Source organism: Paraburkholderia largidicola (genome assembly GCF_013426895.1).
Classification (GTDB): Bacteria; Pseudomonadota; Gammaproteobacteria; order Burkholderiales; family Burkholderiaceae; genus Paraburkholderia; species Paraburkholderia largidicola.
In genome coordinates this window covers 1,140,382-1,371,067 of record NZ_AP023176.1, presented here as the reverse complement: position 1 = coordinate 1,371,067, position 230,686 = coordinate 1,140,382, and the positions used below count along the sequence as shown (strand labels likewise).

197 protein-coding genes and 3 pseudogenes (2 of these 200 running past the window's edge) are annotated in these 230,686 nt (G+C 63.5%); 113 read left to right on the top strand and 87 right to left on the bottom strand.

The genetic code is table 11. The features are described 5' to 3' along the window. Positions 1-1,191 carry the 5' portion of an elongation factor G gene (gene fusA / locus PPGU16_RS34875; protein ID WP_180725401.1) on the bottom strand. Its footprint begins 855 nt before the window's first position, so the window shows 1,191 of its 2,046 coding nt (coding positions 1-1,191); its start codon is at positions 1,189-1,191; the stop codon falls past the left edge of the window. A gap of 174 nt (positions 1,192-1,365) precedes the next feature. On the opposite strand from fusA, the gene PPGU16_RS34870 reads away from it, so the two are divergent. Beyond that, positions 1,366-2,019 carry a DsbA family oxidoreductase gene (locus PPGU16_RS34870; RefSeq protein ID WP_180725400.1) on the top strand — a complete coding sequence of 218 codons (654 nt, stop codon included), beginning with the start codon at positions 1,366-1,368 and terminating at the stop codon, positions 2,017-2,019. A gap of 22 nt (positions 2,020-2,041) precedes the next feature. On the opposite strand, the gene PPGU16_RS34865 is transcribed toward PPGU16_RS34870, so the two are convergent. After that, positions 2,042-4,237: a TonB-dependent receptor gene (locus PPGU16_RS34865; RefSeq protein ID WP_180725399.1), complete on the bottom strand. Its 2,196-nt coding sequence runs from the start codon at positions 4,235-4,237 to the stop codon at positions 2,042-2,044. A 369-nt stretch (positions 4,238-4,606) separates the two neighbouring features. On the opposite strand from PPGU16_RS34865, the gene PPGU16_RS34860 reads away from it, so the two are divergent. From PPGU16_RS34860 to PPGU16_RS34845, 4 genes are all read left to right on the top strand, one after another. Further along, a complete protein-coding gene (locus PPGU16_RS34860; RefSeq protein WP_180725398.1) occupies positions 4,607-5,200 on the top strand; it encodes a cytochrome b/b6 domain-containing protein in 594 nt (197 codons plus the stop codon). Between the two features lie 3 nt (positions 5,201-5,203). Next, entirely contained in the window at positions 5,204-5,995 is a 792-nt protein-coding gene (locus PPGU16_RS34855; protein ID WP_180725397.1) for a molybdopterin-dependent oxidoreductase, read from the top strand. 53 nt (positions 5,996-6,048) lie between these two features. Then, positions 6,049-6,663 carry a hypothetical protein gene (locus PPGU16_RS34850; protein ID WP_180725396.1) on the top strand — a complete coding sequence of 205 codons (615 nt, stop codon included), beginning with the start codon at positions 6,049-6,051 and terminating at the stop codon, positions 6,661-6,663. A 127-nt stretch (positions 6,664-6,790) separates the two neighbouring features. Beyond that, a complete protein-coding gene (locus PPGU16_RS34845) occupies positions 6,791-7,939 on the top strand; it encodes an acyltransferase family protein (RefSeq protein ID WP_180725395.1) in 1,149 nt (382 codons plus the stop codon). A gap of 33 nt (positions 7,940-7,972) precedes the next feature. Here the strand turns inward: PPGU16_RS34845 and PPGU16_RS34840 are convergent, their stop codons facing one another. Further along, on the bottom strand, positions 7,973-9,895 hold the full coding sequence (locus PPGU16_RS34840) for an SMP-30/gluconolactonase/LRE family protein (protein WP_180725394.1): 1,923 nt from the start codon (positions 9,893-9,895) through the stop codon (positions 7,973-7,975). 283 nt (positions 9,896-10,178) lie between these two features. Between PPGU16_RS34840 and PPGU16_RS34835 the strand changes: the two genes are divergently transcribed. The 3 genes from PPGU16_RS34835 to PPGU16_RS34825 all read left to right on the top strand — a co-directional run bounded on the left by PPGU16_RS34835 (position 10,179) and on the right by PPGU16_RS34825 (position 12,745). After that, the gene (locus PPGU16_RS34835; RefSeq protein WP_007585164.1) at positions 10,179-10,343 is read left to right on the top strand and encodes an FmdB family zinc ribbon protein; all 165 of its coding nucleotides are present in this window, start codon (positions 10,179-10,181) and stop codon (positions 10,341-10,343) included. 288 nt (positions 10,344-10,631) lie between these two features. Then, on the top strand, positions 10,632-10,892 hold the full coding sequence (locus PPGU16_RS34830; RefSeq protein ID WP_180725393.1) for a hypothetical protein: 261 nt from the start codon (positions 10,632-10,634) through the stop codon (positions 10,890-10,892). 335 nt (positions 10,893-11,227) lie between these two features. Continuing rightward, on the top strand, positions 11,228-12,745 hold the full coding sequence (locus PPGU16_RS34825) for a sensor domain-containing diguanylate cyclase (protein ID WP_180725392.1): 1,518 nt from the start codon (positions 11,228-11,230) through the stop codon (positions 12,743-12,745). Positions 12,746-12,775: 30 nt separating this feature from the next. Here PPGU16_RS34825 and PPGU16_RS34820 read toward each other — a convergent pair whose 3' ends face one another. Genes PPGU16_RS34820 through PPGU16_RS34780 form a run of 9 tightly spaced genes read right to left on the bottom strand, consistent with a single transcriptional unit; the run spans position 12,776 to position 21,106 of the window. Beyond that, positions 12,776-13,129: a RidA family protein gene (locus PPGU16_RS34820; RefSeq protein ID WP_180725391.1), complete on the bottom strand. Its 354-nt coding sequence runs from the start codon at positions 13,127-13,129 to the stop codon at positions 12,776-12,778. A 59-nt stretch (positions 13,130-13,188) separates the two neighbouring features. After that, positions 13,189-14,370 carry an NAD(P)/FAD-dependent oxidoreductase gene (locus tag PPGU16_RS34815; RefSeq protein ID WP_243460674.1) on the bottom strand — a complete coding sequence of 394 codons (1,182 nt, stop codon included), beginning with the start codon at positions 14,368-14,370 and terminating at the stop codon, positions 13,189-13,191. Then, positions 14,363-15,781, bottom strand: coding sequence for an FAD/NAD(P)-dependent oxidoreductase (locus tag PPGU16_RS34810; protein ID WP_180725390.1), 1,419 nt, complete (start codon positions 15,779-15,781; stop codon positions 14,363-14,365). Before PPGU16_RS34810 ends, PPGU16_RS34815 begins: the two co-directional genes overlap by 8 nt. Continuing rightward, complete coding sequence (locus PPGU16_RS34805) at positions 15,771-16,112, bottom strand: (2Fe-2S)-binding protein (RefSeq protein WP_180725389.1); 342 nt, start codon at positions 16,110-16,112, stop codon at positions 15,771-15,773. The genes PPGU16_RS34810 and PPGU16_RS34805 overlap by 11 nt, the downstream gene beginning before the upstream one ends. 7 nt (positions 16,113-16,119) lie before the next feature. Beyond that, entirely contained in the window at positions 16,120-17,256 is a 1,137-nt protein-coding gene (locus PPGU16_RS34800) for an NAD(P)/FAD-dependent oxidoreductase (protein ID WP_180725388.1), read from the bottom strand. Beyond that, the gene (locus tag PPGU16_RS34795) at positions 17,253-18,050 is read right to left on the bottom strand and encodes an ABC transporter permease (RefSeq protein WP_180725387.1); all 798 of its coding nucleotides are present in this window, start codon (positions 18,048-18,050) and stop codon (positions 17,253-17,255) included. Before PPGU16_RS34795 ends, PPGU16_RS34800 begins: the two co-directional genes overlap by 4 nt. Positions 18,051-18,054: 4 nt before the next feature. Beyond that, on the bottom strand, positions 18,055-18,927 hold the full coding sequence (locus PPGU16_RS34790) for an ABC transporter permease (protein WP_180725386.1): 873 nt from the start codon (positions 18,925-18,927) through the stop codon (positions 18,055-18,057). Then, positions 18,914-19,984, bottom strand: a complete 1,071-nt coding sequence (locus PPGU16_RS34785; RefSeq protein WP_180725385.1) for an ABC transporter ATP-binding protein — start codon at positions 19,982-19,984, stop codon at positions 18,914-18,916. The genes PPGU16_RS34790 and PPGU16_RS34785 overlap by 14 nt, the downstream gene beginning before the upstream one ends. A 54-nt stretch (positions 19,985-20,038) precedes the next feature. Further along, positions 20,039-21,106: an ABC transporter substrate-binding protein gene (locus tag PPGU16_RS34780; protein WP_180725384.1), complete on the bottom strand. Its 1,068-nt coding sequence runs from the start codon at positions 21,104-21,106 to the stop codon at positions 20,039-20,041. A 135-nt stretch (positions 21,107-21,241) separates the two neighbouring features. Between PPGU16_RS34780 and PPGU16_RS34775 the strand changes: the two genes are divergently transcribed. Then, positions 21,242-22,204 carry a LysR substrate-binding domain-containing protein gene (locus PPGU16_RS34775; RefSeq protein WP_180725383.1) on the top strand — a complete coding sequence of 321 codons (963 nt, stop codon included), beginning with the start codon at positions 21,242-21,244 and terminating at the stop codon, positions 22,202-22,204. 64 nt (positions 22,205-22,268) lie between these two features. On the opposite strand, the gene ppnP is transcribed toward PPGU16_RS34775, so the two are convergent. Continuing rightward, entirely contained in the window at positions 22,269-22,589 is a 321-nt protein-coding gene (gene ppnP, locus PPGU16_RS34770; RefSeq protein WP_180725382.1) for a pyrimidine/purine nucleoside phosphorylase, read from the bottom strand. A 126-nt stretch (positions 22,590-22,715) separates the two neighbouring features. Then, a pseudogene (locus tag PPGU16_RS34765) lies at positions 22,716-22,859 on the bottom strand (DMT family transporter); the annotation flags it as partial. A 321-nt stretch (positions 22,860-23,180) separates the two neighbouring features. Between PPGU16_RS34765 and PPGU16_RS34760 the strand changes: the two are divergent. Together PPGU16_RS34760 and PPGU16_RS34755 are read left to right on the top strand one after the other, a co-directional pair. Then, entirely contained in the window at positions 23,181-24,563 is a 1,383-nt protein-coding gene (locus PPGU16_RS34760; protein ID WP_180725381.1) for an MFS transporter, read from the top strand. Positions 24,564-24,614: 51 nt separating this feature from the next. After that, complete coding sequence (locus tag PPGU16_RS34755) at positions 24,615-25,448, top strand: shikimate dehydrogenase family protein (protein ID WP_180727176.1); 834 nt, start codon at positions 24,615-24,617, stop codon at positions 25,446-25,448. Positions 25,449-25,502: 54 nt separating this feature from the next. Here PPGU16_RS34755 and PPGU16_RS34750 read toward each other — a convergent pair whose 3' ends face one another. Then, the gene (locus tag PPGU16_RS34750; RefSeq protein WP_180725380.1) at positions 25,503-26,006 is read right to left on the bottom strand and encodes an Ohr family peroxiredoxin; all 504 of its coding nucleotides are present in this window, start codon (positions 26,004-26,006) and stop codon (positions 25,503-25,505) included. Between the two features lie 330 nt (positions 26,007-26,336). Here PPGU16_RS34750 and PPGU16_RS34745 point away from each other — a divergent pair, with 330 nt between their 5' ends. The 4 genes from PPGU16_RS34745 (at position 26,337) to PPGU16_RS34730 (ending at position 29,222) form a co-directional block, all read left to right on the top strand. Further along, positions 26,337-27,365, top strand: a complete 1,029-nt coding sequence (locus tag PPGU16_RS34745) for a LysR family transcriptional regulator (protein WP_180725379.1) — start codon at positions 26,337-26,339, stop codon at positions 27,363-27,365. A gap of 334 nt (positions 27,366-27,699) precedes the next feature. Next, entirely contained in the window at positions 27,700-28,311 is a 612-nt protein-coding gene (locus PPGU16_RS34740; RefSeq protein WP_180725378.1) for a TetR/AcrR family transcriptional regulator, read from the top strand. A 203-nt stretch (positions 28,312-28,514) separates the two neighbouring features. Next, positions 28,515-28,922, top strand: coding sequence for a VOC family protein (locus PPGU16_RS34735; protein WP_180727175.1), 408 nt, complete (start codon positions 28,515-28,517; stop codon positions 28,920-28,922). 144 nt (positions 28,923-29,066) lie between these two features. Beyond that, entirely contained in the window at positions 29,067-29,222 is a 156-nt protein-coding gene (locus tag PPGU16_RS34730; protein WP_180725377.1) for a hypothetical protein, read from the top strand. Here the strand turns inward: PPGU16_RS34730 and PPGU16_RS34725 are convergent. Both PPGU16_RS34725 and PPGU16_RS34720 read right to left on the bottom strand, forming a co-directional pair. Then, positions 29,186-31,102, bottom strand: coding sequence for an alkyl/aryl-sulfatase (locus tag PPGU16_RS34725; protein WP_180725376.1), 1,917 nt, complete (start codon positions 31,100-31,102; stop codon positions 29,186-29,188). The genes PPGU16_RS34730 and PPGU16_RS34725 overlap by 37 nt on opposite strands. 78 nt (positions 31,103-31,180) lie before the next feature. After that, positions 31,181-32,848: a GMC family oxidoreductase gene (locus PPGU16_RS34720; RefSeq protein ID WP_180725375.1), complete on the bottom strand. Its 1,668-nt coding sequence runs from the start codon at positions 32,846-32,848 to the stop codon at positions 31,181-31,183. Between the two features lie 235 nt (positions 32,849-33,083). On the opposite strand from PPGU16_RS34720, the gene PPGU16_RS34715 reads away from it, so the two are divergent. From PPGU16_RS34715 to PPGU16_RS34700, 4 genes are read left to right on the top strand one after another with little or no spacing between them, the layout of a single operon-like run. Continuing rightward, complete coding sequence (locus PPGU16_RS34715; RefSeq protein WP_180725374.1) at positions 33,084-33,536, top strand: DUF2000 domain-containing protein; 453 nt, start codon at positions 33,084-33,086, stop codon at positions 33,534-33,536. Further along, on the top strand, positions 33,533-34,267 hold the full coding sequence (locus PPGU16_RS34710) for an enoyl-CoA hydratase-related protein (protein ID WP_180725373.1): 735 nt from the start codon (positions 33,533-33,535) through the stop codon (positions 34,265-34,267). The genes PPGU16_RS34715 and PPGU16_RS34710 overlap by 4 nt, the downstream gene beginning before the upstream one ends. Beyond that, positions 34,260-34,982, top strand: a complete 723-nt coding sequence (locus PPGU16_RS34705; protein WP_180725372.1) for an NAD(P)H-dependent oxidoreductase — start codon at positions 34,260-34,262, stop codon at positions 34,980-34,982. The genes PPGU16_RS34710 and PPGU16_RS34705 overlap by 8 nt, the downstream gene beginning before the upstream one ends. Next, positions 34,979-35,812, top strand: coding sequence for an AraC family transcriptional regulator (locus PPGU16_RS34700; protein ID WP_180725371.1), 834 nt, complete (start codon positions 34,979-34,981; stop codon positions 35,810-35,812). Before PPGU16_RS34705 ends, PPGU16_RS34700 begins: the two co-directional genes overlap by 4 nt. A gap of 91 nt (positions 35,813-35,903) precedes the next feature. On the opposite strand, the gene PPGU16_RS34695 is transcribed toward PPGU16_RS34700, so the two are convergent. Both PPGU16_RS34695 and PPGU16_RS34690 read right to left on the bottom strand, forming a co-directional pair. Continuing rightward, on the bottom strand, positions 35,904-41,192 hold the full coding sequence (locus tag PPGU16_RS34695; RefSeq protein WP_180725370.1) for an AIDA repeat-containing protein: 5,289 nt from the start codon (positions 41,190-41,192) through the stop codon (positions 35,904-35,906). Positions 41,193-41,351: 159 nt separating this feature from the next. After that, the gene (locus PPGU16_RS34690; RefSeq protein WP_180725369.1) at positions 41,352-42,644 is read right to left on the bottom strand and encodes an autotransporter strand-loop-strand O-heptosyltransferase; all 1,293 of its coding nucleotides are present in this window, start codon (positions 42,642-42,644) and stop codon (positions 41,352-41,354) included. A 370-nt stretch (positions 42,645-43,014) separates the two neighbouring features. On the opposite strand from PPGU16_RS34690, the gene katG reads away from it, so the two are divergent. Continuing rightward, positions 43,015-45,198 carry a catalase/peroxidase HPI gene (katG, locus tag PPGU16_RS34685; protein ID WP_180725368.1) on the top strand — a complete coding sequence of 728 codons (2,184 nt, stop codon included), beginning with the start codon at positions 43,015-43,017 and terminating at the stop codon, positions 45,196-45,198. 80 nt (positions 45,199-45,278) lie between these two features. Here katG and PPGU16_RS34680 read toward each other — a convergent pair whose 3' ends face one another. After that, entirely contained in the window at positions 45,279-45,740 is a 462-nt protein-coding gene (locus tag PPGU16_RS34680) for a RidA family protein (RefSeq protein WP_180725367.1), read from the bottom strand. An 85-nt stretch (positions 45,741-45,825) separates the two neighbouring features. Then, on the bottom strand, positions 45,826-46,659 hold the full coding sequence (locus PPGU16_RS34675) for an IclR family transcriptional regulator (RefSeq protein WP_180725366.1): 834 nt from the start codon (positions 46,657-46,659) through the stop codon (positions 45,826-45,828). A 119-nt stretch (positions 46,660-46,778) separates the two neighbouring features. Here PPGU16_RS34675 and PPGU16_RS34670 point away from each other — a divergent pair, with 119 nt between their 5' ends. The 4 genes from PPGU16_RS34670 to PPGU16_RS34655 all read left to right on the top strand — a co-directional run bounded on the left by PPGU16_RS34670 (position 46,779) and on the right by PPGU16_RS34655 (position 61,380). Then, positions 46,779-47,978 (top strand): aminotransferase class V-fold PLP-dependent enzyme, encoded by a 1,200-nt coding sequence (locus PPGU16_RS34670; protein WP_180725365.1) that lies wholly within the window; start codon positions 46,779-46,781, stop codon positions 47,976-47,978. Positions 47,979-48,148: 170 nt separating this feature from the next. Next, positions 48,149-49,267, top strand: coding sequence for a porin (locus tag PPGU16_RS34665; protein ID WP_180725364.1), 1,119 nt, complete (start codon positions 48,149-48,151; stop codon positions 49,265-49,267). Between the two features lie 67 nt (positions 49,268-49,334). After that, positions 49,335-50,705 (top strand): GntT/GntP/DsdX family permease, encoded by a 1,371-nt coding sequence (locus PPGU16_RS34660; protein ID WP_180725363.1) that lies wholly within the window; start codon positions 49,335-49,337, stop codon positions 50,703-50,705. Between the two features lie 643 nt (positions 50,706-51,348). Beyond that, on the top strand, positions 51,349-61,380 hold the full coding sequence (locus tag PPGU16_RS34655; protein WP_243460673.1) for an autotransporter-associated beta strand repeat-containing protein: 10,032 nt from the start codon (positions 51,349-51,351) through the stop codon (positions 61,378-61,380). A gap of 40 nt (positions 61,381-61,420) precedes the next feature. On the opposite strand, the gene PPGU16_RS34650 is transcribed toward PPGU16_RS34655, so the two are convergent. The 3 genes from PPGU16_RS34650 to PPGU16_RS34640 form a co-directional block, all read right to left on the bottom strand. Then, a complete protein-coding gene (locus tag PPGU16_RS34650) occupies positions 61,421-62,110 on the bottom strand; it encodes a MotA/TolQ/ExbB proton channel family protein (protein ID WP_180725362.1) in 690 nt (229 codons plus the stop codon). Positions 62,111-62,293: 183 nt separating this feature from the next. Next, positions 62,294-62,773: a hypothetical protein gene (locus PPGU16_RS34645; protein WP_180725361.1), complete on the bottom strand. Its 480-nt coding sequence runs from the start codon at positions 62,771-62,773 to the stop codon at positions 62,294-62,296. A 31-nt stretch (positions 62,774-62,804) separates the two neighbouring features. After that, entirely contained in the window at positions 62,805-63,437 is a 633-nt protein-coding gene (locus PPGU16_RS34640) for a nitroreductase family protein (RefSeq protein WP_180725360.1), read from the bottom strand. A 219-nt stretch (positions 63,438-63,656) separates the two neighbouring features. On the opposite strand from PPGU16_RS34640, the gene PPGU16_RS34635 reads away from it, so the two are divergent. Beyond that, positions 63,657-64,586 carry a ketopantoate reductase family protein gene (locus PPGU16_RS34635; RefSeq protein ID WP_180725359.1) on the top strand — a complete coding sequence of 310 codons (930 nt, stop codon included), beginning with the start codon at positions 63,657-63,659 and terminating at the stop codon, positions 64,584-64,586. A gap of 27 nt (positions 64,587-64,613) precedes the next feature. Here PPGU16_RS34635 and PPGU16_RS34630 read toward each other — a convergent pair whose 3' ends face one another. The 3 genes from PPGU16_RS34630 to PPGU16_RS34620 form a co-directional block, all read right to left on the bottom strand. Further along, positions 64,614-67,559 carry a putative bifunctional diguanylate cyclase/phosphodiesterase gene (locus PPGU16_RS34630; protein ID WP_180725358.1) on the bottom strand — a complete coding sequence of 982 codons (2,946 nt, stop codon included), beginning with the start codon at positions 67,557-67,559 and terminating at the stop codon, positions 64,614-64,616. A gap of 138 nt (positions 67,560-67,697) precedes the next feature. Continuing rightward, positions 67,698-68,492 (bottom strand): N-acyl amino acid synthase FeeM domain-containing protein, encoded by a 795-nt coding sequence (locus tag PPGU16_RS34625; protein ID WP_180725357.1) that lies wholly within the window; start codon positions 68,490-68,492, stop codon positions 67,698-67,700. Between the two features lie 474 nt (positions 68,493-68,966). Beyond that, positions 68,967-69,545, bottom strand: a complete 579-nt coding sequence (locus tag PPGU16_RS34620; RefSeq protein WP_180725356.1) for a TetR/AcrR family transcriptional regulator — start codon at positions 69,543-69,545, stop codon at positions 68,967-68,969. Between the two features lie 133 nt (positions 69,546-69,678). Here PPGU16_RS34620 and PPGU16_RS34615 point away from each other — a divergent pair, with 133 nt between their 5' ends. After that, on the top strand, positions 69,679-70,323 hold the full coding sequence (locus PPGU16_RS34615) for a glutathione S-transferase family protein (protein ID WP_180725355.1): 645 nt from the start codon (positions 69,679-69,681) through the stop codon (positions 70,321-70,323). A gap of 121 nt (positions 70,324-70,444) precedes the next feature. Here the strand turns inward: PPGU16_RS34615 and PPGU16_RS34610 are convergent, their stop codons facing one another. Then, entirely contained in the window at positions 70,445-71,947 is a 1,503-nt protein-coding gene (locus PPGU16_RS34610; RefSeq protein ID WP_180725354.1) for an ROK family transcriptional regulator, read from the bottom strand. 167 nt (positions 71,948-72,114) lie between these two features. Between PPGU16_RS34610 and PPGU16_RS34605 the strand changes: the two genes are divergently transcribed. The 10 genes from PPGU16_RS34605 (at position 72,115) to PPGU16_RS34560 (ending at position 81,833) form a co-directional block, all read left to right on the top strand. Further along, positions 72,115-72,720, top strand: coding sequence for an RbsD/FucU family protein (locus tag PPGU16_RS34605; RefSeq protein WP_180725353.1), 606 nt, complete (start codon positions 72,115-72,117; stop codon positions 72,718-72,720). Positions 72,721-72,767: 47 nt separating this feature from the next. Next, complete coding sequence (locus PPGU16_RS34600) at positions 72,768-73,550, top strand: inositol monophosphatase family protein (protein ID WP_180725352.1); 783 nt, start codon at positions 72,768-72,770, stop codon at positions 73,548-73,550. Between the two features lie 46 nt (positions 73,551-73,596). Next, a complete protein-coding gene (locus PPGU16_RS34595; RefSeq protein WP_180725351.1) occupies positions 73,597-74,370 on the top strand; it encodes an SDR family NAD(P)-dependent oxidoreductase in 774 nt (257 codons plus the stop codon). 141 nt (positions 74,371-74,511) lie between these two features. After that, positions 74,512-75,498 (top strand): arabinose ABC transporter substrate-binding protein, encoded by a 987-nt coding sequence (locus tag PPGU16_RS34590; RefSeq protein ID WP_434064457.1) that lies wholly within the window; start codon positions 74,512-74,514, stop codon positions 75,496-75,498. A gap of 61 nt (positions 75,499-75,559) precedes the next feature. Next, positions 75,560-77,056 carry an L-arabinose ABC transporter ATP-binding protein AraG gene (gene araG, locus PPGU16_RS34585; RefSeq protein ID WP_180725349.1) on the top strand — a complete coding sequence of 499 codons (1,497 nt, stop codon included), beginning with the start codon at positions 75,560-75,562 and terminating at the stop codon, positions 77,054-77,056. Between the two features lies 1 nt (position 77,057). Further along, positions 77,058-78,080 carry an L-arabinose ABC transporter permease AraH gene (gene araH / locus PPGU16_RS34580; RefSeq protein WP_180725348.1) on the top strand — a complete coding sequence of 341 codons (1,023 nt, stop codon included), beginning with the start codon at positions 77,058-77,060 and terminating at the stop codon, positions 78,078-78,080. A 54-nt stretch (positions 78,081-78,134) separates the two neighbouring features. Beyond that, positions 78,135-79,208 (top strand): Gfo/Idh/MocA family protein, encoded by a 1,074-nt coding sequence (locus PPGU16_RS34575; protein ID WP_243460671.1) that lies wholly within the window; start codon positions 78,135-78,137, stop codon positions 79,206-79,208. Continuing rightward, the gene (locus PPGU16_RS34570) at positions 79,208-80,041 is read left to right on the top strand and encodes a sugar phosphate isomerase/epimerase family protein (RefSeq protein ID WP_180725346.1); all 834 of its coding nucleotides are present in this window, start codon (positions 79,208-79,210) and stop codon (positions 80,039-80,041) included. The genes PPGU16_RS34575 and PPGU16_RS34570 overlap by 1 nt, the downstream gene beginning before the upstream one ends. Next, positions 80,038-80,856, top strand: coding sequence for an alpha/beta fold hydrolase (locus tag PPGU16_RS34565; protein WP_180725345.1), 819 nt, complete (start codon positions 80,038-80,040; stop codon positions 80,854-80,856). The genes PPGU16_RS34570 and PPGU16_RS34565 overlap by 4 nt, the downstream gene beginning before the upstream one ends. A gap of 8 nt (positions 80,857-80,864) precedes the next feature. Continuing rightward, positions 80,865-81,833, top strand: a complete 969-nt coding sequence (locus tag PPGU16_RS34560; RefSeq protein WP_180725344.1) for an ROK family protein — start codon at positions 80,865-80,867, stop codon at positions 81,831-81,833. Positions 81,834-81,892: 59 nt separating this feature from the next. Here the strand turns inward: PPGU16_RS34560 and PPGU16_RS34555 are convergent, their stop codons facing one another. Beyond that, complete coding sequence (locus tag PPGU16_RS34555; protein WP_180725343.1) at positions 81,893-82,822, bottom strand: AraC family transcriptional regulator; 930 nt, start codon at positions 82,820-82,822, stop codon at positions 81,893-81,895. A gap of 99 nt (positions 82,823-82,921) precedes the next feature. On the opposite strand from PPGU16_RS34555, the gene PPGU16_RS34550 reads away from it, so the two are divergent. Further along, positions 82,922-83,671 (top strand): SDR family oxidoreductase, encoded by a 750-nt coding sequence (locus tag PPGU16_RS34550; RefSeq protein ID WP_180725342.1) that lies wholly within the window; start codon positions 82,922-82,924, stop codon positions 83,669-83,671. Between the two features lie 63 nt (positions 83,672-83,734). Here the strand turns inward: PPGU16_RS34550 and PPGU16_RS34545 are convergent, their stop codons facing one another. After that, complete coding sequence (locus tag PPGU16_RS34545) at positions 83,735-84,844, bottom strand: branched-chain amino acid ABC transporter substrate-binding protein (RefSeq protein WP_180727173.1); 1,110 nt, start codon at positions 84,842-84,844, stop codon at positions 83,735-83,737. Between the two features lie 329 nt (positions 84,845-85,173). On the opposite strand from PPGU16_RS34545, the gene PPGU16_RS34540 reads away from it, so the two are divergent. The 3 genes from PPGU16_RS34540 (at position 85,174) to PPGU16_RS34530 (ending at position 88,431) form a co-directional block, all read left to right on the top strand. Continuing rightward, a complete protein-coding gene (locus PPGU16_RS34540) occupies positions 85,174-86,265 on the top strand; it encodes a GlxA family transcriptional regulator (protein ID WP_180725341.1) in 1,092 nt (363 codons plus the stop codon). 218 nt (positions 86,266-86,483) lie between these two features. Then, entirely contained in the window at positions 86,484-87,476 is a 993-nt protein-coding gene (locus tag PPGU16_RS34535; RefSeq protein WP_243460670.1) for an asparaginase, read from the top strand. A 43-nt stretch (positions 87,477-87,519) separates the two neighbouring features. Next, complete coding sequence (locus PPGU16_RS34530) at positions 87,520-88,431, top strand: ornithine cyclodeaminase family protein (RefSeq protein WP_180725339.1); 912 nt, start codon at positions 87,520-87,522, stop codon at positions 88,429-88,431. A 141-nt stretch (positions 88,432-88,572) separates the two neighbouring features. Here PPGU16_RS34530 and PPGU16_RS34525 read toward each other — a convergent pair whose 3' ends face one another. After that, entirely contained in the window at positions 88,573-89,379 is an 807-nt protein-coding gene (locus PPGU16_RS34525; RefSeq protein WP_180725338.1) for an IclR family transcriptional regulator, read from the bottom strand. Positions 89,380-89,542: 163 nt separating this feature from the next. On the opposite strand from PPGU16_RS34525, the gene PPGU16_RS34520 reads away from it, so the two are divergent. The 4 genes from PPGU16_RS34520 (at position 89,543) to PPGU16_RS34505 (ending at position 93,107) form a co-directional block, all read left to right on the top strand. Beyond that, a complete protein-coding gene (locus PPGU16_RS34520) occupies positions 89,543-90,313 on the top strand; it encodes an ABC transporter substrate-binding protein (RefSeq protein WP_180725337.1) in 771 nt (256 codons plus the stop codon). Between the two features lie 81 nt (positions 90,314-90,394). Beyond that, positions 90,395-91,051: an amino acid ABC transporter permease gene (locus PPGU16_RS34515; protein WP_180725336.1), complete on the top strand. Its 657-nt coding sequence runs from the start codon at positions 90,395-90,397 to the stop codon at positions 91,049-91,051. Next, positions 91,048-91,806, top strand: a complete 759-nt coding sequence (locus PPGU16_RS34510; RefSeq protein ID WP_180725335.1) for an amino acid ABC transporter ATP-binding protein — start codon at positions 91,048-91,050, stop codon at positions 91,804-91,806. The genes PPGU16_RS34515 and PPGU16_RS34510 overlap by 4 nt, the downstream gene beginning before the upstream one ends. Before the next feature lie 2 nt (positions 91,807-91,808). Further along, complete coding sequence (locus PPGU16_RS34505; protein ID WP_180725334.1) at positions 91,809-93,107, top strand: NAD(P)/FAD-dependent oxidoreductase; 1,299 nt, start codon at positions 91,809-91,811, stop codon at positions 93,105-93,107. Between the two features lie 75 nt (positions 93,108-93,182). Here PPGU16_RS34505 and PPGU16_RS34500 read toward each other — a convergent pair. Further along, a pseudogene (locus PPGU16_RS34500) lies at positions 93,183-93,356 on the bottom strand (anion permease); the annotation flags it as partial. A 271-nt stretch (positions 93,357-93,627) separates the two neighbouring features. Then, positions 93,628-95,694 (bottom strand): phosphocholine-specific phospholipase C, encoded by a 2,067-nt coding sequence (locus PPGU16_RS34495; protein ID WP_180725333.1) that lies wholly within the window; start codon positions 95,692-95,694, stop codon positions 93,628-93,630. Positions 95,695-96,076: 382 nt separating this feature from the next. On the opposite strand from PPGU16_RS34495, the gene PPGU16_RS34490 reads away from it, so the two are divergent. From PPGU16_RS34490 to PPGU16_RS34480, 3 genes are all read left to right on the top strand, one after another. Then, complete coding sequence (locus PPGU16_RS34490) at positions 96,077-96,397, top strand: hypothetical protein (protein WP_243460669.1); 321 nt, start codon at positions 96,077-96,079, stop codon at positions 96,395-96,397. Between the two features lie 123 nt (positions 96,398-96,520). Then, positions 96,521-97,705 (top strand): bacteriohopanetetrol glucosamine biosynthesis glycosyltransferase HpnI, encoded by a 1,185-nt coding sequence (hpnI, locus tag PPGU16_RS34485; protein WP_180725331.1) that lies wholly within the window; start codon positions 96,521-96,523, stop codon positions 97,703-97,705. A gap of 46 nt (positions 97,706-97,751) precedes the next feature. Further along, positions 97,752-98,762 (top strand): lysylphosphatidylglycerol synthase domain-containing protein, encoded by a 1,011-nt coding sequence (locus PPGU16_RS34480; protein ID WP_180725330.1) that lies wholly within the window; start codon positions 97,752-97,754, stop codon positions 98,760-98,762. Between the two features lie 240 nt (positions 98,763-99,002). Here the strand turns inward: PPGU16_RS34480 and PPGU16_RS34475 are convergent, their stop codons facing one another. Continuing rightward, the gene (locus PPGU16_RS34475; protein ID WP_180725329.1) at positions 99,003-99,344 is read right to left on the bottom strand and encodes a hypothetical protein; all 342 of its coding nucleotides are present in this window, start codon (positions 99,342-99,344) and stop codon (positions 99,003-99,005) included. 640 nt (positions 99,345-99,984) lie between these two features. Here PPGU16_RS34475 and hpnJ point away from each other — a divergent pair. Next, positions 99,985-101,406 (top strand): hopanoid biosynthesis associated radical SAM protein HpnJ, encoded by a 1,422-nt coding sequence (hpnJ, locus tag PPGU16_RS34470; RefSeq protein ID WP_180725328.1) that lies wholly within the window; start codon positions 99,985-99,987, stop codon positions 101,404-101,406. A gap of 239 nt (positions 101,407-101,645) precedes the next feature. On the opposite strand, the gene PPGU16_RS34465 is transcribed toward hpnJ, so the two are convergent. Beyond that, a complete protein-coding gene (locus PPGU16_RS34465; protein ID WP_180725327.1) occupies positions 101,646-102,110 on the bottom strand; it encodes a universal stress protein in 465 nt (154 codons plus the stop codon). 444 nt (positions 102,111-102,554) lie between these two features. Here PPGU16_RS34465 and PPGU16_RS34460 point away from each other — a divergent pair, with 444 nt between their 5' ends. Further along, entirely contained in the window at positions 102,555-102,959 is a 405-nt protein-coding gene (locus PPGU16_RS34460; protein WP_180725326.1) for a hypothetical protein, read from the top strand. Between the two features lie 160 nt (positions 102,960-103,119). On the opposite strand, the gene PPGU16_RS34455 is transcribed toward PPGU16_RS34460, so the two are convergent. From PPGU16_RS34455 to PPGU16_RS34445, 3 genes are all read right to left on the bottom strand, one after another. Further along, positions 103,120-103,476 (bottom strand): SpoIIAA family protein, encoded by a 357-nt coding sequence (locus tag PPGU16_RS34455; RefSeq protein ID WP_180725325.1) that lies wholly within the window; start codon positions 103,474-103,476, stop codon positions 103,120-103,122. Positions 103,477-103,807: 331 nt separating this feature from the next. Next, a complete protein-coding gene (corA, locus tag PPGU16_RS34450; protein WP_180725324.1) occupies positions 103,808-104,785 on the bottom strand; it encodes a magnesium/cobalt transporter CorA in 978 nt (325 codons plus the stop codon). A 188-nt stretch (positions 104,786-104,973) separates the two neighbouring features. Beyond that, complete coding sequence (locus PPGU16_RS34445; RefSeq protein WP_180725323.1) at positions 104,974-105,381, bottom strand: DUF3331 domain-containing protein; 408 nt, start codon at positions 105,379-105,381, stop codon at positions 104,974-104,976. 359 nt (positions 105,382-105,740) lie between these two features. Between PPGU16_RS34445 and PPGU16_RS34440 the strand changes: the two genes are divergently transcribed. Then, the gene (locus PPGU16_RS34440; RefSeq protein ID WP_180725322.1) at positions 105,741-106,181 is read left to right on the top strand and encodes a potassium channel family protein; all 441 of its coding nucleotides are present in this window, start codon (positions 105,741-105,743) and stop codon (positions 106,179-106,181) included. A gap of 85 nt (positions 106,182-106,266) precedes the next feature. On the opposite strand, the gene PPGU16_RS34435 is transcribed toward PPGU16_RS34440, so the two are convergent. Beyond that, positions 106,267-107,226: a universal stress protein gene (locus PPGU16_RS34435; protein ID WP_180725321.1), complete on the bottom strand. Its 960-nt coding sequence runs from the start codon at positions 107,224-107,226 to the stop codon at positions 106,267-106,269. Positions 107,227-107,637: 411 nt separating this feature from the next. Here PPGU16_RS34435 and PPGU16_RS34430 point away from each other — a divergent pair, with 411 nt between their 5' ends. Both PPGU16_RS34430 and PPGU16_RS34425 read left to right on the top strand, forming a co-directional pair. Next, positions 107,638-107,943, top strand: a complete 306-nt coding sequence (locus tag PPGU16_RS34430) for a DUF485 domain-containing protein (protein WP_180725320.1) — start codon at positions 107,638-107,640, stop codon at positions 107,941-107,943. Continuing rightward, complete coding sequence (locus tag PPGU16_RS34425) at positions 107,940-109,601, top strand: cation acetate symporter (RefSeq protein ID WP_180725319.1); 1,662 nt, start codon at positions 107,940-107,942, stop codon at positions 109,599-109,601. Before PPGU16_RS34430 ends, PPGU16_RS34425 begins: the two co-directional genes overlap by 4 nt. 215 nt (positions 109,602-109,816) lie before the next feature. Here the strand turns inward: PPGU16_RS34425 and PPGU16_RS34420 are convergent, their stop codons facing one another. Then, positions 109,817-110,383 carry a MarR family winged helix-turn-helix transcriptional regulator gene (locus PPGU16_RS34420; protein WP_180725318.1) on the bottom strand — a complete coding sequence of 189 codons (567 nt, stop codon included), beginning with the start codon at positions 110,381-110,383 and terminating at the stop codon, positions 109,817-109,819. Between the two features lie 327 nt (positions 110,384-110,710). Between PPGU16_RS34420 and PPGU16_RS34415 the strand changes: the two genes are divergently transcribed. The 7 genes from PPGU16_RS34415 to PPGU16_RS34385 all read left to right on the top strand — a co-directional run bounded on the left by PPGU16_RS34415 (position 110,711) and on the right by PPGU16_RS34385 (position 118,587). Further along, complete coding sequence (locus PPGU16_RS34415) at positions 110,711-111,973, top strand: amidohydrolase/deacetylase family metallohydrolase (protein ID WP_180725317.1); 1,263 nt, start codon at positions 110,711-110,713, stop codon at positions 111,971-111,973. Between the two features lie 18 nt (positions 111,974-111,991). Beyond that, entirely contained in the window at positions 111,992-114,400 is a 2,409-nt protein-coding gene (locus PPGU16_RS34410; protein ID WP_180725316.1) for a xanthine dehydrogenase family protein molybdopterin-binding subunit, read from the top strand. Then, on the top strand, positions 114,397-115,233 hold the full coding sequence (locus tag PPGU16_RS34405; RefSeq protein WP_180725315.1) for an FAD binding domain-containing protein: 837 nt from the start codon (positions 114,397-114,399) through the stop codon (positions 115,231-115,233). Before PPGU16_RS34410 ends, PPGU16_RS34405 begins: the two co-directional genes overlap by 4 nt. Continuing rightward, positions 115,230-115,751 (top strand): (2Fe-2S)-binding protein, encoded by a 522-nt coding sequence (locus tag PPGU16_RS34400; RefSeq protein ID WP_180725314.1) that lies wholly within the window; start codon positions 115,230-115,232, stop codon positions 115,749-115,751. Before PPGU16_RS34405 ends, PPGU16_RS34400 begins: the two co-directional genes overlap by 4 nt. 20 nt (positions 115,752-115,771) lie before the next feature. Continuing rightward, positions 115,772-116,452 (top strand): SRPBCC family protein, encoded by a 681-nt coding sequence (locus PPGU16_RS34395; RefSeq protein WP_180725313.1) that lies wholly within the window; start codon positions 115,772-115,774, stop codon positions 116,450-116,452. A 2-nt stretch (positions 116,453-116,454) separates the two neighbouring features. Continuing rightward, a complete protein-coding gene (locus PPGU16_RS34390; RefSeq protein WP_180725312.1) occupies positions 116,455-117,648 on the top strand; it encodes a YlbE family protein in 1,194 nt (397 codons plus the stop codon). A 108-nt stretch (positions 117,649-117,756) separates the two neighbouring features. Then, positions 117,757-118,587: a phytanoyl-CoA dioxygenase family protein gene (locus tag PPGU16_RS34385; protein WP_180725311.1), complete on the top strand. Its 831-nt coding sequence runs from the start codon at positions 117,757-117,759 to the stop codon at positions 118,585-118,587. 50 nt (positions 118,588-118,637) lie between these two features. Here PPGU16_RS34385 and PPGU16_RS34380 read toward each other — a convergent pair whose 3' ends face one another. The 4 genes from PPGU16_RS34380 to PPGU16_RS34365 are packed head-to-tail and all read right to left on the bottom strand — an operon-like array spanning position 118,638 to position 121,725. Then, the gene (locus tag PPGU16_RS34380) at positions 118,638-119,537 is read right to left on the bottom strand and encodes an amino acid ABC transporter ATP-binding protein (protein ID WP_224031624.1); all 900 of its coding nucleotides are present in this window, start codon (positions 119,535-119,537) and stop codon (positions 118,638-118,640) included. After that, positions 119,534-120,193: an amino acid ABC transporter permease gene (locus tag PPGU16_RS34375; RefSeq protein ID WP_180725310.1), complete on the bottom strand. Its 660-nt coding sequence runs from the start codon at positions 120,191-120,193 to the stop codon at positions 119,534-119,536. Before PPGU16_RS34375 ends, PPGU16_RS34380 begins: the two co-directional genes overlap by 4 nt. Further along, entirely contained in the window at positions 120,190-120,834 is a 645-nt protein-coding gene (locus PPGU16_RS34370; RefSeq protein ID WP_180725309.1) for an amino acid ABC transporter permease, read from the bottom strand. Before PPGU16_RS34370 ends, PPGU16_RS34375 begins: the two co-directional genes overlap by 4 nt. A gap of 21 nt (positions 120,835-120,855) precedes the next feature. Further along, positions 120,856-121,725, bottom strand: coding sequence for a transporter substrate-binding domain-containing protein (locus tag PPGU16_RS34365; protein WP_180725308.1), 870 nt, complete (start codon positions 121,723-121,725; stop codon positions 120,856-120,858). 424 nt (positions 121,726-122,149) lie between these two features. Here PPGU16_RS34365 and PPGU16_RS34360 point away from each other — a divergent pair, with 424 nt between their 5' ends. Beyond that, entirely contained in the window at positions 122,150-122,665 is a 516-nt protein-coding gene (locus PPGU16_RS34360) for a MarR family winged helix-turn-helix transcriptional regulator (RefSeq protein WP_180725307.1), read from the top strand. A gap of 177 nt (positions 122,666-122,842) precedes the next feature. Here PPGU16_RS34360 and PPGU16_RS34355 read toward each other — a convergent pair. The 14 genes and pseudogenes from PPGU16_RS34355 to PPGU16_RS34290 all read right to left on the bottom strand — a co-directional run. After that, positions 122,843-123,520: pseudogene (locus PPGU16_RS34355) on the bottom strand (ISNCY family transposase); the annotation flags it as partial. Positions 123,521-123,685: 165 nt separating this feature from the next. Then, on the bottom strand, positions 123,686-125,164 hold the full coding sequence (locus PPGU16_RS34350) for an ISNCY family transposase (RefSeq protein WP_180725306.1): 1,479 nt from the start codon (positions 125,162-125,164) through the stop codon (positions 123,686-123,688). A gap of 309 nt (positions 125,165-125,473) precedes the next feature. Beyond that, complete coding sequence (locus PPGU16_RS34345) at positions 125,474-126,340, bottom strand: isocitrate lyase/PEP mutase family protein (RefSeq protein ID WP_180725305.1); 867 nt, start codon at positions 126,338-126,340, stop codon at positions 125,474-125,476. A gap of 66 nt (positions 126,341-126,406) precedes the next feature. Further along, complete coding sequence (locus PPGU16_RS34340) at positions 126,407-127,027, bottom strand: cysteine hydrolase family protein (protein WP_434064435.1); 621 nt, start codon at positions 127,025-127,027, stop codon at positions 126,407-126,409. A 9-nt stretch (positions 127,028-127,036) separates the two neighbouring features. After that, complete coding sequence (locus PPGU16_RS34335; RefSeq protein WP_180725304.1) at positions 127,037-129,109, bottom strand: hydantoinase/oxoprolinase family protein; 2,073 nt, start codon at positions 129,107-129,109, stop codon at positions 127,037-127,039. After that, on the bottom strand, positions 129,106-130,776 hold the full coding sequence (locus PPGU16_RS34330; protein WP_180725303.1) for a hydantoinase B/oxoprolinase family protein: 1,671 nt from the start codon (positions 130,774-130,776) through the stop codon (positions 129,106-129,108). The genes PPGU16_RS34335 and PPGU16_RS34330 overlap by 4 nt, the downstream gene beginning before the upstream one ends. Next, positions 130,770-131,315, bottom strand: coding sequence for a LeuD/DmdB family oxidoreductase small subunit (locus PPGU16_RS34325; RefSeq protein ID WP_180725302.1), 546 nt, complete (start codon positions 131,313-131,315; stop codon positions 130,770-130,772). Before PPGU16_RS34325 ends, PPGU16_RS34330 begins: the two co-directional genes overlap by 7 nt. Next, a complete protein-coding gene (locus PPGU16_RS34320; RefSeq protein WP_180725301.1) occupies positions 131,312-132,580 on the bottom strand; it encodes a 3-isopropylmalate dehydratase large subunit in 1,269 nt (422 codons plus the stop codon). Before PPGU16_RS34320 ends, PPGU16_RS34325 begins: the two co-directional genes overlap by 4 nt. A gap of 3 nt (positions 132,581-132,583) precedes the next feature. After that, positions 132,584-133,294, bottom strand: a complete 711-nt coding sequence (locus tag PPGU16_RS34315; protein WP_180725300.1) for an ABC transporter ATP-binding protein — start codon at positions 133,292-133,294, stop codon at positions 132,584-132,586. Continuing rightward, positions 133,291-134,046 (bottom strand): ABC transporter ATP-binding protein, encoded by a 756-nt coding sequence (locus PPGU16_RS34310; RefSeq protein ID WP_180725299.1) that lies wholly within the window; start codon positions 134,044-134,046, stop codon positions 133,291-133,293. The genes PPGU16_RS34315 and PPGU16_RS34310 overlap by 4 nt, the downstream gene beginning before the upstream one ends. Next, positions 134,039-135,037: a branched-chain amino acid ABC transporter permease gene (locus tag PPGU16_RS34305; RefSeq protein ID WP_180725298.1), complete on the bottom strand. Its 999-nt coding sequence runs from the start codon at positions 135,035-135,037 to the stop codon at positions 134,039-134,041. Before PPGU16_RS34305 ends, PPGU16_RS34310 begins: the two co-directional genes overlap by 8 nt. Positions 135,038-135,040: 3 nt before the next feature. Beyond that, the gene (locus PPGU16_RS34300; RefSeq protein WP_180725297.1) at positions 135,041-135,913 is read right to left on the bottom strand and encodes a branched-chain amino acid ABC transporter permease; all 873 of its coding nucleotides are present in this window, start codon (positions 135,911-135,913) and stop codon (positions 135,041-135,043) included. Positions 135,914-135,921: 8 nt separating this feature from the next. Next, positions 135,922-137,127, bottom strand: a complete 1,206-nt coding sequence (locus PPGU16_RS34295) for an ABC transporter substrate-binding protein (RefSeq protein ID WP_180725296.1) — start codon at positions 137,125-137,127, stop codon at positions 135,922-135,924. Between the two features lie 20 nt (positions 137,128-137,147). After that, positions 137,148-137,954, bottom strand: a complete 807-nt coding sequence (locus tag PPGU16_RS34290) for a GntR family transcriptional regulator (protein ID WP_180725295.1) — start codon at positions 137,952-137,954, stop codon at positions 137,148-137,150. Between the two features lie 575 nt (positions 137,955-138,529). On the opposite strand from PPGU16_RS34290, the gene PPGU16_RS34285 reads away from it, so the two are divergent. Then, positions 138,530-139,720, top strand: a complete 1,191-nt coding sequence (locus PPGU16_RS34285) for a porin (protein WP_180725294.1) — start codon at positions 138,530-138,532, stop codon at positions 139,718-139,720. Positions 139,721-139,987: 267 nt separating this feature from the next. Here the strand turns inward: PPGU16_RS34285 and PPGU16_RS43225 are convergent, their stop codons facing one another. Then, the gene (locus PPGU16_RS43225) at positions 139,988-140,491 is read right to left on the bottom strand and encodes a hypothetical protein (protein ID WP_345961191.1); all 504 of its coding nucleotides are present in this window, start codon (positions 140,489-140,491) and stop codon (positions 139,988-139,990) included. Positions 140,492-140,569: 78 nt separating this feature from the next. On the opposite strand from PPGU16_RS43225, the gene PPGU16_RS34280 reads away from it, so the two are divergent. The 9 genes from PPGU16_RS34280 to PPGU16_RS34240 all read left to right on the top strand — a co-directional run bounded on the left by PPGU16_RS34280 (position 140,570) and on the right by PPGU16_RS34240 (position 150,263). After that, a complete protein-coding gene (locus PPGU16_RS34280; RefSeq protein WP_345961190.1) occupies positions 140,570-141,529 on the top strand; it encodes a sensor domain-containing diguanylate cyclase in 960 nt (319 codons plus the stop codon). A gap of 406 nt (positions 141,530-141,935) precedes the next feature. Then, a complete protein-coding gene (locus PPGU16_RS34275) occupies positions 141,936-142,793 on the top strand; it encodes an ABC transporter ATP-binding protein (protein WP_224031637.1) in 858 nt (285 codons plus the stop codon). Next, positions 142,790-143,608, top strand: coding sequence for an ABC transporter permease (locus tag PPGU16_RS34270; protein WP_180725292.1), 819 nt, complete (start codon positions 142,790-142,792; stop codon positions 143,606-143,608). Before PPGU16_RS34275 ends, PPGU16_RS34270 begins: the two co-directional genes overlap by 4 nt. Next, on the top strand, positions 143,590-144,582 hold the full coding sequence (locus tag PPGU16_RS34265) for an ABC transporter substrate-binding protein (RefSeq protein WP_309296527.1): 993 nt from the start codon (positions 143,590-143,592) through the stop codon (positions 144,580-144,582). Before PPGU16_RS34270 ends, PPGU16_RS34265 begins: the two co-directional genes overlap by 19 nt. Before the next feature lie 79 nt (positions 144,583-144,661). Continuing rightward, positions 144,662-145,984, top strand: a complete 1,323-nt coding sequence (locus PPGU16_RS34260) for an amidase (RefSeq protein WP_180725291.1) — start codon at positions 144,662-144,664, stop codon at positions 145,982-145,984. A 52-nt stretch (positions 145,985-146,036) separates the two neighbouring features. Then, positions 146,037-146,702, top strand: coding sequence for a GntR family transcriptional regulator (locus PPGU16_RS34255; RefSeq protein WP_180725290.1), 666 nt, complete (start codon positions 146,037-146,039; stop codon positions 146,700-146,702). A gap of 53 nt (positions 146,703-146,755) precedes the next feature. Beyond that, positions 146,756-148,255 (top strand): amidase, encoded by a 1,500-nt coding sequence (locus PPGU16_RS34250; protein WP_180725289.1) that lies wholly within the window; start codon positions 146,756-146,758, stop codon positions 148,253-148,255. A gap of 361 nt (positions 148,256-148,616) precedes the next feature. Further along, positions 148,617-149,459, top strand: coding sequence for a DMT family transporter (locus PPGU16_RS34245; protein ID WP_180725288.1), 843 nt, complete (start codon positions 148,617-148,619; stop codon positions 149,457-149,459). A gap of 42 nt (positions 149,460-149,501) precedes the next feature. After that, positions 149,502-150,263 (top strand): SDR family oxidoreductase, encoded by a 762-nt coding sequence (locus PPGU16_RS34240; protein ID WP_180725287.1) that lies wholly within the window; start codon positions 149,502-149,504, stop codon positions 150,261-150,263. A 78-nt stretch (positions 150,264-150,341) separates the two neighbouring features. Here PPGU16_RS34240 and PPGU16_RS34235 read toward each other — a convergent pair whose 3' ends face one another. The 6 genes from PPGU16_RS34235 to PPGU16_RS34210 all read right to left on the bottom strand — a co-directional run bounded on the left by PPGU16_RS34235 (position 150,342) and on the right by PPGU16_RS34210 (position 156,005). Beyond that, positions 150,342-150,734 carry a hypothetical protein gene (locus PPGU16_RS34235; RefSeq protein WP_180725286.1) on the bottom strand — a complete coding sequence of 131 codons (393 nt, stop codon included), beginning with the start codon at positions 150,732-150,734 and terminating at the stop codon, positions 150,342-150,344. A 107-nt stretch (positions 150,735-150,841) separates the two neighbouring features. Next, positions 150,842-151,510 carry an RraA family protein gene (locus PPGU16_RS34230; protein WP_180725285.1) on the bottom strand — a complete coding sequence of 223 codons (669 nt, stop codon included), beginning with the start codon at positions 151,508-151,510 and terminating at the stop codon, positions 150,842-150,844. Beyond that, complete coding sequence (locus tag PPGU16_RS34225) at positions 151,507-152,547, bottom strand: amidohydrolase family protein (RefSeq protein ID WP_180725284.1); 1,041 nt, start codon at positions 152,545-152,547, stop codon at positions 151,507-151,509. The genes PPGU16_RS34230 and PPGU16_RS34225 overlap by 4 nt, the downstream gene beginning before the upstream one ends. A gap of 46 nt (positions 152,548-152,593) precedes the next feature. After that, positions 152,594-153,919 carry an MFS transporter gene (locus PPGU16_RS34220; RefSeq protein ID WP_180725283.1) on the bottom strand — a complete coding sequence of 442 codons (1,326 nt, stop codon included), beginning with the start codon at positions 153,917-153,919 and terminating at the stop codon, positions 152,594-152,596. 154 nt (positions 153,920-154,073) lie between these two features. Beyond that, positions 154,074-154,976 (bottom strand): LysR family transcriptional regulator, encoded by a 903-nt coding sequence (locus tag PPGU16_RS34215; protein WP_180725282.1) that lies wholly within the window; start codon positions 154,974-154,976, stop codon positions 154,074-154,076. Positions 154,977-155,063: 87 nt separating this feature from the next. After that, positions 155,064-156,005, bottom strand: coding sequence for a LysR family transcriptional regulator (locus PPGU16_RS34210; protein WP_180725281.1), 942 nt, complete (start codon positions 156,003-156,005; stop codon positions 155,064-155,066). A 314-nt stretch (positions 156,006-156,319) separates the two neighbouring features. Between PPGU16_RS34210 and PPGU16_RS34205 the strand changes: the two genes are divergently transcribed. From PPGU16_RS34205 to PPGU16_RS34170, 8 genes are all read left to right on the top strand, one after another. Continuing rightward, a complete protein-coding gene (locus PPGU16_RS34205; RefSeq protein ID WP_180725280.1) occupies positions 156,320-157,825 on the top strand; it encodes a UbiD family decarboxylase in 1,506 nt (501 codons plus the stop codon). Then, positions 157,818-158,450 carry a UbiX family flavin prenyltransferase gene (locus PPGU16_RS34200; protein ID WP_180725279.1) on the top strand — a complete coding sequence of 211 codons (633 nt, stop codon included), beginning with the start codon at positions 157,818-157,820 and terminating at the stop codon, positions 158,448-158,450. Before PPGU16_RS34205 ends, PPGU16_RS34200 begins: the two co-directional genes overlap by 8 nt. After that, the gene (locus tag PPGU16_RS34195; protein ID WP_180725278.1) at positions 158,447-161,497 is read left to right on the top strand and encodes a xanthine dehydrogenase family protein molybdopterin-binding subunit; all 3,051 of its coding nucleotides are present in this window, start codon (positions 158,447-158,449) and stop codon (positions 161,495-161,497) included. Before PPGU16_RS34200 ends, PPGU16_RS34195 begins: the two co-directional genes overlap by 4 nt. After that, positions 161,494-162,315, top strand: a complete 822-nt coding sequence (locus PPGU16_RS34190; protein WP_180725277.1) for an FAD binding domain-containing protein — start codon at positions 161,494-161,496, stop codon at positions 162,313-162,315. Before PPGU16_RS34195 ends, PPGU16_RS34190 begins: the two co-directional genes overlap by 4 nt. Beyond that, positions 162,312-162,848, top strand: coding sequence for a (2Fe-2S)-binding protein (locus PPGU16_RS34185; RefSeq protein ID WP_180725276.1), 537 nt, complete (start codon positions 162,312-162,314; stop codon positions 162,846-162,848). The genes PPGU16_RS34190 and PPGU16_RS34185 overlap by 4 nt, the downstream gene beginning before the upstream one ends. Further along, positions 162,841-164,436, top strand: coding sequence for an AMP-binding protein (locus PPGU16_RS34180; RefSeq protein WP_180725275.1), 1,596 nt, complete (start codon positions 162,841-162,843; stop codon positions 164,434-164,436). The genes PPGU16_RS34185 and PPGU16_RS34180 overlap by 8 nt, the downstream gene beginning before the upstream one ends. 5 nt (positions 164,437-164,441) lie before the next feature. After that, positions 164,442-165,248 carry an enoyl-CoA hydratase/isomerase family protein gene (locus PPGU16_RS34175; RefSeq protein ID WP_180725274.1) on the top strand — a complete coding sequence of 269 codons (807 nt, stop codon included), beginning with the start codon at positions 164,442-164,444 and terminating at the stop codon, positions 165,246-165,248. A gap of 275 nt (positions 165,249-165,523) precedes the next feature. Continuing rightward, a complete protein-coding gene (locus tag PPGU16_RS34170; protein ID WP_180727168.1) occupies positions 165,524-166,900 on the top strand; it encodes an MFS transporter in 1,377 nt (458 codons plus the stop codon). 6 nt (positions 166,901-166,906) lie between these two features. On the opposite strand, the gene PPGU16_RS34165 is transcribed toward PPGU16_RS34170, so the two are convergent. Then, on the bottom strand, positions 166,907-167,818 hold the full coding sequence (locus PPGU16_RS34165; protein ID WP_180725273.1) for a LysR family transcriptional regulator: 912 nt from the start codon (positions 167,816-167,818) through the stop codon (positions 166,907-166,909). 9 nt (positions 167,819-167,827) lie between these two features. Continuing rightward, positions 167,828-168,832 carry a LacI family DNA-binding transcriptional regulator gene (locus PPGU16_RS34160; protein ID WP_180725272.1) on the bottom strand — a complete coding sequence of 335 codons (1,005 nt, stop codon included), beginning with the start codon at positions 168,830-168,832 and terminating at the stop codon, positions 167,828-167,830. Positions 168,833-169,103: 271 nt separating this feature from the next. On the opposite strand from PPGU16_RS34160, the gene PPGU16_RS34155 reads away from it, so the two are divergent. The 6 genes from PPGU16_RS34155 to PPGU16_RS34130 all read left to right on the top strand — a co-directional run bounded on the left by PPGU16_RS34155 (position 169,104) and on the right by PPGU16_RS34130 (position 178,026). Continuing rightward, positions 169,104-170,255, top strand: a complete 1,152-nt coding sequence (locus PPGU16_RS34155; protein WP_180725271.1) for an ABC transporter ATP-binding protein — start codon at positions 169,104-169,106, stop codon at positions 170,253-170,255. Between the two features lie 146 nt (positions 170,256-170,401). Continuing rightward, positions 170,402-171,685: an ABC transporter substrate-binding protein gene (locus PPGU16_RS34150; RefSeq protein WP_180725270.1), complete on the top strand. Its 1,284-nt coding sequence runs from the start codon at positions 170,402-170,404 to the stop codon at positions 171,683-171,685. A gap of 118 nt (positions 171,686-171,803) precedes the next feature. Continuing rightward, positions 171,804-172,706, top strand: a complete 903-nt coding sequence (locus tag PPGU16_RS34145) for a carbohydrate ABC transporter permease (protein WP_180725269.1) — start codon at positions 171,804-171,806, stop codon at positions 172,704-172,706. 27 nt (positions 172,707-172,733) lie between these two features. Further along, positions 172,734-173,585 carry a carbohydrate ABC transporter permease gene (locus PPGU16_RS34140; protein WP_007583881.1) on the top strand — a complete coding sequence of 284 codons (852 nt, stop codon included), beginning with the start codon at positions 172,734-172,736 and terminating at the stop codon, positions 173,583-173,585. Positions 173,586-173,629: 44 nt separating this feature from the next. Then, positions 173,630-175,603 (top strand): beta-galactosidase, encoded by a 1,974-nt coding sequence (locus PPGU16_RS34135; RefSeq protein WP_180725268.1) that lies wholly within the window; start codon positions 173,630-173,632, stop codon positions 175,601-175,603. Positions 175,604-175,620: 17 nt separating this feature from the next. Continuing rightward, positions 175,621-178,026, top strand: a complete 2,406-nt coding sequence (locus PPGU16_RS34130) for a beta-galactosidase (RefSeq protein WP_243460668.1) — start codon at positions 175,621-175,623, stop codon at positions 178,024-178,026. 695 nt (positions 178,027-178,721) lie between these two features. Here the strand turns inward: PPGU16_RS34130 and PPGU16_RS34125 are convergent. Then, complete coding sequence (locus PPGU16_RS34125) at positions 178,722-179,654, bottom strand: LysR substrate-binding domain-containing protein (protein WP_180725266.1); 933 nt, start codon at positions 179,652-179,654, stop codon at positions 178,722-178,724. 139 nt (positions 179,655-179,793) lie between these two features. Between PPGU16_RS34125 and PPGU16_RS34120 the strand changes: the two genes are divergently transcribed. From PPGU16_RS34120 to PPGU16_RS34095, 6 genes are all read left to right on the top strand, one after another. Continuing rightward, positions 179,794-181,134 carry an NAD(P)/FAD-dependent oxidoreductase gene (locus PPGU16_RS34120; protein ID WP_180725265.1) on the top strand — a complete coding sequence of 447 codons (1,341 nt, stop codon included), beginning with the start codon at positions 179,794-179,796 and terminating at the stop codon, positions 181,132-181,134. A gap of 33 nt (positions 181,135-181,167) precedes the next feature. After that, on the top strand, positions 181,168-181,893 hold the full coding sequence (locus PPGU16_RS34115) for an amino acid ABC transporter ATP-binding protein (protein ID WP_180725264.1): 726 nt from the start codon (positions 181,168-181,170) through the stop codon (positions 181,891-181,893). Positions 181,894-181,964: 71 nt separating this feature from the next. Next, on the top strand, positions 181,965-182,783 hold the full coding sequence (locus PPGU16_RS34110) for a substrate-binding periplasmic protein (protein ID WP_180725263.1): 819 nt from the start codon (positions 181,965-181,967) through the stop codon (positions 182,781-182,783). 57 nt (positions 182,784-182,840) lie between these two features. Beyond that, the gene (locus tag PPGU16_RS34105) at positions 182,841-183,647 is read left to right on the top strand and encodes an amino acid ABC transporter permease (protein ID WP_180725262.1); all 807 of its coding nucleotides are present in this window, start codon (positions 182,841-182,843) and stop codon (positions 183,645-183,647) included. A 23-nt stretch (positions 183,648-183,670) separates the two neighbouring features. Next, a complete protein-coding gene (locus PPGU16_RS34100; protein WP_180725261.1) occupies positions 183,671-185,008 on the top strand; it encodes an NAD(P)/FAD-dependent oxidoreductase in 1,338 nt (445 codons plus the stop codon). 34 nt (positions 185,009-185,042) lie between these two features. Continuing rightward, positions 185,043-185,726, top strand: coding sequence for an SDR family NAD(P)-dependent oxidoreductase (locus tag PPGU16_RS34095; RefSeq protein WP_180725260.1), 684 nt, complete (start codon positions 185,043-185,045; stop codon positions 185,724-185,726). A gap of 9 nt (positions 185,727-185,735) precedes the next feature. Here the strand turns inward: PPGU16_RS34095 and PPGU16_RS34090 are convergent, their stop codons facing one another. The 3 genes from PPGU16_RS34090 to PPGU16_RS34080 all read right to left on the bottom strand — a co-directional run bounded on the left by PPGU16_RS34090 (position 185,736) and on the right by PPGU16_RS34080 (position 189,100). Continuing rightward, complete coding sequence (locus PPGU16_RS34090; RefSeq protein ID WP_180725259.1) at positions 185,736-186,713, bottom strand: LysR family transcriptional regulator; 978 nt, start codon at positions 186,711-186,713, stop codon at positions 185,736-185,738. Between the two features lie 206 nt (positions 186,714-186,919). Next, entirely contained in the window at positions 186,920-187,189 is a 270-nt protein-coding gene (locus PPGU16_RS34085) for a hypothetical protein (RefSeq protein ID WP_180725258.1), read from the bottom strand. Positions 187,190-187,531: 342 nt separating this feature from the next. Continuing rightward, positions 187,532-189,100: a methyl-accepting chemotaxis protein gene (locus PPGU16_RS34080; RefSeq protein WP_180725257.1), complete on the bottom strand. Its 1,569-nt coding sequence runs from the start codon at positions 189,098-189,100 to the stop codon at positions 187,532-187,534. Positions 189,101-189,487: 387 nt separating this feature from the next. Between PPGU16_RS34080 and PPGU16_RS34075 the strand changes: the two genes are divergently transcribed. The 8 genes from PPGU16_RS34075 to speB all read left to right on the top strand — a co-directional run bounded on the left by PPGU16_RS34075 (position 189,488) and on the right by speB (position 196,275). Beyond that, positions 189,488-190,345, top strand: a complete 858-nt coding sequence (locus PPGU16_RS34075) for a transporter substrate-binding domain-containing protein (RefSeq protein ID WP_180725256.1) — start codon at positions 189,488-189,490, stop codon at positions 190,343-190,345. Positions 190,346-190,363: 18 nt separating this feature from the next. Continuing rightward, positions 190,364-191,026 carry an amino acid ABC transporter permease gene (locus tag PPGU16_RS34070; protein WP_180725255.1) on the top strand — a complete coding sequence of 221 codons (663 nt, stop codon included), beginning with the start codon at positions 190,364-190,366 and terminating at the stop codon, positions 191,024-191,026. Positions 191,027-191,041: 15 nt separating this feature from the next. Next, a complete protein-coding gene (locus tag PPGU16_RS34065) occupies positions 191,042-191,707 on the top strand; it encodes an amino acid ABC transporter permease (RefSeq protein WP_180725254.1) in 666 nt (221 codons plus the stop codon). After that, positions 191,704-192,546 (top strand): amino acid ABC transporter ATP-binding protein, encoded by an 843-nt coding sequence (locus PPGU16_RS34060; protein ID WP_180725253.1) that lies wholly within the window; start codon positions 191,704-191,706, stop codon positions 192,544-192,546. Before PPGU16_RS34065 ends, PPGU16_RS34060 begins: the two co-directional genes overlap by 4 nt. Further along, positions 192,543-193,808: a M20 family metallo-hydrolase gene (locus PPGU16_RS34055; RefSeq protein WP_180725252.1), complete on the top strand. Its 1,266-nt coding sequence runs from the start codon at positions 192,543-192,545 to the stop codon at positions 193,806-193,808. The genes PPGU16_RS34060 and PPGU16_RS34055 overlap by 4 nt, the downstream gene beginning before the upstream one ends. A 12-nt stretch (positions 193,809-193,820) precedes the next feature. Next, positions 193,821-194,531, top strand: coding sequence for a DUF1989 domain-containing protein (locus tag PPGU16_RS34050; RefSeq protein ID WP_180725251.1), 711 nt, complete (start codon positions 193,821-193,823; stop codon positions 194,529-194,531). 204 nt (positions 194,532-194,735) lie between these two features. Further along, positions 194,736-195,281, top strand: coding sequence for a cupin domain-containing protein (locus tag PPGU16_RS34045; protein WP_238267648.1), 546 nt, complete (start codon positions 194,736-194,738; stop codon positions 195,279-195,281). A 43-nt stretch (positions 195,282-195,324) separates the two neighbouring features. After that, a complete protein-coding gene (speB, locus tag PPGU16_RS34040) occupies positions 195,325-196,275 on the top strand; it encodes an agmatinase (RefSeq protein ID WP_180725249.1) in 951 nt (316 codons plus the stop codon). Between the two features lie 15 nt (positions 196,276-196,290). Here the strand turns inward: speB and PPGU16_RS34035 are convergent, their stop codons facing one another. The 3 genes from PPGU16_RS34035 to tauA are packed head-to-tail and all read right to left on the bottom strand — an operon-like array spanning position 196,291 to position 198,982. Beyond that, complete coding sequence (locus PPGU16_RS34035) at positions 196,291-197,175, bottom strand: ABC transporter permease subunit (protein WP_180725248.1); 885 nt, start codon at positions 197,173-197,175, stop codon at positions 196,291-196,293. Then, the gene (locus PPGU16_RS34030; protein WP_180725247.1) at positions 197,175-197,954 is read right to left on the bottom strand and encodes a taurine ABC transporter ATP-binding protein; all 780 of its coding nucleotides are present in this window, start codon (positions 197,952-197,954) and stop codon (positions 197,175-197,177) included. Before PPGU16_RS34030 ends, PPGU16_RS34035 begins: the two co-directional genes overlap by 1 nt. Continuing rightward, entirely contained in the window at positions 197,951-198,982 is a 1,032-nt protein-coding gene (gene tauA, locus PPGU16_RS34025; RefSeq protein WP_180725246.1) for a taurine ABC transporter substrate-binding protein, read from the bottom strand. The genes PPGU16_RS34030 and tauA overlap by 4 nt, the downstream gene beginning before the upstream one ends. Before the next feature lie 266 nt (positions 198,983-199,248). Here tauA and PPGU16_RS34020 point away from each other — a divergent pair, with 266 nt between their 5' ends. Then, positions 199,249-200,589, top strand: coding sequence for an LLM class flavin-dependent oxidoreductase (locus tag PPGU16_RS34020; RefSeq protein ID WP_180727080.1), 1,341 nt, complete (start codon positions 199,249-199,251; stop codon positions 200,587-200,589). On the opposite strand, the gene PPGU16_RS34015 is transcribed toward PPGU16_RS34020, so the two are convergent. Continuing rightward, complete coding sequence (locus tag PPGU16_RS34015; RefSeq protein ID WP_180727079.1) at positions 200,586-201,434, bottom strand: LysR family transcriptional regulator; 849 nt, start codon at positions 201,432-201,434, stop codon at positions 200,586-200,588. The two genes, PPGU16_RS34020 and PPGU16_RS34015, sit on opposite strands and share 4 nt — an antisense overlap. A gap of 116 nt (positions 201,435-201,550) precedes the next feature. Between PPGU16_RS34015 and PPGU16_RS34010 the strand changes: the two genes are divergently transcribed. Together PPGU16_RS34010 and PPGU16_RS34005 are read left to right on the top strand one after the other, a co-directional pair. Then, positions 201,551-202,255, top strand: a complete 705-nt coding sequence (locus PPGU16_RS34010) for a haloacid dehalogenase type II (protein WP_180727078.1) — start codon at positions 201,551-201,553, stop codon at positions 202,253-202,255. A 19-nt stretch (positions 202,256-202,274) separates the two neighbouring features. After that, a complete protein-coding gene (locus tag PPGU16_RS34005; protein WP_180727077.1) occupies positions 202,275-203,060 on the top strand; it encodes an aldolase in 786 nt (261 codons plus the stop codon). 42 nt (positions 203,061-203,102) lie between these two features. On the opposite strand, the gene PPGU16_RS34000 is transcribed toward PPGU16_RS34005, so the two are convergent. The 7 genes from PPGU16_RS34000 to PPGU16_RS33970 all read right to left on the bottom strand — a co-directional run bounded on the left by PPGU16_RS34000 (position 203,103) and on the right by PPGU16_RS33970 (position 213,615). Then, positions 203,103-204,077, bottom strand: coding sequence for a cysteine synthase A (locus PPGU16_RS34000; RefSeq protein WP_180727076.1), 975 nt, complete (start codon positions 204,075-204,077; stop codon positions 203,103-203,105). A 110-nt stretch (positions 204,078-204,187) separates the two neighbouring features. Continuing rightward, positions 204,188-208,237 carry an ATP-binding protein gene (locus tag PPGU16_RS33995; protein ID WP_180727075.1) on the bottom strand — a complete coding sequence of 1,350 codons (4,050 nt, stop codon included), beginning with the start codon at positions 208,235-208,237 and terminating at the stop codon, positions 204,188-204,190. A gap of 145 nt (positions 208,238-208,382) precedes the next feature. Continuing rightward, positions 208,383-209,204 (bottom strand): DeoR/GlpR family DNA-binding transcription regulator, encoded by an 822-nt coding sequence (locus tag PPGU16_RS33990; protein ID WP_180727074.1) that lies wholly within the window; start codon positions 209,202-209,204, stop codon positions 208,383-208,385. A gap of 16 nt (positions 209,205-209,220) precedes the next feature. Next, a complete protein-coding gene (pdxA, locus tag PPGU16_RS33985; RefSeq protein WP_180727073.1) occupies positions 209,221-210,219 on the bottom strand; it encodes a 4-hydroxythreonine-4-phosphate dehydrogenase PdxA in 999 nt (332 codons plus the stop codon). A gap of 44 nt (positions 210,220-210,263) precedes the next feature. Further along, positions 210,264-211,523, bottom strand: a complete 1,260-nt coding sequence (locus PPGU16_RS33980; RefSeq protein ID WP_180727072.1) for a four-carbon acid sugar kinase family protein — start codon at positions 211,521-211,523, stop codon at positions 210,264-210,266. Further along, positions 211,520-212,518, bottom strand: coding sequence for a 2-keto-3-deoxygluconate permease (locus tag PPGU16_RS33975; RefSeq protein WP_042304973.1), 999 nt, complete (start codon positions 212,516-212,518; stop codon positions 211,520-211,522). The genes PPGU16_RS33980 and PPGU16_RS33975 overlap by 4 nt, the downstream gene beginning before the upstream one ends. A gap of 176 nt (positions 212,519-212,694) precedes the next feature. After that, entirely contained in the window at positions 212,695-213,615 is a 921-nt protein-coding gene (locus tag PPGU16_RS33970) for a LysR substrate-binding domain-containing protein (protein ID WP_180727071.1), read from the bottom strand. A 158-nt stretch (positions 213,616-213,773) separates the two neighbouring features. Between PPGU16_RS33970 and PPGU16_RS33965 the strand changes: the two genes are divergently transcribed. The 3 genes from PPGU16_RS33965 to PPGU16_RS33955 are packed head-to-tail and all read left to right on the top strand — an operon-like array spanning position 213,774 to position 217,183. Beyond that, positions 213,774-214,583, top strand: coding sequence for a citryl-CoA lyase (locus PPGU16_RS33965; RefSeq protein ID WP_180727070.1), 810 nt, complete (start codon positions 213,774-213,776; stop codon positions 214,581-214,583). A 45-nt stretch (positions 214,584-214,628) separates the two neighbouring features. Next, positions 214,629-215,786, top strand: coding sequence for a CaiB/BaiF CoA transferase family protein (locus PPGU16_RS33960; protein WP_180727069.1), 1,158 nt, complete (start codon positions 214,629-214,631; stop codon positions 215,784-215,786). Between the two features lie 47 nt (positions 215,787-215,833). Beyond that, on the top strand, positions 215,834-217,183 hold the full coding sequence (locus tag PPGU16_RS33955; RefSeq protein ID WP_180727068.1) for an MFS transporter: 1,350 nt from the start codon (positions 215,834-215,836) through the stop codon (positions 217,181-217,183). A gap of 52 nt (positions 217,184-217,235) precedes the next feature. On the opposite strand, the gene PPGU16_RS33950 is transcribed toward PPGU16_RS33955, so the two are convergent. Beyond that, positions 217,236-218,174 (bottom strand): aromatic alcohol reductase, encoded by a 939-nt coding sequence (locus tag PPGU16_RS33950; protein WP_180727067.1) that lies wholly within the window; start codon positions 218,172-218,174, stop codon positions 217,236-217,238. A 247-nt stretch (positions 218,175-218,421) separates the two neighbouring features. On the opposite strand from PPGU16_RS33950, the gene PPGU16_RS33945 reads away from it, so the two are divergent. Both PPGU16_RS33945 and PPGU16_RS33940 read left to right on the top strand, forming a co-directional pair. Beyond that, positions 218,422-219,312, top strand: coding sequence for a LysR family transcriptional regulator (locus tag PPGU16_RS33945; protein WP_180727066.1), 891 nt, complete (start codon positions 218,422-218,424; stop codon positions 219,310-219,312). Positions 219,313-219,459: 147 nt separating this feature from the next. Further along, positions 219,460-220,944 (top strand): HD domain-containing phosphohydrolase, encoded by a 1,485-nt coding sequence (locus tag PPGU16_RS33940; protein ID WP_180727065.1) that lies wholly within the window; start codon positions 219,460-219,462, stop codon positions 220,942-220,944. Between the two features lie 5 nt (positions 220,945-220,949). Here PPGU16_RS33940 and PPGU16_RS33935 read toward each other — a convergent pair whose 3' ends face one another. Next, complete coding sequence (locus PPGU16_RS33935) at positions 220,950-221,282, bottom strand: DUF2322 family protein (RefSeq protein WP_180727064.1); 333 nt, start codon at positions 221,280-221,282, stop codon at positions 220,950-220,952. 297 nt (positions 221,283-221,579) lie between these two features. On the opposite strand from PPGU16_RS33935, the gene PPGU16_RS33930 reads away from it, so the two are divergent. The 5 genes from PPGU16_RS33930 (at position 221,580) to PPGU16_RS33910 (ending at position 226,316) form a co-directional block, all read left to right on the top strand. Next, positions 221,580-222,128: an RNA polymerase sigma factor gene (locus PPGU16_RS33930; protein ID WP_180727063.1), complete on the top strand. Its 549-nt coding sequence runs from the start codon at positions 221,580-221,582 to the stop codon at positions 222,126-222,128. Next, positions 222,125-223,060 (top strand): anti-sigma factor, encoded by a 936-nt coding sequence (locus PPGU16_RS33925; protein WP_180727062.1) that lies wholly within the window; start codon positions 222,125-222,127, stop codon positions 223,058-223,060. Before PPGU16_RS33930 ends, PPGU16_RS33925 begins: the two co-directional genes overlap by 4 nt. Before the next feature lie 159 nt (positions 223,061-223,219). Further along, positions 223,220-224,182, top strand: coding sequence for an anti-sigma factor family protein (locus tag PPGU16_RS33920; protein WP_180727061.1), 963 nt, complete (start codon positions 223,220-223,222; stop codon positions 224,180-224,182). A gap of 42 nt (positions 224,183-224,224) precedes the next feature. Next, the gene (locus PPGU16_RS33915) at positions 224,225-225,277 is read left to right on the top strand and encodes a catalase family peroxidase (RefSeq protein ID WP_180727060.1); all 1,053 of its coding nucleotides are present in this window, start codon (positions 224,225-224,227) and stop codon (positions 225,275-225,277) included. Positions 225,278-225,596: 319 nt separating this feature from the next. Next, positions 225,597-226,316, top strand: a complete 720-nt coding sequence (locus tag PPGU16_RS33910) for a response regulator transcription factor (protein WP_180727059.1) — start codon at positions 225,597-225,599, stop codon at positions 226,314-226,316. A gap of 192 nt (positions 226,317-226,508) precedes the next feature. On the opposite strand, the gene PPGU16_RS33905 is transcribed toward PPGU16_RS33910, so the two are convergent. Beyond that, complete coding sequence (locus PPGU16_RS33905) at positions 226,509-228,404, bottom strand: hypothetical protein (protein WP_180727058.1); 1,896 nt, start codon at positions 228,402-228,404, stop codon at positions 226,509-226,511. 50 nt (positions 228,405-228,454) lie between these two features. After that, on the bottom strand, positions 228,455-229,444 hold the full coding sequence (locus PPGU16_RS33900; RefSeq protein ID WP_180727057.1) for a phage tail tip lysozyme: 990 nt from the start codon (positions 229,442-229,444) through the stop codon (positions 228,455-228,457). Between the two features lie 276 nt (positions 229,445-229,720). On the opposite strand from PPGU16_RS33900, the gene PPGU16_RS33895 reads away from it, so the two are divergent. Then, positions 229,721-230,044, top strand: coding sequence for a hypothetical protein (locus tag PPGU16_RS33895; RefSeq protein ID WP_180727056.1), 324 nt, complete (start codon positions 229,721-229,723; stop codon positions 230,042-230,044). Beyond that, positions 230,041-230,544, top strand: coding sequence for a lytic transglycosylase domain-containing protein (locus PPGU16_RS33890; RefSeq protein WP_180727055.1), 504 nt, complete (start codon positions 230,041-230,043; stop codon positions 230,542-230,544). The genes PPGU16_RS33895 and PPGU16_RS33890 overlap by 4 nt, the downstream gene beginning before the upstream one ends. Before the next feature lie 73 nt (positions 230,545-230,617). Here PPGU16_RS33890 and PPGU16_RS33885 read toward each other — a convergent pair whose 3' ends face one another. Next, positions 230,618-230,686, bottom strand: partial view of a hypothetical protein gene (locus PPGU16_RS33885; RefSeq protein ID WP_180727054.1) — the 3' end only. The gene runs 639 nt beyond the window's last position; the window shows 69 of its 708 coding nt (coding positions 640-708); the start codon falls outside the window, past its right edge; its stop codon occupies positions 230,618-230,620.

Sequence of the window (230,686 nt, the reverse complement as noted above, 5' to 3'; positions counted from 1 at the left end):
CGGCTCGATGGCGAGGCCGTAGATCGGCGTCGGAAACGCGAGCGGGGCGAGATGGATGTTGCCGTCTTCGGGGGCATCGTGCAGCACGGCGTCGAATGAAATCTCGTCGATCTTCGCCGTCGCGCAGATATCGCCCGGTCCCGCCTGCGCGATTTCTTCGTGGTCCTTGCCCTGCAGCAGCATCAGATGCGCGACGCGAAACGGCTGGCGCGCATCGCCGATATAGAGCTGACTGTCGCGCCGCACCGTGCCCTGATGGATGCGGAACACAGCCATCTTGCCGATGTACGGGTCGATCACGATCTTGAAGACATGCGCGAGCACATGCTTGTTGGGATCGGGTTCGGCCTGCACCGTCTCGCGCCGGCCATCGACATCGCGATAGAAGAGGGGCGGATTGCCTTCGAGCGGATTGGGCAACAGTTTGACGAACACGTCGAGCAGTTCGCGGATGCCGGCGCCCGTCGCCGACGACGTGAAGCACACGGGCACCAGATGCCCTTCGCGCAACGCGCGCTCGAACGGTTCGTGCAGTTGTTCCGGCTGGACCGCTTCGCCCTGTTCGAGATACAGCTCCATCAGCTTGGCATCGAGTTCGATCACCTGATCGACGAGCGCGTTGTGCGCGGATTCCACCGACAGCAGATCGGACTCGCCGGACGGGTTGAAGAAGCAGTCGACCACGGCGCTTGCGCCTTGCGCGGGCAGGTTGATGGGCAGACAGTCCTTGCCGAAAGTCTCCTGAATCTCTTCGAGCAGACCGGGCAGATCGACCTTGTCGCCATCGATGCCGTTCACGACGATGATCCGGCACAGCTTGCGCGCCTCGGCCCACGCCATCATGCGGCGGGTGGTCATTTCGATGCCGGTGCGCGCGTTGATGACGATCGCGGCGGTTTCGACGGCGGGCAGCGCGCTGATGGAAAGGCCGGAGAAGTCGGGGTAGCCGGGAGTGTCGGCGAGGTAAATGCGGGTGTTCTGGTAATGCAGGTGGGCGATCGCGGAAGAGAGCGAGTGGTGGTATTTGCGCTCCAGCGGATCGAAGTCGCAGACGGTCGAGCCCCGGTCGACGCTGCCTGCCGCGTGGATCGCCCCGCCTTCCTTGAGCAGCGCCTCGATCAACGAGGTCTTGCCGCAACCGGCGTGGCCGACCAGCGCGATGGTACGGATGGCTTCGGGTGGGTAATCCATGGCCGTCCTCATTCTGCGACAGTTATTGGGCCATTATTGGTGAAAATGGCGCCGCCTGCCACAAGACACGCGCGAATTTGCGAATCCGGGTATGCTGCGGCGCGGTAGAAAACGATCGCGCCGGTTTCTGATAAGGTGGTCCGATCCTCTAAACATTCATTGGGTCCGCAACACATGACGCAACAACTCAAGATCGATTTTGTCTCCGATATCGCCTGCCCGTGGTGCGCGATCGGGCTTTCGTCGCTGCAGTTAGCGCTGTCGCGTCTCGGTGATGACGTGAAGGCCGAGATCGTCATGCATCCGTTCGAACTGAATCCGCAGATGGGGCCGGAAGGCGAAGCCATCGTCGATTATCTCGGCAAGAAATATGGCCGCACGCCGGCGCAGATCGAAGAGACGCAGGCAATGATCCGCGAACGCGGCGCGAGCGTCGGCTTTGCGTTCGGCCCGCGCAATTACGTGTACAACACGTTCGATGCGCACAGGCTGCTGCATTGGGCGGGTATCGAAGGCAAGCAGCTGCCGTTGAAGCTCGCGCTGTTGCAGGCGTATCACGGCGACGGCAAGGACCCGAGCAATCACGACGTGCTGGTCGAAGCCGCGCAATCCGTCGGTCTCGATGCCGCGAAAGCGCGCGACGTGCTGAACGGCAACGACTATGCCGAAGAAGTGCGCGCCGAAGAGCAGCAGTTCCAGGCAATGGGCATTCAGTCGGTACCGTCGATCGTGTTCAACCAGAAGTATCTGGTGACGGGCGGCCAGCCTGTCGAAGCGTTCGAGCAGGTGATCCAGCAGATTCTTGCTGAAGAGAAAGCGGGCGCTTGACCGCTTTCTCCCACTTCGCGTATCAGAAGTATTTGGTCGCGCCCGCATACACCGCGAAATGCGGACCGTATTGCGGCGCGCCGACACCGATGCCCGAGCCGTCGCGCAGTTCGTAGACGCGGTTGAACGCGTTGATCACGAGCAGACGCGCGTCGAACTTGCCGATCAGCGGCTGGTTGAAATGCTGGATCACCCCGAGGTTCACCTGCGCATAGACGGGCAGACGGTCCGTGTTGGCAAAGCCGCTGCGCAGTCCGCTGCCGACGAGTCCGTCGAACGTGAACGTCGTCCTGCCGAGATCGTAGGTGCCGCCGAACGAAGCCGTCACGCGCTGGTCGTGATCGAGAAACACCCAATGGCTGTTGATGAAGGCCAGTTCGTCGGGATCGAAATTGAATTGCGCCGAACTGATCTGCTTGCCCTGCGCGCGGCTATACGCAAGGTTCAGATAAGCGGAGACGTTGTCGCGCCGGAAGTTCGCCGTGAATTCGACGCCGTACGTTTTGCCGTATTGATAGTTGAACGGCGTGAAAATCAGCGCGGAGCCGAATTGCCCTTCGTCGAGCAGATTGGTCGACTTCTTGTAGTACGCATCGAGGCCGAGCGTCAGCGCTGAACCAAGCTTTTGCGTGACGCCGATATCGAAGTAATGGCTGCGTTCGGGTTGCACGGGATCGTTCTGGCTGGACGGACTCTGGTTCGTCGTGCCGTTGAACTTCGAGATCGTCGAGCCGGAGACCAGCTCGAATGCGGGCGGCGTGAAATAGCGTGCGTAGCCGGCGTGCACGGTCGTCGTCGGCGTGAGCGTGTAGACCGCGCCGATGCGCGGGCTCAACTGGCTCGCGCTCGTGTACTCGTCCATCCGGTCGTAGCGCAGACCGTAGTTCACTGTGAGGCGGTCGGTGACCTTCCATTCGTCCTGCGCGTACAGGCTGTACAGGTAGCCCGTTTTGCTGCTGTTGTCCTGAATGTTGAACGGTTGATCCGAGAGCTGGTTACCGTTTTGATCGACGGCGAAGACGTTCACGCTGTTGTTGAATACCGCGTGCTCCTGCTGGAAGAACAGGCCCGCGCGCACGGTATGTTTGTCGTTCAGACGCCAGGTGGTGTCGACTTGCGCGCCATTGGCCGAGTTGCTGTGAAAGTCTTGCGCCGCGACACCGTTGAACAGCAGATCGCCGACGGGGTCCGGGTTGAACTGTGTGCGCGTGTAGCGCGTGAAAAACGCGACCTGATAATCGAATGCGCCGCCGTTCGTCCCCTGCAACGCGATCGCCGCGAAGTTGTTCAGTTCGGATTGGGTTTCGTTCAGTTGCGATGAATCGAACGTGTTGTTGCCGTTGAGCGTGAAGCTGGTCGGCAGGCCGGGCGTATTCGGAATGTCGAACTGGTTGCTGGTCGTGCCGAACAGCAGACTCACGCGCGTCAGCGGATTGATGATGTACGACAGATAGCCGAACGCGTCGCCCTGGCGTGTGTGATCGTGAATGGCGTTGGCGCTCGCGGTCGGGTTTTCGATGCCCAGATTGTTCATGCCCAGCGAGCCGCTCAGATAGTAGCTGAACGGCCCCTTGCTGCCATATACGTCGGCGCTGGTCTTGATGGTCTGATGGCTGCCGCCGAAGACGTCGATCGAACCGCCGTTGCCCGTGTCGCCCGATTTGGTGTGGATATCGACGATACCCGCTGTCCGGTAGCCATACTGGGCGGGCAACGCCCCCGTCAGCAGATTGACCTGATCGATGATGCGCGTGTCGAGCGACTGGCCAAAGCCGCTGATCGGTTCGGGAATGATGACGCCGTTGATCCGGTATTGCAGGTTCGCGTGATCGCCGCGCACGTGCAACTGGCCGTATGAATCCGCAGCCACGCCCGGTGCCTGCAATAGCACCTGATTGAGCGGCGTGTTCTGGCCGGCGGGCAGGGCGTCGATATCGTCCTGTGTGAAGCGGTAGACGCTGCTGCCCGTTTCGGGCAACAAGCCGTTGCGAACGTCATCGAGCCGTTTGGCGCTCACTTTCACATCGGTCATTTCGGTTGGGTCGGCGAGACTCTCTGTCGATGCGGAAGGATCCGTAGCCGCCGATGCCCGTGAAGCGGCACTAAACAGAAGCAGCGTGGCGTACATCACGTGAGTGTGTTTGCGCATGTTGTTTTGATTTGCTGTCGTTGAGATCTTGTTCGATGCGTTTTCACGGCGCGCGCGCGTCCGATCCATAGGAATCCTATGGATGCGATATGCAGCAAAGCAGTTTTCGAATCGCTTACGCGATGACTGATGGCGCCGTTGAAACGGTTGTAGTTATGACTCTCCGTCCTGTCGTCGTGACGAAAGGCAATGTTGGCGATGTTATAACATAACATTAGCTCGGTGCAAGGGCGGCATGCCGTTTAAGAGACACGCCGTCCGCATTGCCATTGCAAGTCAAATGCAAGAAAAAAATCTGACGACGTGACGGAATAAGCACCGATCGACTGCGTTAGCCCCTATGTCGCGCTATCGGATTCGCGGATTCGCGCGCGCCCGCGCATTGCCGGTTGCTGATCGCGTGGCGCCGGAAACAACAACATCAAACCTGGAGTGGTCTTGAGTCACAACACGGTTCAACCGGGGTGGGTACGGATTACGCACTGGATCAATGCCTTGGCCGTCGTGCTGATGGTCATGAGCGGCTGGCAGATTTACGATGCGTCGCCGATCTTTCCCGTCATTCAGTTTTCTCCTTCGATCACGCTAGGCGGCTGGCTCGGCGGCGCGCTGCAATGGCACTTTGCGGTGATGTGGCTGCTGGTCGCGAACTTCATCGTGTATCTGGCGGGCAATGTGGCGTCGGGGCGCTTGCGGCGCAAGCTGTTGCCGCTCAACCCGAAGCTGCTTGCCGCCGATCTGCTCGCGGCCTTGCGCGGACGGTTGAAGCACGACGACCTCGCGCATTACAACGCGATTCAAAAGCTCGCCTATCTCGTCGTGATCGCCGATATCGTGCTGATCGTGCTGTCGGGGCTCGCGGTGTGGAAATCCGTGCAGTTTCCGCTCCTGCGCACGCTGATGGGCGGCTATGACAATGCGCGCATCGTGCACTTCGTCTGCATGAGCGTGCTGGTCGCGTTCTTCGTCGTGCATGTGGTGATGGTCGCGCTCGTGCCACGTTCGTTGCTGCTGATGATCCGGGGGCGCTGAATCATGACGATCCGCAAGCGAACCCCGCAGCCAGGCTCTTTTCTCGCCACACATGGCGAATCGATCATCCGCGACGCGCAGCGCGAACTCAAATCACCCGCGCGACGGCTCTTCGGTCAGCGGCTGTTGACGCTGGGCGGCATCGCGCTGCTGTCCGGCTGCGATCTGACCAACGACAAAACCGTCAACACGGCGCTGCGCCGCATTTCGTTTTTCAACGACGACGTGCAGGCGCTGCTGTTCGACCCAAAAGAACTCGCGCCGACTTATCCCGAGTCGATGATCACGCGGCCGTTTCCGTTCAACGCGTTCTATGACATCGACGACGTGCCCGAAGTCGACGCCGCGACCTACCGCTTGCAGGTAGGCGGGCTCGCGCACGGCAAGCGCGTATGGACGCTCGACGAACTGCGCGCACTGCCGCAGGAAAGTCAGATCACGCGCCATATCTGTATCGAAGGATGGAGCGCGATCGGGCATTGGGGCGGCGTGCGCTTTTCCGATTTCCTGCGCCGCGTGGGCGCGGATACGAGCGCGAAGTACGTGTCGCTACGTTGCGCGGACAACTACTGGACCAGCATCGACATGCCGACCGCGCTGCACGCGCAGACGCTGCTCACGCTCACGTACGACGGCGACGTGCTGCCGCCCAAGTACGGCTTCCCGATGAAGCTGCGCATGCCGACCAAACTCGGCTACAAGAATCCGAAGCATATCGTCTCGATCGAAATCACGAACCAGTATCCGGGCGGCTACTGGGAGAACCAGGGCTACAACTGGTTCGGCGGTTCGTGACGCAATGACCCTGTTCTCACTCGCCACACTTAAACCAACCGTTGGGAGCTTCCATGTCTTTCCGCATCAAACTCGGCGCCACCGTTCTGACCGCTACGCTTGCCACGGCCGCGTTCGCTCAGGCGCCCGCGACCAAACCCTCGCGCATCCGCGGTGAAATCGTGTCGCTCGACGGCGACACGCTCAAGGTCCATCGCCGCAGCGGCGACACGGTGTCGATCGAAGTGAAGCCGGCCGTCACGGTGTCGGCCGTCAAGTCAATGCAACTGTCGGATATCAAGCCGGGCTCGTTCATCGGCACGGCTGCAACCACGGGCACGGATGGCAAGCTGACGGCAACGGAAGTCGTGGTATTCCCGGAGTCCGCGCGCGGCACGGGTGAAGGGCACTACGACTGGGACCTCGGGCCGAACAGTTCGATGACCAACGCGAACGTCGACACCGTGGTTCAAAGCACGAGCGGACGCGACCTGAAGCTGTCGTACAAGGGCGGCAGCAACGTCGTGACCGTACCGCCCAATGTGCCCGTCGTGACGTTCACGCCCGCCACGCATGGCGATCTGACGCCGGGCAAGAAGGTGTTCGTCGTCGCGACGCCGGCTTCGCAAGGCAGCTATGTCGCACAACGCGTCGTGGTCGAAAAGGATGGCGTTGCGCCGCCGATGTAATTGCTGCAAGCGCCGCTCGCGCATTCAAGCCGCGAGCGGTGAGTTTTAATTTCGCCAATTATTTTCCATTTTTGTTATCGGCTGCGACGATAAGATCGACGCAGCCGTAATAAAAGGGGCGAAAAAAATGGCGAATACCTTGAAGCTGCCGGCGTCGGCCAATTCCGGAAAATCCCTGAAGATCGACGCCATTCGCTTTCTCGCGGCGTTCTGGGTACTGATGTACCACTTCAAGCCGCCCCTTTTCAAAGAACTCCTGCCGCACCGGCTTTCCTTTCTGGGCGGCGCGTTGTGGTCCGGGTCGACCGCATTGTTCGCCGGACCTGCCGCCGTCATCGTGTTCTTCGTGATATCCGGTTATTGCATTCACGCCGCATATCATAAGGACGTCGCGCTCAAGCCAGTCAACTATTACGCGTCGCGATTCATCCGGATTGGATTGCCGCTCGTCGTACTGCTTTGCGTCGTTCAGCCATTACCGTCGGGGCAGAACTATCTGGAATCGGTATTGTGGTCGCTTTACTGCGAGATGGCGTATTACGCGGTTTATCCGCTGTTGCGGCCACGCTTTCGCTATATCGGGGAAATGATCGTCGGTTGTGCGTTGATGGCAACTGCGATGGTGGCATGCGTGCGGCTGTTCGGGCATCCCGTTTGTCACGGTTGCGTCTATGAAACGTATCGCGTTCCGGGCACGGCATTGCTGTACGCGGCCGGCTGGATATCGGGCTGCCTGATCGCGGAGACGCAGCGTAACGCGGCGCAGTTCCAGATTCGCGGCGCGTATTCTCCGCTGACGATGGCGATGAGGCGCGCGCTGGATGCGAGCACGCGTCTGCTTGCCAGCCATCTCGTCGTGCTGAGAACGGTGATCGTTGCGGCAGGCGCGGCCGTGATGATTCTGTTATCGGAATCGAGTCTCAAGCCGGCGATGCTGCCGTTGATCACACCGGATATCACGCTGCCGGTATTTCAGATCTTCGCGGCAATCTGGATCGCAACGGAAACCGCGACGCCATCTCAATCGCGTGTGTGGACGGTGCTGGCTGCGTGCGGCGCGTGGTCGTACAGCCTTTATCTTTGCCACAAGACCGCGCTGGCGCTACTCGAAATGACGACATTCGACGAAAGCTCGCGCTACGCGTGGTTCGTCGAAGTGGCGCTGGCCTTTGCGATCAGCTACGCGTTCTACCGGATCATCGAGAAGCCTTCGCACGTCATTTCGCAGCGCCTGCGAAAGTACACACCGGACGTGCCGGGCGCACCCGCGGCCTGAGCCGCGGCGGCGCGCTACCCGTGCGCAAAGACCTCACGGCGTCCAGCGATACACGATGATGCTCGATCCGTTGTAGTTGTCTTTCGTGACCACATACTCGCCCGTCGATCTGAGGTAGGCGCGCAGGCCATACATCGAGTCGACATCGTTGCCGACATCCACGTTGCCTGGATTCGAGTTGATCAACGTTGCGTCGAGATGGCCGTTAATGAGATTGAACGCATCGATGTTCGGCACCGTGTGCACGTAGCCGACGAACAGATAGTTGCCCGCCGCCGTCATCGATTTCGCGTTCGCACTGGTGAGATTGATCACCGGGTCGGGCCGCGTCATGTTGCCTGCGCTCCAGCCGTGATACACCTCGATCCGCGTATTCATCGCGGTCCAGTCCCAGCTGCCTGCGATGCCTTGCGCAAGTATCATCGTGTCGCTCCCGGCGAGATAGATGATGCGCGTCAACGGACGGATGCTCATCGGAATCGGCAAGGCGATGCCGGGTCCCCAACTCGGCTTGCCATATCCATCGAAGCCCGTCAGCGGGTAGTGATAGATATGATTCGTGCGATCGAGCCCGGCCCACACGTCGCCTTTGCTGTCGATGCTGAAACCGCCCGTCACCGCGCGCGTCGTATTGAACGCCGTGCCGGGCAGCGATGCATCCGGCACGGCGATATACCCCTTCGACGGTTCGAAATGGAAGAAGTAGAAAATGGCCGGGTTCTGTCCTGACGCAACGAGTATCCGGTTGCCGCCGACGCTGACGAGCTGGCCGAAGTGCTCGTCGCGTTGTGTATCGTTGACGTTCAGGCGCGGGTCATCCGGATAAGAGAAGGGATCGACAGTGTTGGCGATGAAGGTGCCGCCCGCCGTGCCCGAATAGAGGTTGGTGCCGCTATAGAACAGCGCGCCATCCGTCACGGGATCGGGCGCCGCGACGGCTTCGAAGTTGAGCGCCTGCAGCTTCCAGAGCAGGCTGCCTGCGCTGCTGTATGCGTGAATGTCCGTGCCGCCGTTGCGGCCGAGGTCCCAGCCGCCGCCCCAAGGATTGTTGAGCACATACAGATTGCCGGCCGAGTCCTTGCCGATGCCCTCGATACGCGTGAAGCGCTTATCGCCGACCTGGCCTTTGATGCCCGTCGTGGCGTCGAGATAGCCGCCCTGAACGCCGAACGTGCCGGCCAGTTGCGGTGCGCCTGTCGTGCTGTAGAGCTTGATGTTCATATCGGGGCCTTCGTCGCCGACCATCAGCAGACCCGTCGATGCATCGAAATACAACGCGGAAGGACGCGAAGTCGCGGCCATCTGGATCGTGTTCAGCAACGCGCCCGCAGGACTGTACTCGACGATTGCGCCCGCGCTCTTGCGCGCCACCCAGACGTTGCCCGCGCTATCCAGCGTGAGCGCGCCGGGCCCGGCGACACTGATGTCCTGCTGCCACGCGCCATCCGTCGTGAAGACGCGCACGCGATTGCCGAAGAAATCGCTGGCATAGAGCAGCGAACCGGCCGTCGCGAGTCCCGTGATCGCATCGGCGCGGGTCACCGCGTTCCATGTGCTGACGTTGATGACGAGATCGCGTGTGCCTGTCGCGCGGTTATAGCGGCCGACACCGCCGCTGCCGTATTGCGTGCCCGCCTGCATCGCCGCGAAGATCGACGTTGCATTGCCGGTAATGGCGCTGCCCTGGAACTCGCTATGAATGCCGATCGATCCGATGCTTTGCCCATTCTGATAAATCGCCACGCCGCCTTCGTTCTCATCCCACATCGAAGCCGTATAGACGACGCCTTCGGGCGCGACCCACATCGAACGCGCGGCATTGCCGACATGCGCGGCAAGCGTGCCATAGGTATTCGCGAGCCAGTCGGTCGTGTATTGCGCATGACAGACGGAGGCGATCATCGCAATGAACGCGCCGAAGAAGAGGGCGTGGTGTCGTATTCGTGTGTCGAGCATGCGATAGGTTCTCCTGACGTCGATCGATCGGACAATTGAGTCAATCGTGCATGGGCAGTACATGAAAATTTTAAGTGCCCATTTATTCAAATGGGTGTCGATATCCGAACGCGAGTGCAGAAAAAATAATTGCCGATGCTGCACGCATAGCCAGCACGCGTGAGGCATACGAAAAACCCTTCAATCGATGCATGCCGCACTAGAATGGGTTACTGCCATATGCGTTTTCACGGCGATGCGGTTTTGTTATCCGCATCCAGTTCTTCCGCATCGGAGAATCAGCATGCCGACCTATCAGTATCGTTGCGAGAGTTGTGGGGAAAAGTTCGAGCACGCGGAGCACGTCGCAGAACATGCAACGGCGCAGCTGAAATGTCCTAAATGTGGAAGCGACAAGGTGCAGCACGCGCCAACGCCGTTCGTCGCGAAGACGTCGCGCAAGAGTTGAGCGCGTGGCATAACGCGAGGCACGCCGATGCAACCATGCGACGCATGCAAGGCTTTGGACGGAAAGCCGTCGTCGGCGCCGCCGCATGGCGATTTGAGTGCGATGGGTTCCGATGGCAGGGCGTCGCCGGCGTCATCCGTCGAACGCCATGACGAATACCGTTGCACCGTCTGTGGTAACTGGATGCTTAGAAACACGCCGGGCGTCTGGTCGCTGCGCAATCCGTCCGGCGCATCCACCGCATGAACGTGCGACGTTCACTGGCGGCATTTTCCGATCGAGGTCGTGATGGCATGGCTTGTCATTCTGCACGGCGCTTACTGGCGCAACGTTTCACACGACGTATTCAGCGAACATCCGAAAGAGGACGACTGGAGCCAGCTGATGTGCGACACCTTCGACGCTAGCGAAGGCATGTGCGAAGCGGAAGTCGATGGCCTGAAAATTTTGATTCCACGCAATACGGTGATTGCTGCCGTGAACTTGCAGGATCGCGAGCAGGCGAAAGGTTTTGCGTTGCCTGGCCGCGATGGCAACGTTCATCGTTGACGGCGCGCGACATCTCGTTCAGCGCGCGACGCGGATCACCCTCCAGACCCGCTTTCCCGACGACGACGACGCGCGCCAGCCGGACAGTAGCCGCGTCCGGATCTCACAGCTATTTCAGTCTCCAGACGGCAGGACGGATGCGGGCACAACGTAATTTTGCGTGAGTAACATATACACGCGGGCCGCACGAGCGGCCAAAATTACGGCATCATGCGTCACCTGCCGCTTGCGTCGCGTTTACCTGACTCAAGCCCGGTATCTTCAGGCCGTTAACTCAGAGAGCAAAGCTTGCCCCGCGACGGGCCGGAATGCAGCGTCCCGACCACGGCGGAGCCATGTCCGAGAAAACTTCCATGTTCGAATCGCTACTGGCGACGCCCACGCCAGAGAAAGCCATTGTCAGCCCGTCGGTGCGCGCCGCGCTGCTGTCCGCGCTGTTCGACAACGCATGGCCGTTGTTCCTGTCGGGCATCTCCAGCATTTTCGTGGCTGTCGTCGCGTGTTTTCGGCTGCATCAGACATGGACGGCGCTCTGGCTGATCGCCGATATCGCCGTGCTGGCCGCGCGCCTCGGCATCGTGCGCCTCTACGTGACGCGCAGCCGGGTCGCCGAGGTGCATCCCGCCCCGTGGGCAGCCCGTTATGCGCCCGTCAGCCTGATTGCCTGCCTGCTGCTCGGCCTCGGCACGGCGGCGTGCTTTCTCTCGCCGGACAAGGAACTGGCCACGCTCGCGATCATGGTCGCGGCGGGCATTCTCGGCGGCATCGCGTCGCGCAATGCGGCGCTGCCACGGCTCGCTATCGCGCAGATCTTTCTCGGCACCGTGCCGATCGGCATTGGCGCGCTGATCGCGCCGCAAAGCGGCGCATGGATTCTCGTGCCGCCGCTCATCGCCTACAACGCGGCGATGGTGTCGGTGGTGCGACGCCATTACAACGGTCTCGTCGCGCTGATGACGGCCGAACATCGCCACGCCGAACTGGCCGCGCGCTTCGACGCCGCGTTGGCTTACATGCCGCATGGCCTGTGCACCGTCGATGGAGCGGGCAAGGTCGTGATCGCCAACCGCCGCACGGCGGAACTGTTCGGCGCGACGGTCGAAATGCTCAAGCTCAACGTGCCGCTGCCGGAGTTCATCGGTCATGTGGGCATCGCGCAATTCGGCGGAGCGTTGCGCAAGCGGCTCGTCGAGCGGTTCAGCGCGTGGCTCGGCGACGAGCGCAGCCCGATGGGTCTCGAACTCGAGGACGGCCGCCAGCTGGAATTGACCCGCAACCCGGTGCCGGACGGCAGCGCCGTCATCATCATCGAGGACGTGACGGAGCGGCGGCAGACGGAGGCGAAGATTCTGCACCTGGCGCGGCACGATGCGCTGACGGGCCTGCCGAACCGCCGCGAACTGCGTGACCGGCTGGAGCAGATCCTGCTGGATCGCGCGCGGATGAACGGCGATGCGATCGCGATGATGTATCTGGACCTGGACGGCTTCAAGCAGGTCAACGACCGGCTCGGCCATTGCGCGGGCGACGAGGTGCTGGAGACGGTCGCGTCGCGGCTGTCGCGCGTGCTGCGTCCGGGTGAACTGGTCGCGAGGCTGGGCGGCGACGAGTTCGCGATCATCGCCGACCACACCACGCTGCCTTCCGTCGTCGCGCTGGCCCAGCGCGTGATCCGCGACATCGCGCTGCCGTACCATCTGTCGACGGGCGAGGCCGTCAGCATCGGCACCAGCGTCGGCATTGCGCTGGCGGCGAACGACGATTCTGTCGACGGCCTGATCCGGCGCGCAGACCAGGCGCTATACAGCGCGAAGCAGGCGGGCCGCGGCACGTATCGCGTCGCAAACGCGTAGGCGCGCGGCGACCGCTTCGAAGCCCAGCCGCTACGCCAGCGCGACGACGGCGATTTCGACCAGCAGCTCCGGCGCGGCCAGCTTCGCCTCGACGGTCGCGCGGGTCGGCGCGCAGCCGGGCGCGACCCATGCGTCCCACACGCTGTTCATCCCCGCGAAATCGCGCTCGATGTTCGCAAGCCACACCTGAGCGGACACGAGACGCGTCTTGTCGATGCCCGCCTTCTCCAGAAAGCCGTCGATCTTCGCCAGCACGCTCGCCGTCTGGGCCTTCACATCGGGCGCGTGATCGTTCGACGTCTGGCCGCCGATGAACACAAGCCCCGCCGCCTTGACGACACGGCTCATGCGCTGATTCGTTTCGATTCTCACGATATCGGACATACGTTGGTTTGCTCCCTGGTTGAAGTGTTAAATCGCGCGCCGGACAGCGCGCGCATGAATCAATGCGCGACGGCGCTCGCCGTCCGTTCGGAGACGGCCTGCTGCGCGAAGCGGTCGATCGCGAACGCGTCGAGCGGCAACGAAGTCTTGCCGTCGAGCACCAGTTCGGAGACGAGCCGTCCGCATGCCGGCCCGAGCTGAAAACCGCTGCCGCAATAGCCGAACGAATAGACGAGATTCGACGCGCGGCGGCTCGTCGAGATGACGGGCAATGCATCGTCGGTGAAGGCTTCGACGCCCGCCCACGCGCGATTGACGCCGAGATGCCGCAAATGCGGGAACAGATCGACGACGGTATTCGCGCTGCGCACGAGGCGCGCGAAGTCCACCTCGCCATGCCGTCCATCGAGATCGGCAATCCCGATCAGCTTGCCGCCTATCACGACCGTGCCGTTGTCGAACTGCTTGAACGACAGTGGACGGCCCGTTGCGCCGAGCGTCGCGCGGCAGAAGGGCGCGACGCGATGCGTGACCATCAGCATCAGTCCTTCGGGATGAACGGGCACGCGCTCGCCGACCTGCTCGGCCAGTTGGCCCGCCCACGCGCCCGCCGTGATGACGAGCTTTTCCGCGCTGAACGTGCCGCGCGGCGTGTGCGCGAGCCAGCGCGTGCCGCGCTGTTCGATGCGGGTCACGGGCGTGCCTTCGAAGAACCGCGCGCCGTGTCGCTGCGCGGCGAGCCGGAAGGCCGTCGTGGTCCTGAACGGCAACGCGTAGCCGTCGCGTTCGACCCAGATGCCGCCCGTCACATGCGGCGCGAGCGCGGGTTCGAGTTCGAGCAAGGTGGCGCGGTCGATCAGCTTTTCGTGCGTAAAGCCATGGGCTTCGAGCAGCGCGACGCGCTCGCGGCATTCGTCGAGTTCGGCTTCCGTCTCGGCGATCTTCAACTGGCTTGAAGGCACGAAGCCGCCGTCGTCGCCAAGCGTGTCCCGCAACGTGTGCCAGATTTCGCGCGACATCAGCGCCAGTGGAATTTCAGGCACGGGCCGACCGAGCGTGCGCACGCCGCCCGCGTTCACGCCCGACGAGTGCCGCGCGACGTAATCGGCTTCGAGCACGATCACCTGCGCGCCGCGCGCAGCCAGATGGAAGGCGCTGCTCGATCCGTGCAGGCCGCCGCCGATCACGAGCACATCGGCTTCACGCGTGTCGGCGGAAGGGGACAGGGCGGCGTCATTCACCGGCGAGTTCTCCCAGTGTGAGCGGCTTGATGGGCGGACGGATGCGGTAGTAGCCCACTTCGCCTGGCGGCACCTTGCGCGCGTCCGCGATGATCTCGGTGACGGTCAGCCCGCACATGCGTCCCTGGCACGGCCCCATCCCGCAGCGTCCAAACGACTTCGCCTGGTTCGGGCCGACGCAGCCCAGTTCGACGAAGCCGCGAATGTCGCCTGCCGTCACTTCCTCGCAACGGCAGACGATCACGTCGTCGCGTGGAATGCGGTTCGCGTCGCGCGGGCGGTACAGGCTGTCCAGAAACGGGCGGATGCGCATCACGTTCGCCAGCACGCGGCGATGCGGCGCGGCTTCGAAGTCGCGCGTGGAGGCGTCGATTGCGCCGAGCTGGCAGACGGCCTGGAGCGCGCTCAATGCACCTTGTTCGGCGGCAGCAAGCGCGCCACCGATGCCGCCACCGTCGCCCGCGATGAAGATGCCCGGCACGTCGAGTTCGCCCCATGCATCCGTGGTCGGTGCGAAACAGAGTTGCGCCGTGTCCCAGTGGTGTTGCGCGCGTAGCGAGAGCGTGAATTGCGTGTTCGGCACGACGCCCTGATGCAGCAGGATCACGCTTGCTTCGACCTTGTGCGCGCGGCCCTGCGTCGTGAAGCTCAGTGCGGCGGCGCGTTCGACGCCGTCGGCATCCTGCTTCGCTTCGACGCGCAGATCGTCGGCGCCCTCGAAGATCGGCACGCCCGCGTCGCGCAGCGTGCGGATCAGTTGCAGACCTTTGCCGAGAAACGGCCACGCGCGCAGTGCCGACAGCAGATGCTTCTTCGCGCGCCAGCGGTCTTCGTGACGCGTCGTATCGACGAGCGCGCGGATCGGCACGCCCGCTCTCACGTATTGCCAGCCGAGCAGATAGAGCAGCGGCCCGCAGCCCGCGAGAACGGGCGGCTCGGCGGGCACTTCGCCAGCGCTTTTCAGCAGGATCTGCGCGGCGCCCGCCGTCAGCACGCCGGGCAGCGTCCAGCCCGGAATCGGGAACGGCCGTTCGAGCGCGCCCGTTGCGAGAATCACGCGCTGCGCGTCGAAGCTGCCGACCTTGCCGTCCTTCAGGTAATGCACGGACCGCTCGCGCGTGACCTGCCACACCGACGCGTGCGCAACATGCCGCGCGCCGGAGCGCGAGAACGCGTCGGCGATCGTCGCGCCCGCTGCGTAGTCGGGGCCGAGTATCTCCTTGCGGCGCGCGTCGGCACGGCCAATCGCGCGATAGATCTGCCCGCCGACGGCATCCTGCTCGTCCAGCAGCACGACGGAAAGACCGGCGCGCGCCGCGCGTGTCGCCGCGCTCATGCCGGCGGGACCGGCGCCGACCACGACGACATCGACGGCTTCGGATACGAACTCTGCTGCGTGTTCAGCGGCCATGAGCATCCTCCAGCGAAACAGCGACGGGCGGCAGATCGCGCGCGCCTTCCTGCGAGCGGATGCGCATGCCGTCGCGCACGATCACCATGCAGCTTTGCCGGCTCGGCACGCCGTCGATCTCGACCAGGCACTCGAAGCAGGCGCCCATCATGCAATACGGCGCGCGCGGCGCGCCGGACACGGGCGTCGCGCGAAACCGCGCGATGCCGGCAGCAAGCAGCGCCGCGGCCACCGACCGGCCGCCCGGCACGCGCAGCGGCTGATCGTTGAACCAGATATCGACGGGCGCATCGGCGCCGGGCAGGGCCTTGAATAGCGGTGTGGAAGTCATGTCGGAATCAGTGAGTGGGAATGAGAGCCGGGGATTCGGTAAAGCGCGCGCCCGAGAACGAGGGAAGCTCGTCGGGCATCGCGCCGCCGGTGATCCACCGCGCGATGCGCAGCGCGTGCGCGGCGGCCAGCGTCACGCCGCTGTGGCAGGTGACGACGAAGGCGCCGGGATGCAGCGCGGACTGGTCGTAGATCGGAAAGCCGTCCGGGCTGTAGACCCGCAGCGCGGCCCACGTGCGCACCAGTCGCACGTTCTTCAGCAGCGGGAACGCGCGCACGCCGCGCCGCGCGATATCGGACAGCACGTGCGTGGTGGTGAAATCGTTCAGGCCTACTTCTTCCATCGAATCGCCGAATTGCACGGTGCCTTCGTCCGTTTGCCGGACGTTCAGCGTCGGGTAGTGCAGGAACGGCGCGACACGCTCGCTGATCAGCACCTGCCCGCGGTTCGGCGCGACGGGCGCATGCAGCCCGACATGCGGCGCGAGCGCGCGATTGCCGAGGCCTGCCGCGAGCACCACGCGCGCCGCGCGATACGTACCGCGCTTGCCCTGCACGGCGAAGCCGCCGCTGTCGGGCGTGATGCGCAGCGCCTCTTCGTTGTTGACCAGCTTCACGCCGCGCCGCTGCATGCCCGTGTGCAGCGCGCGCAGCAGCTTGAGCGGATTGACGTGGCCATCCATCGGCGTGTAGCTCGCGCCGATCACCTCCGGCCCGATCTGCGGCAGACGCTCGCGCACCTCGTGCGCATCGAGTAATTGATACGGGTAATCGCCCAGTTCGCGTTGCAGCGTGCCGAGCCGCTTCTCGCGCTCGGCGAGATCGTCGTCGGAGAAGCAGAACTGGAAGCCGCCGGGCTGGCGCAGTGCGACGTCGATACCCGTTTCGTCGAGCAGCGCCGCAGCAAGCGCGGGCCAGCGCGTCGCTGAACTGCGCGACCAGCGCGCGTAAGGCGACAGGCCGTAGCCCTTGCCCTGAATCCAGACCAGCCCGAAATTGCCGCGCGACGCGCGAAACGCGCCGTCGTCCTGGTCGAGCACGGTCACGTGCGCGCCCTCGCGCGCCAGGCCCCAGGCGACGGCGGAACCGACCAGCCCGCCGCCCAGCACGAGCACGTCGGGATTGGCGGATGAGTTGCGGATCATCGAGCTTCTCCGATCAGAATGCGGTCCAGTCCGACCATGCGGTCGAGCAGCACCATCAGCAGAACCGTGCCGACGATCAACACCGCCGACACGGAAGCGACGAGGGGATCGATGGTCTGCGCGATCTGGTTGTACATGGCGACGGGCAAGGTGGTCGTGCCGGGCGTCGCGACGAAAATGGTCATGGTCAGTTCGTCGAAGCTCTGGATGAACGACAGCACCCAGCCGCCCGCGACGCCTGTGCGGATCATCGGCAGCACGACGCGGCGGAACGCCGTGAAGCGGCTCGCCCCGCACGACAGCGCGGCACGCTCGGCATCCCGGTCGAGCCCGACGGCGGAAGACAGCGCGAGCCGCAGCGCATACGGCAGCACGACGATCACGTGCGTTGCGACCAGTGCCCAGAACGAGCCGCTCAGCTGCAGCAGCGACAGGAAGCGCAGGAACGCGATGCCGAGCACGACGGCGGGAATCATCATCGGCGAGAGGAAGAAGCTCATCAGCGCGGTACGGCCCGTGAAGCGGTAACGCGCGATGGCGAGCGCAGCGGGCACCGCGAGCGCGACGCCGATCGTCGCCGCCGCGAACGCGAGCCGCACGGAGAGCCAGAACGCCGACACGATGTCGCCGTTCTCCAGGATCGCGCGAAACCAGCGCAGCGACGCGCCGTCGAACGGCATCGAGATGAAGCCCTTGTCGGTGAACGCGACGAGCATCACGACGACGAGCGGCGCGAGGATGAAAGTGAGGAACAGCGCGTTGAACAGCAGGCCCCAGAATCCGTTCTGTTTCATGGCGTCACTCGAAAATGTGCTTGAAACGGCGTTCGGCGAGACGGCTGCAACCCATCACGATCGCAACGTTCGCGATCAGCAGCAGCACCGCGATGCTCGCGCCGAGCGGCCAGTTCAGCGTGCCGAGGAATTCGTCGTACGCCGCCGTCGCGACCACTTTCAGACGGCGCCCGCCGATCAGCGCAGGCGTCGCGAAGGCCGAAGCCGACAGCGCGAACACGATGATCGAGCCGGACAGCACGCCGGGCATGATCTGCGGCAGCACCACGCGACGAAACACACGAAGCGGCGAGCCACCGAGCGACAGCCCCGCCCATTCGACTTGCGGATCGAGCTTTTGCAGCGTCGCCCACACGGACATCACCATGAACGGCACCAGCACATGCGTGAGCGCGATGATCATGCCCGTCATCGTGAAGACGAGGCGGATCGGCTCGGACGTGATGTGCAAGGCCTGTAAGGCGCTGTTGAGCACGCCGTTGTTGCCGAGCAGAATCTGCCAGCCGAGCGTGCGCACGACGACGGAGATCAGCAGCGGCCCGAGCACGATCAGCAGACACAGCGACTGCCACGGCCGTTTCATGCGCGCGAGGACGATCGTTTCCGGTACGCCGAGCAGCACGCTCAGCAGCGTCACCGCGAGCGCGAGTCCCGCCGTGCGCAGGAAGATCTCCGCGTAGTACGGATCGCTCACGACCTCGGCGTAGTTCTTGAGCGTGTACGCGGCCTGCACGCCCGCCACGTCGCTGAAGACGCGAAACGACAGCAGCAGCGTCAGCACCAGCGGCACCAGCAGCAGCGCGCCGAACAGCAGCAGCGCGGGCGCGGACAGCAGCCACGGCGCGGCGCCCGCGCGCGTATCGTCAAGCGTTGCCATGGGCGCTCTCCCGGGTCAGCACGCGCAGGTCGTCGTCGGTGAAGGCGAGGCCGACTTCGTGGCCTTCATCGGGCGGCGGCGCGCCGTAATTCGGCTGCGCGACACGCAGCATGCCGAGTTCGGTGTCGACTTCGAGCAGCCATTGATTGCCGATGAACACGCGGTTCGCGATGCGTCCATGCATGCGCGCATCGCCATTCGCAAGGCGCACTTTCTCGGGGCGGATATAGACATGCACGGCGCCTTCGACCTCGCGGCCTTCGTGCGGCACGTGCAGCGTCGTGCCCGCGACGTCCACGACCGCGCAGCGTGGATTGCGGCCCCGCACTTCGCCCGGCAGCGTATTCGTGCGGCCGAGAAACGTCGACGCGAACGGCGTAGCGGGGCGCTCGTATGCATCGAACGGCGTGCTCAGTTGCGCGATGCGCCCTTTGTGCAGCACGGCGATGCGATCGCTCATCGTCATCGCTTCGACCTGATCGTGCGTGACGAGGATCGTCGTGATGCCGAGGCGCTTCTGGATCGCGCGCAGTTCGATATGCATTTCTTCGCGCAGCTTCGCGTCGAGATTCGACATCGGCTCGTCGAGCAGCAGCAGTTCGGGGCGCATCGCCAGCGCCCGCGCAATCGCGACGCGCTGGCGCTGGCCGCCCGACAGTTCCTTCGGATAGCGCGCGTCGAGTCCCTTCAGACGCACCAGATCGAGCGCTTCGGCGACGCGCACCGCGCGCTCGTCGCGCTTCATGTTGCGCATCTCCAGGCCGAAGCCGACGTTGCCCGCCACCGTCATGTGCGGAAACAGCGCGTAGCTCTGGAACACGACGCCCATGCCGCGCTTTTCGGGTCGCTCGTGCGTGATGTCGCGGCCGCCGAGCATGATGCGGCCCGCGCTCGGCGTGACGAAGCCGGCGATCATCTGCAGCGTGGTCGTCTTGCCGCAGCCGGACGGACCGAGCAGCGACAGAAACTCGCCGCGTTCGACGGACAGATCGAGATGCTCGACGGCGGTGAAGTCGCCGTAGCGCTTCGAAAGGCCTTGCAGGGTGAGGAAGGTCATAAGCGGCGGTCCTGTGCGGATGCGGGCGTTGCGGCTGTATTGCGGCTGCCGTGCTTATCGCTCGACCGAGCGGTTCCAGCGCTCCGTCCATTCGGTGCGATGCTGGTTGATCGTGGTCCAGTCCATCGCGGTCAGCTTGCTGACCTGGTCCGGCCCGTACGGCACGCGCGCGGCCACGTCGGGCGTCAGCTTGACGGTCTTGTTGACGGGGCCGAGGCCGATGCCTTGCGCCTGCATCGCCTGCACTTCGGGGCTCAGCAGATACTGGATGAAGTCCTGCGAGAGCTTGGGCTGCGCGTTCTCCGCTACAGGGCACGCCGCAACCTGCAACGCGACGCCGCCTTCCTTCGGATAGACGAACTTGAGCGGGAAGCCGGTGTTCTGCAGCGCGACCGCGCGGCCGCTGCCGTAGGGCGCGATGATGACGTCGCCCGCCTGCATCAGGCCGTCCATTTCGCCGGGCGTCGGCGCCCACGACAGCACGTCGGGCGCGACCTGCTTCGTCATCGCGGTGAAGCCGGGGTCGATGTTCTTTTCGCCGCCGCCGTTCATGCGCGCGAGCATCACGAGCGTATGCAGGCCATACGTGTTCGTGATGGGCGGCACGCCGAGCTTGCCCTTCAGGCGTTTGTCGGTCAGCACTTGCCACGAGTCGGGCGCTGGCAGGCCGAGCTTCTTGAACGCCTGTTCGTTGTAGCCGATGCCCGTCGCCACCATGCCGACGCCGACGGACGTCGGGCCGAGCCGCGCGAGCGGATAGAGGTCCTTCATGACGGGCGCCTCGTCGACCTTGGCGCACAGGCCCAGTTGCATTGCCTGATACATCGGGCCGTCGTCCATCACCGCGACGTTGATCTGCTGATGCCCTTTCTGCGCCTGGAGCTTGGCGAGCGTGTCGCTCGAATTGCCCGCGACGTAGACGATCTTCACGTCATGCGCTTTCTCGAACGGCGGGATGATCTTCTGACGATAAAGCTGCTCGTTGGAGCCACCGACGTTCGCGACGTACAGCGTCGTCTCGGCGTGCGCGGCATGGAAGGGCGCAGTGAGACTGGCGGCGAAGAGGGCGGAGGAGAGAACACGGATCGTAAAACGGCAACGGCGGCGCAGCGTTTCTTGCATGACGACGATCTCCATTCGATGTGGGAAGGGACGCTCTGGCGGCGTGTCAATGGATCACAGTCTGGTCTGCAATGGTCATATCGTCCAATACGAATAAAATAGCTATCCATACATGGTTGATATGGGTTGACGACAATGAACCTGAAGCATATCGAGGCGTTTCGCGCGGTGATGGTGGCGGGGTCGATGACGGCGGCGGCGAAAGCGCTCTTCACGTCGCAGCCGAACGTGAGCCGGCTGATCTCGCAGCTCGAACGGGAGACGGGCTTGCTGCTGTTTCAGCGCAGCGGCGTGCGGCTGATTCCGACCAGCGAGGGCACCGCGTTCTTTCGCGAAGTGGAGCGCGCGTATGTCGGCCTGCAGGGGCTCACGAATGCCGCTGCGCAGATCCGTAACCTGGGCAGTGGACGTCTGCGTATCGCCGCGATGCCGTCAGCGGGGCTGACGCTCGTGCCGCATGCGATCAAGCGTTTTCAGGACCTGCATCCGGGCGTGACCGTGTCGCTGCACGTGAACACGTCGGGCACGATCAATCACTGGACGGCGTCGCAGTTCTGCGATCTGGGCGTGGCGGTCTATATCAGCGAGGCGTCGAATTGCGAGGTCGAAATGCTGTCGACCGTCGCCGCTGTCTGCGTGATGCCGGCTGCGCACCGGCTGGCCTCGAAGGCCGTCATCAAGCCGGCGGATCTGCAGGGCGAGTCGTTCATTTCGCTGTGCCATGGCGACGGCACGCGCGCGCAAATGGACGAGGTGTTCGTGCGCGCGGGTGTCGAACGCAAGCTCGCGATCGAAGCGCAATACACGGCGATCTGCTGTGAACTGGTGCGCTGCGGCATGGGCGTGACGCTCGCGCATCCGGGCGTGGCGCTGGATTTTGCCGGACCGGATATCGCTATCCGGCCGTTCTCGCCCGCCGTGATGTTCCCGATGTATCTGCTGTTTCCGCCGAATCAGCCGCGCGAGCGGCTGGCGTCGGCGTTCGTCGAAGTGCTCCGCACGGAGCATGAGGAAGTGATGCAGAAGCTGGCGCTGATCGTCCCTGACTCGACGCCGAAACGCACACGCAAGCAAAGCGCGAAACGGGCGGGTCAATGACGAATCACGAATGGCGATGTCGCCGCGAACGAATGTGCATCGTCGCGGCAATACGCGTGAGTCGTTACAGATAGCTGCAGACGTAGTCGAGCGTTTCGATCACGTCGATGTCGAATCGGCTCTTGCCGGGCACCGAGAACGTCTCGCCTGCGCTGTACGTTTTCCACTCGTCGGTGCCTTCCAGACGGATGCGGCACGTGCCCGCCTGCACTTCCATCAGTTCGGGTGCGTCGGTGCCGAAGTTGAGCGCGCCGGGCAGGATCACGCCGAGCGTCTTGCGCGAGCCGTCGGCGAAGAGAACGGTGTGCGACACGCACTTGCCGTCGAAGTAGACGTTGGCGCGTTTGACAACGGAAACCTGATCGAATTGCGTTGCGGCCGTCATGGCGGAGTTCCTTTGGGTCGTAGTGAGTGGAAGCAGGAGCGCCGCATGAGTGTGGCGACGCGAGGCCGCCATGATACCGCCTGCCTGCGGCGGGGCTGCGAAACCCCGCGCGGACAGTGCTTATTTTCAGCTTCCGGAGACCAGCTTGAGTCCGATGACGCCGGCCAGAATGAGGGCGATGCACAGTACCCGCATGGGGGCCGCGGAGTCGCCCAGTAGAGCGATGCCCAGCAGCGCAGTGCCCGCCGCGCCGATGCCCGTCCAGACGGCACGTCATCCTGCTCGATACTGGACTGCCTGGCATGGCTTCGCCGCTACACGCGCACGGCTGTGCCCAAATGGCTTTAGGCTCGACGTTTCACACGCGACTCTCCCGTTGAAACGTCCTCCCGCCAGCCACCAAAAGGCCCCTCCCGACACCCTCCCGAACCCGGACAAACCCTCAGAGCGTTCGATCATCGCGCAGTCATGCGCGATGATCGAACAAAAAGGGGCGATAATCCCTTGTGCTATATGGCCTCGGGGCGCTACGCTGCGACCCATCCTGTCGACACTCTGTAAGTCGCCAGCCTACAAAGCCAGGAGACAACCATGACCGCAGTCCCAGCCCACGAGCCCCAGGGTAAGCACCAGTCGAAGAAGGCCGCCGCCAGCGGCTGGATCGGCTCGGCGCTCGAATACTACGACTTCTTCATCTACGCGACCGCGTCGGCGCTGATCTTTCCGCAGATATTCTTTCCCAAGGGCAATGCCACGACCGCGATCGTCGCGTCGCTGGCGACGTACGGCGTGGGCTACGTGGCGCGACCGATCGGCGCCTTCGTGCTCGGCCACCTCGGCGATACGCACGGCCGCAAGAAAGTGTTGCTCGCATGCATGTTCCTGATGGGCTTTTCGACGATCGGCGTTGGCCTGCTGCCCACGTACGATCAGGTCGGGCTGCTGGCGCCCCTGTTCCTCGTGCTGCTGCGTCTGGTGCAAGGCTTCGCGGTGGCGGGCGAAATCTCCGGCGCAAGCTCGATGATTCTGGAGCACGCGCCGTTCGGCCGGCGCGGCTTCTACTCCAGCTTCACGCTGCAAGGCGTGCAGGCCGGGCAGATTCTCGCTGCCGCCGTGTTCCTGCCGCTCGCGCACTACATGCCCGCTGAGCAGTTCAATGTCTGGGGCTGGCGCATTCCGTTCCTGCTGAGCTTCGTGGTCATCATCGCGGGCTGGATCATTCGCCGCAAGGTCGACGAGACGCCCGCGTTCACGGAAGAGGGCAGCGCTGCACGGGCCCGCTCGCCGATCGTCGATGCGTTCAAGTACAGCACGCCTAACATGCTGCGCGTGATCTGCATGGCGTTGATGAACGTCATCCCCGTCGTGGCGACCATCTTCGGCGCGGCGTACGCGGTGCAGCCGGCCTACGGCATCGGCTTCGCGAAGGACATGTACCTGTGGATCCCCGTCGTCGGCAACATCGTCGCCGTGCTGGTGATTCCGTACGTCGGCAACCTGTCGGACAAGATCGGCCGCAAGCCGCCCATGATCATCGGTTCGCTGCTGTCGGGCTTGCTGGCGTTCGCTTACCTGTACGCCATCAGCATCCACAACGTGCCGCTCGCCTTCGTGATGTCGATCCTGATGTGGGGCGTCGTCTATCAGGGCTACAACGCCGTGTTCCCGAGTTTCTACCCCGAACTGTTCCCGACGGCGACCCGCGTCTCGGCGATGGCGATCGCGCAGAACATCGGCACCGCGATCACGGCGATGTTGCCCGCGCTGTTCACGGCGGTCGCGCCTCCGGGCTCCAGCAATATCTGGTTGACGGTCGGCGCCCTCGCTTTCGCGATCACCATCATCGCCGCACTGGCCGCGTTCAGCGCCCGCGAGACGTACCGTGTTCACATGGACGAACTCGGCAAGCCTGACGCTCACCCCGTCGACAAAACCGAGTACGACGCTGCGCGGGCTGCGGCCTTCGCCCACTGACCTGCGCTGACGCACGCCGAAGCCACCCGACGCCTGAGAGAACACTTGACCATGATTTCCGGAAAGACCACCCTCGTCGCGCACATCGGTTTTCCGACCGAAAGCTTCAAGTCGCCGATGATCTACAACCCATGGTTCGAGCAGAAAGGTATCGACGCCGTCGTCGTGCCGATGGGCGTCAAGGCGGAAGATTACGAGCAGAGCTTCAAGTCGATCTTCCGCTTCACCAATCTGCGCGGGGCGCTCATCACGATGCCGCACAAGGTGACGACGGTCGGACTGGTGGATGAGGTCACGCCCGCCGTGCGTATCGCGGGCGCCTGCAACGCGGTGCTCAAGCGCCCGGACGGCACGCTGCTCGGCGATCAGTTCGACGGCGCGGGCTTCGTGCGCGGCGTGCTGCGCAAGGGGCGGCAGCTGAAGGGCGCGCGCGTGCTGATCTCGGGCTCGGGCGGCGTCGGCTCGGCGATCGCGGCTTCGCTGGCGGCGGCGGGCGTCGGCGAGCTTGCGTTGTACGACGCGCGCAATGAATCCGCCGAAGGGCTCGGGCAGCGTCTGCGCGAGCACTACCCGGCACTGACGGTCCGCACTGGCTCGAAAGATCCCGACGGCTACGACGTCGTCGTGAACGCGACACCGCTTGGCATGAAGGAGGGCGATCCGCTGCCCTTCGATGTCGCGCGTATCTCGCCCACGTGCTTTGTCGGCGAAGTCGTGATGAAGTCGGAGTACACGCCGTTCCTGCGCGCCGCGCGCGAGAAGGGCTGTGAAGTGCAGGTCGGCACCGACATGCTGTTCGAGATGATTCCCGCCTATCTGGAGTTCTTCGGCTTCGGCACGGCGACACCCGACGAGTTGCGCAGCGCGGCGACCATCGCCTACTGAGCCGCTGCGTCGGTGGTGATGCCGGTCAGCGCGGACTAGCCTGACCGTCCGCGCTCAATCCACCACGGCCACGATATTGACCGTCCCCTGTCGGGCCATCTTCGCGTACGGACACAAACGCTCCGCATTGCGCACCAGTTCTTCCGCCGCTGCACGGCCGACGCCCGGTATCCGCACCCGCACATCGATGACGAGGGCGTAGCCGCCATCCATCGGATCGCGGCCGAAGGCGACCTGCACGTCGACGGCAATGTCGTTGAGTTCCATCTTTGCGCGCTTGCCGAGCAGATTGAGCGCGCCGTGAAAGCAGCCCGCAAAGCCCGCGGCGAACAGTTGCTCGGGATTGGTTCCGTCGCCGGGACCGCCGAGTTCCGTGGGCAAGCGCAACTGCACATCGAGGTTGCCGTCGGCCGAGCGGGCCACGCCGGATGCGCGGCCATGTCCCGTCTCGCCGCCGGAGACGGTGACGGACGTCGTGTAGAGCGCCTCGAATTCCCGGCCGCGATACCGGTCGAGCAGCGAAAGCGGGGGCGCTTCCAGTTTCTGTTTCTTTTGCATGATGTGTTCTCAGGCCTGGCGTTGAACCTCGATGCGATCGATGGCCCTTGCCAGGCCTTCTCCCTTTCAGACCAGGCGACAGTGAACCCGGCCCCATGATAAGTGACGGAAACATGTCGCAGTAGCGTCGTTCAGGGACTCACGGTGTTTCCAGAATGGCGCCAATCCGCGGCGCGTTTTTTGTTCAGTCGAAATACCGCGGCGCGGGAAGCGGTTCCACATCTCTTCGATGTGTCCTACACTGGGAAAGCTAGCCGAAAGCTGGCCCCTCTCCTTTCAGCAGGCTTGCCAGATTACTTCCGCTCACACGCCAGAATGTGGGAACCGTCGATGGATCAATCGGATGCATCGCTACATGCTTTTCGCGTTGGCCTGCCCAACCCGGCCGACGCGCTGTCCACCTGCTTTTCGACCAGCTACGCGGGAATCATCGCCTTCATGGCGGTCGCCACGGAAGGCAGCTTCGCGAAAGCGGGCGAGCGCCTGGGAATCGGGCGCTCGGCTGTCAGCCGCAATGTTCAGAAGCTTGAATCGCAACTCAGTACCCGGCTATTTCTGCGCACGACGAGATCCACGCATCTGACCAGCGAGGGCGAGCGTTTCTTCGAGAACTGCAATCAGGGCGTGACGCATATCGTCGACGCCATGAACGACATGCTCGATCTGCGCCTCGGTCCGCCGCGCGGCGTGCTTCGCATCGGCTCGAACGTGGGCTTCGGGCGCAAGGTCGTGGGGCCGTTGCTGGCGCAGTTCTGCGAGGCGTACCCCGATATCGCCGTCGATCTGATTCTCGACGACAAGCCCGCGGATTTCGCCGCCGAGCAGATCGACGTGGCGTTTCGCGACGGTTGTATCGAGGACTCCAGCATCATTGCGAAGCAGCTGGTGCCGATGCAGATGGTGCTGTGCGCGTCGCGTCTCTACGCCGAACAACATGGCTTGCCCACGACGCTCGAAGACCTCGCGCAACACGAGTGCATCAACCTCAGGTTCTCGGGCGGGCGCGTCTACGAATGGGAGTTCAAGGTCGACGGCCATATGCGCAAGTTCCTGCCGACGGCCAGATTGACCTTCAACGACGCGGACCTGGTATTGCGCGCGGTGCTCGAAGGGCGCGGCATCGCGCAACTGCCGGGCTATCAGGTAGCCGATCATCTCGCGCGCAATGAACTCGTGATGGCCTTGAGGCGGCATGTACCCGACGATCGGGGACACTACATCTGCTACCTCTGCCGACAGCATCTGCCTTCGCGCATCCGCGTGTTCATCGATTTCATGACCGAGCATATCCGGGCGCTGAATCTGCTTTGCCTCGACGATTTCTATATCGACTCACGGGAGAGCGAGCGTCAGGCGTGATGCGCTGAATGTCGCCTGCCGGGTGCGCATTGGTGCGAACGTGGAAACGGTGAGTGTTCCCGCGTGTATCTACCGGCGCGGAAGCGCGGCTCCTACCATTCAGTCATATCGACGCGCCGTCGATACCTGGGTGGAGGGCATCATGCTTCGTATCGCACCTCTATGGGCGTTGACCGGCTGGATCGTGCTGGTCGCCGTCAATATCGGACTTGCCATCGCCGTTTCGCTCAGCGGCGCGCTCTGATGTGTGTTTTCTTTGCGTCGTCCCGTGGCCCGTAGAATAGGTTTCGTTGCACGGCTTTGACGGGCACGAGACTCCACAAGGACGACACGAATGAACGAGCGGTTACCGCAAAAGCGCTTGCGGCCCCGAAAGACGCCGAGCCAGCCGCGCTCGGAAGAGACAGTCGCAGCGATCATCGAGGCCGCTGCGCAGATTCTGGAAGCGGAAGGATTCGACGGATTCAACACGAATGCAGTGGCCGCGCGGGCCGGCGTCAGCATCGGCTCGCTCTATCAGTACTTTCCGGGCAAGGACGCGTTGACTGTCGCGCTGATCCGTCGCGAGATGCAGCGTTTTCATGAGGACATCGCCGTCGCGCTCACGAAGCGCAGCGGCAAGGCCGGGCTGGAGCATCTGATCGGCGCGGCCGTGCGCCAGCAACTGCAGCGTCCGCGCCTGGCGCGACTGCTCGATATCGAAGAGGGTCGGCCCGCATTGCGCGACGAACTGGCCAAGCCGGAACTCGAACAGATGACCACCGAGGTCATCAAGCGCGCGATTCCCCGGCATGCACATCCCGAGGTCGCGGCAGGCGACCTGTTCGCGATCGTGCGGGGCATCGTCGATGCGGCTGGCGAGCGAGGCGAGACCGATATCGAGAACCTCGAATATCGCGTGCGGGCGGCTGTATTCGGCTATCTGTCGATGACGGGCGCGCCCTGAATGCACGGCGAAACATGCGCGAATGTGAGCAAACGGATTGCCGTCCGTGGTCGGGTATCGGCTGAAAGGCCTTTGCGCAGGCGGGTTTCGCGTGCATCGGCGGGTGCGCGCAATGCGAGTTGTTGGATGTGAGCCTCTGCTTTTATTCTGAGGTCCTCGGGCAGACGTGGCATAGGGCCACTGCTCAGTAAGAGAGACCGATGATGAATGACCTTACCCAAAGCATGAAGCTCAACCACCTGAGCTTTCCTTCCGCCGATACCGCCGCGACCGCGAAGTTCTTCGAACAGTACCTGGGCTTCACGATCGCGGGAACGTGGGAGAAATCGTACATCCTGAAGCGTCCCGGCTATGACGTCGTGATCGATCACGCCAGCGACGATGTCCCGGCATGGCCGAAGAACTTTCATGTCGGCTTCGAGTTGCCGGACTTCGATGACGTTCGCGCGTTGTATGAGCGTTTCAAGGCGGACGGCGTGCAGATGGAGACCGACATTTTCAACAATGGCCGGGGTTCACGCTTCTTCTGTCGCGCGCCGGGCGGAGTGATGTTCGAATTGAACACGCGCTGTGACGCCGCGCCTGAATATCGCGGCACGTTCGACAACTGAGAATGGCCCGATCATAAAAAGGGATCTGAATGATCTTTATGATTAGGCATCCGGATTTATTGATGCGAATTGGGTGAACTAGTTGTATCCCGTCAGGCAACTTCAGTGAGAGCGATCGATCGGCGATCTATTCGGCATGCGGGGATGCCTGTCTCACTGTGGTTTGCGGGCGTGCTCGTGCGCATCTATCTCGTCATGATCGCCTTGCCGGCGAAGCTTGCGAAAGAGCAGGGCAAGGCGGTCGTGGTATCGGACCAGACGGACTACGGCTCGACGATATTGAAATCGCCGTTGAACTGATCGAGCGTTTCGAGCAGCGCGCGGAACAGCGCAACATCGCCTTCCAGTTGAATCTCACGTGCCGCGACAGCATCCTTGAAACCCGTCTCGCCGCAGAGAATGCGATTCAGCGTCTGCCTCGACATCGAAATGTGCAGATCGGTGCCTTCCCCACGCACGCACGATGACCACGTCAACGCGCCATGGTGCAGATTCAGCGTGAACTGTCTGCGAAGATCGGTGAATTGCCAGTCGATCTGCATCTTCAGATGCTGCGCCTTCAAACCATCGACCCTGACCGCAAGATAGTCGAAGAACATTTCTTCCGTTATCGCGCACACCATGTCGCGGCTGCGGTTGCCGAACTGCGTCGAAGCCTCGCCGCGCCCCTCGCGCAATTCGCGCGCGCCGAGCAGGAACGCGTTACGCCACGTCGCGGACTCCGCCTGATATCCCATCTGCTCCAGCGCGGCCGCGCCGAGTTCGCGCGCCTCGCGTAAGCGCGGTTGGGCGAACACCAGATGATTCATCACTTGCGCGACCCACCGGTACTCGCCTTTTTCGAAGTCGGCGCGGGCGCGTTCGAGAATCGCATCGGCGCCGCCCATGTACTCGACGTAACGAGGCGCCGAGGCTTCTGGCGGCAGCGCATGCAGATGACTCGGATTGCCGTCGTACCAGCTCAGATAGTGCTGGTAAATCGCCTTCACGTTATGCGAGACGGTGCCGTAGTAGCCGCGCGTATGCCACGTGTTGAGCAACGCGTCGGGCAGCTGGATCTGCTCGGCGATTTCGACGGCGTTCAGCCCGTGATTCATGAGCCGTACGGTCTGATCGTGCAGGAACTTGTAGAGATCCCGTTGCGCTTCCAGGTAGTGGACGATTCGCTTATTGCCCCACGTCGGCCAGTTGTGCTGCGCGAACACGACTTCGGCGTCGCGTCCGTAGCGGTCGAGCGATTCGCCGAGGTAGCGCGACCACAATTGCGCGTTGCGCACCTGCGCGCCGCGCAGCGGACACAGATTGTGCAACGAGCGCGTCCCATTCTCCGCGAGATTGAGTGCGCGTTCCTGCGGAAAGTAGAAATGCATCTCGGCGGGCGCTTCGCTTTCGGGCGTCAACTGAAACACGATCTCGACGCCGTCGATCACGTGCGTCTCCGACATCTCCCTGATCAGTTGCGTCGGCGTGATCAGCGTGATCGTCCCGCGTGGAATGGTTTTGCCCATGCCCGCGTCGATCTGGCAACAGGCATTGCGCGCGAGCGTGTGGCCGAACTGGAACTGCGCACGGCGTGCCATAGCCGTGCCCGCCATCACGTTCTCCGAGACCGCCTCTTCCATGAATCCCACTGGCGCAATGATCGCTGTCTTGCCTGCGATCACATCCTGCTCGTTGACGACGCCGCGCACGCCGCCGAAATGATCGGCATGACTGTGACTGTAAATCACAGCGACGACGGGTCGCTTCGGGCGATGCGCAAAATACAGATCGAGCGCGGCGGCGGCTGTCTCCTTGCAGGTCAGCGGATCGATCACGATCAGCCCGCTGTCGCCCTCGATGAACGTGATGTTCGAGACGTCGAAGCCTCTCACCTGGTAGATGCGTTCCGTCACCCTGAACAGCCCATGCAGCATGTTCAATCGCGCATGACGCCACAGCGCGGGATGCGCTGTGGCGGGCGCGTGTTCCTCTTCGAGAAAACGGTAGTCAGCGAGGCTCCAGACCAGTTGATCGTACGCGCCGCGAATCTCCGCATCGGGAATCGAGCCGATGAAACCGCGTCGCGCGTCGGCCTCTTCAAGGGGATCGTCGGGCGGCAATTCACGCAGCGCACGTTCTTGCATGGATACGGTGGCGGCGGAAGCGGGCAATGATTGATACGGCGTGTGGTGGGACATCAGATGCTCCTGTTCGACAGGTTGCGGCCGCGATCTCAAGACTCGCGGACGCTGAATCCGGGTTGTTGGTGTTTCGAATCAGCGCGCGGCGGCGCGAATCATGTCCGCCGCCTTTTCGCCGATCATCATGGCGGGCGCGTTCGTATTGCCGCCGATCAGCGTGGGCATGATCGAGCAATCGACGACACGCAACCGCTCGATGCCTCTCACGCGCAGTTCGCTGTCGACGACGGCAAGCGGATCGCTGGACGCGCCCATCCGGCAGGTGCCGACCGGGTGATACAGACAATCGGCGTGGGCGCGCACGAAGGCGCGCAAGCTTTCCTCGCTCGCGAAGCTTTCGCTTTTCATCTCGCGCCCGCCGAGATCTTTCATGGCCGGCTGGTTCATCACGTCGCGCATGATGCGGATACCGGCGATCAGCGTTTCCATGTCGCGCGGCGCGCTCATCAGGCGCGTATCGATCAGCGGCGCGTCGCGCATGTCTGGCGACCGCAGACGAACCACACCGCGGCTCTCGGGTCGCAGCACGCAGATATGCCCCGAGTAGCCATGCCCCAGCTTGCGCCGGCTGCCCATGTTGCGATTGCCGATCAGCGCCACCGTGAAGACGAGATTGAGGTCGGGCCGATCGAGTTCGGGCCGGCTCTTCACGAACGCGCCCGCTTCGACGAAGTTCGATGTCAGCATGCCGGCACGTTGGCGCCGGTAGCGGCGGATTTCCTTCAACAGGCGCAAGCCGCCACGCAGTGTGGCGCCGAACAGATCCGTGCTGTCCAGCTGCGTGTTGATCACGATGTCCAGATGATCCTGCAGGTTCTCGCCGACACCGGGAAGATCGTGCCGGACTTCGACGCCCATGTCCTGCAGATGCTTCGCCGGCCCGATGCCTGACGCGAGCAGCAGTTGCGGCGAATTGAATACGCCGCCGCTCACGATCACTTCGCGTCGGGCGCGCAAGGTCTGTTCGACGCCGTCACGCGAGACCACCACGCCCACCGCGCGCCGACCTTCGAACACGAGCCGCAGCGCCTGCGTCCCCGTCAGCACATGCAGGTTATGGCGGCCGCCGTTGTATCGCCCGTCGACGGTCTTGCCGCGATGCAGATAGGCACGCGCGGCGTTCCAGCGTTCGCCGTTGTGCTGGGTCACCTGGTAGTAGCCGAAGCCTTCCTGTTCGGCGCCGTTGAAGTCGTCGTTCAGTGCGTGGCCGGCCTGCTGCGCAGCGTCCAGGAAGTACTGGCAAAACGGGTTGGGCGAACGAAGGTCGTTGACGTACAGGGGGCCGTCCGTTCCATGCCACGGGTTGGCCGTGCCGGCAAAGCGCGTGTTGTTTTCGCTGCGCTTGAAGTACGGCAGGACGTCGTCGTAGCGCCATCCTGTGCAGCCTTGCGCGGCCCAGTCGTCGTAATCCTTGCGATGGCCCCGGATATACACCATGCCGTTGAGCGACGACGAGCCGCCGAGCACGCGTCCACGCGGCTGGTAGCTGCGGCGGCCATCCAGTTCCGGCTGCGGCTCGGTGTAGTAGCCGTAGTTGTACGGACCGGGCTTGACGACGGTTTTAGCGAGACCGACGGGTGTCCAGATCAGGTAATGGTCGTCGGGGCCGCCGTTTTCGAGTACGGCGACGCTGACCGTCGGATCGTCCGACAGACGTCCTGCGACGGCGCAGCCGGCGGAGCCGGCGCCGATCACGAGATAGTCGTATTCGCCCGAAACAGGCGGTGAGGCGGACCGGGTCATCGGTGAATTCCTTTTTGTTTTGCGGGAGGCGCGCGCGCCGTCCCTGTCTCCAGGGTGTATGCGGTACGACGATAGAGGCAGCATCGGAACGGCGGGACTACCCGAATCGGGTAGGGGGCGGGATATCGTTGGATCGGCTTGCCCGTGCTCAAGCGACGTCCTGCAAAATCGTCCAATACTTTCGATCGGACTTTCCCTAGCATTTCTCCAGGCTTTGTTCATCAGGAGAAGGGAAGTGTCCTTGCAAGCAGAAGCACAGTCATTGATCGATACGGAAGCCGCACGCAAGCCGGAGCGCTGCGTCATCGTCGTGGATGAAGCGCTGGCGCCGGGCAAGGCGTCGAACGCGGCAGCCGTCGTCGCATTCACGCTGGGGCAGCGCCACAGCCATCTGGTCGGCGCGCCATTGCGGGAGAGCGACGGCACCGCGCATCCCGGTCTGATCCCCATCGGCATTCCCGTGCTCAAGGCCACGACGCAGCAGTTGAGCGAGCTTCGGCAGAAATCGCTGGCGCACTGCGACGTGGTGGATTTCCCCGTGCAAGGGCAGGCCACGACCGACTACGGCGCCTTCCTCGATGCCGTCAACGCGCTGTCCGGCCCCGCACTGCAGTACCTCGCAATCGGCCTGGTCGGCCCGAGGAACAGGATCGGCAAACTGGTCGGCGGCTTTGCGCTGTTCGCATGATGATCGCCAACCTCACATCCGAACTGGACGGGCAAATCTGGTCCATCGGCATCGACCGCCCGGACAAGCGCAACGCGCTCAACGGCACGATGTTCGATGCGCTCGCGAACGCGCTGCGGCTGGCACAGGGCGATGTGCGCGTCCATTGCGTGCTGCTGCATGGAACCAGCGATTGCTTCTGCGCAGGCCACGATACGGCGGCATTCGGCTCGCTGTGGCCGCAGACCACCGACGGCGCAGTCACACGTTGCATCAACGCTTTTGCCGAACAGCCCAAGCCGCTCGTCGCCGCCGTCAACGGCGCGGCCGTCGGCTTCGGCGCGACGATGCTGCTGCATGCCGACTGGGTGGTCGCCGGCGAAAGCGCGATGTTCCGCTTTCCCTTCGCCGATCTCGGGATCGTCCCCGAAGCGGGCGCGACGGCCTTGCTGGCCCGCCGGGTCGGCGATCTGGTGGCGCGCGACTGGTTGATGAGCGGTCGGCCGGTCGGCGCGGCGGAAGCCTTGCAATGTGGTTTCGTGTCGCGCGTGGTGCGTGACGCCGAGGTACGCGAAGCGGCGCTCGACTACGCCACGCGCCTCGCCTCGAAGCCGCCGAGCGCGCTTCAGGCCACGCGGCGCCTGTTGCGCGAAGGCATCACACGGTCGGCGGCGCAGGCGATCGACAGCGAGCTTGCGTATCTCAACGCCTATATTCCCGCTGTTTCATGGAGGTCGATCCCTCATGCGTAGAGTCCATATCGTCCACGCCCACCCGGAGCCGCATTCCTTCTGCACGGCGATGGCGCATGACGCGCGCAGCCGCCTGACGTCGCGCGGCGACAACGTGAGCTTTTCCGATCTCTATGCGCTCGACTTCGATCCCGTCGTCCGCGCGAGCGATTTCACGGAACGCGCCAGGCAGGACTACCTCGTCTACGCGTTGGAGCAGCGCCATGCGCTCGAACACGACACGGTCGCGCCCGACATCCGGCGCGAAGTCGATGCGCTGATGGCCAGCGACGTCCTGCTGCTGGTGTTCCCGCTCTACTGGTTCTCGGTGCCGGCGCTCATCAAGGGCTGGATCGACCGATGCTTCCTGTCGGGCGCGATGTACGGCGGCAAGCGCATCTACGGTCGTGGTGGCATGGCGGGCAAGCGCGCCGCGATCGGCGTCACGCTGGGCGGACGCGAGCACATGTTCGGCGCGCAAGGTATTCATGGCGAACTCGTGCACGGCATGCTGCGTCATCTGTTGCAGGGCACGCTCGGCTATGTCGGCTACGAGGTGCTCGAACCGTTCTTCGCGTGGCATGTTCCTTACTGCTCGCCAGCCGAGCGGGCGGCTACGCTCGCGCGCTGGGGCGATTTCGTCGACGGGATCGACGGGCAGCCGGTCATGACGATGCCCCGGCTGGAGGACTATGATGATGTTTTTCGTCCGCTTCCACAGGCCGCCTTGCGATGAAAGCCACACTGCCGACGCCTTCCGTCAAGCTCTGGCGCGCGCCCGACGTGATGGACGCCGTCATGCTCAAGGGGCAGTTCGTCGGTCACCGGTATCCGCCGCATACGCACGACACGCATTGCCTCGCAGTGATCACGGGCGGCACGCTCGCGGTCGAGGTGCGGCAGGAGCGGCGCCTGTGCCGTCGCGGCGACGTGATCGTCATCGATGCGGATGTGGTGCATGCAGGCGTAGCCGCCGGCGATGGTCACTGGAAAATGCGAGTGGAACACGTGCAGCCCGCGGCGCTCGCTGCTTATTGCGAGCGGCTTGGCATCCCTCGACGCGAACGGTTCGAAGTGACGAGTCCCTTTATCGCCGACGCGGAAGTGTCGCGCTACCTTTACGGCGTGAACTGGTGTTCCGAAGTGGACGACGATCCATTCAAGCGCAGTGAGGCGCTGGCTTGCGCGGTCGTCGGTCTGCATGCGCGGCATGCGGCACGCGCTGCCGGTCTTCCTGTCGTCCGCAGAGAGCCTGCGCTGGTTCGCGCGGTGAAGAACCGTCTGTGCGAAGACCTGCACGCGCGCGTCACATTGTCGACGCTCGCCAGTGAGTTCAACGTGACGCCGTTCGTGCTGCTGCGCGCATTCGAGCGCGAAGCCGGATTGAGTCCGCATGCGTTCCAGCAGCAGGAACGCGTGCGCCACGCGATGCCGATGCTGCGTTCCGGCCGGCCGATCGCGGAAGTCGGCGCACGAACCGGATTCGCCGACCAGTCGCACTTCACGCGCGTGTTCAAGCAGCAAACGGGCGTGACGCCGAAGGTCTATCAGGCGGCGTTTTCATGATCGGCGAAACACGCACGCGAGCGGGCAGGGCATGGTCGGCGGCGGCATACCGAAGCATGCCGCCCGCGAGTCGCCGCACAGCTTCACGCGCTCAGAACCGATAACCCACCTGCAGATGCGCCGCCTGCGCGGACGCATGCCCCGTCGCGATCAGTGCGTCATAGTCGATCGACACGCGCAACGCTTTCGTCGGCTGCATGCCGAGGCTGACGCCCGCCGTCAGCTGGTCGCGCGGCAACGTGGTGCCCGTCGCGGCGAACAGCGTGCCGTCCTGCGCGCCGACCGTCACGGTGCGCCCGGTGCCGAGCAACTCGCGCGCATATCCGACCCGCAGTTCGAGGTTCATCGGCCGTAGCTGATTGCCGAAGTCCTTGTCGAACGAAATCTGCGCGTAGGGTTGCAGGCTGCGCACGTTGTCTGTTCCGACCGTCAGATCCTGGCCATTCGCGCCGCTTTCGCTGAAGCCGTTGGCGTGCAGATACGAGAAGCGCATGCCGATGCGCGGCGTCACCTTGACGCCGCCGATTGCGAGCGGCAACGCCGCCTGCGCCGCCGCCGACGCTTCCTGTCCCACGTGATCGCCTTCGGCCGTGCCCAGGGTGCCGAAAGGCCGCTTCTGCGACAGAAAATCGATGCCCGCGCCAACCGTCGCGGAGACATCGACGGGGCCGAACGTTCTCGTGCCGTACAGCGCCGCGCGCAGCGAATCCGTCGTGCCGGAGTCGCCCATACCGTCCTCGCTGATGTCGTTGTGGTTGTAGCTGCCCGCGACGCCGACCGTGGACGCGCCGGCCCGATTGTCGAGACCGGCGATGAAGCCATAGTTGCGCGCTTCGAAGCCCGGCGCGCTGCCCGTGCCGTGCACCTTCGTCTGCGAACCCGTCGCGTTCACCCACACCGATTTGCCGACCATCTCGTAGCCCGCCAGCGCCACGCGTTCGAGCAGCGCGGCGTTGGTCGCCTGCGCGGACAGCGCGAGCGTCGTGCCGAGCGCGGTGTAAATGCTCGTGTCGGTGGGCGCGACGATCGTCACGCCCGTCGGTGCGCTGTCGGCGGGCGGTTGCTGCCCGAGTCCGCTCAGCACCAGATCGACTTCGTTCGCGGCATATTCGACGGATTGCTGTAACGCGCCGAGGTTCGCGCCGCTGGCGAGCGTGCTCGATACATTCGTGAAGCGTCCATTCACGCCCGCGTTTGCGGTCACGATTGCGTATCGCGTTGCCTGATAGGTGCCCGGGTCGTAGACGATCCGCAGTCCGCCATTGAGCGTCGCCGCGCCGCCGACGCGCAGTTGCGAACCCGAGGTCGGGCTCACTTCGATCGCGAGCGTGGCGCTGCTGGCCTGCGTATAGTTCCCGCCGACCGTCAGCGTGCCGATGGAACCGCCCGGCATCACGACGCCGTTGTTCGTCACGCTGCCCGCGATCGAACCATGCCCGCGCAGCGTGCCTGGCGCATCGACGATGACGTCGCCGCCCAGTTGCGCGCCGGGGTTGTCGATATCGCCGACGGCCAGCGTGCCCGTCATCACCTCGGTCGCGCCCGTGAACAGATGACTGTCGCCGTTCAGCACGACGGTCCCCGTGCCTTGCTGTTCGATGCGGCCCGCGCCCGTGACATTGCCCGTGTACGTGATTGCGTCCGGCCGGTTGAAGACCAGCAGACCGTCGTTGACGGTGTTGCCGACCAGTTCGCCCGCCGCTGTGCCCTGGCCGATCGTCAGCGTGCCACCCGCGGACACGACGGGATTCGTCAGTGATCCGAACAGATGTTGCGTGCCGCCGCTCAGCACCTGCGTGCCGCTCACGCTCGCGCCGCTCGACACCGTCTGCGTGCCGCCGCTTGCGACGATCGAGCCGTTCGCGGTGCCGCCCGACAGCACGTCCTGCGTGCCGCCCGACGCCACCATCGTGCCTGACGTCACGCCGCCCGAGCCGACCGTCTGCATGCCGCCCGATGCGACCGATGTGCCGTTCGTCACGCCACCCGAGCCGACCGTCTGCATGCCGCCCGATGCGACCGATGTGCCGTTCGTCACGCCGCCCGAGCTGACTGTCTGCGAGCCGCCCGAAGCGACCGACGTCCCGGACGTCACACCGCCCGCGCCGACCGTTTGCGTGCCGCCCGAGGCGACTGTCGTACCGGACGTGATGCCACCCGAACTGACCGTTTGCGAACCGCCCGAGGCCACCGTCGTGCCGCTGGTCTTGCCTCCGCCCGTCACCGTCTGCTGGCCGCCGCTGCCGACCGATGTGCCGACCGTCGTCCCGCCCGACACCACCTCGCTGCCGCCGCTGCTCACGACGGTGCCGCTCGCGGTCCCGCCGGAACTCACGATCGACGAACCGCCGCTTGTCACGATCGTGCCGCTCGCCGTGCCGCCCGACGTCACGATGCTCGATCCGCCGCTGCCGACGGACGTTCCCGTCGCAACACCGCCCGACGAAACCAGTTGCGTGCCGCCGCTGACCTGCGTGCCGCTCACCGTGCCGCCTGCCAGAACCGCCTGCGTGCCGCCGCTGCTCACCACCGTGCCGCGCGTGACGCCACCCGACGACACGACCTGCTGCCCGCCGCTGCTCACCTGCGTGTTGCTGGTGGTGCCGCCCGCGACGTCCTGCGTGCCGCCGGACACGACCTGCGTCCCTTGAGCCGTGCCGCCCGACGATACGAGTTCCCGTCCGCCGCTGCTGACGACCGTGCCGCTCGTCCTGCCGCCGCCGCTGACGATCACATTGCCACCCGCGATCGCCGTCGTGCCCGACGCGGTGCCGAACACCGTCTGCGAACCGTTGGACGTCACTGTCGTGCCGACCGTGGTGCCGCCCGCCGACACGACTTCGGAGCCGCCCGAGGTCACGAACGAACCGCTTGCCGTGCCGCCCGCCAACACCGTGTCGATGCCGCCGCTGCCAACCGATGTGTTGATCGCGGTGTTGCCCGCGAGCACCGTCAGCGCGCCGCCGTTTTCGACGATCACGTTCTGCGCGGTGCCGGAGAGGATCGTGAATGCGCCATTTTCGTTGTTGCCGATCACCGTCGCGGACGTGTTGGTGATCAGCGCGGCGCCCGCCGATTGCGTGACGCCGACCGCTGTTCCGCCCGACGACACAGTGAGCCTGCCGCCGCTCGACACCGTGGTCGCCGATGCGGTGCCGTTCGTCAGCACGGTTTGCGCGCCGCCGCTGTTGACCGACGTGTCGATCGTCGTGCCGCCCGCCGAGACGATCACGAGGCCGCCGCTGCCGGCCGTGGTCTGGGTCGCCGTATCGCCCGCCAGCACGGACAGTTGCCCGCCGTTCTCGACGATCACGTTTTGCGCCTGGCCGCCGACGATGCTGAACGCGCCGCTCGCGTTGCTGCCGCTCACGGTCGCCGACGTATCGGTGATGAGCGCCGCACCCGCGCTCTGCGTGACATTGACGGCCGTGCCGCCGCCCGACACGATCAGCCGGCTGCCGTTGTTCACCGTCGCGCCGTCCGCGACGCCGCCCGACGACACGAGCAATTGCCCGCCGTTGCTGACCGTCGTGTTGTCCGCTTCGCCGCCGCCTTGCACGGTCGCGCTGCCGCGATTGCCGATCTGCGTGCCGCTCGCCGTGGTGCCGCCCAGCACGCTCAGCGAGCCGCCGCCTTCGAGAAATACGTTTTGCGCGACACCGTTGGAAATCGAGAACGCGTTGGTGGTGCCGTTCGCGGTGTTGGTGCCAGTGACCGTTGCCGACGTATTCGTGACGAGCGCCGCGCCCGCCTGCTGCGTGACGTTCGTCGCGGCGCCGCCGGACGACACCGTCAAGGTGCCGCCGTTGCCGACCGTGGTGGTCGTGGCCGACGCGCCCGCGACGACCACAACAGAACCTTGATTGACGATGTGCGTATTGGTTGCCGAATTGCCAGTCAGCACCGTCAGCGTGCCGCCGTTTTCGAGCAGGACGTTGTTCGCGGCGCCGCTTGAAATCGAGAAGGTGTTGCCGTCGGCGTTGACGCCGCTGACAGTGGCCGACGTGTCGGTGATGAGCGCCGCGCCGCTCGATTGCACGATTCCCGTCGCGGTCGCGCCGCCGGACACTGTGATCGTGCTGCCGTTGAGTACGGTCGTGTTGCTCGCCGTGCCGCCCGCCGATACCGTTTGCCGTCCGCCGTTGCTGACGGTCGCGCTCGTCGCGACACCGCCGCCCAGCACGTTCTGCGTGCCGCCACCGCGAATATTCGCCGCGCTGTCGGTGCCCTGAACGTTCTCGGTGCCGCCTGCGGAGAGCGTCGTCGATACCGCCGAGCCGCCCGAGGAAACCGTCAGCGCGCCGCCGCTCACGACGGCGCTCACGATCGAGCCGCCGCTGCCGACGCTCGCCTGGCCGCCGTTGTTGACGTTCGTCGCACTCGCAACGCCGCCGGACGACACGATCAATCTGCCGCCCGCGCCGACCGTTGCCGACGTGTCGATGCCCGCAACGTTTTCGATGCTGCCCGCGTTGATCGTCGTAGCCGTCGCATGGCCGCCCGCCGAAACGGTGAGCGTGCCGCCGCTGAGGATGGTGCCCACCGCCGAACCGCCGCTGCTGACAATGCTCTGGCCGCCGCCGAGCACCGTCGTCGCGCTCGCCGTTCCGCCCGACAACACGTTCTGCGACGCGCCGCTGCTGATGGTGGCCGAGAGGTCCGTGCCCATGACCGAGTCGATGCCGCCCGACGAGACCGTCGTGCGCGTCGCGCTGCCGCCTGCGGATACGATGATCTGCCCGCCGGCGCTGACCGTCGCTCCACGCACGACACCACCCGACGACACGGTCACCGTCCCCAGGCTGCGTACCGTCGTGCCGCTCGCGATACCGCCGCCCGCGACGGTCTGCATCGACGAGCCGCTCACGACCGTGCCACTTGCTTCGCCTCCGGACGAGACGACTTCGGACGCACCGCCTAGCAGCGTGGTGCCGCTCGTCGTGCCGCCCGCGTCGACGATATCGCTGCCGCCGCTGATGGTCGCGCCACGTGCAACGCCGCCCGACGACACCTGCATGAGTCCGCCCGCAGCGACACTCGTGCTCTGCGCCACGCCGCCCGACAAGACGGCCTGCGTGCCGCCCGTGCCGACGTTCGTGTTGCTGGTGACGCCGCCCGACAACACGTTCTGCAAGCCGCCCAGCGTCACGCTATCGTTGACTGTCTTGCCGAGCACGTTCTCCGTGCCGCCGATCGTCGCTCCCGTTTCGGTGTCGCCGGCGGCAACCGTCGTCTGTGCGAGTGCGCCTTGTGTGAGCCACGGCTGGATCGTCAGCGCTGCGAGCAGCATGCCGAGCAGGCGCGAACATCGGCGGTAGCGCCGGCCGAAAGCGCGCACGACGTGCACAGCGTGCACGCGACGCCACGTCATTCTTGTCATTGTGTTCCCCGAATTTCCCTGTATTCACTACTGCACTTCTTTTGTTGTTTGTCGTGCTACGGGTACTGCTTATATTTCTGTTTTTGGTTCTTGTGGTGTTACGGGTGCTTCGCCCTCAGCTTCTCGCTGCGGGAATGCCACTCGACGACGTGACGACATTCAGGCAGCTGCCACTGCCTGTGCATGAAACGCCGGAATCCGGCTGATGGTGTGCTTGACCTGTTCGGCCGTAATGAGCCGCGTGCATTCGAATTGCCGCGCTGTGCCTGCATGACGCGGACACCACATGAAGTCCTGATGATCGAACTGCACGCGCACGTCGTTCCAGCAGCTGTTGCACGTGTGATAGTTGATGACGCGATACGGCGTGTCGAATTCGTTGGTGGGATGCGTGAAGCCGCTGATCATCACGACAGGCGTATTCATCGCCCATGCGAGCCATGAGAGGCCGCTGCTCAAGCCGACAAAAAGCTCCGCATGCCTGAGCCAGCGCGCGCGTTCGGCAAGCGGTTGATCGCCGGTGAAATCCTCGCAGCCATAGGGAAGGTGATTCCATACGACGCCGTTACCGTGCGTCGCTTTCTGATCGATGCAGATCACGCGGTAACCACGCTGCTTGAGAAATTGCACGATCTCGCGCCAGCCGGTGGGGTTGTTCCAGTACTTGCACTGCGTGGTGCTTTGGGTTGCGATGCAGACGTACTTCTCGGCAATCGGGCGGCTCGCGTCGGGCAACGTGATCCGCGGACGCTCCTCTTGCGGATCGACGCCGAGAATATAGGCAGCCGTACGATGCAGGCCGACCAGCCTGAAATCGCAGGGCTGGTGCACGTTCGCATCGTCGGTGAAGAAGAGGCCGATGTTGTAGGTCGCGTAGTAGTCGTCGGGATTGACGGCGTCGGGCGTGACGAAGGTGATCGACGGGTAGGCGTCCCTGAACAGCGCGATCAGTGCTTCGCCCATCACGCACGTCAAGCGGCAGCGATGCTGTTGCTCGAACTTCGCCACATAGGGAAACCAGCCCAGCGTGTCGCCAAGCGTGCCGACGGGCAGATGCACGAGCACGTTGCGATCGGTCAGGTCGAGCCGATGCCGGAACACTTCCTTGCCTTGCGACCAGACTTCGATTTCGAACGGCACGTAATACTTCTTGCTGCTGGCAACCGCGCCCGCCGCGAGTTGCGTTTCGAACAGGGGATTTGCCGTCGCCGTATCGCGCAGCAGCACGCGCCATTCGCCGTCGCCTGCGGGGAGCGTGACGCGGCAGCCATCGTTGAAGTCGAAACGGATACCGGCGGGACCTTGCTGGGTCGGCACAGCCGACGGTCTTTGAACGGGCTCGCCGCTCGGAGGCGTCGTTTGGGGGACGGCCGTGTCGTTGTTGTTCGAGCCGGCTGGAGCGCTATGGGCGCTTTCTTTCACCGTGCATGACTGCGTCACTGCTGTCGACATATTCGAAATGAAAGTTAAACAACACGGGGACTCCAGCTATCCGGTCGACAGTACGCTCGCGCTTTGTTCCAGTCTCGTCTCGTGAAGCCACAAGGTGGACCACACACGATTGCCCAAATACTGGAAAAGACCTTTGCCGCTGCCGATGCTGGTCATGAAGTGTTTTTGGCTTCACGATCTTTTTATTGACCGCGTTGATATCGGCAGACGCGCCGGGAAACTTTAATTGCGGTTTGTCATTGTGCAATCCGTGCAACTGGCGCTTACGACTTCTCTTTTCGTGCAATTTGGAAGCAGACACATGTTTTGAGGAATCGACGCGAGCGCATTCCTCTTAAGCTCGGCGATGCCCGAGCAAAGGAGTGATGGCATGTCGATTGAAAAGAAGTGTCCGTTCGACCATACCGCCGCTAGCGGCACGTCGAACCATGACTGGTGGCCCGATCAGCTGAACCTGAAGATCCTTCACCAGCACTCGTCCTTGTCCGATCCGATGGACAAGCGCTTTAACTACGCAGAAGCATTCAGGAGCCTCGATCTCGAAGCGGTCAAGCGCGACCTGCGCGCGCTGATGACGGTTTCGCAGGACTGGTGGCCAGCGGATTTTGGTCACTACGGACCGCTGTTCGTGCGCATGGCCTGGCACAGCGCGGGCACCTACCGGACAGGCGATGGCCGTGGCGGCGCGGGTTCGGGGCAGCAGCGTTTCGCGCCGCTCAATAGCTGGCCCGACAACGTCAATCTCGACAAGGCACGCCGGCTGATCTGGCCGATCAAGCAGAAATATGGCCGGAAGATTTCATGGGCCGATCTGATCGTCTTGACGGGCACAGTCGCGCTGGAGTCGATGGGCTTCAAGATCATCGGCTTCGCGGGCGGCCGCGAGGACGCATGGGAACCGGACGAGGACATCTATTGGGGCGCCGAGCGCACCTGGCTGGGCGACGACACGCGCTATTCGGGCGACCGTCAGCTCGAACAACCGCTCGCCGCCGTGCAGATGGGCCTGATCTACGTGAATCCCGAAGGGCCGAACGGCAATCCCGATCCGGCTGCGGCCGTGAGAGACATCCGCGAGACGTTTTCGCGCATGGCGATGGACGATGAAGAGACGGTCGCGCTGATCGCGGGCGGTCATACGACGGGCAAGACGCACGGCGCCGGTCCGTCGTCGGAACTCGGGCGCGAGCCGGAAGCCGCGGGCATCGAAGAGCAGGGACTCGGCTGGAAGAATCGCTACCGCACGGGCAAGGGCGACGATGCGTCGACGAGCGGACTCGAAGTGATCTGGACGACGACGCCGACGCAGTGGAGCAGCAACTTCTTCGAGAACCTCTTCGGCTACGAATGGGAACTGACGAAGAGTCCCGCTGGTGCGCATCAGTGGACGCCGAAGGGCGGCGCGGGGGCGGGCAGCGTGCCCGATCCGCACGATCCCTCGAAGCGCCGTTCGCCGTCGCTGCTGACCACGGATCTCGCGCTGCGCTTCGACGCGAACTACGAGAAGATCTCGCGCCGCTTTTACGAAAACCCCGACGCGTTCGCCGATGCTTTCGCGCGCGCGTGGTTCAAGCTCACTCACCGCGACATGGGGCCGCGTTCGCGCTATCTCGGTGCCGATGTGCCGAAAGAAACCTTCATCTGGCAAGACCCGGTGCCTGCCGTCGATCATCCGCTCGTCGACGCGCACGATATCGATACGCTCAAAGACCGGATTCTGGCGACGGGGTTGAGCGTTTCACAACTCGTGTCGACTGCGTGGGCATCGGCATCGACGTTTCGCGGCTCGGACAAGCGTGGCGGCGCGAATGGCGCGCGCATCCGTCTCGCGCCGCAAAACGCGTGGGAGGTGAATCAGGCGGCGCAGTTGTCGGAAGTGTTGAAGACGCTCGAATCCGTGCAACAGGCATTCAACGACGGAAGATCGGACGGGAAGAAGGTGTCGCTCGCGGATCTGATCGTACTGGCCGGGTGTGCAGGCGTCGAACAGGCGGCGAGAAACGCGGGCCATGACGTGACTGTGCCGTTTACGCCGGGGCGCACCGACGCCACGCAGGAGCAAACCGATGTGCACTCGTTCGCCGTACTCGAACCGCTCGCAGACGGTTTTCGAAATTATCTGCAGCGGCCATGTGCGGTTTCGGCTGAAGCGTTGCTGATCGACAAGGCGCAACTGCTGAAGCTCACCGCGCCCGAAATGACGGTGCTGGTGGGCGGCATGCGCGTGCTCGATGCCAACGCCGGACACTCGCCGCATGGAGTTTTCACGCAGCGGTCACAATCGCTGACCAACGACTTCTTCGTGAATCTGCTCGACATCGACACCGAGTGGAAGCCAATGACAGATGCCGGCGACGTGTTCGTCGGGCATGATCGCGTGACGGGAGAACTCAAATGGACGGGCACGCGCGTCGATCTGATTTTCGGCTCGCATGCGCAACTCAGGGCGTTGGCCGAAGTCTACGGCAGCACGGATGCGCAGGAGAAGTTCGTGCATGACTTCGTTGCGGCCTGGAACAAGGTGATGAACCTGGATCGCTTCGATCTGGCGTGATGCTGCGGGGCAAGTGATGAACTTGCCTGAAATGCGGACAAAGGCGGCCGGTCAAGAAAGACTGGCCGCTTTTTTTATCTTCAGTCGCGCACGGCTACGATGGCCTCGATTTCCACCGTGATGTTGTTCGGCAGCGAGCCCACGCCGACAGCCGAACGCGAGTGACGCCCGGCATCGCCGAATACATCGACGAACAGGTCCGAGCAGCCGTTTATCACGCGCGGATGCTCGGCGAATTCAGACGTTGCGTTGACCATGCCCAGCAGCTTGATCACGCGCCGAACGCGCTGCAGATCGCCCAGTTCCGCATGCAACACGGCGAGCAGGTTCAGGCCGACGAGTTGCGCGTGCCGATAGGCTTCGTCGGCTGTGACCGTTGCGCCGACTTTGCCCGTCATCAGCTTGCCGGTTTCATCGAGCGGTCCCTGGCCGGACAGGAACAGCAGGCCACCCTCGCGTGTGCAGTGCATGAAGTTGCCGATGGGTGTCGGCACAGTGGGAAGGGTCAGGCCGCGCGCGCGCAGCCGCTCATAACAGTTCATCGGCAAGTCGAAAAGCGAAAGGGTTCGTGAGGGAAGTTCAATGCGTCGCGCGGCGTTGTGTCGTGATGTGCTGCGCGCGTCGATCTCAGCGCCAGCCAAGGCGGGTTTCGATGCGCGCCGCGACGCTTTGCACAGCCTGTGCGTAGCGTTCGGTGCCTTGCTCCGCTTTCGCCTCGGGCATCACGATCGAAATCGTGAAGACGCACGCGCCCTCACGGTTCATCACGGGTGCCGCGAGACACGCCACCGACGCATCCGATTCGCCGATCTGGATCGACAGCCGTTCCGCAAGCGCGTGCCGTGCGTTATGAGCTAGCACGTCGGGACGGGTCTCGGCGCGGCCGGTGGGCGACGGCTGCGCGTACTGCCTGAAGAACGCCGTGCATTCGGTGGCGGGCAGATGCCCCGCGAGCAGGCGCCCGGACGCCGTCCAGTTCACCGGCACGCGGCTGCCCACGCGCGAGGTCACGCGGAAGTGACCCGGGCCTTCGGCCATCTGCAGCACGACCATCATGCCTTCTTCCAGCCCGCACACCTGCACGGTCTCTTCGACATCCGCCGACAGCCGCTGCATTTCCTCGTTGGCAACGACGAGATAGTCGAGCGAACCCGCATACGAGAGCCCGTAACCATAGAGCCGCGAACCGAGCCAGATTGCGCCATCGGGTCCACGCGACAACAGATTCTTCTCGACCATGTCGTTGATGATCGAATAGACCGTCGACAACGGCGCGTTCAGGACATGCGCTATTTCATACGCAGTGGCCGGTTTGCCGGCTTCCTGCAGCGCGTCGAGAATCTGCACCGCGCGGTCGAGCGCGCTGGTGCGCGTGCGAGGCACGGCGGCTTCGGCAGCCGGGCTCGCGTCGACGCCAGCCGGCGTCTGAGCAGCCGCAGTAGAACGGGGCGGTCGTGCCATGTAGTCCTCGGATAGGGGATGTTTTTGTCCAGTTGACGCCAGGACATTGTATGTTAGACTCGTCCACAATTACAACATATATTCCTTAATTAAGGAATGATGCTTTCGGAGGCGCTGGAATGGACATCCGCTCTCGATTAGGCTTACGCCCCGTCATCAACGTCTCGGGCACGATGACGGGCCTGGGCGCGTCCAGCGTCGGCGCAGCGGTGATCGACAGCGTCGCGGAGATCCTGCCGCAGTTCGTCGAGATCGACGATCTGCAGCGCAAGGCCTCGGCCGCGATCGCGCAGGCGTGCGGCAGCGAAAGCGGTTATGTCACGGCGTCCTGCTCGGCAGCCATTACGTTGAGCATTGCCGCCGCCATGACAGGCGACGACCTCGGTTTGATCGAACGTCTGCCGGACACGACCGGACTGCGCAACGAAGTCGTCGTGCAGACGGGCCACCTCGTCAATTATGGCGCACCCGTCGATCAGGCCATCCGGCTCGCGGGCGCGCGCATCGTGCCCGTCGGCGCGGCGACGGAAGCGCATGACTATCAGCTGGCATCGGCAATCGGCGAGCGCACTGCGGCCGCATTGTATGTCGTCTCGCATCACACCGTGCAATACGGCATGATCCCGCTCGAAGCATTCATCGAGGTCGCGCACGCGAAGGGCGTGCCCGTGATCGTCGATGCCGCGTCCGAGTACGACCTGACGCGCTTCATCGCCGCGGGCGCCGATCTCGCGCTGTATTCGGCGCACAAGTTTCTGGGCGGACTGACGGCGGGCATCGTCGCGGGGAAGAAGCCGCTGGTGCGGGCCGCGTATTTCCAGAACGGCGGTATCGGGCGCGGGATGAAGGTCGGCAAGGAAGGCATCGTCGGGGCCATTGCGGCGCTCGAACAGTGGCGCACGCGCGACCATGCCGCCGTGCGCGCGACGGAGCGCAGCTATCTGACGCTGTGGCGCGAGACGTTGAACCGTCAGCAGGGCGTATGGGCGGAGATCGAGGCCGATCCGACCGGCAATCCGCTCGACCGCCTGAAGCTGCATATCGATCCGAACCAGGCGCGTATCACCGCATGGGATCTCGCCGATGCGCTGGCGCGTCCGCAAGGCGACGACGCGCCCGTGATCGTGCGCGACCACGAAGCCGAACTGAATTTCTTTTACCTCGATCCATGCAACCTGCACGCGGGCGAAGAGCAGGTCGTGCTTGCGCGGATCGTGGGCGAGCTCGACCGGGCGCTGGCGTCGCCCGAACCGCTTGTCACGCCGTTTCACAAACGCGACGCGCGCCGGATTGCGGCGCGTCGCGCATGGCCGGATTGAACGAGACAGATAAACCGGCCGCCCTGAACTGATTCACCGCCAGCTTTAACGGTCATATTGGCCGATGCACCTTCTTGAAGGTGCTGCTTCGTCACGTCTGTTTAGGATACCTGAAGTCATTGGGGCAGCCATCCATCCATTGGCTTTTACTTCAACCAGAGGAAACCACGATGTATAAGAAGAAGATCGCCCGCTCAGCCATTGCAGTCGCTGTTGCCGGACTGGGCATGCAAGCCGCCCACGCGCAAAGCAGCGTCACGCTGTACGGCATCGTCGATGCCGGCTTTACGTACACGAACAACCAGAAGGGCGAGCACAACATTCAGGCGACGCAGGGCAACGTGCAGGGCTCGCGCTGGGGCCTGCTCGGCAGCGAAGATATCGGCGGCAGCAACAAGGTGCTGTTCCGCCTCGAAAACGGCTTCAGCCTGGAAACGGGCGCAGCGGGCCAGGGCGGCCGTCTGTTCGGCCGCAGCGCATGGGTCGCGCTGCAAAACAGCAAGGCGGGCACGATTACGCTCGGCCGCCAGTACAACAGCGTGCAGGACTATCTGTCGAACCTGCAGGCCAACGGCGTCGGCGCGCTGAGCCAGTACGGCAATGCGATCTACGACAACGACGACCTGAACAACACGTACCGCACCAGCAATGCCGTGAAGTACACGACGCCGACCATCGCCGGCTTCACCGCGAACGCGATGTACGCATTCTCGAATACGGCGGGCGACTTCGCGAACAACCGCGCATGGAGCGTCGGCGCCGACTATGTGAACGGCCCGCTGCGCCTCGACGCCGCGTACTCGCTCACCAACCAGCCGGCGACCAACACGACGGGCGCCGCGCCCTCGGACAACTACTACAGCACGAGCACCTCGATCATCAGCAACGTGAAGCGCAACCAGGTGTGGGGCGCGGGCGGTGCGTACACGATCGGACCGGCCACGCTCGCGCTGCTGTACACGAACTCGCACTTCGACATCATCGCGGGCGGCAGCCTGCACTTCCAGAACTACGAAGCGATGCTGAAGTACCAGGCGACGCCTGCCACGCTCGTCACGCTCGGCTACATCTACACGCTGCAGAACAGCACGGCGGCGTCGGCGAAGAACGCGCACTACAACCAGGTCGCACTGGGCGGCGAGTACTTCCTGTCGAAGACGACCGATCTGTACCTGAACGGTATCTATCAGCGCGCGTCGGGCGCGAATGCGTGGGTTGAAGGCATTTCGAATCCGTCGAGCAATCAAGGCCAGTTCGTGACCGTGGCAGGCATCCGCCACAAGTTCTAAAGCCCGGCATGGCAACAGGACGCCGCGTGTGGCGTCCTGTTGCCGATCCCTCATATCAGGAGCACACATGGCGACCGTCACCGGCAGTCTGCTACTTCTCTATGCATTGATCGCGATCGTCGCACTCGTCGTGCTGATCGCGCGCTTCAAACTGAATCCGTTCATCACGTTGATGGTGGTGTCGGTCGCGCTCGCGCTGGCCGTCGGCATGCCGATGACGTCGATTCTCAAGTCGTTCGAAACAGGTGTGGGCGGCACGCTCGGGCATATCGCGATCGTCGTCGGCCTCGGCACGATGCTCGGCAAGATGATGGCGGAGTCGGGCGGCGCCGAGCGCATCGCGCGCACGCTGATCGATCTGTTCGGACCGAAGAACGTGCACTGGGCGATGATGTGCATCGCGTTTCTGGTCGGCCTGCCCGTGTTCTTCGAAGTGGGCTTCGTGCTGCTGATCCCGATTGCGTTCAACGTCGCGCAACGCACGGGCACGTCGATGATTCGCGTCGGCATTCCGATGGTCGCGGGGCTCTCCGTCGTGCACGGTCTGATTCCGCCGCACCCGGCCGCGCTGCTGGCCGTCACCGCGTATGGCGCGGATATCGGTCACACGATTTTCTACGCGCTGATCGTCGGCATTCCGACCGCGGCCATTGCCGGTCCGCTGTTTTCGAAACTGATTGCACGTGTCGTGGTGCTGGAAGGCGTGAATCCGATGGCGCAACAGTTCATCGAGCAGGACGCGAAGCGTGCGAACCAGGCGTTGCCGGGCTTCGGCATCACGCTGTTGACGGTGCTGTTGCCGGTGCTGCTGATGCTGGTCGGCAGCTGGGCCGATCTGATCGTGCCCGCGAAGACCACGGCCAACGACGTCCTGCATCTGATCGGCCATCCCGACATGGCGCTGCTGCTTGCCGTGCTGCTGAGCTTCTATACGTTCGGCACGACGCGCGGGTTCGGGCGCGAGCAGATCCTGAAGTTCACCAACGAGTGTCTTGCGCCGACCGCGAGCATCACGCTGGTGGTGGGCGCGGGTGCGGGCTTCGGGCGCATTCTGATCGACAGCGGCGCGTCGAAGGCGATCGTCGATGTCGCGACGGGCGCGCACGTGCCGCTGCTGATCCTCGCCTGGCTGGTCGCCGCGCTGATTCGCGTCGCAACCGGTTCGGCGACGGTCGCAATGGCGACGGCAGCGGGCATCATCGCGCCGATCGCGGCAGCGGCTGCATCGACGGCGACGGGCGTGCGCCCCGAATTGCTGGTGCTGGCAACGGGCGCGGGCTCGCTGATCCTGTCGCACGTCAACGACGGCGGCTTCTGGCTCGTGAAGGAGTACTTCGGCATGACTGTGCCGCAGACCTTCAAGACGTGGACGGTCTGCGAAACGATCATCTCCGTCACGGCGCTGCTGTTGACGATGGGTGTGGCGTCCGTGGTGTGAGTTTTTGCCGGGTGACGGGCGTTACCCGGACTTCATGAGTCGCCAGGGCTGGCGAGCGCCTGCTTGCCAGCCGAAAGACGGCGTTCGACGCGTCGAACGTCTGTCTCGTCACATTGCTTCGCGCTTCCTCCCGACACCCTGCGAATCTCACGCCGGGTTGTCTCCAAAACCACGGTACTCGTTAATTCATCGAGCAAGCCAATTCCCATTGCATTCCGATAAAACGTTCCGGCCAGATTAATGCGCTTCGAGTAATCGATATTAATGGGGCATAAATCGTCCGCGCATTTATTGCTCGTGAGTCAATAGTTGGTCAATCGAAAGAAATACTTTGTAAGCACGATTATCTTTGTATATGCTGGCGATACCAAAGAGGTCAACAAACATAACTGAGAGACACTGCTACCGAGGGGTTTCTGAATGCGCTATTCCTGACCGCTCCCGATTCTCCATTCGATATCCGTTTTAGCTAATTGGCGCTGACGCGCGGGCTTTCGCACGCCCATGCAATAGCGCGCCATTAAACCGGCATATTAACTGTAAATATTGCCTGTCGATATTGACCGGGTGGATCGATATTGCCTGTTTAAAACGGGATTTTAGTTTTCGATTTTCACCCGATTCACGTCCTGAGGGAGATTCCGTGAAACGCGTTATCGATCGGAATACATTCAATCTGCAAAGAACGGCAATTGCGGTCAGCGTATTTCTGGCATTCAATGCCGCGGGCCTGCGCGAGGCGGAAGCGGCATGCAGCACCGCGGGGTCGACCGTGACCTGCTCGGGCGCGGCGAATCCGCTTGCACCCAGCTTTTCGAGCAGTGCCAATAATCTGACCGTTACCACCAACACAGGCTCTTCCCTCGGCGTGTTGCTGGGCGTCGGGGGTAACGCGCTGACGCTGACGGGCAACAACGTCACGCTGAACAACGCGGGCACGATCGATCCATCGCTGCTCGGCGCGCTCAGTATTCTGTCCACGGGCACGGTCATCGGCAATGCGGCGGCGAGCACCGTCAACGTGACGAACACGGGCACGATGAACGGCACCATGGGCCTGCTCGGCGTGAACCTGAGCAGTCTGACGGGCCTCGCGCTCTCGGTGCAGAACGGCACGGGCGGCGTCACGAACATCACGAACAGCGGCTTGATGGGGGCGTCCGCGCTCGCAGGCGTTTCTGTCGGCACGGGCGATCTGGCGACGGCAGCCTTCTACGGCGGCGGCCAGGTCGTGTTCACCAACAGCAGTACGGGCACCATCAATGGCCGCGTCGCGTTCGAGGCATCGGCGACGCCCGGGGCGGGCAATACCTTCGTCAATGCGGGCACGATCGTCGGCAGCGTGTCGATGGGCGCGGGCAGCACCAATACGTTTACGGCGCGCACCGGCTCGTCGGTGTCGGCGGGCACGGGTGTGTCGGGCAACGTACTCGGCGTGCTCGGTTTCAATCTTGGCTTCGCGGCGGCGGGCATCGTCGACGGCGGCGCGGGCGGCAATAACACGCTGCGCCTGCAGCAGGCAGGGGGCGGTCCTGCCACGGGGCAGATGGGCATTGCGAACTACATCAACTTCAACCACCTCGCCGTCGATAGCGGCACGTGGACCTTGAACGGCGCATCGAGCGTCAGCGATGCGGCGCTTGCATCGGGCGCCGTCGTGAACATCGACAACAGCGCGAGCCTCGGCACAGGGACGATCACGTCGACGGGCGGCGCGCTGCAAACGGCAACGGCAGGATTGAACCTTGGCAACGCGCTGCTGTTCGGCTCGGGTGGCCTGACGGTCGCGGGCGCCAATCCGATGACGCTGTCCGGCGCGGCGAGCGGCAGCGGCGCATTGACGAAGACGGGCGCGGGCACGCTAACGCTCACGGGCAACAACAGCTATACGGGCGGCACGAACCTGGCTGGCGGCGGACTCGTGCTGTCGAACAACACGGCGCTCGGCACTGGCGCGCTCAACGTGAATGCATCGAGCACGCTCGATACCAGCGCGGCCGGACTTGCGCTCGGCAACGCAGTCAATCTGGGCAGCGGCACGGTGCTGAGCCTTGGCGGCAGCAATGCGCTGACGCTCGCAGGGGCCATCGCCGGCAGCGGCGGTCTCACGAAGAACGGCGCGGCCACGTTGACGCTCACGGGCGCGAATACCTTCACGGGACCCGCGACGGTGAATGGCGGCACGCTAGCCGTGACGGGCGCGGGAACGCTTGCGCCGACGGGCTCGGTGATATTGAACGCTGCGGGGACTGCGCTCGACATCAGTGCAGCCACGGCGAACCAGACGCTCGCCGAACTGTCGGGCAGCGGCAACGTGTTGCTCGGCGCGCGCACGCTGACCTTCGGCGATGCGAACAGCCTCGCGTTGAGCGGCGCGATCAGCGGCACGGGTGGCCTCATCAAGCAGGGCACGGGCACGCAAACGCTGAGCGGCGCGAACACATATACGGGCGGCACGACGATCAATGGCGGCACGCTCGCGTTGTCCGGCAGCGGCAGTCTTGCAACGGGCAGCGCCGTCAACCTCGCTGGCGTGGGCGCGCAATTCAACATCGGCGCAGCGAGCGGCGCGCGCACGATCGGCGCGCTGTCCGGTGTGGCCGGCACCAGCGTCGGGCTCGGCGCCAACACGCTGACGTTTGGCGACGCGAGTTCGCAAACGCTCGGCAGCGCGATCAGCGGCACGGGCGGTATCGTCAAGCAGGGCAGCGGTACGCAGACGCTAACGGGCGCGAGTACTTATACAGGCGGCACGACCGTCAACGCAGGCACGCTTGCGCTCGGCGCGGGCGGCAGTCTCGCGGCGAGCGGCGCGCTCAATCTTGCTGGTGCAGGCACGGCATTCGATATCACCGGCGCAACGGGTGCACAGACCATCGGTGCGCTATCAGGTGTGACGGGCAGCACGATCGCACTCGGAGCGAATGCGCTCGCGTTCGGCGATACGACGAACCGCAGCTTCGGCGGCACGATCGGCGGCACGGGCGGCATCCTCAAGCAAGGCACGGGCACGCAGACGCTGACGGCCGCGAACACCTACACAGGCGGCACGACGATCAACGCAGGGACGCTCGCGCTCGGCGCGGGCGGGAGCCTTGCCGCAGCGGGTGGCGTGACGCTCGGCGGCGCGGGCGCGAGTTTCGATATCAGCGCGTCCGGCGCGAACCAGACGATCGGCGCGCTCGCCGGCACGGCAGGCGGCGTGACGCTCGGCGCGAACACGTTGAGCTTCGGCGATGCGTCGAACCAGACCTTCGGCGGCGCGATCAGCGGCCCGGGTGGCATCGTCAAGCAGGGCGCAGGCACCGAAACGCTGACGGGCGCAAACGCCTTCACAGGCAGTGCGACGGTCAACGCGGGGACGCTTGCACTATCGGGCGCTGGCGCATTAACGGCCGCAACCAACCTGAATCTCGCCAATGCGGGCGCCGGCTTCGATATCAGCGGTGCAAACGGCAACCGCACCATCGGCACGTTGACGGGCGTCGCGGGCAGCGCGGTGGCGCTCGGCGCCCGCACGCTGACGCTGGGCGGCACGGCCAGTTCGACCTACGCGGGCACGATCGGCGGCACGGGCGGCGTCGTCAAACGGGGCAGCGGCACGCAGACGCTGACGGGCGCGAACACCTTCACGGGCGGCGCGACCGTCAATGCGGGCACGCTAGCACTCGGCGCGGGCGGCAGCCTCGCGGCAAACGGCGGCGTCACGCTCTCGGGCGTGGGATCGGCATTCGACATCAGCGCTTCGGGCGCCAACCAGACGATCGGCTCGCTCGCAGGCGTCGCGGGCAGCACGGTGTCGCTCGGCGCGAACACGCTGAGCTTCGGCGATTCGACCAACCAGGTGTTTGCCGGCACGCTCGCGGGCACGGGCGGCATCGTCAAGCAGGGGAGCGGCGTGCAGACGCTCGCGGGCGCCAACACGTATAGCGGCGGCACGGCGCTCAATGCGGGCGGCCTGGTACTCGGCAACAACGCAGGGCTCGGTTCGGGCGCGGTATCGGTGAACGGCGGGGCGACGCTCGACAGCAGCACATCGCTAACACTCGCCAACAACATCGCGCTGAATGCCGGGCTGACGGTGCTCGGCTCGAACGACCTGACGCTGAACGGTGCGCTGTCGGGCTCGGGAAGCCTGACGAAAAACGGCGCGGCAACGCTGACGCTCGCAGGCGCGAACACCTTCACGGGGCCGGCAACCGTCAATGCCGGGACGCTTGCGCTGTCGGGCGCGGGCAACCTGTCGGCATCGACGGATATGAATCTCGCGAACGCCGGCGCGGCGCTCGACGTCAGCGGCGCGAGTGCTGCGCCGACCATCGGCGTGCTCAATGGCGTAAGCGGTACGAGCGTGGCGCTCGGCGCGAATACGCTGATACTTGGCAATGCGAACAATGGCGCGTTCGGCGGTTCGATCAACGGCACGGGCGGTCTGGTCAAAGAGGGTAGCGGCACTGAGACGCTGACGGGCGCGAACACCTTCACGGGCGGCGCGACGATCAACGCGGGCACGCTCGCGCTCGGCGCGGGTGGCAGTCTCGCGGCGAGCGGCGGCGTGACGCTGGGTGGCGCAGGCGCTGCGTTCGACATCGCCAATGCAGGCGCAAACCAGACCGTCGGCGCGCTGTCGGGCGTGGCGGGCAGCACGGTGTCGCTCGGCGCGAATACGTTGAGCTTCGGCGACGCTACCGACCAGACGTTCGACGGCACGATCAGCGGCACAGGCGGCATCGTCAAGCAGGGTGCAGGCGTGCAGACGCTGACGGGCGCCAGCACGTACAGCGGCGGCACGACGCTCAATGCAGGCGGCCTCGTGCTCGGCAACGACGCGGCGCTTGGCACCGGCACACTGACGGTCGGCGGCGCGAGCACGCTCGACACGACGTCCGCGGCAACGCTCGGCAACAACGTCGCGCTGAACGCCGGGTTGACCGTGCTCGGCACGAACGACCTGACGCTCAACGGCGCGATCTCAGGGACGGGCGGTCTGACGAAAGACGGCGCGGCCACGCTCACGCTGAACGGTGCCAATACCTACACGGGCGGCACCCAGGTCAACGCCGGCACGCTCGCGCTCGGCGCGAACGCGAGCCTTGCCGCGAGCGGCATCGTCGATGTCGTGACGGGCGCGACCTTCGACCTGTCGGCGGGCAACGGCCTGCAGACCTTCGGCACGCTGACGGGCGGCGGCAATGTGATTCTCGGCTCGAACGTGCTGACTGTCGGTGGCCCGGCGGACGGCACGTTCAGCGGTTCGATCGGCGGCAGCGGCAGTCTCGTGAAGGTTGGTTCGGGCACCGAAACATTGACGGGCACCAACACCTTCACGGGCGGCACGGCCATCGACGCGGGCACGCTCGCGATCGGCGCGGGCGGCAGTCTCGCCGCGACGGGTGGCGTCACGCTGAACGGCATCGGTTCCGGCTTCGACATCAGCGGCGCGGGCGCCGATCAGACCGTCGGCGCGTTGTCCGGCGTGAACGGCAGTTCGATCACGCTCGGCGGGAACACGCTGACATTCGGCGACGCGAGTTCGCAAACGCTGGGCAGCGCGATCAGCGGCACGGGCGGCATCGTCAAGCAGGGCAGCGGCACCGAGACGCTGACGGGTGCGAACACGTACACGGGCGGCACGACGATCGCAGACGGCACACTTGCGCTCGGCGCGGGCGGCAGCCTTGCGGCAACGGGCGCGGTGAACCTGGCAAGCGGCAGCTCGTCATTCGATATCGGCAATGCGGGCGCGAATCAGACTGTCGGCGCGCTGTCGGGCGCAGCGGGCAGCACGATCGCGCTCGGCGGGAACACGCTGGCATTCGGCGATGCGACCTCGCAAACGCTCGGCAGCGCGATCAGCGGCACGGGCGGTCTCGTCAAGCAGGGCAGCGGCACGGAAACGCTGACAGGCGCGAATACCTACACCGGCAGCACGACGATCAACGGCGGCACGCTGGCGCTGGCGGGCGCGGGCAGTCTGTCGTCGTCGACGGACGTGAATCTGGCGAATACTGGCGCGGGCTTCGATATCAGCGCGGCAACGGGCGCGCCGACGATCGGCGCATTGACGGGCGTGGCCGGCACGAACGTCACGCTCGGCGCGAACACGCTGACGTTCGGCAACGCGACCAACGGCACGTTCGGCGGTTCGATCGGCGGCACGGGCGGCATCGTCAAGCAGGGCAGCGGCACGCAGACGCTGACGGGCGCGAACACGTACACGGGCGGCACGACGATCGATGCGGGCACGCTGGCGCTCGCGGGCGGCGGCAGCCTCGCGGCGACGGGCGCGGTGAACGTTGCCGCCGCGGGCGCGGCGTTCGACATCAGTGGTGCAGCCAGCAACCAGACGGTCGGCTCGCTGGCGGGCGCAGCGGGCAGCACGGTCGCGCTCGGCGGCAATTCGCTGACGTTCGGCGACGCGTCGGACCAGACCTTCGCAGGTGCGATCACGGGCACGGGCGGCATCGTGAAGAACGGCTCGGGCGTCGAAACACTGACGGGCGCGAGCACCTATAGCGGCGGCACGACGCTCAACGCGGGCGGCCTCATCGTCGGGAATAATTCGGCGCTCGGCACGGGTGCGTTGACGGTCGGTGGCGCAAGCACGCTCGACAGCAGCACGGCAACGACGCTCGCCAACAATGTCGTGCTGAACGCGGGACTGACGGTGCTCGGCAGTCACGACCTGACGCTCGACGGCTCGATCTCCGGCACGGGCGGTCTGACGAAAGACGGCGCAGCGACGCTCACCTTGAACGGCGCCAACACGTACACGGGCGGCACGCAGGTCAACGCGGGCACGCTCGCGCTCGGCGCGGGCGCGAGCCTCGCGGCAAGCGGCATCGTCGATGTCGCGGACGGCGCGACCTTCGATCTGTCGGCGGGCAACGGCACGCAGACCTTCGGCACGCTGACGGGCGGCGGCGCGATCAATCTCGGCGCGAACTCACTGACGCTCGGCGATGCCACCGACGGCACTTTCAGCGGGGCAATCGGCGGTACGGGCAGTCTCGTGAAAGTGGGTACGGGCACCGAAACGTTGACGGGCGCGAACACCTACACGGGCGGCACGACGATCGCCGACGGCACGCTCGCGCTCGGCGCGGGCGGCAGTCTCGCTTCGACGGGCAGTGTCGCGCTTGGCGGCCCGGGCACGGGCTTCGACATCAGCGGCTCGGGCGCGAACCAGACGATTGGCGCGCTTGCGGGCGCCGGCGGCGACGTGACGCTCGGCGCGAACACGCTGAGCTTCGGCGATGCGTCGAACCAGACCTTCGGCGGCACGATCAGCGGCACGGGCGGCATCGTCAAGGCGGGCAACGGCACCGAGACGCTCACCAACACGAACACCTACACGGGCGGCACGACCATCAACGCAGGCGTGCTCGCCCTGTCGGGTGCGGGCAGCCTCGCGTCGACGGGTGCGGTCAACGTTGCGGGCGCAGGCGCCGGGTTCGATATCAGCGGCGCGGCGGGCAACCAGACGGTCGGCGCACTGGCGGGCGCAGCGGGCAGCACGGTCGCGCTCGGCGGCAAGTCGCTGACGTTCGGCGATGCGTCCAACCAGACGCTTGCCAGCACCGTCACAGGCACGGGCGGGCTCGTCAAGCAGGGCGCAGGCGTCGAAACGCTGACGGGCGCGAACACCTACAGCGGCGGCACGACGCTCAATGCGGGCGGCCTGATCGTCGGCAACAATTCGGCGCTCGGCACGGGGGCGTTGACGGTCGGCGGCGCGAGCACGCTCGACAGCAGCGCGGCAACGACGCTGGCCAACAACGTCGTGCTGAATGCCGGGTTGACCGTGCCCGGCACCAACGATCTGACGCTCAATGGCGCGATCGCCGGCACGGGCGGCCTGACCAAAGACGGCGCAGCGAAGCTCACGTTGAACGGCATCAACACGTACACAGGCGGCACGCAGGTCAACGCGGGCACGCTCGCACTCGGCGCGAACGCGAGCCTCGCGGCAAGCGGCATCGTCGACGTTGCGAACGGCGCGACCTTCGATCTGTCGGCGGGTAACGGCATGCAGACGTTCGGCACGCTGACGGGCGGCGGCACGATCAATCTCGGCGCGAACACGCTGACGTCAGGCGACGCGAGCAACGGCACGTTCTCGGGCGGCATCGCGGGCACGGGCGGCCTCGTCAAGGTCGGCACGGGCACGGAAACGCTCACGGGCACGAACACCTACACGGGCGCCACGACGGTCAATGCGGGCACGCTCGCGCTTGGCGGCACGGGCACGCTGTCGAACGCGACCAACGTCGATCTTGCAAACGCAGGCACGGCGTTCGACGTGAGCGGCACGACCGGCACGCCGACTATCGGCTCGCTCTCCGGCGTGACGGGTACGAACGTGGCGCTCGGCGCGACGACTCTGATGCTCGGCGGCGGCTCCGATGGCACGTTCAGCGGCACGATCGGCGGCACGGGTGGACTCGTCAAGGCGGGCAACGGCACGCAGACGCTGCTGACGGCGAACACCTACACGGGCGGCACGACGCTGACGGGCGGCAAGCTCGTCGTCGGCAACGATGCGGCGCTCGGCAGCGGCGCGCTGACCGTCGGCGCGCCAGCGACGCTCGATGCGGCCGCGCCCGTCAATCTCGCGAACCCGGTCGTGCTGAACGCGACGGCGACGATCGGCGGCAGCGCGGATACGACGCTGTCGGGCGTCGTGTCGGGCGCGGGCGGCTTCATCAAGAACGGTGCGGCGAATCTCACGCTTGCCAGCGACAACAGCTACGCAGGCGGCACCGTGGTCAACGGCGGCACGCTGACGCTGGCGTCGAGCGGCGCACTCGGCACGGGCGGGCTGACGATGAACGGCGGCATGCTCGATCTCGAGACGGCCGGCTCCGCGCCGCCGCTGCACCTGTTCCTCGCGTCGCTGAACGGCCTGTCGGGCGCGTCGATCAATCTCGGCAACGCGGCGCTCACCGTCACGGGCGGCGGCAACTTTGCGGGCTCGCTGTCGGGCACGGGATCGGTCAACAAGGCGGGCGTCGACACGTTGACGCTGAGCGGCACCAATACCTACAGCGGACCGACCACGGTCTCGTCGGGCACGCTGTCGGTGACGGGTTCGGCAGCGAACTCGACGGTGACCGTGCAGCCCGGCGCGACGCTCACGGGAACGGGCACGATCGGCGGGCTGATCGTGCGCAACGGGGCGATGGCGCTAGCCGGTCAGCCGGGCCACAGCCTGAACGTGACGGGCAACGTCTTGTTCGAGCAGGGCTCGCAGCTGAATGTCGCGGCCACGCCGGCGCAGAGTGGAACGGTCGCATCGACGGGAGGCGCGACGCTCGCGGGCGGCAATGTGCAGGTATTGGCCGGGCAGGGCATCTATACGCCGTCGACGAGTTACGCGATCGTCAGCGCGAGCCAGGGCGTGACTGGAGCCTTCGAAGGCGTCACGTCGAACCTCGCGTTTCTCACGCCCACGCTCAGCTATGACGCGACGCACGTTTACATCAGCATGACGCCGAACGGCGCGGCGTTCTCGTCGGTTGCAACGACGAAGAACGAAACGGCCGTGGCGACCGCGCTGGCGACGCTGCCCGACACGGGCGCGCTGATCCCCGCGTTGCTGTCGACGGATGTGCCGACTGCGCGCGTCGCGTTCAACCAGCTCGACGGCGAACTGCATGCGAGCACGAAGACCATGCTGCTGCTCGACAGCCGTTATCTGCGCGATGCCGTGACGGATCGTCTGCGGCAGGGTCTCGCGCCTTCGAGCGGGCCGCTGGCGGCGATGTCGTCGGGCTCCGCGCAGTGCGATAACCGCAGCGCGCAAGGCGCGCTGCCTGCCGCCGATGCGTGCTCCGATTCGCGGCCGTATCGGCCCGTCGTGTGGGCGCAGGCCTACGGCGCCGACAGCCGGCTCGCGGGCGACAGCAATGCTTCGGGTATCGACCGTACGACGACGGGTTTCATCGGCGGCGCGGATATGGCGCTGAACGACACGTGGCGTTTCGGCGTCGCGGGCGGCTTCGGGCATAGCTCGCTCGACAACGATCTGAATTCGTCGGCGTCCGTCGACAGCTATCACGTCGCAATGTACGGCGGCGCGCAATACGGACCCGTCGGCGTGCGGCTGGGCGCGTCGTATTCATGGAACGACGTGAGCATGGACCGTTATCCGGGTTTCACCGGCTTCACGGATCACGACAGCGCCGATTACACGGCGAAAACGGCGCAGGTGTTCGGCGAAGTGGGCTATGCGGTGCCCTTCAACCGTTTCGCGATCGAGCCGTTCGCGGGACTCGCGTATGTGAACCTGCATACGGATGGCTTCACCGAGAACGGCGGCGACAGCGCGCTGCGCAGCAACGGCGAAACCGACAACTTCGGCTTTTCGACCTTGGGTTTGCGCATCGCGACGCGGCTTGGCGAATTGCCGGGCGCCGCGTTCAGCGCGCATGCCATGACAGGCTGGCGCCATGCGTTCGGCAACTCGCAGCCGAGTTCGACGCTGGCGTTCGTCGGCGGCAGTTCGTCGTTCGATGTGGCAGGCGTGCCGATCGCGCGTGACAGCGCCGTCGTCGAACTGGGTGTCGATGCGAACCTCGCGAAGAACATGACGCTCGGCGTGTCGTATAGCGGCCAGTATGGCGGCGGCTCGCACGACAACGCAATTTCGGGGCGCTTCGCGTGGAGGTTCTGACGCTGGAGACTGGAAGGTCGGCAGATACGCTTCGTGCGCTTCACGCCGCAGGCCGCGCGCCCGTCACGAAGTACGCGTGAATGCCATGCGCGAAGCGATTGAGCTGAGTGGCAAGCCCGTGGTTGGCGCGTGTCAGCGCGTTGTAACCGAGCACGGCCGGAATTGCGACGAACAGCCCGAACGCCGTCATGATCAGCGACTCACCGACGGGACCCGCGACATGATCGATGCTCGCCTGTCCCGTATGGCCGATGACGATCAGCGCATGATAGATGCCCCATACCGTGCCGAACAGGCCGACGAACGGCGCCGTGCTGCCGATCGACGCAAGTACCGTCAGACCCGCCTGCAGATGCGTGACGATGTCGTCCATCGTGTCTTTCAGGCAGCGCGTGACCCAGTCGGAGATGTCCATCGAATGCTGCAGATTCGACTGCGTGACCTGGTGATGCTCGACGGCCTCCTTGCCCGACAGCGCCAGCGCGAGCAGCACATTGCCTGAGTATGGCGAGTCGTCGTTGCCGAGCCGATGCAGGCCCGCTTCGAGATTGCCAGCATGCCAGAACGCGCGCTCCGTCGCGCGTGCGATGCGTCTGAGCCGCATCACGTTCCAGAGCTTGAGCACGATGACGGTCCACGACAGCAAGGACATCAGCAACAACGCGACGAGAATGGCGCGCGTCACGAAATCGCCTTGCTGCCAGACGTTTTCCAAGCCGTAGTGCTGCATGCCTGTCCTCCGTGAGTGCGCTGTTGCGGGCTACATCGTAGCGCGAAAGACGCGCGCATTCAGCGCAGGGCGCGATGCGTTTCGACGCTTGCGGGTCGTCGGTAAGCGGTGGAACGTGAGGGATGAAATGAAGCAAAGGCCGGCGTTATTAGCCAGCCTAGAGGAGAAGGCGCGCTATATGCATCAATGCATGTAAGCAACGCGCCTTGCTCGCAAGCGGACCACGATGCCCGCATTCAACAGATTCAGCGCGAACCAGCGCATGACCTTGAGCGTGTGTCCGACTGAAGCGGACGGCAGCCATTGATTCAATAGACTGGTGGCAGCGGACGAATCCGTCGATTGCAGATAGGCCAGCGTCTGCAGCAGCGACGCCTCGTCGCTGGCGATGTCCGACGCGCAGCGGCACCGTGTATCCAGCGGCCGATGAGAAGCGTGCAGCAGCGCGTGCATCATCATGTCGAAGCAGTCGATGCCGGCAATGGCCAGCCCCGCGTCGCCAAGCACGTCGCGCCAGTGCTGCCCCTGGCGCACGGCGTCGCATCGCGGCCGGAACCACGTGCGCACGGCGTTCAATACCAGTTGCTCGCTCGCATCGGGATAGTGCGAGAGAGCGTCTTCGCTGAGCGAAGCTTCACGCAAGGCAAAGGCCGGATAGTTCATCGTATTCTCGACAAGATCATGGCTGCGCGGATCAGGCGCGGGCAGCGTCACACGGAACGGGTTGCCATGCGCGGACATAGGCATCGCTGGCAGGCCGGCGCACCGGTTGACCTTCTTTCTCTTTCTGCGGCGTGCCGACGAACAGAAAGCCAAGCAGACGTTCGGACGCATCGAGCCCGAGCGCGCGATGCATGGCCGGTTCATAGCTATCGATGCCCGTCGCCCAGAAACCGCCGTAGCCGTACAGATGAATGACGTTGAGCATGTTCATCGCGGCGGCGCCGACGCACAGCAGTTGCTCCAGTTCCGGCACTGACGAAGATTGGTCGATAGCCGCCACGAGCGCGATGATCAACGGCGCAGCCATCGCGCGCTGCCGTCGATGCGCGTGAGCGCTACGCGGTTCGTCCGGCGCGCGTGCGGCGGCGAGATCGACCAATAGGTCGCCGAAAGCATGGCGCGCTTCATCTCGAATGGTGATGAAGCGCCACGGACGCAGACGACCATGATCCGGGGCGCGCATCGCGGCATCGAAGATGTGGTCCAGTTGCCGCTGAGTGGGCGCGGGCTCCGATAGCGGCCAGTGCGAGCGGCGCGACAGCAGCAGGTCGATCGCGGTTTGCGTCGTGTGATCGGCGGGGGCTGCTATCACGGTGGAAGTCATGTGGCGGGCTCGTTGGTGCAAGGGCTTCGGTAGGCATCATGATGCTACGGTTTTCGTCTAAATGCAAACGATTCGCATTTAGAAAATGTGCTCGGGCAAAAAACTCACGGATACATTTCGACACCTCGACGAAATATGGAAGACAAGTTCTGCCGTTCTAATCGCGTCTAGCGTCGGGATTTTCACGTCGACCGACCGTTTCGACAGTTCGAGGGACACATGAAATTTGCAGTGATGGGCGCTGGCGCAGTGGGCTGTTTTTACGGCGGCATGCTGGCCAGGGCGGAGCATGAAGTGACGTTGATCGGCAGGCAGAATCACGTCGCAGCCATCCGGCGGGACGGACTGCGGCTCGAGTCGCTTGCTTTCGATGAGTTCATCGAGGTAACGGCGTGCACGGACGCTTCGGGCGTGGCGGGCGCAGACGCGGTCCTTCTTTGCGTCAAGTCACCCGATACGGAAGCGGCAGTGGCTGCAATGACGCCCTATCTTTCGCAGTCTGCCGTGATCGTCACACTGCAGAACGGTGTCGATAATGCGGAAAGGGTGCGCTCGCTTGTCGAGCGCGAAGTATTGGCTGCCGTGGTCTACGTCGGAAGCGAAATGCGCGGAACGGGCCACGTTCGGCACAACGGAAGAGGCGAACTGATCGTCGAGCCCGGCAGGTCCAGCGAGCGTCTGGCCCGGGTTCTGAATGACGCAGGCGTACCGACTTCGGTATCCGCGAATGTACGCGGCGCGCTGTGGGAAAAGCTTGTCTTGAACTGCGCGTACAACGCGATTTCGGCACTCGTTCAGTTGCCTTTCGGCGAGCTTTGTCAGCGCGGCGGGACGGCCGTGAGCACGGCGATGCGCGATATCGTGGCGGAATGCATCGCGGTTGCCGGCGCGGACGGCGTAAATATCTCCAGCGACGTCGACGAGACGGTAGCCAGGATCATGGCGACGATTCCTGCGGGGCAGTATTCATCGACTGCTCATGACGTGGCGACGCGCCGGCCCAGCGAAATCGATCATCTGAATGGGCATATCGTCGGGCGCGGCGCAGCGTTGGGCATTGCGACGCCCGTCAATCATCTTCTGATGATGATGGTTCGGGTTCTCGACAATCAGCGAGCGGATAGCGCCCTTGCCATGCGCACGGACTGACGCCACCGCAGCACGCGGAACACCACGTCACACCGCGCTCTCACGCTCCATCCGCTGATCGTCTGCACCGCGTTGGGTTGTCTGCTGTTCCTTCAGATACCGTGCAAGCTCGGGATTGGTCACGAAGCTCGCAGCTGACGTGGCCGCGAGAATATCGACGGCCTCTTGCGGTTTCGCGATGCCGAAGCCCTGCACGTAGTCGACGCCCAGTTCCTCCAGCGCGCGCAGGGTCTGGAAGTCCTCAACCCACTCCGCGATGCTGCGCATGCCGAGATTGCGCGCGAGCGTAATGATCGCCTCGACGATCGCGATATCGGCGGGATGGTTGCACATCGTACGCACGAACTCGCCGTCTATCTTCAGCGCATCGGCCGACAGCTTCTTCAGGTAGCGCAAAGAAGTCTGCCCCGCGCCGAAATCGTCGATGGCGATTTTCGCGCCCATGTCGTGCACGCGCGCGATGAAGCGTTCCGTATGCTCGAGATCGTGCAGCGCGACGCTTTCGGTAATCTCGATGCACAGGTAATGGACGATGTCCTCGTGACGCGAGAACAGCGCGAACAGCTCGTCGAGGAAGTGCTCGTCGTTGAGCGAACCGCCGCTCAGGTTCACGCACACGAAGCGCGTGGTGGAGAGCGATGCGCGGTTCTCGCTGAGCCATGCGAGCGTCGTCGTGAGCACCCAGCGGTCGATTTCCACGATCGTGCCCGAGTCCTCGGCGGCGGCGATCAGTTTCGCTGCTGTCGCTACCGCGCCGTCCGGCGTGCGCATGCGCAGCAGTATTTCGAAATCGAGCGCTTCCGTCGGCGTGTGCATCGACATGATGGGCTGCATCACGAGGAACAGCCCATCGGGCAGCCGGCTTTGTCCCAGCGCCTCGATCAGAGTGATCTCGGCGGCGCGCTCCTCGAACGCCGGTGCGCCCTTGCGCAGGGCCACCAGCCGCGCATTGCCGCCGCGTTTCGCGGCGCGGCACGCGCGGTCGGCATAGGCGAGGGCGTCCAGCGCGCGTTCGCCTTGCGAGCACTCGACGACACCGATCGATCCCCGGACCTGGAACGCTCGCGTATCGACATGAAACGGCGCGGAGTTCAACGCGGTGACGAGTTCGCGGCAACGCACGATGGCATCGTCGATGGGCATGTTCGCGAGCACGCACACGAACTCGTCCCCGCCGATGCGCCCGATCGGAATATGGGCACCGAGGCGCTCGACGAGGCGCGCCGCGACATGCCGCAGGATTTCGTCGCCGGTGCCGTGACCGAACAGATCGTTGAACAGCTTGAAGCGGTCGAGATCGAGATACGCGAGCGCCCACGGGGAGCTTTCGCCGCATTGCCGGTCGATTGCATGCTCGATGCCGCGCCGGTTCAGAAGACCGGTGAGGGGATCATGCTCGGCCAGGAAGTGCAGCCGCTCGACCGCTTTCGAGCGGTCCGTCACGTCTTCGAGCGAGCCTTCGATAAAGCCGTTCGCGCGGATCGCGCGCAGCGAGTAGCGTCGCGACTCCGTCTTCGTGCCGGCCGTGCCATCGATTTCGATCGATGCCGAATCGTCGCGCTCCAGCAGTTCACCCAGGGCGCGCTCGGCGCCCGGGGCGAAATAATCGGCCCAACGACGCGTGCCGTCCTGCTCGTCGCTCAAGCCCAGCATCGCGTGCAGCGCCGGGTTGGCGCGGACGAAGCAGCTTTCCCCGTTCAATGTGAAAAGGCCGATCGGCGTGACGTCATAGGTGTTGCGCAGCTCGATCTGCATCTGCCGGCGGCGCTCGCGTTCTTCGCGCATCCGTTCGGCAATCGCGAACGCACACAGCATGCTCGACGACAGCGCCGTCACGACGGGGCTATGCGTGCCCGCCAGCGCCTTCACGCCGAATGCGGCAGCAAGGACTTCCGACAGCGTCGCAACCAGCACGATGGCCATCGACGCGACGTACCAGAGCACGGTGCGCGAGCGCGCCTTGATGAACAACTGCACGAGAAAATAGGTCAGCACCAGGATGCAGAAACTGGCGGTCGCCCACAGCACGGGAATGAAGTGCGCGTAGCTCAGCGTGAACGCGGCGGCCATCAGCACGCAGCCGCCATACCGCACAGCCTGCAGGCTCCAGCGCAGACCGATCGCTTTCAGCTCGCGGCGAAACAGCTCCACGAAGAGCGTCGTGGTCAGCACGTAGTAGGCCGCGAAAGTGAACTCCCGCAAAAACTCGATATGGTCGGGCGGGACAGTCCGGCCCAGCCATTCGGTGTCGAAGCCCATTGCATTCGCGCTCAGCCGCAGGTTGCCGACGAGCCATGCGGCAAAAATGACGTAAGTCCATTCGCGATTGATGATGGCCGTCACGAACACGAAGATCGCGAGCGTTAGCAGGCCGCCCGTAATCAGCGCTGCGCTCTGGTAGAAATCGAGCGTCGTCTCCTCGAGCTTGTCGAGGCTCGATGCCGACGCGCTGATATAGGCGGGGCCCGAGAACGTGCCACGGCACAGGATCTGTGCATCGGCGGTGTGCTCGTCGAGTTTCAGCGCAAAGCCGGCCTTGTTGTCGCGCATCGCGCCGCTCGTGCCGTGGCGGTCGCCCGCGCCGAGCAGCGTGAGGACGGGGCCCGTCTTCCAGCAGGAAATCGTTTGCGCATGCCGGGACGGAAGATCGACGAACGTGGCGTCTCCGCTGCCCAGAGCTGGCGCGGTGAGCATGAACCAGAAAGGCGTTTCGGCGAGATGGGTACTGAAGCGGGCGGTGTGCGTGCCATTGCGCAGGCGTTCGATGGCCGCGGCAGGCGACAGCGTCGCCGACGGATCCGCGATCACGGAGAAGCTCAACGGAACCGTCCCCGTGGTATCGAACTGGCGCGGGCCCCAAAGCAAGACTGCGACGGTGCCAAGCGCAATCATGAATGGCGCGACGTATACGGAAAACCGCAGGAAAGCCCAGCCGGTCAGTCGGTCCCGAAACGCCCACTTAACGCTTGTCATCTGCTGCATTTCCCCAGTGACTTCATTCCCGATTTCATTGCCATGCCGCGTGGTCGGCAGCGAAAACACGACTGTGCCGACTTCATCCGTCTTTTGTCCGCCCGAATTGCTTCGGGCGGATACCTTACCCTACCTGCCTTACGCTTCGCTCAACGACCTCAGATAGTCCGAGGCGCTGTCCGGCAGCATGCCACGCTCAGTGCCATGGCCAGCCTCTTCCTGCGGTGATGCGACGCTGACGTCGATGTCGACGTGATCCGTTTCAAAGAAGAACCCGTAGAACGGATGGTTCACCTTCGCCCAGCGCTGACGGACCAGTGCAACCGGTTTCGCCATCACCCGATGCGGCAATCCGCCCACGTGCGACATCGGCAGGAATTCATTCTTGCCATATACATCTTCGAAAAGCATCGCCTCATATTCCCGGTCGAGCGGCGAACGCGCGGTAATCAACATCCAGTCGACCCCGTTCTGCGCGCAATACATGTAGTACGCCTTGCACAGCGCCACCTTCACCATCCGCCCGATCGCGCCGCGCGCCACGCCGAGCCGCGTCGCCTCGGCGAGCCGTGCCTGGTTCAGCCAGTCCGGCAGCTGGACCGATTGTTCGACGGCGAGCGAATCGAACGCGTTGGTCTGGACCCGCATGGTGCCGAGCGGGCCACCGTCCAGCCGCGATTGCGCGAGCAGCACGACCGTGCCAGGCGCGCCGTCCAGTGCTTCGACGCCCATGGTCTCCGCGAATTCCGGCAAGTGCCGTCTGTATGCCGCGCGGCGCATTTCGACCGCCTTGTCGAGCTCCGTCCGGTTACTTACCACCTTAATCGTAAACGGCAGCCTTTCCGTTTTCTTTACCGTGCCCGAATTAAAGCCCTCTTCGAGCAACGTATAACCCGTATTTTGCTTCAAAACGACTGAATCGATGCGGTCCATATCAACCCCGTAGGTGAGTGAGAAAAAAGTACATCGCGTTCAAAACGGAAGAACCGCGCCGAACGCGACAAACTAGAGTCTCATGAACGCAGATACGGTGATATGCACAGCCATTCAATCAGGTGAGTGGGATTTGAATCAGTGCCGGTAAAACCTTCGAATATGGGGAGCCGCGTGCGATATAAAAAATGAGTGTTTCGTCGAAGCTACACAGCAGCGATGAACACGGGGCAGGAATGGATGGGTCAGTCACGTTCCGGTTCGTCAACGGAGAACGTCATGAGCACAGCGCTGGGTCAGCCGGGTCGCGGGTGTGTCGCTATAAGCCGTTGATTGGGGCAGTCATCGAGAACGTCGAGCTGTCGAAGCCGCTTACCGACGATAATCGTCGGATGCTATTGCGGCGTTATTTTTATTTCTAGTTTGTATCGACGGAGACGGCTTTGAAAGCTGACAGCCGGCATTCCCTGAGCGTCAGGGAATAAGCCCGTGCGTTCGATACGCACGCAGTGTTTCATCGAAGACCCGGATATCGGATCGGCCGCGCGCAATGAGTTGCGCCCCTTCGATTGCTGCGAAGATTGCCGTTGCACGCGCCTTGTTGGCTTTCTTGTCCTTTCGCCCGGCATCGAGCGAAAGCAGGCGAGTCAGCCATTCGATGTTGATATCCATGAATCGCTGCACCTCGACCTGAACCTCCGCGGGAAGATCGTGATGCTCGGCGGCCATGATGCCGCTCAAGCACATGCGGTTCTCGTTCTCGAGGGCGGCCCGAAAGACCTTGACGTACTGGTCGAAGGTCGCGCGCTCGCTTTTGTGCTGATCGAGCAATCTCTCCAGAAATTCGACTGCATCGTCGCTGTATTGCCGCGCGAGCGCCGCGCCGAGGTCGCCCTTGGTCGGATAGTGATGGTGGACGGCGGGCCCCTTGATGCCGACTTCGTTCGCGACCTCGCGGATGCTGAGCGCGTTGTATCCGTGGGCCTGCACCATGTGGCGCGCCACCGCGAGGATGCGGCTTTTCGTGTCGGGAGTATTCATGCGCGTGATCATAGCAGATTGCTTACCAAGCGGTTCGTAAGCTTACTTATCGATAAGTAAGTCTTGACACAGTGGTCCAACGGTCTCTACGATTCGCTCTCACTTACTTAGCGGTTGGTAAGTTCACTTCGATCAAGGACTGGAAATGAAAATCTATGACGTCCCCGGGTTCCCGAATCCTTTGCGCATTCGCATCGTGCTGGCCGAGAAGCAACTCGCTTCGCAGGTCGAGTTCGTCAAGGTCGACCTGCCCGCGGCGGAACACAAACAGGCTGCGTTTTTGAAGATCAATCCAACGGGCACCGTGCCGGTGCTCGAACTCGACGATGGAACGCGCATCGCCGAATGTACGGCGATTACCGAGTACCTCGACAATCTGGACGGCGACCCGATCCTCACGGGCAAGACCGCGCGCGACAAAGGCGTGATTCACATGATGCAAAAGCGCGCCGAGTCGGAACTCATCGATGCCGTCGGCATTTATTTTCACCACGCGACGGATGGGTTGGGCGATGCGCTGCGCGAGTTCAAGCAGCCGCAATGGGCGGCTCGCGCCGAGTGGGGAAAGCTCCAGGGCGAGCGGGCCGTGGCGGGCATGCGCTATTTCGATAGCGTGCTCGAAGCCCAGCCTTATGTGGCGGGCGATGCGTTCTCGATGGCCGACATCACCGTCTGGGCTGGGCTGCTGTTCGCGGGCTTCGCCAGGATCGATGTGCCGGCTGAGTGCAATGCGCTTCGCGCATGGAAAGAAAGAGTCGATGGACGTGCGTCGGTGATGAATCCGGCGTAGAAGCTGGTTGTCATCGGCCGACGCCCGGGCGATGACGGCGATATGAAACGCTGCGCCGGCGGCTGGACAGCTTGCCGGCGTTCAGATGCACGGGACAGAGCTTCCGCGAAAGTCCACCCGGTCAGTCCTGATGAAGGCGAGGCAACGAGAACAGTTGATTCCGCACTATGGATGCGGCCCCGATCGCCGCGCCATCCGCACCGAGTCGCGTCATATAAATCGGCGGTGCCTTGAAGCCATGCAATAGATTGGTAGCGAGCAATTTCTTGACTTTCGGTTCCACACGGGGAAACAGAGCGCTCAATGGACCGCCTAAAACAATCTTCTCAGGGTCCAGCAGATAGACGAGATTGAGGAAGCCCGTCGTGAGCACGTTCGCCCACTCGTCAAATGTCTCATCGAGCTCTGGTGTAGAGGCATCCGTGCCGACGCTCGCGAGCCATTGCAATCCGTCGGCGAGCGTGCGGTCCTTGGGGAGGAATGGGCGAAAGCGCTCATAGCCCGCGAGCAGCTCGAATGTCTGCGTTCCGATGGCGCCGGGCGTTGCTCCCATCACCATGTGTCCCAGTTCGCCCGCATATCCGTGCGCGCCTTCAAGTATCTGACCGCGCTGGACGATTGCACCGCCCAGGCCCTCGGTGAGCAGGATGAGCAGCATGTCTTGCGCATCCTGCTCGCGTGCGATGGTCCGTTCGGCATTGGCAAAGGCGACCGCGTCGTTGCAGATCGTGATGGGCCACGGCATGTCTCTGTGGTCCGTCAGCATCTGTTTCAACGGTACGTCGCGCCAACGCAGAAAGGGCGCGACGACAACCCGGCCACTGTGGTCGACGAGCCCGGGCACGGAGACGCAGACACCATGAACCCGGTTCGAATCGATGGCGGTCTCTTTCAGAAGCCGTCCCGGCAGGCTTGCAATCTGTTCGACCACGCGATCGACGTCATCGGCGTGGGCTTCGACGGATTCGCTGATCCGATGCACGATGCGCATTCCCAGATCGACCAGTACCGCTGTCAGGGTAAGGCTGGAGATATCGATTCCAATCGCGTATGCCCCCTGAGGGTTCAGGCGCACCCCTGAACCCGGCCGGCCCGGCCGGACGCCAGCGGAACGGTCGGATGTCTCGACGACGAGCCCGGAGTCGATCAGTTCCTTGACCGCATGGCCGATCGTGGCGCGCGTCAAACCCAGTTCGCGCGACAGGTCCGCTCGACTCAGCGTTGCGCCGCGCCTGAGTTGCCGCAGACATCTCGCCGTGTTGATGTGACGCAGCAGCATGGGGGTCGTCGAAGCGGTTTCCCGCGGCGTGCTTGCGGAGGCTATCGCATGCTCGTGCAGAGGCAGGCGGCTATCCGGCGACGCGTCGGGAAAGGGAGCCGGATGCGTCCCCCGGTTATCGAGGTCCTGTTCCCGGGCGGCCTTTCGAAACCTGTACAGGTAGCTCTTCAACGTCGCCGTCGTGATGGCGAGCCCATTGTCGTTGAGCGCCTGCACGATGTCGGCAATGCGCGCACCGGCAGTGAGGCGCTGCTCGATTTCAGGCAGGACGCTGCGTAGCCTCGCTGCCTTCGTGCTGGCTTCGATTTCGTCAATGGCAGAGCGAAGTGGTCTGGATGGTTTCATCGGCGCGTATCGTAATTATTTTGCATCCTAGATGCATTCTGTTCGGTCTTCAAATGCATCCTGATAACAAAAATAAGGGTGTAAACCACAGTTTATCTGTAGTTTCGTTTGTTTAAACTACAAACAAACGGAATGCAGTTTCGCTTCTGTCGGATGGGAGGATTGAGATGGGCCGCAGCATCGCCATCGCGCATTTTGTCCAACGCAAGCCACAACAGGCTGATGTTCGGATCGGCGGCAATGCGCTCGGTGTCGCGCATGGTCGTCGCGATGTCGAGTGGCCCGTCATCACACCTGCGACTGCAACCGACGCTTTCCGTCCAACTCAACCTTTGAATGGTGAAACGATGCTCAGGAATATCGACCCGCTGCTTGGCCCGGAACTGCTTTCGGTGCTGCGCGCAATGGGCCATGGCGAGGACATCGCCATCGTCGATCGCAACTACCCGGCGTTGAGCGCCGGTCCGCAACTCATCCGGCAGGACGCAGCCGACGGTCCGCGCGTGCTCGACGCGATCCTTTCCGTGTTGCCGCTGGACAAGGGCGCACAGACGGTCACGCGCATGGAAGTGCGGGACAAGCCTTCGGAACTGCTGCCGGTGATGAGCGATTTCATTTCAGTGGCGAAGACGCACGCGCCGCATCTCGAAGTCGATTCGTTGCCGCCTGCCGAGTTCAAGGCGCGCGCATCGAAGGCGGTGGCGATCGTCGTGACTGGCGAAACGCGCGTGTACGGGAATATGCTGCTGCGTAAAGGCACTCTGCCGATGTGAGTGCGAGTGTGAGTGAAAAAGAGCATGCCCGTTCAATGGAGGACTTCATGGCCGATGTGTTGATGAATCTGCGATTTTCGGTTGCGTGTGCGATCGCCAGAGAGGCGGGGCAATTGATACGCACGCGTTTCCTCGCTCGCGACGATGCATTGAACTTCAAGTTCAAAGGCCCTCAGGACTATCTGACCGAAACGGACGGAGAAGTCGAACAACTGATCGCCGCGCGACTCTCCGCATCGTTTCCGGACGACGCCTTCTTCGGCGAAGAGAGCGGCGGCGAAGTGGGCGATAGCGTGTGGATCGTCGATCCGATCGACGGGACGGCTGATTTCGCGCGTGGCGTGCCGTATTTCTGCGTGTCGATTGCGTTTGTCCTACGCGGCAAGACGGAAATCGGCGTGCTGTACGACCCCATGTCTGACGAGCTGTTCGCGGCGCGCAGAGGGCATGGCGCGACGGTGAATGGACAACCCATCAAGGTCAGCACGATTGCGGAGATACGGCAGTCGGTTGTCGAACTCGGCTGGTCGTCGCGCGTCCCGTTCGAACGATCTGCAAAGGTGCTCGAGAAATTGCATGCGCTTGGTGCAGGCGTGAAGCGGCGCGGATCAGGTGCACTCGGAATCGCCTATGTCGCGATGGGGCGGCAGGACGCCTACTGCGAATTGCACATCAACTCATGGGACGCGGCGGCGGCCGTACTGCTCGTTGAAGAAGCCGGCGGATGGGTCAACGAATTCCTGACCAAAGAATGCCTCACGCAGGGCAATCAGGTGATCGTATGCACGCCGGGCCTGCGTGGCTGGCTGGAAAACATCCTGAACGTGTAGTCGACGCGGGAATGATTCCCGCTGCTTGATCAAGGTAGAGAGAACCATGTCTGACACTGCAGCCAACCCCTTCGCATTGAATGGGGAAATCGCGCTCGTCACGGGCGCGACACGAGGAATCGGCTATGCGTGCGCGAGAGCACTCGCCGAAGCAGGCGCCGCCGTCGCGCTCGGCTGTCGCGACGTGCGGGCCGGCGAGGCACTCGCGAAAGCGTTGCGCGAAGATGGCGTCAAAGCGATCGCGGTTCATATGGACATGCTGTCGCTCGAATCGATTGAGCGGGCTGTCGCGCAGGTGGAGACGGAACTGGGTCCGTTATCCGTGCTGGTCAATAACGCGGGTCACAGCCGGCCGGCGCCCGCCATGCAGGTCAATGCCGACGACTACGACGCGATGTTCGACCTGAACGTCAAAGGTGCATTCTTCGCGTCTCAGGCGGCTGCACGCACGATGGCGGCGCGCAAGCGCGGATCGATCATCAATATCGCTTCGCAGGCGGGCTTTGTTGCGCTCGATGGCGAGTCGATCTACTGCATGACGAAAGCCGCGATGATCCACATGACGCAGTGTCTCGCCGTCGAATGGGCGCCGCATCACATCCGCGTGAATGCAGTCGCGCCGACATTCATCCGCACGGACAGTACCAAAGGCTGGCTCGAGAACGAAGCATCGCTGAATTCCTTGCTGGCGCGAATTCCGCTGCGCCGGATCGGCGAACCTGAGAACGTGGCGGAGCCGGTGGTGTTTCTCGCATCGAATGCGGCTGCGCTGATTACCGGTGCGACGCTGAAGATCGACGGAGGCTGGACGGCTGTGTGATACCGAATGCGCAGACACCGTCGAAGCGGCGTCTGCGTGAAAGAGGATGCGCGATGGCCGCGACGCGCAGACCCATCGACATACGCGGTCAAGACGCAGGTCATACCGAGCTGGAAGGAGACAACCATGAACATCACGAAGCTGACGTGCCTGATTGCATGTAGTTTAGGGTTGCTAAGTAATCCGACGCCGTCGAATGCCGATGAACCGGTCAAGATCGGCTTTCTGGTGAAGCAACCCGAAGAGCCATGGTTTCAGGACGAATGGAAGTTTGCCGAAATGGCTGCGCGCGAGAAGGGCTTTACGCTGGTCAAGATCGCGGCGCCATCGGGCGAGAAGGTGATGAGCGCAATCGACAATCTCGCGGCGCAGAAGGCGCAAGGTTTCGTCATCTGCACGCCCGACGTGAAGCTGGGGCCAGGCATCGTCGCGAAGGCGAAAGCAGATGGACTGAAGATGATGACGGTCGACGACCGTCTGGTCGACGGGACGGGTAAGCCGATTGCGTCTGTGCCTTACATGGGCATCTCGGCGTCGGAAATCGGCAGGCAGGCTGGCGAGAGCATTGCGTCGGAAGTGAAGCGACGCGGGTGGGCCATGAAGGACGTGGGCGCCATCGACGTGAGCTACGACCAGCTCCCGACCTCGCACGATCGCACGGCGGCAGCAGCGGGTGCACTGGTCGCCGCAGGACTGCCTCGCGCGAACGTCATCAACGCGCCGATGAATCATCCCGACACCGAAAACGGCTTCAATGCAGCGAACATCGCGCTCACCAAGAACCCGCAGTTCAAGCATTGGGTTGCGTTCGGGCTGAACGACGAGTCCGTGCTCGGCGCCGTGCGGGCCGCCGAGGGACGCGGAATCAAGGCCGACAACATGGTCGGTGTCGGTGTCGGCGGATCGGAATCCGCGCTCAACGAATTCAAGAAGCCGCAGCCGACGGGATTCTTCGGCACGGTGATCATCAGCCCCAAGCGGCACGGTGCGGAGACATCCACGCTCGTCTACGAGTGGATCAAGACGGGCAAGGAGCCGCCGTTGCTCACCTTGACGACAGGCATGCTCGCGACCCGCGACGATGTGAATCAGGTGCGGGAAAAAATGGGTCTTGTCGTGAGCAAATGAGTCTGGCAGTGGGCGGCAGTGCGCTGCGCCGCTCGTCGGCATCTACATCAATGGAGGCAACGTGTCGTTCCTGCGCTTTGAAAATGTGTCGAAGGTCTTTCCTGGCGTGCGCGCTCTCTCTGGCGTGTCGTTCGAGGTTCGCGCGGGCGAAGTGCACGGTCTGATGGGAGAGAACGGCGCGGGAAAGTCGACGCTGTTGAAGATACTCGGCGGCGAGTATCAGCCCGATGCCGGAAGGATGCTGATCGACGGAAAGGAAGTGCGCTTTCCGAACGCGGCGACATCGATTGCGGGCGGTGTCGCCGTCATACACCAGGAGCTTCAATATGTGCCCGATCTGAGCGTCGCGGAGAACCTTTTACTAGGGCGCTTGCCACTCAGCGGCGGCTGGTTCAGCAAGTCGCGCGCGATTTCGGTTGCACGCGAGCGTCTTGCCGCGATGGGCGTCGATCTCGATCCCGCGATCAATCTGCGCAAGCTGTCCATTGCGCAGCGACAGATGGTCGAAATCTGCAAGGCGCTGATGCGCAACGCGCAAGTCATCGCGCTCGACGAGCCGACCAGCTCGCTCTCGCACACGGAAACGGAAGTGCTTTTCCGGCTCGTCAGGCAACTGCGACAGGAACAGCGCGCATTGATTTATATCTCGCACCGGATGAATGAGATCTATGAATTGTGCGATGCATGCACGGTCTTTCGCGACGGCAAGATGATCGGGTCTCACGCTGAACTCAAGGATCTGCCGCGTCAGACACTGGTGAGAGAAATGGTGGGGCGCGACATCGCCGATATTTACCACTACAGGAAGCGACCGCTCGGCGAGGTGCGACTGTCGGCCAAGGCGCTGATGGGCAAGCCGCTCGCGTCGCCCGCGACGTTCGAGGTTCGCAAAGGTGAGATCGTCGGCTTCTTCGGGCTGGTAGGCGCGGGACGCAGCGAACTGATGCACCTCGTGTATGGCGCGAGGAAAAAGGAAATCGGTGAGATCAGCCTCGACGGTCGTGCCATACGCGTCGACGGTCCACGTTCGGCGATTCGCCACGGGATCGTGCTGTGCCCGGAAGACCGCAAGGAAGATGGCATCGTCGCGATGGCGAGCGTGTCGGACAACATCAACATCAGCTGTCGACGGCATTCGACGCGCGGCGGTGTATTCCTGAACCGCAAGCGGGAAGCACGGGTAGCCGACGCATTCATCCGGCAGCTACAGATCAAAACCCCGAGCCGCCGCCAGAAGATCCGGTTCTTGTCCGGCGGCAATCAACAGAAGGCGATTCTCGCGCGATGGCTGGCCGAGCCCGACGTGCGGGTAGTGATTCTCGACGAGCCGACGCGTGGCATCGATATCGGCGCCAAGCACGAGATCTACAACGTCATCTATGAACTTGCCGAGCGTGGTTGCGCGATCGTAGTGGTGTCTTCCGAATTACCGGAAGTGCTCGGCATTTCCGACCGCGTCGTCGTGATGCGCGAAGGGCGTATTGCGGGCGAACTCGATCGCGAGACAGCAACTGAGCAAAGCGTGCTTTCTCTCGCGTTGCCCGACATCCCACATTGATATGGAGACAGATGTGCAAACGGACGATCAACTGGCAGTAGCCCGTGCATCAGGCGCGCGAGAACTGTCGACGGACGCATTTCCCTTTAGATGGCGCGAATCATTTGCCGAATACAGCCTTGTTCTGATCTTCATCGCGATGTTCGCGGCGATGTCATTCAGCGTCGATCACTTCTTTTCGCTCGACAACATGCTGGGACTCGCGCTGTCGATTTCACAGATCGGCATGGTGGCGTGCACGATGATGTTCTGCCTGGCAGCGCGCGACTTCGATCTGTCGGTGGGTTCCACCGTGGCCTTCTCTGGGGTGCTGTGCGCAATGGTGCTCAACGCAACCGGAAGCGCCGTGATTGCGGTCACAGCAGCCGTGGCGGCAGGTTGCGCCATCGGCTTCGTCAATGGTGCGGTGATTGCGTACCTGCGCATCAACCCGCTGATCACCACGCTCGCGACAATGGAAATCGTCCGCGGGCTGGCGTTCATCGTGTCCCATGGACAGGCGGTCGGTGTGTCTTCCGAAGGCTTCATCGCATTCGGCAGCCTGACCCTGTTCGGCGTGTCCCTGCCGATCTGGGTCACGCTGGTGTGCTTCGTCGTATTCGGCGTGATGCTGAACAACACCGTCTATGGCCGCAACACGCTGGCGATCGGCGGCAATCCCGAAGCGTCCCGGCTTGCCGGCATCAACGTGGACCTCGTACGAGTGACCATCTTTCTCGTGCAGGGCGCCGTGACGGCTCTGGCGGGCGTGATCCTCGCATCGCGGATCACGTCGGGGCAGCCCAATGCGGGTGAAGGATTCGAACTCAATGTGATTTCGGCATGCGTGCTCGGCGGCGTTTCGCTGCTCGGCGGGCGCGCGTCGATCTCAGGCGTCGTGGTTGGCGTGCTCATCATGGGCACGGTCGAGAACGTCATGAACCTGCTGAATATCGACGCCTTCTATCAATACCTCGTGCGCGGCGCCATTCTGCTTGCCGCGGTACTACTTGACCAGTTGAAGAATCGGGGCGAGCGCAACTAGCGCGTTGCGCATCGGCTCCCAACGGCCTTCTTGCGAATACAGATGGAGAAATCAGTGAAGAAAGATGAAAGGCAATTGCGTATCGGCATTCTTGGTTGTGGGCCGATCTCCCAGTTTGCGCATTTCGAGTCCGTACAGAAGGCGCATAACGCAAACCTCTTTGCAGTGTGCGATGTCGACGAAGGTCTGGCCAGACATTTCGGCCAGTTCTACGACGCGCAAAAGATCTATCTCGACTATGACGCGATGCTCGCGGACCCCGACATCGAGGCTGTCGTTATCGGAACATCGGATGCCTTTCATGTGCCTGCTTCGCTCAAGGCACTCGCGGCAGGCAAGCACGTGTTGTGCGAGAAACCCGTCGGCGTGTCCGTCGAAGAGGTCGAGCAGCTTGCGCTTGAAGTGCGGCGTTCGGGTAAGGTCCTGCAAATAGGCCACATGCTGCGCTTCGATCCCGGCATCGAATCTGCAAAGGCATTCGTGCAGGATGAAATGGGCGAGATGCTTGCGCTCAAAGCCTGGTATTGCGATTCGACGCATCGCTACACCAACACGGACGCGATCCAGCCGAAGCCTCGTCCTGGCACGCGCGTGCTACGTCCGCAAGGCGACCCGAAGGCCGACAGGCAACGGTATTTCATGCTGGCGCACGGCAGCCATCTTGTCGATCTCGCGCGATACCTCGGCGGCCCGATTCGCTCGGTCGATGCGCGGCTGAGAGAGAAGTTCGGTGCGTATTGCTGGTTCGTGGACGTCGATTTCGAAAACGGCACCCTGGGACATCTCGATCTGACCATTGCGGTGCGAATGGACTGGCACGAAGGGTTTCAGATCTACGGCGAACACGGTAGCGTGACGGCGAAAACCTATAACCCCTGGTACTACAAGTCGAGCGATGTCGATATCTTTCACGAACGCAATGCGACGACGACGCGTGTCCTCGGCGCAGACGGACATTTCTATCGACGCCAGGTCGAAGGGTTCGCGGATGCAATCCTGAAAGACGTCCCCACGCGAGGCGCGAATATCGACGATGGCGTTGCGTCGATCAGGGCGATGATCGCGATCGCGCAATCGGTGCGCAGCGGAAAGCTGGTCGCGCTCGATGAAACAGGGGGCGCATTGTGATGACGCCCGGCGTCTTTGCTCGCACGTATGCTGCGAAATATCCCGGTGATCTGTTCGCGCGGATACGCGCCGACGGGTTCGCTTCCGTACAGTTCAACCTCTCTTGTGCGGGCCTTGCTGCGCTTCCCGAAACGCTTGCACCTGGCGTCGGGGAGGGCATTGCCGAAGCAGCCAGAGAGAATGGCCTCACGTTGTGTGCGCTATCCGGTACGTACAACATGGCGCATCCTGACCCGTCTCAACGACTGCGCGACAGAGCCGGCTTCACGAACGTCATGCGGGCGGCGCGCGAGATGGACGTTTCGCTGGTCACGCTGTGCACAGGCTCGCGCGATACCTCGAACATGTGGCGAGCGCATCCGGACAATGGTTCGGTCGAGGCGTGGAGCGCGCTTCGTGGTGAGCTTGATTTCGCGCTTTCGCTGGCCGAGGAGTTCAATCTCGTCCTCGGCATCGAACCGGAGCCGGGCAATGTCATCGCAGACGCGAGACTCGCCCGCAAGATACTCGATGAAGCAAACTCGAAGCGTCTCGGCATTGTGCTCGATGCGGCAAATCTTCTGCCACCCGAGGCGCAGCCCCGACAAGCGGAGATCGTCGCGGAGGCGGCGGAACTTCTCGGCGGCAGCCTGTTTCTCGTGCATGCCAAGGACATCGATCGTCATGGTGTCGTCGTGCCCGCGGGCAAGGGCGGAGTCGATCTTCCGGCCTTTGTTGCACGGATGAAATCGGTCGGTTACGACGGTCCGCTGGTCGGACACAATTTCGAAGAGTCCGATGCGCCTGGCGTTGCGACCTATCTCGCGTCGATCATCCGGAGCCAGGCGTCATGAGTGATGGCTACTTCGAGACGCCGGATGGATGCAGGCTCGCTTTCGTGGATGAAGGCGAGGGCATGCCGGTACTGTGGCAGCACGGACTGGGCGCGGACCGCAAGCAACCGGCGGAAGTGTTTCCTGCGATCGACGGCGTTCGCCGCATCACGCTCGAATGCCGGGGTCACGGACTCTCCGCGCTGGGGGACCCGACGGCACTATCGATCGCGCAGTTTGCCGACGATGCCATGTTGCTTCTGGACCATCTAGGTATCGAACGCGCCGTCGTGGGAGGCATCTCGCTCGGCGCGGCCATTGCGTTACGCATCGCTGCGATGCATCACGAGCGCGCAGTTGCATTGATCGCCGCCCGTCCGGCGTGGGTCGACAGGGACGCTCCCGCGCAACTGCAGATCTATCGCGATGTGGCCGAACTGCTTGCGGCGCACGGAGCCGACGAGGGCGCGGCGCGTCTTGAAGCATGCGCGCGGTTGCGTGAAATCGAAGCGGAGTCGCCCGATAACGCGGCGTCGATGCGCGGCTTTTTCAAGCGACCGAATCCAGAATCCACCATTGCGCTGCTCGGCCGTATCCCTGCACAGGGTCCGGGCCTGCAGCGCGGAGATTTTCACAAGCTCGGCCTGCCGACGCTGATCATCGCCAACCTTCAGGACTATGTTCACCCTGTCGAAACGGCAGAAGCGCTGGCCGAACTGATTTCGGGCGCGACGCTCACGCTCATCACCTCGAAAACAACGAGCCACAGCGACTACGTTGCCGACTTTCAACGAGCGCTGCGCGAGTTCCTGACACCCATGCGGACTCAGTCATGACACGATCGATGGACAATCTGCAGACGCCTGTCGGCGAGCCCATTCTGGTGATCGATATGGGCGGGACCAACATCAAGTTCGGCTATTCCTGCAACGGTCAGCCGCTGGATTTCCGCAAGCTCTTTTCGACGGATGCGCTCCGAACCGGCGACCCCATTCGGGCACTCGCGCTGATGGTCGAGGATGTCGTCGCGGAAACTGCGATTACGCCGCAGACGATCGTCGTCGCCATACCGGGCTTCATCGACACGGATGGTGATCGCATTCTGCATGCCGCAAACATCCGAAGCCTCGACGGTCGTCGGCTTGGCGACGAACTCGGAGGGCGGATGGGTTGCACAGTGCTGCTCGAGCGCGATTCGATATTGGCGCTGATGGGCGAAACGCGAGCCGGGGTCGCCCAGGGCGCCGACCATGTGCTCGGCGTTTTCTTCGGTACGGGCGTCGGCGCCGCCTTCATGACGGACGGCAAGCCATTCCGGGGCAGCGGATGGGCGCTCGAGATCGGCCTGATGCCGTTTCTGGCAGAAGGCCCGGTGCCCGAGGGCGTGCGACCGGATTGCCTCGAGGCCCATGCATCCGGGCGAGCCTTGCAAGCCATTGCCGGGCGCCATGGCGTACCTATCGACAGCATCTTCCTTGCATCCGGGCACAGCCCTTTACTAGCGGACGACCTGTCGCGCTTCATCCGGCATCAGGCGATGGCGGTTGGGATGGCTGGCGCCATGGTGTCGCCGGCCACCATTCTGCTCGGCGGCGGAGTCATGGATATGGTCGGATATCCGAGGGAAACGCTGATCGGACTGATCGAAGATCATTTGCCGTTGTCAGAGACGGGACGTCGGTTCGATTTACGCTGGTCCCGACACGGATGGGCTGCCGTCCTGCATGGCGCGCCTGCCGTCGTGACTGAACATCGCGGCCGCGCGAGTGCTCAGTCGCGTGTTATCGGGACCGTGGGCGTGTCGTCGTCCTAGCGGATAAGCGGATGGCGAAGCGACTCGGATCGCGGACGCAATGCGAACGGCCCGATCATCTAGCGACCATGGCTTGCCCTTGAGTCAATGTCCGCTTCGTTCTGCCCATATTGCGACGGCGGCAAACCGACATGGCGTGTGAACGCGACACTGAATGCGCTCGCCGAGCGATAGCCGACGCGCGCCGCGATCGTCGCGATGCCAAGTTCGTTCCGGCGCAGCAGGTTTTTGGCGATGGCCATACGCCACGACAACAGATATTCCATCGGCGCGACGCCGACTGCCCGGCTGAATCGATCGAAGAACGACGAGCGGGAGAGGGCGGCGGCTTTCGCGAGTTGCGCGATCGTCCAGGACTTGTCCGGGCTTTCGTGCATCTGGCGAATGGCGAGCGCGAGACGGGCATCGGCAAGGCCGCGAACGAGCCCGGGCGAAGCACCCGTTTGCGTCGAGCGCAACGCTTCGATGAAAAGTACTTCTAGCAGACGCGCCAGCACGACTTCGCGCGCGGGCCGCTGCGCGCGCGATTCGTCCCGCACGAGCTTGACGAGTGTCGCGAGCCGGCGATCGCCGCGTACCAGCACGAGTTCGGGCAGAAGCGAGACCAGCAAGGCCGCATCCGGCGAACCAAACGCGCAAAGACCGGCGAGCCACTGCGCTTCCGGCGCGGCCGATGCATCGCCGAAACGGAAGCTGCCGTCGGGCAGCGCTGTGGGCGCGATGTCGGACACGCCGTCATCGTCGGGCGGGTCGATGCTCGATATCGCAAAGCTGAACACTTCGGGCACGAGCACGAAGTCGTCGGCCTGAAGAATGAGCGCCTCGGAAGCGTTGACGGATAGGCGGAGCGATCCTTCGAGCACCACGCAATAGAACGGCTGCCCGACTTCCGTACGGCTCGCGCGCCAGCGCCCGGCGCCGCTGAGCACTTTCGAGAACGTGGGCGTGGGCTGGAGCAGGGTGACGACTTCGGCGAGCGGGTCGATCATGATCGGACGATTTCGAATGAAACATGGACGCTCGATTGTAGCGAGTCCGGACGGTCACGACGTATCGTGTGAGGACGCTTACCGACCACAGGAGTCGACATGAAGACCGTATTGATCACTGGATGCTCGTCCGGTTTTGGACTGGAAACGGCGCGCCATTTTCTGGATCGCGACTGGCGCGTGATCGCCACGATGCGCACACCGCGCGAAGACGTGCTGCCGCGTTCCGATCGTCTTTCGATCCTCGCGCTCGACGTGAAGGACCCACAGAGCATCCGCGCCGTCATCGATGCAGCCGGTCCCATCGACGTCCTCGTCAACAACGCGGGCATCGGCATTCTCAACGCGCTCGAAGGCACGCCGATGGACACGGCACGCGATATCTTCGAGACCAACACGCTCGGCACCATTGCGATGGCGCAGGCGGTATTGCCGCAGTTCCGCGAGCGCCGCGAAGGCGTGGTCATCAACGTTACATCGACCGTCACATGCAGGCCGCTGCATCTGCTGTCGGTCTATACCGCGAGCAAGTCCGCGGTCAACGCGTTCAGCGAATCGCTCGCGCTCGAACTGGAGCAGTTCAATGTGCGCGTGCGTGTCGTGCTGCCGGGACGCGCGCCTTCCACGCGCTTCGGCGAGAACGCACAGGCACGGATGACAAGTGGCTTTCCCGAGCCGTACGGCGCGCTCGCACAGCAGGTTTTCGCGCACTGGCAGAATGAGACGACCGTCACGCATGCATCGGATGTCGCCGAGGCTGTGTGGCTTGCCGCGACCGATTCATCGAGCCCGTTCAATATTCCCGCTGGTGAAGACGCTGTCGAGTGGTACACCGCGCGCGCCCGATAGCGCGTCGGGCAAGGCGGGGTGATCGTGCCGAAGGCGTGCGTTCTGAAAAGATCCAGCGGATAGTTACTTGTCCACGACACTGAGCAGCGCCTGCTTCCCGTCGACGTACTTGTAAAGCGAAATCACGCCATGCCGCAGATCGCCCTTCGAATCGAACTGCGTTCGACCCAGCACGCCGTGATAGTCGGTGGCTGGCATCGCTGCGAGGATCTTCGCCGGTTCGGTCGATTGCGCGCGCTTCATGGCATCGACGATGACACCCACCGCGTCGTACGCAAAAGGCGAATTCAGCACTGGCGCGTAGCCAAAGCGCTTCTTGTATCGTTCGACGAACGCCGGACCTTCTGCCATTTTTAGCAGCGGTGCACCGGCTATCGAGCAGATCACGTTATCGGCTGCATCGCCTGCGAGTTTGGCGAGATCGTCTGCGCACAAGCCGTCACCCGCCAGCACTTTCGCGGCAATCCCCAGCTGCTTTGCCTGCTTCGCAAACGGGCCGCCCGTGCCGTCGAGGCCGCCGTACATGATCACATCCGGTTTTTCGCCTTTGATCTTCGTGAGAATCGCGCGGAAATCGACGGCCTTGTCGGTGCTCGCGTCATGCGACAGCACCGCAATGCCGTTCGCTTTCGCCTGCTTCTCGAACTCGACCGCGAGCCCCTGTCCGTAGGCGGTCGAATCGTCGACGATCGCGACCGTCTTGACCTTGAGTGCCTTCGCCGCGTAATCGGCCAGCGTCGGACCCTGCTGCGCGTCAGTGGCGACTACACGGTACGCAGTCTTGAATCCCTGCAGCGTATACGCGGGATTGGTTGCCGACGGCGACACCTGCACGATCCCGGCGTCGTTGTAGATCTTCGACGCAGGGATCGTCGAACCAGACTGCATGTGTCCGACCACCGCAACGACCTTGTCGTCGGCAAGTTTCTGGGCGACCTGCGTGGCCTGTCGAGGATCGCCCGCATCGTCCTGAGCGTCGAACACCAACGTGACCTTCCGGCCGCCGATCACGAGCCCTTTCTGATTGATTTCCTCGATCGCGAGGCGCGCGCCGTTCTCGGTGTCCTTGCCCAGATACGAAGCTGGCCCGGTTACGGGCGCCGCTTCGCCGATCTTCACCGTCTCGTCAGCCTGGGCAACGCCCGGCGCGACGATTGCCAACGTTCCCAGCATGCCGACAGTCGCGACGCGACTCAAAGCTGTGATCTTGCTCATGCTTCACCCGAAAAATAGTTGTGGTTGACCACGACGAACGGCCACGGCAATCCGTCGACCGGGTATCCAGGCCGCACCCGCGTCGATGCGCCCGGGTCCCGCTTCCGACGGATCGTTCGCACCGCCCGGTGCGGCGTCATTCGCCGGCAGGTCAAAATTTATGCAACCAGAATGCGGAGGCATTGCATCGATCTGCCGGAAAATAGAAGAAATGCGGCAAGCTTCCCGGAAGGGCGGCGCGTCGTCCGTCGCCGTATAATCCGGCCGAACCACCCACGAGTTCGCGCATGCCGACCGCTGCCCATCCTTCGAGCGCTTCCCAATCCGTGACGCAAGCGGCGCATGAACTGGTCGAGCAGCTGGACGCGCTGCCGCGTACGCTTCAGACACGCCCAAGCCGGTCCGAGGCGGAACTGAGCGTCGGTATCCTTCTGTGGCCACGCTTTCCCATGCTGTCGCTCGCCGGGCTATGCGATGCACTGCGGCATGCAGCGGATCGCGGCGACCAGAGCCGCCAGTTGCGTTGCCTGTGGACGATCGTGGGCGCGCAGGGCGAATCGGTCGAGGCGAGTTGCGGCATTCCTGTGCAGGTACAGTCCGCGTTTCCGGATCTCGCGCAATTCGACTATCTGGTCGTCATCGGCGGATTGCTGCCGGACCTCGATCACGCTGACCGTCGTTACTGGGATTATCTGAAACTGGCCGCGCAGAAAGGCATTCCACTCGTCGGAATGTGCACGGGAAGCTTCGTGCTGGCGCGCGCAGGGCTGATGGAAGATCACGTCGCCTGCGTGCACAGCTTCCATCTCGAAGACTATCGACGCATGTTTCCGGCGTTGCGCGTGATGACGCATGCCGATTATCTGATCGACGGCAACCGCATCACGTGCGCGGGCGGCATTTCCGTAGTCGAACTGGCTGCGCGTCTGATCAGCCTGCATTGCGGACCGGATCGCGCATCGAAAGTGATTCATCAGATGACGGTGAGCCGTCAGGGCGGCTCATCGTTTATCGAGCGGCGCGCCGCGCTCGGCTATCTGTCCGTCGGCGATGCAACCGTGCGGCACGCAGTGCTGCTGATGGAAGAGAACCTCGAAGCGCCGCTGAATATCGCCGTCATTGCGAAGATGATCGGGACCAGCGTGCGCAATCTCGAGCGCGCATTCATCGCGGAGATGGACACCTCGCCAAACGAGTTCTATCGACGCATGCGGCTGCGTTACGCACGCTGGCTACTCGTCAACACGGCACGCAAGATCACCGACATCGCCTACGAATGTGGCTTCGCCGACTCTGCGCATTTCATTCGCGTGTTCCGCGAAGCGTACGGTGTGACGCCGGGCAAACTGCGCGCGTCGCGAACCGTCGGCGCTGCCTGAGCGCGCCAGGGCCTGCGCCCACCGCATTTCACCGCCTCTGTCGCCTCTGTCGCGATTCTTCTACTTTCCGGCAGATCGATGCAATTCCTCCGCATCGGGCCGCACTACAGTGCCGTCATCGGGTGAGCCAGGCACCGCTCGGCACACACCTCCAGCGCGAATCACATAAGAAAGCGAGTGCGTCAGCATGCGCCTTCCTCAAATCTGAACGAACCCGCATGACCGCAAAGCCCAATATCCTGGTGATCGGCACCGGCGGCACGATTGCCGGCCAGGGCAAAGCCGCCGTCAACACGTCTGCGTATCTGTGCTCGGTGCTCGGCATCGACGAGATTCTCGATACCCTTCCTCAGGCCAGCGCGCTGGCCAATCTGCGCTCGGAGCAGTTATTGCAAACCGGCTCCGAGAACTTCAATAACGAGCATCTGCTTGCAATCGGCAAGCGCGTCGCTGAAGTTCTCGCGCAGCAGGACGTCGACGGTGTGGTGATTACGCACGGGACCGACACGATCGAGGAAACGGCGTATTTTCTGCATCTCACGCTCAAGAGTGCAAAGCCGGTCGTCGTGGTTGGATCGATGCGCCCACCCTCGGCGATGAGTTCCGATGCGTCGCTCAATCTTTACGATGCGATCGCGGTCGCAGCCCATCCATCCTCACACGGCATCGGGACGCTGGTTGTCGCGAACAGCGAGATACATACCGCACGCGATGTCGTGAAGAGCAACAGCTTCAAGCTCGATGCGTTTCGCTCGCCTTATGGCGCGCTTGGTTGGGTGATCGAAGGCGTGCCGCATTACTACCGCCGTCCGGCCCGGGCACATACGTTGGACACGCCGTGGTTTCCCGAGAGGCTTTCCCGTTTACCGAAAGTCGAGATTGTCTACGGATATGGCTCGCTGGAGACCGTCGCGGTCGAAGCCATTGCCGCTAACGCTCACGGCCTGATCTTTGCGGGCACCGGTAACGGCAACATCGCGAGCCATCTGCTGAAGCCGCTGCGAGATGCCGCGCGGCACGGCGTGAATGTGGTTCGTGCGTCCCGCACCGGGAATGGCATCGTATTGCGCAACGGTGCGCAACCCGACGATGAATACGGCTGGCTTACCGTCGACGATCAGATTCCGCAGAAGGCCCGCCTTCTTCTCATGTTGGCGCTCACACAAGACGCGGACACGAATGCGTTGCAAGCGGTCTTCACGCGGTACTGAAGCGCGCCTTTTTCACGGACAACTCATCATCTCCCGACACATCATGCATTTCATTACCGACGACGAGGTGCGCCGCCTCATCACCATGCGCGACGCGATTGCGGAACTGCGCCTCGCACTCATCGAACACGGCATGGGCCGCGCGTCGGTTCAACGGCGCGTCAGAACGAATGGCGAACACGTGTCGATCAGTACGATGGGAGCAATCCTGCCTCGCGCGGGCGTCTGCGGGGCAAAAGTGTATTCGACGCATCGAGGCCGGTTCGATTTCGTCATTCCTGTCTTCTCGAGCGCGGATGGGCGGTTGATCTCGATCGTACACGGCGACGCGCTGACCGAATTCCGGACGGCTGCCGTCACGCGTATCGCGAGCGATGCGCTCGCTCGTCACGATGCGCGGGTGCTCGCGGTGTTCGGGACCGGCCGCCAGGCCAGAGCCCACATTCGTGCGCTCGTCGACGATTCCCGTATCGAGCGCGTGCTGATCGTCGGAATCGACCATGTCGCGCCGACAGTCGCGGAAATGCAGGCGCTTTTCCCCGACACGCTGATTGAAGCCAGTCACGCGCAAGCGGCCGCGCAGGCCGCCGACGTGATCGTCACCGCGACGCGAAGCGCGAAACCTCTTTTCGACGGCAGGTGGGTGAAGCCGGGCGCGTTCGTTGCGGCGATCGGTTCGAGCAAGCCCGATGCGCGTGAACTCGACGACACACTGTTGGCCCGCGCCGGCACGCTCGTGGTCGAGTCGCTAGAACAGGCGCATATCGAAGCAGGCGATCTGTTGATGGCCGCGCCAGGTGTGGTCGATTGGAACCGCGTAATCGAGTTGGGCGCCGTGCTCGTCGCGCCTCAGATTGTTCATCCTGCGCAAGGCGATGTAACGGTGTTCAAGTCGCTTGGACTCGGTATTGCAGATGTTGCGTTGGCCGGGTTGTTGACAGCGCGGATGGCTTGAGCGTGCAGACAGGTTTCCCTGAAATAGGGTGCGTCGTTTTCGCTGGTGTGCCGCCAGGGAACCGGGGACTGGCGATGACCGCGACGAGGGTTTGCTCGCGAAGTAACCCCGCGAACGATGGATCGCGTATCTGACCGATCGCTACTCCAGCGTCCGTATCGAGTTGCTGATACCTCTCGCACAGTCGATAACGGCAGGGGCAAGCTTCTGACGCGCGTCCTCGAAAGTCCATCTGCTGGTGGGCGCCACCACATGCACGGCAGCGACGGGACGCCCCTGGCTGCCGACCACGGGCGCCGCGATCGACATATCGCCGATGAACAGTTCCTCGCGGTTCGTCGCATAGCCTTGCTGACGAGCCTCCGCCAGCCTTTCGCCGAGCGTCGTCAGATCCGTCACCGTGTTCGCCGTGAACGCGACCCGGTTCATCTGTTCGAGACGCACGAGCGCCTCGTCCACGGGCAATGCGCTCAGATACGCGCGCCCGCTGCCCGTGCAATACATCGGGATGCGGCTGCCGATGGGCATGTGGATCGGCACGAACTTCGTCGACACGAAGCGTGAGACATACACCATCTCGTCGTCGTCGGGCTCGGTCAGGTTCGTCGTTTCGCCCGTGATGTTCGTGAGTTCCGACAGGAAGGGATTGGCCACGTCGATCAACGTGTCGGCGGCGAGATAGTTGAAGCCGATCTGCATCACGCGCGGCGTGAGCTGATAGCGGCGCGTCAACGGATGCTTGCGGACATAGCCGAGCTTTTCGAGCGTGTAGACCATCCGCTGTGCCGAACTCTTCGACATCGACGTTGCATCCGCGACTTCCGCCAGCGTCATCGTGCGGCGCTTCGCGCTGAACGCGCGCAGCACGCTCAACCCCTTTTCCAGCGACTGGTTGAAGAGCAGGTCGGAGCCGTTTGCGGCGATGCTGTCGGAAGAGGAAAGGTCCATCGTCGTCTCAATGGTGAACTCGATATCACATCATAGCGTATCGAATATCGATACGCAAAAATCTCTTTGCGATTTTTTTGATTCGATTATCATGACTTCGCGGTCACAAAACGAAATCCGCCAGCGGTCGCACTGACGCGCCGGCTCCCGTCTGGAGATATGCATGGTCACGTTTGCCAAACGCTTCACTCTGTTTGCTGCCGGTCTCGCCGCCTGTTTCGCGATTTCATCGGGTGCCGCGCGCGCCGCGGAGCCCATCTACAAGGTTGGCGCAACGGCCACGGGTGTGCCGTTCACGTTTCTCGACGTGAAGTCGAATTCGATCCAGGGGATGATGGTCGACGCCATCGATGCGGCCGGCCGCGCCGCCGGCTTCAAGGTCGAGGTGCAACAGAACGTGTTCTCGGCGCTGATTCCGTCGTTGACCACGCAGAAGATCGACATCATTTCCGCGGCGATGCTCAAGACGCCGGCGCGCAAGCAGATCGTCGATTTCTCCGATACGGTCTATTCGTACGGCGAAGGTCTCGTCGTGAAGGCCGACGACAAAGGCCATTACACGTCGATGGACGACTTCAAGGGCGAAGTGGTGGGCGCGCAGGTCGGCACCGCGTTCGTCGATGCGCTCAACAAGAAGGGCATCTTCAAGGAAGTCCGCACCTACGACTCCGTCGCGGACATCATGCGCGACGTCGCACTCGGCCGCATCAAGGCAGGCTTCGCGGATCAACCCATCGTCGCGTATCAGTTGCAGCAGGGCGCCAACACGCAGGTGCGGCTCGTGCCCGAGTACCAGTCGGCCGTGAAGGGGCAGGTGTGCTTCATCGTGCGCAAGGGCGACACGGCGACACTGGAACAGCTGAACAGCGCGATCAGGAAGATGAAGGCCGACGGTACGCTGCAGCAAATCCTGCAGAAGTGGCACATGAGCTGAACCCTGCACGGTCTTGCTGCATGTGAACCTGTCCGCATGTGAACGCGTGCGGACGATCTGCCAGGCGTACCGGGAGGCGCGATGTTTTTGCAGAACGCAATCGACTTTCTGCCGATCCTGCTAAAGGGCGCAGTCATCACCATCGAGATCACAGCCTGCGCGTTCGTGCTCAGCTCGGTCCTCGGTCTGGTGCTCGCGTTGCTGAAAGTGTCGCGCAATCGCGCGGCATCGACGTTCGGCAGCACCGTGATCAATCTGATCCGCGGGCTGCCCATCATCGTGCAGCTGTTTTACATCTACTTCGTGCTGCCCGACATGGGCGTGCAACTGTCTGCATTTCAGGCGGGCGTGATCGGTCTGGGCATCGCGTATTCGGCGTATCAGGCGGAGAACTTTCGCGCGGGCATCGAGGCGATCGATCATGGACAGATCGAAGCTGCGCACGCGATCGGCATGCGCGGCCCACTGATCATGCGGCGCGTGGTGCTGCCGCAAGCGTTCAGGATCGCGCTGCCGCCTTATGGCAACACGCTCGTGATGTTGCTGAAGGATTCATCGGTTGCCTCGACCATCACGGTTGCCGAAATCACGCGGGCCGGGCAGCTGATTGCGTCGTCGACATTCCAGAACATGACGGTGTACACGCTCGTCGCGCTGCTCTACCTGGTGCTGAGCCTGCCGTTGATGTTCGGCGTCAACCAGCTTGGCAGGCGACTCGCCGTGAGGAAAAGCCGATGATCGAGATCAACGCAATACACAAGCGCTTTCACAATCAGGAAGTGCTCAAGGGCGTGAGCCTGAGCGTAAAACGCGGGGAAGTGGTGTGCCTGATCGGGCCGTCCGGTTCGGGCAAATCGACGGTGCTGCGCTGTATCAACGGTTTCGAAACCTATGATGCAGGCTCCATCACGATCGACGGTGTACGTGTCGATGCTCAGGCAAAGCATATCCACGAGTTGCGCATGCGCGTAGGCATGGTGTTTCAGCGCTTCAATCTGTTTGCGCATCGCACGGCCCTCGAAAACGTGATGGAAGGGCCCGTGTACGTGCGCCGCACGCCTGTGGCCCAGGCTCGCGAACAGGCGCGGCAACTACTCGACAAGGTGGGGCTGTCGCATCGGATGAATGCGTATCCGGCTGAACTGTCGGGCGGACAGCAGCAGCGTGTGGCGATTGCACGTGCGCTTGCGATGGAGCCCGAAGCCTTGCTGTTCGACGAACCGACATCGGCGCTCGACCCGGAACTCGTCGGCGAAGTGCTGAACGTGATGCGCTCGCTCGCACGGGACGGCATGACGATGGTGGTCGTCACGCATGAGATGGCATTCGCGCGCGAAGTGGCCGATCGCGTGTGCTTCCTGCACGGCGGCACGATCTGTGAAACGGGTCCGGCGCGCGACGTGCTGACCGACCCGAAGCATCCGCGCACGCAGGAATTCCTGCGACGTCTGCTTTCATCCAGCGACGCACACGCTACTGCCAACCAGAACTGAACATGATCGAAGTGAAAGAAGGGGCCGCGCTGCCGGATTCGTTGTGGGCCGCGACAGCGCAGCCCGCATCCGACACGCCGCCGTTGCGCGAGTCGGCATCCGTCGATGTGGCGATCGTCGGCGCGGGCTTTACCGGTTTGTCCACGGCCTTGCATCTGGCCGAACGGGGCGTGAAAGTGTGCGTGCTCGACGCGGCCGAGCCGGGCTGGGGTGCATCGGGCCGCAACGGCGGGCAGGTGATTCCGGGCCTCAAGTACGATCCCGACGAACTCGTTCAGCGCTTCGGCGAAACGGCGGGCAAGCGGCTCGTCGAAACGGTTGGCGCGGCAGCCGATAACGTCTTTGATCTGATCGGCAAGTATGGCATCGCATGTGATGCGGTGCGCGGCGGGTGGATTCAACCCGCGCCATCGGCGGCGATGCTCGAAACCGTCACCCGCCGCGCACGCCAATGGGAAGCGCGGGGCGTGAAGATCAGTCTGCTCGATGGCGCTGAAGTGTCACGGCGTCTCGGCACGAAGAGTTATATCGGCGGATGGGTCGATCATCGCGCGGGAAGTATCCAGCCGCTCAGCTATGTGCGCGGCCTTGTGCGCGCTGCGCAGTCGCTCGGCGTCGCGGTGCATGGGCGAACGTCTGTCTCCCGCCTGACGCGCCATGAGCGCGGCTGGCGTATCGAGACGCAGGGTGGGGCTATCGTGGAAGCACAGCGGGTCGTGATCGCTACCAACGGTTATACGGGCGCGCTGTGGCCGGGCTTGCGGCAATCGGTGATCGCGGCGAACAGCTTTATCGTGGCGACGCAGCCCTTGCCACCGGAACTGGGCGACGACATTCTGCGCGGCGGCGAGGTGGCGTCGGATTCGCGTCGTCTGTTGCTGTACTTCCGGCGCGATGCGGCGGGGCGTCTGGTGATGGGCGGGCGGGGACCGTTCTCCGAGCCGCGTGCCAGCGGCGACTGGGCGCATCTGGAACGGGCTGTCGAGTTGATGTACCCGCAACTGAAGGGGATCAGCTATGAATATCGATGGGCGGGGCGTGTCGCTATCACCGCGGATTTCCTGCCGCACATTCATGAACCGGCACCTGGTTTGAGCATCGCGCTGGGCTATAACGGACGTGGCATCGCAATGGCCACGACGGTCGGCAAACACCTGGCCGAACGCCTCTGTGGGGAATCGCCTGGATCATCGTTCCCGTTTGCAGTCACGCCCGTCAGATCGATCCCATTTCATGGCCTGCAGCGCTTTTACATCACGGCAGGTGTGGCGTGGTATCGCTTGATGGATGCCATTGCGTGATATGCCGGTGCTCCGCGATGGATATCCGGCGCTCAAGCTTCCCAAAGCACGACATGGCTTGTTTGGTCATCTTCTGGTCGCCTTGGCGATGTAGTCCACCACCAGTGGATTGGGCGCGGTGGCCGTCAAAAACATCGCCGAGGTGATCGGGTTGGCGTGATAGTTGACCATCGCCAGGTAGGTGCCGACCTTGCCCTCTGTGCCCCTGGCGGGATCCGGGTCGAAAGCGCTGGCGATCGACTTCATGATGACGACTGGCTTTGCTGGCATCTGGTTGTTCTCGTTGACAGATCGATCCGCTCGCGCGCGCATCGATCAGGCCGGGTTCGAGGCGCAGTCGGTACGTTCGGAAACCGGGATTGGCGCGGTGGAGGGCGCGAGTCACTAACCGAATGGAGGCTTTGACTTCAGTGGAATAGTGACAACGGTAGTGTTCGTCGCAAAGGGCGCATCGAAGTCACGGACAACTCGGCGCCTGATGTCGCTTCGCGATCAACTGCGGCCACCCGCTCGCCCTTTATCAGGCAGCTGCGGGGTCACTGACGAGGTCATAACCGTTTTCCATCCGCCCCGCGAGACGCCGCAGAAATGCGGGCTGGACGTCAACTGTCACACTGAGGTCATACCAGTTGCCACTTGCCGACACTGACCATAGGGTATCGAGCGTGTGGCCGGCACGGACAGAAAATTTCCATGGGCCATCCGCACGATATGCGTTCGACGAGATCGAAAATTCGCAGACTGCATTCCCGCGATTGATCAGCGTCAGACATAAGGCATTGTTCTTCCTGTCGTCGGTAGCCCGGATCTCGGGGTTGGCGTGTGCCAGATCGCGTACAGAGGCCACATCGCCCGCGAAGAGCCGCAGAAAGCCGTTCGGTCCGTGTATCGAGAGATGGTATCGGGGCGCGGCTGGCGGGACATGGGCCCAATGTTCGGATAGGTGCGTACCCGCCCCGAGCGCATACCGACGCGGCCGGTTGGTGCGGATCGCGAGGTCGTAGCTTGAGAGTGCGACACCCGTTGGCCCAGCATTGATCATATCGAGCCACAACGTTCCGCTGACTGCATCCACATGTGCGTTGACGTGAATCTCATAAGGCAGCGCCCGTGACGCACGAATACCCCGTTCCTGCTTCGGGACCGATTGCACAATCGGCACAGTCGGCTCCGGCAGCGTACTGCATTGCCGGTTGGCATCGGCGACATATGTGCTCGTAGCGGGTAGCAACGGCCAGGTTGCGTCCCGTATGCCGAAGTCGAATGCCGAGGTGAGGTCGCCGCAAATCGCGCGACGCCACGGGCTGATGTTCGGGCAATGAACCCCAAAACGTCGCTCGATGAATTGAATGATCGAGGTGTGATCAAAGACCTCCGAGCACACATAGCCGCCTTTGGACCATGGCGAGATCACGGTCATTGGCACGCGAAAACCCAGGCCGAGTGGCAGCCCTTCGAAGATTTCGCCTGTCGTCTCGACTGTCGAGCGGCCTTCCGCGTCGGACGCGGGTGGGGTCGGTGGAGGCTCGTGGTCGAAGAAGCCGCCCTGTTCATCGTAGTTCAGCAGGAAGACGGTCCTGGACCAAACCTCGGGGTTCGCAAAAAGTGCTGCAAGCAGACGCGCGGTCAGGTCCTCTCCGGCTTGCGGGTGATAATTCGCATGCTCCGACAACGCTGCTGGCGCGACGATCCACGATACCTGTGGGAGCACACCCGTTGCGACATCTGCAGCGAATGCCCGTGCTACATCGTCGACTCTCGCCATGCCATTGCGGTAGAGTGCGCTCGACGCTGACGCGGATCGGAAGCTTCGAAACAGTGCAAGCGCGTTGTCGTCGAAGTTATCTGCCTGCTGGTACACGCGCCAGCGCACGCCGGCAGTCTCGAGCATTTCAGCGACCGTTGGCCAGGTGAAGCCCGCCACGGGCTCAACATTATCGAGCGCGGGAAGAAAACCCGCCGACAAACCGCTGCTGCCGCTGAACAGATGCAATCTGTTTGGGTTGGTCTGAGTCAGCGTCGACGCATAGTATTGGTCGCAGATGGTAAAGGCATCGGCCAGGGCGTAATAGAACGGCAGATCGTTTCGCGAGAAGTAGCTCATGCCGAGTCCCGCGAAACGCACTTTGTTCCATTCGTCACACAGGCCGTGGTCCCACATCGCTATGTTGACGGGATAGTTCATCGACGGCGCCCGCGCACATGTCGCACGTGTGACAGTCATATCCGCGTGGAACGGCAGAATATAACCAGTGTCCGTAGGCTGCTTCCATATGGGGTCGCCATTGGGTAGGGCGATCGCCATCCGGTCATTGAATCCGCGCACCCCGCGCAGCGTGCCGAAGTAATGGTCGAAAGAACGGTTTTCCTGCGTGAAGATCACGATATGGCCGACATCGTCGATCGTTCCCGTCATGCGATGCGCCCGCGTTGCAAGGGCCTTACGAATCATTTGCGGCATCAGGCCAGTAACCGCTGACGCGGCAAGCGCACCCGCAGCAATGCATAGGAACTTTCGACGTGGTGAGCGAAACGGATGTCTGGCGGTGTCGCCGGTTCCTCCATTGGATGCGTGATTGGTTTTCATTGCCGGGACCGCTCCTCGTACATGGATGAAGACGCACGCCGGGAATACGATTGCCTGCTTCAAAACAGATCGACATTTTCCAATCTACGTGAGCGCACCTTAACCAGACATTAAGAAATCGCAGGCTGCGTGAACCTGTTAATCCGGCATCTTATTTCCTTTCAGGAATAGAACAGTCGCTGGAAGCTTTCGAAAGTGTCAGTAACACTGGGTAACGCGACCTTAACGTCTTCTTCAGATTGGTCCCGTTACGATCGTTGGCGTTAGTCGGACTCAACGCCGAAGCCCTCAGCGGTTTTAGCCGAAGGCGCGGATCGCGACTACCACAGAGCAGGGGACACCGATGAACAGGGCAACGGTCATATCCATCCGAACGCATCTCGTGACGGCATCGATCGCGGCAATGGCCATTGATGCGATTGTGCTGGTAGCCATTGATCTGTGCGGTATCCGCGAATCGGCATTCGAGACAACGGATTTCAGGTTAGCCGTCGTCACGCTGATCGCCATTGCGTTGGCGTCGACGCGGCTACTAGCGTTCGTCGCGTACCGTCGTGCGCTAACGCAGCGGCGCATTTTCGTTCGCACGGATGGTGTTGTTGATTCCCAATACGGATGCAGGCTGCGCTTGCTCGTGCTGCTGCATCTTCGCTTTTCCGGAATGAATGCCGAACGCTACGTCCAGGATGGTCTGCTGATTTGAACCGGTGGACGTCGCTTATCGCTGCAAGCTCAAAAAAACAACGGGAGAGCAGGATCATTAAGCCTGTCTTAAGCCTCCTGCGTGCAGACTTTGTTGTCCCAAAGGCGCCATCGCCGGAGGCATATGGATCAGCTACATGTTGTCCACCAGTGCTTCGCCTTTGTCGCCGTGCTATTTGCGCTGTGCTCCGGACTGGGCATCGTGTATACCCTGTCGGCCAGTCTTTTTATGCGACGTTTTTTTTCGCGTCCGATGACTGCGCCCGTTCGCTTCCCGCCAGTCACCGTGGTCAAACCGTTGCGTGGCGACGAATGGCAACTACTGGAGAACTTAACGAGCTTTGTGGAGCAGGACTATCCCGGAGCGGTTCAGTATATTGTGGGTGTCCATGATCGAAGCGACGCTGCGCTCCCGGTCGTCGACATACTGCGCTCGCGTTTTCCTGAGAAAAGAATAAACGTGGTGGTAGACGGCAGGGTGTATGGACCCAATCGAAAAATCGCCAATCTTGCCAACATGATGGATCACGCGGAGCACGATGTGCTTTGCTTTGCTGACAGCGACGTACGTGTCGGCGCACGCTTTCTCCGCGATATCGTAGGCGCGCTCGAGCAACCCGGCGTGGGGTTGGTGACCAGTGCCTATCGTGGATTGTGCGCGCCCGGTTTCTGGCCTCGGGTCAGTTCCGCCATGACCAATTATCATTTCCTGCCCGGCGTAGTGACGGGGCTGTCCATTGGACTCGCCCGACCATGCCTTGGCCAGACGATTGCCATCACGCGGACAACACTGATGCGCATAGGCGGTCTCCCGCAGTTCGCGCATCATCTCGCGGAGGACTACGCTATTGGCGAAGCGGTACGGCGCAATGGTTTATCGGTCGTCATTCCGCCGTTCACCGTGCATCACGCTTGCGTCGAAACGACGTTTTCTCAACTGATCGCGCACGAACTGCGGTGGTGCCGCACAATTCGCGCCGCAGCTCGGATGGGGCATCTCGGTGCTATTCTGATGCATCCGTTTCCGCTCGCTTTGCTCGTCGTCCTTTTCTCTTTTGGTAATCCGCTGGCCTCGGGGTTGGTCGTGCTGACACTCATTGTTCGAGGGATATTGGTCTGGCAAACGGACCGCGCGACAGGAGAGCGTTGCAGCGGCTTTCCGTGGTTACCGGTTTGGGACGTCCTTCAATTCGGAATTTACGTGGCGAGCTTTTTCTCGTCGCGCGTTTTATGGCGAGGGCAACGCTTCGACGTTGACGGTGACGGTTTATTGTCATCCCGTGTTCAACAGGACCCGATCCTGAAATGACCACGGATTCGACCGTGATCTTTCAGTCTGGAAAGGCTGCGCTCAGATGAAATACCTCGGATCTGTCGCCGCGTTGCTTGGGCTAGCGATTGCTGGATGGCTTATCTGGCGAGACGATCCTGTCGCGATCCTGCGTCTGCTGGAATTTGCCGGCGGGGGCCTGGTGTTGGCAGCCCTCGCACATATCTTTGCAATGTTACCCAACGCGTGGGATTGGCGCAGCTTGATACGTGATGCGGAGCGCCCCTCTCTTGCGACTATGCTCAAGCTCGTCTGGATTCGCGAATCGATCAACGGACTGTTGCCCGTGGCGCGGATTGGCGGGGAGATCGTTTCATTTCGACTGCTGGGACGCGTCGGCGTTCGCCCAGCGACGGCTGTGGCGAGTCTCGTCGTGGACATGCAACTCACGTTGGTCAGCCAGGTCGTCTTTGCGCTCGTAGCCCTTGGTTACTTGCTGGAGCTAACCTCATCGGACGCCGCGCGTCTTGCGGGTAGATTGGCGTGGGGTCTTGCCGCACTCATGCCGGTGCTCTTGCTCTTCGTTCTGGTTCAACACGCGCGCCCGTTCGAGCGCGCCGCGCGAACGCTCAACCGTGTCACTAGCGGAAAGGTCTACGCCCTGGTTGGGAAGTCGGCGCGCATCGACCAGTCAATCAAGCTGGTCTGGCGAGAGACGGGTGTCGTGATTCGCTATTTGTTCATCTGGCAAACGTTGCAGTGCCTTGGGTTGGCACTTGAGATCTGGATCGCGTTACGCGTGCTTGGGTCGGACGCAAGCTTCGCGACCGCGTTCGTGCTCGAGGCACTGATTCAACTCGTGAGCAGTGTTGCCTTTGTCGTGCCAGGTAACATTGGCGTGCAAGAAGGCGGCTTCGTTGTGATCGGTGGCATGCTAGGCCTCGATGCGCCGACCTGCCTCGCGCTGGCAGGCGCCCGGAGAGTGAGAGATCTACTGTTCTTCGTACCCGGACTCATTTTCTGGCAGTTGGCTGAACGTTCGTTTGGCCTCCCGCGCTCGATGGCTGCGAAGCCCGGCAATGCGAATGTGAAGTGATCCCGTAGAAAAGGGCATTGCGGTCGTGATCGAAGCGGCACGTGGCGAAGGCAGAGAGGAGCATTGGCGATCGGATGTCGTAATTTTGTAGCGTTGCGTTCAACCTGGAGGCATCCAGAATGAATCAACCTCCTTTTGACGGATTCCTGGTAGAACGGCTGATATGTTGCGCTCGAAATCCTATCGCACGATCACGAACAGGTACTACCCATGATCGGAGAACATTTGTTAGCGACGGCTTCACCCGTCTTCTTCAATTATTACGCCAGCGCTGCGAATGACTTGCAGGTAAGTCGCCGTATCACCGATAGCAGCGGCTGCTTGCTCCGCCAGCCTCCACGTGCTCGAAGACTTTTCGGCATTCGCCATCATCGCCTGGAGAACAATCGAATCAGCAAACCCGCGAGCAGTCGCCATCTCGAGGACGGCAACCAGTATGCGCTGGGCCACCGCGCGGGCATGGGCCGATGCCAAGGGGGCGCGATATGCAAGAAATCCTGCCATCAACAAGAATTCGGCAGGGCTGACGTGCTGTCCATTCCCAACGGGTACACCCTTGGTAACGTCGCGATTTTGCGTCATCAATCACCTCTCGCCGTGGAGCGTGGGCACCTCAAATGACTGCATCTGCGTCGATGGTGACACTGGCTGTTGCGGGTGGATCGTACGGCGGACGGGGTGCTGTGCACAGTGCCCACCGCACGAGGTCAGGAGCGTTGCCGCTCTCCGCGAAGAGATCGCTATTTTGTACGTCGCCGACGCGTCATCTCGACGTACTAACCTTGCTGCCAGTATGCAGCAATCCACGTGGTCAGTCGACCCGGTCCCGCGTGTAGTCGTGCCTGGATCCATCGCGTCGAAGATATGGGTAGGCGTCGCCGTGCATACAACGTGAGGAGTTGTGAAGACTGGTGATTCTGTCGCAAGACTGTCATGCAATGCATGTTTCGAATAGGGTAGCCGGCGATATCGGTAATCTCGATGTAAAAATTGACAGAAGGGGGGAAGACTAAGGATTTGCAATTCAAGTGTCGGGAGTCGTACTATTCTTTCGAGGCCCTCCTGCGATCCAGAGCCTTCGACAGATGGTGGCTTCCTTGCTGGCTATTCAGTGGCCAGCACACTTTTTGAAGGCACGAATCAGTTCCCGGACATCGCCGACGCATGGCGACCATGCGGGCGACTCATCCCTGAAAACAGACCGTTGTCTTTGAGGGCATTCATGAAAACGCTATTTCTGCAGGCACCATCGTTCGACGGCTTCGACGGAGGAGCGGGCTCACGTTTCCAGACAAGGCGTGAGATCCGGTCCTTCTGGTACCCAACCTGGCTCGCCCAGCCTGCTGCGCTGGTCGAGGGTAGCCGTCTGGTGGACGCTCCGGCAGATGGCCTGTCTCTCGACGCAACACTCGACATTGCTCAGGAATACGAGCTAGTCATCATTCACACCAGTTCGCCGTCGTTCGGGAACGATGTGCAATTTGCGGAGCATTTAAAACGACGCAAGTCCAGCATCCTTGTCGGGATGGTCGGGGCAAAGGTGGCAGTCGATCCTCACGGTTCGCTTGCCGCAAGCGATTCGATCGACTTCGTATGCCGTGAAGAATTCGACTTCACATGTCGTGACGTCGCGCAAGGACTTCCGTTTAGTTCGATCCTCGGTCTGAGCTACCGTTTACCGGACGGTGGGTTCATGCACAACGAGGCCCGGCCGATTCTGGAAGACATGGACCAGTTGCCGTTCGTTGCTCCCATCTACAAGCGCGACCTTACGACCGCGAATTATTTCAGCGGCTACCTCAAGCATCCCTATGTCTCTCTCTACACGGGTCGAGGCTGCAAGTCGCGATGCACATTTTGCCTTTGGCCGCACACAGTTGGGGGGCATCGCTATCGCACTCGCTCCGTCGAGCACGTCCTCGAAGAAGTGAAATGGATCAGGGACAACATGCCCGAAGTCAAGGAGATCATGTTCGATGACGATACCTTTACTGATCTCAGGCCGAGGGCCGAGGAGATTGCTCGCGGCCTTGGCAAGCTTGGGGTGACGTGGTCGTGTAATGCGAAAGCGAACGTACCGTATTCGACCCTCAAAGTGATGAAAGAGAACGGCTTGCGGCTCTTGCTCGTAGGCTACGAATCCGGCGACGACCAGATTCTCGTGAACGTCAAGAAGGGGCTGAGAACCGATATGGCACGCCGCTTCAATGAAGATTGCCGCAAGCTCGGCATCAAGATCCACGGCACGTTCATCCTTGGGCTTCCTGGGGAAACTCACGAAACGATACAGAAGACGATCCAATACGCGAAAGAGATCAATCCGCACACAATCCAGGTGTCGCTCGCCGCGCCTTACCCGGGGACGGTCCTTCATAAGCAAGCTGTCGAGAATGGATGGCTGGAAGAAAGCAAGGTCATCACGCTTGTCAATTCAGCGGGCACGCAGCTTTCAACTATCGGCTATCCGAATCTGTCGCGCGAAGAGATCTTTCTTGGTGTCGAGGAGTTCTACAAGCGATTTTATTTCAGGCCGACAAAGATCTGGGAAATCGTCCGTGAGATGTTGGTCAGTTGGGAGATGATGAAACGGCGCTTGCAAGAGGGTGTGCAGTTCTTCAGATTCCTCCGCGACCACAAAGCGTGAGGCCTGCACTCACTGGCGAATGCGTTTCTGCAGAGTCAGAGTCAGTCTCCGCTTCCAAACTGCTGCCTGATTAAAGGGATCGGCCTGGCGATGGTCACAAAAGGTGGGGCTGTGCAGCATGGCGGCCGATGCGCACAGGTTTTTTGTGACCATCGCGATCGACGCGATTCATTTTGTGGGAGCCACTGTGTCCGCTGTGGCGCCGTCGATCCGCACGGTGCTCAAGCAACTCTGACATTTCAAGTCTGGTTTTCTTGACTTTCGTTGTCACGCAACACTAATACAGGGCACATCGAAATGCGCAGAAAATGCTCTGCGACGCTGCCGAGAAAAAGACGTCTCATGCCTCTGCGCCCGTGCGTGCCCATCACAACAAGATCGGCGTGAACCTGTTGGGCTCGCCAGTGAACGATGGAGGCGACATCATCCGAGAAGGCGACGGGCTCAACCAGTTCAGCGTGACACGTCACGCCAGCCGCTGCACACATTTGCTCTGCTTCGTCGAGCGCTGATCTCCCGCACTTCCGCATGGCGTCTGCGAGTTGCACCGGGTCGAGATCGGGGTGTGAGAGGAGGGGAGCACTGTCCACCACGTGAATTGCGTGCACGACGCCGTGGCTCGACGCGGCGAGGCGCACGGCTTCGCTGAGTGCCAATCTAGATGAACTGCTTCCATCGATAGCAATAAGGATGGTCCGATACATGGCACACCTCCGAATGTCGGAGAACGCGATATCGCTTCTGCACGCAACATGCGGGAAGCTGTGAAGGCGGATCACGCGCCCTCTATCGAGCTTCAAGACGCTTGACCACATCCGCTTGCCCAGGTTGGGTCGCAATCCGAGGGATGTGCGTCAGTCGCGGATCCCGTTTCGACGTCCTGTCAGCCGCTCCAATAGCGCTGTGTAGCGAGTGTTTCCTTCACTGCGGCGTTCTGTCTGTGTCCTACTACGTGACTTGTCCACAATACAACAAGAGGCGTGAGTGGGCGCCGCTTTGTAGCGGCGGCAAGCGATGCCGCAACGTCAGAGCCCGATGCCGGAAAATCCCGATGATCGGCGGTTCGTTGCATCGTAAGATTACAGCGTGACGAGGCAGCGCACGGCGGCATCTCAGCACGCAATTTCTGTCAGCAGTAGGAGATCGTCATGTCACTCCATAGATCCGTATATGTTCGGTCGGTGCTTTGTGCTCAAGCGATGTCAGCGGTGCTGCTATTGACCACGATGGCTGCCGCAGAAGCGAGCAACCTGAATTTCCTCAACGACACGCCAATGTCATACATCAAGAAGAATGATATGGACTCGATCAAAGTCGCGCTCACCAATGTGCTCAACACAAAGAGGGACGGTGAGGCAACTCAGTGGACGAACCAGGGGACAGGAAATAGCGTGAGGATCCATGCAACAATGACGCCGGAGAGTACGCGTCATGAGGGGAACAAGACATGCCGTCGGATAACAGTCGTCCTCTCGGCAAAAGGGCAGTCGATGAATCTTCACCCCGGGTTCTGCGGCACAGGAAAAACGGACTGGACGATGGAGAAACGCTAGCGTTGAATCGGGCTGTGACCTGCGTGCTCGCTACACTGATCGACTCGCTAGCGCGGCCCACCAGTACCGATTATTCCGATGGAATTGTATGCGCAATTCTGACCACGGCGCACGGGCGCAGACGGGCAGTCGGACTGTCACGAGATTCGCCACGCGGCGCTCAGGTGTTGATCCAGATGCGCGCCTGCTCCAACTCGTTGACGTGGAAGGCCTTGACTTCGGCCTTTGTAAAGAATCGCGCCAGATGCATCGAGGCGCGGATCCAACCCGCATCGGCCACCACGGCGGCGCGCGTGACCTTGCGGGCCACGGAAACGCCGAGCGTTATATCGGTCCACAGCGCCTTCGGCTCGATACCGGTGAAATGCTCGATGCGTTCGAGCACGCGGGTCTTGCCGTTCAGTTCGAGATCGCCACGCATGCGTTCAATGGCTTCGCGCAGATCGTGGTCGGTGATCTTACCTTCGATGGAAATTTCGATGACCGGGGAATCGGGCTCAGTGTGGTACAGGATCATGGCAAGACCACCTTACCAGGGAGACGTTACACGCTCAGGCGCGAATGAGCCTGGCGTTCGATAACGCCTTAATGCTACCCCTTTTCAGACGGTCCGGTTAACGCACTATTGAGAATCTGCGTGTGCGTTCGCATGTTGCCGCCAACAGTATATCCAGTACCGAGACTGGCTTTAGCTGATCCTGAGGGGCCTTCGCCGGAGAAGGTCTGTAGCATTTGAGTCATGCCCACCGCGATTGAACGCGACGGCGAGGTTGCGGCCTTGTAGTTGCCGTCCGCCATGTCGGAAATGCGTATCGCGCAATGATACGCACGGCGCCGGAGCGACACCGTCAGATCCATTTTGCTTTGCGAAACCAGCGGTACAGAACGATGTCGATCACGACAATCGCCGCGATGACGACCGGATAGCCGTATTGCGAGTGCAGTTCGGGCATATGCTCGAAGTTCATGCCGTAAATGCCTGCGATCATCGTAGGCACGGCGAACAGCGCGGCGAATGACCCCAGGCGCTTGGTGATCTCGCTCTCGGCCAATGCGATCATGCCGAGGTTGACCTGGACCGCCGTGATGACGAGTTCGCGCCGTCCTTCAATGGCCCCGACGATCCGTTCCAGATGGACGTAAACGTCCTTGAAGTAGGCCGTCATGCCGTCACAGACCTTCGGGACGCGGCCGCCCGTGAGCTTGCCGACGCCCTCGAGTAGCGGGCCGATGTGATGACGAAGCACGACGAGGCGCCGCTTGAAGCGATATAGATCCTCGATGATCGCGCGGGCCTCGTTGACTTGCTGCGGCTTGAAGATGCGGTCTTCAATTTCTTCGAGTTCGTTGGTCAGCGCTTCGAGAATCGAAAAATAGTCGTCGACGATGTGATCCATCAACGCATACAGCACGAATGCCGACCCCAGCCTGAGAAGCTCTGGCTCGTTTTCACAACGCTCGCGCACATCCTGGAACCCTCGCTGCGTGCGCATGCGCACGGAAAGCACATAGTTCGCGCCAACGAACACATCGACTTCGCCGAACAGCAGGCTACCGTCTTCCTGGAACTCGACGGTATGCATGACCGCGAACAGTGAGTCGCCGTATTCCTCGATCTTCGGCCACTGATGATGCGCGCGCACGTCCTCGACAGCGAGTGTGTGCAGACCGAACTCCTCCTGCATCGCATCCAGTTCGGCAGGCTCAGGCTCCTTGAGGGCAACCCACACGAAGCATTCCGGCTTTTGCACATAGTCGCTGATCTGCTCGACGGTGATGTCGCCGAGCTTGCGACCATCCTGATAGGCTACGCAATTGACCAGCATGTTTTTTATATCCCCACGTCACCTGCGTACGGAACTGGACCTATTGAGCAACAGTCATCGTGGATGTCTCACTCGACGATTTGATGACACGGACCGGTTCTTTTTCAACAAACAATCAACCCAGTATTGCACACTATGCGGGTGTCTCAAGGGAATTACCGTGAAGGCGTCTTGCCATGCAAACCAGGTCAGGCGCGTTCAGGCGTTATCTCTTTCGCGTTCGGCACTGTCTCGGCGAGAATCATGTTAAAGGCGTTCTTCGGCGCGTCGCCGCCGCGCTGGAGTGGCCGGAATACGGCGTCACCGCGCCGCACGGGCTTGCCCGTCAGTCCACAAACACCATCGGTACGGGCAAAGCCCGCGCGCCAGATCTGGTCCACATACCGACCGAGTGTCGAATCGCTCCACGAAACCAGTATCGTGCAGGTCGTTTGCCATTCGATGCGCCTGATGGACGAAGCATTGGCCATGGCGGACCACATCGAGGCACAGTTGAGCAGGCGGTGATAGTCGGGTTTCGGCATTGGATCGACTTCAGATGCAGCACGGCAGTGCAAGTCGCCGACGATCTGAACCCATGGATCGTTTCTGTTCACGTGGATTCCCTGAAGGCTGTCGTTTTGCACCTTTGCTCTGGCCGTGGCTTCGCGATATGGGTTGCCGTTCGTGAGGATGATGGTGCGATCCGTCCGACGACCGCACCCGCAAGCAGCCGGATCGCATGGCCGCTCCGCAGGGCTTCTCGAATGGGTCGCGCTCAGACATTCGGATGACCGCTTCGCTCAGCAAGCGACCGTTCGGCAGGCCCAACTTTTTGGAGCGGGACATGGCTGCGTGCGGCCGACGCAACGTGTCCTATGATTGATCGGGGCAGCGAGTTTTGAACTTGCGATCTCCGCGTCCCAAATGCAGCGCCTTTTTTGCTTGCGCGCTCTCCCTGAAGACGGAGTCAATCATGCTACACAATGTACTGGCCGCCGCTCCGGCCATGGTTCTGTGCCTGCTGCTGCAAGGCGTGGTGGTAGCCATCTGCTTGCGCCGGTATGCGCGCTTCCGGCGCAACGTCAAGAGTCAGGACCTGCTTTGGGTCGACGTCCTGCTATTGATAACCGTGATGCTGCTGACCCTGCTCTGCAATTTCGCTCAAATGGCAATCTGGGCAGCGCTGTTCATGTTCCTGGGCGAGTTTTCCGATTTCACCACTGCGCTGTATCACTCTGCGGTCAACTTCATCACATTGGGCTACGGCGACATTGTCATGTCCAGGCAATGGCGCATGCTTGGCCCAATCGAAGCCGCCAATGGCATCCTGATGTTTGGCGTCTCGACCTCGGTGATGACGGCAGCCGTCATGGATGTGATCAAGTACCATCATGCGCAACTGCAGCAAGAGTAGCCGCGCGAGCGCTGCGCATGATCCAGAGTCCGGGTTCGACGGCACGTTCTTCAGCCTTCACTTCATAGCGTCGCAACGCGCGACGCTAGTCCGCCGTCGCTTCGCCACTACGCGCAAGCAGAACCGGCGTATCCACGAGCCGCGCGGTGCGGGCGGCCACGCTGCCGAGAAGCCACCGCGCGATACCGCGTCTGCCATGCGTGCCGAGAACGAGCAGATCGCCATTCCACTCTGCGGTGTCCCGTACGATCGCGTGCGGAACATCGTCGTGGGTGGTATGCGTCTTGATCAGGGCGGTCTCGGCGTTGCGACCGTGATCGGTGCAGATGCGCGCAGCGCGCTCGAGGGCGGTACAGCCCTGTTGCAGATACGCGCTTTCCAACGTTTCGGCGGCACCGCCATCGAACAGATGGACGGCCTGGTCCACCACGTAGACCGCGCGCAGCAGCGTGTCTGGGGGAGCTATCTGGAGACCCGTCTGCAAACCGGCGAGTGAGCAGGCGCTGCCATCCAGTGCAAAGACGATACGCGCGGGTGGCCGGTCCGTAGGAACACGGCAATCTTCCGGCACGAGCAGCAAAGAGCAGGTCGCGCGCCGCGCCACCGGCTCCGATACAGTGCCTTCGATCCAGCGCAACAGACCATGCTGATGCCGCATGCCCATCACGAGCAGATCCGCATTCCAGTGCAATGCGGTAGCGAGCAGTGCATCGGCCGTATTGCCGCTGTGCACGGAGAGATCGACCAGTCCAAAGTCCAACGCTATGCCGGCGAACATCGCTTCGATTTTCGCAAGCGCGGCGCGCGCATCGTCGATGATCTCATCTCTGGCCGCGGCAAGAAAACCCTGAGTCGTCGCGCCAAGCGGAAACAGCGTGCGCGGGTTCTGGGCAATCGTCACCAGCCTGATTTTTGCACGGCCGGCAAACAGTGCTTTTACATATGCTGCTGCGCGCAGTGTTGCCTCCGAGTCATCCACGGCCAGCATGACGCGCTGAAATGCGCTCTTTGGGGCCGGCGTGCCAAGGTTCGATGTTTGCGCCATGATGCTCCTCCGTTTTCGGGACGTACCTTATTTATAGATTGTCCGTTCAGCAAAGGGTGCCCAATTGATCCTGGTCAAGTTCTGGTGCACCACGCTGCGCGCCGGTACCTTGTCAGACGGGTCGGCCGGCGAGATCACGCCGTGCTCGATCATGAAGTCGATGCCGAAGAGAAGCGTCAATCTTCGTGTAAACCCGGGCGTGAGAAATCGTTTGCCGTAAGAACCGGGTAAGCGGGTGCTCTTAACGTAACACCGAGCGCATCAGAAGAACGACGCATCGAACCGCATGCGCGAATGAATTGCACCGCATCCCTCTCAGGACCCGAGGTGCGTAGAGATGCCCCTCGTCACGACCTCGGCCGGAAGAGGGTGCTTGTCAGTCAGCGAAAGCTGTCCATGCAGGAGACGAAGATGGATCTGAAACTCGCAGAGAAAATCAAATCGAGCGCGGCATACCGCGAACTGGTGCGAAAACGCTCGAGGCTCGGGTGGACGCTGACCGCCCTCGTACTGGTCGTCTATTACGGCTACGTTCTGTTGATTGCATTCGACAAGCAGTTTCTTGCTGCAAAGATGGGCGCTGGTGTAATGACGTGGGGGATGCCCGTCGGACTGTTCGTCATCGTGTTCACGGTGATCGTCACGGGGTTCTACGTGCGTCGCGCCAACAGCACATACGACCAGCTTACCGAGCAGATCAAACGGGAGGCCGCATGAACGCACGACATCTTCTCGCGCTCGCGGCGCTGTCTGTCGTCTCATTGCGTTGTCTCGCCGCTGGCGCAGACATGGGGCAGACAGTCAAACAGGCGACCAACTGGACCGCAATCGGGATGTTCGTCGTATTCGTGGTCGCGACACTCTTCATCACCAAATGGGCGGCGAGACGGACGCGCTCTGCCGCGGAGTTTTACACGGCAGGTGGCGGTATCACAGGCTTTCAGAACGGACTTGCGATTGCCGGGGACTTCATGTCGGCTGCCTCGTTCCTGGGCATCTCGGCGGCCGTCTATGCAAACGGCTATGACGGTCTCATCTATTCGATCGGCTTTCTGGTGGGCTGGCCGATCATCACGTTTCTGATGGCCGAAAGACTGCGCAATCTCGGCAGGTTCACGTTCGCCGACGTGGCCGCATACCGCTTCAAGCAGGCCCCGATCCGCGCGTTCGCCGCGTCGGGCACGCTCGTTGTCGTGGCGTTCTATCTGATCGCGCAGATGGTGGGTGCAGGGCAGTTGATCAAATTGCTGTTTGGTCTCGAGTACTGGATTGCCGTGGTGATCGTGGGCGCGCTCATGATGGTGTACGTGCTGTTCGGAGGCATGACGGCAACCACCTGGGTACAAATCATCAAGGCATGCCTGCTCCTTGCGGGTGCTTCGTTCATGGCGTTCATGGTGCTGTGGCAGTTTCATTTCAGCCCGGAAGCGTTGTTCGCGAAGGCCGTCGAGGTGCACGAGAAGAAGGCTTCTATCATGGGCCCCGGCAATTTCATCAAGGATCCGATATCGGCGATCTCGTTCGGAATCGCGCTGATGTTCGGCACAGCGGGGCTGCCGCATATCCTGATGCGCTTCTTTACGGTGCCGAATGCGAAGGAAGCGCGCAAGTCCGTGTTCTGGGCGACGACATGGATCGGCTACTTCTATATTCTGACCTTCATCATTGGCTTCGGCGCGATCGTGCTGGTGAGCACGAATCCCGTCTTCAAGGATGCTGCGGGCAAGTTGCTGGGCGGAACGAACATGGCGGCTGTGCATCTCGCGAGTGCCGTGGGCGGCAACGTGTTTCTTGGCTTTATTTCGGCCGTTGCGTTTGCGACGATCCTTGCCGTCGTCGCGGGTCTCACGCTCGCCGGCGCGTCAGCTGTGTCGCACGATCTGTATGCGACCGTCTTCAAGCACGGTAAGGCACCTGGTGCGAACGAACTGTTCGTTTCGCGAGTCACCACGGTCGTGCTGGGTATCGTAGCGGTCGTGCTCGGAATCGTGTTCGAGAAGCAGAATATCGCTTTCATGGTTTCGCTGGCTTTCGCCGTCGCGGCGTCCGCCAATTTCCCTGTGCTGTTCATGTCCGTGCTCTGGCGTGGCTGCACGACGCGCGGTGCCACCATCGGCGGCTTTCTTGGGCTGATTTCGGCCGTGTTGCTGACGGTCCTCTCGAAGGCAGTGTGGGTGGATGTGTTCCACTTTTCGAACGCGCCTTTTCCTTACGCGTCGCCAGCACTCTTTTCGATGACCATGGGCTTCGTCGGCATCTGGCTCTTCTCGGTGACGGACAGGTCTGCTCGCGGGCGTATTGATCAGGCCGGATTCGAGGCGCAATCGGTACGCTCGGAGACTGGCATCGGAGCGGTGGAGGGCGCGAGTCACTAGACGGCAACTTGCGACTGATTTCGCGGCGAGGTGGATGCGAGGTTATCGGGTGTGAAACGACTCTCGCAAGACACTGCACAACGGGCTGGATCTCGATGTGCGCCCTTCACGCAAGAGAGCCCCATGCGGGAAGTTGTCCCCTCTTCTACCAGAGGGGCATTTTTTTATGCAGCGGGAACAGGGACTCAGGAGGCGAGTTACCCGTTGCCGTGCCTTCAGGTCGCGTCGACCGAACTCTCGTCCTGCGCAAGCAACTGGCTGTCGGGTAGCCGGAGTGGCACGGGGCCTTCCGCGTTATTGGCTTCCACCAGCCGGATCATTTGCAGCATGAAGACTTCCCGCTCGTCGGGCGTGAGATGCTCGATGGTGCGATCGTGCGCGCGCTGCACGGCGCTCGCCATTTTTCTGGTCAGGCGCTTGCCGGCAGGGGTGAGTTTCACCAGCCGCAGGCGTTTGTCGTGCTCTGCCTGCGTGCGGCTTACGAGTCCGCGTGCGTTCAGACGCGGAATCACTTCCGCGACGCTGGAGCGCTCCAGTCCGACTTCAATCGCGAGCGTGTTCTGATCCATCTCACCGAGCGACTCCAGCGTGGTAAGCAAGCTGTATTGCACCGGCGTGATGTTGAACTCGCCCGTTTCCTGAGCGAACAGGAAGGTGTGGATCTGATGCATGCGGCGGATCAGAAAGCCTGGCCGCGAGAACAACGGCGAGCGCGCCTGCCGCTCGGCGAGCTCCGCACGGACGCGGTGAATGTCGGTGTAATCGGTGACAGTGGTTCGCATGGAAACGACTCTAGGAAAATGGGCGAGCTTGGGACCCTACGATACACATTCTAGGCTGGAATCACTCCCGATCGCAAATGCGGGGTACACCACCGAATCACCATAAGAAGGCGTCGCGCATGCGCTTGGTGCGGGTGCGGGTGTGCATCGTTCGAATTGGTGCAGAGGTGTTTGAGGAAATCTGTGGTACGGCACGTATCTGGCACCGGCGTTTATCCTTAAATCGATGATCTGAAAGGAAAAACACGGCTGTCGGGACTGGGTAGAAGAGTCGGCACACAATTTGCGGTACACCACGCATCTTCCCACTCGGCTAACGCACCGCACATGTCACAAGTTCTGCTCAAAGGGGGGCGCGTTATCGACCCCGCCCAGAAGATAGACGCCACGCTCGACGTTTTGGTAGACAAGGGCGTCATCGCCGCGATCGGCCCGGATGCCGCGAGTCAGGCACGCCAGGCGGAACTGATCGATTGCAGCGGCAAGCTGGTGCTGCCTGGCCTCATCGACACGCATGGCCATATCTTTCAGTACGTCACGGGCCGCTTCGGCCTGAACGCCGATCAGTGTGGCGTGCAATCGTGCGTGACGACGATCGTCGATCAGGGCGGCCCGAGCTGCATCACGATGCCGGGCTTCCGGCATTACGTCGCGGAGCGGTCCGCCACGCGCGTGCTGGCCTTCATTTCCGCCTATCTCGTCGGCGGTCTCGAAGGTCACTACTATCCGGACCTGTATCGCCCCGATTGCCTCGATGCCGATGCAACCATCAAGTCCGTGCGCGCGAATCGCGATCTCGTCAAGGGCATCAAGGCGCACGCCGAAATTGGCGGCTTCGCGCGCTGGGGGCTCGACGTGATGAAGATCGCCGCGAAAATCGGCCGCGGCGCGGAATTGCCCTTGTATATCCACTTTGGCCAGTTGTGGCCGAAGCCGGAGAGCGGGGGGCTGCCGGTCCGTGCGGATTCCATCTTCAATCAGGTGGTCGAGACGCTCAAGCCGGGCGATATCCTCGCGCATCCGTTTAGCCGTCATCCGGGCGGCTTCGTCGAGGAGAACGGCCAACTGCATCCGCTCGTGCACGAAGCGGTGGCGCGCGGCCTGAAGATCGACGTCGGCCACGGCTCGCATTTCAGCTTCAGGACCGCGCGCATCGTACTCGACGCGGGTGTCGTGCCCGACACGCTCGGTGCCGACATGCATGGCTACAACACACACGTGCCCGCGCCCGGCGGTACGCCCGACAGTCATCCTGACGAGGAGCATTCGTTCCTCGGCCGCACGCAGTTCAGCCTCGTGAGCGCGATGACCAGCATGCTCGCGCTCGGTCTGCCGCTGCAGCACGTCGTGGCGATGGCGACCTGCAACGCTGCGAAGATGGTCGGCATGGAAGACGGGATCGGCTCCCTGCAACTGGGTCGATCTGCGGACATCAGCGTGCTCGACGACCGTCGCGGCCGCTGGATACTCGAGGACAACGAGGGCACGCAGGTTATCACCGACCGTATGCTGTCGCCACTGTTCTGCCTGCGCGACGGCGTGCGTCATGACGCTGTTTCGCCGACGCTGCCGCTCGCGCGCGCCGCCTGAGAAAGCGAGGCTCACACCATGATCAAACGTCCCCAAAAGCGCGGCGACAGCAATCGCCCGCAAGGCATCGGCGCGTCGCTCGCGCGCAAGGAAGACGAGCGCTTCATGCTCGGGCGCGGCGAGTATGTTCCCAACATCCGCATGGTCGGGATGGTCGATGTGGCGTTCGTGCGCAGTCCGATCGCGCACGGACATATCGTCGGCATCGAAAAGCCGGAAGCGTACGCGCACGCGGTCTATACGCTGGCCGATCTTGAAGGCGTCAAGCCCATTGTTGCGAATTCGAGTCTGCCCGGCTTCAAGAGCTCCCAGCAGCCGGTGCTGGCGAGCGGCAAGGTGCGTCAGGTTGGCGAGACAATCGCGATGTGCGTCGCCGCGACGCGCGCCGAGGCCGAGGATATCGCCGCGCAGGTGTTCGTCGATTTCGAAGAACTGCCCGCCGTGGTCGACATGCTCGACGCGCGCCGCGAAGACTCGGCGCTGGTGCACGAGCAGTGGGGCGATAACGTGTTTCTCGAAACCTTCGTCGATGCGAATCCGGGCGTCGACCTCGACGCGATCCGCCGCGATGCGCCTATCCGCGTGCATCGCAAGCTGCGCACGGCGCGGCAGAGCATGGCGCCGATGGAAGGCCGCGGCGTGGTCGCGCACTGGGACCGCCGTCTGTCGCAACTGGTCGTGCATACGTCTGCGCAAATGCCGCACATCACGCGCACGGGCCTCGCGGAATGTCTTGGCCTCGACGAAGGACAGGTGCGCGTGATCGCGCCCGATGTCGGCGGCGGTTTTGGCTACAAGGGGATTCTATTGCCCGAGGAAGTCTGCTGCGGCTGGCTCGCGATGCAACTGGACAAGCCAGTGCGCTGGATCGAGGATCGCCGCGAGCAGCTCACCGCGAACGCGAACTGCCGCGAGCACGACTACGACATCACGGGCTATGCGGATCACGACGGCCGTCTGCTCGCCGTCGAATGCAATGCGCACGTGGATTCGGGCGCGTATTCGTCGTATCCGTTTTCCGCGTGCCTGGAAGCGGCGCAGGTCGGCAGCATCCTGCCGGGGCCGTACAAGATGGATCGTTTCCGCTGCCGCACGTGGTCGGTCGCGACCAACAAGCCGCCCATCCTTCCGTACCGCGGCGTGGCGCGAACAGGCGTGTGTTACGCAATCGAAACGATCATGGATGCAATCGCGCTCGAAGCGGGCATCGAACCTGACGAGGTGCGTCTACGCAATCTCGTCCAGCCGTACGAGATGCCTTACGACAACATCACGAAGAAGCACTTCGACAGCGGCGACTATCCCGAGGCCGTGCGCCGCGCGATGGCCATGATCGACCTGCCTGCGGTGCGCGCGCGTCAGCGGCGCGGCGAGCCCGACGGCAGGCGCATCGGCTTTGGCATGTCGATTTTCTGCGAGCAGGGCGCGCATGGGACGTCGGTGTATCACGGCTGGGGCATTCCGATGGTGCCGGGCTACGAGCCCGCCGTGATCCGCCTCACGCCGGATGGCGTACTCGAAGTGCGTGTCGGCGTGCATTCGCACGGGCAAAGCATGGAGACGACGCTCGCGCAGATCGCCCACGAAGTGCTCGGCATCGACACAGACCGCGTGCGCATCGTGCTCGGCGATACGGGCGTAACACCGTATTCCACGGGCACATGGGGCTCGCGTTCGATCGTGATGGCGGGTGGCGCAGTCGGTCGCGCTTCGAAGGAGCTCAAGGAGCGGCTCATGAAGATTGGCGCTCATCTGCTTCGGGAGCCGATGAGCGAAGTGCGCTGGGAGAACGGTGCCGTCGTCGGCAAGGATGCGCGGCGCACGTTACAGGAAATCGCGCGCACGTGGTATCTCGCGCCGCAGCTGCTGCCGCCCGATGTCGATCCGCGTGGTCTCGAAGTCTCGACGTCGTATCAGGCGAAGCGCGATTCGGGCACCTTCAGCTACGCGTGTCATGCGGTGGTCGTTGCCGTCGATCCGGCGCTCGGCCAGACCGAGATTCTCGACTACACCATCGTCGAAGACGGCGGCGTGCTCATCAATCCGATGGTCGTCGACGGACAGGTCTACGGCGGCGCGGCGCAAGGTATCGGCACGGCGCTCTATGAAGCGATGCCCTACAGCGAAGACGGCCAGCCGCTCGCCTCGACGCTCGCCGACTATATCCTGCCCGGCGCAACGGAAGTGCCCGCGATCCGCATCGAACACATGGAAACGCCGGCACCTTATACGGAGTTCGGGCAAAAGGGTATCGGCGAGAGCGGGGCGATCGGTCCGCCCGCAGCAATCGCCAACGCCGTCAACGACGCGCTGCGCGGACTCGGCGTGCGCATCGATCAGCTGCCGATCACGCCGCGCCTGATCGTCGAAGCGCTCGCGAAGCAGCGTGAACGGCAAGCCAACGCGCTCAAGGGAATGCACGCATGAAAGCCGCGACCTACGATTATGCAAAACCTCTCGCCTGCGATGAGGCGATCGCACTCATCAGTCCCACCGACGGCATGGGCAAGTTCGTGGCGGGCAGCCAGTCGCTAGGGCCGATGATGAACCTGCGGCTTGCGCAGCCCGAAATGCTCGTCGATCTGCGCGACATTGCGGCGTTGCGCGCGTGCCGTATCGAAGGCGAAAACGTCACGCTTGGCGCGTGCATCACGCATTCGGAGATCGAGGACGGCAAGGTCGACACGGGCACGCGCGGACTCATGGAGTATGTCGCCCGTGGCATCGCCTATCGCGCGGTGCGTAATCGCGGCACGCTCGGCGGCAGTCTCGCACATGCCGACCCCGCTGCAGACTGGATCAATACGATGTGCGCGCTCGATGCGGAGTTTCTCGTCGCGGGGCCCGGCGGCGCGCGCGTGATCGGCAACGGCGAGTGGATGGCGGGCGCATTCACGACTGCGCTCGAACCGGACGAGATCCTCACCGGCGTACGCTTCGCACGCCTTTCGCCGACGGCACGCTGGAGCTACTACAAGTTCAACCGCAAGCCGGGCGAGTTCGCGGAGGCCATCGCGGTGTTGATCGACGACGCGGCACGCGGCGTGTGCCGCGCGGTGATCGGCGCGATCGACGCGCCGCCGTACGCGATCGACGATGCCGGCGCGCTGCTTCGCGACGCCGGTCCGGACACCGCGTGCTTCGATACGCATCTCGAAGCGGCGGGGCTGGAAGCGGGAAGCTATGAACACGAGGTGCATCGCGTTGCGCTCGTGCGCGCAGCGGCGGGCATTCGCAATCAGGACGGGACAAGATCATGAGCGACGCATTCACGAAGACGATCGAACTCGTCGTCAACCAGGCTCGCATCGCGGACCGCGTCGAGCCGCGCACCAGCCTCGCGGATTTTCTGCGCGAACAGCGCATGCTGTGCGGCACGAACATTGGCTGCGAGCAGGGCGTGTGCGGCGCGTGCACGATCGACGTGGACGGCGCGCCCACACGCTCCTGCATCACGTCCGCGATCAGTTGCGCGGGCAGTGCGGTGCGCACCATCGAAGACTTCGACGACGACGCGACCATGAACGAACTGCGTGCCGCGTTCACCGCCGAGCACGCACTGCAATGCGGTTACTGCACGCCAGGCATGCTGATGACCGCGCGCGACATCGTCACGCGTATCCCCAATGCCGACGACGCACGCGTGCGCCTCGAACTCTCCGGCAATCTGTGCCGCTGCACCGGATACGTCGGTATCGTCCGTGCGATTCGCCGCGTGCTCGATGCCCGCCGTGCGCGTGCGGCCGAGCCGCTCGCGCCGCTGACTATGACCGCCTGAAAAATACGGATAGGTACGCAATGGAAATCGAACAAAGCTTCGCTGTGCCGTACCCGCGCGATGCCGTGTGGGCGCGCTTTCACGACACACCCGGCATCGTGGCGTGCCTGCCGGGTGCGTCGCTCACCGCGCCCGTCGACAACGGCATGCTCAAGCTTGCCATGACCGTCAAGCTCGGACCGATCATCGCGTCGTTTGCGGGCGACGGCGAAATGAAGCTCGACGATGCGCAGTATTGCGGCAGCATTACGGGAACGGGCGTGGATCGAAAGAGCGCGTCGCGCGTCAAGGGCGTGGCGTCGTTCGCGCTCGCAGAGGCGGCGGGCGAAACGCGCGTCGATGTGAAGGTGGATTACGCGATCGGCGGCAGCCTCGCGCAGTTTTCGCGCAGCGGCATCGTGAAGGAACTGGCCACGCGCATGACGGAAGCGTTCGCGGATAATCTCAAGGCGAAGCTGGACGAATCGGGAGCGGCTGCGGGCAACGCCGCCGTACAAGCCGACGCAATGCTCACCGTGCAGGATGCGACTGCAGCGCAGATGCACGGCCATCAAGCCGAAGCACCCGCGCAGGCGCCGTGCGTCGAATCGCGTCCGGCCGCGCGCGTTCAACCGGCGAACGCGCCACTGAATGTCGGCAATCTGTTCTGGAAGATGCTGTGGGCCCGCCTGCGCGGTATTTTCGGCTTCGCGAGCCGCTGACCATGCGTGCCGCTGATGCTAATGCGCTCGCCCTGAGCCGTGTCCATGCGGTGCGTCCGCAATGGTGCGGCGTCATGGCGGCGCGCGAGGCGGTGCGTCTGCCGCCCTTCACGCTGCTGCACGCGGGGCCGCCATTCGACGATCCGCGCAAGCCGTCCGCGCCGGTGCTCTCGTCGGCGGTTCTTTGCTGTCTATACGAAGGCTGGGCGAACGAAGAAGCACACGCCGAGCGGATGATCGAGCAGGGCGAAGTGCGTCTCGAATCCGCGCAGTCGTATGGCGTGCTGACGCCGCTCGCGGCCGTCGTTTCTCCGCGTACCACGCTGGTCGAAGTCGCCGACAAGAATGATCCCGCAGCACGCGCGTGGTCGCTGCTGGGCAGCGGCGCCGGCCCGCAGATCCGCTTCGGCAGCCGCGACATGCGCATACTCGAACGCATGCAGTGGCGCGACACCATGCTTGCGTCCGTGCTCGACACGACATTCTCGTCCGGCCCGCTCGACCTGTTCGCGCTGGCGCAAGCCGGGCTCGACGACGGCGACGACCTGCATGCGCGCACCACGGGCGCGACCGCCGCGCTGCGTGCGCAGCTCGCCTCGCGTGTGGATCATGCCGAAGTCGACTCGATGCTCGCGAAAACGCCGCTTTTCTTTCTCACACTCTGGATGGCGGCGTGCGCGCTGATGCTGTCGGCGGCCGCGCGCGCGGGCCAGAAGGAATCGACGCTCGTGGTGGCGCTGGCGGGCAATGGTGAGCGCGTGGGCATCCGGCTCGCGGGCGCACCGTCGCGCTGGGTCACTACCATTGCGCGTGCACCGGAAGGTCCGCGCATCGACCCGCATCAGCCGGCGCATGCCGCTCCGCTCACCGGCGATAGCGGCATCATCGACGCGGCGGGGTTCGGCGCACAGGCGCTCGCATTCGCACCGGAACCCGCGCAAGCGTTCGAAGCGTACCTGCCCGCTGGGTGGCGCGACAGGCAGGCGTGCGTCCATACGGAATCGCATCCCGCGTTCGGGCGGTTACCCGGTGTGCTCGATGCGGCGCGCGTCGTTCGGGAAGGTGTCGCGCCGATGGCCGCGATCGCGATGATCGGAGCCGACGGGCGCGCGGGCCTGCTAGGGCGCGGCCTTTATACGGCGCCGCCCGAACTGTTCGTGCGCGCCCTGAACGGACTCTCCGGTGAATCCGCATGAGCGCAGCACCGATGACACATGAAGTCATGCGGCAAGTTTTCGGCGGGCCGTTGCCTGGCGATTGACGAGCAAGCATCTTCCGATCGAAGCACACTCAAAGGAACTCCCATGACGAAGCACTTGACCGAAGCGCAGATCGCACACTTCAAACAGCACGGTTATGTCTATCCGATGCGTGCGATCAGTGAGCAAGAGGCGGCGGACTATCGCCGCATCATCGAGCAATACGAGTCGTCTTCCGGTGAGGACGTCAACAAGACGCTGAAAATCAAGGGCCATCTCGCCTTGCCGGCGATCGTCGAACTTGCGCGCCGTCCCGCGATTCTCGATGCTGTCGAGGACCTCATCGGGCCGGACATCATGCTGTTCGGCGCGTCTATCTTTGCGAAGAATGGCCGCGATCCGCGCTATGTCTCGTGGCATCAGGACTCGACGTACTTCGGGCTCACGCCGCACGAGGAAGTGACCGTATGGGTCGCGCTCACGCCCGCGAACTCGGTCAACGGCGTGTTGCGTGTCCTGCCCGGCTCGCACAGCGGCCCCGACCTGAAGCACGTCGAAACCTATGCGAAGGACAACATGCTCGCGAAAGGGCAGACGCTCGTCGGTATCGACGAAGCCCTCGCGGTCGAAATGCCGCTCCAGCCCGGCGAATTCTCGATGCATCACGAACGCACCGCGCACAGCTCGCTGCCCAACCGCTCGGACGACAGACGCATCGGCTTCGCATTCTTCTATGTGCCGGCGCATGTCCGTTCGGCCTCGGGCCGCCGTCGCGCGACGCTCGTGCGCGGCGTCGACCGCTTCGATCACTGGGACCCCGATACGCTCCCCGAGTACGACTGCGATCCGCGCTCGATGAGCGAGCTCGCGCAAACGTGGGGCAAGTATAAGGATGGGGAAGTGAAGCAGGCAGCGGACATGGCCGCGCCGCAATGAATGCCACGACGCTCATCGTGGCGCGTCGAGCGCCGCGATGAACGGTCGCCTCAGGCGAGCTTTGATGCCTCGCTGTAATCGTCGACGGCATGATACGGTGAACGGAAACGTGCGAGAAACTGCCTCGCGCGCGGCGTCTGAGGCGCGCTGAAGAACTGCTTGGGCGGAGCGCTCTCGATCACCTGGCCCGCATCCATGAACACCACGCGGCTGGCCACTTGCCGCGCAAACTCCATTTCGTGCGTGACGATCACCATGGTCGCACCTTCCTGCGCGAGTGAGCGCATCACGTTGAGCACTTCACCGACGAGCATCGGGTCGAGTGCGCTGGTCGGTTCGTCGAACAGCAGGATGTCGGGTTTCATCGCGAGCGCACGCGCGATACCCACGCGCTGCTTCTGTCCGCCCGACAGCCGCGACGGAAATGCATCCATCTTGTCCGCCAGGCCAACGCGTTCCAGCAGGTGTTCGGCGTCCGCGCGCACCTCGTCGCGCGGACGACCGAGCACGTGCAACGGTGCTTCCATCACATTCTGCAGCACTGTCAGGTGCGGCCACAGCGCAAAATGTTGAAACACCATCCCAATGCGCGCGCGCGAACGCGCGAGTTCGGCATCGCTCATCTTGATGGACGAGCCCTCGCGCACGCCCATGCGCCGGTTGGACACGTGGACCGTGCCCGCGTCGGGAATTTCGAGCCAGTTCACACAGCGCAGCAGCGTGGATTTGCCGCATCCGGACGGCCCCAGCAGGCAGACGGTCTCGCCCTTGTGCACGGTGAGCGACACGTCCCGCAGTACCCGGTTCTCGCCGAATGACTTCGAGATGCCGTTGAGCTGCAGGACCGTTTCCGCGCCGGGCCGCACCGTCTCACCGGAATGGCTGGACGAAAGCACGGCCGCATCGACTGCGCTCATGATGGTGGGCGGCACGTCGTTTGAGATGTTCATGCTCTGCGTTCCTCGGCGAATCTCGACAATAACCCGCTGCCGCCTTCGATCACGAGGCAGATGGCCCAGTACAGCAGCACGGCCGTGATGAATGCGGCAAACGGAATGAAATAAGTGGCCTGAATGCCATTCATCTGATGGGTGAGTTCCCCCACCGCGATCACCGTGAGGAATGCGCTGTCCTTGACGATCTGCACGAGCTGGTTACCGATCATCGGCAAGGCAACCGTGAACACCTGCGGCAGAATGATGCGGCGAACCAGACCGAATCCGTGAAAGCCGTAGGCGCGCGCGGCCTCGATCATCGGCGTGGGCAGGCCGGCCCACGCGCCGCGCAACAGCTCGGCCATGTAGGCGGTGTTGTAGAGAATCAGCGCGATTGCGCCGGCCCACCAGTTCGACAGGCGGATGCCCGCCGAGGGCAGGCCGAAATAAATCAGATAGACGAACAGGAGGAAGGGCGCGCAGCGCATTGCGTCGACATAGAGCGTCGCGATGCGCGCAATCGCCGGTCGCTTCGACATGAGCGCAGGCGTGAGCAGCGCGCCGAGCACGAGCGATGCGACGGCCGCCACCGCAAGCAGGCCGAGCGTGTCCAGCAGGCCCGACAGCACGTCTGCGCGCTGTTGCCAGACGATCAGAAAATGCTCCATCATGCGCGAGCCTCCTCAGGTTGGCGGCGCTCGATTACACGCTGCGCCTTGATGAGCACGAACACGACGAGCCCGTAGAGCAGAAGCGCGAAAATGAAGGGCGGTAAAGGATCGTAGGTGCGCGCGCCGACACGCAAGGCCGCGCGCGTGATCTCGACGATGCCGATAACCGCGACTGCGGGCGTCGACTTGATCTGCAAGGTCATCTCGTTGACGAGACCCGGCAGGCTCGCGCGCCAGATCTGCGGCATGACGATGCGGCGCAAGCGCACCGTACGCGGCATCGCGAAGGCAAGGGCGGCGTCGTATTGATCGCGTGGAAAGTTGATCAGTGCCGCGCGCCAGATTTCGCAGTTGAACGCGGCGGTGCTGATGGTGAGCGCGAGTATCGCGGCGGGCGTCGGATCGAGCGAGATGCCGAACTGCGGCAGCGCGAAGAAGATCAGCAGCGTAAGCGTCACGGCGGGACACGAGCGAATGAGGCTCACGTACGCGACGACGACGCGGTTCAGAAGCGGCACGCGAGCCCAGCGGATCAGCGCGAGGCCCAGCCCCAGCGGCACGCCAAGAACGATGCTGGCGACCGAGAGAACCACGGTCGCCAGCGCGCCCTGAGCGATGCTCCAGTAATCGAAGGCGTTCATCGATGCGGGATCGTTAAGGCGTCAGTTGACCGACTGAGGCATGTCCTTGTAGCTCGCACCGAGCCACTTCTGCTGAAGCTGGTACATCTCCCCGCTCTTGCGCAGTTCGAGCAGCGCGGCGTCCACCATCTTCAGCACGTCGGTGTTGCCCTTCTTCACGGCCCAGGCAATGTAGGTTGGCTTGCCGATCGCCTGACCGACCGCGAACGTATCCGGGCGGGTCTTGACGAGCGAGTTCAGGCTGATCTGGGTGTTGGCGACAGCATCGACGCGTCCTACGCCAAGATCCTGGTACGCCTCCGGGTACGACTGGTATTCGACGATCTGCTTGATGCCATTTCCGCCGTGCTTTTTCTTCAACTGCTCATCGAAGAGTTTGAGGTCTGCAAGCATGGCGCTACCCGTTTCCGCGCCGACGACCTTGCCGACGAGATCGTCCGGACTCTTGATCGGCGAACCTTTTTTGGTCGCGTAGAAGGTGATGGCTTCGCAGGTCGGGGTTGCGAAATCAAAGGTCTTTTTGCGCTCTTCGGTGACGAGCACCGCGGTGAGCGCCATGTCGTATTTGCCGGTGGTCACGCCGGGCAGAATGCCGGACCACGGCATGACCTGCTGTTTCACGTCCACACCGATCTTTTTGCGTACCAGCGCGAGCAGGTCGTTGTCGTAGCCCGTGTTCTTGCCGTCAGCAACGAATTCGAACGGGGTGTAGTCATCCTCGGTCGCAACGCTCAGATAGCCGCGCGCCTTGATTTCCTCGGCACTCGCTGCATGCGCCGCATGGACGATGCCGAAGGTGGCGACGAGCGCAAGCGCGCACGTGCGCAGCAGCGTAACGGCGGTGCGCTGTGTTGACTGGCCAGCATCGCGGCGGGTAAGACGGACTGACATGAAGAGCCCCTTTGGTAGTGGTAGCAACCGCGCGCAAGGCTTCGTACGTGCGCGATCACTGGAGTGATGATCGTCGAATCGATAATTCGTTTGGATACTGACGATTCATTCCAGTGATGCAAGGGGTATGCCAGTGATCTGTTTCGTCGCCAGTCCCGGATGCAGTGGGGCACACCCTGAGACAAGGGTGACCATCGAAAATGTGTGGTGCACCACGTATGTTTGAAAAGCCTTGTATTCGTGCATGTGCGCACCGACTTGTGCCATCCGGAACGGGCCCCGACGTTCAACTGATTGCGCGCAAAACTGCGCGAGATTCTTTGCATCGGAACGTCGGCAGGCAGGCCAATACGATGTATGCTGACGAACCGTCGCGCACCATGCGTGGACAATTCGTATCGAACGCAAACGGAACTCTTTGCTCATGGATGCCCCACCAGCAGTCAGCCACATCGACGATACCGAGCCGGACCAGGTGCTCGCATGGCGCAATACGGCGCTCAACGAGCGGCCGGGCTTTTTGATCCGCCGCCTGCATCAGATTCATGTGGCGCTTTTCATGGAGGAATGCGCAGCCGAAGGCATCACTCCGGTGCAATACAGCATTCTCACCGCGCTGGAGCAATTGGGACCTTCCGAGCAGGTGGTGCTGTCGCGTGCCGTGGGGCTTGACCGTGCGAATACGGCGGACGTGATCTCGCGTCTCGCGCAACGACGTTTCGTGCAGAGCCGCGTCTCGCGCACGGATCGGCGAAAGAAAGTCGCGGAGTTGACAGGTGTGGGCCAGGCGCTGCTCACGCGGCTTGAATCGCCAGTCGCTCGCGCGCACGAGCGCACCATCGCGGCGCTGCCGTCGGACGAACGCGCGACGTTTCTCAGACAACTGCTGTTGCTGGTCGAAACGAATAACGAAGTCAGCCGTACGCCCATCGTGCGATAGAAGAAAGGATGCGTGGACCGTGTTGTCCCGGAGTCCTGGAACACAGTGCGCGATGGATCGGAGCAGGGGATCGCGTTCTGCGCGTCACGGTAGCGAAGACCCGGGGGGCGTCGCCGCGCATCAGGCGCTGATTTTCGATGGAGTAGGGCGTGTCGTCATCGCTGTTGAGACCGCCAGGCGGTCGCCGGTCTGCGTGTGAGTCGGCCGGAACACGCTGGCCCTGTCGCTGTAGAACGCCATCGGCTTGCCGTGAAGCTCGACGTACGCGCGCGTCGCCTCGAAATAACTGAAGGTCGACTCGGTGGCCGTGAAGTGCAGCGCCATCAGCCGGCTGGTGGCATCGTCCACGTACACCAGCAGCGTGCAGGCCGGCGCCCGGTCCTCGAACCAGCGATGATCGCTGCCATCGATCTGCACCGGCTCGCCCAGACACGCGCGGCGGTTTCTCGGCTGATGGAGCTTCGGCGGACGCTGCCGGCGTGGAATCCACAGGCCGGCGGCCGTCATGAGCCCACGCACCGTTTCCTTCGCCAGGCGAATGCCATGACATTCATACAGCTTCTCGCAGGCCAGCGTCGGCCCGAAATCCGCGTAGCGCTCACGGATGATCGAGATTGCACGATCGGCCGTCACGGCATCCAGACGGTTGTTGCTGGGCTTTGATCGACGACCCGACACGAGACCTGGCGCACCCAGATCACGCAGTCTGCCGACCAGTCTGCGGATCTGCCGCGTCGTCAGCCCGAGCCGTTCCGCGGCGCGCCACAGCTTGAGCATGCCGTCCGCCACGTCCTGAATCACCTTGTACCTGTCCAGCTCGCGCATCGTCATCGTGATCGTCCCAGTCGCGTTCATCGCCGGTGCTCCCTGATGGATGTCCGGCGCTCAAACTACCTAAAACACGACATTTCTTAAAAGCTCTGACAGACAGTGTCAAAGCCAGATCCAGATGTCCGCTGTCCAGCCAAGTTCAGATGTCCGCTTTTGCGGGGTTAGAAATCTCTATCTCGGGGTTTCAACTCACGCAGTGTCGAAGGATGGCGCCTGAACGGGCAGGGCGCTTACGCCTGTTCCACTGTCGCTTGCGGACCGCCGGCCAGGTTTGCGCGGTGGCGCGGTCTTGCGTTGCGAGAGTTCCACGACTACGTGCTCGACATCGGCCTGCGTGAACTCGCGCTGTTTCTTTGTACCGGGTGGACGCCCAGGCTTGCGCACTTCGATGCCCTGGTTCGTGCGCGATGGCGAGCCCGAGATGCGCCGGTTGTCACGCTGCGCCTGCAGCGCCTGCGCGACCTGTAGCGCGTGAGCCAGGCGCTTGTGCTCGATCACCGCGCCCTGACCGATTTCCGCGAGCCGGTCATACTGCCGGCAGGGCAATGTCTGGCCATCCGCCCGGATCTCGATGCGCCCGTCCGGGTACTCCCAGACGTCGATATACCGGTGGATGAGTTTGCGGTTCGCCGGCGTGTCGTCGAGCAGGTACAGCACACGGTCGTACTGCACCGTCAGCGACTTCGTCACGCGCCGCAGTTCGCGCCACGTCAGCAGCAGATCCAGATCCTCATCGTCACGCAACGGACGGTGCGCGTCGAACGTGCTTCTCGGCGGCTTCGCAAAGCGCGCGTTATAGGCCGCGATGTAGCAGGGCGCGTACGCGTTGGCGTCGGCGACCGTGCTGATACCCTTCAGACGCAACTCCTTGACGAGCCGGTCCTGCAGCGTCAGGTGCGCGCGCTCCACGCGTCCCTTCGCGGAACTTGAGTTCGCGCAGAACGTGTCGATGTTCAGCTCGTACATCGCCCGGCCAAAGTGCGTCACACTGTTGCCCGTCTTGCCGGCCGACGTGCTGCGAAACACACTGGCCTTGTCGCTGTAGAGCGCGCCCGGTTTGCCGTGAAGCTCGATGTACGCGCGCGTCGCCTCAAAGTAGCTGAACGTCGATTCGCTCACCGTGAAGTGCAGATGCATCAGCCGGCTCGTCGCGTCGTCGACGTACACCAGCAGCGTGCATTGCGGTGCGCGCTGCTCGAACCACGCATGCTCGCTGCCGTCGATCTGGATCAGTTCGCCCAGGCACGCGCGCCGCGCACGCGGCTGGTACACCTTCGGTGGACGCTGCCGGCGCGGCATCCACAGCCCGGCATCCGTCATCAGCCGTCGCACCGTTTCCTTCGCGAGGCGGATGCCGTGGCACCCGTACAGCTTCTCGCACGCGAGCGTCGGTCCGAAATCGACGTAGCGCTCACGAATGATCGCCAGCGCCCGATCGGCCGTCGCCGCATCCAGCCGGTTGTTGCTCGGCTTCGAGCGACGGCCAGAGACCAGACCAGCCGGGCCATGCTCACGCAACCGGCCAACCAGCCGCCGGATCTGCCGCGTCGTCAGCCCCAGCCGCTCAGCGGCACGCCACGGCTTGAGCATGCCGTCCGCCACGTCCTGAATCACCTTGTACCTGTCCAGATCGCGCATCGTCATGGTTATCCGTTCTGTCGCAGCCATCGAAGCTCCCAGTGCCGGGTAGCCGGCGACCGATCAGCTTACGATGGTCCGAAAAGCGGACATCTGAACTTGGCTAAAAGCGGACATTACAACTTAGCCACTACAGACAGAATGTTGATAATTTATGTTATGTCAAATCACAAAAAGTAGCACACGAACGATCTTCAACAATTGCCCAGGTACTGCATCGCGAAAATCCATCAGTCGACCGCACGCTTTGCATAAGCATCATTTCTGATCTGCGTAATAGCGTCCCGATTACGCGATCGCCGTCGATAGCAGCAACCCGCGCACAGCCGACAAGCTCCATTAACTGTACAGATCCGATTCCGCCATCAACGCCTGCGTCCCTATCACCTCGTTGATTCCGTCGAAATCGAGCATGCGATCTTTCCACGGATAAGTCGTTCCGTGCTCGCGCAGACTGGCGTAGTAACCCTGCAACGTATGCGCGACCGCGCGCGCCGTGCCTCCAGGGAAAATAACGATGCGGAATCCCAGTTGCGTCAGCGCCTGCGCGCTCTGCACGGGCGTCTTGCCTCCCTCGACCATATTCGCGAGCAACGGAACCCGTCCTCCAAAGCGATCGCAGGCCGCTTTCATCTGCTCGACCGAGCGCAGCGCCTCGATGAACAACGCATCGGCACCGGCTTCCAGATAGTGCTCGGCGCGATCGAGCGCCGCGTCCAGTCCCTCGACGGCCACTGCATCCGTGCGCGCCAGGATCATCGTGTCGCGGTTCGATCTCGCATCGACAGCGGCGCGTAGCTTGCCGCACATCTCCGCGGCCGGGATCAGCGACTTCCCGTCCAGATGCCCGCAGCGTTTCGGGAACGTCTGATCTTCGAGCTGGATCATGGCCGCACCCGCGCGCTCGAAACCGCGCACCGTGCGCTTGACGTTCAACGCGTTACCGAAGCCGGTATCGGCATCGACGATCAATGGAACATCGACACGCTCGGTAATCCGCGCAAGCGTATCTTCGACTTCGGACGACGTCGTCAGACCGACATCCGAGCGACCAAGCCGCGTGTAGGCAATCGATGCGCCGGATAGATACAGCGCCTTGAAGCCAGCCTGTTCGGCGATCAACGCGGTCAATGCGTCGAAGACGCCAGGCGCAAGCACCGAGCCTTGCTCAAGGATGGTTGTGAGTGCGTTTACTTTCGTCGCCATGGACTCTATTCCTGTTCTCAGTCGGGCGATGCCGCCACCATGGCGACCAGCCCTCCTCTGTTCTGGTTACGCGCCAAGGCTGCCCTGGAACGCCTCGCACGTCGTCACCTCGCCGACCGTGCATAGATCGGCAAGCGCGGCATCGTGCGCTGCCTGCGTCGATGCCGCGCAACCGTCGCCTAAAACGAGCACGCGATAGTCCCGCATATGCGCGTCGCGCGCGGTGCTGGCCACGCCGCCGTTGGTGACGATGCCGCAGATCGCCACGACCTCGATGCCCGCGCGACGCAACACCCAGTCGAGCTGCGTGTTGAAAAAGGCGGAATAGGCAACTTTCCACACCGACACATCGACCAGATCGTCGAGTGCGGCAACCGTCGCGTGACCCTGTGACCCAGCGACAAAGTCGCCACGACGCAGGAACGGGCGCAGATTCCGGAGATGCGGCGAGATCATCGGCTCACCCTGGGCGTCGGGCCATAACGTGAACTGACTTGCCGCGACAAACCCGCCTCGCTGCTTGAGCACGCGAGCCACAGGCGCCACGCGCTGCGGCAAGGCGCGCGCCGCATCCGACGCCGCGCCGCCGCGATGATAAGCACCGCCTTCGCTCACAAAGTCGTTTTGCAGATCGACGATGACGAGCGCGGTTTGCCGTGGATCGAGTTGAGTGGTGGAAGTCATCATGCGTCTCTCTCAGGTCGTGCGGCGTGTGATCAGCAGATTGCCCAATGGATCGACCCGACCGCCGAAACCGGGTTCGAGCCAGATCGTCGTATCGCCCTGTTCGAGAATCGCGGGACCCTCCACCGTTGCGCCCACCGGTAAGTCGAGGCGTGCATAACGCACAGCGTCCCACCACTGCCCATCATGAAATACCGCTTGCGTGCCCGGCGACGCAGGCATCGTGGTGGCCTTCGGCGCGAGCACGGCCAGATCGAACTTCGGGCGGACACCGATGCGCGCATAGCGCAGATTCATGATCCGCACGGGGATGCCGTCGAGCGCACGGCCGAACGACGTGCGATACGCAGCTTCGAAGGCCGCGCCGATCGTCGCGCTATCGAGCGCATTGCGCTGTACTTCGACACGCACCGTATGGCTCTGGCCGACATACAGCATGTCCAGTTCGACGTCTTCGCGCACCGCTTCGAACGCGACGCCCGCCGAATCGAGTCGTTGCTGGCAGGTGTCGGCCATGCCCGCGACGCGGGCACGCAAATCGTCGACGTCGAGTTCGGCGAGGCCCCTGTTCAAGGTCTGCACGGCGTCGTGGCGCATATCGGCAATCACGCAGCCGATCGCCGACGTCACGCCAGGAAAGCGCGGCACGATGCCCGTGGTGGTGCCGACCTCGCGCATCATCGCGCACACGTGCAGCGCGCCGCCGCCGCCGAATGGCATGTAGGCGAACTCGCGCGGGTCATGGCCCCGCTCGATCGACACCAGCCGGATCGCACCGGCCATCTTCGCGTTCGCCACCGTCAGGATCGCTTCCGCTGCGACATACGCATCGAGCCCAAGTGGCGCGGCGACGTGCATCTCGATCGCCTCGCGCGACTTGCCGACATCCATGTGTGACAGCAGCCCGCCGCCCAGCGGACGATCGGCTGCGATCCGACCGAGCAGCACGTTGGCATCGGTGACGGTCGGGCGCATATTGCCGCGTCCGTAACACGCAGGGCCCGGCACGCTGCCGGCGGACTCGGGGCCGACCTGCAGCAGGCCGCCTGCATCGACCGATGCGATGGAGCCGCCGCCCGCGCCGATCGTCTCGATCTGGATCATCGGCGCGCGCACCACCATGCCGAAATCGATCGAGGTCTGCGCGGATAACGACGCTTCACCGCGCGCAACCAGAGAAACATCGAACGATGTGCCGCCCATATCGCCCGTCACCAGATTCGGAAAGCCCGCCGCCCGCCCGATCGCGGCACAGGCGATCACGCCCGCAGCCGGGCCGGACAACGCCGTGCGCACGGGCACATCGCACGCGGTCTGGCGCGACATGATCCCGCCATTGCTCTGCACCACCAGCAATTCGCCGCCGAATCCATGCGCCTTCAGATCGCTCTCGAGGCGCGTCAGATAGCTGCCCACGACGGGCTGCAGCGACGCGTTCAGCGTGGCCGTCGAACATCGTTCGAACTCGCGGATTTCGGGCAACACTTCCGTCGCTGCCGTGACGTTCGCGTTGGGCCAGATCGCGCGCACCGCCGCCACTGCATGCGCTTCATTGACGGCATTGGCGTAGGCGTTGACGAAGAACACGCACACGGCCTCGCAGCCGCGTTCGAGCAACGCGCGCGCGGCGGCCTCGACCTGGGCGATGTCCACGGGGGTATGCAACGTGCCGTCGGCGAGCACGCGCTCGCTCACTTCGAGTCGCAGATCGCGCGGCACGACGGGTTCGAACGTGCCGCGCAAGCCCCAGGTGCGTGGCCTGTCGCGGCGGCGCATTTCGAGCACGTCGCGAAAGCCTTCCGTCGTGATGATGCCGGTGCGGGCCACCTTTCGTTCGAGCAGCGCGTTGGTGCCGACCGTGGTGCCATGCACGACGGTCGCAATCGCACGCGCTCCGCCCTGCCCCTCTGCGTCTCCACCAATGCGTTCGATGCCGTTCATGAATCCGCGCGCTTCTTCGCCGCGTGTCGACGGCACCTTGACCACCCGCGCGGTGCCGGCGGCTTCGTCGAGGACGAACAGGTCGGTGAACGTGCCACCCACGTCGACGCCGACGACGAGAGAACCGTGTGCCGCATCCTTCATGCTTCTTGCTCCTTCAGACCCACCGTGACATAACCCATTGCGCGGTCGTGCTCGCGCGCCGCATCCGATCGTTCCGACGGCGCGCCATAGCCACCCCCGCCGGGCGTTTCCAGCCGCACTCGTTCACCGCGCTTCAGGCGGATGCCGAGCATCTTCGACGCCATCGGCGGCGTGCGCCATTCGCCATCCTGCTGATAGCGGAACACGTTGCGCACGGACGCTGCGCCGCCCGCGATGCCTTGCGGCGCAGAGCGTCCGCGCTCGCCGAAAATGAACGCTTCCGCTTCGTCTTCGAGCAATTCGATTTCATAGATCGCGCCCAGCCCGCCGCGAAACGTGCCGTCGCCGCCCGAATCGGGACGTAACGCCCATTGCGTGAAGCGCACCGGATAGGCGGCTTCGAGAATTTCCAGCGGCGGGATCGTCGCAGTCGAAATGGGCGCATTGCCGTGGCTCAGGCCGTCGCCTTGCGAATGTCCGCCGTGACCGCCGCCGAAAAAGCTGAACATCACCCAGCGCTGACCTTTGCGCGCGCCCGCGCTGCGATGACCGGCTATCGACAGCGCGTTGATCGTGCCGTAAGCCTGCGCCATCGCGAGTTCCGGCGCGGCCTGGGCCATCGCACAAAAAATCACGTCGATCATGCGCAGGATCGTTTCCGTATAGCCGCTGACGGGACGGGGCCGGTCGGCGGAGATCACGAGCCCATCCGGCAATACGAACGACACGGCGTCGAGCACGCCCGCATTCGCGGGCACATCCGGGAACAGGTGCTTGAGCGCGACATAGCAGGCGGCGATCGCCGTGGCGCGCGAGATGTTCACAGGGCCGGCGCAAGCGGGCGACGTGCCGGTGAAATCGAGTGTCAGCGTGTCGCCCGCAACGCGCATGCATAAGGCGATCTTCAGCGGTTCGTCGCGCACGCCGTCGTTGTCCAGCATGTCTTCGAACCTGTAGTCGCCGTCGGGCAGCGCCGCCACGTGCGAGCGCATCAGCTTGACCGCCCGTTCGCGCAACAGCGCAAGCGATTCGAGCACGACGGTGTCGCCGTAGTCGCCGAGCAGATCGTTCAGGCGACGCGCGCCGAGTTCGAGCGCGGCAAGCTGGCCGTTCAGATCGCCCCACAGGCTGTCGGGCAAGCGCGTGTTCGCCTTGAGAATGGCGAGCACGTCGGCATCGAGTTCGCCGCGCCGCACGATCCGCACGGGCGGAATCTGCACGGCTTCCTGCCAGCACTCGGTGGCGGCCGGGTTGTAATTGCCGGGCACCGCTCCGCCGACGTCGTGCCAGTGGGCCGCCGACGCAAGGAAGCAGAATAGCTTGCCGTCGCGAAACACGGGACGCACCAGCTTGAAGTCGTTCGCGTGCGTGCCGCCTTCGTATGGATCGTTGAAGAGCCACACATCGCCGTCGATCATGCCGCCGCGCTCGCTTGCCACGCGGATGGCCGCCTTCACCGCGAACGCCATCGCGCCGACGAACACCGGCAGGCCCGACTTGCCTTGCACCAGGGTCGCGCCCGAAACGGCGTCGTAGATGCCGTGGCAGGCGTCGTGTGCTTCCGCGATGATCGGATTGAAAGCGCTGCGGTACAGGGTCGCGTCCATTTCATCGGCGATCTGTTCCAGCCGGCCCTTGAGGACGGCCAGCGTGACCGGGTCTAGCATGAGGTGACTCCGTTGGGTGTGGGGTAACGCTGCTTGAGCAGGTTGAGCAAACCGCCTGCGTCGACCATCTCGAGCAGAAATGCAGGGACGGGATCGCACGGCAATTCGCGCCCGTCGGCCAGCCGGATGCCGCCGCCGTGCGCGTCGATCGCAATGCGCTCGCCCTCTCCGATCGTTTCGGCGTCGGCGCACGTCAACAGCAACAGGCCGACGTTGAACGCGTTGCGAAAGTACAGGCCATTGAATGCGGGTGCGATCACTGCCCGCACGCCCAGGCGTACCAGCGCCGCGGCCGCCTGTTCGCGCGATGAGCCGATGCCGAAGTTCGGTCCCGCCACGAGCACGTCGCCCGGCTGGACGCCTGCGGCGAAATCGGGGCGCTCGTTCTGCAAGCAATGGCGCGCGATTTCGTCGATGCCGAACTTCATATACGCGCCGGGTGCGAGCGAATCGGTATTGATATCCGCGCCGACCCGCCATACGCGATGCAAACCGGAAGTCCGCCCGGATTCGGCGGGCGCCGTGCGGCTTGCCGTCATGCCAGCACCTCGCGAGGATCGGTAATGCGTCCACGCAACGCAGACGCCGCGACCGTATAGGGCGAGCCCAGATACACCTGCGCGGTCTCAGCGCCCATCCGGCCTTTGAAGTTGCGCGCGGTGCTCGACACGACCGTGCTGCCTTCGGGAATCGAGCCGCCGTACCCGGCACACGCGCCGCATGTCGTAGCGAGCACTTGCGCGCCAGCGCCTTTTAGCACATCCATCACGCCTTCGCTTGCCGCTTGCGACTGGTCGCGGATACTGGCGGGTGCCACGACCAGTTGCACGCCGTCGGCCACCCGGCGGCCGCGCAAGATGTCGGCCGCCGCACGTAAATCTTCGAGTTTCGCGCCCGTGCACGCGCCGATATAGGCAACCTGCACGGCGACATCGCCGAACGCACCGACATCGCGCGTATTCGCCGGACTGTGCGGCGCGGCCACTTGCGGCGCGAGTTGCGCGGCGTCGAAGTCTTGCACCTCGACGCGGGCTTGCGGATCGCTCTGCCAGCGAGCGATATCGATTTCATCCTGCACGCCCGCAGCGCGAAGATAGTCGACGGTAGTTGCGTCCGGCGCGATCAGGCCGACCTGCGACCCCAGCTCGGCGCTCATGTTCGACAGTGTCATGCGCTCCTGCATCGACAGCGCGCGAATAGCTTCACCGCAGAATTCGACGGCCTGATAGCGGCCACCGTTCATGCCGAAGCGGCCGATCATATGCAGCATCATGTCTTTCGCGGTCACACCATGCGAAAGCCGATGACGCCAGTGCATCTGCAAGGTCTCCGGCACCTTGACCCAGATCTGCCCGGATACCGCGACGCCAAGCATCTCCGTGCTGCCGATACCGAACATGTATGTGCCGAACGCGCCGCCTGTCGGCGAATGCGAGTCGCCGCCCACGCAGAACATGCCCGGTCGCAGGTGCCCGTGTTCCGGCACCACCACATGACAGATGCCGACACTGTCGTAGACGTTCGGCAACTGCTGTGCGCTTGCCCATTGACGCGCAATGCGCACGATCCGACGCGATTCGTCGTCGGCCTCCGGTACATAGTGGTCGATCACGAGCACGACCTTCGACTTGTCCCACAACGATGCGCCGAGCTGTTCGAGCATCGGCTGCAAGCGGCGCGGACCGCTCGAGTCATGGAACATCGCAAGATCGACGTTGCACGTGACGATTTCCCCGACCTCGACTTCGGACCGCCCGCAGGCGGCCGCAATCAGTTTTTGCGCAAGGGTTTGTGCTGCTGCCATCGACTACATCCCCAAATAGGCGCGACGCAATTCGTCGCTGGCCATCAAATCCGCGCACGTGCCGGAGTACCGGACCAGGCCGTTTTCCAGCACATAGCCACGCTGTCCGGTTTCGAGCGACTGGCCGACGTTCTGTTCGACCAGCAGAATTGCGAGTCCCTCGCTCTGCAACCGTGCAATCAGCGCGAACATTTCTTCGACCATCAACGGCGACAGACCCAGCGACGGCTCGTCGAGGATCAGCAAACGCGGCTCGGCCATCAAACCCCGGGCGATCGCGAGCATCTGCTGCTCGCCGCCCGACATCGTGCCCGCCGGCTGATCGATCCGTTCCCCAAGACGCGGGAAGATCTCCAGCATCCGCGCGAGATTGCGGCTCCGATTCGGCTTGCCGCGCGTAAATGCGCCTAGTTCGAGGTTTTCGCGCACACTCAGGTTCGGGAAAATTCGCCGGCCTTCCGGCACCTGGATCAGGCCGGCTTCGACGACCGCGCGGTAGTGCCGCCCTGTCAGGTCGTGACCGTCGAACCGCACGCCACCCTCCCACACGGGGTTGATGCCGCACACGGTGTTGTTCAGCGTGGTTTTGCCGACGCCGTTACTGCCGAGCAGCACGACAATCTCGCCTTCGTCGACACGCATATCCACGCCGCGCAGCACTTCGGTGCGTGCATAGCCTGTGCGAAGCCCGCTCACTTCGAGCAATGCACTCACCGACGTTCTCCTTCACGCGCCAGCCGTTGGGCCGTGCCGTGACCGAGATACGCTTCGATCACGGACGGGTCCGATGTCACTTCACGCGGCGTACCGCCCGCGATCAACCGGCCTTGCGCCAGCACCCAGACGTGTTCGGCCAGGCTCATCACTGCGCGCATCACGTGCTCGATCATCAATACCGTCACGCCGCTGTCGACCAGGCCACGAATGACGGGAATCATCTCGTCGATTTCGCTTGGATTCAGTCCTGCGAGCACTTCGTCGAGCAACAGCAACTGAGGCTTCGTCGCCAGCGCGCGCGCCAGTTCGAGACGCTTGCGGCCGCCCACGGTCAGATCGGCTGCTGGTTTATCGAGTTGGTCATGCAGATTCACCCGTTGCGCGACTTCTTCCGCAGCCGCCAGCGCGGCCCGCCGTCCGGGTTGATGCAGGTGCGCGCCAACCGCAATGTTCTCGCGCACGGTCTGCGCGCCGAATGGCTGCACGATCTGGAACGTCCGCGTCAAGCCAAGTCTTGCCGACCGATGCGGCGCCATCCCCGTAATGTCGCGCCCCCGATACTGGACGCGTCCGGCACCGGGCCGGAGAAACCCCGACAGCAAAGCGAACAGCGTCGTCTTGCCGGCGCCGTTCGGACCGACGAGTGCCGTCAGCGTGTTGGGCATGACATCGAGACTGACGTCCTGCACCGCCTTCAGGCCGCCGAACGTGATGGACAGGCCACGGGCCTGCAAAAGCGCTTCAGACACGGGCTTCCTCCTTGCGCTCGGTGGCGCGATCCGGGTTTGCCGGCCGCCCCATCATGCGACGCACCGACATGCCCGCACCCGTCAGGCCGCGCGGCAGAAACATGACGATCACGACCAGCACCACGCCATAGATCACCATGCTGATACCCGGCAATTCGCCGAACAGGTTGCGGGTCGATTCACCGAGGATATAAAGGAGCGCCGCGCCCAGTACGGGACCCCACAACGTGCCGACGCCGCCGACTATCACGCCCACCAGCGCTTCGATCGATATCGCAGGGCCGAACGCGATACCGGCATCGATGTACTGGAACATCTGCACATAGCACGCGCCCGCCGCCGCCATAAACGAAGCCGACAACGCGATCGCGCCCAGCTTCACGCGCACGGGATCGACACCGATCGCCCGCGCAGCGCTTTCGTTATCGCGCACCGCCTGCAGGTACGCGCCGAAACGCGAATGACGCAACCATGCGGTGACCAGCAGCGCAGCCATCACGAATGACAGCAGCACATACACGTAGCCGCGCCTGGACCCGAACTGCAGGTTCGCCGCGCTTGCGTGCAGCGGTACCATCAAGCCGACACCGCCGCCCGTGAACGACACCGACACCGCGAGGATGCGCGCCACTTCGGCGAAAGCCAGCGTCACTAGCGCAAAGTACGAACCCTTCAATCCGCCGCGAAACGCCAGCGCCCCTACCACCAGTCCGGCAACCGCGCCGAATGCGATTGCGACGGGCAACGCGAGCCACGGATTCCAGCCCCAGCTCAATTGCGCAATGGCCTGCGTGTATGCGCCGACGCCGAAGAACAAGGCATGTCCAAACGACAATTGCCCGCCATAGCCGCCGAGAATGTTCCATGACTGCGATAACAACACCGCGTAGAGCGACATCATCAGAAACGTGAGCAGCACGCCAGATTGCAACACGCTGGCGGCCGCGGCCAGCAGAACACCGAAGATCAGGATGGAGCGAACGTCGCGCATCGGTCAGGCCCTCGCGCCGAAAAGCCCTTGGGGGCGGACAAGCAGCACAACGATGAAGATCGCGAAGATGCCCATCTGGCCGAGCGAATCGCCGAACCACAATCCCCCTAGCGATTCGACCACGCCGATGAGCAGGCCACCGACCAATGCGCCCGCAAAGCTGCCCATGCCGCCCAGCACGACGATCGTGAACGCGATCAGCACAAAGCCGCTTCCGACCTGAGGATTGACGTAATACGTCGGCAACAGAAAGCAGGCCGCCGCGCCGACACATGCCATGCCGATACCGAAGGACAGCGCATAGACCTTGTCCACATCGATGCCCATCAGCTTCGCGCCGTGCTTCTCACGCGAAACGGCGCGTATGGCGCGACCCAGATCGGTCCGGCGGATGATCAGGAACAAAACCGCCGCGACGACCAGCGCACCGAAAAAAGCGATGACCTTGGGTAACGCGATCATGGCCGGGCCGATTTCGATCGTCGATAGCGTATAGGCCGTCTCGATGTTGCGCGTATCGGAATGGAACCACACGAGTGCGAGGTTCTCGAGCACGATGGACAGGCCGAGCGTCACCAGCAGAATGTTCTCGTCCTTGCCGTGGCTCGCGCGGTTGATCACGAAACGCTGCAGCAGGTAGCCAAACGCGAACATCCCGAGCGTCACGATGGGCAAGGCCATGTATGGATCGATGCCCAGTTGCTCCTTCAGCAGGAAGACCGCATACAGTGCGATCATCAACGCCGCGCCATGCGCGAAGTTGATGATGTGCAGCACGCCGTAAATCAACGTGAGGCCAAGCGCGATGAGCGCGTACACCGCACCCGTCGTCAGTCCGTTCAGCAGCGCCGACAAGAGGATGACTGGATCGAACATGCGCTGCCTCAGCTCTTCAGCGGAAATTGCGGTGCGACCTCACGGTAGGCAGGCGGCAACACGACCTTGATATCGCCGCCGAGCACCTGCGTCAGCAACGGCTGCGCGCCTGTGTTCTGACCGTTGACGAAATGCGTCGGCCCGTACGGCATCATGTGATCCTGAAACGTGCTCGATGCAAGCGCCGTATTGATTGCCGCGCGATCGGCCGATCTGGCGCGCTCGAGCGCATCGGCAAGCAGCATCGTCGCCGTGTACGTCATGAACACTTCGTACGAGAAAAAAGCGCCCTTTGCCTCGACCCGCTTGCGCAATGGCCCGACTCGCGCGTCCTTCGGATTGAACCAGTGGTTGCAATCGATGATCCCGTCGGCGATATCGGGGAACTCCTTCAGAAACTTGTAGCTCGACGCCGCGCCGCCGAGCACTGAATAGATGGCTTTCGGGCGAACCTTCTGCTGCTTCATTGCTCGCAGCAGCAGAGCGTACTCGTCGTAATAGTTCGCCGGGATCACGATATCCGGATTGACCGCGCGCATGCGCAACACGATATTGTTGAAGTCGCGCGTCGGATTCGGGTGCTTGATGACTTCCTTGATCTCGAAACCGTACTTCGGAAGCTCGCTGCTGAGCAACGCCGCCGTGCCCGTCCCGAACAGCGACTCTTCGTGCACGATCATCACCGTTTTAGCCGGCTTGCCGGCGCTGGTATTCAGTGCGTTGAGGTTCTCCACCGCCCGCGCGCTGCACATCCGGTAGCCGGGGCCAAAGCGAAATGTGTTGGTCAAGCCGCGTTCCACGATCTGATCCGCCACGCCCACGTCCACAACATGCGGCAAGCCGTACTTGGCGGCGGTTTGCGTCGTCGCGAGACAGATTGCCGATGCATACGCACCGACGATCGCCGACACCCCTGCTTCGTTCATCTTTTCGACTTCGGCCGCACCCGCTTCGGGACGCGACTGCGCATCGCCCAGCACCGGCTCGATCAGCGCACCGCCCTGCGACCTGATACCGCCTGCGTGGTTGATGTCTTCAATAGCCAGCAGTGCACCGAGACGACATTGCTGCCCCGAATAAGCCAACGCTCCCGTGACAGGATGCAGCACGCCGACCTTGATACTCTTGCCGTTTGCCGCGCGAGCGACCCAAGGTGCGGCAACCAGTGCTGCTGCTGCCGTGGACTGGCGCAGAAATGTACGACGCGAACTCATGCGATCTCCGTTGGATAGCGTTAGTTGAATGTGGCGGACAGTTCTTCGCTGACCCAGACCTTTGCATCGATGTCGCCGATTCGCGAGAGCTGTAGCTGATATTGATAACGGTCAGGCCGGTAAAGGCCTTGCAACAGTTGTACGGGCCGCTCGTCGGTGTCACGCACCAGACGGGTGACAGCGAGCAGTGCCGAACCGACCGCGACGTCCAGATGGCGTGCCACTACGGCATCGGCAAGGCGCGCGGAAATGGTCTGTGTCGCGCCGCCGAGTTGCACGCCCGCTTCCTCGAGCAACATCAGCAAGGGCTTGCGCTTGAGGTCGCGGCTCTTGATTTCCGCCACGGCTTTCGGCACGTGCGTGGTGATGAACGAAACCGGCCCCGCCGACGTGCTGCGCACCCGTACGCTCTTATAGACGGCGTCGCCCACAGCCAGGTGCAGCGCCTCGGCGACGGCTTCCGAGGCGAGCACCACCGTACTGTCGAGCACGTCGACCGTGGTCCGAAGGCCCATATTCACGATGTTTTCGAGCAGGCCGGTCAGATGCGCTTTCTGGCGCGAAACCGGTGCGGCTTTCGAATCACCCTGCTTTCTTCCCGTGGCAACGCGCAGCGGCCACGTCCCTACGCCCGGTCGCCGCGTTACCAACCCATCCGCGACGAGCATCTCCATTGCCTTGCGTATCGTGATGCGTGCGACTGAAAACTGCTCGGCGAGAAGATGTTCGCCGGGCATGCCTTCGTCGTCGAAGCGGCCTTCCTGAAGTTGCTCGCGCAACACCAGGTAGATCTGGTGATATTTCGGCAGTGGCAGCGTCGTTTCCATGGAGGTCACTCTAGAAGTGTCGTAATGTCAGGTCAATAGAACAAACTGGAAAATAAAGATTGTTCTACTTCGTATGCGCCGATGAATGTCAAACCCATCGTAAGAGGTTCGCAAGTATTGCTTTTGTCGTCGGATTTGCTCTGGGGCGAATCAAAAACATGCACGCGACGGGTCGCATAGCCAGCACCGCTCGACCAATGGAACAAGCACCGTACGAGCTTGTTCCATCGGGAAAACACCGAAAAATCCGCGCACCGCAGACGACTCAACATTCTGCGCGGCGATAGGACATTTTGCGCATCAAATGTTCCATTGACAAGACAAAATAGGCTGCTTAATTTTCGTCGCAAATAAAAGCCGCTGCGGTTCTGATGGCTACCTGTCGACTGTGACGAGTGCCAGCAGTGTTATCTGAATGCGCTGACGGTCAAGCGATCACACCGGTATTGCATCAATTGAGTTTGCTTAGGATGCCTGCTTTGCAGTTAGCCTCGCGGCCGGCGAATCATGACCGTGAAACTTGCTCTTGGTTTCGCACTAAGGGACCCACGTCAACAAACAATTCTGGAAACAGGATGAAAAAGTCAATTTGTATCGCCGGAGTCATCGGAGCACTTGGAGCGTATTGCGCAGTCGCACAGGCGCAGAGCAGTGTCACCCTTTACGGTATTGTCGATGAAGGTTTGACCTTCAATAACAACTCGCATGGTTCGCACCAGTACAGCCTCGTGAGCGGTGAAATTCAGGCAAGCCGGTGGGGTTTGAAAGGCGTCGAAGATCTTGGCAGCGGCATGAAGGCGCTATTCGTCCTCGAAGGCGGTATGGATCTCAGCAGCGGGAAGCTCGGCCAGGGCGGGCTGCTCTTCGGGCGCCAGCTGTACGTGGGCCTGGGCACACCGTATGGCACGGTGACGCTTGGACGTCAGTACGATTCCGTAGTCGACTACGTGGGTCTGTTCGAAGTCGGCGATCAATGGGGCGGCTTCTACACCGCGCATCCGGGCGATCTCGACAATATCAACAACTCGAATCGCGTCAACAACGCGATCAAGTACACGAGCAGCAACTATGGCGGTTTCACGTTCGGCGGCGTGTATAGCCTTGGCGGTGTAGCGGGAAATATCAGCCAGAACCAGATCTGGTCGCTTGGCGGCTCGTACTACAACGGCCCGCTCGGACTCGGCGTCGGCTACCTGAATATCCGCAATCCGAACACCTCGTTCTACGGCACCAGCGCACTCGCGAATACGACGGGCTCCGCGCCGCTCGCGTCGCTGAATAACATCGCGTCGCCGGTGTTTTCCGGCTTTGCCAATGCGCGGACCCAGGAAGTCTACGCGGCGGGCGGCGCGTACACCTATGGCGCTGCTACGTTTGGCGGTACCTATTCGAATACGCGTTTCGACGATCTCAACGGCGGCGGATCAGGTCCGAATCCATTCGGCAATCGCGGCACCGCGATGTTCAACAACGTCGAAGTCAACGTCAAGTATCAGATAACGCCTGCATTCCTCGTCGGCGTGGCCTATGACTACACGAAAGGCAGTTCTGTAAGCGGCCGTGACGGCGCAACCTATCATCAGGCGCAGGCAGGTGCGGACTATTTCCTCTCGAAGCGCACGGATGTGTACTTCGTCGGGATCTATCAGAAAGCGTCCGGTACGGATTCGACGGGCAGCAGCGCGGTGGCTGCCATCAACGGCGTCACGCCATCGAATGACAACCATCAGCTTGTACTGCGAGTGGGGATGCGTCACAAGTTCTGATGTGAAGCGGCGACGTATGTCGCCGCGCTGAGAAGCACTGACCGATGATGGGACGCGGCTCCATCCGGTAGAAGGCAATTGGCCATCCGTCTCAACAGAAATGCTTGCTCTCCTGTCCACGGATGGATGGCCTCTTCTTACCAGCTGCCCGTCGCTGGCGAAAGCCCAGCAGCTTCACGAGTTGCACCGCCTCGATGGCCGAAACCGACGTGACCTGAGACAGGCGTTCGTCACTACCTGGCCCGGTAACTGTTACTGACCACCCCTTCAGGCCGCTACGGACTGGCGAGCCCACTGCCATTCGCAGAATCGCTTGCAGCCTTCTTTCAGATCGACATTCGACGCTAATGCGCGCCGAACGCTCGAATCTCGACGCACTCCCGTAAAGTTTTCGGCGCAAACGGCCGATAAATCAGTGAACGTTTGCGACTTACGGCCTGTCCGACGGCTATCAATCACCCCCAATGGCGCTGAACCACGCTTTTCGTAAGGTGAAGTAAGGCGAAGCCCGTCTGATCGGTTCAAGGAAACAGAAACCCAGTCATGAATGACATCGCCATATGCACCGCGATGATCGGACTCGATGAGAACAGGCAACTCATCGTCACCGCTTGCAATAACCAGTTTTTCCGGTTGACGGGCGCACCGGTCAACGACGCACAGACTTTTCCAGTTCCATTCGACGTAATGGTGACGGATTCCGCGCTGCATCAGTTTCGCGAGAAGTTGCTCGCGTGCTTTGCATCCGACCGGGCGCAGCAGCCAGAGCAAATCCAGGACATCCGCGAAGGCAGCGTATGGTGGCGTCTGTCGCTGAAACCGATCAGGCATCAGCGTGACGACGCAAGCGTGCGCGAAATTCTCGTGACTGGCTTCGACATGAACGCGAAGATCGATCAGAGACAGGAGCCGGAAGTCGAAGCCTCGCGTTATCGCGCGCTGGTCGACCTCGCCTACGACGCGATCGTGACGATGGACGAGCAGCACAACATCACGTTGTTCAACCGTGCGGCGGAGAACCTCTTTGGTTACGCGTCAGCCGAGGTAATCGGGCGGCCAATCGTCACCCTGTTGCCCGAGAAGTTCCGCGCGGACCACCCACGCAGGGTGAAGCAGTTCGCGGACTCGTACCAGCCGAACCTCCGGCGGACGTCTGCCCCACGTATGGACGAAACCAATAGTGTCTACGGTCAGCATCGTGACGGGTCGATCATACCCGTCGAAATCGCGGTCTCCCGAATCAACCTGAACGGTGGGGTCGAGTTCATGGCAGTGGTACGCGACATCACCGATCGCGCCAGGCTAATGGATCTGCTGAAAAAACAGGCCACGACTGACGCGCTAACGGGTTTGCCGAATCGACGGGAGTTTCTGGAATACATAGAAACGTTACTTGGCAACACCGACGTGTTTTCAGTGTTCATTCTCGACATCGATTTCTTTAAGGAGATCAACGACGCGCACGGACACGATGCCGGCGATGAAGTCTTACGCGCGCTCGCGAAGGTTGGCACGTCGATGACGAGCCGGCCATGTCTGTTTGCCCGTTGGGGCGGCGAAGAGTTTGTCGCAGCACTGCCAGGCGCTGATGCCAGCGTTGCTTATGGCATTGCGGACGCATTGCGCAAACGTTACGAACGACAGGATTTCGAGCGCGTATCGCCCCTCGAATCGATTCCGTTCACGGTGAGTATCGGCGTGGTCACGCGTGAATCGGACGAGGCCGACGTGGACACATTGATGAAGCGTGCGGACCGTGCGCTTTATCGGGCCAAGAAATCTGGCCGTAATCGTGTCGAAGCGGGATAACTCATGTTCCACCAAATACGGGGGACATGCACGCCGAATGCAGGCCCCGTGGCGCTTTAACGGGTCGAACCGCCGGTCAAATGCTTACGGCCGCTTTTTCTCGCCGCCTGATTCAGATCCGTGCCCTGCCCCAAACGCTTCTGACGGACCATGCCGTCGGTTCGCGGCCATGACCGCCCAATACGGTAGTGGACCGACCATGGCGTGAAGAGACCATCGGGTCTCAACACGTCAACTACCTTTCATCGCTCCCACCGATAGCTTTCGCGTGCCCTCTGCACCATCCCCGGGCAGGCACTTCCCTAATTGCGCGCCGAATTTTTTTCTACTTGCGCCGCCGTTTTTTGATTGTGCACTATGCGTTGTGCACAGCACAAACGCACACCACGTACCGATGGGGATGTCCATGAGTCTCTCTGCATTTGCCACTGCGCCAGCAGCGGGCACAATCGATACGACGCGCGCGTCGGGTACGGACTGCCTGAAGGTCCAGCAACTGAGCCACGCATTTCGGACTGCTGATGGCGTCGACGTGCCGATCTTCGAGCGCCTCGACTTCAGCGTGAAGAGCGGCGAGATCGTATCGATCGTCGGCCGCAGCGGCGCGGGCAAGAGCACGCTGTTCAATCTCGTGTCCGGCCTCATCCAGCCGCAGTCGGGGCACGTGAATGTCGGCGCGCGCGCGGACGGCAGCGCGGGCCGCATCGCCTATATGCTGCAAAAAGATCTGTTGATGCCGTGGCGCACGGTGCTGCAAAACGCCGTGCTCGGCATCGAGCTGTACCGCAAGGTCAAGCCGGCCGACTACGAGCGCGCACGCCAGATGCTGTCGCGCTACGGGCTGGGCACCGTCGCAGATGCCTATCCGCATTCGCTTTCCGGCGGCATGCGCCAGCGCGTGGCGCTCACGCGTACGCTGCTCGTCGATCCCACGCTCGTGCTGCTCGACGAACCGTTTTCGGCGCTCGACTACGAAACGCGGCTCGCGCTCGAAGACGACGTGATGGTGCTGCGCGAGCAAAGCGGCACGAGTGTCGTGCTCGTTACGCACGACATCGAGGAGGCAATCGCGGTAAGCGACCGCGTGATCCTGCTCGGCGGCCGCCCCGCGCGCATCGAAGACGACATCGACGTGCGCCTCACCACGCACGGCCCTCGCACTGCCGTGTCGGCGCGCGAAGCGCCCGAATTCCGCACCTTCCATGCGCGCGTCTGGAACGGACTGCGCAGCCATACCATCCAGCACTCGGGAGCCCCGGCATGAGCGATGTAGCGATGTCATCCAACACGCCAGTGCGCCGGCGCGCGAAACCGCGCAGCGTGGCCAAGTTCGGCACCCTGGGCGCCGTCGCGCTGATCGTCATTGCGCTCGTTGGGCTTTGGCAGGCAGCCGTTTCGGCGGGCTGGATCAACGGCAAGCTGCTTGGCTCACCCTCAGGCATCTGGCTGGCCGCGCAGCAGGGGCTCAACGGCGGCACGCTGGTGAGCGACACGCTCGTCACGCTCTACGAAACCGTGCTCGGTCTCGTGGTGGGCAGCGGGCTCGGCATCGGGCTCGGTTTGCTGCTGTGGTTCGTGCCGCGCGTCTCGGGCGTTGCCGAAGGCCTGTCAGTCATTCTGAACAGCATCCCGAAGATCGCGCTCGGACCGCTCATCGTCATCTGGTTCGGCTCGGATATGACGTCGAAAGTGTGGCTCGCCGGCATTTCCACCTTCGCGGTCGCGATGATCTCCTCATGCGCCGCCGCGCGCGAAGTCGACAAGGACCTGCTCAACCTGTTCCGCTCGTTCAATGCGAAGCCTTCGATGATCTTCACCAAGCTCATCCTGCCAGGCGCGATGCCGTGGGTGTTTTCCACGCTGCGCGTGAACATCGGCTTCGCGCTGATCGGCGCAGTGGTCGGCGAGTACATCGCTTCGCAGGCGGGATTGGGACACGAAGTGTTCGTCGCGGGATCGCTGTTCGATCTGAACACCGTGTGGCTCGGCATCATCGTGCTCACGCTGATGGCGACGCTCTTGAGCTGGATCGTTCAATTCACGGAAGCAAAGGTCATTTCATGGAAGGCAAAACAATGAAGCGGATGAACGTACGCATGGGCGCGATCGCGGCGGCTGTCGCGGTAACGGGGTTCACGGCGCAACTGCCCGCGCAGGCGGGCGAGCCGGTGACGGTGTATCAGGCATTCCAGTCCATCCAGTATCTGCCGCTCTATGTGGCGATCGACAAGGGCATCTTCACGAAGAACGGCCTCGACGTGCAGAAGGTCACGGCGGGCAGCGGCGCGGCGGGCGTGGCGGCCGTGATCGGCGGCCATGCGGACTTCTCGCTGCAGGACCCGATGACGGCGGTGCTCGCGAATCTCAAGGGCGCGAGCGTGATCAGCGTGGCGAACGTGGTGGCGGGCGTGCCCGTGTGGGTGATCGCACCGCCCGACGCGGGCGTGCATCAGCCTGGCGACATGTCGAGCAAGAGCGTGGCCGTCGCGCTGCCGCCGTCGACCAGTACCTATTTGCTGCAACGTCTCATCAAGGACCAGAAGATCGAGAAGGTCTCGCTCAACACGGTTCAGCTCGGCACGGAACTCGCACCGGTGAGCGCGGGCCGCAGTCAGGCGGCGGCCGTGTACGAACCGCAGGCCGACACGGGCATCGCGCAGGGCTACAAGATCGTTTACGGCTTTCCGAAGGCCTATCCGGGCGGCTACGCATTCTCGACCATCGACACGCTAGCTTCGACCATCAAGGACAAGCCGAAAATGGTCGCCGCGTTCGTGAAGTCGATCGCCGAGGCCGAGGCGCTCATCCATCAGTCGCCGCAGACGGCCAAGGATGTCGCGAAGACTGAGTTCCCGTCGCTCGACCCGAAGATCGTGGAAGCGGCCGTGGGGCGGTTGATCGACCAGAACATCTATGCGCCGACGCCTGATATTTCGGAGCAGGCGTTCCGCAACGCGCTGGACTTGCAGGAATCGATCGGTAATATCAAGCCGGGCGCCGCCACCTATGCGGGATCGGTCGACAATTCGTTTGCGGCTTCGCTGGCAAAATAAGGCATCCGCCGTCATTGCCGGCAATCGACCCACGCGTTCGCGTGCCCCCGCGCGCGAACGCTTCGAATGGAAGTGCAACATGACCGAAGCCACCCCGTCGTTCGTGACGGCGCTGATCGCGCAACGCGGCAATGCCGCCGCGAGCCGCGCCCGCCTCGACGCGGCCATCGCGCGCGCCGACGCGCTCGAACCTGCGCTGCACGCGTTCACATACCGCCCGCCCTCGTATGGCGAGCCGGACGCGGCCGCGCCGCTCGCGGGACTGCCCGTCGGTGTGAAGGATCTGATCGACACCATCGACATGCCGACCGCGTACGGCTCGCCGATCTATCGCGGCCATCGTCCGCAAGCGGATGCCGCCATCGTGACGAAGCTGCGCGAATATGGCGCGCTCGTGTTCGGCAAAACCGTAACGACGGAATTCGCGTGGCGGCAACCCGGCCCCACCGTCAACCCGTGGGGCAACACGCACACGCCGGGCGGCTCGTCGAGCGGTTCCGCGGCGGCCGTGGGCGCGGGTATCGTGCCGCTTGCGCTCGGCACGCAAACCGTGGGCTCGGTGATACGCCCAGCCGCGTATTGCGGCGTGGTCGGCTACAAGCCGAGCTACGGCAGCATCGCGCGCGATGGTGTGCATCCCCTCGCCGCGTCGCTCGATCACATTGGATTTTTCGCGCAGTCGGTGGAAACGGCCGCGCTCGCGCATGCGCTGTTCGTGGCGGGACGCCCGGAGGCGATCGATAGCGTGCAGAGCTGGCAAGCGTGGTTCGCGCCGCTCGCCGTGCCGCCGCGTCTGGGCGTCGTGCGTACGCCATTCGACGCGCGTCTGCAGGACGCGCAGAAGGCAAACTTCGAAGCGTCGCTCGCGCGCTTGCGTGCGGCGGGCGCCGAGGTGGTCGAGATCGATTTCGGCGCGGATCTCGCGCAGATCGTCGACGCACTGCAGGTCATTCTGCGCGTCGAGGCGTGGCACGCGATCGGCCCGGCCGCGGAGTTTCATCGCGCACAACTCAGCGATCACATGCGCGCGCTGATCGACGAAGGCGCAGCGATGCCCGAGGCGCGTTACCGCGACGCACTGGCGTTGCAGGCAGAACTGCGGGCCGGATCGGCGGCGCTGCTCGCGGGCTGCGACGCGCTCGTGAGCGTACCGGCGACGGGCATAGCCCCCGAAGGTCTCGACGATACGGGCGATCCTGTCTTCTGCGCGCCGTGGAGCCTGCTCGGCCTGCCCGCTGTGACGGTGCCGTCGGGCTGGACGGAGGGCTTGCCGCTGGGTTTCCAGACGATCGGCGCATTCGGCGAAGACCTGGGGACCCTGCGCGCGGCGGCGTGGATCGAAGGCGTGATTGGTGCGCGGCGCGATCCCGATATCGGCGCAAGGAACGCATCCTCCGCCTGAACCTTTCGCACATACGGGCCACCGACAGACCAGACCACAATCAGGAGACTTCATGGGCAAGCCATACCGCACCATTCAGGAATATGTATTGGGCACGCTGCGCATGGAGATTCTGCAGGGCGTCTATGCGGCGGGGACGCGGCTGCGTCAGGAGGAGGTGGCGAAGCGCCTCGACGTGAGCACGACGCCCGTGCGTGAGGCCTTTCGCGATCTGCGCGCGGAAGGGCTGGTCGCAATCGATCCGAACAAAGGTGTCGAAGTGCGTGGCCTGACGGCGGACGACGTCAGCGAGATTTACGAGTTGCGCATGATGCTCGAACCGATGCTCGCGTCGCGCGCGTGTCTGCATGCGTGCGACGCGCAGCTCGACACCGCCCGCGCGTGCCACGAAGCAATGAGCACGGTCCCGCCCAGCTCCGAGCAATGGGCGCTGCTCAACGAAGACTTCCATCAGGCGCTGATGCAAAGCGAAGCGAACACGCGCCTGTTCGAAGTGGTGCGCGGGCTTTCGCTGCTGGCACGTCCCTATGTATCGCTGTCGATGTATGTGCAACCCGATATCATGGCGAGCAACAACGAAGAGCATGCGCGGCTGCTCGCCGCCTGGCGCGCGCGCGACGCGGAGGCGGTGCGCGAGCAGACGCGCGTGCATCTGCTCAACACGCGGGATGCGATCGTTGCGTGCGTCGATCAGTCGGCGCGCGCGCTGGCGGCCTGACGCACGGCGTGGTTCGCTGCCGGCTTGACTCCCCTACTTCCGTCACGACCCGAATGTCCCTTCTGGAATTGTCCGCCGTCGACGCGCGGCGTCTGATCGGCGCGGGCGAGCTTTCGCCTGTCGAACTGCTCGACGCCTGTCTCACGCGCATCGAAACCATCGAGCCGTCCATCAACGCGCTCGCGGCCACCGCATTCGAACGCGCGCGCGGGGAGGCAAAACGCGCGCAGGAAGCGGTGGCGCGCCGCGAACCGCTCGGGGCGCTGCACGGCCTGCCCATCGGTGTGAAGGATCTTGAAGAGACGGCCGGCCTGCTGACCACCTACGGCTCGCCGCTCTATCGCGACTACGTGCCCGCCCGGGATAACGTTTTCGTCGCGCGCCTGCGCGCGGCGGGCGCGATCGTCACCGCGAAAACGAACACGCCCGAAATGGGCGCGGGCGCCAACACACGCAACGCGGTATGGGGCGCGACAGGCAACCCGTTCGATCCGCGCCTGAACGCGGGCGGCTCGTCCGGCGGCTCGGCGGCGGCGCTCGCGACGGGCATGTTGCCGCTCGCCACGGGTTCCGACCTCGGCGGTTCGCTGCGGATTCCCGCCGCGTTGTGCGGCGTGGTGGGTTTTCGCGCGTCGCCGGGTTTCGTGCCGTCGGCGGATCGGCGGCTGGGCTGGGCGCCGAACTGGGTCAGCGGCCCGATGGGCCGCCACGTCGCCGATGTGCGCCTGCAACTGGCCGCCGTGGCGGGGCATGCATCGAGTGATCCGCTCGGCTATCCCATGCAACTCGATCCGTACGCTGGCGCGCCGCTTGATCCCGCCACGCTGCGCATCGGGTATACGGAAGATTTTGGCGTCTGCGCGGTCGATGCCTCGATTCGCGCGACGTTCCGCGCCAAGCTCGCGCGCATCGCCGCGCAGGTGCGCATCTGTGAGCCCATCGATCCCGTCGGGCTCGACATGGCCGACGCGCATCGCGTGTTCGACGTGGTGCGCGCGCAGGAATTCGTCGCGAGCCTGCGCGAGACCTACGAGCGCGATCCATCGCTGCTCGGGCCGAATACGCGCGCCAACTACGAGATGGGCAGCGCGTTGACGCTCGCGGACGTGGCGCGCGCCGAGACCAGCCGCACCGCACTGTACCGGCGCTTCCAGACCCTGTTCGCGCGCTACGACGTGATCGTGTCGCCCGTTTCGCCCGTCACGCCGTTCGCATGGACCACGGCGCATTGCGCGCAGATCGACGGCGTGGCAGTCGAAAACTACTATCGTTGGGTCGCGCTCACCTATGTGGTCACGCTGCTGACCAATCCCTCCCTGTCGTTGCCCTGCGGTGTCGATCACGCAGGCATGCCATTCGGTTTGCAGATGATCGGCGCGATGCGCGGCGAGGCACGCCTTCTCGATATGGCGCAGGCGCTCGAAGCCGCATTCGCCCGCGACGAGGCGCTCGCCCGGCCTGTGCCCGATCTCCAGAAACTACGCGACATGCGCGTGGACGTGCAGGCCGACCTGCGTGCGATCGTCACGCATCCGCCGGGTCGGGGCCGTTAGCGCACGGGTGCGTCCACAGGCGCACCATCCTGCCGCCTTATCTCGTCGATAACTGTCCGGCGACGGCACGCGCGCGTCGGCGTTTTGCAGTTCGCTGTGAGCGCGGAACAACACATCACGTTCTGACAAGATTCCGCCCGCGTGACGGCTCCCGCCCGGCCTCAACGCTTCGACGTCGGCCGCCGCTGCCGCATACCGCGAAGCGAACGACTCCCGTGAGCAGGGCAATACTGCTTCAGTCGCAAGAGATTATCTAACGCGATCCGGCAATTTATCTGGTTTGTTGGACCGCCCCAGGATAGATATCCTTTCTGCTGCATCGCCGATGCAATCCCCGCTCTCTTTCCGGCCCCGAACACGCATGCTCAGTTACACCGGCGGTATCGTGCTTTTCGCTGCGCTGCTCCATGCGAGCTGGAACGCGATGCTGCACGGCAACCGCGACCGCTTTCTATCCATGACGTGGATGAGCATCTCCATCGCGGTGGTCTCCACCTTCGTCGTGCTCTCGCTTCCGCCGCCCGCCCGCGCTTCGTGGCCATGCATCGTCGCATCGGGGCTCGTGCATGTCCTCTACAACGTGAGCCTCGTGCGTTCGTATCGCCGCAACGATCTGGCGCAGGCGTATCCGATCGCGCGGGGCTCATCGCCGCTGCTCGTTACGCTCGGCGCGGCGCTTTTCGCGCATGAGGCGATCGGCGCGCTGCACGCGCTCGGGATCGCGATGATCTCGGGCGGCATCATCGTAATCGCGCTGCAGGGGCGTCGCGTGTCGCGCGCGGGGACGCTGGCCGCGCTAACGACGGGTGCGACGATCGCGCTCTATACCGTGATCGACGGCATTGGCGTGAGATTGTCCGATGGGCAGCCGCTCGCCTACACCGCGTGGATGTTCCTGTTCTACTGGCTGATGCCGGTGCTGTTCGTCGCAGCGCGAGGGGTCGCGCCGCTATGGATGCCGTTACGTTCCGAGCCGCTATCGGTCGGCTCGTCGCTCGCCGGTGGGCTGGTGTCGATTGCGGCGTATGGCATCGTGATCTGGGCGCTGCAGTCGGGCGCGATGGGCGCGGTATCGGCGTTGCGCGAGACCAGCGTGGTCTTCGCGGTGCTGATCGGACGGGTGTTCTTGCGCGAAACGGTCAGTGGCACGCGCTGGGTCGCCTGCGTGGTCGTCGCGGCGGGAGCCGTTTGTCTGGGACTCTGACCTGCCTTATCGCTATTTCAACATCACATGGAGGTTCACTCGATGAATGCTGTCGCTCAGACACCGCTGATTCTGATAACGGGCGGGGGGCGTGGCGTAGGCGCGGCGACGGCCCGGCTTGCTGCCGGGCAAGGCTATGACGTAGCGATAAGCTTCGTCAACGACGAGTCAACGGCCCTTGCGGTAGCGGCCGATGTGGAAGCGCTCGGGCGCCGCGCTTTGGCCGTGCGCGCGGACAGCGCCGACCCCGAACAGGTCGCCCGGCTATTCGCCGCGATCGACGCGAAGTTCGGCCGGATCGACGTGCTGGTCAACAACGCCGCGATCATTGCGCAGCAATCCCGACTCGAGGATCTCGGATTCGAGCGGATGCAGCGCATCTTCGCGGTCAACTCGATCGGCCCTATCCTGTGTGCGCAGCAAGCGGTGAAGCGGATGTCGACGCGTCACAATGGACGGGGCGGCTCCGTCATCAACATCTCATCGGCATCGGCCCGGCTCGGCAGTCCAAACGAATATGTCGACTACGCTGCTTCGAAGGGCGCCGTCGAGACATTCACCACCGGTTTTGCAAAAGAAGTCGCGCGGGACGGGATACGCGTCAACTGCATTCGCCCCGGGCACATCTACACTGACATGCATGCTAGCGGCGGAGAACCAGGTCGGGTGGATCGCGTCAAGGACACAATCCCGATGGGCAGAGGGGGGCAGCCCGAAGAGGTCGCGCGGGCAATTCTGTGGCTGGCGAGCGCGGAGGCGTCCTTCATCACCGGCACGTTTCTCGATGTCACGGGCGGCAAGTGAGCAACCGGGTCCGGCGATAGAGGCGGCGCGCCGGGAGAACGGCAGTGGCCTTCAGCGATTCAAGCCTCTACCCTCCCCTCAAACCGCCACATCCTCCACCAACCCCGCCTTGAGCGCCCGAATCCGCCGGTCCACGAAATACCCGCCACCTTCCGTATAGCGCAAATACAGCCGCCCGCACGCCGAACACTCCCACACGCCGCAACGGTTATACGGAAAGTATCGCGGCGCGATCGGTGCATCCGGCGACCAGTACTGAACGTTATCCGGCCGATACTCTGCAAACGTAGGCTCAGGATCATCCTCGCGCATGAGCGTAGCCACCTCGACGAGTTGGCTTTCATCGAGCGAAAGCGGCTGCGATTGCCATCCATCCAGCGGCGTTTTCGTGCAGGAGCAAGGCGCCGAGCCGTTCTCTTCAGCGCGCTGCGCCAGCGCGACAAGCGCCGCAGCGTCCACATAGGGTGTCATGAAATATTGCCTGTTTCCGGGTTGATTCGACGCCGACGGCGCGAGCGTCCCTTATACCTCAACTCGCGCAACCACGCCGCGCCGCTTGCCCGGATATCACCGGTTCATCACCCGTTCATCATCCGGTCGCGATGCGGCATCACCCATGAACGGTCGAACCGGCCTTCGGCAATGGATCGCAACGCAGCCTCTTCCTTGGCCCCCTGCTTGCGCGCGCCTTCGATCACGCTTTCTACATCCGAAGGCGCGATCGCCAGAAGTCCATCTTCATCGCCAACGATAATGTCGCCCGGATTGACCACCATCCGCCCAACCGTCACAGGCACATTGATTTCGCCGGGGCCATTCTTGTACGGCCCGCGATGCGTGACGCCCCGCGCATACACCGGAAACGCCCGTTGACGCAGCGCGCCGACATCGCGTATCGCACCGTCGATCACGAGCCCCTGCACGCCCAGGCTCTCCGCATAGCTCGCCATGATGTCGCCCATTAGTGCCTGCGTCAGCTCGCCGCCGCCGTCGATCACGAGCACATCGCCGGGCCTGCAAAAATCGAACGCACGATGGATCGCGAGATTGTCGCCGCCGCGCGTGCGCACCGTCACCGCTGTGCCTGCCATCGCATGCGGCCTGTGATACGCCTGCAAGCCCACGATTCCGCTTGCACGCGCCATGTTGTCGCTGAGCAGCGACACGGCAAGCTCGCGCAACGCAGCCAGCGTTGCAGGGCTCGCTTGCGGCGCCGATTCATATTCGCGCCAGCCAATTGGATTCATATCGTCGCCCCATCCATTGCCAGTTGTTTGTCGAGTTGCGCGGTGAGACGTGCATACACCGCCCGCGCGTTGTCTTCATAGATGCGTTGCCGGTCCGCGTCGCTCAACCATGCGATTGCATCGATATAGCGCCGCGTGTCGTCGTAGTAGTGCCCCGTCTCGGGATCGATGCCCTGCACTGCGCCGATGGTTTCAGAGGCGAAAAGAATGTTCTCGACGGGAATCACTTTCGCGAGCAGTTCAGCGCCGGGCTGATGATAGACGCAGGTATCGAAGAACACGTTTTTGAGCAGATAGTCGCGCAGCAACGGCCGCTTCATGTCCTGCGCGAGCCCGCGATAACGCCCCCAGTGATAAGGCACGGCGCCGCCGCCATGAGGAATGATGAACCGAAGCGTTGGAAAGTCCGCGAACAGATCGGCGGTGAGCAACTGCATGAACACGGACGTATCGCCGTTGATGTAATGCGCGCCCGTCGCATGAAAATTCGGATTGCACGACGACGACACGTGAATCATCGCGGGCACGTCGAGTTCCACCATGGCTTCGTATAACGGATACCAGAAGCGATCGGTGAGCGGCGGACCGGACCAGTGCCCGCCCGACGGATCCGGATTCAGATTGCAGCCGATAAAACCAAGCTCCTGCACGCAGCGACGCAGTTCGGCAATGCTGTTCGAGGGCGACACGCCTGGCGCCTGCGGCAGCTGGCACACGCCGACGAAATGCCTCGGAAACAGCGAGCAGACGCGGTGCACGAGGTCATTGCATTCGCTGGACCAGACGGCATTCGCCTCTGCGCCGGCGAGATGATGACCCATGCCCGCAGCGCGCGGCGAGAAGATCGTGAGGTCGGTGCCGCGCTCGCGCTGAATGCGGCGCTGTCCCGTTTCGATGCTGTCGCGGATCTCGTCATCGGTGATGACGGGACGCGGCGGCACAGGCGTGCCGTCCCTCATCGCGGCAATCTGCTTCGCGCGCCACGCCTCATGCGTTCGTGGCGACGTCGTGTAATGACCGTGGCAATCGATGATCATGTAGCGAACCCTTTGAGTCTTTACGATGAACCTGCGATAAACGCGATTAGCTTCCCGTCGCAGCATCGCCGTTCGCGAGGGCCGAAGCCGCGCCCTCCTCCGGCGGCGTGACACGCATGACGAGCGCGATGATCGTTGCGATCACGAGAAACGCAGCGATGGTCAGCAACGCCAGCGAGAAATTGCCCGTCGCGCGGCGCACCAGTCCGATGCTCCACGGCCCCACCAGTCCGCCGAATTGCGCGATCGTGTTGATCAGCGCGATCGTTGCGGCGCCTGCTGCGCCTGTCCGGAACGACGACGCGAGGCTCCAGAACAGCGGATTACCCGCATAAATAAAGAGACCCGTCACGCACAGCAGCGCATAAGCGATCACGGGATTCGGCGCGTAAGCACTGCCCGCGATAGCAATCGCGCTCGCGCCATACACGAATGCGAGGTGCTTCTTGCGATCGCCGGAACGGTCGGAACTGCGGCTGATCAGGAACGTGCCCAGCACGCCGAGCAGCGGCGGCGCCGCGGAAAGAAAGCCGACTTCGATATTGCTCAGATGACCAAGGCTCTTGACGATCTGCGGCAGCCACAAAAACAGGCCATAGATGCCCACCAGCGCACAGCCGAACAGACAGGCGAGGCTCCATACGCGGATATCGCCCGCTACGCGCAGAAAAGAAACATGCCTGTGACCGCCGAGCGCCTCGCGTTCCGCAGCGAGCGTCGATTCGAGCCAGCGCTTCTCGTCGTCGCTGAGCCACGCAGCGTCAGCGGGACGCTCGGTCATGATGCGCAGCGTCACGAGGCCGAGCAGCATCGCCGGCACGCCTTCGAGAATGAACATCCATTGCCAGCCGTGCAACCCGAGCACGCCGTTCGCGTAGGTCATCAGCGTCGTCGAGATCGGACCGCCGAGCACCGCCGAAAACGAGCCCGCAATGATGTATCCGCCGACCGCGCGCGCCCGGTAGCGTTCGGGAAACCACTTGGTCAGATAGACGGCGACCCCGGGCAGGAAGCCCGCTTCCATCACGCCGAGCAGAAAGCGCAGCACGTAGAAGCTGGTGTCGTTGAACACGAATGCCGTGGCGGCTGCCACCGCGCCCCACGTGAGCAGGATGCGCGCAATCCACCGGCGCGCGCCGACGCGATGCAACAGCAGATTGCTCGGGACTTCGAGCAACATGTATCCGACGAAGAAAATACTCCCCGCGAAGCCGAACACGGCAGGACTGAAGCCCATGTCGTTGTTCATATCGAGGGCTGCAAAGCCGATGTTGATGCGGTCGAGATAGTTGAAGAACATCATCGCGAAGAGCAAGGGCATCAGGCGCCCGTACACTTTTCGCATGGTCGCTGCTTCGTCGATACGAGTCATGCTGTCTCCTTCCTGAGCGCGCGACACTGCGGTCGCTTCATTCCAGTGGACTGAGCGCGGTGGTCCAAGCCACAGCGTCAGCTACCTGTTCGATGGTAGGAATGCGCAGCCAGGAAGTCCAAGACGAGATGCTTATGCTTGTATAACGATCGTCTTATAGTGTGCCGTTGTCGGCGAGCGGCGGCGGAAGGCAGCGTAAGAATGCGAGCAGATGCGGCGACGTGTCGTCGTCGCGATAGGTAGCGGCGAGGGTCGAACGCTGCGCCGAGCCCGGCCCTTCCAGGTGGCGGTACACGACATCCGTACGTCCATGCCGCGCAACCGATTCCCCCACCACCGTCACGCCCAGCCCCGCCGCGACGAGCGCAATCGCCGTCTGTATTTCGTAAGCCTGATGGGCGATGAACGGCGTCACGCCCGCATCCCGATACAGCGACAGCACCGAGCGCTTGTACTGCGCATTCTGATGCTTCGGATACAGGATCAACGGCGTATCGGCGAGTTCGGCGATTTTGACTTTCTTTCGTTTTGCTAGCGGATGATCGAGCGCCATCACGACGACGAGCTGCTCGCGCAACAGTACGCGCGACGTGTAGCCCGACATCGCGAGCGGCTGTCGCCCTATACCGACGTGAATGCGCATGTCGCGCAGCGCGTCGCTTTGTTCGTCGGTGAGCATTTCATAGAGCTTCAGTTCGACCTGCGGAAACTCGCGATGAAAGGCCTTCAGCGCAGGCGGCAGGATGCTGTACATCGCCGAGCGCGTGAAGCCGACACTCAGCCAGCCGCGCCGGCCCATGCCGATTTCGGTCGCACCGAGCGTCGCCTGTTCCAGCGAGCCGAGGATCTGTTTCGCCTCGGTGCACAGGTACTGCCCGGCCTCCGTGAGTCGCAGCGGCCGGCGCGTGCGGTCGATCAGTTGTGTGCCGAGCCGGTCTTCCAATGCGCGGATCTGCTGGCTGAGCGCGGGTTGCGCAATATGCAGACGCTCGGCGGCGCGGCTGAAGTTCAGCTCTTCAGCGAGCGTCACGAAACATTGAAGCGCTCTGAGGTTCATCGGTCGAATCGTTGCGTTGGAACGTTGGGCGTCGACATCATGACATGCTTCGCAGGCCGCGCGATCCATACCATCGCACCTTCGTGCTCAGCCAGCCGCTTCCTTCGACGTCACGGGCACGCCCACATCCATCGCGCTGGACACCTGCCGCAACTCGTCGGCGATGATCGCAATTAGCGCTTCTGCCGCGGCGCTGAGGGGCCGGCGCGGATGGCTCACGCGCACGATATGCCGCACGATGCGCGGCGCGAGGATCGGATACGCGCGCAGCGTCCCCTCACGCACTGCGCGTCCGACCACGATACGCGGCAATATTGTCGCGAAGCGCGTTTTCTCGACGAGCGCGACGATGGTTGACAGCACATCGATTTCGAAGCGCGGTGCGAGCATCACGTCTTCATGTTGCGCCGCCGTATCGAGCACGCCGCGCAAACCGTTGCGTTTAGTGGGCAATACGAGTTCCAGTTCGTGCAGTTGCGCGAGTTCGATCGAATGCGGCAATTCCGGCCCATGCGCGACGCTGGTCGCGAGCACCATCTCCTCGTCGAGCAGCGGCTGCGAGTCGAGCGATAGTCGCGCGCGCGGTTTGTTGATCAGCGCGGCGTCGAGCTGACCGCCCGACACCCAATCGATGAACGTTGCGCTGTAGCCGTCGGCCACCGTGACCTCGACATGCGGATAGCGCGCATGAAACCGCGCCAGCGAATCCGCGAGCACGCTTTCCGTCACCGACGCGATCAGCCCGATCCCCACATGCCCCGTCACCACTTCATCGCGCTGCACGAGTTGCTGCCGCGCGTGCGCGAGGTCGCGCATGATGGGCAGAAACAGCCGGTACATCAGCCGCCCCGCCGCAGTGGGCGCCATGCCGTGCGCGCCGCGATCGAAAAGTTGCTGGTGCAACTCCTCCTCCAGCTTCGCGATCTGCATGCTGAGCGCGGGCTGCACGATGTTCAGCCGCTTGGCCGCGCGTGTGACCGAGCCGTCTTCGAACAACGCGATGAAATACTGGATTTGCTTGAGGTCCATGACTGGGATGATCCCGGCAGCGCGTTATCACGGCGACTAATGACAGCCATCCGTTTCATCAGTCCATATCCGAAAGCCTCGCTGGGCATGCCGTGGCAACGTCCCTGCGCACAAGGCGGCACGAGGCGTGTGTATTGATATCGCCCTGTAAGGCGGACGTCATCGGGGCTAACACTGATATCAGCAACGATGATCCAAAGCATCAAAAATCAGTATTAGAACTTATACCGTGTTGTCGCTACGCTTGCCTCCATGTCCTCTCGATCCGATTCGCATCGGACGCATCGAAGAGGCGGTAATGGATGGAGACGCAGATGAACACTCGCGACGCCGCGACCCAAGGCGCCTTGTCGGCCACGTCGTTTTCGCCGCCCCGCACGTGGGCCGAGCCTTCGGGCGTGCTCACGCTGCGCGGCTGGCTCGCGCATCTGGCCCGTACGGGGCGTCTCGCGACGATCGACGGCCCCATCGCGCTCGAACACGAACTGGCCGCTGTCGCCAAGCGCCTCGACGGCACGCAGGCTGCGTTCTTCACGCGGCCGGGCCGCCACGACATGCCCGTGGTGAGTGGCTTCATGTCGAAGCGCGCGTGGATCGCGGAGGCAATGGGCGTCGAGGAACATGCCTTGCTCACGCGCTTTCGCGATGCCGCCGACGCGCCCATCGCGTCGCAGCAGGTCGCACGCGCTGAGGCGGCCTGTCAGCAGATCGTTCATACAGATGCAATCGACCTGCACGCGCTGTTGCCGATTCCGACCCACAGCGAACACGACAACGGCCCTTACATTACGGCGGGCCTCGTGATTGCGCGCAATCCGCGCACCGGTGTGCAGAACGTGTCGATCAACCGCATTCAGGTGCATGGCCGCGACCGCATGGCGATTCTTCTGTTGCCGCGCCATCTGCACGCGTTCCAGAAGGCCGCCGAAGCAGACGGCGACGCGCTCGACGTCGCCATCGCCATCGGCGTCGATCCGCTGACGATGCTCGCCTCGCAAGCCATCACGCCCATCGATCACGATGAACTGGAAATAGCCGGTGCGTTGCAAGGCGCGCCGCTGCCCGTCGTGCAGTGCGTGACGAACGGCGTGCACGTGCCCGCGTTCGCGGAGATCGTGATCGAAGGACGCATCCTGCCGGACGTGCGCGAGCCCGAAGGCCCGTTCGGCGAGTTCCCGAAGTACTACAGCGCGAAGGAAGCGCGCGAGGTGATCGAGGTCACGGCCGTCACACATCGGCGCGACCCGATTTTTCATACCATCGTCCCCGCGGAAATGGAGCATTTGCTGCTCGGCGGCATTCCGCGTGAAGCGACGCTGCTTGCTCACCTTCAACGCAGCCATCCCGGCGTGAAGGACGTGCATCTGTCGGTGGGCGGCGTGTGCCGTTATCACCTGTGGATCCAGTTCGACAAGAAGCGCGAAGGCGAAGCGAAAAACGTGATTCTGTGCGCGTTCGGCGCGCACTACGATATCAAGCAGGTGGTCGTCGTCGATACGGATGTGGACGTGCATGATCCCGCTGAAATCGAATGGGCCATCGCGACGCGCTTCCAGGCCGATCGCGATCTCATCGTGATCGACGGCGCGCAAGGCTCGCCCCTCGATCCGTCGACGACCGTCGGTCAGCCCGACGACGCACCGCCGCATCTGCAAGGCGTCAGCGCGAAGATGGGGCTCGACGCGACGCGGCCCGTCGTCTATTCCGCCCATGTGTTCACGCGTGTGCGGATTCCGGGCGAAGACACGGTCGATCTCGACGCTCTCGTCGCCACGGATAACGCCGCGTTCGACGCCTGGCTGGCTCGCCATCATGACTGAGCGCGCTACCCGCAAGCCACGCATCGTGGTCGGCATATCGGGCGCAAGCGGCGCGATGATCGGCGTGCGCCTGCTCGCCGCGCTGCGTCGACTCGGCACGCACGAGACGCATCTGATCGTGTCGGCGTCGGGCGCCATCACGGCAGCGCAGGAACTGGGCCTCACGCGCAGCGATCTCGACGGACTCGCGGATGTCGTCCATAGCGTGCGCGACATCGGCGCAACCATCGCGAGCGGCTCGTTCGTGACGGAAGGCATGGTGATTGCGCCCTGCTCGATGAAAACGCTCGCCAGCGTCGCGAACGGCTTCGCGGACAACCTGTTGACGCGCGCCGCCGACGTGATGCTCAAGGAGCGCCGTCGCCTCGTGCTGGTTGCGCGCGAAACGCCGCTCAACCTCGCGCACTTGCGCAACATGACGCTGGCCACCGAAATGGGCGCCATCGTGATGCCGCCCGTGCCCGCTTTCTACGCGCATCCGAAGACCATCGAAGACGTTGTCGATCACACCGTTGGACGCATTCTGGATCTGTTCGCCATCGAGCATCGCGAGATCGTAAAGCGCTGGAGCGGTCTCGCCGATGAATTTGCGAGCCGCCGCGACGATGATGGAGCCGATCGATGAACCAGCGCGACATGAACGTTGCCGAAGCCCCTATCGTTGCGGAGCGCGACGAGGCCACGCAGGCACGCACAGCGAAACATGTCGGCCGTCCGATGCAGCGGCTCGAAGACCCGGCGATCCTGACGGGCCGCGGCCGCTATGGCGACGACATCGGCGTGAAGCCGGGCACGCTGCACGCCGCCGTGCTGCGCTCGCCGCATGCGCACGCTGAACTCGTTTCGATCGATGCAAGCGCCGCAGAGAAGCTGCCCGGCGTACGCGCCGTGCTGACGCGCGACGATCTGCGCCCATGGTCGCGCCCCTTCGTGGTCGGCGTGAAGTCGCCGATGGAGCAATGGGCGCTGGCGATGGATCGCGTGCGCTATGTCGGCGAGCCGGTGGCCGTCGTGATGGCGGAATCGCGCGCGCTCGCCGAAGACGCACTCGATCTCATCAAAGTGGACTACGCGCAGCTCGATCCTGTTACGTCGATCGAGCAATCGATGCGCGACGACGCGCCCGTTCTGCACGAGCGCGTCGGCACCAACGTGATCAGCGACCGGCACTTCCGCTACGGCGAGCCCGAGGCGGCCTTCGAGCAGGCTGCGCATCGCGTGAAGGTCGTTACGCACTATCCGCGCAACTCGTGCGCGCCGATCGAATGCGGCGTCGTGATCGCGGAATATCTGTCGGGCGACGAAGGCTACGACGTCACGTCGAATTTCATGGGCCCGTTCTCGCTGCACGCCGTCATGGCGATGGCCTTGAACGTGCCCGCGAACCGCTTGCGTCACAAGGCCCCGCGCGACTCGGGCGGCAGCTTCGGCGTGAAGCAGGCGGTGTTTCCGTATGTCGTGCTGATGTGCCTCGCGTCGCGCAAGGCGGGCGCCCCCGTCAAGTGGGTCGAGGACCGGCTCGAACATCTGAGCGCGGCCACGTCCGCGACGGCACGGCTGTCGACGATCGAAGCCGCCGTCGAAAGCGACGGCCGCATCACCGCCCTCTCCTACGATCAACTGGAAGACTGCGGCGGCTACGTGCGCGCGCCCGAGCCCGCCACGTTCTACCGGATGCACGGCTGCCTGACGGGCGCCTACGCGATCCCGAATCTGCTGGTGCGCAACCGCGTCGTGCTGACCAACAAAACGCCCACGGGGCTCGTGCGCGGTTTCGGCGGCCCGCAGGTGTATTTCGCGCTCGAACGGCTGATCCAGCGCATTGCCATCGAGTTGAATCTCGACGTGCTCGACGTCTATCGCCGCAATTTCGTGTCCGCCGATGCCTTTCCGTATCGGGCGGCAGCGGGCGCGCTGCTCGATTCAGGCAACTATCAGGAAGCGCTGCGGCGCGCGCTGTCGGATGGCGGCCATGCGGAACTGGTCGCGCGCCGCGACGCCGCGCGCAAGCAAGGCCGGCTCTATGGCATCGGCTTCGCGGCCATCGTCGAACCGTCGGTGTCGAACATGGGCTACATCACGACCGTGATGCCCGCCGAAGCACGCAAGAAAGCCGGTCCCAAGAACGGCGCGATTGCGAGCGCGACCGTGAGCGTCGATCTGCTTGGCGGCGTGAACGTGACGATCGCATCGACGCCCGCGGGGCAAGGGCATATGACCGTGTGCGCGCAGGTCGTGGCCGACGTGCTCGGCCTCGATCCGAAAGACATCGTCGTCAATGTCGAGTTCGATACGCACAAGGATGCATGGTCCGTCGCATCGGGCAATTACTCCAGCCGCTTTGCTGGTGCGGTCGCAGGCACCGTGCATCTGGCCGCGATGCGTGTGCGCGACAAGCTCGCGCGGGTCCTTGCGAAGCAGTTCGGCTGCGTACCCGATGACGTGCGCTTCGAAGGCGCGCGCATCTTTCCGAAGGATGCTGAAGAGCGCGCACTGCCGTTCGGCCGCGCCGCGAGCAATGCGCCGCACTGGGCGCCCGCGCTGCTGCCCGATGGCGAAGAGCCGGGCTTGCGCGAGACCGTGTTCTGGTCGCCGCCGCATATGGACGCACCGGATGAGAACGACCGCATCAATACCTCGGCGGCCTACGGCTTTGCATTCGACATGTGCGGCATCGAACTGGACCGCGCGACGGGCCATGTGCGCATCGACCGGTATGTAACGGCGCATGATGCCGGCACGCTGTTGAACCCCGCGCTCGCCGATGGCCAGATTCGCGGCGCGTTCGCGCAGGGTCTCGGCGCGGCATTGCTCGAAGAGTTCCGCTATGGCGCGGACGGCAGCTTCCAGTCGGGCACGCTCGCCGACTATCTGATGCCGACCACGTGCGAAGTCCCCGATCCGCTGATCGTCCATCTGGAAACGCCCTCGCCGTTCACGCCGCTCGGCGCAAAAGGCCTGGGCGAAGGCAACAACATGAGCACGCCCGTGTGCATCGCCAACGCGGTCGCGGACGCGCTCGGCATCGACGATATCCGCTTGCCGCTCACGCCTTCGAAGGTGATGGCGCTGATCGGCATCGACGATCCCGAACCTTCGCGGCCCGAGTATCGCGAAGCAGCGACATCGAAGCCCGCGACGCCCGGCGGCGGACGTGCGCTCACCGCGCAAGGCACCGTCGATCTGCCCGCCACGCCCGAAGCGATCTTTGCGGTGCTGCTCGATCCCACCGCGCTGGCGAAGGTCATTCCCGGCTGCCACGCGCTCGAAGCGACGGGACCGAACCAGTACCGCGCAGACGTGACGATCGGCGTCGGCATGATCAAGGCGCGTTTCGAGGCGCGTATCGGCTTGTCCGAGATCGATGCGCCGCATCGGTTGCGGCTGGCGGGCGCGGGCATTTCGCCGCTCGGCAGCGCGCGCGGCAACGGGCTGGTCGAACTTGCGCCGACTGCCAACGGTACGCGCCTCACGTACGACTACGAAGCCCAGGTGTCAGGCAAGGTCGCAGCCGTCGGCGGACGCATGCTCGAAGGCGCGGCAAAGGTCGTGTTACGGCAACTATTCGAGGCGCTCGGACGACAGGCGGCGGGTCAACCGCTCTCAACGGACGGTTCGTCGCTCGCGCGGCTGTTCCGGCGTCTCTTTGCACGCTTCAGGAGGCAAGCATGAAGCCCGCAGCCTTCGACTACGTTCGCGCGAAGACCACGCATGAAGCGCTCGAGATGCTCGCGCAAAGCGGCGAAGACGCCCGCGTGCTGGCAGGCGGCCAATCGCTGATGGCCGTGCTGAACATGCGGCTCGCGCAGCCGCGCGTACTCGTCGACATCTCGCGCACCGACGAACTGAACGCGGTGCGGGTAGATCGCGATGCGCGGCGTCTGGTCGTGAGCGCGGCGGCGACGCAAGGCAGCGTCGAATGGCGCGCGACGCTGCACGACGAAGTGCCGTTGCTGGCGATGGCCTTCCCGCACATCTCGCACTTTCAGATCCGCAATCGCGGCACCGTGTGCGGCTCGATCGCGCATGCCGACCCGAGCGCGGAGTTGCCGCTCGTGTTGACGGCGCTCGGCGGCGAGGTATTGCTGCGCTCGAAAAAGAAACAACGCGTGCTGTCGGCAAGCGACTTCTTTCAGGGCATGTTGATGACGGCGCGCGAGCCGGACGAACTCGTCGAAGCGGTGCGCTTCCCGCTGAAGCAGCCGGGCGAGCGCTTCGGGTTCACGGAATGCTCGGCACGTCACGGCGACTTCGCGATGGTCGCATGCGCCGCCGTCGTCACGGACGACGCGATACGGATCGCCGTGGGCGGCGTCGCGGACCGGCCGAAGGTCGAAACCTGGCCGCGCCTGCAAGGCGACGACCTGCGTGGCGCATTGAACGATTTGAGCTGGAAACTGGGCGCGCAGGACGATGCGCATATCAGCGCGAAGTACCGCCGTCATCTGGTACGTGAACTCGGATGGCGCGTGATCGAGGAGGCCAAGTGAGCAAGTCCACACCCCACGTCATGCGGCACGGCGAGCAGCACGCCGTCACGCTGACGCTCAATGGCCGCGAACGCGGCGGTCATTGCGAAACCCGCGAACTGTTGTCCGACTTCCTGCGCCATGAACTCGGCGCAACGGGCACGCACGTCGGCTGCGAACATGGCGTGTGCGGCGCGTGCACCGTGCATGTCGATGGCGTCGCGGCCCGCTCGTGCCTGATGCTCGCGGTACAAGCCGATGGACGGCGCGTCGATACCGTCGAAGGGCTCGCGCCCGCGCAGACGCTCGGCGATCTGCAACAGGCGTTCTCGCGTCATCACGCGTTGCAGTGCGGCTTCTGCACGGCGGGCATCCTGATGTCGTGTGCGGACTTTTTACAGCGCGTGCCCGATCCGACGGAAGCACAGGTGCGCGAGATGCTCTCGGGCCACATCTGCCGCTGTACGGGCTATACGCCGATCGTCGCCGCGGTGCTCGACTGCGCGGCGCGGCGCAAGGCGCAGTGCGCGGACACGGAGGCCGAACATGCTTGATCTCGGCCGCACGTTTCTGCAAAGCGTGGAGCGCAGTCCGAATGCGCTGGCGCTCGTCGATGGCGAGTTTCGCGCCACTTACGCGCAATGGCACCGGCTGATTCTGCAAGCGGCGCACGGGTTGCGCGAACTGGGTCTCGCGCATGGCGACCGTCTGCTCGTCGTGCTGCAAAACCGCTGGGAAATGGCGACGCTGCACTGGGCCTGCCAGTTCGCGGGCATCGTCATCGTGCCGCTCAACTGGCGTGCGAAGCCCGAGGAACTCGATTATTGCGTGAGCGATGCGGGCGTGAAGGCGATCGTCTACGAGCCCGTCAGCGCGGAAGCCGTGATGCAAAGCCCCGCCGCGCAGAACGTGCCGCGTATCGCGCTGGACGATGCGCCGGGACGCACCGCATCGATCGATGTGCTGCTCGCAGTGCAACCCGCGTATGAAAGCCTTGAACCGGCCGCGACGCACGCCACCGCCGACGACTACTCGCTGATCCTCTACACGTCAGGCACGACAGGCAAGGCCAAAGGCGTGCCGCGCCGGCACCGGCACGAACGCGCTGCAGCGCTCGCGCATGTGGCGCAGAACCTCTATCGACACGGCGAGCGCACACTCGGCGTGATGCCGCTCTATCACACGATGGGCGTGCGTTCGCTGCTTTCCATGGCGCTCGTCGATGGTCTGTTCGTCTGTGTGCGCCGCTGGAATGCGCGCCTCGCGCTCGATTCGATTGCGCAATACAAGCTCTCGTGTCTCTATCTCGTGCCGACGCTCTATCACGATCTGCTCGCGGATCGCGCGTTCGGCGATATCGACACGTCATCCGTCACGAAGCTCGGCTTTGCGGGCGCGCCGATGAGCGATGGCTTGCTCAAACGTCTTTCGGCTGCCTTCGAGCCGGAACTGTTCGTCAACCACTACGGTTCGTCCGAGGTCTACACGGTCAGCATCGATCAGCACGCCACGCTCAAGCCCGGCAGCGCCGGACGGGCGGGCATCAACACCCGCTTGCGCATCGTGAAGCTCGACGCGCAGTCGCCCGACGACGTCGCCGCCGTGCGCGAAGAAGGCCAGATCATCGCGGACCTGCTCGGCGACGAAGCTTTCGAAGGTTACTGGAACCGACCCGATGCGAACGCGAAGTCGCTGCGCAACGGCTGGTATTTCACGGGCGACACGGGCTTCTTCGACGAAGACGGCGACCTCTACGTCTCCGGCCGCGTCGACGACATGATCATCAGCGGCGGCGAGAACATCTCGCCCGTCGATATCGAATCGGTGCTGTCGCTGCATCCGTGCGTCGACGAAGTGGCCGTGGCGGGCGTGAAAGACGAACGCTGGGGACAGCGCGTGGTCGCCTTCGTCAAGCGCCGCGATTACGTGGACGGCGACACGCTCGACGCATGGTGCCGCGCGTCCGATCTCGTCAACTTCAAGCGCCCGCGCGACTACGTGTTCGTCGACGACATACCGAAGTCTCCCGTCGGCAAGATACTGCGCCGCAAGCTCCAGGCCGGCGAATACCTGCGCGACGAGCGCGGCCCGGCCGCATCAGTCGACGTTTTGCATCAACACATTGAAATCACGAAGGAGTGACACTCATGACCGACCTGACCCATCGCGGCCAGACGCTGCTTCAGGACCTCGACGGCTTCGACGTCCAGATCGACGCCCAACGCGAACGCGCCGACATCATCCTGGACCGTCCGCCGTTCAACGTGATTTCGATGCATGCGCGCGACCAGTTGCGCGCCACCTTCGAAGCCCTCGACGAAGACGACCGCGTGCGTGTCATCGTCGTGCGCGCGAAAGGTGAGCACTTCTCCAGCGGCGGCGACATCAAGGGCTTTCTCGAAGCGTCGCCGGAAACTGTGTCGAAACTCGCATGGAACATCGCGGCGCCCACGCGCTGCTCGAAGCCCGTGATCGCGGCGAATCGCGGCTTCTGCTTCGGCGTGGGCTTCGAGCTGTCGCTCGCGTGTGACTTCCGCATCGCCACCGACACGACCTTCTATGCGCTGCCCGAACAGAAGCTCGGTCAGATCCCCGGTTCGGGCGGTTCCGCGCGCCTGCAGCAGATGGTCGGCATCGGCCGGACGAAAGACATCGTGATGCGCTCGCGCCGCATTCCCGGCAAGCAGGCGTATGACTGGGGCATTGCCGTCGAATGTGTCGCCGACGCCGAACTCGAAGCCGCCACGGATGCGCTCGTCGACGAGTTGCGCGCGTTCTCGCCGCTCGCGCAACGCACCGCGAAGAAGCTGCTCAACGATACGGAAGATGCGCCGCTGTCGATTGCGATCGAACTGGAAGGCCACTGCTATAGCCGCCTGCGTTCGTCCGACGATTTCCGCGAAGGCGTCGAGGCATTTCACGCAAAGCGCAAGCCCGTGTTCCACGGGAAATAAACGATCGAAGCGGACCAGGACACGCCGCCGGGCGCCGCGCCCGGCGAGATTCCCGACCGCTACCCGATGCCCGTCTTCCGCGGCGACGCGCAGGGCTTGCGCGTGGTCGAGCATCGACATGCAACGCGCGCGACGCGAGCCGCGCCACTCGTTTCAACGCCATAGCGAATTCAACCCACGGTTTCATTAACGCCAATCAGAGCACGCAATCGACAGGTGCCACTTTCACCGGACTGATACAGAGACAGGACGGTGACCATTCAAGGAGATGAATGATGTCCGTAGCAGCGCAAAACGGCGCCGCCGTGCCGGCTATCGACCAGCGGCAGGTCATGGGCGCGGTATTCGCCTCATGTCTGGGCTGGGCCCTCGATCTGTTCGACCTGTTCGTGCTCTTGTACGTGGCGCCCGTCGTCGGGCGTCTGTTCTTCCCTTCCGATCACGCGATGCTGTCGCTCGCAGGCGTCTACGCGTCGTTCGCCGTCACGCTGCTGATGCGCCCGCTCGGCTCCGCACTGTTCGGCTCGTACGCCGACCGTCACGGACGCAAGGGCGCGATGATCGTTGCCGTGGTTGGTGTGGGCATCTCGACGGCGGCTTTCGGCCTGCTGCCGACCGTGCATACCGTCGGCCTGGTCGCGCCCGTACTCTTTCTGATTCTGCGGCTCGTGCAGGGCGTATTCGTCGGCGGCGTGGTCGCGTCGACGCATACGATCGGCACCGAATCCGTCGCGCCGAAATATCGCGGCGCCGTGTCGGGGCTGATCGGCGGCGGTGGCGCGGGCATGGGCGCGCTGCTCGCTTCGCTGACCTTCCTCCTGATGTCGTCGCTCTTTCCGGGCGATCTGTTCGACGTGTGGGGCTGGCGCTGCATGTTCTTCACGGGGATCATCAGTTCGGTGCTCGGTCTCTTCGTGTTCAACAGCCTCGAAGAGTCGCCGCTGTGGCGCAAACTGGCCGCGGAAAAGGCCGCGAAAGCCGCGGCGCAGACGCGCGATGCCGCCGTCGAGATCGTGCGCTCACCGCTGAAAACGCTGTTCTCGCGCGACTATCGGTCGATCCTGTTCGTCAACCTGCTGTTGACCATCGGCGGCGGCAGCGGCTACTACCTGACCTCGGGTTATCTGCCGACGTTCCTGAAGGTCGTGAGCCACGCGCCCAACGGCGCCGCCGCCGCGATCCTGATGATCTGCAGCATCGCCGTCGTGATCGCGTCGGTGGCGGCGGGACACCTGAGCACGTTCATCGGCCGCAAGACGACGTTCATCTGGATCGGCCTGATCCGCCTCGTCGCGCTGCCGGGCATCTTTCTGCTGCTGCCCACGGCCACCGACATCGTGACCGTCGGCATCTATGCCGTCGTGCTGAGCGCGCTGGGCAGCGCCGGTTATGCGCCGATCCTGATCTTCCTCAACGAACGTTTCCCGACGGCGATCCGCGCGACGGGCACGGGTCTGTCATGGAACATCGGCTTTGCGATCGGCGGCATGATGCCGACCTTCGTCTCGCTGGTCGCGAAGGAAACGAGCCAATTGCCCGTCATGCTGGCGATCTTCCTCAGCGCGATCAGCGTGATCTTCCTGATTGGCGCGTTCATCGTGCCGGAGACACGGGGCCGGCTCGATCAGCCCGCTACGCGCAACGCGAGCTGAGCGGTCTCACTCGTCCGCCGCGCTCTTCGTGACGCGGCGGATTTCGTCCGCGATGATGTCGATGAGTGCTTGCGCGGCGGGCCCGATCGGCCGCTTCGGATGCGACACCTGAACGATGTGCCGCAGGATCGACGGCGTCGTGATGCGGTGCGCGCGCAGCGTGCCTTCGTCCACTTTGCGCTGCACGACCACACGCGGCAGGATCGTGGCGACGCTGCTTTGTTCGACGAACTGCACGATGGTGCTCAGCAGATCGATTTCGAACGTCGGCTTGATGACGATGTTGGCGGCCATCAACGCGGCGTCGAGCGCGCCGCGCAGGCCGTTGCGTCGGGTGGGCAGAACCAGCTCGACGGCGGGCGGCTGTGAAAGATCGATGGTGTCTGGCAATGCGGCAACGCACTTCATGCCCGTCACGTACACCATCTCTTCGACCAGCAGCGGCTGCATGTCGAGCGCGAGGCGGCCGCGCGGCTTGTTGATGATCGCGGCATCGAGGCGCCCTGCTTCGACGCCGTCGATCAACTGTGCGCTGAACCCATCGGCCACCGACACCTCGACCTGAGGAAACAGCGCATCGAACTTCGCCAGCGATTCGGCGAGCACGCTTTCCGTTTCCGAGGCGACCATACCGAGCGATACGCGTCCCGTGACGATCACATCCTGACGGCTCAACTGCACGCGCGCGTGCTCGATGTCGCGCATGATCGGCGTGTAGAGGCGATACATCTGCCGCGCGGCATCAGTGGGCGTCATGCCGTGCGGACCGCGTTCGAAGAGCGCCTGCCCCAGCTCCGCTTCGAGTTTCGCAATCTGCATGCTGAGCGCCGGCTGGACGATGTTCAGGCGCTTTGCCGCGCGCGTCACCGAGCCGTCTTCGAAGAGTGCGATGAAGTACTGGATTTGTTTGAGGTCCATGCGGCCATTCTACGTGGACTGCCTTCTCACCAGCGTCGGCAAAGGCGCAATCACAGCGGGCGGCGGCGCGTCGCCACGCGGCTCGTGAATCAACCGTATCAGCAGTTCAATCGACGCCTGCGCAATTGCTTCCGTGTTGATCGCCACCGTCGTCAACGAAGGCCGCACCTGATGCGCCAGCTGGATGTCCGTGATGCCGATCACGGACACATCGTCGGGCACTTTGCGGCCTAGCGTCGCCAGCGCCTGCAACGCGCCGATGGCGAGCAGATCATTGGTCGCAAACAGCGCGCTGAGATGCGGCTCGCGTTCCATCAGTTCCACGCAGGCGGCAAAGCCTGCGTCGATCGTATCGGAAATCTGCAGCACGGCGGCATCATCCGGTTCGAGACCGGCTTCGCGCATCACCTCGCGAAAGCCCGTCGCGCGCGCATCCTGCAAGCCGCCGCACCCGTCGCCGACCAGCATGCCGATATCGCGATGTCCCAGTTCCAGCAGATGCCGCGCCGCGAGCGCGCCCGCATGCGCGAAATCGACGGCTACGCACGGCAGCGCGGGCAACTGCTCGGGGTGCTCCCACAGGCTCAGCACGATCGGCGCGCCGACGGCCGCGGATTCGCACAGTTCGTTAATCGCGATATCCGTGTTGAGCACCAGCACGCCTTCGGCCAGCGTGCCCGCAATCTGCGTGAGGTAGGCACGGCCGATTTCCGCGTCGTCGTCCGTATTGCAGACCATCAGGAAGTAACCGGCGCGGCGCGCCGCTCGTTCGGCCGCCAGCACGAACTCGGGATAGAACGGATTCGCGATGCTCGACAGCATCAGCGCCAGCGTAGGCGAACGCCCTTCCGCTAGTGCACGCGCGTTCAGGTTCGGCCGGTAGCCCAGTTCGCGGATAGCGCGCTTCACACGCTCGGCCGTTTCCGGGCGCACCTTGTCCGGGTTGCGCAGCACGTTCGAAACGGTTGCGGCCGTGACCTGCGCGCGTCGCGCGACGTCGGTTAATGTCGCCATACCAGAAAGATTAGGAAAGATCCCATATTTAGAGACTGCGAATCAGATGTTGCGCAGGTGCCGCAGGCTTTGATAACTTTGCTCGAAAGCACACACCAACCAGTTGCATGGGACCAGAGTAAGCGCTCGAGCGCTAACTCCGGTCGACAGGAGACAAACATGATCGCGCTTTCGAGTACCCCCGAATTTAAACGCTTAAATCCACGCCGCGCAAGCCTCTGCGCGATTTTTTTCAAGCCAGATTTAAGCGTTTAAATCCAGGGAAAACACCATGTCCGCAATCTCCCTGAGCAATATCCAGAAGACGTTCGGCGCCAACGCGCCCGTCATCCGCAATCTCAATCTCGACATCGGCGCGCACGAATTCTGTGTGTTCCTCGGACCTTCTGGTTGCGGCAAGTCCACGTTGCTGCGCATCGTCGCCGGCCTCGAAGACCAGACCGACGGCGACGTGACGATCGGCGGCCGGTCGATGAACGGCGTTCCCGCCGCCGAGCGCGGCGTCGCGATGGTGTTCCAGAGCTACGCCCTCTTCCCGCACATGTCGGTCTACGACAACATGGCGTTCGGTTTGAAGCTGGCAAAAACGCCGAAGGCCGAAGTCGACCGGAAGGTGCGCGAAGCGGCGCGCGTGCTGCAACTCGATACGCTGCTCGAACGCAAGCCGCGCGAACTGTCGGGCGGCCAGCGCCAGCGCGTCGCGATTGGCCGCGCGATCGTCCGCGAGCCCGGCGTGTTTCTGTTCGACGAGCCGCTGTCCAATCTCGACGCGGCGCTGCGTGGCCAGACGCGCATTGAAATCGCACGGCTGCATCAGCGATTCGCGCAGGCGAGCGTCGTCTACGTGACGCACGACCAGATCGAAGCGATGACACTCGCCGACAAGATCGTGCTGTTGCACGCGGGCGCGGATACGCAGCGCTTCGGCAGCATCGCGCAGATCGGCGCGCCGCTCGAGCTTTATCACCGGCCGCGCTCGCGGTTCGTCGCGGGTTTCATCGGCTCGCCGCGCATGAATTTCCTCGACGGCGAAGTCGACGCAGTTGCGCACGACGGCGTCCACGTCAGGCTCAAACGCAGCGACACGACACTGCGCGTGCAGGTCGACGGTGCGCGTCTCACGCGCGGTCAGACAGTCACAGTCGGGATTCGTCCCGAGCACATCCGGCTCGATGGCGACGCGCAAACGCTCGCCGTCAGATCGCTGATCACCGAACAGCTCGGCGAGCACAGCTACGTGCATGTGGAATGCGCGGACGGCACGCTGATCGCCAAGGCACCCGGCGATGTGTCGATCCGCAACGGCGAGCCTCTGGCGCTGCGCGTACCCGCCGACGCATGTCATCTGTTCGACGATGAAGGCATCGCGCTAACGCGCACCGTTGCAACCGAAGCGCAAGCTTTCGCACTGCAGATGTCGTAAGAGCGGCGCAAGAGCACGAAAGACGCGAACCGCGCCTGCCGGGTTCGCCGATCCGAGCAGCCGGCCACAGAGCCGGCGCGGTGGGCAAGAAGACCGCTGTCCGCGTCGAGCGGCCGGCCAACAACGCAGTTCAAGGAGACACCACGATGATCAACAAGCACCTGAGCCGCATCGCCGGGCTCGCCTCTTTCAACACGCGCTCCGTGACGGCTGCGCTCGCCGTGTCGGCAGCGCTGCTGTCGGGCTTCGTCGCGAATGCCGACGCCGGGCAACTGAACGTCAACGTGTCGGCGCGCGGCAACCAGCGCTCGACGTGGCAGGACGCGTTCGACAAGTTCAAGAAGGCCAATCCCGATGTCGATCTGAAGATCACCTACATCACTGAAGAAGCGTACAAGGTGCAGATGGGCGGCTGGCTCGCGACCGATCCGCCCGATGTCGTGTCGTGGCACGACGGCGAGCGCATGGCCTACTACGCGAAGCGCGGCCTGCTCGAAGACCTGTCCGGCGACTGGTCGAAGAACGGCTGGAGCCAGCAGTACGCATCGGTGAAGGAAGCCTCGACGTATAACGGCAAGCAGTATGCAGCGCCCCTCGGCTATGACGCGTACGGCTTCTTCTATCGCAAGGATCTGTTCGAGAAGGCAGGGATCAAGAGCGAGCCAAAGACTTGGGAAGAATTCCTCGACGCCTGCAAGAAACTCAAGGCAAGCGGTGTCGCCCCCATCGCCGTCGCCGCGCGCGATAGCTGGACGCTTGCCGCGTGGTTCGATTATCTCGACCTGCGTATCAACGGCAACGCGTTTCACCAGAAGCTGATGGCGGGCGAAGTGCCGTACACGGACCCGCGTGTGAAGAAGGTCTACACGACGTGGAAGACCTTGATGGACGACCACTACTACATCGACAACGCGCTGTCGTACGACCTCGATTCGATTGGCCCGTTCCTCGCGAACGGCAAGGCCGCGATGATGCTGATGGGCACGTTCTTCTCGGCGGGCATTCCGTCGAGCGTCAAAGGACAGATCGGCTTCATGCGTTTCCCGGTGATCGATCCGAAGGTGCCGATGGCAGAGGACGGTCCCGTCAACGTGCTGCTGGTTCCCGCCAAGGCGAAGAACAAGGCCGACGCGCGGCGTCTGCTCGCGTTCATGGAAACGCCTGAAATCAACGCGGATCTCGCGCGCGGCTGGGGCCAGTTGCCGTCGAACAGCAAGGCGACGGAGCCGGAAGATCCCATTTCGAAGGTCGGCTTCCAGACGCTCGCCAGCACGACGGGCGGCATTGCGCAGTTCTACGACCGCGACATGACGAAGGAAATGGCCGACGAAGGCATGAAGGCCATGCAGCAGTTCTATAACGATCCGTCGCAGATCGACTCGCTGCTCGCCCGTCTCGAAGCGACCCGCAAGCGCATCTATCACAAGTGATGTCCTGAAGGCGGCCGTACTGAACGCGGCCGCCTGCCGGGCGCATCGCAACAGATGCGACCACGAATCACCTGCCGCTCGCCGCACTGGGCTAGCCGCATCGAACGAGGTTTTCGTCATGTCCACGTCTATCGCTCGCCTGCCTTCGGCGCGCAGCCGCCGCACGTCCAGGTCCGGGCGCGCGCGCAATCGCGCGGCGTTCTTCTTTCTGCTGCCGGGATGTGCGCTGTTTGCGCTGTGCGTGATCTATCCGATCTTCAGCAGCATCGCGCTCAGTTTGTACAACTGGGATGGCATGACGGAAAAGACCTTCATCGGTCTTGCGAATTACGCCGAACTGTTCCAGGCGGAGACGTTCTACGTCGCGCTGAAGAACAACCTGATCTGGCTGGTGTTCTTCCTGCTCGCGCCGCCGCTGGGCCTGCTGTTCGCGCTGTACCTGAACCAGCAGGTGAAGGGCATGCGCGTCGTCAAGTCGCTGTTCTTTGCGCCGTTCGTGTTGTCCGGCGTGGTCGTCGGTCTCGTGTTCAGCTGGTTCTACGACCCGACCTTCGGTTTGCTGAAGCTGATCGTCGGTCACGGCATTCCCGTGCTCGGCGATGCGCATACGGTGACATTCGGCATCGTGTTCGCCGCGCTCTGGCCGCAAACGCCCTACTGCATGGTGCTGTATCTGACGGGCCTCACGGCGATCAACCCCGAAGTGGTGGAAGCCGCGCGCATGGAAGGCGCGAAGGGCTGGCGTCTGTTGTGGCACGTGATCCTGCCGCAACTGCGCCCGGCCACCTTCATGGCCGTCGTGCTGACGGTGATCGGCGCATTGCGCAGCTTCGACCTGATCGCGGTGATGAGCGGCGGCGGTCCGTTCGACAGCTCCACGGTGCTCGCCTATTACATGTACGACCAGGCCATCAAGTACTACCGCGAAGGCTATTCGGCGGCGATTGCCGTCGTGCTGTTCGCGATCATGCTCGTCTACATCGTGTTCCATCTGCGCCGGATGCTGCGCGAAGAACGCTGATTCACGTATCGCGCAAGGAGAACTCTCATGTATCCGCTTCCCGTCGAACGCTGGAAACCCTGGAATCGTGCGATCTACAAGGCGTCGCTGCCGCTCGCGCTGCTCGTGTGGCTGCTGCCGATGCTCGCTGTGCTCGTCACGTCGATTCGTTCTTCCGATGAACTGTCGCAAGGCGATTACTGGACCTTTCCCAAGCACTTCGCGTTGCTCGACAACTATGGCGCCGCGCTCACGCAAACGCCGATGCTGCATTACTTCGCCAATAGTGTGCTGATTACGGTGCCCTCGGTGCTCGGCGCGATCCTGCTGGCGTCGATGGCGGGCTTCGCGCTCGCGACGTATCGCTTTCGCGGCAACATCGTCGTGCTGTTCACGTTCGTCGCGGGCAACTTCGTGCCCGTACAGATCCTGATGATCCCCGTGCGTGACATGGCGTTGAAAGTCGGACTGTTCAACACCGTCTGGGCATTGATCATTTTTCATATCGCGTTTCAGACGGGCTTCTGCACGCTCTTTCTGCGCAACTTCATCAAGCAGTTGCCGTTCGAATTGATCGAAGCCGCGCGCGTCGAAGGCGCGAGCGAATGGACCATCTACGCGCGCATCGTGCTACCGCTGATCCGCCCTGCACTCGCGGCACTCGGCATTCTCGTCTTCACGTTCGTCTGGAACGACTATTTCTGGGCACTGTGCCTCACGCAAGGTGATGACGCCGCGCCCATCACGGTCGGCGTCGCCGCGCTCAAGGGGCAATGGACGACCGCATGGAATCTCGTCGCGGCCGGTTCGGTGCTGGCCGCGCTGCCTTCCGTGCTGATGTTCTTCCTGATGCAAAAGCACTTCGTGGCGGGACTGACATTCGGCGCAAGCAAAGGCTGACGCGCAAGCTGACCGCACACTACTGATCTCTGGAGAAATCGACAATGCAACTGGGTGTTTGCTACTACCCCGAACAATGGCCGGACACGATGTGGGCCGATGACGCGCGCCGGATGGTCGAACTCGGCATCACGCATGTGCGGATCGCCGAATTTGCGTGGAGCCGCATGGAGCCGCGCGCAGGCGTGTATGAATGGACGTGGCTGGACCGCGCCGTCGCCACGCTCGCCGACGCCGGCCTGAAAATCGTGCTCGGCACGCCCACTGCATCGCCGCCGAAGTGGCTCGTCGATTCGATGCCGGAGATGCTGCCCGTGCGTGCCGACGGCACGACGTGGAATTCCGGTTCGCGCCGACACTACGATATCTGCAGCGAGCCGTATCGACGCGAATGTCTGCGTATCGTCGAGGCGATGGCGCAGCGCTACGGTTCGCATCCCGCCGTCATTGCGTGGCAAACGGATAACGAACTCGGCTGTCACGAAACCGTGCCGAGCTATTCGAAGGCGGCACGCGCGCGCTTCCAGACGTGGCTCGCGCGCCGCTACGAAACCGTCGACAACCTGAACCAGCGCTGGGGCACGGTGTTCTGGAGCATGGAGTACGCGTCGTTCGATGCCATCGAGTTGCCGAACCTGACGCCGACCGACGCGAACCCGATTCATCTGCTCGACTTCCGCCGCTTCATGTCGGACGAAGTGGCGAGCTTCCATCGCGAGCAGGTCGATGTGTTGCGACGTCATGCGCCGGATGCGGACATGCTGCACAACTTCATGGGTTTTTTCACGACCTTCGATCACTATCGCTTCGCCGCGAACAAGAGCATCGACGTCGCAACGTGGGACAGCTATCCGATCGCGCGCACGGAAGTGATCGCGCTGAGCGAAGAGGACAAGGCACGCTATGCACGCACCGGCTACCCGGACGTGTCGGCGTTCGATCACGACCGCTACCGCGCGATTGGCCAGGGCCGCTTCTGGGTGATGGAACAGGAAGCGGGACCGGTGAACTGGGCGCCATGGAACCCTGTGCCTGCGCCCGGCATGGTGCGTCTGTGGGCTTACGAGGCCTTCGCGCATGGCGCGGAACTGGTGTCGTACTTCCGCTGGCGTCAGGCGCCGTTTGCGCAGGAGCAGATGCATTCGGGCTTGAATCTGCCCGACAACACGCTATCGCCGGGTGGCCGCGAAGTGGCGCGAGCCGCGCAGGAGATGGCGCAGTCCGTCGCGCTGACGAAACTTGCGCAAAGCGGCCCCGCGCCGCGCGCCGAAGTCGCGCTCGTGTTCGACTACGAGACGCAGTGGATGTTCGAAATCCAGCGGCATGCAAAGGGTTTCGATTATCAGACGCTCGCGTTCGAGTATTACCGGACGCTGCGTGAAATGGCGCTCGACGTCGATATCGTCTCGGCCCACGCCGATCTCTCGGGCTACAAGCTGATCGTCGTGCCGGGTCTCGCGGCGTTGCCGGCGGGCTTTGCGAAGACTGTCGAGCAGTCTCCTGCGCAATGGGTGATCGGCCCGCGCACGGGTTCGAAGACCGCGGACTTCGCGATCCCCGCGCAATTGCCGCCCGGCGCGCTGCAAGCGGTGCTGCCGTTCAAGGTGCTCGAAGTCGATTCGTTGCGCCCGACACTGCAGCCGACGACGACATTCGATGGCGTGACGGGTATCGCGTTGCACTGGCGCGAGCACATCGAAACACGCGAGGGTCTCGACGTGCTCGCGCGTTTCGATGACAACTGGCCTGCGATCGTCGCGCGCGGACATGTGCGTTATGCAAGCGCGTGGTTCGATGCGGCGCTGCATCGCGCGTTGCTCGAAGGCGCGGCACGCGATGCGGGTCTTGCTGTGACACATCTTGCGCAAGGGTTGCGCGTGCGCCGTCGCGGCGAGATCACGTTCGCGTTCAACTTCGGCGCGACGGCTGTCGATGCGCCCGCACCCGATAACGCGCGTTTCGTGCTGGGTCAACGCACGCTCGGCACCGCCGATGTCTGCGCGTGGCTCTCCGCATGAGGAATCGCCCGCGCGATATGCCCACGACGATGCTGACCGTCGATGCAAGCCGCCCTGCCAGTGCGCCGCTCGCGGATACGTTGCGGATGGGGACGAATACATCGCCGGATGGAAGGACGATCGGCATCAACAGCCGTTATCTGACGCGCGACGGCGAGCCGTGGTTACCCGTCATGGGCGAGTTGCATTACGCGCGCGTGCCCGAAGCGCGTTGGGACGACGCGCTTGCGAAGGTCAAGGCGGCTGGCGTCGATATCGTGTCGTCGTATGTGATCTGGCGGTATCACGAGCCACGTCCCGGGCAATTCGACTGGAGCGCGCGGTTCGATCTGCGCCGCTTCGTCGAAGCCTGCGCGACACGCGGGTTGTATGCGTTCGTTCGCATTGGACCTTGGGTGCATGCGGAAGTCCGTTATGGCGGCATCCCCGCCTGGGTCGTCGATCAGGTGCCGACGCGCAGTGACGATCCGCTGTATTTGCAGTACGTGCAGCGCTTTTTCACCGAGATCGCGGCGCAGCTAGAAGGTTTGTTGTGGAAGGATGGCGGTCCCGTGATCGGCATCCAGCTAGAGAACGAATACAACCTGACGGGTCCGCAGCAAGGCCCCGCGCACATCGCGACACTCAAGCGCCTCGCGCGCGAAGCGGGACTCGACGTGCCGTTGTACACGGTGACGGGCTGGGACAATGCCGTGTTTCCGCATCGAGAAGTAGCGCCCGTTTTTGGCGGGTACGCGGACTTGCCTTGGGGGACATCGACGAAGATGTCGCCGCCGAACGAGGTGTATGGGTTTCGCTTTACGAGCCGCGTCGGCGGCGATCTTGGCGCACAGACTCACAACAGCGAGCCTGGCGATGCCGATGCGGTAGCGGGTGAAACGCCTTTTCTAGGCGCGGAGTTCGGCGGTGGCGTGCCGACCATGTATCGTCGCCGTCCTGTTCTCGATCCCGACGACATCGCGGCGATGCTGCCGGTGCAGCTCGGTTCAGGCGTGAACCTGTACGGCTATTACATGCTGCACGGCGGCCGCAATCCGCCTGGCGATGTGGATGGGCAGGAGTCGACGGCGACGGGCGGCTATAACGACCTGCCCATCGTCAACTACGATTTTCAGGCGCTGTTCGGCGCGAATGGCGAAGGGCATCCCGTGCTTGGCAAGCTGCGGCCATTGCATTTATTTCTTCAGCAATGGGGCAGCGAACTGGCGACATGCGACGTGTATGCGCCGGAGCTTGTGTCGCGCGGTGCGGACGATCTTGAAACGCCGCGATTTTCCGTGCGTGCGGATGGGGATCGTGGTTTTCTGTTTTTCAACAATCATGTTCGGCAGTATCGGATGCCTGTACGGGAAGGCGTGCAGTTTTCCGTCAAGCTCGCGGGTCGTACGGTTTTGCTGCCTGCGGTGCCTGTCGATATCGCGTCGGGAATATCGTTCGTTTGGCCCGTTGGACTTGCGCTCGGTGGCGCTCGGTTGCGTTATGCGAGTGCGCAGCCCGTTACGCGGCTTTCCGCGCCTGACGGCGAAACGTATGTGTTCTCGGCAACGCATGGGATTGCGCCTGAGTTTGCGTTTGAACCTGGTTGTGTGACGCGGATCGCGCCCGTGGACTCGCGCTCTTCATTGACGACAGATGAAGCGGATGGTGTGCTGTTCGTGCGCCCTACGCCCGGCTCGGTATTCGTGGCGACATGCAGTGACGGCAAGCGCATCACGGTTATCACGCTCGCGCAAGAGGATATCGAACGGCTCAGCGTTCTGCCATTCGATGGGCAGCGTCGACTCATTCTCACCGATGCTTTGGCGTTCGAGCGCGACGGCGAACTTGTATTGCGCTCCAAAGAGGTCGCTTCTTTTGATGTCGATGTGTATCCGCCGTTGCAACGCCGCCCTGTTGCTACGCATGCGTTCGTGGAAACGCCGGGATCAAGTGTTTTTCAGCGCTTCGCGGTGTCGGTGTCGCCTGCCGCGTTCGATATCAGCGTCACGCCTGCGCGTGAGGCTCTGAGGGTGCCTTCGATCGTGTCGGGCGGTGCAGCACGTGCTGCTGTCGAACCTGCGCCGGAATGCTTCGGCAAAGCAGCCGCGTGGCGTATCGATGTGCCATCAGAGGCGTTGAACACGCCGGGTTTGAGCAACGCCTATCTGTCTATCCGATATTCGGGTGATGTCGGGCGGTTGTTCTCAGGTGCCAATCTGATCGATGATCATTTTTATAACGGGTTGCCGTGGGAGATCGGTGTGCGGAATGTGGCGATCGATCCGCAGCAATCACTCATGCTGACTGTGCTGCCCATGCGGGCAGATGCGCATGTTTATCTTGATGCGCGTTATGATCCCAGGCCTTTGATCTGCGATCAGGTTGCTGTGGTCCTTGGCGTTAGCTGGGTGCCGGAGTATGAAGTGGTCTTTTCTTGCGCGTGAGCGTGTGGTGCTGGTTCTTTTTTTTGCTGGCATCTGCGGTTTGCTTTTTTTCGCTGGCATCCGCGTGATGTTATTGGTTCGCAGGCGTTGCCCCTGTGCGGGGCGGCACCTACTTTTCTTTGCCGCCGCAAAGAAAAGTAGGCAAAAGAAAGCGGCTCACACCGCCAGTCCTTGTTCCTGCCTGAGGGCCCCCACAGGTTCTTACGCTTCACACGGCGACGCACCAGTCCGAGCTCGTTGCCAACGTTCTCTTTTTACGCCTCACCCACTTCATTTACCCACGTCGCGGCACGCCGTGCCAGATAGTCCGCCGCCGCCCAGGTGGCAAACTGTGTGTAGGCTTTTGCGCCCCACGCGCATCACTCCGGACTGACAAGCAAGGTTGGTGTCTCTTGTAAGAGCGCGGACCTGTTCGGCACTACAACCTGCACACAGTTTGCCACCTGGGCGGCACAAACCATTTGCTGCCGCTGGCCCGTGTGCGGGCGTATGAAGTGGGTGAGGCTTCCATTCAAAGCGAGGGCAACGCACGCGAACAGAAATGCTGCCGTGCGAAGCGTAGGACCGGTTGGGGTCCCTCAGGCAAACACACGTGCTAGCGGTGTTAGCCGCTTTCTTTTGCCTACTTTTCTTTGCGGCGGCAAAGAAAAGTAGGTGCCGCCCCGCACAGGGGCAACGCCTGCGAACCAATAGCATCACGCGGACGCCAGCGAAAAAGACTCACCACTCAACGTGCCCTCACCAATCTCACCCTCCATCATCATACGAACGAGATCAAGAAAAATCTGAACCACAGGATTCGGCTGCTGCAACTGCGGACACAACGTGAACCCGCGAAACATGATCTGAGGCACAAAAGGTCGAAACACAATCCGCTTCGGATTGGCATCAATCGCGGCAAGCGGATTCACAACGCCGACCCCAAGTCCGCGCGACACAAGCGCGCATATCGTCGCGCCATACGGCGTTTCTATCGCCGGCACCTGCCCGGCCCCGGCAGCCCGCAGCACCCGATCGAGCGGACTGCGCGTATCGTCCGCATACGACGGCAGGATCAGCCGCTCACCGCGCAAATCGCCCGCTTCAATGCGGTCCCGCGCAGTCAACGGATGCCGCGCAGGAAGCGCACACAACGCCGGCAAACGATACAACTCGGCACTCGTCACACCGAACGCGTCCGGTGTAGCCGTCGCAAAGCCGACATCACAGTACGCCGACGACACCCAACGCTGAATCGTCCCTTCGCTCCTCATCTCCAGCGACACGATCACGCGCGGATAAGCCGCCAGAAACTGCTCGATCACCGCAGGTAGAAACGAAAGCGCCAGCACCGGCGCGGCGACGATCCGCAGACGTCCACTGCCCAACTGGCGAATTTCGCGCGCCGAGTTCTCCAGCTTTTCCAGTCCGACGAAGCTGCGCTCCACTTCACGATAGAACGCACTCCCCGCGTCCGTGGCGTGGATGCGCCCGCCGTTGCGCACGAACAGCGTAAGCCCCGTCGCCGTTTCCAGTTCCGCTATCAGCCGGCTGATACTCGGCTGCGACGTGCCAAGCTCTTCGGCTGCCGCCGTCATCGAACCGCGCAGCATGACCAGCCGGAATGCCTCGATTTGCCTCTGATTCATCGCCTCTCCCGTCCGCTCAACGTGAACCAAGTCCTTAGCTTGCCATATCAGAAATGAATAGAAGCCCTTTTTGTCGCTATTTGACCGGATAAGCCGCACGAACCTAGACTGGCCTCACTACGCAGAACCCGTCACGCTCATGCGCCCTGATTCCCTGCTTTTCCATGAAGCCTTTCGATGCGACCCGTACTGGTGGGACGCGGCGCCGCCCGAAACCGCGCGCACGCCACTGCCCAATCAGGTCGAGATCGCGATCGTCGGTAGCGGGTATTGCGGGCTGTCGGCGGCGGCGGAAGCGGCGAACCACGGCGCGCGCGTGGCCGTCCTCGATGCGGGTGAGATCGGCGCGGGAGGCAGCACGCGCAGCGGCGGCATGGTGTCGAGCGGCCAGAAGCTCGCGCTGACGAATGCGATCGCGGGGGTCTCCGCCGAGCGGTTGCAACGCCTGATGCGCGAGTCGATGGCGAGCTTCGACTACCTGAAACGTCTCGTCGCGGACGAATCGCTCGATGCAGATCTGAAGATCACCGGCCGCTTTTTCGGCGCGTATACGCCCGGCCATTTCGATCAGCTGCGTCGCCAGGGCGAGTTGCTGCGCGACAAGACGGGCGTCACCGTGCACGTGATCGAGCGCGACGCGCAGCGCGCGATGATCGGCTCGGATTACTACTACGGCGGCATTCTCGTCGATGAATACGGCGGGCTGCATACGGCGAAGTATCATCGCGCGCTGCGCGAGCTTGCCAGGCGCCGCGGCGTCACGCTCCATTCGCACGCACAAGCGGAACGTATCGAGCGGATCGCGAGTCACGCGCCCGACGGCGCGCGCTTTCGCGTACACACGGCGCGAGGCTCGCTCGACGCGCGCCATGTACTGGTCGCCACCAACGGCTACACGGGCCCGTTGCTGCCGTTCTTCGCCCGCCGCGTGCTGCCCGTCGCGAGCTATCAGATCGCGACGGAACCCCTGCCCGACGGACTGATGCATGCGCTCAATCCCGGCGCCCGGATGATCAGCGATTCGAAACGCAATCTGTTCTACACGCGGCCGTCTCCCGACGGTACGCGGATGCTGTTCGGCTCGCGCCCGGCGATCCGCGAACTGAGCGAACGCGATGCGGCCCGCCATCTCTACGGAAAGATGCTGCAATTGTGGCCCGCGCTGCGCGACGTGCGTATCACGCACGCATGGAAAGGCTACGTCGCGATGACGCGCGACAAGCTCGCGCATATCGGCGTGCACGACGGCATTCATTACGCGCTCGGCTGCAACGGCAATGGCGTCGCGCTGATGAGCTACCTGGGCCACCGCGTCGCGCGGCATATGCTCGGCGTGGACCGGGACGCAGGCGCCTTCGGCGAAGGCGAATTTCCGTTGAGCGGCGCAGGCATCGCCAGTCAGATCGCGGTGCCGCTCGGCACTGCGCTCTATCAACTCGACGACCTGTGGCGCGGACGCGTGCGCGTCGCACTGTCCTGACCTTCAAACCGTCACCGGATACGAGGAGCCCCGATGATCCATCTGCACAACGTTTCGAAATGGTTTGGCGAGCACCGCGTGCTGTCGGGCTGCTCCGCGACGATCGGGCGCGGCGAAGTGGTCGTGATCTGCGGGCCGTCGGGCTCGGGCAAGTCGACGCTGATCAAGTCGGTCAACGGGCTCGAGCCGGTGCAGGATGGCCGCATCGTCGTCGACGGCGTGGACGTGACGGCGGCCAGGGCGAACCTTGCGCGCTTGCGCGCGAAGGTCGGTATGGTGTTCCAGCATTTCGAACTGTTTCCGCATCTGAGCGTGCAGCGCAACCTGATGCTGGCGCAGATGACGGTGCTCGGACGCAGCCGCGACGAAGCTGCCGACAAGGCGCGCTCGCTGTTGCGGCGCGTGGGCTTGCGCGATTACGAAGACAAGTACCCGACGCAGTTGTCGGGTGGCCAGCAGCAGCGTGTGGCGATTGCCCGCGCGCTGTCGATGGACCCGGTTGCCATGTTGTTCGACGAACCGACCTCCGCGCTCGATCCGGAGATGGTCAACGAAGTGCTCGACGTGATGAGCGCGCTCGCCCAGGACGGCATGACGATGCTGTGCGTGACCCATGAAATGGGCTTCGCCAGGCGCGTCGCGGACCGCATCCTGTTCATGGATCGCGGCGCCATCGTCGAGGACGACTCGAAAGAACAGTTTTTCGCGCGCCCTCGCTCCGAGCGTGCGCGCGAGTTTCTGTCGCGCATTCTGCATTGAGCGGCACACGCCGCGTTCGCCTTGCTGTTCCACTTCCGCCCACCGCCGTTCCTTTCGAGAGGAGCCTCATGATGCGTTTTCTTCAAATTGCACGCAGTCTCGCGCTGGCTGCTTCGCTATGCGTTGCAGCCGTATCGGCCGCTCATGCGGCAGACGTGGGCACGCTCACGCCGGGCAAGATCGTCGCCGGCGTCGACGCGAACAACAAGCCCTATTCGTACATCGACAACGGCAAGATGACGGGTTTCGATGTCGAGCTGATTCGCGCGATCGCCGCGAAGCTCGGCCTGTCCGCCGACTTCCGCGCGCAGGACTTCGCCGGCCTGTTGCCGAGCGTCGCGAACCAGCAGATCGATCTTGCCGCCGGCTCCATTTCGATCACGAAAGAACGGCTCAAGATGGTCGACTTTTCAGAAGGCTATCTGACGGGACTGTTGAGCGTCGCGACGCTGCCGGACAGCACGATTTCGAGCGACGTCGCGTCGGTGAAGGGCAAGCGGATCGGCGTCGTGCAAGGCACCATCGAAGACACGTACTCCGACAGCTATCTGCCCAGTGCGCAGATCGTGCGCTTTCCGAATCTGAACGCGGGGTTCCTTGCGCTGCGCAACAAGTACATCGACGGCTATTTCGTCGACAAGACCCTGGTGGAGGGGCTGCAAAGCAAGTACCCGCAAATGAACATCGCGGACAAGCTCGACATCTCCGCCATCAATCTGCCGGCCGGCTTTCCCGTTCACAAGGGCAACGTCAAGCTCGAAACCGCGCTCAACAAGACGCTCGGCGAACTGGTGGCCGACGGTACGTGGATGAAGCTCTATCTGCAGTTCCATCCCGGCTATCCGAAGCCTGCCAACCTGCCGCCGTATGAAATGAAGTCGGGCTCCTGAGCGCCGCGCCGGCCAACCGCACCTGATCGACCACGTCCCGTCTCCTGGAGAGCGCACATGGATGCCTTTTTGCAGAACTTTCTCGACTGGCCGCTTCTGCTCGACTCGTTGCCGGCGTTGCTGGGGACGGGCCTCGTGAACACGTTGATCCTGTCGTTGTTCTCGACGGTGCTCGGCATCGTCGCGGGCATGGTGCTCGCGCTGATGGCCGTGTCCAACACGCGCTGGCTGATGTTTCCCGCGCAGGTGTTCATCGACGTGTTTCGCGGCCTGCCCGCGGCGCTCGTGATTCTCGTGGTTGGCCAGGGGCTGGCGCCCATCGGGCTGTCGATCTTCGGACCGAACCCCTATCCCCTCGCGATCGTCGCGCTCGCGTTGATCTCGTCCGCGTATATCGCCGAGATTTTCCGCTCGGGCATCCAGAGCGTGGGGCGCGGCCAGATGTATGCGTGTCAGGCGCTCGGCATGACGTACTGGAGCGGCATGCGGCATGTCATCGTGCCGCAGGGCGTGCGGCGCATTCTGCCCGCGCTGGCCAACCAGTTCATTTCGATCGTCAAGGATTCGAGCCTCGTTTACTTTCTCGGGCTGCTCACGTCGCAACGCGATCTCTTCACGATCGGGCAGAACACGGCCGTCAATACGGCGAACCTGTCGCCGCTCGTCGCGGCAGGCGTCGTGTATCTGCTGATCACCGTGCCGCTCACGCACGCGATCAATCACATCGACCGCTGGACCAACCGCTTCTCGAACCCCGGCGCGCGCGGCGGCAAGCCGGCGCCGCGCAGCCTGCGCGCAGCGCGGCGCGAGGCAGCGATGCAATCCCAGGCCGCCGCGGCCGGCATCGCCGAACGCCGGCCTTGAACCCATCCAACTCAAGACAGATCATGGGACCGAAAGTCGACACCGTAGCCGACGATATCCAGTTGCCCGAACGCGCCGATGTCGTGGTGATCGGCGGCGGGATCATCGGCGTTTCCACTGCGCTGTATCTGAGCGACAAAGGCTTGCAGGTCGCGCTATGCGAGAAAGGACACATCGCCGGCGAGCAGTCGAGCCGCAACTGGGGCTGGGTCCGCGTCACGCGCCGCGACCCGCGCGAACTGCTGCTGAGCATCGAAAGCCTGAAACTGTGGCGCACGCTGGACCGCACGCTGGGCATCGACACGGGCTTCAATCAGTGCGGCATTCTGTATGTATCGAACGACGACGCGACCCTGGCAAGGCATCGCGACTGGCTCGCGCGCGCGAGGCAGATTGCCGGTGATGCGTTCGACACGCGCGAAGTCGACACGCAGACAATTGCCGGCCTGCTGCCCGGCTCGACCCGCAGTTTCAAGGGCGGCATCTACACGCCGGGCGACGCGCGCGCGGAACCGCAAAAGGCCGCGCCCGCCATCGCGAATGCGCTGCGCAAGCGAGGCGTCAAGATACTCACGCCCTGCGCCGTACGGGGCATCGAAACGAGCGGCGGACGCGTCAGCGCCGTCGTCACCGAACACGGCACGATTCGCTGCGATGCCGTCGTCGTCGCGGGTGGCGCATGGACGCGCTATTTCTGCGGCAATCTCGGCGTCGAACTGCCGCAACTGCTGACGCGAGCCTCCGTGCTGCGTACCGAGCCGCTCGAAGGCGGCCCGACGTGCAGCGCGAACAACGAGGAGTTCGCATTCCGCAAGCGCGCGGACGGCGGCTACACGGTCGCTTATGGACTGCGCACGCACGCGGACCTTACGCCCGATGCGTTCCGCCTGTTCTTCAAATACATCGAGGCGCTGAAGAGCCAGATGGGCGCGTTGCAGATCCGCGTCGGCAAGCGTTTTCTCGACGAATTGAAGCGGCCGCGCCGCTGGGCGCTCGACCGTCCTACCATCTTCGAAGCCATTCGCACGCTCGATCCCGATCCCGTCGTGCCCTATGTCGACAACGGGCTGCGCGAGTTCGTGAAGGCGTTCCCGCATCTCGCCAGCGCGAAGATCGCGCAGCGCTGGGCCGGCTATATCGACGTGACGCCCGATGCGATTCCTGTCATCTCCAGCGCTGCGCGCGTGCCGGGGCTCTTCATCGGCACGGGCTTCTCGGGGCACGGGTTCGGCATCGGACCGGCCGCAGGCAAGCTGATGGCAGACCTCGTCAACAACGACACGCCGCTCGTCGATCCGCACGCGTTTCGCCTCGAACGCTTCAGCGACGGCACGAAAATTACCATCGACGCGGGCTTCTGAGCGTCGCCCATCACATCGTCAGCGGGAACAGCACATGGATAAGGTAGCGATGGTGTCAGGCGCGAATCGCGGTATCGGCCGCGAGATCGCGCTGGAGTTGCATCGGCGCGGATATCGGCTGTCGCTGGGCATGCGCGATCCGTCATCGTTCGATAACGACCTCGACGCGTTTCTCTTCGCCTACGAAGCGCGCGACGGGCATGCCGCCCGGCAGTGGGTCAACGCGACCATCGATCGTTTCGGCCGGCTGGACGTGCTGGTGAGCAACGCCGGCATCTGCAAGATGATCGGCTTCGACGACGGCGCCAGCGAGTTGCTCGACGAAACACTCGACATCAACGTAAAGGCGCCCTTCCGGCTCGCGCAGGCCGCGTTGCCGCATCTGAAGCGCGCGGGCAACGGACGCTTCGTGCAGCTTGCGTCACTGTCGGGCAAGCGGGTGAAGAACCTGAACGTCGGCTATCAGATGTCGAAACACGCGGTGATCGCGTTGACCCATGCGGTGCGGCGCGCGGGCTGGGACGACGGCGTGCGGGCGACGGCCGTCTGCCCCGGCTTCGTCAACACCGACATGGCGGCCGGACTCGCCGATCTGCCGCCCGACGCAATGACGCAGCCGGGCGACATCGCAACGATCGTCGTCAATACGCTCGAATTGCCGAACACGGCGAGCATGGCCGAACTGCTCATCAATTGCCGTCACGAAGACATGCTGTGACGACGAACGTCATGCCGCAATCGGCCCATGATCCGCCTGCTGCGTCTCGCGTTTCGGCACCACCACGCGCCGTGTATCGCCATCCGCCAGCGCGGGCGTCGACTCGAACAACTCCGCGATCCAGTCCGCGAACACGCGCACCTTCGCGGACAGATGCCGGTTGTTCGGATACACGATCGACACCGGCTTGGGCTTCGGCTTGAAATCGGGCAGCACTTCGAGCAGCGATCCGTCGCGCAGTTTCGGCGCGACCATGAAGAGCATAGGCTGGATCAGGCCGAAACCTTCCAGTCCGCACTTGACGTACGCTTCCGAGTCGTTGACCGTGACGACACCGTTCATCCGCACTTCAGTTGGCTTGCCGTCGACGAGAACGATCCACGGCATCGGCCGCGTGTTGTGCGCGACACGGAAATTCACGGCCTGATGCATGGCCAGATCGTCGATGCTCTTCGGCGAACCGTAGCGCTGCAGATAATCGGGCGACGCGCACGTCACGCGCTTGAGCGTGCCGACGCGCCGTGCAACCATCGACGAATCTTCTAACGGCCCCGCGCGCACCATGCAGTCGATCCCCTCCTCGACGGGATCGACGGGCCGGTCGGAGAGACCCAGATCCAGCGAGATGTCCGGATAGCGCTCGTGAAAGCTGCGCAACGCCGGAATGACGAGATATCGCCCGAGCGAATTCGGCATATGCACGCGCAGCGCGCCGCTCGGCTTGCGATTGCCCGCCTGAAAATTCGCGTCCGTTTCCGCGATGTCCGTGATGATGCGGATGCAGTGCTCGTAATACGCCGCGCCTTCCGGCGTGAGCGACAGACGGCGTGTGGTCCGGTTCATCAGACGCACACCGAGCACGGCCTCGAGGTTCTGAATGGTCGTCGTCACCGTCGCGCGCGGCATGCCCATCTGCTCGGCGGCGCGCGTGAAGCTGTTCGCATCGACCACACGAGTGAATACTTCCATTGCCTGAATGCGGTCCACGCTATCCCCTTTCGGCTACCAAACGATAAGGATAAAACGCGCGACCCCGCAAAAACAAGCAAACACCGCGATTAGCACGATTTAGCGAACAGTTCGGCGCATGTGGCGTGAAATAGCGTGACGATAGCGCTTATCGTCAGGCAATTTTGACGCGAACCTGAGGCTCGACTCAGGTTCGGCAGACGCGGCGAGTCTTGACGGGCAACTCAACCGCCGCGATACATCGGATCGATGCTGTCGGGCTGCTCGCGCCGGCCGGACTGAGATTTCCCCGGGTCAACGCCGCCGACCCCGCTGTGATTGCCGGGCGTAGCCTTGTCCGGCGTTGCCATTTGAGCGCTGTGCGCGGCGTGCGACGCTTTCACGACGCCGCCTGTGCGAGGACTCGAAGCGGGCCCGTCATCGCCTGCGAAGGCTGGCAGGGAAAAGGATGTCACGCACGCCAGCAACAGCGCGCCGATAATTTTCGCGTTCATGTGGACTCCGTTGAGTTCGTTGAGCAGTCGAATGCGCGAGGGCCAGCCCGCGCGTCATGTCAGGCTCAAACGATCAACACAGTTTCGCGAACTCGATCCGCACGGCAGAGACCCACGCATCGCGCGACAACGATCGTCGTTGCGCCCGCAGCGACAACTGCATGGGCTATGCCAATCGTGCTTGCAGGTCCGTTGGCGAACCGCTGAAGGCCCGCCCATCAAGGGTTCGCGGTCAACCGTCAGGATCGACGCGTCGGGATCGAACGGCCGCAATGACGGATGGCAGCCAACATTCGCTCATCCGATACGCGAGGCAATCCAACAGATCGGCGGCCTGCACGGTCACGCGGCCTGCTCGTCCCCGCTCACACGGAATATCGCCACCGCGCCGTGCAGATGCTCGCTTTGCGCCTCCAGCGAAGCCGCCGTGGTCGACGCCGACTCGACCAGCGATGCGTTGCTCTGCGTCATCGCTTCCATCTGCACGACGGTCGCGTTGACCAGTTCGATCCCCGCCGTCTGCTCGCGCGACGCCAGACTGATATCCGCCATGATCGCGTTCACGCTCTGCACGGCTTTCAGGATGTCGTCCATCGTCGAGCCCGCGCGCAATACCAGTTCGCTGCCCGCGCGCACACTCTGCGTCGAATTGCCGATCAGTTCCTTGATTTCCTTCGCGGCGGTGTCGCTGCGCTGCGCCAGATGTCGCACCTCGCTGGCCACTACCGCGAAGCCGCGCCCCTGATCGCCCGCGCGCGCCGCTTCGACGGCGGCGTTCAGCGCAAGAATATTGGTCTGGAACGCGATGCTCTCGATCACACCCACAATACCGACGATGCGCGCCGAGCTATCCGAAATCGCATCCATCGTGTCGACGACCTGACGTACCACCTCGCCGCCGCGTGTCGCAATCTCGGACGCGCGAGTGGCGAGCGCGCTCGCGTCGTGCGCATTGTCGGCGTTCTGCCGCACCGTCGCCGTCAGTTCTTCCATGCTCGCGGCCGCCTGCTGGAGCGAGGCGGCCTGATCGCCCGCGCGCATCGACAGATCGCGGTTGCCGCTGGCAATGGCTTGCGCATCGTGCATGATCGCGTCCGTCCCCGCCCTGACCTTGCGCACGACGGCGACGAGACCTTGCTGCATGTCGTTCAGCGCGTCGAGCAGATAACCCATTTCGTTGCGGCGTTCTGTCTTGACGACGGCCGTGAGGTCGCCCGCTGCGATCTTCGCAAAGTAGTCGACGGCGGCATTGACGGGCGTGACGATCGCCCGCGTCAGCGCCCGATGCGCAAGCACGCCGACGATCAACGCGATCAATCCAGCCAAGCCGAAGCCCCACAGCGTCATGTGAAAGCGCTCGTTCGCGTGATCGAAGCGCGTGCGCTGGCGCTGCACCTGAAAATCCTCCAGCGCGATGAGCGCCTTCTGGTATTCGTCGAACAGCGCGACGGGTATCTCGCGCTGCGTGCTCAGGAAGTCGACCAGATTCTCTTCGTCTAGCTGCTTGAGTGCCTTCGAAAAAGCCTGCGCCAGCAGACGGTCGCGTTTGCCCGTCATCGCTTCGAGCAGCGTCGTTTCCTGCGCGTCAGGCGCGTGCAGCGCACGGTACGCATCGAGTTCGCGGTTGCTCTCGCCGAGCAGCACATGCAGCTGCTTGATTTCAGCAGCAGCGGGCTTGCCCGCACTGATCAATTGCTCGACGTCGGCGAGCCCAGCGCGAAACACCAGCAGCCGCTCGGAGCTGGTCTTCAGATGCACGACGGAAGCGGTGTCGTCCCGATACATCGCATCGAGCGCGGCGTTGCTCTTGAAGAGCGCAAACACGGCCGCCGCGATGACCAGCATCAACAGCAGCGTGCAACCCGAGATGGTGGCGGCGAGCCCGCCGCGAATCGTGGTGTTTCTGAACATGAGCGCAAAGCAGCGTGCGCGCCGCGAGAACGGCGCGCGCAGCGTTTCTCCAGTAGTCAGAACGAAAACGGGCCGGCCATGCGATCGCAGGCCGTCTACCGGACTAACGGCGGCGCCCCGATGCGTCTGCAATGCCGGCGCGACATCGATGCGACGAATTGCGACATCGTCACACGGCCCATGTCCCCAGCGCGGTGCATCGTGCGCCGCGTGCGACCTCGGCCGGCAGAAAACTCCCCGCGCCGGTGCATCGGGCGCACGTTCTTTCAAGCCTGGCCGTGCCGTGCCGCATGGCACGCCTCATGCTTATTGAACCTCATTCAAGTTACTTGAATTGAATTCTTTTAACTTTCATAACCGGCCACGGGCCTCTCACAAGGAAGCGTCATGAACAAGCCTCTCCGCAGTCTGGTCTTCTCGTTGCTCGGTGCGCTCGCACTCGTCACGGCGACGCCGGGCTGGTCGCAAACCGACGACCTGCTGGCGCGCATCAAGACGAACAAGGAAATCACCATCGCGACGGAGGCCCGTTACGCACCGTTCGAATACGTCGATAACGGCAAGATCGTCGGCTATGACGCCGATCTGATGGCTTACGTGCTGAAGTCGATACCCGATGTGAAGGTCAAGCAGCTCGACCTGCCGTTTCAAGGCCTCCTGCCCGGACTCGACGCGAAGCGTTTCGACATCGTCGTGACGGCCGTGACCGTCAACAAGGACCGCGTCAGCCACTTCGCGTTCACCGTGCCCGTCGCCGACGCGACCACGGGCGTGCTGCTGCGCAACGGCGACACGAGCATCAAGTCTCCCGACGACCTGAACGGCAAGATCGTCGGCTCGCAAACGGGCTCGGCGCAGCTGCAGGCATTGCAGGCGCTCGACAAGAAACTGAAAGACGCAGGCGGCCCCGGCATCAAGCAGATCAAGCAGTACGTCGCGTTCGACGAAGCCTATGCCGACCTCGCCGTGGGACGGCTCGATGCCGTCGCGCAATCGGTCGCGAACCTTGGGCCGTTGATGAAATCGCGCCCAGGTGTGTTCACGCTGCTGCCGCAGACCATCGGACCGAAGAGCTACTTCGCGTGGGTCGCGCGCAAGGACAGCGACAGCGCCGCGCTCGTCAAGCTGTTCAGCGACGGCATCGCCCGCGCGAATCGCGATGGCACGATGAAGAAGCTCCAGGAGAAGTGGTTCGGCTCGACGATGGACGTCCCCGCCGACGCTGTCCCCGTGCCCTCCATCTGACTTGCCTCGATCCGATAGATGAACGCTCCCGATCTGCTCGCGCGCTGCGCCGGCTATCTGCCGCAACTGCTGGACGGCGCATTGACGACACTGTGGCTGTCGGCGGCTGCCGTGCTCTGCGGCTTCTTTGCCGGCATCTTCATCTACACGATGTCGGCAAGCGACAGCCGGCTGCTCGCGAGCGCCGCGCGGGTCTACGTCAGCGTGTTTCGCGGCACACCCGTGCTCGCGCAACTGCTCGTGATGTATTACCTGCCGTCGGCGCTCGGGCTCGCGGTGCCCGGCATCGTCGCAGCGGCCATCGGGCTGTCGATGAACACGGCCGCGTATCAGTCGCAGATTCTCGGCGCGGGCTTTCGCTCGATCGCCCGCGGGCAGATCGAAGCAGCCGTCACCTTCAATCTCACGCGCCGTCAGGTGCTGTGGCACATCGAAGTGCCGCAGGTGGTGCGCGTGACGCTGCCCGCGCTCGTGTCGGAGATGATCGATATCGTCAAGGCATCGGCTGTGGTGTCGGTGATATCCGTGACGGACCTGATGCGCGTCGGCCAGCAACTGTCGTCGTCGACGTACCGGCCGCTCGAGGTGTACACGTGCGCCGCGCTCTTCTATCTGGCCATCACGACGCTGCTGTCGTTCGCCGCGCATTGCTACGAGCGGCGCGCGGCGGCGCGCGCATGACCGGGGATCACTCGCATGGATAACCTGCTCGCTCTCGTTCCACGCTTCGCCGACGCAATGCTCGTCACGCTCGAAGTCAGCCTGATCGCGGCCGTGCTCGGCATGGCAGGCGGCTTCGCACTCAACGCGTTGCGCCTGCGTTACGCACGCGCGCTCGCGGCGCCCTACGGTCTGTTCGTCTGGCTGATTCGCGGCATGCCGTATCTGTCGCAATTGATGATCGTCTACTTCGGGCTGCCTGTTTTCGGTATCACGATGACGGCCGTGCAAGCAACGGTCGTGTCGCTCGCGATCTACGCGAGCGCGTATTTCGCGGAGATCTTTCGCGCTGCATGGGCCAGTGTCCCGCGCGGTCAGATGGAGGCCGCGCAGGCCTTCGGGGTGAGCCGCTGGGCCGCGTTCCGCGCGATCGAGTTGCCGCAGGCGCTTGCGTTCGCCGTGCCGCTGCTCGCGAACCAGGTCATTCTCGTCATCAAGGAAAGCGCCGTCGCATCCATCATCACGGTCCCCGAACTGACGATGACGGCCAGCGACATCGTCGCCTCCACTTACACCTACATCGGTCCGTATGCGCTGCTGATCGTGAGCTACTGGCTGCTCACCCAGGCCGTGTCGCTGCTCGCGCAGCGCGCGACGGCGATGATCCCTTTCCTGCAGAACGCCACGAATAAAGCCACATGAGCGCTCAACCCATCCTCAAGCTGCGCGCCGTCGGCAAGTCGTACGGCGCAACCCGCGTGCTCAAGGGCATCGACCTCGACGTGATGCGCGGCGAGATCGTCACGCTGATCGGCCCGTCCGGCTCGGGCAAGACGACCGCGCTGCGCTGCATGAACTTTCTCGAGCCCTATGACGAAGGCGAAGTCTGGATCAAGGGGCAACTGCTCGGCTATCGCTCCGCTGGCCGCACGGCGCGCGATCGCGACAGCGAGGCGAGCATCGCAGAGGTGCGGCGCCCCGTGTCGATGGTGTTCCAGCAGTTCAATCTGTGGCCGCACATGAGCGTGCTCGACAACGTCGCCGCGCCGCTCGTGCTGGCCAAGAAAATGCGCCGCGCGGATGCGCGCGACAAGGCGCGCGCGGCGCTCGCTCGCGTCGGCCTGCAGCACAAGGCGGACGTCTATCCCGCGCGGCTGAGCGGCGGACAGCAGCAGCGCGTCGGCATTGCGCGTGCGCTCGCCATCGAGCCGGAAGTGATGCTGCTCGACGAACCGACATCGGCGCTCGATCCCGAACTCGTCGAAGAGGTGCTGAACGTGATCCGTTCGCTCGCCCAGGACGGCATGACGATGGTCATGGTCACGCACGAAATGAGCTTTGCCGCGAAGATTTCCGACAAGGTCGTGTTCATGGAAGCGGGACAGATCGTCGAGTCGGGGCCGCCTGCACAACTCTTCGGCAACTCGCGCACGCCGCGTCTTCAGCAGTTTCTCAAGCCGTGGTTCGATCGCAGCCTGAGCGTGACCGCGCCCGCAGGAAGAACCGACAGCGTGGAGCAGACTTCGGGAGCGTCGTCGTGATGCGAACCGGTCAACCGGCACACGATGACGTTGCGCTGCGTGCCGCGCAAAGTATCGACGAGACACGCCTGCTCGCGTCGATCGACGCGCTCGCCGCATTCGGCGCGCGGTCCGACGGCGGCGTGAACCGCCCCGCTCTCAGTGCAACGGATCTCGATGCACGCCGCTATCTGGTCGAACGTGCGCACGCGTTGGGCTGCACCGTCTCCACCGACGCATGCGCGAACCTGTTCATCCGCCGGCCCGGCATCGACGCTGCACCGCCCGTGATGACGGGCAGCCACATCGACACGCAACCGTCGGGCGGCAAGCTCGACGGCTGCTACGGCGTGCTCGCCGGGCTCGAGTGCATCGCTGCCCTCAACGATGCGGGCATCCGCACGCGACGTCCACTCGACGTCGCGATCTGGACCAACGAAGAAGGCACACGTTTCGCGCCGGGCGCCATGGGATCGAGCGCGTTTGTCGAGCCCGCGCGCATGCCCACTTACCTCGACGCCGCCGACGCCGACGGCGTCACGCTGCGCGCCGCGCTGGAGAGTCATCGGCGCGCCTTGCCGGATCTGCCGTCACGCGGCGACGCCCTGCCTGCGCATGCGTTCGTCGAGTTGCATATCGAACAAGGTCCGCAACTGGAGAACGCCGACGTGCCGCTCGGCGTCGTCACGGGCATTCAGGGCGTGCGCTGGTACGAATTCCATTGCGAAGGCGTGGCAGCGCACGCGGGCACCACGCCGATGCCGATGCGTCGCGACGCGATGACGCTGGCCGTCACGCTGCGTGCGTCGCTCGAAGAAATCGCCATGTCACTGGGCGGCGAGCACACGCGCGTGACATTCGGGCGCTGGAGCGTGACGCCGAATTCGATCAACACGATTCCATCCGACGTGACCTTCTCCGTCGATTTCCGTCATCCCGACGCCCATGTGCTCGACACGTTCGACACGCTGGTATCCGCTTGCGCCAGACGACACGGCGCGCGCATCGCGCCGCTTTTCACTCACGCGCCAGTGCGTTTCGACGCGACGGTGCTCGCGCGGCTCGACGCCGCCTGCCACGCGCTCGACGCGCCCGCGCTGCGCCTCACGTCGGGCGCGTTTCACGACGCCATGTATCTCGCGCAGCACTGCCCCACGGCGATGCTGTTCGTGCCGAGCCGCAACGGCATCAGCCACAACCCGGCTGAAGCCACGGATGCCCGACACCTCGTGCTGGGCGCACGCGCGCTCGCGCACACCCTCACCACCCTTTGCAACGACTGACAAGGAACCCAGATGAGCACGACCCACACGCATACGCACGCGCATGCCCACGCGGGCGACGACAACGGCACGGAACTCGGCCAGAACGCCACGTTGCACGAACCCATTTCCGCCGACGGCACGCCCGAGCCCGGCAAGAGCTACACGGTGCCCGCGCGCTGCGGCCGCGCCGTGCGCGTCAAGGCGGGGCAAACCATCCGCATCTCGAACCCGCACGGCACGCAGGTCTGCGATACATGGATCTTCAATGCCACGCACCTGAATGAATTCCTCTCGTTCGAGCACACGCGCGCGTATATCGACAAGATCATTCCGCAGCCGGGCGACCCGCTCGTGACGAATCATCGCCGCCCGATCGCCGAACTGGTCGCCGATACGTCGCCGGGCGTGCACGACACGCTGATCGCTGCCTGCGATCTGTATCGCTACCAGAACCTGGGTGTGGAGAGCTATCACGACAACTGCTCGGACAATCTGCGGCTGGCGTTGAAGGCGATCGGGCTGCGCACGCGGGAAGTGCCGCAGCCGTTCAACCTGTGGATGAACATCCCCGTCAAACCGGATTACACGATCGAATGGCTGCCGCCCGTATCGAAAGCGGGCGACCATGTGGACATCAAGGCGGCGATGGATTGCATCGTGGTGATGTCGGCGTGTCCGCAGGATATCATTCCCATCAACGCACTCAACCCGGTCGAAGTCGAGTTCACGGTTCTCGCCTGATACTCGCCAGACCCTTCATTTACGCTGATCGACAGAACGCACACGGTGGCCACCAGAAAAACCCCCACGTCCGGTAACGGCGCTGCCCGCAGGCCGTCCTCACTCGAGCCGCGGCGCGCCGCCAAAGCGCCCCGCGCGGCAGCCTCTCACTCCGCACCAGGCGCGGCGGCCGAAGGGCTCGGCACACGGCTGCGGCACGCACGCATGGTGCAGCAGCTCACGCTCAAGGCGCTGGCGGAGCAGGCGGGCTGCTCGGAGAGTCTGCTGTCGAAAGTCGAAGGCGGTCACGCGACGCCGTCGCTGGCGACCTTGCACCGGATCGCGCTCGCGCTGGACACCAACATCGCTGCACTGGTGTCCGGTCCCGTTGCGACCGTCACGCCCATACAGCGCGCAAGCGAGCGGCCTTCCGTGCGCTTTCCGGGCGCGCTGCAGACGGCTGGCCGACATGGCCGCGCGGGCGGCTCGATCATGCTGGAACGGCTCGTCGTGGCGGGCCCCGGGCAACTGCTGCAAGGCGACATTCACGTGCTCGAACCGCTTGCGCGCAGCGACGAGCAGATCAGCCATGCGGGGGAAGAACTGGGCTATGTGCTCGAAGGCGAACTCGAACTCACGCTCGGCAGCGAATGCTACCGGCTGCAGGCGGGCGATTCCTTCTACTTCCCGAGCACCGAGCCGCACAGTTATCGCAATCCCGGCGACGTCATCACCCGCGTGCTGTGGATCAATACGCCGCCGACGTTCTAAAGCGTGCAGTTGGCGCTAAACGAGAGTGAAACAGGAGTTCAATGTGACGGCAACCGATCTGACCCAGATGCAGCAGCCGCGCTTCGCGGGCATCCCGACCTTCATGCGTGTGCCGTTCAGCACGGACCTGAGCACCTTCGACATTGCGCTTGCCGGCGTGCCATTCGACGGCGGCGTCACGGCGCGCCCGGGTGCGCGCTTCGGTCCGCGCGAAATCCGCAACATGTCCACGATGATGCGCGGCATCCATCACGTGACGCGCTTCAATCCGTTCGACGCCTGCCGCGTCGCCGATATCGGCGATGTGCCGTTCACCGATCTCTATCATCTCGAACGCGCGCACGACGACATCCGCCGTTTCTTCGAACCCGTGTTCCGCGCCGGCAAGCTCGCGCTGACGGCGGGCGGCGATCACTCGATCACCTACCCGATCTTCCAGGCGCTGGCGCCGCGCGAACCCATCGCGCTGGTGCACATCGACGCACACACCGACACCTGGGATTCGTTCAAAGGCTCGAAATTCACGCACGGCGCGCCGTTTCGCCGCGCGGTCGAAGCCGGTCTGCTGGACCCGAAGCGAACTATTCAGATCGGCATTCGCGGCGCGCAGAATTCGGACGAAGGCTGGCGTTATTCGCTCGATCACGGCATGCGCGTGGTGTTCATCGAAGAGTTCGACGAACTCGGGCCGGCCGCTGTCGCCGCCGAAGCGCGGCGCATCGTCGGCGATGCGCCCGTTTATCTGTCGCTCGATGTCGACGGACTCGACCCGGTGTTCACGCCGGGCACGGGCACGCCGGAAGTGGGCGGTCTCACGACCCGCGAGACGCAGGCGCTGCTGCGCGGTCTCGACGGGCTCAACTGGGTCGGGGGCGACGTGGTCGAAGTCTCACCGCCGTACGATCCGAGCGGCAACACCGCGCTCGTCGCCGCGACGCTGATGTACGAAATCTTGTGCCTGCTCGCGAAGCGCGCGAACCAGGCAAGCCGCTAGCCCGCCGCCAGCGCGCTACTGCTTGCCCTTCCACGGTACGAGCTTGCGTTCCAGCGCGCGCATGCCGAGATCGAACAGCCAGGCAATCGCGCCGATCAGCACGATGCCCATCACGACGACATCCGTGCGCAGAAAGCTCGACGCGTTGAGCACCATCTGTCCCAGCCCCGCCGTCGCCGCGACCATCTCGGCGGCGACGAGCGTGGTCCAGCCGAAGCCGATCGCAATGCGCAGCCCGGTGAGAATCTCTGGCAACGCCGCGGGCAACACGACGTGCAGCACGACCTGCCTGAAGTTCGCGCCAAGCGACCACGCGGCATTGATCTGCTCGACGGTGGCGCTGCGCACGCCCGCGCGCGCGGCCATCGCAATTGGCGCGAAGCAGGCGAGCCAGATGACGATCAGCTTTGCCGTTTCATCGATGCCAAACCAGATCACCACCAGCGGCAGATACGCGAGCGGAGGCAGCGGCCGGTAGAACTCGATGGGCGGATCGAGCAGGCCGCGCGCAACCCGGCTCACGCCCATCAATACGCCGATCGGCACGGCCGTCACGCAGGCGAGCGCAAACGCGCCGAACACGCGGATCGCGCTCCACATCAGGTGTTCCGACAATGGCAGGCCGCCCTGAATGCGGCCGTTCCATGCGTCGGCGAATGCGCGCCAGACAGCGTCCGGCGACGGCAGAAACAGCGGCGGCACCCAGCCGAAATGCGACGAGGCCCACCACAGCAGCAGCAACGCTGTAACGCACAGCGTGCTGAGCGCGGCAGTCGGACCTTCGCCGGGTATGCCGCGATTGGCCTTGCGCTTACGTGGGCGGGCCGCGTAAGCGTTGTCGCTATGCGCGGCAGGCAAGCGTCCCGCTACGCTGGGGCGCGAAGAATCGATCGAGTTCATCAGGCGGCCTCCCGCACCGTCTCATGCAAGCGGCGCGTCAGACGCTCGCGCCACGCGATAAAAGCCGCCGACGACTTCACCGCACGCGCATCGCGCGACGCCAGGTATTCGCGTGCGAACGGCAGTTCATGCACTTCCGCGACGCGTCCCGGGCCAGGCGTCATCAGCACGAGACGCGTCGCGAGAAACAGCGCCTCTTCGACGCTGTGCGTGATGAAGAACACCGTCTTTTGCGTGCGCGACCACACGTCGAGCACGAGTTCCTGAACCGTTTCGCGCGTGAGCGCATCGAGCGCGCCCATCGGCTCGTCCATCAACAGCACTTGCGGATCGCTCGCCAGGGCGCGGGCGATGCCCACGCGCTGCTGCATGCCGCCCGACAGCGCGTAGACCTTCGCGTTCGCATGCCGCTCCAGCCCGACGAGCGCCAGCGTGCGCCGCGCGATCTCGTGCCGCTCGTCGCGCGCGACGCCGCGAAAGCGAAGTCCGAGCGCGACGTTGTCGAGCACGTTGAGCCACGGCATCAATGCATGCTTCTGGAACACGACGCCGCGCTCCGCGCCCGGCCCTTCGATGGGCGCATCGTTCAGGCGCACCTCGCCTTCCGTGGGATCGACGAAACCCGCGATGCAATTGAGCAGCGTGGTCTTGCCGCAGCCCGACGCGCCGAGTGCGACGACGAACTCGCCGCTGTCGATACGCAGATCGACGCCCGCGAGCGCGGGCCCATCCGCACCGTCATAGGTCACGCCGACGCCGCGGATTTCCAGCGTGCTCATCGCGCGGCCTGTTGCGCGAAGCGAGGATTCACGGCGCTCGAGTAATCAGGCAGCACGTTCTGGATCGTGCCCTGCGTCTTCAGGAACGCCGCCGTCGCCGCCAGCGATGCCGCCGCGCCCGACTGCTTGCCGCCGCCGAGCCACGTCGGCGACGCCTGCTCCGCGGCAGTCGGGAACGCGTACAGCGCGAGGCTGGCGGGCACGTCGGCGGGCGTTGCGCCCGACTCCTGCGCAACGGCCTGCACTTCCTTCGACGCGGGCGTCCATGCCGCCTTGTGCTCGCGATACTGCGCATCGGTGTCGGCCAGCACCTTGACGAGGCCCGTCATGAACGCGGCGTTGTCGCGCTCGAACTGGCGCGCGGCGACGAAACCGTCGAAGGTCGCCTTGCCCGATTCCTTCGCAACTTCACCCGACGTGATCAGCACCTTGCCGTTCTGCTTGACCTTCGCGAGCACGGGGTCCCAGATGTACGTCGCGTCGATGTTGCCGCGCTGCCAGGCGGCCGCGACCTCGGGCGGGCGCAGGTTGAGAATCTTCACCGTCGACGGATCGACACCTGCCTGCTGCAATGCCACGAGTGCATGGAAGTGCGACGTCGACACATACGGCAGGCCAATCGTCTTGCCCTTCAGATCGGTGAGCTTCGTCACGCCCGAGCCGTCGCGTGCAACGAGCGCTTCGGCATCGTTGATGTTGTCGAGAATCCAGAACAGCGACAGGTCCACGCCTTGCGACAGTCCCGCCGCGATCGGGCTGGAGCCTGCTTCGCCGAGCTGGATGGAGCCTGACGCGAGCGCGCGGATGACGTCCGCACCGCTGCCAAGCTTGCGGTACGTGACCTTGTAGCCGGTGGCTTTTTCGACGGCGCCCGTGACCTGCGCGTAGCGCCACGGCACGACCATGTCCTGATAGCCGATCACGACTTCGCGGGTTTCGGCGTGGACGGGCGAGACGATCGCGGCCGACGCCACGACGAACGCGGCGGCGTGCAACGCGCGGCGCAGGAGGGAGAAAGTGTGGTTCATCGAAAGGTTGCGTGCTGGTTATGGAGACTGCATGAGGCTTCCGACTATAGGCACTTCTCGCCGCCGTCGTTCGAATGTTTCGTGCGTAGCAAATCACGCCGTTGCAGCTTTGCTTTTCATGCCGAAACAGCGAATGCCGCCGATATCACCGCGCTTATCGGCCCACTTGTGCGTTTGGCATTTGGCCAGCCGGATTTGCGCGCTTGTCGTATCGTATTTCGCGCATGCTTCGCAACCTGCTTATCTTTTCGGCAAGGGCTTCCATCATGACCCGGTCCCGTCAGTTGCATCTCGGCGCTTTCATGCGCCCCGTCAGCCTGCATACGGGCGCGTGGCGCTTTCCCGGCGCGTACCCCGACGCAAACTTCAACATCGCGCATCTGAAACGCTTCGTGCAGACACTCGAACGCGCGTGCTTCGACGCGTTCTTCATGGCCGATCATCTGGCCGTGCTCAACATGCCGCCCGCCGCGCTCCGGCGCAGCCACACGGTGACATCGTTCGAGCCCCTGACGCTGCTCGCCGCGCTGTCGTCGGTGACGGAGCGCATCGGGCTGATCGCGACTTCGTCGACGACGTTCGACGAGCCGTATCACGTCGCGCGCCGCTTCGCTTCGCTCGATCATCTGAGCGGCGGGCGCGCCGGCTGGAATCTCGTGACCACATCGAATCCCGATGCGGCGCTGAACTTCGGACTCGAAGCCCATGTCGAGCACGGCGAGCGCTATCATCGCGCACGCGAGTTTTACGACGTCGTCACGGGCCTGTGGGATAGCTGGGCCGACGACGCGTTTGTTCGCGACGTCGAAAGCGGCGTGTTTGTCGACACCGGGCGGATGCATGTGCTCGGCCACAAGGGTGAGCATCTGTCGGTGCGCGGGCCGCTGAATATCGCGCGGCCTGTCCAGGGCTGGCCCGTGGTCGTGCAGGCGGGATCGTCGGAAGCGGGACGCCAGATCGCCGCCGAAACGGCCGACGCCGTGTTCACCGCACCGCCCTCGCTGGAAGAAGGCAAACGCTTCTACGCCGATGTGAAAAGCCGCGTCGAGCGCGCAGGCCGCGACCCGGATCATCTGAAGATTCTGCCGGGCGCGTTCGTCGTAGTCGGCGATACCGTCGATGAAGCACGCGAAAAGCGCGCGCTACTCGATACCTTCGTGCACTACGACAGCGGCATCGCGTCGCTGTCGATCGCGCTCGGCCATGACGTGTCGCAACTCGACCCGGATTCGCTGCTGCCCGAGATTCCCGAAAGCAACGCCAGCAAGAGTTCGCGGCAACGCGTCGTCGATTGGGCGCGCCGGGACCAGTTGACGATCCGCCAGCTTGCGCAGCGGATCGGCGGCTATTCGGGGCTGGAAATGGTCGGCACGCCCGCGACGATCGCCGATCAGATGGAACAATGGCTGACCGAGCGCGGCTCGGACGGATTCAATGTGATGTTTCCGTATCTGCCAGGCGGCCTCGACGATTTCGCCGATAAGGTCGTGCCAGAACTGCAACGGCGCGGCATTTTCCGGCGCGCATACGAAGGCACGACGTTGCGCGATCATCTTGGCTTGCCGCGACCGGAAAACCGTTTCTTCGCGCGGCGCAGCGGCGACTAGACCGACACCGCCTCGCGCAGGAAATCCACCAGCGCCGATTGCACTGCGTTCATCGCGCCGCCCGCGCCGATGAGCGCGAGTTCAGTGGGCGGCAGACGCGGCAGGTCGAAGCACACGCTATGCTCGGGCAGCACGGCCGTGGTCGGCAGCACGGTGATGCCGAGGCCGGAAGCGACAGCGGCCTGAATGCCCGTCAGGCTGTGGCTGCCGAACGCGACGCGCCAGCTTCGCTGCGTATGATCGAGACTGCGGATCGCGCGCTTGCGGTACACGCAGCCTTGCGGAAACAGCGCCAGCGGAATCGGCTCGCCATCTTCGGGTGGCACTTCGATCATGCGCCCGCGCACCCACACCAGCGATTCGGGCCACGACGCGAGACTCGGTCCGCTGCCCGGCTCGCGTTTGACGAGCGCAATCTCGATTTCCCCGCCCGACAGCTTGCGGTACAGATCGGCGCTCATGCCCGCGACCGTTTCGAGCCGCGCCTCGGGCCGCGCCTTGACGAAGCCCGACAGGATCGACGCCATGCGCCTGGCGTCGAAGTCTTCCGGCACGCCGATGCGGATCGGCGTGCGCCAGACGTCGCTCGCGAGCGCGTCCTGTGCCTCCTGCGACAGCGCGATCAGGCGGCGTGCATATTGCGTCAGCAGTTCGCCGTGCTCTGTCGCCGTCACCTGGTTGCCCGTGCGGTCGCGCATCAGCAGCGTACGGCCGACCAGTTCTTCGAGGCGCCGCACCTGCTGGCTGACCGTCGACTGCGTGCGGTGCACACGGTCGCCGGCCCGTGTGAAGCTGCCTTCGTCGACGACGCACACCAGCGTCTTCAGAAGTTCGAGATCGAGCATGGCGAAGGCCTCATATTTACGTTTCCACTGAGCATGCCATTTTAATTTAATTTCCCAATATGCGGCGCGAGGCATAGTCTGTGTTCCATATCGACGCCACCCGAAAGGAGCCTCACATGTCACTCGACAACACACCGCGCCCGTCGTGGCTGACCTTCGACTGCTACGGCACGCTGATTCAATGGGACGAAGGGCTGCTGGACGCCGTCACGGCGATCCTCGCCGGCAAGCACGCCGCCGCCATCGATCCGCGCGAGTTCATCGCGGTCTACGACGGGCACGAGCACGCGCTCGAACAGACGCCGCCGCACCGTTCGTTCCGTGAAGTCGCGGGCAAGGCGCTGCGCATCGCGCTGGAGGAATTCAATCTGCGCGCCGACGACAACGACATCCTCATGCTGACCAGCCGCATCTCCGCGATGCCGCCCTTCCCTGAAGTGACGGGCACGCTGCGCGCGCTGAAGGAAGCGGGCTACCGGCTGTGCATTGTGTCGAATACCGACGACGACGTGATCGCCGGCAATGTCGCGCAACTGGGCGGCTATATCGACCGCGTGATCACCGCGCAGCAGGCAGGCGCGTACAAACCCAACCGGCGGCTTTTCGACTATGCTCACGAACAGCTAGGCGTCACGCGCGACGAGGTCGTGCATATCTGCGCGAGCCCGCATCTGGATCACGCGGCGGCGCGCGATATCGGCTTTCGCTGCGTGTGGATCGACCGTGGCACGGGCCGCCAGCGGCTGCCCGACTACACGCCCGACGCCACGCTCGCGACGCTCGACCAGGTGCCGCCGCTGTTCGCGTCGCTTGGCTGGTAAAACGCGCAAAGGACCTGCAATGGCACATACGCTCAACGTCAATACCTCCGCTGTCTCGCGCCGCGCCGCGCTCGATTCCGACGCGGTGCACACGGCCCGCATCGAACTGGCCGCGTGTTTTCAGCTTGCCGCGCAGCATGGCCTTGAAGAAGGCGTGTGCAATCATTTCTCGGCCGTCGTGCCGGGACATGACGATCTGTTCTTCGTCAATCCGTATGGCTATGCGTTTTCGGAAGTCACTGCGTCGCGCCTGCTGATCTGCGATTTCGACGGCAACGTGATCGAGGGCGACGGCAGCCCGGAAGCGACCGCGTTCTACATTCACGCGCAGTTGCATCGGGCCATGCCGCGCGTGAAGGCCGCGTTTCACACGCATATGCCGAACGCGACCGCGCTGTGCCTCATCGAAGGACCGCCGCTGTTGTGGCTCGGGCAAACGGCGTTGAAGTTCTACGGACGCACGGCCGTCGACGAGCACTACAACGGCCTCGCGCTCGATACATCCGAAGGCGACCGCATCGCGGAAGCCATGGGCGACGCGGACATCCTGTTCCTGAAGAACCACGGCGTGATGGTGGCGGGCGCGAGCATCGCCGAAGCCTGGGACGATCTGTATTACCTGGAGCGCGCCGCCGAAGTGCAACTCAAGGCGATGCAGGCCAACCGGCCGCTCAAGCCCGTGCCGCACGACATTGCGCAGCGCGCGTACGAGCAGATGCGGCTGGGCGACAAGGAAAGCGCGCGAGCGCACCTCGACAGCGGCATGCGGCGTCTGCGCGACGCGGGCAATCGCTTCGAGAAATGATCCGGCAACGCGTCCGATCAAGAGCGGCCCGCACGGCGGCTCTCACGCCGCCACCAGCCCCTTGTCCTTGAGCCATTCCGGATTGAACAGGCGCGCGCGATACAGTTCACCGCGATCGCACAACGGCGTGACGATCGTATGGCCCGGCCCCATCTCCCGCGCGAGCGCGACGGCCGCGGCCACGTTGATGCCCGTCGATCCGCCCACGTACAGTCCCTCCTCGCGCAGCAGGCGATACACCATCGACACGCAGGTCTGATCGTCGATGCTGAAGGCGTCGTCGATCGCCGTGCCTTCGAGGTTGGCCGTCACCCGGCTGGAGCCGATGCCCTCGGTGATCGAGTTGCCTTCGACCTTGATCTCGCCCGTTTTGACGTAGCTGTACAGGCCGCTGCCATGCGGATCGGCGAGCGCGATCCGCACGTTCGGGTTCTTTTCCTTCAGGAAGCGGCTGACGCCCGCGAGGGTGCCGCCCGTGCCCGTCGCGCAGACGAACGCGTCGACCGTGCCCGCCGTGTCGCGCCAGATTTCAGGGCCGGTGGTCTCGTAGTGCGCCTGCCGGTTGACGACGTTGTCGAACTGATTGGCCCAGATTGCGTTGTCGAGCTCCTGCGCAAGACGGCCCGCGATCTTCTGGTAGTTGTTCGGGTCCTTGTATGGCGCGGCGGGCACGGGCCGCACCTCCGCGCCAAGCACGCGCAGCAGTTCCATTTTCGCCGGCGACTGCGTGTCGGGAATCACGATCACGCAGCGGTAACCGCGCGCCGCGCAGATATGCGCGAGTCCGATCCCCGTATTGCCCGCCGTGCCTTCGACCACCGTTCCGCCCGGCTTGAGTGCGCCGCGCCGTTCGGCGTCCTGGATGATATAGAGCGCGGCGCGGTCTTTCACCGAGCCGCCCGGATTCATGAACTCCGCTTTGCCGAGTATCTCGCAGCCGGTTTCGGCGCTGAGCGCCGCGAGCCGGATGAGCGGCGTGTCGCCGATACAGCCGATGAACCCCTTGCGTACGCGCATGTCCGCCCCCTCGTTTCAGATGACGGCAGCAAATGCGGCTGCCCTATGTCGAAGGATAGTGCGCCGCGCATGACAACGTGATCGAAACGCGCAGCGGGCTGCCGTTGCCGCTACACCTGGCGCGCGACGTGATCGGTGATCTGCCGCAGCCTGTGCAGCATCTGTTCGCCCGACGCGACGTAGAGCGCCCGGTCGCCCGTCAGCACGCTCGCGCGGAACGTCTGCAGCGCCTGCTTCAACGGCTCGTACCTGAGCACGGAAGCCGCGCCGTCGACGCGATGAATCCACTGCCGCAACACGGCCGGCTCGGCCTCGTCGAGCATGCCTTCGAGTTCGTCGGCATCGGTCGTCATGGTCTGGACGATGATTTCGATCAGCTTCTCGTCGCGCCCGGTGCTGCCGAAATTCTGATTGATCGCGTCCCAGTCGAGATCGGGCAGCGCGTGATCTTCCTTCGCGGCTGCGGAAACGGGCGCGTGCGGCGCGGCGCGCGCAGCGTCTACATGCTGCGCGGGCGCGTGTTGACCGTGCAAGCACTGCGGCCCGAACTGGCTGATGCACGCGAGCAGATCGCTGAGCTTGGCCGGCTTGTACAGGCATTCGTTCATGCCCGCGGCAAGACACTCGTCGCGCTCTTCCCGTCCCACGCTCGCCGTCAGTCCGATGATCGGCATGCGGCGTGCGTCGTCCGTCCGCTCGCGCACGCGAGTGGCCAGTGTGTAGCCGTCCATCTCGGGCATGTGACAGTCGGTGATCAGCAGCGCATAGTCCGCCGACGCCATCGCCTTCAACGCCTGCACGCCGTCTTCGACGGTGTCGCACGTGCAGCCGAGCAATTCCAGTTGCTGCCGCAGCAGATGCCGGTTGATCCCATTGTCTTCGGCGATCAGGATCAGCGCGTGATCGCGCAGGGCATCGGCGCGGCTGCGCGGCGCAACGGGTGTGAGCGCTGATGCCGCGGACTCCAGCCCCAGTTCGGCGTTGCCGTGCAGGGCGTCGTTGCACACGGCCGCCACGCCCCCGAACGTGACGGGATAAACGCACAGATAGCAGACGTCCCCGATGCAGTCATACCCGCTGGATTTCGTGGTCGCGGTCGTGGGAACGACGGGGACGCTTCCTACCTTCGCTCGAACGGCGGCCTTGGGCGCTTGCGCAGGTAACTCCGTCGTCGACGGACTCTGCGCGGTCAACTGGTCGTCGATGATCAGCCGGCACTCCGCAGGCAACACGTCCGGGGTAAGCGGCGTGTTGGGATCGACCATCGCCACCGTGCCGCCGAAGGTGCGCAACACTTGCGTCAGGCTGTGCAGCACCAAGGGGTCGCGGACCCGAACACCAACGGTGATGCCGGCCAGCGGATAGCTCTGAAACTCGCGCTGGTTCACGTCCAGCGGCACGCGGAACTCCACCTGCGTGCCGCGCCCGACTTCGCCTTGCATGTCGATGGTGCCGCCCAGCATCGCGACGAGGCGCCGCGAGATGGTCAATCCCAGCCCCGTGCCGCCAAACCGCCGCGTCGTCGAGGCTTCGGCCTGCACGAACGGCTGAAAGAGCCGCGCCCGCTGATCCGCGCTGATGCCGATTCCCGTGTCGCTCACGCGCCAGACAATGGTTTGCTTGCCGTCGCCTTCGTTGCCTTCGTCAGACTCGTCCGCGAGTTCGACGTCGAGCCGGATGCTGCCCTCCGAGGTGAACTTGATCGCGTTGCTGAGCAGGTTGAAGAGGATCTGCCGCAGCCGCACGCCGTCGCTCCACACCACGGGCGCGATCGCCGCGTCGATGCACAACGCCAGCTTCAGGCGCTTCTCCTGCGCGCGCCAGAAAAACAGCGCGAACGTGCTCGTGCACAGATCGCGGATATCGACGGGTGCCCGCTCCAGCGCGATCTTGCCGGCCTCGATCTTCGAGTAGTCCAGAATGTCGTTGAGGATCTGCAGCAGCGATTCGGCGGCCTGCGAGATCAGTTTCACCTTGACCGCCTGGTCGGGGCGCAGATTGCTGTGCGCGAGCAGTTCGATCAGGCCCAGCACCGCGCTCATCGGCGTGCGTATTTCATGGCTCATCGCCGCGAGAAACTCGCTCTTCGCGCGCGACGCCTGCTGCGCCGCATCGCGCGCCTCGGCAAGCGCCACGGCATGCTGATGCTGCTCTTCGGCGTCGCTCCAGTAGCCCGTCCAGACGAGATTGCCGTGCTCGTCCCGCTGCGGCACGGCGTGCAGCCAGGTCCACCTGAAGGCGCCGCGGCGCTGCACGCGGAGTTCGCGGCTCACGGGCGCCAGCGTCTGAACGGCGTTGTACGCCTCGGCCAGCAGCGAGGCGCGATCGTCGGGATGAACGGCGGCGATCACCGAGCCCGGGCTGGCCTGCAGCTCGGCGCTGGTCTTGCCGAACATCTCGACGGTATTGCCGCTCAGCCAGATCACCTGGGAGTCGCCGCCCCTGGCCTGTCGATACTGAAACGCTGTGGCGGGCAACTGACTGGTCACGTCGACCAGCCGCAACTCGGCTTCGCGGCGTTCCCGTGCCTCCTTGCGCAGCGCTCGCTGCGAGCGCCATAGCACCGCGATCACGGCCAGCAGCGCGAGCGCCACGGGTGCCAACCTCAGCGCGATGTCTTTCCACGACGGACCGAGCACGTAGTTCGCGCCGAAGTAGCGGTTCTGGATCGAAAGCCGCTCGGTGTCCGACAACGCCGCCAGCGCCCGGTCGATGAGCGGCATGAGCCTCACAGCCAGCTTCGGCGAAACGGCAAAGCCCGTCTGCAGAGAACGGCCTGCGGAGCCGATGATGCGCAGATTGTCGCCATCTATGCGCTGCAGCATGTAATGCACCGTGGCCAGATCGTCCACGTAGGCATCGGCCTTGCCTTCGACGACCGCGTTCATGCCCGCCCCGACATCCGGCACGACGACGATGCTTGCCTGCGGCGATGCACCCGTCACCAGCCAGCGCAGGCCGCCGCCGTCGGTGACGGCGACGCGCTTGCCGTTCAGATCGCGTAACTGGCCAAGCGCAGGGGCATCGTTACGGCCGACGGCAACCACCGGGAACGTCGCGTAGGGGCGCGACACCGGCGTGCCACGCAACGCGGGATCATGAAGAATCGCGACGGCGACCAGATCGAGCGTTCCCGCCTGCAGCGCATCCACGGTGGCGGCGAAGCCCGGCTCGGGCTGGCGTACGAAACTGATCCCCAGCCGGTTTGCCAGATAGCGCAGATAGTCCTGCGCCATGCCATGCGTCTGCCCGCTGTCGTCGACATAGCTGTACGGCGGCAGCCCGCTGTCCACGCCCACGCGCAACGGCGGCAGCGAGCGCAGCCATGCGCGCTCCTCGTCGCTCAGATGAAACGGCGCGGACGACTCCTGTTGAATCGGCCCGGTCGTCATCCAGTTGCTCAGGATGCGCTGCCGGGCATACTCGGGCAGCGTGTTCAGCCTTGCGTCGACACTGTCGCGCAATGCCTGTTGCGCGCGTGGAAAGCCGAAGCGGACGCCGCTTTCCGTTTCGCGATAGCGGTTCAGTTCCGCCAGCCCGGCGAACTCCGGCTGCGACAGCATGTAGTCGGCGACGGGCAGCAACGTGATGTAGACATCTGCCTCCTTGCGCAGCACCTCGCGCAAGCCCTCCTGTGGACCGTGTGCCCGCACGAATACCGAGTCGGGGTAGCGCTCGTGCGATACCTGCTCGATGTACGAGCCCGCCTCCGCAGCAATGCGCCTGCCGGCGAGGCGCGGCGGCTCGCCGTCGCGGGCGGCATCCGAGGCTCGCCCGATCACGACGAAATCGGCGTCGTAGTAGGGCTCGGACAGGATCAGGCAGCGCCTCGCCTCGATCGGCTTCTGCACGGCGAGCACGATGTCGACGGAGCCGGCGCAGGCTGCAGCGCTCAACGACGCGTAGTCGGGAAACACCCGGACCCGCAGTTGCGCGGAGGGGTCGAGCACCGATTTGAGGATATCGAACGCCGCGCCGGACAGTTGACCGTTGTCGACGATCAGAAGCGGCGGCCAGCCGCCTTCAGGAACGCCCACGGTGAGGCTTGCAGGTTTATGCAAACGGGATTGCGCCTGCGCGGCGGCATCGACCGATGCCAACGCAAGCATCGCGCATAACACCCAGCACAGCCTGAGGCAGCGATTGCGGATGGTGTTCATGGCTATCAGGAAAACGAAGACCCGCGCAGACGGCGGCGGCGTCATGTTGCTGAGTTCATGATAGTGCCCCGACAGTCTGTTCGGGACCTTGATCGAACGCGTCAGTCCGAACGGAACGGACCGCGAGACCGCGAAACCGGGCCTTTCAGGCCAGTTCGACGATCACTTCATCGAGTGCGCGAAACGGCGCGAGCAGCGCCTCGTCGGCGAGTGCCGAGGTGATGAGCCGCCAGTCGCGTTGCAGCGGCGTCCAGTGTTGCTGGCGCGCGCGGCCCAGCTTGTCGGCATCGGCGAGCACGATGATTTCGGCGGCGCGCGACACGATGCACTCCTTCAGATACGCCTGCTGCGCCGACGCTTCGCACAGGCCGAACCCGGCCACCACGCCGTCCGCGCCGAGAAACGCGCGGTCGACGGTCAGACGGCTGAGGATGAGTTCCGCGAGCGGCCCGAGCGTGCTCATGCTGGAGCCGCGCAGCTCGCCGCCGATCAGCGTGAGCCGCACGCCGGGCGCGTTGGCGAGCGCCGTGACCGCGAGCAGATTGTTGGTGACCACATGCAGGTCTTCGCGCGTCGACAGATGCCACGCGAGCTGCGCGCAGGTCGTGCCGCCGTCGAGCAACACCGTGTCGCCGTCGCGCACGTGCGAGGCGGCCGCCTGCGCGATGGCTTCCTTTTGCTCGCGCTGCGCCGACTTGCGTTCTTCGAGCGACGCTTCCGGCTCGTGCACGCCGACCAGCGCGGTCGCGCCGCCATAGGTGCGCACGAGGCGCTTCTGCTTGGCGAGCGCAGTCAGGTCGCGGCGGATCGTCGCTTCCGATACGCCCAGCGCGGCGCACAGCGCCTCGACATTGGCGTCGCGCGTGCGCACGAGATCGAGAATCGCCTGATGACGGTCGGTCGTTTTTTTCACGTCTGCGTGAGTCCGGGAATGGGGCTCGATCTTACACCAGCCCCCTGCGCCCATTCACCGCCGTTCGCGCTCAGCGGCGCGTCGCCAGTTCCGCGCCCTGACGCAGCGCTTCGAGCATGCTGCCTTCGTCGACCACGCCCTTGCCCGCGATATCGAACGCGGTGCCGTGATCGACCGACGTGCGGATCACTTCCAGGCCCACTGTCACGTTGACGCCCGCTTCGAGGCCGAGCACCTTGACCGGGCCGTGACCCTGATCGTGATACATCGCCACCACCAGATCGAAGTCGCCGCGGCCGGCGCGGAAGAACAGCGTGTCGGCGGGCAGCGGGCCCGTGACGTCGAGGCCGCGTTCCTGCAGCAGCTTCACGGCGGGAATGATCTTCTCTTCTTCTTCGCCGTAGCCGAACAGGCCGTTTTCGCCCGCGTGCGGATTGATCCCGCACACGCCGATGCGCGGATGCTCGATGCCTGCCTTGACGAGCGTCGCGTTGCCGCGTTCGATGGTCCGTTGCACGAGGCCCGGCTCGATCTTGCGGATCGCGTCGATGATGCCGATGTGCGTCGTCACGTGAATCACGCGCAGTTGCGGCGCGACGAGCATCATCGACACTTCGTCGACGCCCGTCAGATGCGCGAGCATTTCCGTGTGGCCCGGATACTTGTGGCCGCCCGCATGCAGCGCTTCCTTGTTCAGCGGCGCCGTGCAGATCGCATCGATCTTGCCCGCCTGCGCGAGTTCGACGGCGCGCTTGATGTACTGATACGCGGCATCGCCCGCCAGTGCCGACAACTCGCCGAACGGCAGGTCGTCGGGAATCAGGCCGAGGTCGATGCAGTCGATCGTGCCCTGCTCGTAACGCGCATCGGTTGCGTCCTCGATGCGGCGAATCTTCATCGTCCCGCCGACGATCTGGTTCGCGCGCTCGAGGCGCTTCGCGTCGCCGATCACGAGCGGACGGCATTGCGCGTAGACCGACGCATGCGCGAGGCTCTTGACGACGACTTCTGCGCCGACGCCTGCTGCATCGCCCATCGTGATGCCGATTACGGGAAGGTAGTTGCTCATGATGTGATCTCGTGGGTACTTGCTGTTCTGTTCATTCGCGGACGTCAGTGATGCACGACGTCGCGCTCGGTTTCATTGCGCAGGGTCAGCCATGCGGCGTACAGCGCGTGATCGGTGCCGAATGCGCCCGCCTTCGTCACGACGCCGGGGCAATGCGCGCGGGTGGCGTCGAGCGGCCTTGCGACCGCGACACCCGCTTCGACTTCGGCCAGCAATTGCAGATTGCCGATGCGCGCGGCTGCCAGCATCGCGCGCGCGGTCTCGCCGCCCGTCGCGATCAGGCCGCCCGTCTTCGTGAAGTGCGGCTCGACCAGCGCGGCGAGCGCCGCCGACAGTTGCGCGCCTTCGGCGGGATCGAACGCATCGTCGCGGCCGATGCGCAGCAACAGATCGACACCCGCCTTCAACGACACGCCAATCTGTTCCTGCAGCGCGCGCCAGTCGCGATGGCGCTCGCCTTCGCGCAGCACGACGGGCGGCACGATCAGTTCTTCGACGCCGCCGCGCTCGCGCAGCATCGCGCATTGACGCTCGCTGACGGCCGACAGGCTGCCGACCAGAATCAGGATCGGCCCGCCCGGATAGGTGTCACCGCGGGACTTGCGTGCTTCAGCGTCGCCGCGCGGATTCAGCGCCGCGATCTCGCGCGCGAGCCCGCCCGATCCGACCCAGAAGAACGCCGCGTCGCTTTGCAGCGTTGCGCGGGCCAGCGCGCGCAAGGCTTTCTCGCTTTGCGTATCGACGATCAGCGCCTGCACGCCGTTCGCCGCCATCGCGCCGATGCACACGGCCAGCGTTTCGGGTTCGTCGGCGAGCGTGTCGGCATCGAGCCGGTCCGTGGTCAGACCCGCTGCTTCGAGTTGCGCCGCGATGCCGGCGGGAAGACCCGCATGCTCCAGCTTCCAGGTCGCCGTCTGTTCGAGCGGCTCGCCATGCACGAACACACGGCCGCCGCGCACGGTGCGGCCTGTCGCCGGGAAGGCGGGCGCGACGATCGCCATGCCGGCGAGCGCCTGCAGGCCCGCCACTTCCGCTGCCCAGTTGCCGCGCAGCGTCGAATCGATTTTCTTGTACAGCCGCTGGTCGCGCGCGCTCATCTCCGCGTACGCCGCCGACGTGCGTGCCGCTGCGTCGTGAGGCGTGAGACGGCGCGTGTCGGTATCGACGGCGATCGTGTCCGCGCCGTCATGCGCGGCCGTACGCGTCGCTTCCAGCGTGACGACCGTGCGATGGCCCGCGCTCGCGAAGCCGATCGCGCAGTCCGCGGCGCCCGACAGGTCGTCCGCGAGAATCAGAATCTTCATCGTGCCAGTCCTTCGCGATTCTTCGTGCGCGCGCCTTCCTGGCGCTGCTGATAGCGCTTCGCTACCTGCGCGGTCAGGATCGGCGAGAGGATCGCCGTGACCACCACGCATGCGGCGACCAGCAGCGTCGCGCTCTGCGCCGCTTCGTTGTACACCGGGTTCGCCGCCGCCACGAGCGCGGGGACAGCCGCCGCGTTACCCGCCGTATTGGCTGCCGCCACGCCTGCCACGCCCGTGCCGCCCGTCAGGCGATCGGCGAAGTACAGCGGAATGCCCGTCACGATCACCACCGCGATGCCGAGGCCGATGCCGAGCAACCCGGCCTGCCAGACCTTGTGCAGATCGAGGCCCGCGCCGAGCGCCAGCGCGAAGAACGGAATCATCACGGGCACCGCCTTGGCGAGAAAGTCGCGCATTTCACGGTCCAGATTGCCGAGCAGCATGCCGAGCGCAAGCGGCAGGATGCTGCCGACCAGCGTCTGCCACGGAAACGCCGACAGACCCGCGACGCCGAGCGTCACCATGGTCAGGAACGGCCCTGATTCGAGCGACATCAGCGTGTACGCGCCGACGTCTTCCGAGCGGCCATACTGGCCCATCAGCGCCATGTAGAGACCGCCGTTGGTGTCGTTCATCGCCGCGACCACGGCGAGCGTGGAGATGCCCGCAAACAGACCCGACGACACGGGATGCTCACCGAGCACATGCCCGAGAATCACGCCGACGATCACCGCCGCGCCGACCTTCGTCACGAGCAGCGCGCCGCCCTTCTTCATCAGATACGGCGTGGCCTTCACGTCGATGCTCGCGCCCATGCAGACGTAGAACACGGCGAGGATGGGCAGCGCGCCCGTGAACAGCGCATTCGTGAACGAACCGAAGAACTTCGGCATGCCCGGCAGGAACGTCGCCACCAGCGAGCCGATGAGCAGCGGCACGATCATCATGCCGCCGGGGATGCGCTCGATCGAGCGTTTGATGGGAATCTGAACCATGCGAGTCTCCTGGCTTTATTGGGCGCCGCGTCTGTCCGCGTTTTTGATTGAAACAGTCATCACTCGATCAAATCGATCAGTTTGAAGTGTAGACCGTTTGATTGAATTGCGCAAACCGATCACACATTTGAGCAAAACGATCATTTTACGGATGACGTACCCAACGCCCGCGCCCTTCAATGGCGTGGCGCGCGCGCCGTGCCGCGCCGCGTGTCGCGGCTTTCGCTGTCGCTCACGCTGCGCACGATCGACGCAAACGCGCGCGCCGCGGGCGTGCGCGCCTCGTCCCTGCGCCACAGCAAGCCGGGCGAGCGCACGGGCGTCGGGCTTTCGAGCGGGATCATCTTCACGTCCTCACGCCGCAGCGCATGCGTCGACACGATCGTCGCGATGTCAGTCGCCCTGACCAGTTCGATCATCGGCGCAATGGCGTTCATTTCCGCGACGACGACGGGCGCCGCGTTCGCCATCCGGAACGATTCGTCGAGCAGCACCCGCGTGGAAAAGCTGCGCGGCAACAGCACCATGCGCTGCAGATGAAGCTCCGACATGCGCACGAAGCGCCGCTTCGCAAACGGATGCCGCAGCCCGACGGCAAGCATCATCTCTTCGGTATAGAGCGGCTCGAAGCGCAGCGGCAGCGCGTCGTTCGGCTTGTACGTCACGCCGATATCGAGGTCGCCGCGCAGCAGCGCCTGCGCGATGCCGTCGCCCGTCATTTCGAGCACGTCGACACGTACGGAAGGATGCCGGTCCAGGAACAGCGACACGCAGCGCGGAATGATGTGCAGGTTGAACGTGTGCGTCGCGCCGATGCGCACGACGCCGCTCATTTCCTCGGCGGCGAAGCGCACGGTCGACACGCCTTCGTCGACTTCTCGCAGCGCATTGCGCACGCGCTCCAGAAACAGTTCGCCCGCTTCCGTCATCGTCACGCGCCGGCCTTCGCGCTCGAACAGCCGGCAGCCGAGTTCTTCTTCGAGCTGGCGGATCTGATGCGACAGCGTCGATTGCGTGACGTGGACCTTTTGCGCGGCGACGGTGAAGCTCAGTTGCTCGGCAAGCGCCGCGAAGTAGCGCAGGTGTCGTAGTTCCATGGGGTTCCCGTGGGCATTTCGGATCGATGGCATCGATAGATAACCAGCGAAAAATACCATTTTTATCGATAGATCGTCTGCCTTACACTGGCCTCGCCATCAACGATCGCAGCGAGAGGAGACCTCGACGCGATGCTCAACGGACCCGCGAAGCACCCATGAAAATCGGCAAAGAGACCATTCCGCGCACGTCGATCTCGACGTCGAATACGCACACCATCGTCGTGCGAGGACGCGACCTCGCGAACGAACTGATCGGCAAGATCTCGTTCACCGACTATTTCTTCCTGCTCGTCACGGGACAGACGCCCAGCCCTGCCGCCAGCGCCGTGCTCGACGCGACGCTCGTCGCGATCGCGGAGCACGGACTCGTGCCGAGCGTGCAGGCAAGCCGCATGACGCTCGCCGCTGCGCCCGATGCGCTGCAAGGCGCCGTGGCCGCCGGGATTCTCGGTTGCGGCTCGGTGATACTCGGCGCGTCCGAAACCTGCGGCAAGCTGCTCGACGAAGTGCGGCAATGCGCGGCGCAAACGGGCGGCGATCTGTCCGAGGCGGCGTTCACGGTCATCACGCGTTATCGCGCCGAGAAGCGGGCCGTGCCGGGCTACGGTCACCCGCTGCATAAAGAACGCGACCCACGCGTCGACGCGCTGTTCGCCGTCGCCGAACGCAGCGGCGCGGACATGACCTACGTGCGCATCGCGGAAGCGATCGAATCCGTGTTGCCGGACGTGTTCGGCAAGGCGCTGATGCTCAACGTGTCGGCGGCGATTCCTGCCGTGCTGCTGGGCGTCGGTTTTCCGCTTGCCGCGCTCAAAGGCGTGCCGATTCTCGCGCGCACAGCCGGCCTGATCGGTCATCTGACGGAAGAACTGGCCCATTCGATCGGCTTTGCGCTGTCGTATCAGGCCACGCGCGAAGTGGTGTACGACGGTGAAGCGCCCGAAGGCTTCCAGCCCGGCATCTGATCGTCCCGCTCATCTCGTTTCGCAACGCATCTCTGGAGTTGTTGCATGACCAAAGTTCTCGAAGGCGTCCGGGTGCTCGAACAAGGCACCTTTATCACGGGGCCGGCGGCCGGCATGCTGCTCGGCGATCTGGGCGCGGACGTCGTCAAGATCGAGCAGCCGGGCACGGGCGATCCGTTCCGCGCGTTCAAGGGCGGCCTCTATAGTCCGCACTATCAGACCTACAACCGCAACAAGCGCAGTGTCACGCTGAACACGAAAGACGCCGACGATCTCGCCCTGTTCGACGTGCTGATCCGCGACGCCGACGTATATATCCAGAACTTCCGGCCGGGCGCGGCGGATCGCATGAACGCGGGCTACGAGCGTTTGCGCGAGATCAATCCGCGTCTGATCTACTGCGCAATCAGCGGCTTCGGCCAGACCGGACCGGCTGCGACACGGCCCGCGTACGATACCGTCGCGCAGGCGGCGAGCGGCTTTCTCGGCCTGCTGACCAATCCCGAGAATCCGCGCGTGGTCGGCCCCGCTATCGCCGATTCGCTGACGGGATTCTACGCGGCGTATGGCATTCTCGGCGCGCTGCACGAACGCCACCGGACGGGCGTCGGACGCAAGGTCGAAGTGTCGATGCTCGAAGCGATGAGCCATTTCAATCTCGACGCGTTCACCCACTACTATTCGGCCGATGAACTGATGGGTCCATACAGCCGTCCGAGCGTGTCGCAGTCGTATGTGATGAAGTGCGCGGACGGCAAATGGCTCGCGCTGCATATGTCGTCGCCGGAAAAATTCTGGCTGGGCCTCGCGGACGCCATCGAACAGCCGGGCTTGCTGCAAGACCCGCGTTTTGCCGATCGCGCAGGACGCATCGCGAATCAGGAAGCGTTGATCGATCTGCTCGGCGCCGCATTCGCGCAGCGCAATCGCGCCGACTGGTGCGCGCGGCTCGAAGCGAACGATGTGCCGCACGCGCCGATGTACGACGCCAGCGAAGCGCTCGACGATCCGCAGGCCAAGCACCTCGAATTGCTGGTCGAGACATCGCATCCGCAGATGGGGCGTTTTCGCACGGTGCGGCCGCCCGTTTCGTTCGACGGCGAGCGCACGACCGACGTCGTCGCGCCGCCGACGCTCGGCGAGCACAACGCCGAATTGCTGGGACCGTTGCGTACGGCATTGAAGCAGAGCGAAGCGGCGTAGGCAGCAAGGCCGACATATCAAATGACGACTATATTGGAGACCTCGTAATGGAAACGACCAACGGTGCGCTGACACGCAGCGGCCTCGACGGCCCGCCGTCCGAATCGATGAAGAGCGACAGCGTGCAGGTGGATACGGAGAAGCTGTTCGGGCGCATCGCGCGACGGCTGATTCCGTTTCTGTTTCTCTGCTATGTGCTCAACTACATCGACCGCGTCAATATCAGCTTTGCGCATCTGCAATTCCGCGCGGACCTCGGCTTGACGGAAGCGTCGTATGGGCTGGGCGTCGGTGTGTTCTACATCGGCTACGTGCTGTTCGAGGTGCCGAGCAATCTGCTGTTGCGCCGCATCGGCCCGCGTCGGACGATCGCGCGCATCATGGTGCTGTGGGGTCTCGTGTCGGTGTCGATGATGTTCGTGCGCAATCCGACGCAGTTCTATATCGCGCGGATTGCGCTCGGCATCGCCGAAGCGGGCTTCTTTCCCGGCATCGTGTACTACCTCACGTCGTGGTTTCCGGATCGTCATCGCGCGAAGGTGCTGTCCGCGTTCGTGCTTGGCATCGCCGTCGCGGGCATCACGGGTGGCCCGGTGTCGGGGTGGATTCTCAGCAACGCCGATGGCTGGCACGCGCTGCACGCATGGCAATGGCTGTTTCTGCTCGAAGGGATTCCGCCCGTGCTGGTCGGTCTGGTCGCGCTCTGGTATCTGCCCGATTCCGCCGCCACGGCGAAGTGGCTTACGCCGGAAGAAAAGGCGCTGGTCGCCCGCGAACTGCAAGGCGGCGGCCATGGGAACGAGCATCGCATCGATCACTTCGGCGCGGCATTGAAGAACTGGCGTGTGTATGTGTGCGCGTTCGGCTACTTCACGATCACGTGGGCGGGCAGCGTGCTGAACTTCTGGGCGCCGTCGGTGATCCGGCAGGCGGGCGTCGCGAACCCGTGGCATATCGGGCTGGTGTCGGCGATTCCGTATCTGATTGGCGCGATCGGCATGGTGCTCGCGAGCCGCCACTCGGATGCGAGCAAAGAGCGGCGGCTGCATTTCGCGGGCTGCGCGCTGGTGTCGGCTGCGGGCGCGGTTCTGCTCGGTACGGCCCACGCATCGTTTGCGCCGGCGATTGCCGGGCTGGCGCTCGTCGCGATCGGTTATCTGTCGTGCACAGCCATCTTCTGGACGATACCCGCGACGTTTTTGTCGGGTACGGCATCGGCGGGTTCGATTGCGCTGATTTCGAGCATCGGGCAACTCGGCAGTCTGAGCGCGCCCACGGCCATCGGCGCGTTGACGGCGGCCACGCACGATATCAGCGCGGGTTCGTATCTGGCTGCTGCTGTATTGGTGAGCGGCGCGGTCGTGATTGCGGTAGCGATGCGCAACATGAAGCGTTGAGTGGTCACGGCAGCGGTCGATCTGTAGTCTGATCGGCCGCTGCAGCCTGGCGTCACTCCGCCAGCGCGGTTTCACTCACGTTCAGATTGCGCCGCATCCACTGCCCGACATTCTCGACGGCAATACCGCGCTGCGCGTTGAAGGTCTGCTGCGCATCCCACGCCACGCCCTTGCCTTCCGCGAACACCACGCGATACTTCTTCAGGCCGTTGTCTGGATCGAGCGTCAGTTCCTGCTTTAAATTCGGCACGGTCCATTCCACACGCTCGAACTTGCGCCCCGTGAACGCGTCCAGCTTGTCGGCGAGTTCGCGATAGCCGATCGTCTCGCCCGCAACATGCACGACGCGACGACTGATGCGCGGCTCAGCCAGAAGAATCTCCGTCGTCAACACGCCGATATCTTCCGCCGTCGTCACCGTGACGGCATTGTCCCAGCTACCCAGCGCGCGCACGATGCCGCGCTCGACATCCACCACGCCAAACGACGGCTCGAACAGGAAGCTCGTGAACATGCCCGTCGACACGATGACCCAATCCGTGCGCGTTTGCGCTCGCAACAGGTCGCGCACATCGAGTTGTTCGTCGAACAGATCCTGCGCGCTGCCCCGGCCGATCACGTCATAGTCGACGCCGAACTGCCACGGAAAGAAGCGCGGCACGCCCGCATCCAACGCGGCGCGCGCGATCTTCAGTTGCACGCCCTTGCCGCCGACGAACCCCGTGCACGACACGACAGTATCGAACCGCTGGAAAAGCGCGGCAAGCGTGTCGACGGAATCCGCCGCGAGATCGCCGGGAACGGGCTCGATGCCGAGCGTGCGCAACTCGTCGATGTCGCGTTGTTTAAAGGGTTCGGTGGATTGGATCGTAGACGGGCGAAGCAGCACGCTGATGCTCAGTGCCGAAGACCCTGCCCGTCGGGCGAGATTGCGCAGCACGGACATGCCCAGTTCGCCCGCGCCCAGAATGAGAATACGTTGTTGCGTCATCACACGTTACCCTTTTCATGGCATCGAAAACGATGCGGTGAATGGCCTTCGGTCGTCGAAGGAATCGGGATCGAAGTCTAGGGTGGGACGCGCGCGTCATTGTTCGCCACGCCTGAATTTACAACGCGTGCGCGCCGAACGCGCGGCACTCGAGTCGCGTCCGATGCCGCGAAGTCTCACGCGATGTATGCTCGCGTTCGAACGCCGGGTGCGGCGTTACCGCTACTTCGCACGCTCGCCACTTTTCATGGACAAACTTCAAGCGATCAGCACTTTCGTGCGCGTCGTCGACGCACGCAGCTTCAGCAAGGCGGCCGAGACGCTGTCGATGCCGCGCTCGTCCGTCACCACGACGATCAAGAATCTGGAGCAGCACCTGGGCACGGTGCTGTTGCGCCGAAGCACGCGCAACCTGAGTCTCACGGAAGCGGGCGAGCGCTATTACGCGTCGTGCCGGACCATCCTGGCCGACATCGAGCGTGCGGAAAGCGGGCTTCGGGACGACACGGTCGCGCCGCGCGGCAAGGTGCGCGCCGATATGCCGGGCGTGATCGGCCGGGCAGTCGTGCTGCCGAATCTGCGTGACTTCGCCCTGCGCTATCCCGACATCGAACTCGTGCTGGGACTGAGCGACCGGCCCGCCGATCTGATTTTCGACGGCATCGACTGCGCGATCCGCACGGGCGAACTCGCGGACTCGACGCTGATCGCGCGGCAACTCGGCACGCTGACATGGCTCACCTGCGCGTCGCCGCGCTATCTGCGCGAGCGCGGTGAGCCTGCCTCCGTCGACGACCTCGCGGCGCACGATGCGATCAACTACATCTCGAACGCGACGGGCCGTCCTCTCGACTGGCGCTTCGACGTGAACGGCGAACCCGTCACGCTGACCATGCAAAGCCGCTTCGCCGTCAACGAAACGGAAGCGTATCTGCAATGCGGGATCGAAGGGCTCGGGATCATCCAGCTATCGGAGTTCGTCGCGAAGCCTTATCTGGAATCGGGGCGGCTGAAGGAAGTGTTGCGGGAATCGAGAAGCGCGCCCGTGCCCGTCGCGATCCTGTATCCGAACCGCACGCATGCGAGCGCGGCCGTGAAAGCCTTCGTCGACTGGATCGCGGAGATTTTTCCGCGCTGACGCTGATACATCCCGTCGTGATTCGCGACGAAGGACTACGGAAGCTTCGCAGACGCCCATGAACGCGGGTATCGGTCAAATGACCGATTTCGCGCGAGACCTCGCGCGGTATAGTGGGGCTCGCTCAAAGACTCGCGCCGCACCTTTATGCAGACCTCGTCAGGCTCATCCGGCGGACCCGTTGTTCGCGTCTTCGATGCCGTGAAGGCGCTCGCCTTCATCGGCGATCTGAGCATGGGCCAGCCAACCGATCACTCGATCCGCACCGCATGGCTCGCCGTGCGGCTCGCGCAGGCCGCGGAACTCGGTGAGGCGGCCGTCGTCGCCGCGTGCGAGGCGTCGCTGCTGCGCTGGTCCGGCTGCACGGCGAACGCGTCGGGTTTCGCGGAAGCGCTCGGCGACGACGTCGCGAGCCGTGGAGCGATGCTCGAACTCAAGCCGGACTGGGCGCGCGCGATGGAATTGCAAGGCGATGTGGGCGCGATCATGACGCCGCTCGCGCGCATTCACTGCGAAGTGTCGGGCGAAGCGGCACGCATGCTCGGTCTCGGCCAGGACACGCAAGCCACGCTGCGGCATGTGTTCGAATCGTGGGACGGCACGGGCTCGCCGGACCGGCTGGCCGGCAACGCGGTGCCCGCCACCGTATTCGTGGTCGCGCTGGCGGGCGAACTGGAGATTTTTTCGCGCACATATGGGTTCGAACGCGCGAGCGCGCTGATCGGCCAGCGCGCCGATTCGCGCTATCCGGACAAGCTCGCGCGGCTTGCCGTGCGGCTCGCGCCTCAATGGCTCGACGAACTGGCACAGGCCGACGCGGCCGCTATCGACGCCGTCCTGTTGACGCAACAGATGAACGACGTCACGCCCGTCGAACTGGTCGCGGACATCATCGACCTCAAACTGCCGTGGATGACGGGTTATTCGCGCAGCGTCGCAGCGACGGCCGCGGCATGCGCGGCGCGCTTCGCGCTCGATACGGACGCGCAAAACCAGCTTTATTGCGCAGGCCTGGTTCACGGCATGGGCCGCGCGGCCGTGCCGAATCCCATCTGGGACGCGCCCGCCAGGCTGTCGCCGGCCGCCTGGGAGAAGGCGCGCCTCGTGCCCTACTGGACCTCGCGCGCGGGCAGGCAGACGGGCTCGCTCGCCGAGGCAGCCGAACTCGGTTCATACGCGTACGAACGGCTCGACGGCTCGGGTTATTTTCGCGGCGCGTCGGGCGCTGCGCTGTCGCCGCAAGCGCGCATGCTCGCGGCCAGCGCGGCGTGGGTCGCGTTGCGAGCGGCGCGTCCGTGGCGCGCGGCGCTCGCGCACGACGAAGCGGCGAAGCTGTTGCACGAAGAGGCCGCGCGCGGCCGTTTCGACGCCGATGTCGTCACTGCCTTGATCGACGAGCGCGTGGCGCAGCGGCGCGTGGTGAATCCGCGCGCGCAGACGGCGCGACTTTCGGCGCGTGAAGTCGACGTGCTGCGCGGTATTTCACGCGGTGCAAGCAACAAGGAAGTGGCCCGCGATCTGTCGTTGAGTCCGAGCACGGTGCGCACGCACGTCGAAAGCGTCTTCCGCAAGCTGGACTGCTCGACGCGTGCAGCCGCCACGCTCAAGGCCCTGGCGCTAGGCGTGCTGTGACGCGCTCAGGCGGCTGCGACGACGTCGATACGCAGCGCTTCGCCGCCCGCTGCAATTTCCAGCAGCCGGTCGACATTCGGATGCGCGCCCGGACGGTTGCGCGCATCGGCCGTATGTTCGGCGAACACGGCGAGGCCATGTTCGGCGGCCTTCGCGTCGAGCGTGCCGAATGCGTTGCGCAAATAGTGGTACACGGCAACCGAGCCCTGCTTGCCCGGCTTGTTCTCGATGCTCGCGACCACGCTGCCCTTGCCGTCGACGAGATCGATCCGCTCGATGCCGTCGATGCCCGGCAGTTGCGCGAGGTTGTCCTTGAATACGTTGCCCGGTTGAATCACTGAAAACACTCCATGGTTCGAAAATGACTGGCGGGCCGTATCTTATCCGATCGCCTCGCCGGTTGACCGTCTCGCGCTGGAGTTTGCATGCCATGACCACTTTTCACTCGCCTTTCCGCGTCGAACCCGAACGGATACGCGGTACGCCGAAAACGCTCGTCAGCAACATTGCTGGATCGACGTTAAAATTATCGGCTTGAACTCCGTCCGTATCTTCAAGTGCGCCAACGTTTGCCGCACCGGCCTCATGCCTTCGTCGAGGGCAGACCAACGAGTCAGTAGCAAGGAACGACTTCAATGACAGGCGCAGACTTGTCCGGCATGCTGCCCGAGATGCTTCCAAGGTTATGGGCTTTCGCATTGCGCATTTCCGGCGACCAGCACGACGCTGAAGACCTGGTTCAGCGTGCCTGTGTGCGCGGGCTGGAACGCGCGCATCAGTTGCAGGCGGACACCGCGCCGCTCAGCTGGATGTTCTCGATCGTCCACTCCACGTGGATCAATGAGTTGCGCGCCCGTTCGGTGCGCAGCCGCTCCAGCATGGAATGGGACGACGACTTCCTCGAAACGGTCGAGGACCCGAAGGCGCGCACGCCGGAACAGATCACGATGAACGCGCAGATCATCGAGGCCGTGCAGCGTCTGCCCGAAGCACAGCGCGCCGTGATGCTGCTGGTCGCCGTCGAAGGCCTCAGCTACAGCGAAACGGCTGAAACGCTGAACGTTCCCATCGGCACCGTGATGAGCCGGCTGTCGCGCGCGCGCCAGGCAATCGGCGCGCTGTTCGCCAGCAAGTCGGGCCAGCCGATGAAAATGGCCACGTTCGGCAAGGACTCAGCGTCATGAAAGTCGACGACATCACGCTGATGGCCTATGTCGACGGCGAACTCGACATCGAGGAGCGCCGCGAGATCGAACGCGAGCTGGACGACTCGCCGGAGCTGGCCGAGCGCATCGAACTGTTCCGCGCGTCGAGCCTGCCGTATCACGAGGCGTTCGCGCAGCAGAAGCTGCCGCCCGTGCCCGAGTCGTTGACGCGCAAGATCGCCGAACTGTCGCGCACGCATGCGAGCGCGACCTCGCCCGTGCCGCCCGGCCCTGCCGCCGATCCCGCCGCGAACGACGCCATCGCGCCGCCCGCCGCCGGCTTGCCGCCCTCCGCGCCCGTGCGCTCGCTGATGCGCTTTTCCGCGCCGTGGCTTGCCGCCGCGTTCGCGGCGGGCGTGTTCTCCTGCGTGGTCGGCTTGCGGCTCCTGCCTGGTCTGACGGGCGTGTCGGGCGGCGCTGCGACGGTCGCGTCCGCGCAAGGCGCTTCGCCCTGGGTGATGGCGGCCGCCGGCTATCAGGCGCTCTATTCACGCGACACGGTGGCCGTCGCAACGGACACGGCCGTGTCGGCAAAAACGGTCGCCGATATCCATCAGATCGACGGATTGCCCGTGCGCGTGCCCGATCTCAGCGCGCAGGGCCTTGAGTTCAAGCGCATCCAGCGGCTGCGCTTTCACGACAAGCCGCTCGTGCAGATCGTCTATCTGCCGAAAACGGGCGGCCCGGTCGCGTTGTGCGTCGTGAAAGATGCGAAGCCGGACCAGTCGATTGCGCAGCAGAAGATCGACGACATGGACGTCGTCACGTGGCGGCAGTCGGAATTGAGCTACGCGCTGATCGGCACGGCGGGCCAGGTCGATCTCGACAAGCTCGGCAAACTGATCGCGAAGCGCGATGTCGATGCGATGTTCAGCCAGGCGCCCGTGTCCGCGCGGCCCGTGGAAAGTTGACGGCGCATGCAAGGTTCTTCGCGCAAGAGGACGTCAAATCGGAGCATTGCCCCTCTGCGCGGACAGGACGACGTTATACTTGAGAGTCAAATAGCTGTGACAGCGCTGTGACATGAATGATTTCGAGTGTTGCGGCACTCCCGACCAAGGCCCGAGCGTATGAAAGTCGACGATACCGTGCTGATGGCGTATGTCGACGACGAACTATCGCCACAGGAACGTCAGCAGATCGAAGACGAACTTCGCGTCCACGCGGAGCTCGCGGATAAGGTCGCCCTTTTCCAGGCGTCGCGCCTGCCGTATCGGCAAGCGTTCGCCGAGCAGAAACTGCCGCCCGTGCCGGAGAGCCTGGTCAAACGCGTCGACGATCTGATCCGCGCGCACACGGAAGCCGCGAAGCTGAGCGCCGCTGCGCAAGCCCAACAGGCGGTCGTCCTTCCCGCTGCGCAAGGCGACGACGCACGAGGCGCGAACGACTCCGCCATCGAACACGACGCGCACATGCCGCCTTCCGCGCCCGTGCGCTCGCGCCTGCGTATCGCGCCGGCGTGGCTTGCCGTCGCGTTCGTCGGCGGCGCGTTCTGCTGCGGGGTCGTACTGCGGCTCGCGCCCGGCGTCGGCTTCAACGGGGCGGGCAAGCCGTCCGTTACCGCTACCGTCGCCTCGTCGACGATGGCCTCGCTGCCGTGGGTGCAGGTCGCGGCGAGCTATCAGCAACTCTATTCGCGCGATACCGTCGCGCATCTGTGGCCCGACTCGTCGGACGCGCAAAGCACCGTCAACGAGATTCGCAACGAGGACGGCATCGCGCTGAGCGTGCCCGATCTCAGCAAGGCGGGCTTGCGCTTCATCCGCGTGCAGCGCCTGAAATTCCATGGGCGTCCGCTCGTGCAGATCATCTATCTGCCGCAGAAGGGCGACCCCGTCGCGCTATGCGTGATCAAGGAAAACAAGGCGAATCAGTCCGTCGCGTCGCAACGCGTCGACACGATGAACGTCGTCACGTGGCGCGAGTCCAATCTCGGCTATGCGCTGATCGGCGCAACCAGCAACGGCGATCTCGCGCCGCTTGGCAAAGAGATCGCTGAACGCCGTTTCGATCCGCTCTTTGGTTCTGTTTGATGCCGCGCGCGCAGTAGCGCGCGTGGCACGCGTTGTCGATTCATGTCCAGACTTTCCTTTCGCATCATCGCGGGCGGCGCGCTAGCCGTCGTCACGCTTGGCTCCATCGCGGGCGCTTATGCGTTCTCGTATGGCCTCGGCAGCCTGCTCGGCACGCAGCCTTCGGCGGACAAGATCGTCGACGGCTTCGAAGCCGTGTCCGGCAAGCACCCTGGCTTTCGGCGCAATCACGCTAAAGGCGTCTGCGTCACCGGCTATTTCGACAGTAACGGCAACGCCGCGCCGCTCTCGCGCGCAGGCGTGTTCGCAGCGGGCAAGTCGCAGGTGGTGGGACGCCTGTCGATCGGCGGCGGCAATCCCGCGCAGGCCGATGGGGCGTCGAACGTGCGCAGCCTCGCGCTGCGCATCGTGACGCCGGGCGGCGGCGAATGGCGCACGGCGATGAACTCGGCCCCGATCTTTCCCGTGCGCAGTCCCGAAGCGCTGGTCGAGATGCTCGCGGCCTCGCGGCGCGCGCACGACGCGACCACGTACGGCGACAACCCCGGCATGGATGCGTTCATGAAGATGCATCCCGAAGCCGCGCGCTTCGATCAATGGCTGCGCGATCATCCCCCTTCATCGGGCTTCGACAATGCCGCGTACTACAGCGTGTCGGCGTTCCGGCTGATCGATCGCGACGGGCATGCACAGGATGTGCGCTGGCGCGTCGAACCCGACGACGCCTATACGCCGCTCGCCGATGCGCAAACCCACGACACGGACTTTCTGGAGCGCGGTCTCGCCGAGCGCCTGCGGCAAGGTCCCGTGCGCTGGCACATGGTCATCACGCTCGCACAGCCAGGCGACGTCACCAACGACTCGACACGCCAATGGCCCGCGAACCGCACGCAGATCGACGTCGGCACGCTCGTCGTACAGCGTGCAGAACCGCAGATCGACGGCCCCTGCCGCGACATCAGCTTCGATCCGCTGAAGCTGCCCGACGGCATCGCGCCATCCGACGATCCGTTGCTCAAGGCGCGTTCCGCCGCCTACGCGGAATCGCACGCACGCCGCGTGCATGAAGAACAGCGCTACGCGGCACGCAAGTAAGCACGCGGCTCACCCAGATAGTGGGTCAAGCACGATGACGCTTCGTTTTATCGAACGGTGCTTCGCTGCGTCAACGCACAAAAAAATTTTTGCGCTGTGTCTTTCGATGCAACGCATGACGTGTCGCAAGCCTTTGTCCCACAAGCAGTTTCGCGTGTTCATTCGCATTCGCAGCCGATTAGGAAACGGATGGAATAGCCCCTTGCTATCAGGTGTTCTGTATGACGAGAGCGCTGCAAAAACATAGACAGCGCCTCAGACCAGAATGACGGGGGATATCGGCGCGCATCGGTCGCGCCGCGATGGCTATGGAGTGCACATGCGAATTGCCCTTTTTACCTTCAGCGACGTGCTGTACAAACAGATCAGTCAAGCATTCGAACAGAACGGCACATCCTGCACGCGTTTCACCGACGAGCTTTCGCTGATCCGTTTCCTGCAACGCAATTCGGCAGCGCTCGTCATCTTCGATGCAACGCAGAGTCAGATTCCCGCGCTCGCGACGCTCAAGTGGCGCACCTGCCATTTCCGCACCGATCTGCCCGTGATGATGATCGGCCGTGCGTGGGACAGCGAGGCCGTGATCGAGGCGCTCGATGCGGGCGTCGATGAAGTCGTGATCGGCACCGCGAACGTCGACGAAATCATGGCGCGCGCACGGCGTTCGATTGCGCGCTGCCGCGGCTCGCGCGTCGTCGACCGGCTGACGGTGGCGGGCTATACGATCGACCGCACGGCGCGCACGGTGAGCTTCGGCGAACGCCATGTGTCGCTGACCGCGCGTGAACTGAGTCTCGCATGGCTGCTGTTCATGAACGCGGGCTCGCTGATGAGCCGCGAGCAGCTCGCGAACGCCGTGTGGGGCAAGGATGCCGACCTCGCGGGCCGCTCGCTCGAACAGCATATCTACAAGCTGCGCTCGAAGCTCGCGCTCGATGGCCGCGACGGCTCGCAACTGAAAACGGTCTATTCGCTCGGTTATGTATTCGTCGCGCAGCACGAGGAAGCGGCCGACAGTCGACAGCCGATGGCCGCGTGAGCGGGCTTGCGAGCAGCACAGCATGGCTTGAGAAGAAACAAAAGCACTGGACGAATGCGGCCCGCGCGGCACACGATGCACGCGCCCGACGATGCGGCCAACCGCCCGCAACCGATGCCCATTCGCCATGCGCTGTGTCACGCGGATTGCACCGCGCCCGTTCACGCATGCGAGCCACCCTTCGCGCATGCGTCAACGGCGTGCGAACGCCGACGTCAGACGGCTCGTGGTCGCCTTTTGCGCGGCATCGTCCTTCGCGAAGTCGGCATTGCCGCCGAACGCGGCCAGGTCCGGGTCTTTCGCCAGCTTCGATTCGATCGACATCTCGACCATGCGCTGCATCGTGTAGATCGACTCGCTGCGTCCCATGCCCGTATCGCGCAGCAACTGATACGCGTTCTTCATGCCGGGATCGGCGTCGATCATCGTGGCGAACTGACGCGCGCGCGTCTGCCGCGTGCCGCCGCTTTGCATGATCGTGTTCCACTGGTTCGCGAGCGTCTTTTGTCTGGCGGGGTCGCCAAGTCCCATCTGATACTCGACGACGGCATGCGCATGCTTGCCGACCAGATCGCGCGTTTCCTTCTTCGCGGCGGTGGACTTGCGCTCATTGATCATCGTGCCCGGAAAGATCTTGCCGTAGCGCTCCTGCCCCGCCTGCGTATGCGCCTGCTGGTGGAACGCGAGGTGCGTGTCCTTGATGAGCTTGTCGCGCGCATCGCCGAGATCGTCGAAGGCCTGCTTCATCTGCGGGTCCGCATTTTCACCGGCGACGGAATCGGCAAACGCGTGGCGCTTGTGCAACTCGTAGCTGCCCGCCACTTCCGCCTTTTCGTCGCGCATGCGCTGCTTGAGTCCGCGAATGCCCTTGCCGACGTCGAGCGCGCCCGCGCCCGCGAGCGCGCTGCCCGCGATGCGTTCGCTCGCCGCCGTGGCCGCCGCATGCGAGCCCGCCGCTGCGACCGACGCGCCATGCGTGCCCACGGCCGTCGCCGTCGCTGCGCCGATTGCGACCGTGTTGCGGATGAATTCGTAGGCCGCGCGGTTGCCCTGTTTGGCGGCGACGTCGTCCTTGAGGAAGACGGTGAGCAACACGTTCTTTGCGTGCGCGGCTTCGTTCTTTAGCTCGGGATCGTCGGAGGCGGCGAGTTTGCGCACCGCGTCCATGTCGTAATCGAGTTCGGCGCTGGGGTTCGTTTTCGTTCGTGCGTTGGTGCGCGGATTCTCCGGCGCGTTGCTTGCTGGCTTCGTGACAAGGTCGCTGGTTTTCTGAATGCCGTTCTTGCGCTTGAGGATCATCGTCTCGGGCCGGATCGGCACACCGTTGTCGATGTCGCTTTGGAATTTCTTCAGATCGTGCTGCAGCAGGCTGTCGAGTTGTTCGCCGTAGCGCTGCTTGCGCTCTCGCGCGGCGAAGAACGCGTGGCCATTGACCAGCGCGCTGACGGCTTCGTGCGCGGCAGTCAGGCTGCCGCCGACCACGGCGCCCGTCGCTGCGCCCGCTGTCGAGTGCGTGCCGATGCCGATTGCACCCGCCACCGACGCATCAGGACGCAGCTTGTTGGTCTCCAGCAGCGAGAAGCCGGGCTTGTCGCGATAGACGGGCTGGCCTAAGCGCTGCGAGCGTGCGGGCAATTTGAAGCCGGGATCTTGCGGGGCATCGTTCGGTGGGGTGTCGGTGGCTTCCGCGATGGATGGCGCGCGCGACGGCGGCTGCGAAGGCGCGCTGATCCTCGATGCAGCCGATGACGACGCCGCGCGCGACACCCCCGCTTCATCCGATGACGGTGGCAACGCGGGCAACGGCTTGTCGGGTGCGGTTACGGCAACGCGTGGCCGCTGCCCATCCTGCGCGCCGGACGTGCTGGCTGAGAACGTCGCGCCGTTGCGCGCCATGCGCCCGTCACCGTTTGCCGATGATGACGAAGCGGCATGCGACCTCAGATGCGCGAGCGGCGCGGACATCGCACGCGGACCCGCTGGCGGCGGAGGCGCATTCGCGGATCGCTGCCGGGGACGCGTGCTATCGCCGGTCTCGATCGTGGTGCGGGTCGTGACATGCGGGGAGAGATTCGTCGTTTTCAGCATGGCAAGGCTCGTCGGCAATGGAGTCAAACGCGAACGCGCGGCGCGAAGCCTTACGCAAGAATCTGGTTCAGATACCCGAGACGCGATGCCATCTGCGGATCGGACGGCTGCTCGAAGGCGTTGCAGAACGCCTGCGTCGCGGCCTGCGCGCTATTCGTGCCCTTGACGGCGGCAATCGCGCCCGCCTGCGAGGTCTGCAATTCCTGTTTCAGATAGCCGTAGTTCGCGGCCTCGCTCGACGGATCGAGGTTGTACTGGCGCGCGTAGTCGAGCAGGCCTTGCTTGCGCGTGCCGCCCCATTGCGCGATGCCGTAGCCATTCGCGTTGTCGTCGGCCATGTTCGAACCCGGCGCGCCGATCCTGCCGCCCTGGTTGATGCCGGAGTTCATGCCGCCGCTCTCGTGCCACAGGTTCGCGACGATGCCCGCCGCCTGATCCTTCGTGAGCCCGAAGTCCTTTTGCAGATTGCTGACGTAGGCATCGGCGGTTTGCTTGCTTTGCGCAGGCGACAAGGCTTGTGTTTGCGGCGCGGTGCTGAGTCCTTCGGGTGCTGCACCGGACGATGCGCTCGCCGTCGAAGGCGGTGCGGATGCGGAAGCGGGCGTGCCGGTCGCTGTATTGCCTGCACTGCTATTGCCGATGCCCGCCGCTCCGCTTCCGCCTCCACCGCCTGCCCCATAGCCGCCGACAGGCGTCCCGCTGCCGGGCATCGCTGCAAAATTAGCGTAGCCGCCAGACGGCGCGCCTGCGGGTGCCCCACCCGCGCCGCTTTGCGCACCCGTGCCGTCAGGATCGCGCAGCATGGCGGCGAGATCGGCGAAGAACTGCGACAGGCCGCTATTGCTGCCCGCCGATGTGCCCGCAGTCCCCGCGCCTTGCCCCGTGCCTTGCCCCTCCCCACCGCCGTCGATCAGCTTCGCGATATCGCTCAGCAGGTTCGCAATCGACGCGTCCTGAGACGAGCCATTGCCCTGCACGCCCGCGACGGGCGACAGTCCCGATACGCCACCCGTGCCGTTGAAAAGAGAAAGAGAGTTCATCCGAGTCCTCTGAGGAGAAGGCCGACGATGCGCCGTATCGGTGGCGTCGACCTGGTGCCGTCACGATAAAAGCCCTTCCCCCGTCGGAGCGCGCGGCGCACGAAGCCAGATGCGCAAACACGAAAGCGCGGCGGACTTCGTTTGGCCGTATCGATGCTTCGCGTCGCAGGGGCGTTGCATGCGGCGCGGCTCGTATCCTCGTTCGCATCGCATCCCGCCCGCTCATTCCGCCTGCTCATTCCGCCTGCTCATTTCGCCTGATAAAGGAGCCAGTCAATGCGCCTCACTCGACGCGCCGCTGTTGCGTTATCCATGTCGCTGTCCATCGCGTTATGCGCTCACGCTTCTGCGCAGAGCGCCGTCCGCGACGGGCTGCTGCGCGTGAACGCCGACGACGACAGGATCGAAGCGCGACGCCTCGATGAAGCACGCGCGGAGCAAAGGCGCCTCGACGCCCATCGCGAGGAAGCGCATCGCGAAGACGCGCGCCTCGAACAGGAACGGCTCGCCGAAGCACGCCGCGAAGCGCGCATCGATGCGTACAACGCGTGGCTCGCGCGCTGGCACGAAACGCGTTCGCGCGACGGGATGACGCCATGAAGCCTCACCACATGAACCGCCGCGCATTGCGCATCGCGGGCACGCTGCTGGGCGCGTCGATGTCGCTCGCGACGTCCGCTGCCCACGCCGACTGCTTCGACGATGCCGCCGCATGGCAACGTCTGAATCCGCTGATCCTGCGGGCGATCGCGTGGCAGGAATCGCACAACAATGCCGACGCGACGCATGCGAATGCCAACGGCTCGACCGACTACGGCGTGATGCAGATCAACTCGATCCATCTGCCGGAACTCGAGCGATACGGCATCCGGCGCGACGCGCTGCTGGTGCCGTGCAAGAACGTCTATATCGCGGCGTGGCATCTGCGCAAACAGGTGGTCCGCTACGGCAACACGTGGGAGGCCGTGGGCGCCTATCATTCGTCGACGCCCGCGCTGCGCGACGATTACGCGCACCGCATTGCCGCGATCATCGAACGCTGGCGGCGCGACCCCGCACATGCGATACCCGTGACGGCTGCGTCGCTGGCCGCGCGTTGAGCATCGTGCTGCGAAATCGTTAGCAAGATAGCGGCGCGTCCGACGAATCTCGCGCGCCGCATCCCAACCTCGATCAGACGTCGTTCTTCTGATTCAGATCGCCCGACGACACCGACACCTGCGACGAATCGAACACCTTGTT

What these genes read in the sequence shown, in the direction of transcription:
- PPGU16_RS34870 (WP_180725400.1), top strand. Translation starts at nt 1,366, where the DNA reads ATGACGCAACAACTCAAGATCGATTTTGTCTCCGATATCGCCTGCCCG.
- PPGU16_RS34865 (WP_180725399.1), bottom strand. Translation starts at nt 4,237, where the DNA reads ATGGATCGGACGCGCGCGCGCCGTGAAAACGCATCGAACAAGATCTCA.
- PPGU16_RS34855 (WP_180725397.1), top strand. Translation starts at nt 5,204, where the DNA reads ATGACGATCCGCAAGCGAACCCCGCAGCCAGGCTCTTTTCTCGCCACA.
- PPGU16_RS34850 (WP_180725396.1), top strand. Translation starts at nt 6,049, where the DNA reads ATGTCTTTCCGCATCAAACTCGGCGCCACCGTTCTGACCGCTACGCTT.
- PPGU16_RS34845 (WP_180725395.1), top strand. Translation starts at nt 6,791, where the DNA reads ATGGCGAATACCTTGAAGCTGCCGGCGTCGGCCAATTCCGGAAAATCC.
- PPGU16_RS34840 (WP_180725394.1), bottom strand. Translation starts at nt 9,895, where the DNA reads ATGCTCGACACACGAATACGACACCACGCCCTCTTCTTCGGCGCGTTC.
- PPGU16_RS34835 (WP_007585164.1), top strand. Translation starts at nt 10,179, where the DNA reads ATGCCGACCTATCAGTATCGTTGCGAGAGTTGTGGGGAAAAGTTCGAG.
- PPGU16_RS34830 (WP_180725393.1), top strand. Translation starts at nt 10,632, where the DNA reads ATGGCATGGCTTGTCATTCTGCACGGCGCTTACTGGCGCAACGTTTCA.
- PPGU16_RS34825 (WP_180725392.1), top strand. Translation starts at nt 11,228, where the DNA reads ATGTCCGAGAAAACTTCCATGTTCGAATCGCTACTGGCGACGCCCACG.
- PPGU16_RS34820 (WP_180725391.1), bottom strand. Translation starts at nt 13,129, where the DNA reads ATGTCCGATATCGTGAGAATCGAAACGAATCAGCGCATGAGCCGTGTC.
- PPGU16_RS34810 (WP_180725390.1), bottom strand. Translation starts at nt 15,781, where the DNA reads ATGGCCGCTGAACACGCAGCAGAGTTCGTATCCGAAGCCGTCGATGTC.
- PPGU16_RS34805 (WP_180725389.1), bottom strand. Translation starts at nt 16,112, where the DNA reads ATGACTTCCACACCGCTATTCAAGGCCCTGCCCGGCGCCGATGCGCCC.
- PPGU16_RS34800 (WP_180725388.1), bottom strand. Translation starts at nt 17,256, where the DNA reads ATGATCCGCAACTCATCCGCCAATCCCGACGTGCTCGTGCTGGGCGGC.
- PPGU16_RS34795 (WP_180725387.1), bottom strand. Translation starts at nt 18,050, where the DNA reads ATGAAACAGAACGGATTCTGGGGCCTGCTGTTCAACGCGCTGTTCCTC.
- PPGU16_RS34790 (WP_180725386.1), bottom strand. Translation starts at nt 18,927, where the DNA reads ATGGCAACGCTTGACGATACGCGCGCGGGCGCCGCGCCGTGGCTGCTG.
- PPGU16_RS34785 (WP_180725385.1), bottom strand. Translation starts at nt 19,984, where the DNA reads ATGACCTTCCTCACCCTGCAAGGCCTTTCGAAGCGCTACGGCGACTTC.
- PPGU16_RS34780 (WP_180725384.1), bottom strand. Translation starts at nt 21,106, where the DNA reads ATGCAAGAAACGCTGCGCCGCCGTTGCCGTTTTACGATCCGTGTTCTC.
- PPGU16_RS34775 (WP_180725383.1), top strand. Translation starts at nt 21,242, where the DNA reads ATGAACCTGAAGCATATCGAGGCGTTTCGCGCGGTGATGGTGGCGGGG.
- ppnP (WP_180725382.1), bottom strand. Translation starts at nt 22,589, where the DNA reads ATGACGGCCGCAACGCAATTCGATCAGGTTTCCGTTGTCAAACGCGCC.
- PPGU16_RS34760 (WP_180725381.1), top strand. Translation starts at nt 23,181, where the DNA reads ATGACCGCAGTCCCAGCCCACGAGCCCCAGGGTAAGCACCAGTCGAAG.
- PPGU16_RS34755 (WP_180727176.1), top strand. Translation starts at nt 24,615, where the DNA reads ATGATTTCCGGAAAGACCACCCTCGTCGCGCACATCGGTTTTCCGACC.
- PPGU16_RS34750 (WP_180725380.1), bottom strand. Translation starts at nt 26,006, where the DNA reads ATGCAAAAGAAACAGAAACTGGAAGCGCCCCCGCTTTCGCTGCTCGAC.
- PPGU16_RS34745 (WP_180725379.1), top strand. Translation starts at nt 26,337, where the DNA reads ATGGATCAATCGGATGCATCGCTACATGCTTTTCGCGTTGGCCTGCCC.
- PPGU16_RS34740 (WP_180725378.1), top strand. Translation starts at nt 27,700, where the DNA reads ATGAACGAGCGGTTACCGCAAAAGCGCTTGCGGCCCCGAAAGACGCCG.
- PPGU16_RS34735 (WP_180727175.1), top strand. Translation starts at nt 28,515, where the DNA reads ATGAATGACCTTACCCAAAGCATGAAGCTCAACCACCTGAGCTTTCCT.
- PPGU16_RS34730 (WP_180725377.1), top strand. Translation starts at nt 29,067, where the DNA reads ATGCCTGTCTCACTGTGGTTTGCGGGCGTGCTCGTGCGCATCTATCTC.
- PPGU16_RS34725 (WP_180725376.1), bottom strand. Translation starts at nt 31,102, where the DNA reads ATGTCCCACCACACGCCGTATCAATCATTGCCCGCTTCCGCCGCCACC.
- PPGU16_RS34720 (WP_180725375.1), bottom strand. Translation starts at nt 32,848, where the DNA reads ATGACCCGGTCCGCCTCACCGCCTGTTTCGGGCGAATACGACTATCTC.
- PPGU16_RS34710 (WP_180725373.1), top strand. Translation starts at nt 33,533, where the DNA reads ATGATGATCGCCAACCTCACATCCGAACTGGACGGGCAAATCTGGTCC.
- PPGU16_RS34705 (WP_180725372.1), top strand. Translation starts at nt 34,260, where the DNA reads ATGCGTAGAGTCCATATCGTCCACGCCCACCCGGAGCCGCATTCCTTC.
- PPGU16_RS34700 (WP_180725371.1), top strand. Translation starts at nt 34,979, where the DNA reads ATGAAAGCCACACTGCCGACGCCTTCCGTCAAGCTCTGGCGCGCGCCC.
- PPGU16_RS34695 (WP_180725370.1), bottom strand. Translation starts at nt 41,192, where the DNA reads ATGACAAGAATGACGTGGCGTCGCGTGCACGCTGTGCACGTCGTGCGC.
- PPGU16_RS34690 (WP_180725369.1), bottom strand. Translation starts at nt 42,644, where the DNA reads ATGTCGACAGCAGTGACGCAGTCATGCACGGTGAAAGAAAGCGCCCAT.
- katG (WP_180725368.1), top strand. Translation starts at nt 43,015, where the DNA reads ATGTCGATTGAAAAGAAGTGTCCGTTCGACCATACCGCCGCTAGCGGC.
- PPGU16_RS34680 (WP_180725367.1), bottom strand. Translation starts at nt 45,740, where the DNA reads ATGAACTGTTATGAGCGGCTGCGCGCGCGCGGCCTGACCCTTCCCACT.
- PPGU16_RS34675 (WP_180725366.1), bottom strand. Translation starts at nt 46,659, where the DNA reads ATGGCACGACCGCCCCGTTCTACTGCGGCTGCTCAGACGCCGGCTGGC.
- PPGU16_RS34670 (WP_180725365.1), top strand. Translation starts at nt 46,779, where the DNA reads ATGGACATCCGCTCTCGATTAGGCTTACGCCCCGTCATCAACGTCTCG.
- PPGU16_RS34665 (WP_180725364.1), top strand. Translation starts at nt 48,149, where the DNA reads ATGTATAAGAAGAAGATCGCCCGCTCAGCCATTGCAGTCGCTGTTGCC.
- PPGU16_RS34660 (WP_180725363.1), top strand. Translation starts at nt 49,335, where the DNA reads ATGGCGACCGTCACCGGCAGTCTGCTACTTCTCTATGCATTGATCGCG.
- PPGU16_RS34650 (WP_180725362.1), bottom strand. Translation starts at nt 62,110, where the DNA reads ATGCAGCACTACGGCTTGGAAAACGTCTGGCAGCAAGGCGATTTCGTG.
- PPGU16_RS34645 (WP_180725361.1), bottom strand. Translation starts at nt 62,773, where the DNA reads ATGAACTATCCGGCCTTTGCCTTGCGTGAAGCTTCGCTCAGCGAAGAC.
- PPGU16_RS34640 (WP_180725360.1), bottom strand. Translation starts at nt 63,437, where the DNA reads ATGACTTCCACCGTGATAGCAGCCCCCGCCGATCACACGACGCAAACC.
- PPGU16_RS34635 (WP_180725359.1), top strand. Translation starts at nt 63,657, where the DNA reads ATGAAATTTGCAGTGATGGGCGCTGGCGCAGTGGGCTGTTTTTACGGC.
- PPGU16_RS34630 (WP_180725358.1), bottom strand. Translation starts at nt 67,559, where the DNA reads ATGACAAGCGTTAAGTGGGCGTTTCGGGACCGACTGACCGGCTGGGCT.
- PPGU16_RS34625 (WP_180725357.1), bottom strand. Translation starts at nt 68,492, where the DNA reads ATGGACCGCATCGATTCAGTCGTTTTGAAGCAAAATACGGGTTATACG.
- PPGU16_RS34620 (WP_180725356.1), bottom strand. Translation starts at nt 69,545, where the DNA reads ATGATCACGCGCATGAATACTCCCGACACGAAAAGCCGCATCCTCGCG.
- PPGU16_RS34615 (WP_180725355.1), top strand. Translation starts at nt 69,679, where the DNA reads ATGAAAATCTATGACGTCCCCGGGTTCCCGAATCCTTTGCGCATTCGC.
- PPGU16_RS34610 (WP_180725354.1), bottom strand. Translation starts at nt 71,947, where the DNA reads ATGAAACCATCCAGACCACTTCGCTCTGCCATTGACGAAATCGAAGCC.
- PPGU16_RS34605 (WP_180725353.1), top strand. Translation starts at nt 72,115, where the DNA reads ATGGGCCGCAGCATCGCCATCGCGCATTTTGTCCAACGCAAGCCACAA.
- PPGU16_RS34600 (WP_180725352.1), top strand. Translation starts at nt 72,768, where the DNA reads ATGGCCGATGTGTTGATGAATCTGCGATTTTCGGTTGCGTGTGCGATC.
- PPGU16_RS34595 (WP_180725351.1), top strand. Translation starts at nt 73,597, where the DNA reads ATGTCTGACACTGCAGCCAACCCCTTCGCATTGAATGGGGAAATCGCG.
- araH (WP_180725348.1), top strand. Translation starts at nt 77,058, where the DNA reads ATGGAGACAGATGTGCAAACGGACGATCAACTGGCAGTAGCCCGTGCA.
- PPGU16_RS34570 (WP_180725346.1), top strand. Translation starts at nt 79,208, where the DNA reads ATGACGCCCGGCGTCTTTGCTCGCACGTATGCTGCGAAATATCCCGGT.
- PPGU16_RS34565 (WP_180725345.1), top strand. Translation starts at nt 80,038, where the DNA reads ATGAGTGATGGCTACTTCGAGACGCCGGATGGATGCAGGCTCGCTTTC.
- PPGU16_RS34560 (WP_180725344.1), top strand. Translation starts at nt 80,865, where the DNA reads ATGGACAATCTGCAGACGCCTGTCGGCGAGCCCATTCTGGTGATCGAT.
- PPGU16_RS34555 (WP_180725343.1), bottom strand. Translation starts at nt 82,822, where the DNA reads ATGATCGACCCGCTCGCCGAAGTCGTCACCCTGCTCCAGCCCACGCCC.
- PPGU16_RS34550 (WP_180725342.1), top strand. Translation starts at nt 82,922, where the DNA reads ATGAAGACCGTATTGATCACTGGATGCTCGTCCGGTTTTGGACTGGAA.
- PPGU16_RS34545 (WP_180727173.1), bottom strand. Translation starts at nt 84,844, where the DNA reads ATGCTGGGAACGTTGGCAATCGTCGCGCCGGGCGTTGCCCAGGCTGAC.
- PPGU16_RS34540 (WP_180725341.1), top strand. Translation starts at nt 85,174, where the DNA reads ATGCCGACCGCTGCCCATCCTTCGAGCGCTTCCCAATCCGTGACGCAA.
- PPGU16_RS34535 (WP_243460670.1), top strand. Translation starts at nt 86,484, where the DNA reads ATGACCGCAAAGCCCAATATCCTGGTGATCGGCACCGGCGGCACGATT.
- PPGU16_RS34530 (WP_180725339.1), top strand. Translation starts at nt 87,520, where the DNA reads ATGCATTTCATTACCGACGACGAGGTGCGCCGCCTCATCACCATGCGC.
- PPGU16_RS34525 (WP_180725338.1), bottom strand. Translation starts at nt 89,379, where the DNA reads ATGGACCTTTCCTCTTCCGACAGCATCGCCGCAAACGGCTCCGACCTG.
- PPGU16_RS34520 (WP_180725337.1), top strand. Translation starts at nt 89,543, where the DNA reads ATGGTCACGTTTGCCAAACGCTTCACTCTGTTTGCTGCCGGTCTCGCC.
- PPGU16_RS34515 (WP_180725336.1), top strand. Translation starts at nt 90,395, where the DNA reads ATGTTTTTGCAGAACGCAATCGACTTTCTGCCGATCCTGCTAAAGGGC.
- PPGU16_RS34510 (WP_180725335.1), top strand. Translation starts at nt 91,048, where the DNA reads ATGATCGAGATCAACGCAATACACAAGCGCTTTCACAATCAGGAAGTG.
- PPGU16_RS34505 (WP_180725334.1), top strand. Translation starts at nt 91,809, where the DNA reads ATGATCGAAGTGAAAGAAGGGGCCGCGCTGCCGGATTCGTTGTGGGCC.
- PPGU16_RS34495 (WP_180725333.1), bottom strand. Translation starts at nt 95,694, where the DNA reads ATGAAAACCAATCACGCATCCAATGGAGGAACCGGCGACACCGCCAGA.
- hpnI (WP_180725331.1), top strand. Translation starts at nt 96,521, where the DNA reads ATGGATCAGCTACATGTTGTCCACCAGTGCTTCGCCTTTGTCGCCGTG.
- PPGU16_RS34480 (WP_180725330.1), top strand. Translation starts at nt 97,752, where the DNA reads ATGAAATACCTCGGATCTGTCGCCGCGTTGCTTGGGCTAGCGATTGCT.
- PPGU16_RS34475 (WP_180725329.1), bottom strand. Translation starts at nt 99,344, where the DNA reads ATGACGCAAAATCGCGACGTTACCAAGGGTGTACCCGTTGGGAATGGA.
- hpnJ (WP_180725328.1), top strand. Translation starts at nt 99,985, where the DNA reads ATGAAAACGCTATTTCTGCAGGCACCATCGTTCGACGGCTTCGACGGA.
- PPGU16_RS34465 (WP_180725327.1), bottom strand. Translation starts at nt 102,110, where the DNA reads ATGTATCGGACCATCCTTATTGCTATCGATGGAAGCAGTTCATCTAGA.
- PPGU16_RS34460 (WP_180725326.1), top strand. Translation starts at nt 102,555, where the DNA reads ATGTCACTCCATAGATCCGTATATGTTCGGTCGGTGCTTTGTGCTCAA.
- PPGU16_RS34455 (WP_180725325.1), bottom strand. Translation starts at nt 103,476, where the DNA reads ATGATCCTGTACCACACTGAGCCCGATTCCCCGGTCATCGAAATTTCC.
- corA (WP_180725324.1), bottom strand. Translation starts at nt 104,785, where the DNA reads ATGCTGGTCAATTGCGTAGCCTATCAGGATGGTCGCAAGCTCGGCGAC.
- PPGU16_RS34440 (WP_180725322.1), top strand. Translation starts at nt 105,741, where the DNA reads ATGCTACACAATGTACTGGCCGCCGCTCCGGCCATGGTTCTGTGCCTG.
- PPGU16_RS34435 (WP_180725321.1), bottom strand. Translation starts at nt 107,226, where the DNA reads ATGGCGCAAACATCGAACCTTGGCACGCCGGCCCCAAAGAGCGCATTT.
- PPGU16_RS34430 (WP_180725320.1), top strand. Translation starts at nt 107,638, where the DNA reads ATGGATCTGAAACTCGCAGAGAAAATCAAATCGAGCGCGGCATACCGC.
- PPGU16_RS34425 (WP_180725319.1), top strand. Translation starts at nt 107,940, where the DNA reads ATGAACGCACGACATCTTCTCGCGCTCGCGGCGCTGTCTGTCGTCTCA.
- PPGU16_RS34420 (WP_180725318.1), bottom strand. Translation starts at nt 110,383, where the DNA reads ATGCGAACCACTGTCACCGATTACACCGACATTCACCGCGTCCGTGCG.
- PPGU16_RS34415 (WP_180725317.1), top strand. Translation starts at nt 110,711, where the DNA reads ATGTCACAAGTTCTGCTCAAAGGGGGGCGCGTTATCGACCCCGCCCAG.
- PPGU16_RS34410 (WP_180725316.1), top strand. Translation starts at nt 111,992, where the DNA reads ATGATCAAACGTCCCCAAAAGCGCGGCGACAGCAATCGCCCGCAAGGC.
- PPGU16_RS34405 (WP_180725315.1), top strand. Translation starts at nt 114,397, where the DNA reads ATGAAAGCCGCGACCTACGATTATGCAAAACCTCTCGCCTGCGATGAG.
- PPGU16_RS34400 (WP_180725314.1), top strand. Translation starts at nt 115,230, where the DNA reads ATGAGCGACGCATTCACGAAGACGATCGAACTCGTCGTCAACCAGGCT.
- PPGU16_RS34395 (WP_180725313.1), top strand. Translation starts at nt 115,772, where the DNA reads ATGGAAATCGAACAAAGCTTCGCTGTGCCGTACCCGCGCGATGCCGTG.
- PPGU16_RS34390 (WP_180725312.1), top strand. Translation starts at nt 116,455, where the DNA reads ATGCGTGCCGCTGATGCTAATGCGCTCGCCCTGAGCCGTGTCCATGCG.
- PPGU16_RS34385 (WP_180725311.1), top strand. Translation starts at nt 117,757, where the DNA reads ATGACGAAGCACTTGACCGAAGCGCAGATCGCACACTTCAAACAGCAC.
- PPGU16_RS34380 (WP_224031624.1), bottom strand. Translation starts at nt 119,537, where the DNA reads ATGAACATCTCAAACGACGTGCCGCCCACCATCATGAGCGCAGTCGAT.
- PPGU16_RS34375 (WP_180725310.1), bottom strand. Translation starts at nt 120,193, where the DNA reads ATGATGGAGCATTTTCTGATCGTCTGGCAACAGCGCGCAGACGTGCTG.
- PPGU16_RS34370 (WP_180725309.1), bottom strand. Translation starts at nt 120,834, where the DNA reads ATGAACGCCTTCGATTACTGGAGCATCGCTCAGGGCGCGCTGGCGACC.
- PPGU16_RS34365 (WP_180725308.1), bottom strand. Translation starts at nt 121,725, where the DNA reads ATGTCAGTCCGTCTTACCCGCCGCGATGCTGGCCAGTCAACACAGCGC.
- PPGU16_RS34360 (WP_180725307.1), top strand. Translation starts at nt 122,150, where the DNA reads ATGGATGCCCCACCAGCAGTCAGCCACATCGACGATACCGAGCCGGAC.
- PPGU16_RS34350 (WP_180725306.1), bottom strand. Translation starts at nt 125,164, where the DNA reads ATGGCTGCGACAGAACGGATAACCATGACGATGCGCGATCTGGACAGG.
- PPGU16_RS34345 (WP_180725305.1), bottom strand. Translation starts at nt 126,340, where the DNA reads ATGGCGACGAAAGTAAACGCACTCACAACCATCCTTGAGCAAGGCTCG.
- PPGU16_RS34340 (WP_434064435.1), bottom strand. Translation starts at nt 127,027, where the DNA reads ATGATGACTTCCACCACTCAACTCGATCCACGGCAAACCGCGCTCGTC.
- PPGU16_RS34335 (WP_180725304.1), bottom strand. Translation starts at nt 129,109, where the DNA reads ATGAAGGATGCGGCACACGGTTCTCTCGTCGTCGGCGTCGACGTGGGT.
- PPGU16_RS34330 (WP_180725303.1), bottom strand. Translation starts at nt 130,776, where the DNA reads ATGCTAGACCCGGTCACGCTGGCCGTCCTCAAGGGCCGGCTGGAACAG.
- PPGU16_RS34325 (WP_180725302.1), bottom strand. Translation starts at nt 131,315, where the DNA reads ATGACGGCAAGCCGCACGGCGCCCGCCGAATCCGGGCGGACTTCCGGT.
- PPGU16_RS34320 (WP_180725301.1), bottom strand. Translation starts at nt 132,580, where the DNA reads ATGGCAGCAGCACAAACCCTTGCGCAAAAACTGATTGCGGCCGCCTGC.
- PPGU16_RS34305 (WP_180725298.1), bottom strand. Translation starts at nt 135,037, where the DNA reads ATGCGCGACGTTCGCTCCATCCTGATCTTCGGTGTTCTGCTGGCCGCG.
- PPGU16_RS34300 (WP_180725297.1), bottom strand. Translation starts at nt 135,913, where the DNA reads ATGTTCGATCCAGTCATCCTCTTGTCGGCGCTGCTGAACGGACTGACG.
- PPGU16_RS34295 (WP_180725296.1), bottom strand. Translation starts at nt 137,127, where the DNA reads ATGAGTTCGCGTCGTACATTTCTGCGCCAGTCCACGGCAGCAGCAGCA.
- PPGU16_RS34290 (WP_180725295.1), bottom strand. Translation starts at nt 137,954, where the DNA reads ATGGAAACGACGCTGCCACTGCCGAAATATCACCAGATCTACCTGGTG.
- PPGU16_RS34285 (WP_180725294.1), top strand. Translation starts at nt 138,530, where the DNA reads ATGAAAAAGTCAATTTGTATCGCCGGAGTCATCGGAGCACTTGGAGCG.
- PPGU16_RS34275 (WP_224031637.1), top strand. Translation starts at nt 141,936, where the DNA reads ATGAGTCTCTCTGCATTTGCCACTGCGCCAGCAGCGGGCACAATCGAT.
- PPGU16_RS34270 (WP_180725292.1), top strand. Translation starts at nt 142,790, where the DNA reads ATGAGCGATGTAGCGATGTCATCCAACACGCCAGTGCGCCGGCGCGCG.
- PPGU16_RS34265 (WP_309296527.1), top strand. Translation starts at nt 143,590, where the DNA reads ATGGAAGGCAAAACAATGAAGCGGATGAACGTACGCATGGGCGCGATC.
- PPGU16_RS34260 (WP_180725291.1), top strand. Translation starts at nt 144,662, where the DNA reads ATGACCGAAGCCACCCCGTCGTTCGTGACGGCGCTGATCGCGCAACGC.
- PPGU16_RS34255 (WP_180725290.1), top strand. Translation starts at nt 146,037, where the DNA reads ATGGGCAAGCCATACCGCACCATTCAGGAATATGTATTGGGCACGCTG.
- PPGU16_RS34250 (WP_180725289.1), top strand. Translation starts at nt 146,756, where the DNA reads ATGTCCCTTCTGGAATTGTCCGCCGTCGACGCGCGGCGTCTGATCGGC.
- PPGU16_RS34245 (WP_180725288.1), top strand. Translation starts at nt 148,617, where the DNA reads ATGCTCAGTTACACCGGCGGTATCGTGCTTTTCGCTGCGCTGCTCCAT.
- PPGU16_RS34240 (WP_180725287.1), top strand. Translation starts at nt 149,502, where the DNA reads ATGAATGCTGTCGCTCAGACACCGCTGATTCTGATAACGGGCGGGGGG.
- PPGU16_RS34235 (WP_180725286.1), bottom strand. Translation starts at nt 150,734, where the DNA reads ATGACACCCTATGTGGACGCTGCGGCGCTTGTCGCGCTGGCGCAGCGC.
- PPGU16_RS34230 (WP_180725285.1), bottom strand. Translation starts at nt 151,510, where the DNA reads ATGAATCCAATTGGCTGGCGCGAATATGAATCGGCGCCGCAAGCGAGC.
- PPGU16_RS34225 (WP_180725284.1), bottom strand. Translation starts at nt 152,547, where the DNA reads ATGATCATCGATTGCCACGGTCATTACACGACGTCGCCACGAACGCAT.
- PPGU16_RS34220 (WP_180725283.1), bottom strand. Translation starts at nt 153,919, where the DNA reads ATGACTCGTATCGACGAAGCAGCGACCATGCGAAAAGTGTACGGGCGC.
- PPGU16_RS34215 (WP_180725282.1), bottom strand. Translation starts at nt 154,976, where the DNA reads ATGAACCTCAGAGCGCTTCAATGTTTCGTGACGCTCGCTGAAGAGCTG.
- PPGU16_RS34210 (WP_180725281.1), bottom strand. Translation starts at nt 156,005, where the DNA reads ATGGACCTCAAGCAAATCCAGTATTTCATCGCGTTGTTCGAAGACGGC.
- PPGU16_RS34205 (WP_180725280.1), top strand. Translation starts at nt 156,320, where the DNA reads ATGAACACTCGCGACGCCGCGACCCAAGGCGCCTTGTCGGCCACGTCG.
- PPGU16_RS34200 (WP_180725279.1), top strand. Translation starts at nt 157,818, where the DNA reads ATGACTGAGCGCGCTACCCGCAAGCCACGCATCGTGGTCGGCATATCG.
- PPGU16_RS34195 (WP_180725278.1), top strand. Translation starts at nt 158,447, where the DNA reads ATGAACCAGCGCGACATGAACGTTGCCGAAGCCCCTATCGTTGCGGAG.
- PPGU16_RS34190 (WP_180725277.1), top strand. Translation starts at nt 161,494, where the DNA reads ATGAAGCCCGCAGCCTTCGACTACGTTCGCGCGAAGACCACGCATGAA.
- PPGU16_RS34180 (WP_180725275.1), top strand. Translation starts at nt 162,841, where the DNA reads ATGCTTGATCTCGGCCGCACGTTTCTGCAAAGCGTGGAGCGCAGTCCG.
- PPGU16_RS34175 (WP_180725274.1), top strand. Translation starts at nt 164,442, where the DNA reads ATGACCGACCTGACCCATCGCGGCCAGACGCTGCTTCAGGACCTCGAC.
- PPGU16_RS34170 (WP_180727168.1), top strand. Translation starts at nt 165,524, where the DNA reads ATGTCCGTAGCAGCGCAAAACGGCGCCGCCGTGCCGGCTATCGACCAG.
- PPGU16_RS34165 (WP_180725273.1), bottom strand. Translation starts at nt 167,818, where the DNA reads ATGGACCTCAAACAAATCCAGTACTTCATCGCACTCTTCGAAGACGGC.
- PPGU16_RS34160 (WP_180725272.1), bottom strand. Translation starts at nt 168,832, where the DNA reads ATGGCGACATTAACCGACGTCGCGCGACGCGCGCAGGTCACGGCCGCA.
- PPGU16_RS34155 (WP_180725271.1), top strand. Translation starts at nt 169,104, where the DNA reads ATGTCCGCAATCTCCCTGAGCAATATCCAGAAGACGTTCGGCGCCAAC.
- PPGU16_RS34150 (WP_180725270.1), top strand. Translation starts at nt 170,402, where the DNA reads ATGATCAACAAGCACCTGAGCCGCATCGCCGGGCTCGCCTCTTTCAAC.
- PPGU16_RS34145 (WP_180725269.1), top strand. Translation starts at nt 171,804, where the DNA reads ATGTCCACGTCTATCGCTCGCCTGCCTTCGGCGCGCAGCCGCCGCACG.
- PPGU16_RS34140 (WP_007583881.1), top strand. Translation starts at nt 172,734, where the DNA reads ATGTATCCGCTTCCCGTCGAACGCTGGAAACCCTGGAATCGTGCGATC.
- PPGU16_RS34135 (WP_180725268.1), top strand. Translation starts at nt 173,630, where the DNA reads ATGCAACTGGGTGTTTGCTACTACCCCGAACAATGGCCGGACACGATG.
- PPGU16_RS34130 (WP_243460668.1), top strand. Translation starts at nt 175,621, where the DNA reads ATGCCCACGACGATGCTGACCGTCGATGCAAGCCGCCCTGCCAGTGCG.
- PPGU16_RS34125 (WP_180725266.1), bottom strand. Translation starts at nt 179,654, where the DNA reads ATGAATCAGAGGCAAATCGAGGCATTCCGGCTGGTCATGCTGCGCGGT.
- PPGU16_RS34120 (WP_180725265.1), top strand. Translation starts at nt 179,794, where the DNA reads ATGCGCCCTGATTCCCTGCTTTTCCATGAAGCCTTTCGATGCGACCCG.
- PPGU16_RS34115 (WP_180725264.1), top strand. Translation starts at nt 181,168, where the DNA reads ATGATCCATCTGCACAACGTTTCGAAATGGTTTGGCGAGCACCGCGTG.
- PPGU16_RS34110 (WP_180725263.1), top strand. Translation starts at nt 181,965, where the DNA reads ATGCGTTTTCTTCAAATTGCACGCAGTCTCGCGCTGGCTGCTTCGCTA.
- PPGU16_RS34105 (WP_180725262.1), top strand. Translation starts at nt 182,841, where the DNA reads ATGGATGCCTTTTTGCAGAACTTTCTCGACTGGCCGCTTCTGCTCGAC.
- PPGU16_RS34100 (WP_180725261.1), top strand. Translation starts at nt 183,671, where the DNA reads ATGGGACCGAAAGTCGACACCGTAGCCGACGATATCCAGTTGCCCGAA.
- PPGU16_RS34095 (WP_180725260.1), top strand. Translation starts at nt 185,043, where the DNA reads ATGGATAAGGTAGCGATGGTGTCAGGCGCGAATCGCGGTATCGGCCGC.
- PPGU16_RS34085 (WP_180725258.1), bottom strand. Translation starts at nt 187,189, where the DNA reads ATGAACGCGAAAATTATCGGCGCGCTGTTGCTGGCGTGCGTGACATCC.
- PPGU16_RS34080 (WP_180725257.1), bottom strand. Translation starts at nt 189,100, where the DNA reads ATGTTCAGAAACACCACGATTCGCGGCGGGCTCGCCGCCACCATCTCG.
- PPGU16_RS34075 (WP_180725256.1), top strand. Translation starts at nt 189,488, where the DNA reads ATGAACAAGCCTCTCCGCAGTCTGGTCTTCTCGTTGCTCGGTGCGCTC.
- PPGU16_RS34070 (WP_180725255.1), top strand. Translation starts at nt 190,364, where the DNA reads ATGAACGCTCCCGATCTGCTCGCGCGCTGCGCCGGCTATCTGCCGCAA.
- PPGU16_RS34065 (WP_180725254.1), top strand. Translation starts at nt 191,042, where the DNA reads ATGGATAACCTGCTCGCTCTCGTTCCACGCTTCGCCGACGCAATGCTC.
- PPGU16_RS34060 (WP_180725253.1), top strand. Translation starts at nt 191,704, where the DNA reads ATGAGCGCTCAACCCATCCTCAAGCTGCGCGCCGTCGGCAAGTCGTAC.
- PPGU16_RS34050 (WP_180725251.1), top strand. Translation starts at nt 193,821, where the DNA reads ATGAGCACGACCCACACGCATACGCACGCGCATGCCCACGCGGGCGAC.
- PPGU16_RS34045 (WP_238267648.1), top strand. Translation starts at nt 194,736, where the DNA reads ATGGTGCAGCAGCTCACGCTCAAGGCGCTGGCGGAGCAGGCGGGCTGC.
- PPGU16_RS34035 (WP_180725248.1), bottom strand. Translation starts at nt 197,175, where the DNA reads ATGAACTCGATCGATTCTTCGCGCCCCAGCGTAGCGGGACGCTTGCCT.
- PPGU16_RS34030 (WP_180725247.1), bottom strand. Translation starts at nt 197,954, where the DNA reads ATGAGCACGCTGGAAATCCGCGGCGTCGGCGTGACCTATGACGGTGCG.
- tauA (WP_180725246.1), bottom strand. Translation starts at nt 198,982, where the DNA reads ATGAACCACACTTTCTCCCTCCTGCGCCGCGCGTTGCACGCCGCCGCG.
- PPGU16_RS34020 (WP_180727080.1), top strand. Translation starts at nt 199,249, where the DNA reads ATGACCCGGTCCCGTCAGTTGCATCTCGGCGCTTTCATGCGCCCCGTC.
- PPGU16_RS34015 (WP_180727079.1), bottom strand. Translation starts at nt 201,434, where the DNA reads ATGCTCGATCTCGAACTTCTGAAGACGCTGGTGTGCGTCGTCGACGAA.
- PPGU16_RS34010 (WP_180727078.1), top strand. Translation starts at nt 201,551, where the DNA reads ATGTCACTCGACAACACACCGCGCCCGTCGTGGCTGACCTTCGACTGC.
- PPGU16_RS34005 (WP_180727077.1), top strand. Translation starts at nt 202,275, where the DNA reads ATGGCACATACGCTCAACGTCAATACCTCCGCTGTCTCGCGCCGCGCC.
- PPGU16_RS34000 (WP_180727076.1), bottom strand. Translation starts at nt 204,077, where the DNA reads ATGCGCGTACGCAAGGGGTTCATCGGCTGTATCGGCGACACGCCGCTC.
- PPGU16_RS33995 (WP_180727075.1), bottom strand. Translation starts at nt 208,237, where the DNA reads ATGAACACCATCCGCAATCGCTGCCTCAGGCTGTGCTGGGTGTTATGC.
- PPGU16_RS33990 (WP_180727074.1), bottom strand. Translation starts at nt 209,204, where the DNA reads ATGGGCGCAGGGGGCTGGTGTAAGATCGAGCCCCATTCCCGGACTCAC.
- pdxA (WP_180727073.1), bottom strand. Translation starts at nt 210,219, where the DNA reads ATGAGCAACTACCTTCCCGTAATCGGCATCACGATGGGCGATGCAGCA.
- PPGU16_RS33980 (WP_180727072.1), bottom strand. Translation starts at nt 211,523, where the DNA reads ATGAAGATTCTGATTCTCGCGGACGACCTGTCGGGCGCCGCGGACTGC.
- PPGU16_RS33975 (WP_042304973.1), bottom strand. Translation starts at nt 212,518, where the DNA reads ATGGTTCAGATTCCCATCAAACGCTCGATCGAGCGCATCCCCGGCGGC.
- PPGU16_RS33970 (WP_180727071.1), bottom strand. Translation starts at nt 213,615, where the DNA reads ATGGAACTACGACACCTGCGCTACTTCGCGGCGCTTGCCGAGCAACTG.
- PPGU16_RS33965 (WP_180727070.1), top strand. Translation starts at nt 213,774, where the DNA reads ATGAAAATCGGCAAAGAGACCATTCCGCGCACGTCGATCTCGACGTCG.
- PPGU16_RS33960 (WP_180727069.1), top strand. Translation starts at nt 214,629, where the DNA reads ATGACCAAAGTTCTCGAAGGCGTCCGGGTGCTCGAACAAGGCACCTTT.
- PPGU16_RS33955 (WP_180727068.1), top strand. Translation starts at nt 215,834, where the DNA reads ATGGAAACGACCAACGGTGCGCTGACACGCAGCGGCCTCGACGGCCCG.
- PPGU16_RS33950 (WP_180727067.1), bottom strand. Translation starts at nt 218,174, where the DNA reads ATGACGCAACAACGTATTCTCATTCTGGGCGCGGGCGAACTGGGCATG.
- PPGU16_RS33945 (WP_180727066.1), top strand. Translation starts at nt 218,422, where the DNA reads ATGGACAAACTTCAAGCGATCAGCACTTTCGTGCGCGTCGTCGACGCA.
- PPGU16_RS33940 (WP_180727065.1), top strand. Translation starts at nt 219,460, where the DNA reads ATGCAGACCTCGTCAGGCTCATCCGGCGGACCCGTTGTTCGCGTCTTC.
- PPGU16_RS33930 (WP_180727063.1), top strand. Translation starts at nt 221,580, where the DNA reads ATGACAGGCGCAGACTTGTCCGGCATGCTGCCCGAGATGCTTCCAAGG.
- PPGU16_RS33925 (WP_180727062.1), top strand. Translation starts at nt 222,125, where the DNA reads ATGAAAGTCGACGACATCACGCTGATGGCCTATGTCGACGGCGAACTC.
- PPGU16_RS33920 (WP_180727061.1), top strand. Translation starts at nt 223,220, where the DNA reads ATGAAAGTCGACGATACCGTGCTGATGGCGTATGTCGACGACGAACTA.
- PPGU16_RS33915 (WP_180727060.1), top strand. Translation starts at nt 224,225, where the DNA reads ATGTCCAGACTTTCCTTTCGCATCATCGCGGGCGGCGCGCTAGCCGTC.
- PPGU16_RS33910 (WP_180727059.1), top strand. Translation starts at nt 225,597, where the DNA reads ATGCGAATTGCCCTTTTTACCTTCAGCGACGTGCTGTACAAACAGATC.
- PPGU16_RS33905 (WP_180727058.1), bottom strand. Translation starts at nt 228,404, where the DNA reads ATGCTGAAAACGACGAATCTCTCCCCGCATGTCACGACCCGCACCACG.
- PPGU16_RS33900 (WP_180727057.1), bottom strand. Translation starts at nt 229,444, where the DNA reads ATGAACTCTCTTTCTCTTTTCAACGGCACGGGTGGCGTATCGGGACTG.
- PPGU16_RS33895 (WP_180727056.1), top strand. Translation starts at nt 229,721, where the DNA reads ATGCGCCTCACTCGACGCGCCGCTGTTGCGTTATCCATGTCGCTGTCC.
- PPGU16_RS33890 (WP_180727055.1), top strand. Translation starts at nt 230,041, where the DNA reads ATGAAGCCTCACCACATGAACCGCCGCGCATTGCGCATCGCGGGCACG.